Here is a 230,686-nt window from a genome sequence, read left to right on the forward strand (position 1 = left end):
CCTGTTGCTGCAATTCCTGTATCTGTTGTTCCAATGAACCAATTACCATTTATTCCAATAGTTGGCGTTAATCCATCTGTTCCAGCAGCACCATCTGCACCCGCAGCTCCTGTTGCTGCAATTCCTGTATCTGTTGTTCCAATGAACCAATTACCATTTATTCCAATAGTTGGCGTTAATCCATCCGTTCCGTCAACACCGTTTATTCCATCAATACCATTTGTTCCGTCAGCTCCATTTAATGATGCTAACCATTGGACTTCCGTGCCTGTGAAACCACCGTCTACTGCAATTTCGTAAGCTGAAGCTCCATCTGCTCCCGCAACACCTTGCGCACCTGTGAAATCTGAAGTTGTAAATGTTGAGCCATCTGAATATGTGATTGTGAATGTGCCATCCCCATTATCTACCGTTGAAGTAATGCCTACTCCATCGGCTCCATCTGCTCCTGATAAATTTACCGTTGTAAAAGTTGAACCATCTGTATAAACAATAGTAAACGTACCATCGCCGTTGTCTGTGGTTGAATCTATTCCGACTCCATCTACACCGTCTGTTCCATCTGCTCCCGCAACACCCTGTGCACCTGTAAAATCTGCAGTCGTAAATGTAGATCCATCTGAATATGTGATTGTGAATGTGCCATCTCCATTATCTACCGTTGAAGTAATGCCTACACCGTCAGTACCATCTGATCCTGATAAATTTACCGTTGTAAAAGTTGAACCATCTGTATAAACAATAGTAAACGTACCATCGCCGTTGTCTGTGGTTGAATCTATTCCGACTCCATCTACACCGTCTGTTCCATCTGTTCCAGCAACACCTTGTGCACCTGTAAAATCTGGAGTTGTAAATGTTGAGCCATCTGAATATGTGATTGTAAAGGTACCGTCGCCGTTATCTACCGTTGAAGTGATGCCTACGCCGTCTGTTCCATCTGCTCCTGATAAATTTACTGTGGTAAAAGTTGAACCATCTGTATAAACAATAGTAAACGTACCATCACCATTATCTGTTGTTGAATCTATTCCAACGCCATCTACACCGTCTGTTCCAGCAACACCTTGTGCACCTGTGAAATCTGAAGTTGTAAATGTTGAGCCATCTGAATATGTGATTGTGAATGTGCCATCCCCATTATCTACCGTTGAAGTGATGCCTACGCCGTCTGTTCCATCTGCTCCTGATAAATTTACCGTTGTAAAAGTCGATCCATCTGTATAAACAATAGTAAACGTACCATCACCGTTATCTGTTGTTGAATCTATTCCGACGCCATCTGTTCCATCTGCACCAGCAACACCTTGTGCACCTGTGAAATCTGAAGTTGTAAATGTTGAGCCATCTGAATATGTGATTGTGAATGTGCCATCTCCATTATCTACCGTTGAAGTAATGCCTACACCGTCTGTTCCATCTGCTCCTGATAAATTTACCGTTGTAAAAGTTGAACCATCTGTATAAACAATAGTAAACGTACCATCGCCGTTATCTGTTGTTGAATCTATTCCGACGCCATCTGTTCCATCTGCTCCATCTGCACCGGCAACACCCTGTGCACCTGTAAAATCTGCAGTCGTAAATGTAGATCCATCTGAATATGTGATTGTGAATGTACCATCTCCATTATCTACCGTTGAAGTGATGCCTACGCCGTCTGTTCCATCTGCTCCTGATAAATTTACCGTTGTAAAAGTCGATCCATCTGTATAAACAATAGTAAACGTACCATCACCATTATCTGTTGTTGAATCTATTCCAACGCCATCTGTTCCATCAGCTCCATCTGCACCAGCAACACCTTGCGCACCTGTGAAATCTGAAGTTGTAAATGTTGAGCCATCTGAATATGTGATTGTGAATGTACCATCTCCATTATCTACCGTTGAAGTAATGCCTACTCCATCGGCTCCATCTGCTCCTGATAAATTTACCGTTGTAAAAGTTGAACCATCTGTATAAACAATAGTAAACGTACCATCACCGTTATCTGTCGTTGAATCTATTCCGACTCCATCTACACCGTCTGTTCCATCTGCTCCCGCAACACCCTGTGCACCTGTAAAATCTGCAGTCGTAAATGTAGATCCATCTGTATAAACAATAGTAAACGTACCATCGCCGTTGTCTGTGGTTGAATCTATTCCGACTCCATCTACACCATCAGCTCCCGCAGGACCATTTGCTAAATTAATAGTTATCTGATCATTATTTTCATTAAAGTAGGTTATTGTACCATCTCCATTATCAACAATAGTTGTTATCGTTTCTAGGTTCTTAACCAAATTAGTCATATCTAATGCAGTAACATCTCCATTTTCATCTTTATAATCTAAAGATTTTCCATCGTCGTTAAGACTAAGAAACGTTAATGTTTCCACATTACTATTTGTTATAATTTGTACATCTCCATTCTCATCAATGTAAGAATATTGATTATTAACCACGTCCCAATACACAATGTTATCTGGTAAATCCTGCTTTGCCAAGAATCTTACCCAACGATCTTGATACCAATAATAATATCCTGGACTTATTCCTGTGGAAGTATTTGTATTATAAACCAACAAACTTTCAATATTTCCTGCGGAAATAGTAGTTTGATCTGTTAGACTAGTTAAAGGTACTTGCGGTATTAAAACCCCCTTATTACTAGATACAATTTCTAACTGCGTCGACGAATTTGGCATATCTGTACCGATCCCTACTTGAGAGTAGGTAACATGAGCCGTAAATAAAATGAGTAATAGTAAAATTTTTTTCATAAAATCTGGGTTATTTTGACTTATCGCTTTAACAGGTTTTGCTTAAAATAAAATGGCTATTCGATAAATTAATAGCAATTAAAACACATTTTATCAGGCATAAAAACCGTATTTCTAATGTATTATTTAAATATTGTGTTAAAAATTTTACGTTTAGCTGTTTTCCTGAAAACAGATAATGTTTAAAACATAAAGCACTCAAAATCAAAAACTTAACACAAAAAGATAATTATGTTTTTTATAAATTTTAACTACATGTTTACGCTTTTATTCCTCTTAAAGACAAGAAAAAAAACGTTAAAAGAAACTGATTAAAGACAAAATTGTCTTATTTAATATAATACGTTAAAAATTATGTTAAACTATAAGCAATCTTAAAAAAAACAAGAGAGACATTTATTTTTTGATTTTTAAGATTATGGAGCATGAAATAATAATTGAAAATTAAATTTATGTAACATAAAAAAATCGATTCAATTTCTTTACACAAAGAATTAAATCGATTACATTATCATAAGTATGTATTAAGTGAAATTAAAAATGAAGAATTAAAATATGTATTTTACAGATCTTTAAAAAAGCATCTAAAACCTAAATATTATCATTGTTTTAAACATTAATCAAAAAAAATTAAAACACAAATAACTGTAGCTAAAACAACATTTTATTAGTTTTAACTACAGCTATTTTTAATTAACACCTAAGGAGATAGGATTAAGTTCTTTTAGTTTTCAAATTATTAATATAATATGAAGGTGAAGTCTCAGTAAACTTTTTAAAATTAGTAGAAAATTTACTGTGTGAAGAAAAACCGCATTCCTCTGCTAAGTAACTTATCTTATAATTTAAATAATCGGGATTTGTATTTAACTTATTTATTATATACAAAATTCTTAACCTATTTATATAGGTATTAAAATCTGAATCTTTATGATCCTTAAGTACTTGTCTAAGATATTTTATATTAGTATTAAGGTGGGCTACTAAAATAGCTGAAGACATATTTTTATCTAAAAACCGATTTGAAGCTTCAAACGCTTCTAATTTATCTAAAAGTATTTTTTCTGTTTTCTTTGAACAGGTTACACCTGGCACTTTTTTTTCTTTATCATTAAAGACATCATCTACATATTTGAATACTTTTTTTCTCTTATAATACACGCCTAAAGAAGGTATTACAATAAAAAATATAGTAGCAATAATATTTTTAGAGCCAGAAGATTCTTGAATTGGAGCTTCCTTTGGAAACTCATTAAGTTCATTAGATGCTTTATTTATAAGCATCCTGAGATGATCCTTATTTTCAGCAATAACTGTTTTATACTTACATCTATATAATTTAAAACTATCCGAAATTTCAGCGCGCTGATAATACTCTGCAGCGTTCTTATAAATTTCTTCTTTTATAAAATTATTACATTCTTGATTAGCTATCCGCAAACTTTTCTCGATATAAACCTTTGTACTATCTAGTTGCTTCTGTTCTAAATACAGTGTTACTAATCCGTTATATATACTTGTTTCTAGTAAAGGCTCTCCTAATGCCGATTGTTCAATAAACGAACTTGCTTTTGAATAATGAATAATTGCCGACTTATTATCGTTCAATTTAACGTAACATCTTGCTAATTTTTCCTCACAGTTTGCTAAATCAAAATATTTTATATTTTTATCCTTCTGCTTTTTCAAAATAAAAATAGCTGATTTTAAATATTCAATAGCATCTACAAGTTCTTTCGCTTCAATATTATATTCGACTAACTCAAGATTAGCCATAGTTATAAACCTTAAAGCATGTTCCTTGTTCTGTATTTTGGAACTCGCTGCAATACTTTCTGCTATCAAATATTTTCCTTTATCTACAAAGCCAATTTTTCTATATTGTCTAGACAAAAATGTATAAATTCTTGATTGCAAACAATAATTATTTTCAAGCTTAGCCATTTCTAAAGATCTTAAAGCGAAATCTATAGACTCGCCTCTTTTTTCTTCCTGTTCTAGAACAATACTCTTAAGCATTAAAGCGTACATTTTATTCTGATCACTTTCTGAATACATGAATAAAGAATCTGCAACACGCATAGAAACTAAAGAATTTTCAGACGAAACATCTAATGCGACACCTGAGCAGAAAGCCTTATTATACTTAGAATCTTTATCTTCTTGAAGATAAATTAAAAACGAAAAAAGAAATAGTATAGCATATTTCATGGGAGGTTGATTTGGTAGACATTCTTAAAGCTAAAGTTTTACAAAACAAAAAACAACCTTAAACCAATATATTCGATAAAGAACAATGATAATTAACAATAATTTCAAAATAAAATAACAAAAAAATTAAGAATTATTGAATTTAAGATTTATGATAAAAAATCAACAAAAATACGCCTCATGCGTACTTGCTTATTTTAAATAATGGGGAATTTTAATAAAACTGCTTATCTAATTTTGATACAATTAAATAAAAAACATCATGGAAGGTTTAATAAATTATATTTATAAATGAGATTTAAGGTAATTTGAAACTGGAGTTTTGGGTTATTTCATAGTTGTAATTATTAGCCAATCAAAATACAAATTACAACTAACACATTCTTGTGGTAAAACCGTAATTATACAGATATTTAATTATCGTTTTTTTTTATAATTTGGGTTTAAGGAAGGTTATAATTTAAATATAACCCTCCAATTAAAGCTAGTTTACGGTAGTATAATAAATTAACGCTAACAAAGTCTTCATTATATTTTGATAATTCTATTTCAAACCTCGTTAAATTATTACCTATTCTATCTCTAAAAACACCCCAAGAACGAGTATGAATCATCCTTTTAAAAGTTTATATAGAATGACTTCTTTTAAAGCTCTCTATCTAAACTGTTATTAACATAAATACAAAACCAAGCAAAATGTCGTATTATAATTTCTAAAATTATAAAGCTTACGTTTTTTTTTACAGATGAATTAATAATACATATTTCGACTATAAATAAAATTTTATTTTAGACGTTTTGATTAGCACTTTAGTCATCTTTCATAACCTCTAAACTTATAAATTAGAAACTTAAAATCAAACTTAAAAAAAAATCACTTTTTAAAAATAAAAAAAAGTGCAGTTCATCGAAAAATATTAAAAATCAGCATTTTACATTACGGAAAAACCGTAGTTTTTAAGAAAAAGAGTCTTTAAGACATGCTAAAACTTATAAAACAAAGAGAAATTACTTAAAAGAACAATGTCCTTGATTGGTTATAAATTTGTTTATTTAACCTTGATAAAACAATTTTTAAAACGGTATATATCGTTTAAATGTGTGATTATTTTTATTAAAGAATCATCTCACAAAAAGGGCTGACTTACAACTTCTGTAAAATTGCAGATTTCAATAATGTTTATATACCATCGTTTGAGATAGAAATTATAATAGAACTCGTATTTTTAGGTTATACTTTTAAGAATACTATATTCAAGACATAATGATAATAGTATGTAAATTATAAAAACAAAAAAGGGCTCAATCTCTTGAAACCCTTATTAACACTAGTGGAGAAGATGGGATTCGAACCCACGACCTCTTGACTGCCAGTCAAGCACTCTAGCCAACTGAGCTACATCCCCATAAAATTTTATTTAAAATATAATTTCAGAACTAAAGTGAGTTTTTAAAATTATGCTCTAAAAATACGTTTTTTTATCACATCTAAGTAAAAAATCCGACCTTCGTAACGTTATAAATTACTTTTAATTACAAAATACAACTTTTGGATAGATCTATATCTTTAAAACATATTAATACACTTGCGGTTCCTGCGATAATAGCAGGTATTAGCGAACCCATTTTATCGATAACAGATACTGCGATTATTGGAAATGTAATCTTAAATCCAACCGAATCTTTAGCGGCGGTAGGTATTGTTGGTACGTTTATTTCTATGCTAATTTGGGTACTCGGACAAAGCAGAAGTGCCATTACCGCTATTATTTCTCAATCTGTTGGAGCGAATAAATTAGATGCTGTTAAAAATCTTCCTGCTCAAGCTATATTTTTAATTACCTCGTTAAGCATAGTTATTATACTGGTAACTTACCCTTTAGCCGAATCAATTTTCAGACTCTACAATGCCTCGGGACTCATTTTAGATTACGCCCAAGAGTATTATAAAATTCGAGTATTCGGATTCCCTTTTACACTCTTCACATTTGCCATTTTTGGTGCCTTCCGCGGATTACAGAACACGTATTACCCCATGATTATTGCTATAATCGGATCGGTTTCTAACATCATTTTAGACTTTGTTTTAGTCTACGGCATTCAAGATTACATTCCCGCAATGCACATAAAAGGAGCGGCTTACGCAAGTGTTATCGCACAGCTTATTATGGCTGTAATAGCAGGTTACTATTTGTATAAAAAAACAGACATTCCTTTAAAACTTACCTTGCCTTTTAGTAAGGAAATCAAAAAGTTCTTGCTAATGATTCTTAATTTATTCATTAGAACATTAGCACTAAACACAGCATTATATTTTGCAAGTTCGTACGCTACTAGCTACGGTAAAAACTATATCGCAGCCTATACTATTGCCATTAATATTTGGTTTTTAGGTGCGTTTTTAATTGATGGTTTTGCAAGTGCAGGAAATATACTTTCAGGAAAATTATTCGGAGCCAAACGCTCAGATTTATTAATAAAACTAAGCAATAAACTTATTGTTTTAGGTATTATTACAGGGATCATTTTAGCAGGAATAGGATGGTTATTTTACGAACCTATCGGACGTGTTTTTACGAAACAACCCGAAGTTTTAGATGCGTTTTATAGTGTTTTTTGGATTGTTTTAGTCATGCAACCTTTGTGTGCATTAGCTTTTATTTTCGACGGCATGTTTAAAGGTTTAGGAAAAATGAAATACCTAAGAAATGTACTTCTAGCTTCAACCTTCTTGGTTTTCATTCCAACATTACTCCTATTCGATTATTACAACTATAAACTATATGCCATTTTTATCGCCTTCACACTCTGGATGGCTGCACGTGGCTTACCATTAATTATAAAATTTAGACAACTGTTTTTAAAACCCTAATTAACAGCTTAATATAAGTTCAAATATATCTTGATTTAATAAATTGTTGTAAATCACACTACTTTACGACTTATCAAAAAAATATCGTAAAATTTGAAGTGAACAGACCGTTAAATTTCAGGTTATTTGAGCTAAACTGATTTTTTTGGTTCATTTTTTTAGCAATGAAAAAAATGAATATCCCTATTATCTCGGATAAACATTAATTATAGTTCTTAAAATCTAAAAATCACTTAAATTTAACCTCGATTAAAATCCACGACATGATTCCACTTTTACAAGACTTAAACATAGAAGACAAAATAAAAAACGCACCCGATTCTAGTTACGAAATCGGGATATTTATTGGCTCTATGGCTCCTTTTGTAGTGTTGGTTATATTAGCGTATGCTTTATTTTATTACAACAAGAAAAACAATACAGACTTATGAATATATTAAACTTTTTAAGCGGAAACGGACTCTTTCTAGTACTTGCTATAATACTCGTTATTATTTATATTTATAACCGTAACAAAGGCAGACGCAAATAATTTATCTTGTTTTTAACCAGCCCGTAATACTTAAACGTTGCGTATTAACAGGTTTCACTTCGTGCTCTAAAATCTGACTTTCAAAAATAACAACACGGCCAGGAAACGGATAAATTATTTTTTCGACGGCAACACCATTTTCATTCGTGTAAATAACCAATTCGCCACCATTTTCAGGTTTCCAATCTTCATCATTCAAATAACATACAAACGATAATTTTCGCCTATCATCATTCTGAAACGTATCTAAATGCCGCTTATAAAACGTCCCTTTAGGGTAAATGGCATAATGAAACTCTTTATGTAAAAGCCCTAAAAAACAGGTTCTATTTAAATAGGTAACTAAGTCATTTATCTTATTAAAAAACAAGGTTTCTGCCGCATTTATACACTGCTCATCTATCCATAAAATCACATCACCACGAATGGATTTTACTATCGTTTCATTTAAACGGTTTCCAATAGCAGCCTTTTTAAAAGCATCTTCTTCCGATTTTAAAAGAATTGAATCACGAAGTTTCGACACTTCATTGACATCAAAAAAATTATCTACAATACTGTATTGCTGACTCAGAAGATCATCTATAATCTTCTCGTATAACGGATGTTCAGCAACGACCAAATCTTCGAAAAGAGCGGTCATTAAAGGAATATTTTCATTTTAGTTAACGCTTTGTATTTTAAAAACTTACTTCGTTTTTAGCACAAAAAGTGCGCAAATGTAATCTAAAAACAAATTGCTTTTACAAATTCGGTACCTTTGCACTGTTAAAAAATCAAATCATGAGTAATATTCGAATTACCAAACAATTTACTTTCGAAACCGGACACGCCCTTTACGGCTACGACGGAAAATGCAAAAACGTACACGGCCACAGCTACAAACTTTCGGTTACCGTTATCGGAAAACCCATCACAGACAACACCAACGTAAAATACGGGATGGTTATAGATTTTGGCGATTTAAAAGCTATTGTAAAACGTGAGATTGTAGATATCTTCGACCACGCCACTGTATTTAACAAAAACACACCACATATCGAGCTGGCAAGAGAACTAGAAAAACGCGACCACAATGTACTATTGGTAGATTATCAGCCTACCAGCGAGATGATGGTTATAGATTTTGCTGCAAAAATAAAAACCTATTTACCAAGCCATATTGCATTACACTCTTTAAGGCTTCAGGAAACAGATAGTAGCTTTGCAGAATGGTATGCAAGCGATAATTTATAGGGCGTTACCCTACGCTAAGCTTCGGGTCAGGCTTTCGCAAGTCGCTTTTTAAATGCAAAAACGCATTAAAAAGAGCTCCAACAATTGCTCTATCCTTAACGCTCATTCGAACCAAGAACAAACTTTTATATTTACAGCATGCAAATTCCAGAAGGCAAAAAAATATACTTCTCGTCAGATAATCATTTAGGCGCACCAACACACGAAGACTCACTACCGCGTGAGAAAAAATTTGTCGCTTGGCTAGACGAAGTTAAACACGATGCCGCAGCTATATTTTTACTAGGCGATTTATTCGATTTTTGGTTCGAATATAAAACGGTAGTACCTAAAGGCTTTGTAAGAACTTTAGGAAAACTTGCCGAAATACGCGATTCTGGAATTCCCGTTTACTTTTTCGTGGGTAATCACGATTTATGGATGGACGATTATTTCCAGAAAGAACTTAATATCCCAGTTTATCATAAACCTAAGGAGTTCACCTTCAATAATAAAACCTTTTTAATAGGTCATGGAGACGGATTAGGCCCTGGAGATAAAGGCTATAAACGCATGAAAAAAGTGTTTACCAGTCCGTTTTTTCAGTGGTTATTCCGCTGGTTACATCCAGATATTGGCGTTAAAATAGCCCAATATATGTCGGTTAAAAACAAACTGATTTCTGGCGATGAAGACGCTAAATTTTTAGGCGAATATAATGAGTGGTTGGTACAATATTGCAAACGTAAATTAGAAACCAAAGCTTACGATTATTTCGTGTTTGGTCACCGCCATTTACCTATGGAAATCTCTTTAAACGACACCGCTAAGTACGTTAATTTAGGGGATTGGATTGGGTATTACACGTATGGAGAGTTTGATGGCGAATTGATGCATTTAAAAAAACTTTAAAGCTTATAAATTACCTTAAACATAATAATTCTAGGTAAAATAAAGGTCTTCGTATCCGATATTAGAAACGAAGAAAAGCTATTATTCTGCTTAAATTGGGTATCAAATATATTAGATGCAGAAAGTTCAAAACCCCAAGGCTGATCTTCCTTTTGGTAAAATAAAGATGCATTTAAATTATCGAATCTGTTTTTTATTCCTGCAGCATCATTTCTATACAAATCGTAGTTATAATCGGCTTTAAAAATAAAATTATCTAAAAAATCATATTCTAGTTCCACAAGAATATTATCGTTTCCAAAGGTGGTTTCATCACCTAAAGCCGTATAAATATTAGCCGACTTTTTATAAGCTACCTTTAAATTTGGCACAGCTTTAAAAAGTGTTTCAATTCCCAGTGTACCGGAAATATTCTTAGAATTATTTTTATTCGTTTCCTCGTTTACAATCTGGTAAAAATTAGAATAACTTAATTGCGCATCGAACGAATATCGGATTTTATTTATTTTTTTTGATGCACCTCCAAAAAACATAAGTTCTTGTTCTGGTTGATTAAAAAGAATAAGCGAATTGTATTGATCTATCCCATCTAATTGCGTGATATATTTTAACGTTTTTTCTTTTATGTTATAAGACAGGTTCGCATTAATATTTAAACCTTTAAATAAACTAAATTTATAATAGCTTAACACAAGTCTGTGGTAAAGCTCGTTTTGTAAAGTTTCATTACCTTTAAATACACTACTAAAACTAGATAATATATAATTAGTAGCTAAGTTTTTAATTGTCGGAACATCTGCATTAAGGGTATATTTAAATCCAATAGTCTCGCTGTTATTTATATCCAATTTCACATCAAATTTTGGTAACAATACTCCTTTATTATGCGTAGTTCGCTCCGATTCTTGCCCCGTTTCCCAGAAGAAAAACTGATAATACGCTGCTGGTTTAATGGTTACTTTACCAATCATGAATTTATACTCTAACCCAAAGTATGTATCAATCATATTGTATCCAAAATCGTTATTAAAACCAGCATTAGAAAAGGAATTAATTTCGCCAGTAGACAACTGCTGTAAATCGCTGCTATAAAAATCGCTAAAAGCTAAATTTACGCCTACACTGGTGTATAAGTGATTAAAGTTATTAAGTACCCAATAGTCTTTTGCTAGCGCATTAAACGTATGCGTATTGAGCCTAACTGTTTGCTGAATATTATAAATAGCGTCGTCTTCTAACGGTAAAATATCTTGCAGAATCTCTTGATCTGTCAACCAATTGGTAAACGGCTTATCCTTAATAAAGGTGTAATTAGCTTCTAAAGTTCCGGTATGTGCTTTCGATAATTTACGACTATAACTTAAATTTTGCCTTAGCTGTAATCCGTCTAAAGCATCTAGGGTTTGTATCTGATTGTTTTGCGATGGGTTTTCTGTTAAAATCACTCCATCACTATCTGTTGTATTTAATTTTACAAAACTTGTGTAGGTAAAATCTTCATCGAAACTCGGTTCGTAATCTAAAGTTAATTTTCCTATCAAAAACTGGTTATTTAGTTCATTTGTCTCTGTTCTATTTTCAATAAAAGAGGTATCGTTATTTAAATAATCATTACTTGTAAGAACTTCGGTTTCGGTTTTACTATTAGAAGCAATAACATAAGCACTTAAGTCTGTAGATTCACTAACGGACTGTCTCATATTTAAAGCTCCAAATTGGTTGGTATTTGCTTTATAATCCTGAGCATCTATAAACGCAGATATATCGCTATTTTTTAAGCTACTATAGCCTCCAGAACGCTCTAGTAGTTTACTTACACCACCTTCAAACTCCATATAGTCATTAAACGTAAAACTTTTAACTCCTGTATTATTAACATCTCCAATAAAATTAACGTTCGTTTCTGGACTGTAATAAAATAAAGTAGGATGCACAATATAACGCTCCTTAAGACCTCCTCCAGCTTCAATCTCTCCAAAAACAAACTTCTTTTTGTCTTCTTTTAAGGTAATATTCATGGCCGTTTTATCACTATCTTCCAAGCCTTTAAGCATTGCAATCTCACTATAGTTTTCTAATATTTCTATTTTATCTACAGCATCGGCAGGAATATTATTAACAGCCAACTTACTACCGCCATTAAAAAATGCCTTATTCTCGACCATAACTTTGGTCACCTTTTTTCCGTTTGCAGTAACATTACCAGCCTTATCAACTTCTATTCCTGGCAATTTTTTAAGGACTTCTCGTAGTTTACGCTCTTCCCCAGTTACAAATTTATCGGTAAGGTAAATTATAGTATCTTTTTTTACGGTTACTGGGGGCGTGTAGTGTAATTCGACCTCATCTAATACATTTGGGTTGTCTTTGAGTTTGAAGTCTCTTACAAGCTTTGTTTTATCTGTAGTAGCTAGGTCTACAACCTTAGGTGAATATCCTAAATAACTAATGGTAACTTCGTAATTTTGATTAGCTTCTAATTTTATTTTGAATGCACCATTTTGATCTGTAATTCCAAATTGTACAGCGACCTGATCGGCTTTAGGTACCGCTAACAAATTAGCATACTCTAAAGGATTGTTAAGACTATCTGTAACTTGACCTGAAAACGCTATGGTTTGGGCGTAAGTAGCACACCCTATTAAAACAAATAGAATTGTTACTTTTAACTTCCTAAAAAGATTAACTTTAGTCTTTAAATATGCCTCCAAATTTCTCCTTATACGCTTCTGCAGTAATTAATACCCCTTCTGGTTTTTCTATTTCAAATGCATGTTCCTTACGATTAATAGACACTTTAGTCGCTGTAAAAACAATATGAGGGTTTTCTAAAAGCAATATTACCCCAGGAAGACCTTGATAATAACCTGGACCAAAACCAAGTGGTAGTTCTGGTGCATACCAAGCTATAGTAGGAAACTTGGTATTATTATTATTTAGTACTGCTTTAAAACATTTATACTTTCCAATTTGTTTAGATTCGTTTGTTAAAGTCCATTTATATAATCCGCTTTCTTTTTGCACCAAATAGGATTCTTGATCAGGACCTATAGTTTGTTTTAAAAACTCCTTTGTTTCTAAATTGTTATAAACCTGATTTTCAAAACCTGAAAAAATAGACGTAAGATTTATACCCGTATCTAAATCACTTCTCATAACATTCACTCCTTTAAAAAGCGATACCGATGACGTAAAAAGCAATTCAAGATTTACATCTTTGGCAGATTTTATTAACGCTGCAGTAGTTGGATTTTTAGTTTCCTTTTTTATATAAGAAGCTGTGTAAATAATTTTTCCATTTATGTTTTGGGCGTACAAACACGTCGTACATATTAAAGCAAAACATAATATAAGTGTTTTTAATTTTATCATTTTTAGTCTTTAAGAAAAGTATTGTTTGAAATAAATTCAAACAATACTTTAAACAATATTTTTAATGTAAACAACCTCGATACAATGCCTTATAATAACTTATGTATTCATCGAACCCCTCCCCATTTGGATCTTCATCTCTTTCCTCCGCCATATTCATTACCACTCCTCTAGCCCAGGAGGCACACTGTGAAGGAGAATTATTTTCCTCTTCTAAAATATTTTCTTTAGTATTTTCAGCATTTGCAAAACTTCCAGAAAGCAACACTACAATAAATAAACTCAATAATTTTTTCATAATTTTTAAATTTTAATGGTTTAGTTTTAGTTTTTTTTGAAGCCTTTTTTTCTGAAGCCATTAATTATTAAAAACTAGCGCTAGTTAAGTTGCAACTGTCTATTAATAAAATTAGAAACGGCTTCAATTGAATCTAATACTATTTTAAGACATTCAAATTTATTGTTTACTGAAGAAAAAAAAACGATTTTATGTTAAAAAACTGAGTAATTCGTCGAAAATAGCTTTTTTTATTACGGTAAAACCGTAATAACATCCATTTTTACAAAAATTCTATTATAGTACAATCGCTAGCAGTGGTTAAAAAATATTTCTAAAAATTTGAAACCGTCCTATTTTGATCTGTAATTCCAAATTGTACAGCGACTTGATCGGCTTTAGGAACCGCTAACAAATTAGCATACTCTAAAGAATTATTAAGACTATCTGTAACTTAACCTGAAAACGCTATGGTTTGGGCGTAATTAGAACACCCTATTAAAACAAATAGAATTGTTACTTTTAGCTTCCTGAAAATATTTAGTTTAATTCTCAAAAGAGAAAGTATGTTCTTTATTTTTACCATCAATTTTTGAGTTGATTCAGCTATTTCTTCGCCTTCTTCAAGAAACTTTAATGTTCAAAAATTGCGCTTTACACTAATTTTAATACCTATCCCCTTAAATTAGAGATAACCTTATTCACATACGCATTGTATTCTTCTTCGGTCATTTTCTTTCCTTTCATAGGAATATTAATTTTAGGCACTTTTTCTTGTTTTTTAAGTTCAATTAAATACGTTATAATATTATTTTCTTCTACTTGAAAAATAAGCCCTGGTAACCCAAAGTAACCATCGGGCCCTGCAGGTATTGTTATTTTAGGATTATACCACGCTATAATTTCTCTCGTAATTTCCCCATCTCTTGTATTCACTGTCTTTTTTGTTGTTGCTTTATAGCACAAATCATCATTTATGGTTTTGCTTTCTTTTGTCAAAACCCACTTGTTTTCTTTTGATGATTTAAGAACTAAAATAGTTTCTCCATAATCACTGACTTCATTAACAGAAGAAAGGTTAACCATATCGTAATAATACTCTCCATGAACTCCAATAATGGAATTAGCTAATTTTTGAGATAGTTGATCAGCATTATCTATAGAAAGCTCCCTTGTTTTGGAGTATCTAGCAATTTTAGTATTAAATACTAATTCATATTCAAATTCATCAACAACTTTATCTATTGACTTTAAAGATTGCTTCAACTGATAGCTTATGTTTTTATTTGACTCAATATTTTCCTTAGAAACATTTATTTTCTTTTTATAAATGGCATAACCTCCTATATCTTGACTAAAAGAGACGAAGGAAAACAAAACTAAAATTGGAACTAAAATTGATTTCATAAATAATTTTAAGTTTATTATTTTTTTAGGATAATAGCATAGATAACTGCACTTACAATTACCTATGCAAATTAAACGGCATAATTAGTCTAATTACTAATTAGCTTCACAAGTATCATATACAGCAAGAAACACATTGTGTTCATAGGCGTGTGATAATCCAAACATATCACCAATCTCTGTTGCTGCTGCATCAGCCATATCAAAGCATTTTGTACTTTCAGCAGTTGACCCTGCAAAAACGATACTTGACATTAATAAAAATGCCATAAACTTTTTTATATTAATAAAGATTAATGCTCCATTAAGGTCTAGAGCGGTTATTTTTCGACCTTTAATTGTTTACATTTTCAGAGAGTCAATTTACATTGTTCTGTTAAATTCCATAAGCTGGCTGATAATTTAATTACTCTTATTGAGCTATCAAATGACAACCAAAAAGATTGTCTTATAAAGAAATTTACCGATTCAAAAGCATAATTTAAAATCGGCATACTGTTAAATAATTACAACATAAAAACCGTTTTAATAAGTAAAAAACTAGAACTGCTTCAATTGAAGCTAATACTATTTTAAGACATTCAAATCTATTGTTTACTGAAACAAAAAAAACAATTTTATGTTAAAAAACTGAGCAATTCATCGAAAATAGCTTTTATTATTACGGTAAAACCGTAATAACATCCATTTTTACAAAAATTCTATTATAATACAATCGCTAGCAGTGGTTAAAAAATATTTCTAAAAATTTGAAACCGTCCTATTTTGATCTGTAATTCCAAATTATACAGCGACTTGATCGGCTTTAGGAACCGCTAACAAATTAGCATACTCTAAAGGGTTGTTAAGACTATCTGTAACTTGACCTGAAAACGCTATGGTTTGGGCGCACAAACACGTCGTACTTATTAAAGCAAAACATAATAGCAATATTATTTTTTTAAGCATAGTTTTATAATTTTTATTCTAACACTAAACCAGCTATTTTAGACTTTAAAAAGTAACAATTTTAATCTAAATACCGTTCTAATTTCTTATTTAAACCGCCAATTATATCTTCATATTCCTTTTCATTTGATGTATTTGTATCTTCAATATTTTGAACTTTTAAATTAGGTATTATATCAATTTTTCTAGCAGTTACCACTGCTCCTTTAAGATGCACCTCTACTATTAAACCAGGTAAACCCATAAAAATGTCTGGACCAGCTTGCAGAGGAATGGATGGAGCAAACCAAGCTTCAATACTAAATTCCTTATTTAATACTGGGTTATAATATTTACCTGTAGCCTGAATTACATTATATCCTAATATGTTTTTTTGAGATGTTGAAATCTTCCAATTAAAATTATATGCCTTTTGTTTAACTTTAAAATCTTGTCCTGCTAATCTTTTGCTAAAAATGATACTATCTGTAGCATAATTAGAATAAACCTGTTCATTAAAAGAAGCAAATCGTTTTGCTAATTTTATAAGCATTTGTGTTTTCGGAGAATCACTATCAGATTGTAATTTATCTTCAGCCTCAAAAAAGGATTCCTCTTTTGTCGCTATTAAATTATAATTTACTGCTTTTGCCTGCTCGCGAACTTCTCTTGTTAACTGTTTTCCTCGTTCATCTAAATTATCTACAGAACCATGCAGTTTAATCTCAGAAATATGATAATTCACTTTATACGCCGTTTGAGCTTTAGCTGCTATAGAATACATACTGAATATAATCAGACAAGAAATAACCTGAAACAGAGTTTAATTTGGCTTGAAGAACTGAGTGGCATTTAACATAATCTATGCAAGCAAGAAGTTTATCAAACCTAAACAAAAAATTATTAAAAGAATGAGTCAAAGGATGCCTTTCATCGAAAAACACTAAAAACCAACACCTTAAACTACGGTAAAACCGTAAAACGATTAATATTTTAAGTACTCAATCTTTAATTAAATCATTTAGAATCATTCTCATGCTCCTCCAAATCCTTACGCAAATCGAGCTTCCTAAAGGTTGGAGAAAATACCCCTGTAGTTAGTACAATTAATAAGGTCATACTACCTCCAAATACAACGGCTGTAACCGTCCCCATAAGTTTAGCTGTAAGACCACTTTCAAAAGCCCCCAGTTCGTTAGAAGAGCCAACAAACATAGAATTTACGGAAGCCACACGTCCACGCATATGGTCGGGTGTTTTTAATTGTAAAATGGTCTGACGAATCACCATTGAAATGCCATCGAAAACACCACTAAAAAATAAAGCAACTACCGATACCCAAAACCATGTGGAAATCCCAAACACAATTATACTGCATCCAAATCCAAAAATAGCTATGAGTAACTTCATCCCGGCATCTTTATTTAAAGGGATATATGCAGAAATAACCATCGTAATAAAAGCTCCCACTGCCGGTGCGGCACGTAACACGCCAAACCCTTGCGGTCCGACTTTTAAAATATCTTGCGCAAATACAGGCAATAAAGCCACAGCACCTCCAAATAAAACGGCCACCATATCTAAAGTAAGTGCCCCTAAAATGGCTTTAGTACTAAACACAAACTTTAGGCCTTCTCTTAAACTTTGCATTATAGGTTCTCCAATGTTCGGATTTAAAATAGGCTTTGTAGAAATCTGAGTTAATGCCATTAATGCTGTTATGGAAAAGCCTACAATTAAACACATAGACCAATGCACTCCAATTAAATGAATAGAAAACCCTGCCAATGCAGGCCCTAATACCGCTCCCATTTGCCAAACCGAACTACTCCAAGTTGCCGCATTTGGATATAGTTTTTTAGGTACTACTAATGACAATAATGAAAATATAGTGGGGCCTAAAAACGAACGGACAAATCCGCCAAGAAATACTAAAAAGTAAATAGAATATAGAACTACGTTTTGAGAAAGGTTGCCTACAATTTTTGGCCATGTGAGTAAAAATAAGCCAAAACTAATCACTGAAAAGCCTAGTATACATTTTATTAGTAAACTCTTTTTTTCGCTCTGATCTACAATATGTCCTGAAAACAAAGCCATAGACACGGCAGGAATCACTTCCATAAGTCCGATAATTCCTAACGATAATGGATTTTTAGTAATGCTATACACTTCCCATTCTATGACAATAAATTGCATAGACCAGGCAAATACCATGGCAAAACGGACTAATAAAAATATATTGAATTCTTTGTACCGTAAGGCAGCGTATGGATCTTTCTGTTTCATAACCTATCTAAAGATGAAACAAATGTACAAAAGTGACTGTTTTAAAAAATTCTGATACTCATTTAATTTTTACAAATATCATTAATATATACGTCTAATTCTAAATGGAACAAGGTTCCGGTAATTAAATCGTCTATATCTCTTAACTCTAAAGCATTTATAGCTAAATCGACTTGCTTACAAGGTGTTTTTAACAACATAAACCTACTGCGTTCTTTACCTTTACAATACCCACAGGGATTTATAGACTTAACATAATCGATTTGTTTTTGAAACTGAATAATTTCATAATACGTAAGATAAAACCCCATATCACGGAAAATAATTTGAATTTTAGGAGACTGTTTTTCAGGTTTTTCTTCATTCCAAATAAAAGAAACACCGAATGCATTATGGTATATTTTATTGATGTCTTGATCCATAGCTTTAACTTTTGAATCACTAAAATACCTATTATTTATATTTAATCTAAATAAAAATAATATTTTATTTTAAATCCCTCAATTTTAACTGCAAACTAGTTGTTCCTTTCCAGTGATTTTCATCTATAGAATAAACCACACTAAAAGGGATTTTAGTAGAAACTAAATCAATCTTTCCACCTAGATTAAACCCAATACAAACAATAGGGTTTACGTTGGGTTGCTTCACGGTTATACGCAAATGATCTTCGTCTTTCCCAACACATTTTCCATAACCAGTATCTACAACACCTTCTGTCATAAACACAGGCATCATATTCCCTGGACCAAAGGGAGCAAACTGCTTAAGAATGCGGTAAAATTTAGGTGTAATATTTTTAAGTTCAATATTCGCTTCAATTTTAATTTCTGGAGACAATAATTTCGGATCTATAGTACTGGACACCACATCTTCAAAAGCCTGTTTAAAAGCATCGTAATTCTCTGGTAGTAATGTTAATCCTGCAGCGTATTTATGTCCGCCAAATTGTTCAATATGTTCACTACAAGCATCTAAAGCATTATACACATCGAAACCAATAACAGAACGTGCAGAAGCTGCTAATTTATCGCCACTTTTAGTAAATACTAACGTTGGTCTATAATAGGTCTCTATAAGTCTGGATGCCACAATACCAATTACCCCTTTGTGCCAATCTTCTTGATATACTACAGATGTTAAACGATCTTGCTCGTTAAGTTCTTCAATCTGGACTAGAGCTTGTTTTGTAATTTCCTGATCGGCTTCACGACGGTCTAAATTAAAACTTTCAATTTCTGCGGCATAGATTTCAGCTTGAGCTTCATCCATTTCAGTAAGCAATTGCACGGCATAAGTTCCGTGTTTCATACGTCCGGCAGCATTAATTCTAGGTGCTACTATAAAAACCACATCGGTAATGGTGAACTCTGTTTTATCGACCTGATTTAAAATGGCTTTAATGCCTGGTCTCGGATTCTCGTTAATAATTTGAAGTCCGTAATACGCCAAAATTCGGTTTTCTCCAGTAATAGGTACAATATCGGCACCGATAGCCGTAGCCACTAAATCTAAATATTCTCCTAGATCGTCTATAGTATAACCCTGTTTAGATGCTAAGGCTTGAATGAGTTTAAAACCAACACCACAACCACACAACTCCTTATACGGATACTCGCAATCGTCACGTTTTGGATCTAGAACTGCAGCGGCATCTGGAATAGCATCGCCTGGTCTGTGGTGATCGCAAATAATAAAATCGATGCCCTTTTCTTTGGCATATGCCACTTTATCGATTGCTTTTATACCACAGTCTAACGCCACTATAAGAGTAAAATCGTTATCGTGAGCAAAATCAATGCCTTTAAAAGACACGCCATAACCTTCGTCGTAACGATCCGGAATATATGTTATCACATTCTCCTGACGTGTTCGTAAATACGAACTCATTAACGCCACAGACGTGGTTCCGTCGACATCATAATCGCCATACACCATGATATTTTCACCAGTTTCCAGAGCCTGTTCTATACGTGCCACAGCGCGATCCATGTCTTTCATTAAAAACGGATCGTGTAACTCACTAAGATTCGGCCTGAAGAAAGATTTAGCGTCTTTGAAGGTCTCAATGCCACGTTGCAATAATAACGATGCTGTTAATTCATCTATTTGAAGCGCTTCTTGTAATGCTTTTACTTTCTGAGATTCTGGTTTTGGTTTTATGGTCCAACGCATAGTTTATAGCTGACTATATTTTTAATTATTATGATAATGAGAACGTACTTTAACATCGGCAAAGCGACGAAACATTTCCATAACACCGCAATATTTATCGACAGACAAATCTACAGCTCTTTTAATTTTTACTTCATTTAAATCTGTACCATAAAAATGATAATCTACAGTAACTAAATGATAATATTTTGGATGTTCTTCGGTTAAATGCCCTTCAATAACAATTTTAAAATCGTCTATCTCAACCTTCATTTTTTCTAACATTGGCGTAATATCTACCCCCGAACATCCTGCAAGTGCTGTTAACATTAATGCCTTAGGGCGCAATCCGTCACCTTTACCACCATTATCTGCTCCTAAATCTATTAATACAGTTTTTCCACTTGGATTATCAGATTCAAACTGAACATTTTTTTTCCATTGAGTTGTAACAAGATGTGTCATAATTGCATTATTTTTCGTTAATTGATACTTCAAAAATACGACTAAAATTCAGAATAAAATGCCACTAATAACACCATTATCTCCCGACCACGATCTAGAAACACAAGATTTAGCAACCTTTTTTAACGAAACATTGGGCTTCTGCCCAAACTCGGTTTTAACCATGCAACGCCGGCCAGCCATAAGTAAAGCCTTCATTAATTTAAACAAAGCCGTGATGGCTAACGAAGGTCGCGTAACTTCCGCTTTAAAACGCCTGATTGCTTGGGTTAGTAGTAATGCTACAGGCTGTCGCTATTGCCAAGCACACGCTATTCGTGCCGCAGAGCGCTATGGAGCCGAACAAGAGCAACTCGATAACGTTTGGGAGTATCGCACCCACCCCGCATTTAGCGAGGCCGAACGTGTGGCTTTAGATTTTAGTTTGGCAGCCTCACAAATACCGAATGCTGTAGACGACACTTTAAAAAAGCGATTGAACACTTATTGGAACGAAGGCGAAATTGTAGAAATGTTAGGAGTGATTTCACTATTCGGATATTTAAACCGTTGGAACGACAGCATGGGAACCACATTGGAAGACGAGGCCATAGAAAGTGGCGAACAGCATTTAGGAAAACACGGCTGGGAAAAGGGTAAACATATTTAAACGGTTTTGGGCGTTCCCCTTTTGGGGCGCGCTTTCCGTTGTATCTTTTATGGTTGAAAAAGACCATAAAAGGATGCCACTGCAATCGCTAACGCAAATGGATTTTCAATTATAGAATATCTGTTCATTTTTTCCATTGATGAAAAAACGAACCAAAAAAATCTAGGCTTACGAATCTTTATCTAAATTTATCGTTTACCACCACATGTTCTCTGAAATTGTAAACCCCTCAATTTAAGTCATTAAAATATCAAAATTCCGATATTTTTTTCCTTCTCATTTATTCAATAAAATCAGCATATTTGGCTGAAAATCGTCTAGAAATTCATTAAATAAATTTGATTTCACAACATTTATTTTTCTATTATATTTGATTAAATGTAAAGTATTATATACTTTTATATAAAAATAATAGAATATGAACATACAAATACTACCCAATTGGTGCAAAAAAATAGGCATCTTAATTTTTATCACATTTGCAATATTAGCTGGTAGCGATGGCTTTAGAGCCGGCTGGAATAGTGTAAGAGACACTAGTCCCTACGACAAACAAGCTAAAAGTACTCTTAATAATCACGGAGACACAATTCAAGGAGAGACCAAACCTGAGACACATTATTTTTATTTCGGAAAAGAGACAACTCACTTATTTAATATTATAAGTATGGTAGGACTGTTTATATATATACTATCTAAAGAAAAAATTGAAGACGATTATATCAATAAATTACGAGCAGATTCATTTCAGCTTTCCATCTTAATTTTTCTATTGGTTTCATTAGGAATTTATGTATTCCAAGCCAATTTAAATATGCCTGTAGATTATTTTCTATTCCCTTATATGATACTATTCCTCATTATATTTTCCATAAAAAAACGAGTGTATTAATGAAAAACCTCATAAAAGTAGAGCGAGCAAGACACAATTTAACCCAAGCAGATTTAGCTGAGAAATTGCAAGTTTCCAGACAAACTATTCACGCTATTGAAAATAACAAATTCAACCCCTCAGTAATCTTAGCCATTAAAATGGCTCGATTTTTTGATGTAACTGTTGAATATTTATTTGATATCGAAGAATAAGATTTTATAGTATATCGTGGACTCTTTTTTGTAGTTCAGGCACAACTGATGCTTCGAACCACGGATTTTTAGACAGCCAAAATCGGTTTCGTGGCGACGGGTGCGGAATAGGAAAATACGTAGGTAAATACGATTCGAAGTTGGAAACAGTTTCAGTTAAATTTGTTCCAACGTCTGCTTTTAGATAATATTTCTGAGCATAATTCCCAATTAAAATCACAAGCTTTACATCTGGCATTTTACTAAATAACGTGGCATGCCATTGAGGCGCACATTCGGGTCTTGGAGGTAAATCGCCACTTTTACCTTTACCAGGATAACAAAATCCCATAGGAATAATGGCGAAATTCTTGGTATTATAAAACTGGTCTTCGGTGACATTTAGCCACGTTCTTAAACGCTTACCGCTAGCGTCGTCCCAAGCAATTCCAGAATTATGCACTTTTAGTCCTGGTGCCTGACCAATAATTACAATCTTAGATTCGGAATGCGCCGTTACAATAGGATGCGGACCTAAAGGCAAAGCGTCTGCACAAATGGTGCATTGCTTAATCTGACATAAAAGCGCATCCATAATTGCTTATTTCAATTTTAAAGGGTCTCCTTCAAATTCTAATCCTTCAAACCCTGTTTTTATAAAATTTCTAATGTTTTGATGTCCGTTTCCTTCTGGATCTCCTAAGACATCTATATAATAAAACTGACCAAAACATGCTAATGTCTCTTCCTTTGTAAACCCTTGAAGTTTTGCAAAAGCAAACAATTTACAAGAGCCAGAGTTTTCTCCTGCTTTATTATATACCTCTCCATTTGTAAAGGCTGTTGGTGTAAATTCGTAATAAGCATCTATAACGTCCATTGTATCTGAAAACACAACAGACTTAGGTATGTTTTGTACTTTTTCTTTAAATATGTCTAATGTCATTTTATGAAAACTATTTATATCTATTTTTTTCCACCAACCACAACAACAATCTCTCCTTTTGGTGGTTTATTGGTGTAATGTTCTAAAACTTCTTTTGCTGTACCACGAATGGTTTCTTCATATAATTTAGTTAATTCACGAGAGACAGAAACGGGACGATCTTCTCCAAAATATTCGCAAAAATGGGTCAAGGTTTTTATGAGTTTGTGTGGCGATTCGTAAAATATAATGGTACGCGTTTCTTCGGCTAACAGCTGCAAACGGGTTTGTCTTCCTTTTTTTACGGGTAAAAACCCTTCGAAAACAAACTTATCGTTTGGCAATCCAGAATTTACTAAAGCAGGTACAAATGCTGTGGCACCAGGCAAACAATCGACTTCGATACCATGTTCTACACATGCTCGTGTCAATAAAAATCCAGGATCTGAGATGGCAGGAGTTCCGGCATCACTAATTAATGCTATTACGGTTCCTCCTTTTAATTTATTTATTAGCCCCTGAACCGTTTTATGCTCGTTATGCATATGGTGTGATTGCGAATGCGTACTAATTTCAAAATGTTTTAAAAGTTTTCCAGAAGTTCGCGTGTCTTCAGCTAATATTAAATCGGCTTCTTTTAAAACGCGTATGGCTCTAAAAGTCATATCTTCTAAATTACCAATAGGCGTAGGCACGATGTAAAGTTTGCTCATGTGTTAAAAATTAAAGGCATGTTTTAAAACTTCTTTTGAAGTTAAATACAAGTAAAGTTAATATGGTTAGAACGTGTAAATTTTAAAAAACTAATTGAATTTACGCTCTATTATTTGCATAAATCGTTCTTCGAATATGTCTTTACCTTCCCAATTATTATAATCTATTTTTACAACATTTTGAATTAAGTTCTGAGCTTCTTCAAAGTTACTACAAGTATTAATCTGAGAAATAACACGTTCGTAATCTTCGCTACTACCACCAAATAATTGTTTTATAAAAGCAATTTTATCATTTAAACCAATGGTTAATCCTCCACCTTTTAATCTATCGTTTAAAGATTTTTTAGAGTTTACTTTAAAAGATTCGGCTACAGGTTCAAAGACTGGAGTTTCTTTAAAATCGGCAGTAATTTCTTCAAAATCGTTTTTCTCATAGCTAGTTTTAGGCGCAATAGCTTCAAAAATATCGTCTACTTCATCTGCTTCATGAGGCATTTGAGCAACTAAATCTTTAATTTTTTCCATAACAGGTTCTGCAATATCTTCTGCATCTTCATTAGGCTGTTGTTGGTCTTCACGGATATACACATGCTCGTCGACTTCTACACTATCAGAAATTTTATTATTGAATGCATCGTCTAACATATCGAAAAAAGAAGAATCGTTAGCAATGGTTAGCTTCTCTCCTTCAGGGGATTCCTGAAGAAATTTAAGTACAGAAAGTTTTTCAAAAAGAATAGCAGTTTCTGCATGTAATGCATCTAAATCATCTTTGCCTTCAAGTCTAATAATTCTTAATGCAATATTAATTAACTCTGATTCTAATTTCTTCTTCATAACTTTTATATTTAAACTATTTTCGCCTTTTAATTTTTAATAAATTTACACGCTTATAAACAAACGAAAGTTTGTAAAATTTTAGTGTTAAAATTACAAAATGTTTCTCGAAAATACAGTAAATCATAAAGAACAATTTGGTTGGATAGAAGTTATCTGCGGATCGATGTTCTCTGGAAAGACGGAAGAATTAATCCGAAGACTTAAACGCGCTCAGTTTGCCAAACAAAAAGTCGAAATTTTTAAACCTTCAGTAGACATCCGCTACAACGAAGACATGGTGGTATCTCACGATGCCAACGAAATACGTTCTACACCAGTTCCTGCTGCTGCAAACATTCCTATTTTAGCAGATGGATGTGAAGTGGTTGGTATTGATGAAGCTCAATTTTTCGACGACGAAATTGTTCGGGTTTGTAACGATTTAGCCAATAAAGGCATTCGTGTTATTGTCGCTGGATTAGATATGGACTTTAAAGGCAACCCCTTCGGACCAATGCCTAATTTAATGGCCACAGCAGAATATGTTACAAAAGTACATGCTATATGTACGAGAACAGGAAATTTAGCACAATTTAGTTATAGGAAATCTCAAAATGATGCTCTAGTTTTACTAGGAGAAACAGAAGAGTACGAACCTCTTAGCCGTGCAGCATACTACAAAGCAATGCATAACGAAAAAGCGAATAACACTAACATTAATAAAACCGATAATACCGATTTAAATTTTTAAAACACCCATGCTTAAAGCGCAGGAAACCCTTTTAGAGATAGATTTAAAAGCGTTAGAACATAATGTTACTTACCTAAAATCTATAATAGATTCTTCTACAAAATTTATGGCTGTTGTAAAGTCATATGCCTATGGAAATGATGCCGTAGAAATTGCAAAACATTTAGAAACGTTAGATGTAGATTATTTTGCCGTTGCCTACACCTATGAGGGTGAACAACTAAGGACAGGAGGCGTCTCTAAACCTATATTAGTACTTCATGCCCAGTCTGTATACTTTAATACACTTATAGAAAATTGCTTAGAACCCAACTTATATAGCTTTAAAGTATTAAAAGAATTTATTGCTACTGCTGAAGCTTTAAACCAAAAACAGTATCCTATACACCTAAAATTTAATACAGGTTTAAATCGTTTAGGCTTTTCTGAATCTGATATACCAGAAATAATTACAATTTTAAATAATACTGAAGCGATTAAAGTAACCTCGCTATTTTCGCATTTAGGAGCAAGCGAAGATTTGGACGAAAAAGAATTCACCTTAGCTCAAATTGAAGCTTTTGATAACATCTCTAAAACTTTTTTAGAAAAATTAAACTACAAACCTTTGCTACACATATGTAACACCTCAGGAATTATTAATTATCCTGAAGCACATTATAATATGGTACGAAGCGGAATTGGAATGTATGGCTTTGGAAATTCGGAAAAAGAAAACACTCACTTTAAACCCATAACAACTTTAAAAACGGTAATTTCTCAAATCAACCACATTCCAAAAGGACAAAGCGTAGGTTATAATCGCGGTTACATTTGCGATACTCCATTAATAACAGCCACTTTACCCCTTGGACATGCAGATGGTATTGGAAGAGAATACGGAAATGGCAAAGGATTTGTTGCTATAAACGGACAAAAAGCACCTATTGTAGGGAACACATGTATGGATATGATTATGGTAGATATTACAAATATAGATTGCCATGAAGGAGATGAAGTTATTGTCTTTGGAAATTACCCAACTGCCGAAGAGTTTGCAGCTACAGCTAATACGATATCTTATGAGTTACTTACAGGACTCTCCCAGCGTATTAAACGTGTTATTTTAAGATAAAATTAACATTATTAGCATTTTTTATATACTTTCGCCATTATTAACCAATACCAAAACCATATGGCATTTTTCAAAGATTTCAAATCCTTTCTACTAAAAGGAGACATTATTAACCTTGCAACAGCAGTAATTGTTGGTGGTGCATTTGGTAAAATTGTAACTTCATTTACTAAAGACATTCTAATGCCGCCAATTGGCATGTTGCTTGGAGATGTAAGTTTTACAGATTTAAAGTATGTACTAAAAGAAGCGACAACAAATGCAGCTGGCGCTGAAGTTCCGGCAGTATCTATTAATTACGGTAACTTTTTACAAATGATTATCGATTTCATTATTATTGGATTCTGTATTTTCATGGTATTAAAAGCTTACGAAAATTCTAAAAAGAAAGAAGAAGCAGCTCCTGCGGCTCCAGCTGGACCAACACAAGAAGAGCTTTTAGCAGAAATAAGAGATTTACTAAAGAAATAAAATTGTTAAATAATTAACAATTTGTTTTTTGTTGTTAAAAAGCCTTGGTTTTAAAGAGACTAAGGCTTTTTTTAAATTATTAATACTTAGTTTTGTTCAAAATAATAATTGACACACTTAAACTAATATTATATAATGAAAGTAGCTGTAGTTGGTGCCACGGGTATGGTTGGCGAAGTAATGCTTAAAGTTCTTGCAGAACGTAATTTTCCATTAACAGAATTAATACCAGTTGCCTCAGAACGCTCTGTAGGTAAAACAATTTCTTATAAAGGACAAGATTATAAAGTTGTAGGTTTAGCAGATGCTGTAGCAATGAAACCAGATGTAGCTTTATTTTCTGCAGGAGGAGACACCTCTTTAGAATGGGCTCCTAAATTTGCAGAAGTAGGTACAACAGTAGTCGATAATTCTTCAGCTTGGAGAATGGATCCTACGAAAAAATTAATCGTTCCTGAAATTAACGCGAACGAATTAACAAAAGACGATAAAATTATTGCTAACCCTAACTGTTCGACTATTCAATTAGTTATGGCTTTAGCACCGCTTCATAAAAAATACAAAATGAAACGTGTTGTCGTTTCAACATACCAATCGGTTTCAGGTACAGGTGTAAAAGCTGTAAAACAATTAGAAAACGAAGTTGCTGGTATTAAAGGAGAAATGGCCTACCCTTATCCTATTGGTAGAAATGCATTACCACATTGTGATGTGTTTTTAGATAACGGATACACTAAAGAGGAAATGAAATTAGCTTTAGAACCTCAAAAAATATTAAGTGACACCTCTTTTTCTGTATCTGCAACAGCTGTAAGAATCCCTACCGCTGGTGGACATTCTGAATCTGTAAATGTAGAATTTGAAAATGATTATGATTTAGCAGATGTTCGTAAATTATTAAGCGAAACTCCAGGCGTAATTGTTCAAGATAACACAGACACAAATACGTATCCAATGCCAATATATGCACATGGAAAAGATGAGGTTTTTGTAGGACGTATTAGAAGAGACGAAACACAAAAGAATACGATAAACATGTGGATTGTTGCCGACAATTTACGTAAAGGTGCTGCAACAAATACCATTCAGATTGCAGAGTATTTAATTGAAAATAAAATGATATAAAGGAACCCCCTTAAATATATCTTAAAAAAAGCTCCTAAGTCTAACCGCTTAGGAGCTTTTTAGTTATTTTTGATTACCTATAAAATACTTTTGTTATGAAAAGATTAATAGCCTGCCTAATTGTTTTAACGCTCTTCAATTCTTGCAAAAATGAACAAGAATTAAAAAAAAATAAAAATCAAATAGTGAACTACCCTATAACAAAAACTACAGATACTATAGATACCTATTTTGGTATTGAAGTAAAAGATCCGTACCGATGGCTGGAAGACGATAAGAGTCCAGAAACAGAGGCTTGGGTTAAAGAAGAAAACAAAGTTACTTACGGATATTTAAATAAAATTCCATTTAGAAATGCCATTAAAGAACGGTTATCTACATTATGGAATTACGAAAAAATAGGACCTCCTTTTAAAGAAGGTAAATACAATTACTTTTACAAAAATAACGGATTACAAGATCAACATGTAATATACAGAACACAAGGCGACAATAAAACAGAAGATGTATTTCTAGACCCTAACACATTTAGTGATAATGGCACGACATCTTTAGGTGGATTATCGTTTTCTAAAGATGGTAGTATTGCTGCTTATGCTATTTCTGAAGGCGGAAGTGACTGGAGAAAAATTATTATTATAAATGCCGAAACAAAAGCGGTTATAGAAGACACTTTAGTCGATGTAAAATTTAGCGGCATGTCTTGGAAAGGTAACGAAGGATTTTATTATTCTAGTTACGACAAACCTAAGGGCAGTGAGTTGTCTGCTAAAACAGATCAACACAAAGTGTATTATCATAAACTTGGTACGAATCAAAATCAAGACAAACTTATTTTTGGTGGTACACCCAACGAAAAACATCGCTATATAAATGCAAATGTTACCGAAGATGATCATTATTTAATTATAACTCCACGTACATCAACATCTGGTAATAAATTATACATAAAAGATTTAACGAAGCCAAAAAGCTCCTTTGTTGCCATTTTAGAAAACACAGATAGCGATACCTATTTATTAGACAATGTTGGAAGTAAATTATTTTTAGTTACGAATTTAAATGCACCAAATAAGAAAATTGTAACAGTAGATGCCTCAAATCCAACTCCAGAACATTGGGTCGATTTCATTCCTGAAACACAAAATGTACTAACACCTTCTACTGGAAGTCATTTTATTTTTGCTAATTATATGGTCGATGCGGTATCACTAATTAAACAATACGATTACAACGGAAAACTAATAAGAGACGTAAAACTTCCAGGGATTGGAACTGTAAATGGATTTTCAGGTAAAAAAGAAGATGAAACTTTATATTTTACCTTCTCAAATTACACTACTCCTGCTACAAGTTATGCTTTTAAACCAGAAATAGGTAAATCTGAAGTGTACGTTAAACCAAAAGTAGATTTCGATCCTGATCAATACGAAAGCAAACAAGTCTTTTACAATTCTAAAGACGGCACAAAAGTACCTATGATTATTTCGTATAAAAAAGGCACTGAATTAAACGGTAAAAATCCTACTATTTTATACGCTTACGGCGGATTCGACGTGAGCCTAACACCTTCATTTAGCATTGCAAATGCTGTTTGGATGGAAGAAGGCGGAATTTACGCTGTACCCAATATACGTGGTGGTGGTGAATACGGAAAAGCTTGGCACGACGCTGGTACAAAAACGCAAAAACAAAACGTATTTGATGATTTTATCGCTGCTGCCGAGTATTTAATAGAAAACAAATATACATCTTCAAAGTTTCTAGCAATTAAAGGAGGATCTAACGGCGGATTATTAGTTGGTGCAACCATGACGCAACGTCCGCACTTAATGCAAGTAGCATTACCTGCTGTTGGTGTTTTAGACATGTTACGTTACCACACGTTTACTTCTGGAGCCGGATGGGCATACGATTATGGAACTTCTGAAGATAGTAAAGACATGTTTGAATATTTAAAAGGCTACTCTCCTGTTCATAACGTAAAAGCAGGTATGAGATACCCCGCAACTTTAATTACTACTGGTGATCATGACGATCGCGTAGTTCCTGCCCACAGTTTTAAATTTGCTGCGCAATTACAGAGCAAACAGAAAAACGGAAACCCTGTTTTAATTAGAATTGAAACAGATGCAGGACATGGTGCAGGTACTCCTATAAGCAAAACTATTGAGCAGTATGCAGACATATTTGGATTCACATTATACAATATGGGATTTAATGAATTACCTAATAGCACCAAAACAAGCGTTACAAAATAAAGATGCTATTTAGCATAAAACCAGAGCCATTTAACACGTATTAAATGGCTCTTTCTTTTTACAAAAATTCACAACAAACTACAGAAGAACAACAATTTAAAAACATTTACAAATTGTATTAAATTATTAATTTATCTATATTTCCTTAATTTTTAAGGAGATAAAGTTTAGCTCACTATTTAATTCAATAAAAGAATTTTGTTAGTTTAACTCTCGAAGACTTATCTTCGTTTTCGCTAAACCAAAATATTAATCAAATTTAACCTTGAATGTCTTTGAATAGTTTAAAGATCAAACTGAGTAACCAAAACACTAAAGTACTTTTTAGTGATTATTACGATACCATAGTACACAGAAATGTACATCCAAATTATACTCTAAAATTATGGGCAAAATACATGATTGCAGAGTTAGGATTAAATATATCTATTGATGAACTCTATTTTATAAGACAAGAATCATTATCCCATTTATGCGAAAAGTATAAAAAGAATAATGTTGAAATCCCTTATAATACTTTAATCAATGATATTTTCATTCGCTTAGTAAATTCTGATCTTATAAATTTCAGCAAAAAAGAATATTTTTTTTATTTATTTGAACGCATTGATTTTAAAACCGAAAGTAGCGTTCAGTATTTAAATCAAGATGTTTTAAATGTGATAAAAGCATTTAAAGCTGAGGGAGGTAAAACCTATTTAGTTTCTGATTTTTATGGTTCTAAATCCTTATTTGAAAAACTATTAGAATATCATGGTATTTTAAATGTTTTCGATGATATTTTTAGCTCTTCAGAATTAGAAAGCAGCAAACATCATGGTTCCATTTATAAAAAAGTTCTGAACATACTTTCAATAGACGCTAACGAGGTTGTAATGATTGGAGACAACCAAAGAAGCGATTATGATAACGCTGTTAAAAACGGACTAAATGCCTATAAACTGCCACACGACAAGTATCTCAAAAAAAACAAATTGAATGCTATTGGAAGTGATTTAAAAAATACAAAACAGGTTATAAATAATATTTATAACCGTTCGAAAAAAAAGGATGTAATGCCTTTTACTCAGTATATTATTTATTATCATTTTTTTATTGAAAGGCTCTATTTAAAAAGTAAAAAAGAAGGGATTAAAAATCTATTTTTCCTAGCTAGAGAAGGTCAGTTTTTAAAAAAAATATTCGATTCTTACCAAGAGTTTCATCTATTAGATAAGGACTCAAAAATAAATACGCATTATTTAAAAACATCGAGACAAGCTTCAATTCAAATTAATTTAGAACCGCTTGAAACAGAACCTTTTTTATATCTAAAAAACAAATATCCAGAATTATCTATAGAAGATTTCTTAATCTTTTTTAACTGTCCTGAACACACAAAAAACATAATAATAAAGGCCTTAAATTTAAGTCCGAACACATCTATCAAAGATTTTTTTAAATCCAATATTTTTGAAAATTTAAAACAAAACGAGACCTTTATTACATTCTACAAAACACATAGAGAATCTAATAAAAATAGTTTTAAGGCATACATTAATTCTTTTGGAGTAGATATCGAAAAAGAAGGTGTTTACCTTATAGATATTGGCTGGGGAGGTACCATGCAAGAATCTCTATTCGGTTTTTTTAACGAACAAATACCTGTTACTGGTTATTATTTAGGTTTAAGATATATTTATAATATTCAAGAAAAAACACAGCGAGATGGTTTAATATTTTCCATATTGCCTTTTACATCGTACAACGACTATTTGCTTATGGCAAATAACCAGTATTACGAACAATTTTCTGCTGCCAATCACGGAAGCGCTGTAGAATATACAGACCAAAACGGCTATGTAATTGAGAAACATAATCCTGAAGAAAAATGGCTGTACGATACGTATATTAAAACGCATCAAAAACAAATGTTAGACTTTCATCAGGTTTTACTTAAAGAGCTAGACACCATTTGTTACGATCAGAAAATGATTCAACATATCATTTCAAAAATCGCACTTAAAACGGGATTATTTTATAACCAGAAAACATTACAATTTATAGAAAGCTTAAACTCTGGGTTTTATCAAAATATAGGTACAAATGCCGTAGGTTTAAAATACGAGAAACAAGAGTTAGGAAGTCCTATAAGTCATCTTATTACCTTTATAAAAACACCAGAAGTTGTGTTTAGATATGTAACTAAATTAAAACCTGTGCTTTATCAAAAAAATAAGATTTTAGCATTTTTAACACCAAGTTATTTTATTTATTTTTATTTTTTATTCAATAAATTCATGCGATTTAGTGTTTTAAAACCACTATTTTTACTTAAATCAACATACTTTAAAAACAATTAATTTTAAAGTTATTTATAGCGATTTACTATTATGCTCCAAGTACAAAATCTTTCATTTGGTTACGACACAAAAACCATTCTTGAAAACATTTCTTTTTCAGTAGAACAAGGCGAACAATTATCTATTATAGGAGAAAGTGGCTCAGGAAAAAGCACACTTTTAAAATTACTTTACGGAACTTACGATTTACCTGAAGGAAACATTTTTTGGAAAAACCAACCTATACTAGGGCCAAAATTTAATTTGGTTATTGGTTACGATTTTATGAAATATGTGTCTCAAGAATTCGATTTAATGCCTTTTATTTCTGTTAAGGAAAACATTGGTAAATTCTTATCTAATTTCTTTCCGGAAGAGAAAGATAAACGCGCCACAGAATTGATCGAGTTAGTCGATTTAGTAGAATTTACAGATACCAAAGTCAAACTATTAAGTGGCGGACAAAAACAACGTGTTGCCCTTGCCAGAGCTATTGCTAGACAACCTGAAATTATTTTATTAGACGAACCATTTAGCCATATCGACAACTTCCAGAAACAAACACTACGCCGTAATTTATTTAAGTATTTAAAAGAGAAAAATATCACTTGTGTAGTTGCCACGCACGACCGTGAAGATGTTTTGCCTTATGCTGACAAAATGATTGTTTTAAACAACGGAAAAATAATTGCCTATAATACACCTAAGAATTTATACACAACCCCTAAAAAGCCTTTAATTGCATCTTTTTTTGATGAATTTAATACCATGAAAGCTTCAGACTTAACATTAGAATCTTCTGACGACATGGTATTTGTGTATGCTCACGAATTACAGTTATCTAAAGATGCTGTTTTAGAAGTTAAGATTAAACATAATTATTTTAGAGGACATATTTATTTAATAGAAGCTGAATACAATTCAAATTCTATATTCTTTTATCATAACACAGAATTAAAAACGAATGAAGTAGCGCATATAAAACTTACAGAAGCTGCTAAAAAACGTTTAAAATCGTAAACTTTTGAGTTCTAAATTTTACAGAATCTCCTGAACGTTTAGAAAGTAAAAGTTGACCAATAGGCGTATTAGGCGCAATGGCAAAATATTTAGTTTCATCTACCTCTATTTCACCAGCACTAATAGCTATAAAATAATTTGAAGCATCTGTAATAATTGCACTTCCAAGACAAACAGCATCAGACTGTTTTAGAACGTTTATTTTAGACAAGGCTTGTTTTACTAGATTTACTTCAGACAATTGAACCCCAAATTTCTCACGTTCTAATTGCAACATTGCACGACCAGTTTCATGCTTATCTCCAGCAGTACTTTTTGTTTCAGACGTTAATGCCTCCTGAACTTCAGCAATATTATGCTGTACATTAGACAACCGCTTTTGTATAAACGTTTCACAACTTTTTAGAAGCTGTTGCTTTATTTCGGTATTATTTTTCATTATTTTCAAATCGTAAAGGCCCAAAAAAGTTCATTTGTTTAACAATCCATGTTTTTCGTTTCTGAATATAAGCAGAGGCTGGATTTGCCTTATAAACTCTTGGGTTTGGTAAAACGGCTGCAATTGCAGCAGCCTCATAAGCCGTTAATTTTGAAGCCGGTTTTTTAAACCAATATTGGGCAGCAGATTCACATCCATAAACCCCTTTCCCCATTTCAATACTGTTTAAATAGACTTCTAAAATACGCTGTTTACTCCAACTTAATTCGATTATAAATGTGAAATAGGTTTCTAATCCTTTTCGTAACCAACTTCGTCCTGGCCATAAAAACACATTCTTCGCGGTTTGCTGACTAATTGTACTACCTCCACGAATTCTCTTCCCTTTCATATTTTCGGTAAATGCTTTTTCTACAGCTTTAAAATCGACACCATTATGCTTTAGAAAATTCTGATCTTCGCTACAAATCACAGCTTTTTGCATCGCATTAGAAATATGATTCATAGAAACCCAATCGTGCTTCCATGCTTTTGGTATATTATTTTTAGAATCCTCGAAACTACGTATTATCATTAATGGTGTTATAGGTACTGGCACATATTTGTACATAACCACCAAAAAAACTGAGCTGAGAACAAACCAAAAGAGTATTTTAAATAAGAAACGAAATAATTTTTTTATCATTTTATAAGAATCTTAATGGCTTACTTCCTTTTCTTCAAAGTCTTTTTCGGGATCAAAAATATCTAAAATCAAAACCTTAAGTTGCGCTTCGAATAATTGAATTGTTTCTTCATTAATGTCGGTTATTTTATTCGCACCATATCCCTGTTTATCTTTTTTAGTAAATTTTAAAAAGCCTCCATTTAAATTTTTAAATGAAATAATCCCTGCTTCTAAAGGAAATTTCAAGGTTCCATCAGAAAGCATCATAAAAGCATAACATAAAATCTGAAAAGGTTTACTGTATTTATTATAATCTGTAGTAAGTTCTTCCCAATCTACGATTTCTACTTGAGACTGATTTACTTTTCCGGTTTTATAATCAATAATACGGGTAGTTCCATCGTAGTCATCTACACGGTCTACTTTTCCACCAATAGTAACAGGAAAATCAAGTTCAGGAATATTAATTTTAACCTGTTTAAAGTCTGCTTCAATTGCTATAATTTTAATAACTCGCCCTGCTTTTATCTCTTTCAACTCTAAGTTTATAAAATTAGAAACATAACGCTTAGCAATTTCAAAACTAATAAGGTTTTTCCCCGAACTAATATCTCCCTTATTGTAAGTATCTTCAAAATGATGTAAAACCGTACTCGAAATGTTCGATTTCATTTCTGTAATATGTTCTACAGTTAATTGTTTCCCAACTAAAGGCTTATAGAAATCTTCAAGTGTATTATGCACAACAGTCCCTAAAGTATTGGCTGCAACTGTTTCTTCAACCTCGTCGTATTCCTGAATTTTCAATACTTTCTGAAAATAAAAATCCATCGGGTTTCTCATAAAATTAGTTAACGAAGATGGCGAAAAACCATGTTTTGCAATCTCCTTTAAACGTTTTAAAACCAATGGTGATTTTGAAACTGTTTTTAATTTCTGTTCCATTAAACTCACTGTAGGAGTTGCAATAAAATGATTAAGCGTGTGTATTTTTTCTAATTCTAATTGGGTTAAAAATCTACTTTTCTCGCCTCCTGCTAAAGCATCAGGTTCAGTATTATAAATAATATATACATTCTTGGCACGTTGTAATAAACGATAAAAGTGATACGTATAAACGGCATCTTTTTCTTTAAATGTGGGTAAATTATTTTCTAATTTCACATCTAAAGGAATAAATGAGTTATTGCTTTTTCCTGCAGGCAAAACACCTTCATTTACTGAAGAAATAATAACCGTCTCAAAATCTAAAACACGAGACTCTAACATACCCATAATTTGTAAACCTTGAAGCGGCTCTCCTTGAAAATCTAAAGTTTCGCTACTTAACAATTCTTTATACACCTGATGCAACGAACTTATAGATTGAAAATAATTATAAGTTGTATTTAAACGCTCTAACTCATTAAAAAGTTCATGGAACCTATATGTATATTCTAAACTTAAAACATGTTCGTCTTTCTTTTCATTTAGATGATCTTTTATAGCAAAAATAAGCGATTTAGAACATCCTAAAGCCGTTGTGGCATTATTACTCCAAGAACCAAATAACAACGCGATAACGTCTTTAAAAGAATCGCATAATGCAACTAAATCCTGTTCTGTAAGGAATACAATATTGTTTTTTTGAATAGTTTCTATAAGTGCGGTGGCAACATCTTTACTTTTATGAAGAAATAATGGACGTATAAATTGATGCGACAGAATTGAAATGATGTCTTTATAATAAAAAGATTTCGGATTATTTTTATGAAGATTGAATAAGCTCTCAAACAATGATGCTAAAGGAATTGATTTTAAAGGAAATCCCATTGTTACATTAAGTCGTTTTACATCTTGTGGTAAAGAGTTTAAAACAGGTAGTAAAAGGTCTTCATTTCCTAAAACTATAGCGGTATGTTCTAGCTTATTTTTGGTTTTATTAATGTCTTTTAAAATGTTACCTATATATTTAGCTTGGCCAATATTTTTAGGTACACCAATGATGTTAATTATTTTTTCATCCTTATAATTTTCGGAAATCCAATTAAAAGAGTGTGTTTTAAAATAGTTCCAATTTTTAACATGTTGTCGCGTAAACAATCCTGCATCATGTATGGGGTTTTCATAAAACGTTTTATCTATATCCCAATAAATTAGAGCATTTGTATGTTCTAAAATATGTTGTATAATAGATTCTTCAGCAGTATTTAAAGCATTAAAACCTAAAAACACATGTTGTATTTTATTTTTTGTTACGTATTCACCAACATGAGCGTCTGCTTGCCTATAAACCAAACCTTGATATCCCAACTTGTTTTCCAATAAGCGTTCGGTAAAATGTGTGTAATACGTATGAAGCTTATTCCAAAAGGCTAAATAATTTTTAACAAAATCGGTTTTTTCTGTTTCCAAAGACCAATGTTTTAGCTCTTGTATAGCACTTAGATAATCGAAAATTTTATGCTGAGGAATAAGATACCTATCAATTTCATTAAAATCTTGAAGTAGAATTTGAGCCCATTTTGAAAAGACTTCAAAAGAATCTGGTTGCGCTTCTGTATTAAGTGCAATGTAAGTATGGTAAAATTGAAAAAGTAATTCTGTATTCGAAACCGTCTTTAAACCTGAAATAGATTCAACAAAGTCTTCAATACTTAATATTTCTGGAGCAAACATGGTTTGTTTGGTAGACCTTGAAAGCTGATGCTTTAGGAAGGTACCAGCACGTTTACTGGGAAGAATAAATTTTAAATTGGAAAGGTTAAGCCCTTTCTCTTGTAGGTTAATAATAACCTCTTCTATAAAAGTTGTCATTGCATAAAAATAAAAAACGCCCCGAATAAACGGGGCGTTTTATAAAATTATATTTTAACAGATTTAGTCTTATTTAACTAAGTTAATTTCAACACGTCTGTTATTAGCTTTACCAGCTCTAGTTTTGTTAGTATCGATTGGCTTAGTTTCACCGTATCCTTTAGAAGATAATCTAAATTCGTTTACTCCGTTTTTAACTAAGTATTCTTTTACAGATAATGCTCTAGATTCAGATAATTTCATGTTTAAAGAATCAGATCCTGAACTATCAGTATGACCTTCTACAGTAAATTTAGCATTAGGGTATTCTTTTAAGATAGCAATAATGTTACTTAATACTTCTTCAGAATGTTTTTTGATAGAAGATTTACCTGTATCAAATAAAATTGTTTTAGCGTAAGCATTTAAAGATTTTTGAACTGCTTCAGATACTTCAGGACAACCGTTGTTTGCAACAGTACCAGGAACATCTGGACATTTGTCATCTTTATCAATTACAGTATCACCATCTTTATCAGGCCAAGGACATCCGTTGTTTTCAGCAGGACCTGCAACATTTGGACATTTATCATCTCCATCTGCAACACCATCAGCATCAGCATCAGGACAACCGTTTAATTCTTTTAATCCAGCAACAGTTGGACAAGCATCATCAGGATCAGCTACACCATCACCATCAGTATCAGGACAACCGTTAAATTCAGCAGTACCAGCTTCGTTTGGACAAGCATCTTTACTATCTTCAATACCATCACCGTCAGTATCAGGACAACCGTTAAACATTGCTAAACCAAATACATCTGGACAAGCATCGTTTTTATCGTAAATTCCATCTTTATCTGTATCTGTTCCACCAAATTTGATAGTAATTCCAGCAGTATGTTGGAAGTGAGAATCTAAGTAATCTTCAAAAGCATGTTTGTAAGAAGATTGTAAAGTAAGACCGATGTTATCAGTAAACCAAACATTGAAACCTAAAGTACCATTAACAGTACCAGCACCAATTTCGTCTACCCAAGTGTAACCTCCACCAACTCCTACGAAAGGATTGAAGACACTAGTTTTTAAGAAACTGTACTTGAAAGTACCATCAAGTCCGTAGTAAGATAAATCATCAACAGATTCATCTCCGTAATTTTCAATTTTATTAATAGAACCAGCTACTCCAAAAGACAAACCATCAGTGATGTGACGTGCTACAGAAATAGTTGATAAAGAAGGTAAAATATTCCAGTGATCACCAACGTTAAAGTAATCGTCTCCGAAACTTTCGCTAAATGGTGCATCGTCTCCGTTAGGATAGAAATCCACTGCATTTACTCCAAAGCTAATCGCCCATGGGTTGTTTTCATCTTGCGCATAAGTGTTGCTAAAACCAAATACCAGCAACATTGCGAACAATAATCTGCTAAGATTTTTCATATTCAAAAGTTTAATTTTTAAGTGTTAATTGTAAACAAAAGTAAGTTGTTAAATATTATTAACAAAGACAAATATAAAAAAATATTAACAACTTTTGTGAAAGTTACGGAGTTTAGAAGGGTTTTACATAACTCCTAGTAAATTTATCGCGTTAATAGGGCTACGTTATACTTTTTATAGATTTTCTTACAGAAAAATTAAACATAAATTTTACTGCTATATTTTTTAAATTTTATAAGTAAGTGATTATATTATACACAATAAAAATTTAAGCATAGGTAATCTGAATTTCTTCATTTATATAAACCAAAATCTTTTTAACTACTTCAAAATTCATTGCTTCTATACTATCTTGGTAATACTGAAGTTGTTGTTTATGCTTTTCTAATTCTGTACCCGTTTTATAATCCATAATTACAACTTTATTGTCGGGTGTTATCACTAACCTGTCTGGCCTTAATATTGTACCATCTGCCTTAATAATATCGCGTTCTGTATAAATGGTGTTATCAGATGTAAAATATAGATGAAGCTCTGGGTGATCTATAATTTGTAAAATACTATCATGAAGGCCCTGAAATTGTTCTTTAGAAATTAATCCAGATTGTTCTGCATCTTTTAAAACCAATTCAACATCGTTATCTGTTTTAATTTTAGCCATTAAATTATGCACTAAATTACCTTTCTCAATCGCATCTTGTTGTTTCGTATCCCACAAATAACCGCTATTAGCAATGATTTTTATATTATGATCTTTTTTTGCTGTAGATATAAACTCTAAATTAATTTGTGCCTCTTCACCTTCAAACTCTTCCTTAATATTAGATACTCTTTGTGGGTTTCCAAACTGATAATTATATGTATTAGACTCCCATAATCCTTTTTGCATTAAATAGTCGGTAAACAAACCACTATATTTTTTTGTGTTTACATTCTGTTTCGCATCAAAAGCTAAACTACTTATAATATAAAGTTGCTCGACAGGGCGTGTTAATGCGACGTATAAAAGATTAAGATTATCTAGTTCTAATTCCGACTGGTGCCGTGTGCTAATCGCTAAACCTTCGTCGCCAAATTCTTCAAAATTAGCTTTATTATAATCTAATAATGTAAACGGAAAACCACTAAATGCATTAACATCTAAAGGGAACCATTCTTTAGGTTCAATTTCTTCATAAACGTTTAAATCTGCAAACGGAAAAATAACCACAGGAAATTCTAATCCTTTAGATTTATGAATAGTCATAATTTGTACAGCATCTTGCCCTTCCGGAGAGACTATGCTTAATGTATCTATTTTAGTTTCAAAATATTCTAAAAACCCGAAAATATCAGAGCCTTTTTTCTGAGTAAATTCTAGTACTACATCTAGAAAATATTGAATATAAGCATTAGAATATTCTACTAAATTAAATTCCCTTACCAAGGTTTCAAACATATCAAACAATGGTAATTGTATTAAGGCTTTTGCATTGGTAATTATTCCAAATTGTTCGAAACTTGCAAACAATGCATCATTATCTAACGGTATATATTGCGCTAAAAACTCGTGTTTATCTTTAACTTTAAATTTATCTGCTAAGAAATATAGAATTTCAGCTTTTATTTCAGCATTTTTTGGTTGAAATAGTAAGGTTGAAACATGCGTAATAAAGATAACTTCTGGCGCCTGTTTTATAAGTAATAATTCTGAAGAAATAATAGGAACCGATTTTTGGCTTAAATAATTTGCAGTCGCTACGGCATTTTTCTTTTTTCTAACTAGAATACAAATATCCTTTAACTGAAACCCATTATTTTGGCAATCTACAATTGTATTATAAATTTGCTCTGGATACAGCTCGTCACGATCCTCATCCTTTAAATCTAAAAAGGAAATATTCACATAACCTTCATTCGGATTTTTTTGATTCTGGCTGGCTCGTTGATATAGTTTTCCGTAAGTTTTGTTACTAAAGGCCACACCAGATAAGTAATCGAAAAACGTATTATTAAAATTGATAATTTCTTTAAAACTTCTAAAGTTGGTTTCTAAAGTTTCTAAAGTTTTTGGTGTATTAAACGGATTATATTCAAACTCAGGATCAGACAACTCTATAAATTGTTCTGCTTTTCCGCCACGCCATCTGTAAATAGCTTGCTTAGCATCTCCCACAAGCATTAAAGATCCAGGATCTTTTTCTATATCATGTGCGTCTATAGCCTCAGAAATTAACGGAATTAAATTATGCCATTGCATAGTTGATGTATCCTGAAATTCATCTATAAAATAATGATTAAATTTCTCGCCCAAACGTTCATATATAAAAGGTGTAGGTTGCGCTTTAATTTCGTTACTTATTAAGGTATTAAATTCTGAAATCAGCATTTTATTTTCTTCTGTCTTAAGCGCAATCAATTCTTGATTAATGGCATTTAAAACGGAAAGTTGCGTTAAATTTTTATAGATTGTTTGTCTTAATTTAAGAGAAAAATATAGCTGTTTTGTTTTATTAAATAGTTCAGCAATTTTTGGCTGAAGAGTATCTATTGTTCCTGCTAATTCAAGATCTTTCTTTACACGTGCTGGATATAACGGGTGTGTTTCTAATTTGTTTTGCCACGCCGTATTAAAACTTACATTTAAATCGCCTTTACTTAATTTTTCAAAATATTTTGGGGCATATTTTCCAGAAAAATCTTCAAATACAATACCGTTGTTTTTAATAAGTTCTAAAAATTCGAATCCCCTCTCAATAATTTCTATTTCAAAAGATTTTATTTCAGTTCTTAATTGTTTTTTAAGCGTATTAAAATCAGATAAGGTTTTATCTTTTAACTCGGCTAAATACGGAATATCATTTTCAAAAATAAGTAGTTTCGCAATCTTGTTAAGGTCTAAAGCAATATTCCAACTCTTGTCATCGTCGGCTTTTTCAAGTGCAAATTGTACCAATACATCTGTAATTTCTTTATTTGTTCCTGCTTTAGCTATTAATCGGTCTACAGCTTTATTTAATAAACTTTCAGAATCTAAATCGACTTCAAAATTTAACGGCAGTTTTAAATCGTGAGCAAATGTTCTAATAATTCTATGTGTAAAACCATCGATAGTAGAAATCTCGAAAGCAGCATAGTTATGAATTATGGTATGTAGTAACATTTTAGATTTACTATGTAACGCTTTTGGTTCGATTTGTAATTCTTCGCACAATAAATTAAACATATCATTTCCCTGCACAAGAACTTTTTCGTCAGAAAACTCTTTAAGCATTTTTATAATACGCTCTTTCATTTCAAACACAGCCTTATTTGTAAACGTTATGGCTAAAATATTTTTAAACTGAAAATGGCTCTTCGATTTAAATAGAATTGTTAAGTAAGCTTTTACAAGCGTAAATGTTTTTCCACTTCCTGCAGAGGCATCATAAATAGAAAAAGTTGTACTAGGTTCCATACTTCATAAAAAATTTAAGACAAGATAAAAACTATCGATGATTTGATAACCATTAATTATTTTTAATTGACGTGTATTATCCTTAAATTTGAAAAAGGAATTTTTATTAATCATAAAAAACTATAATATTATGGCTTTCGAATTACCGAAATTACAATATGCTTACGATGCATTAGAACCAAATATCGATGCACGTACAATGGAAATACATCACACAAAACATCACCAAGGATATACTACAAAATTAAACGGCGCAATTGAAGGAACAGACTTAGAAGGGAAATCTATTGAAGATATTCTTACAGGTTTAGACATGAGCAATGGTGCAGTTAGAAATAACGGTGGTGGATTCTATAATCACTCTTTATTTTGGGAAATAATGAACCCAGAAGGAAAAGGACGTTTATCTGGTGAATTAAAAACAGCGATCGAAGATGCTTTCGAATCTGTAGATGCTTTTAAAGAAGCTTTTAGTAATGCTGCTGCAACACAATTTGGTTCTGGTTGGGCTTGGTTATGTGTACATAAAGGAGGTAAAGTTTCTGTATGTTCTACACCAAATCAAGACAATCCATTAATGCCGGGTGTTGATTGCGACGGAACTCCTATTTTAGGATTAGATGTTTGGGAACACGCTTACTATTTAAACTACCAAAACAGAAGACCAGATTACATTAATGCATTTTTTAATGTTATTAATTGGAATGAAGTTGAACGTCGTTATGCTGAAGCTAAATAAGACAAAATAAATTTTATATTGAAATCGGGCTATATTTTTATAGTCCGATTTTTTTTGTTCGAAACTATTTTAAATGAAAAAGGCGAACCTATTAAGTTCACCTTTTTGCCCCAAATCTACCATGAACTTAACCTACTTATGTTATGGTGAGGCAAATATATGGTGTGTTACCATATTTAAAAAAAAATATTAGTTAAACGGAATAAAACGAGGTTAAACGACCTTGCTTTTAAAGAATTTGCTATTTAAAGGTTCTAAATTGCTAAAAAAACAAAAGGATTTCTGTTTTTAAAATAGAACTATAAATAGAAAACACAACACTTTCGAAGAGGTTTTAATTAGATAATTAATAAAAGTGAATATGATTAAATTGAACTTAATTCTAAAAGAATTGTTTTTAATCTAACCTTACAGAAGATAAATATCAAAAAAAAGCTCCGAATGAAAATATTCGGAGCTTTATAATTTAATCTTCTACTGGAGGTTTTTCCATTATGAAATCTTCCATGAATTTTGTGGTATACTTCCCAGCAACATAGTCGGGATGTTCCATTAACTGTCTATGAAAAGGAATAGTTGTTTTAATTCCTTCTATAACAAACTCATCTAAAGCTCGTTTCATTTTACTTATAGCTTCTTCACGTGTTTGCGCCGTTGTAATTAACTTTGCAATCATTGAATCATAGTTTGGCGGAATGCTGTAACCAGCATATACATGCGTATCTAAACGCACACCGTGACCACCAGGAGCGTGTAATGTAGTTATGCGGCCTGGAGAAGGACGAAATCCGTTATATGGATCTTCAGCATTAATACGACATTCTATAGCGTGTAAGTTTGGCGTATAATTTTTACCTGAAATCGGCTCTCCTGCAGCGACAAGAATTTGCTCACGAACTAAATCGAAGTCTATTACTTGTTCTGTAATAGGGTGCTCTACCTGAATACGTGTATTCATTTCCATAAAGTAAAAATTACGATGTTTGTCTACCAAAAATTCAATAGTACCAACACCTTCATACTTTATAAACTCTGCTGCACGCACAGCGGATTTTCCCATTTCGTCACGTAATTTCTTCGTCATAAATGGCGAAGGCACTTCTTCTGTTAACTTTTGATGACGACGTTGAATAGAACAATCACGTTCTGATAAATGACAAGCTTTCCCTGTAGAATCACCAACAATTTGAATTTCAATATGTCTTGGTTCTTCAATAAGCTTCTCCATATACATACCATCATTTCCAAAAGCAGCTTTAGCTTCTTGACGAGCAGAATCCCACCCTTCTTTTAAGTCTTCTGCTTTCCAAATAGCACGCATACCTTTACCACCACCACCGGCAGTAGCTTTAAGCATTACAGGATATCCAGTTTCAATAGCAAGTTTTTCACAAGTTTCAAAATCTTCTATTATACCTTCACTACCAGGCACACAAGGCACACCAGCAGCTTTCATCGTTTCCTTTGCTGTTGCTTTATCTCCCATTTTAGAAATCATATCAGCAGAAGCCCCTATGAATTTAATATCGTGTTCCTCACATATTTTAGAAAACTTAGCATTTTCTGAAAGAAACCCATATCCTGGGTGAATAGCGTCTGCATTAGTAATTTCTGCAGCAGCAATTATATTAGACATTTTTAAATAGGACTCACTACTTGGTGCAGGGCCAATACATACGGCCTCGTCTGCAAACTTTACGTGCAAACTTTCTGCATCGGCTGTAGAATACACTGCAACCGTTTTAATTCCCATTTCTTTACAGGTTCTAATAACACGCAGTGCTATTTCCCCTCTATTAGCTATTAATATTTTCTTAAACATAACATATATAATTTAAAAATCTCAAATTCCAAATACCAAGTGATTGGGATTTGTTTTGGAATTTTAAAATTTGTTATGATGGATCTACCAAAAATAACGGTTGATCGAATTCTACCGGAGACGAATCGTCTACAAGTACTTTAACAATTTTACCAGATACTTCTGATTCAATTTCGTTAAAAAGTTTCATGGCTTCAATAATACAAAGTACATCGCCTTCGCTTATTGTTTGTCCAACTTCTACAAACAATGGTTTGTCCGGAGAAGGTTTTCTATATAAGGTTCCAATAATTGGAGACTTAATAGTAATATATTTTGAATCTTCTGCAACTGGAGCTGCTGATTCTGGAGTTGCTGCTACAGGTTGTTGTACAACTGGAGCCTGAGCTACAGGAGCACCTACAGGTATTTGTTGTACATAAGTTGTAGTTTCACCTTTATCGTCACCACCTGTTTTGATGGTAATCTTTACATCGTCTGTTTCTAATTTAACCTCGCTTGCTCCTGATTTAGCAACAAATTTGATTAAGTTTTGAATGTCTTTTAAATCCATAATAAATTAGATTTTAAAATAAATTATTATTAGTGATTAGGAATTGTAAGCCCAAGTTAAATAAATAGATCCCCAAGTAAAACCACCTCCAAAAGCTGCAAAAACTAATTTATCGCCTTTTTTTAGTTGTTTTTCATAATCAAAAAGTAACAATGGTAATGTAGCTGAAGTCGTGTTACCATACTTTTCTATATTAATCATTACTTTTTCAGAATCTAAATTCATTCTATTTGCTGTTGCATCTATAATACGTTTGTTTGCTTGGTGGGCTACTAACCAAGAAATTTCGTCTTTAGATAAATTATTTCGTTCTAATATTTTCACAGCAACATCGGCCATATTAGACACAGCATTTTTAAATACTGTTTTTCCATCTTGAAACACAAAGTGCTTACCTTCTGCGAAAGCTTCGGGTGTAAGAGGAAAAGATGATCCGCCATAAGTAGCTTGTAGAAAATCTCTACCACTACCATCGCTTCTTAAATACTCGTCGTGTAAACCAAAACCTTCTTCATTAGGTTCAAATAACACTGCACCGGCACCATCACCAAAAATAATACAGGTTGCACGGTCTTTATAATTAATCATTGAAGAGTTTTTATCTGCCCCAATAAGTAATATTTTTTTATAACGTCCGCTTTCAATATAGCTAGACGCAGTAGACATACCAAATAAGAAGCTTGAACATGCTGCTTCTAAATCGTAAGAAAACGCATTTACAGCTCCAATTGCAGTTGCTGTAAACGCAGCCGTAGCTGCTGCTTTCATGTCTGGTGTAGCGGTTGCTACAATAACTAAATCTATTTCTTTAGGATCTACTCCAGATTTATTAATAAGATCTTGAGCTGCCTTTATAGCAAGATAGGAAGTTCCTTTACCATCGCCTTTTAAAATACGACGTTCTTTTATCCCTGTTCTTGAAACAATCCATTCATCATTAGTTTCAACCATAGACTCTAACATCTTGTTTGTTAAAACATCCTCCGGCACATATCCTCCTACAGCTGTTATAGCCGCTGTTATTTTACCCATAAAATATAAATTATTGAACCAAAGCTTAAATAAATTAGACCTAAAACATAAATTTTACGGCCAAATTACTTAATTTTTTAGTTTAATTAGATGCAAATTAAGTTGTTTTTGACTTATAGAAAACTATATGACAAAAAAAACGCTCACAAGGAGCGTTTTTTTATATGCGTGCATAATAATTATGCTAGATTCTCTTCTACTTCCGAGTTGTCAATTAATACTTGACCTCTGTAGTATAATTTACCTTCGTGCCAGTGTGCTCTGTGATACAAGTGAGCTTCTCCTGTTGTTGGACACGTAGCAATTTGTGGCGCAGTTGCTTTATAATGTGTTCTTCTTTTATCTCTTCTTGTTTTCGAGATTTTTCTTTTAGGATGTGCCATTTTTTATTTATTTATTATCCGTTAATAGTTTCTTTAATGTATTCCAACGAGGGTCTGATTCCTCTTGGTCTTTTTTTTCTTCCTTAATCTTAGGACTCAATTCTTCTAGTTTATCAAGTATTTCTGACTCTAACGTTCCATCTTCAACTCCTGGATGAACGTGTTTTGATGGTACTGCCAATACCGTTAATTCGTAAATATACTGTTGTATATTTAATTCGTACTCCCCATGAGGAATAATTAACATATCAATTTCATCATCATTATACTCATCTCCAAAATTCACTACCAAATCAAATTCATTTTGAATAGGTTGATCGTAAGGCTCATTTGTAACATCACAATAAACGTTTACAGTACCCGAGATTTCAAAATGTAACTCCAATAAAGTGGTCTTTTTTTCTAAAAGAACATTTACATGTACATTAGCATCATTAAAATCTTCATACCCAAAATGTGTAAAGAACTCTTGTCCAATTTGATATTCGAATTGATGTTTTCCTAATTTTAATCCAATAAATTGAATTGTAAATTCTTTCAACAGCTTCATTTTCATATCTAATTTGAGCCTGCAAATATATGAATTATTATTTTACACAAGCCTACTTATAAACATTTTTTTGTTTATATCTTTTTTATTCGCTATTTTATACTCGCTTTACAAGCTCTTCGTACTCTAAACGATGCTTAAAAATCTGTATTCCTGCAAACAAAGCCTCTTTAAAAGAAGCCTCGTTAGCAATACCTTTTCCTGCAATCTCGAATGCTGTACCATGATCTGGAGAGGTTCTTACTTTATTTAACCCTGCTGTATAGTTTACACCTTCTCCAAAAGACAGTGTTTTAAAGGGAATTAATCCTTGATCGTGATACGATGCAATAATAGCATCAAAATTCTTATAATTATTAGATCCAAAAAAACTATCGGCAGCATATGGACCAAAAACTAATTTACCACTCTCCTTAATTTTAGTTAACGTAGGACGTAAAACAGTATCGTCTTCAGTACCTATAACACCATTATCTCCTGTGTGTGGGTTTATGCCTAACACTGCAATTTTTGGTTTAGAAATCTGAAAATCTTGTTGAAGTGACTTATAGACGGTGTTAATCTTCTTTTCTATTAACTCTGGAGTAATATGATTTGCTATCTCACTTATAGGGACATGATCTGTTAATAAACCAACTTTTAAGAAATCGGTTATCATAAACATTAAACTATCTCCCTCTAACTGTTCTGCTAGGTAGTCTGTATGTCCCGGAAATTTAAATTTTTCTGATTGAATGTTATGTTTATTAATAGGTGCAGTAACTAATACATCTATAGTTCCTGCCTTTAATGCAGAAGTTGCTGCTTCAAGCGATCTAATAGCATACTCCCCTATTTTTAAATCTTCTTTTCCAAAATTAATGGATACATTCTCTTTCCAAACATTAATCACATTAACCTTACCTATAACAATTTGATTGATATGATTAATACCGTTAAAATTAATATCCATATTAAAATGATTCTTAAAAAAAGACATCACCTTAACTGAAGCAAAAATCACTGGAGTACAAAATTCTAGAATTCGAGGATCTTCAAAAGTTTTTAATACAATTTCCCCTCCAATACCATTCAAGTCTCCAATTGAAATTCCAACTATTATATTTTCTTCTTTCTTCATTAAACTAGATAACTATTTTGTTCGTAATTTTACCTTTACAAATTTAACCAAATAAATGAATTAATATGTTTACAGGAATAATAGAAAATTTAGGCCGTGTTATAAATCTTAAATCAGATCAAAACAACCTACATGTAACCATAGAAAGTAGCTTGGCTTCAGAACTTAAAATAGACCAAAGTGTAGCTCATAATGGAGTATGTTTAACTGTTGTACATATTAAAGACAACAACTATACAGTCACGGCAATACAAGAAACCTTAAATAAAACAAATATAGGATCGCTAAAAGTTAATGATCTAGTAAATTTAGAACGCGCCATGCTACTTGGAGACAGACTAGACGGACATATTGTTCAAGGACACGTAGACCAAACAGCTAAATGTATAGATATAAAAGAGACATCGGGAAGTTGGTTATTCACTTTTGAATACAATAAAGACCTTAATAATATTACTATTGAAAAAGGATCGATAACAGTAAACGGGACTAGTTTAACGGTAGTAGACTCTAAACGAAATCAATTTAGCGTAGCTATTATACCTTACACCTTTGAACACACTAACTTTAAATATTTTAAAATAGGAGATTCTGTGAATTTAGAATTTGATGTTTTAGGTAAATACGTAAAACGCTTATTAGAATTTGATATTAAGTAATCTTATCTCTTTAAAGATTTTTTTATACCATAAAAAGCACCTGCCGCTATAAGTATAGAAAGTCCGCCGTCGATAGGAGTTCCTGGAGGTGTAACTCCTTTTGTAGATGGTGTAGGAGGAATATTACTTCCAGATTGTGCAAAACACGTAGTCCCTGCAAGTAAAAAAACTAGTAAAATGAGTTTGTATTTATTCTGCATCACATTAATTGTAGGCTAATTAATTTAACCTTATAGGTTATATAAAAATTTAAATCGATACTCTGTTATTAATCTAATCCTTATAATCTCGGCAAATTTAACACAAAAGCATCCACTTAAACAAGTATTTCCTATGCTATTTACGAGGTTTTACTGTTTTTTTGCTTTCGAGTATTTAATTCCTTAGTTATTTTATTTAAATCTTAAAATTTAGATTGATTAACAATCACTAAATTAAAAAATTGAATATATAACGAAAAACACTTTTATTAAACTGAAACAAAACAAACCAGCTTAACTAAATAAAAAGATATTTTTCTGAAAAATCAGCAAAAAAAATCAGCATATGTTTTTTAAATGATTATCAAAAACATATGATGATTTTATACTTAAATTAAACCAAAGGTGTTGTACGCTGACACAACTGAAGCGGCAACCCCCACGGATCTCTTAACATAACTAAATGCGAACCGTTTTCTAATCTCGCATCATCTACAAGCGTCGCTCCTTCTTCTATTAACTTATTCTTTAAAGTTTCTGCGTCATCAGTTTTAAAAGCAAAATGAAAAGTTAAGTGATGTTCTTTTTCAAAATTTGTTATTGGGTAATCAGGCTGATAATACAGCTCACAAACCACACGATTTTCTGAATCTGCTAAGAAAGTAACAAAAGGAGCCTCTTCCATATCGACTACTTTTTTCATTTGTAAATGGGTGCAATACCAATTACTTACTTCTTTGGGATTTTCTAAATTTAGGGCAAAATGTTCGAATGCTAACATAGTATTTTTTTAAGATTTAAAAATACGAATTATACATCTTTACATCATTCAAAACAAAGAATAATTACTAAAAAAACATGGAATAAATGATTTGAAACATTTAAACCTGACCTTGTCTTAAATTAAAAATATCTTAGATAAACAGCCCGTTAATTCTTCACAAATTAATTTGATATTTTTAATGATTAAGATGCAGGCTATTTTCATACTTTTATACTGATTAAATCAGTTATCACTTAGTAAGTATTAATTTTTATTTTTTATGAAACAACGTACCACATTAAAACAAATTGCAAAAATATTTAATGTGTCTATAGCAACCGTTTCTAAGGCCTTAAAAGACAGTCATGAAATTAGTATTGCCACAAAACTAAAAATACAAGAATATGCTAAACAGCAAAACTACAGACCTAACAGTATTGCGCTAAGTTTATTAAATAAAAAAACCAAAACCATAGGCGTTATTATGCCTTCTATTTTGAATCCGTTTTTTGTAAAAACGTTTAGCGGCATTGAACATGTTGCTAACGACAAAGGTTATAACGTTATTGCAATTGTATCGCATGGTAAATTAGAAAAGGAAATTGCCTCTATAAACATGCTAGAAAATGGCTTAATAGATGGTTTACTAATTTCGTTAAGCGAAGAAACAGAAGCCAAACAACACTTTAAACATCTTGAAGAATTTATAGATAACGCAGGACCTATAGTCATGTTCGATCGTATTTCAGACTCCGTGAATACAGATAAAGTTATTGTAGACGACTTTAATTGCGCCTATAAAGCCACAGAACACTTAATAAAAACAGGTTGTAAACACATTGCCGTAGTATCGACTTTAGATAATGTTGGGATTATTAAACTTAGAATTGATGGCTATCTAAAAGCTTTAGAAGATTATAACATTCCAATAAACAAAAAAACAATAAATGTAATAAAACCTGGATACGATTTTGAAACAGAAATAAAGACTATGTTAGACTATCAAAAAGTTGATGCAATTATTGGCCTTGAAGAATTTTCGGCAGTAGAATCTATGGTAATTGCACAAGATCGCGGTTACACCATTCCAAACGACATTTCTATAATTAGTTTTACAAATAGCGATTTTTTTAAATACACAAAACCAGCAATAACTTGTATAAATCAGCATAGTGTTTTTATGGGAAAAACAGCTGCAGAAATATTAATTTCGAAAATAGAACAACCTTCAGGCACTACAGATATTTTTGAAACCAAAACAATAAAAACTACACTTGTAGAAAGAAACAGCACAAAACCAATAGCTAATAACTATTAATTTTGTGCTGTTGTATTTTAATATTCAGAAAGAATTATTTTAAATCTACTTTTTAGTCCATAAATCGTTCATTTCTTCTAAAGTTTTCCCTTTAGTTTCTGGTATAAATTTCCAAACAAAGAAAGCTGCTAAAACGCCCATTAATCCATATATCCAATAAGCGAATCCATGATTAAATTGTTCAATTAAATAACTATTTTTATCCATCATAGGAAACGTCCAAGATACTAAATAATTAGCAACCCATTGGCAAGCTACTGCTATAGCCAATGCTTTTCCTCGAATATTGTTTGGAAAAATCTCAGACAAAAGCACCCAAGTAACAGGCCCCCAACTCATGGCAAATCCTGCAACATATACCAACATACACACTAACGAAAATATACCTAAAGAATGACTAAAAAACGAAGTTCCTAAAGCAAACATAGCGACTGCCATGGCTAGTGCTCCAACAATCATTAATGGTTTTCTTCCAAATTTATCAACCGTTTGCATCGCTAGTACTGTAAATATTAAATTTATGGCTCCAACAATAATAGTTTGCATTAAAGCGGTATCTGTACCAGACCCCATACTTTTAAAGATTTCAGGCGCATAATACAACACAACATTTATCCCTACGAATTGCTGAAAAACAGACAATAAAATTCCAAAAACAATCACAGGAATACCATAAGAAAACAACTTACCCGCATGTCCTGTTATCGTTTCTTTAATATCATTAAGAATAACTTTGGCTTCAGAATCGCCGTTCACCCTAATTAATACCTCTAGAGCTTTTTCTGGTTTAGATTGTAACACCAAAGATCGAGGCGTATCCGGAACAAACATTAAGAAAAATAGAAACAAACTCGCTGGAATAATTTCTGAAGCAAACATCCAACGCCATCCTATTGTATTTAGCCAAGTATCATCGCCTTGGCTAGAAATATAATAATTCACAAAATACACGATTAGCATACCAAAAACGATTGCAAATTGGTTCATAGAAACCAAACGCCCTCTACTTTTAGCAGGAGCTATTTCGGCAATATAAAGCGGAGATAACATAGATGCTAATCCTACTCCAATTCCTCCAATGATACGATATACAATAAAAAAGTACATGAAAGTATGATCTCCTTCCCCTATAGGTTTCATAAATAACTCTGGAGCAGAAGACCCAATAGCAGACACTAAGAATAAAATAGCAGATAAAATTAATCCATTTTTTCTTCCTAATTTTCTACTAATAACACCTCCAGAAATACCTCCGATAATGCAACCAATTAGCGCACTCGAGACCAGAAAGCCTAAACGCGCATTAGAAGCCATTTCCGGCAAGCCAAATGGCAAAACAAAAAAAGCATCTAAAGAGCTTACTGTTCCTGATATTACTGCTGTATCGTAACCAAAAAGTAATCCTCCTAAAGTGGCGACTAGAGTTAAACGCCATAGAAAGGCGGAATTATGTGAAGTTGACATGATATATAGTTTGTTTGTTAATTACAATTTGAAAACACAAGATTAGAAGTAGCAAAAACTGTATCGTAATTTCGGTTAAAACTCACGATACAGTTTATATTAGTTTGAAACTCTAATGTAATATACTAAATATATTGGTTGATGATGTTCTCGAACAACTCTTGTTTTCCACTTTGTAAATCTAATTCTCCGTTTTCTTGTGCTATTTTATATAAATCTTTAAAATCTAATTTTCCTGCTTCAAAATCTTTTCCTTTACCCGAATCAAAAGAACTGTAACGGTCTGTTCTTAATTTATCGTAAGCAGAAGAAGTAATAATTTTATCGGCAGTAAGTAATGCTCTTGCAAATGTATCTGCCCCACCAATATGTGCATGGAATACATCCTCCATATCTGTTGAATTTCTTCTAATTTTGGCATCAAAATTAATACCTCCACCTTGCAAGCCTCCTGCTTTTAAAAACACCAACATGGCTTCTGTAGTCTCTTGAATGTTATTTGGGAATTGATCTGTATCCCATCCATTTTGATAATCTCCACGGTTAGCATCTAAACTTCCTAACATTCCTGCTTTAGAAGCTGTAGCAATTTCGTGTTGGAATGTATGCTGTGCTAACGTTGCATGATTCACTTCTATATTAATTTTAAAATCTTTATCTAAACCATATTCTTTCAAAAATCCAATGGCAGTAGCTGTATCAAAATCGTATTGATGTTTCATAGGCTCCATAGGCTTAGGCTCTATTAAGAAATTTCCTTTAAAACCTTGTGATCTTGCATAATCTCTAGCCATACCTAGAAATTGTCCCATATGGTCTAATTCGCGTCCCATATCGGTATTTAGCAAGCTCATATAACCTTCACGACCGCCCCAGAATACATAATTTTCACCATTTAAGGCAATAGTAGCATCCATTGCTAATTTTATTTGTCCGCCCGCTCTAGCCAACACATTAAAATCTGGATTTGTAGATGCCCCGTTCATATAACGTGGGTTCGAAAAACAATTTGCTGTACCCCAAAGTAACTTAACACCCGAAGCAGCTTGTTTTTCTTTAATATACTCTGTAATAGTAGCTAATCTACTTTCTAATTCACCAAAAGAAGATCCTTCTCTAACTAAATCTACATCATGAAAACAGAAGTAATCAAAGCCCATTTTAGTAATAAATTCGAATGCAGCATCTGCTTTATCTTTTGCTGCTTGGATAGCATCTGTAGATTTATCCCAAGGAAAATTCAATGTTCCTGGTCCAAATGGATCTCCACCTGTTCCGCAGAATGTATGCCAATATGCTACAGCAAATCTAAAGTGCTCGCGCATTGTTTTTCCAGCAACTACTTGTTCTGGGTTATAATATTTAAACGCTAACGGGTTGTCGGATTCCTTTCCTTCAAATTTAATATCACCAATACCTTTGTAATATTCTTTATTTCCTATTGTTGCCATAATTTATTTATGTTTTAATATCATTTCTAATTCCTTTTTCCATGTTGCATAAGCAGCTTCATATTCTGCTTTGTCGGGTAGAGGTTTATACGTCATAACATGATCATTTTTGGTGATGTTCTCTCCAAATTTTTCAAAATCTCCGTCGGTTAAACCTGCTGCTCTAGCCGCACCAACTGCTCCTGTTGTATTATAAATTTCTATATCCTGATTGATTAATGTAGCCACGGTATTTGAAAATATTTCAGATCTGAATAAATTATCGTTTCCAGCTCTAATTACTTTAAGTTCTCCTGTATCTTTTTTCAAGATATCTACTCCATAGACAAACGAAAATGCAATGCCCTCTAAAGCCGCACGATATAAATGCGCATTATTATGAAGGTTTAAATTGAGGTTTAAAATATGTGTGCCAACATTTTTATTTTCTAACATACGTTCGGCACCATTTCCAAAAGGAATAATAACAACACCATTAGCACCTACTGCGACTTCTGAAGCTTTACTATTCATCGTTTCGTAAGAATCGTTTCCACAATTATTTCGCAACCAACGGTACTGAATTCCTGCGCCGTTTATATTTAAAAGCGTTCCAATTACAGGTTCTGAATTTGTATAATTAACATGTGCAAAATGGTTGACTTTTGAAATCTCTTGAGGCTCTAGATTATTAGAAACCGCATATACAACACCAGAAGTTCCGCCTGTAGCAGCAACCTCACCTGGATTAAAAATATTAAGAGACAACGCATTGTTTGGTTGGTCTCCTGAGCGATATGTAACTTGAACACCTAAAGGAAGACCTGTATCTTTAGAAGCTTGCGCGTTTACAGTACCTTGATTTGCAAAATTCTCAACAATTTCCGGAACCAAATCTTTATTTATACCATAATAATCTAGTAATCCGGTAGCAACATCGTCTTGTTTGTAATCCCACAAGATACCTTCAGACAATCCGTTTTTAGTAGTCGCCATTTTACCAGTAAGTTTATATGCAATAAAATCGCCAGGCAACATGAATTTATAAGTGTTTTTGTAAATATCAGGCTCATTATCTATAACCCATTTTAATTTTGAAGCTGTAAAATTTCCTGGAGCATTTAACATATGTTTGCCACAGAAGGCTTCTCCTAAATCTTTTAATGCTTGCCTACCAATTTCGACAGCACGACTATCGCACCAAATTATTGAATTTCGTAATGGATCTCCTTTCTCATCTACCACGACTAAACCATGCATTTGATAAGAAATACCTATATTTTTTATTTCTGAAAGATTCACTTTAGCCTCAACTGTAACACGTTTTATGGCATTACAAACATGCATCCACCACATATTAGGATCTTGTTCTGCCCAATCTGGATTAATAGCAAGAATCTCCATCTCGTTTGGTGGTTCATGAAGTGATATTATTTTTTTTCCGCTTTCAGCATCAACTAAAGCAATTTTAACGGATGAACTTCCTAAATCTATTCCTAAATGATACATTTTCTAATGAAAAATATGTTTTGTTAAGTAACTCTCTAACGCTTTGTGTAAAATGAAGGCACACATTTAAGATTAAATGCATCTTTTAACAATAGTTAAACAACACTTTCATTTATATGTGAAATTATGAATTTTTAAGCTGAATAATAAATAATATTCAAAACAGAAGCTCTTAGAGCTAAGAGCTAGAAATAAAAAATCTTAAACTAAAATATTAAAAAACGATTGAAAACATCAACAATATAAGCCATTTACAAAAATTTAAAGCTTTAAAAACACATCACAATAGATACTACTTAAAGGTTTTCGTAATTTTTCAAGTAAACCAGATTACAGAAAAAAGGTTATAATAAAAAACCTCTAAAAACATATGCTCTTAGAGGTTACAATCGAATTGTTTGTTTATAATCTACTTTTTTTTTGTGATGCAAAATAAGTAAACTAGATACTACTTTAGTATATAATCTAAACCGTATAGATTATATAGATATTATTTGTTCTTTTATAAAATTTACTTAAGCCGAAAATTCTAAATTCTGTTTTAATCCTTTTTCTTTATTTAATAAAAACACATCTAAACGTTTTAATGATTTTAAAGACATATTATAGAAGCTTTTAAAACCTTTAGAAACGAAAGAATACACATTTGTTTCTCTTTGAAACACACCCCGTTTAGCTAATCTTAAAATCAGATTTGGTTCTGTCACATCTTTATTTGATTTCGAAAATGTTTCTTCTTCCTTACTTAAAACTCTAATGCCCTTATATTCAACTTTATTCTGCCCTTTTATAATATAATGACTAACTAAAGTTCTCAAAGTTTCTTCTGTAATACTAGCCGTATTATCTATAGTTACAAAAACATCTCCTGTACCAATATTAAATCCGTGTTGCAACACAGAATGTTCACTCATATTTTTAGAGTTTTTTATAATAGTAACACGTTTACCTAAATCGTTTTTAGCTTCGTGCATCCAACTCCAAGTATCGTCTACACTAGCATTATCTATAGCTAATATTTGTAATTTTTCTTCAGGATAATCGCTTTTTACCAAGCTTATTAGAGTTTCGTATACTTGTTTACCCATATTATGAGCCGACACAATTACAGTTGTAGTAGGTAATAAATCGTCACTGATAGACGCTATTGGTTTGTGTTTTAAATATAAGTAAAATCTTACAAGAAATAAGCCGCCATTAAATGCTAACCAACCAATTAAGAAGATAAAAATGCCATAAATTATAGGATTATATATTGGGTTTAAAAGAACATCTTTAAATTCTATATAAAAAGCATATATACCAAATGCAGCACCAATCATTAACATAAAAGTGCTTATAAGTACCATTGCATTGGTAAAACTTATACGACGATCTGTAATTGATTCATTTTTAAAAATAGACTGACTTAAAGTTTCAAAATCACCAAAGATGGCTTCTGAAAGATTAAATTGGTTTGTGTTTAATGTTGCCGATTTCATAATATATGTGGTACTAAATTATGTTTACTTCTTTAAGTATCCGAGATACATACTTGGATACGATAGTAATTTAGCAATACATATGCCAACAGACATAACAAACTATAAAACAGCATCTTAATCAAGAAACACCAGTAAAATTTGTGTGTAATTTTTATACACATACATTCTTAATGTATACTAATTATACACAATGCTTTTACACACTTGAAAACTCGACAAAAAGGAAGACCAACTAGGATGCTTCTTTTTCTTCGAATAGGCAATATTTATTTTTATTTGATTATAATATAAAACGTAGTTATTTTATTGAAATTAAATTTTGAAACAATTTTAACTTAAGGCACTATCATTTTAAATCGTTGCAATATTTGATGAATAAACTCTAATTTTTCCTGAACCTTATCTGAAATCACAAAAGGATATACATCTGTAATACCCATAGACCTATTTATGCTATTAACAGCATAAAACAAGGGAGATATTTCATCTAAAATGGTTTTAAATGGCAGATTATCCTTGTAAGGATAAATAGCAGAAATACGCATATGTTCAGAATTCTTTAAATTAGGATTACCTTGTAAACCAAAATAAAAAGCAGTTTCCATAGCATCTAAAATATGAAGGTAATGTGCCCAAGTTTCTGCCCAATCTTCCCATGGATGCGATGATGCATATGTACTTATAAAGTTATTTTTCCAATTTTTAGGTGCTCCATTAGCATAATGCGTTTTTAAAGCTTCGGCGTAATCCTGTCTTTCATCTCCAAATAAACTTCTATAAGCTTCTAAAAACTCATTATTGTTTCTAAAAATTCTATCCCAATAATAATGTCCAACTTCATGTCTGAAATGCCCGATTAAGGTTCTGTATTTTTCATTTAAAGATATACGCATTTGCTCGCGCGTTACAGTATCTGCTTCTGCCAAAAGAATTGTAATCACACCATTTGCATGTCCTGTCATCACTTTTTTTCCGTTTGCATTTGCATCTTCTTTAGATAAAAAGTCGAAGAACAGCCCTGTATCTGGGCTTTCAAATTTACTTATTAAAGGAAGCTCTAAACGTTGTAAAGCATAAATAAGTCTATGTTTGGCAATCTCCATAATTTGCCAACGCTCGTAATATTCTGGCACCGATAAATCTGGAATTGTTCTATTTAAATCACACGATGTACAGAACCCCGTTTCATCGTCTATAGGAACCAACCAATTACATGCATGTAAATTTTTATTTTTACAATAGGTGTAATTTAGATTATTCACAGTCCATTTTAAATGACTAGAATTATTAGCAAAAATCTCGTTCTCTGAGTCTAAATACCCCAAAGCCGATCCGCAACTTTCACAAGTTGTATTCTCGAAAAACACAGGAAAATCGCAATGACTACATTGAAATATCTTCATAAGAAACACGTATTAGAAATAAATTATAGGTAAATGATACTCAATAATTTCGAGCTAAATATAATCTAATTTTTTTCCAAAAAAACGTAAGACTGCATCTTTTGTGATTATTTAATTATTAAAAAAAAGGCCATTATCACACCTTACTAAAATGTAACAAAAGCCTTTCTTCCCTTTATAGAATTAATAACAATATAAATCCAAAAATTCTTGTGTTAAGAACGTTTGAAACTGTTTTATCTTAATGTTTAAATAAGTCCTAAATCTTTTACTATAGCTACTAAATGTGTAACATTATTAGCTTTAAAATTATCTTTTAATTTATTTAATCGCTTCTCAATAGAGCTTAAACTTCGAGGCGAAATATTTTTTTCTTCTAACAATTTACTAATATCACTTTGCGATAGCCCCATAGATAGATACTTAATCAAGTTTATATCGTAATCTTGAATATCTAGAGATGCATGGGGGCTCAAAGCATTTTCTACTTGTGGTGAAAGAAACAATTTATTGTCTTGAATTTCTAAAATAGCCTGACCTAATTCCGCAGAACTTTTTCGGCCTTTACAAACATAAGCGTTAATATTATATTTATTAACCAAGCCTCTTACGCGCTGTAATCGGTTTTCCATAGAGTAGACTATAATGGGTATTTTAAAACCATAATCCCTTACAGCAATAACAAGCTCGTCTCCGGAAAGAATAACACCTTCATGAAAATCTGCTTTGAAAGATAGATCTGTTATCATTAAATCGAATGAATCTTTATCTTGTTCAGCCTTTTTTAGCTTAAGGAAGGCTTCATCGCAATATTGTGCTTTTTCTACATTTGTAATACCTTTACTTTTTAACACTGCAAGTAGACCTTCGTTTACAATATCGTAATCATCTACTATTAAAACTTTTTTAAACATGTTCTATATGGTTATTTTAGCTTTAAACCCTTTATCTAGTTCTGTTTCAAAAGTAATAGTTCCATTAATATTTTTTATACGGTTTTCCACATTCTGGATACCAGACCCCTTTATTAATTTACATCCAGAGCCATTATCACTATAAAAAAACTCTATATTTTTATTAATCTTACTAAATTTTAAGACTACAATTGAAGCCCGACTGTGCTTCTTCATATTTACTAACAGTTCCTGAATAACCCTATAAATAACAACTTTTTTATAGTGTTTAACCTTATTCCAATTTATTTCTGACGGAAAACTTTTTATAATATTTACCTGATTACTTTTATAACCTAGCAACAAATCATTCAGTAATTCTTCAAAATTAAAATCGACATCTAACGGACTATTTTCTTTAGAAATATCTCGAGTGCGTTCGTAAATACTCTCTAATTCATCTAAAACTTCATCCTTAACACCTGGTTGTTCTTGTAATTTATTCATTACACGATGCACATCATTAGCAACCTCATCGTGTATCTTTTTAGAAATTCGTTTTTCTGTATTATAAATTTGAAATAATTTCTCCTTTCTATATTTATATTGCTGAAAAATAAATACAAAAACAGACATTAAAGCAATAAATATTCCTATAGATAAATACGTAAGTTTCCAGCGTTTCTCGCGCTCCTTTTGTAATAAACTCTCTTTTGCTAAGTTTTCCTTCTCTGTATAATCATATTTAATCTTAGCATATTTATTTTCCTGTAATTGTTTTATTGTATTTAGGCTATCTGTGAGCTTTAAATACGTGATTACATTTGGACTAGGAGCTATAGAAATTAAATTAATTAATCCTTCTTTTAAAAACGATGGACTATTAACTTGTTTTGCAATATCATACCCTTTTTGGGCATAAATAAGCGCCTTATCTAATTCGTTTCTATCTTTGTAATATTCAGACAAATGTGAATAGCTGGCATAAATACTCATGCTATGTTTAATAGCTTTTTTCAATTCTAAAGCCTTTAACATATTATCTAAACCTTCTGGTTTATTAAGTTTAGATTGCACAAAACCTAAATTATCTAAAGCTCGATAAGTTTGCAACGTGTCGTTTAACTTTTTACTTTCATTATAAATTTTTAAAAACTCTAATTCTGCTAATTCGTATTTATTTTGTTGAATATAAATTAGCGCTTTATTATTTTGTATAATATTAATATACTTCTGGTTTTTAGCTATATCAAGACTTTTATTATAGTATTTAATTGCAGAATCGTAATCCAATAACTGATCGTAAATTTTACCTAGACGATTATAAAGCCCAATCTTATTCTGAATGGCCTTTTTTGTTTTAGAATTTCCTAATAAAGTAAGAGCATCTACTATAGAACTTTCACTCCCATAATAATCGCCCAAATAGTATTGAATTACAGATAATTTTTGCGTATAATAAACAGCATAAGATGTATCTTTTTCTTTTATACTATTTGTTTTCATTTTATCGAAATACAAATAAGCCTTGGTTAAAGACGTGTCGTTACTAGGATTAGAAATTAAATTATTATAATACGAAAGACTATCTATTTGTTTATTTTGAAAACCATAAATAGTTTGAAATGAGAATACAAATATTACGATGAAAACTCCTAGAAATAAGTTTCTGTTTTTAAAAAAATTCATACTTTAAAAATATGAAGATATTTTGAGTTTATTAGAAAGAAAAGTGTAAGATGTTAAGCATGCAAAATTGAATATTGAAACTATATTTTACGGGTTTTTATATAAATATTCTCTAAATTATTAATATTCTGATTTAAGTTGAAGTTTCCATGAAAGAGGGCCTTTGAGTTTTTAGAAAATTCATTGTACAACTCCTTGTCGTTCAATAGTCTTAAAACATACTCAGACATCTTATTAACATTCTCGTTGTCTACAAGAAATCCATTATAATTATGTTTTACTAGATCTCTATTACCATCTACATTTGTAGCGACAATAGGCTTAGCTAAAGCTAAACTTTCAATAACAGAATAAGGTAATCCCTCATACCTTGCTGTAGAAATATAAAATTTTGAACTTTTAATTATGTTAAAAATATCTTCACGTTTTGTCCATTCTAAAAGTGTAATATTTGTTTCTAAATCTAACTCCTTTATTTTATTTACAACATCTGACAAATTTGGAGAATGGTAACCGACTCCCATCAAAATTAAATGAATATCATTTTCTTGTTTTTTAACTTCAAATAAAACATCTAACATCAGTTCTATATTTTTTTGAAAAGAAGGTCTTCCTACAGAACAAATATAGTTATCTGGCCAAGTTTTAGGTATACTTAAATTATTAAAACTTGTAATTGGTAATATTGAATTATTAAAAAGATATACATTCTCCTTTTTATAACCTACATCAACAAGCCCTCTATCAATCTCTGAGTTTGATGTTGCCAATAATTTTGAATTAATATTTTTATAGAATTTCTCTATAAACAAAAACAAGCTACGCTTAAAACCATAATCTACACTTAAATATGAATAAGCATGGGGTGTATGTAAAACATTTACTTTATAAAAAACACTTGCAGATCTAGCTATAATCCCCCCTTTAGCACTATGAGCATGCACAATATCTGGTCTTTCATTCTTAAATATTTTAACAACTTGAGAAATAGATTTAAAATCTTTAATAAAATTAATTTCTCTATTAATTGGAAGTTGATAAACCTTAACAGGCTGGCCATCTGGACGAAAATAACCTTTAGAAGCATCTCCCCCCCCTTTAATTATAATATGTTCAAATTTATTGTGATCTATTGTTGCCAATAGTAATCTTAAATAAACATCAACACCACCTACTGCATGTAAAACATGAATAACTTTTATCATATTTTTTTAAATTCTAATTTAACATTTCTATTTTTTAGTAAAGAGATCCAAACAAGTGAAAACAAATAACATCCTATCTGTCTATGAAAGATATTTTCTATCAATAAAATTAACATTACACTCCCTAAAAGCGACAATGTATAAAAACTAATTCTAGAAATCGTTAACATTAAATATAAGATTAGAAGAAACAAAACAATCCCAATCCACCCAGAGCTTAATAGAAAATCTATATACTGATTATGGGAATTAAAACTACGCTTTACATACCAATTTCTTTTTTTATTTACATCGATATTACTATTGTAACAATTTACAAGTTGACTTTTAACATCATAAAATCCATTCCCTAAAAAAGGGTTAAAATTATTCTTGAATATTCCATAAGCACAACTCCAAATTAAAACCCTTGGTTCTTGTTGTGACACCTTCTCATAATAACTAATATGATACTTATTATCTGAATGAAAAAATCGATTTGTTAAGTTCTTATTTAACATAAAAAATATTCCAATGAACATTATAAATGAAATTATACTCCAAAATTTTATTTTTACACTTTCTAAACTTAAAAAAAAGAGAATCAGGATGTAAACAATACAAACAATTGCAATTCTAGCCGCAATAATAAAACAAAATGAAAGCAATAAACTTATTAAAACTAAACATAAAACCTTAACCTTAATTTCCTTATTATTCTTGAATAACTCTAATAAAAACACCAGACTAATAGCGACACAAAACCCTATGTATATGCGTTCGGATACTAAAATCTGATTAATAAAATCTCCTGAAGTAAAATTAAAGTTATTTTCTGAAAACCAATATTTTAACACACCTATAAAAGAGATTAAAACAGATAAAACAGTACCTCCTATAAACCAAAGTTTACATTTATTAAAATTAGAAACATTAATTCCTAAGAGTACAATTATAACTGGTAGCAATAATTTTTTTAAAATAAAAAAATCTTCAGAAACTCTATTTTCAAATACAGCAATAAGATATATATATAAAACGAACCCTAACCAAACTATATAACTTTTATTTTTAAATAAAGACTTAAATTGATTCTTTTTAAATACTACCAAATAGATAGCCAATAATACTCCTATTAAAATATTTGGAACAGCACTTACATATTCTTCAAAAGGCACAACTAGCCAAAAAATTAAGAATAAATATTCGTAAAAAATCTCAAGGTATTTTTTGTAATTCATCAGTTAGATTCTCTTTACTTTTTAAAGATCAATTTTAATTTTGTTGTGGCTTCTCTTGACATAAAAAATAAAATAGTATTTCTAATTAAACCATATATAGGATAAAATCCAAAATGAAAATTTTCTAATATAATTTTTATTCTATGCTTAACTTGCAACTGTCTCCTTTTTGATGAAATAGAATTTGATGATATTTCATAATACAATAAAGGTTCTGGTAAATTAGCTACTTGAAACTTTCTCATTATCCTAAAAAAAAGGGCATAATCTTGAGCCGCTCTGGTATATTTTTCATCATACATTTCAACACTCTTAAAAACTTTAGTTCTAATAACAACTGTAGGGTGAACGAACATATTATTTAAATACATTTTCTTTTTTATTTCTTCATGTTTAAGAGGATGGTTTAACATAAATAATTCGTTACCTACTTCATCTACAACAACTGCACAAGTTCCTAACAATTTTATTTTATCATTGTTATCAAGGAAATCTAATTGTTTCGAAAATTTATTTTTAAAACAACGATCTCCACAATCCAGACGTCCGATGAATTCATATTTATTCGTTTGAGCAAAAAAAATGCCTTTATTTAAAGCGCTGCTCAACCCTTTATTTTCTTCTAAATATTTAAAATAAATCTCACCATTTTTATAAGCTTTTTTTAACTCTACTTCATTTGGTTTTCTACTACTACCATCATCTATAATTAATACATCTACTTGTATTATATCATCTATAGATCGAATAGATGTTTCTAAACATTCAGGATTATTGTAATGGGGTATTAAAACTATTATTCTCTTTTCGTTTATCACGAGTTCCTTGTCTTTGTATTAAAATTATTAGCGTTAAACATAACCAAAAAAAGTAAATTCTAAATGTGTCCATTTTTAACCAATTAAAAATAAATCCAACCATAGAAATTGTAATCATTAAAGGAATTACAGACTGTAAACCTTGTCTTTTAAAAGTCTTTTTATAGCACCATGAAAATATTATTACTATTAAGAACATAAAAAGAATAAAACCAATTACACCTGTCTCTGCCAATAGTCGCAAATACAAATTAAACCCCGGAGGGAAACTTTTATGTTTGTCATTTAAATACTTTAACCTAAATTCCCAATTTCCTTTAACAGCCCATTCCGGATACAATTTACTAGATTCGAAAGCTTGTAACCCATAACCTGTGCCTTTTAATGGATTATTTAAAAACACCTCAAACATAGCTGTCTGTATACCAAATCTAGTTTTATTAGACATAGCATGTACATCATCACTAGTCTTAAAAGACATCACTTTTGACGATACGTATCCAATAATAGGCTTTGAGTAAAAAAGCATCATTAAAGTACCTAAAACCAAACTAATAAGAAATATATTGATAAAAAGTTTTTTAAACTTTTTATCCTTCATTAAATACATTCCTAAAATTAAAACTTGTATAACAATAACAAAAATACCTGCACGAGAACCGCTTAAAAAAGATAAAATAATGGTTAAAAACATTGGAATAAATCTCTTAATACCTTTTTCTGTCAGTACATAACTAAACATCCAACCTGCTATACTAATTAAATATGTAGCCAAAGCAGGAGACTCAAAAGAAACAGACGACATTCTATTGGTTGTCCAGTCTATATGGGCTTTAGTAAAAGGAAAATAATTAAATAAATTAAGAATTGGCATTAATTCCATCCTTTTCCCCTTAACAATTAAAAACTCTACAACCCCATATAGAGCAACGATAATTAAGGAATATAATATAACTTTTCTTAGAGTATAAAAAATTTCATCTACTTCATAATGCCTAAAGACGTTATAAAAAACATAAATCAAAAAAACAGAAGATAAAAGAAATGAGGTAATTTGTCTTATGAATCGATTAAGACCTGAAGTATGCTTAAAATAATAATGAGACATATCGTAAACATTTAATATCCCACTAATAAAAAAATAAAACACGATTAAAAGCACTATTTTAAATAAAGTACTATAAAATGGAAATTCAATTTTTTTAGTAAAAAAAATAAACACACCTGATAGAAAAAAAAAGAAAAAGCAAGAATCTCTATTAAATTCCCCCAAAACTTTAAAACCATTAAAAGAATTAAAAGGCATAAAAAAAACGCCTAATAATAGTAATGTATATGGTAATGATTTTCGAATGAATATAGTTTTCATTAAACCTTAGTTTTTTTGATAAAATTTCTTGTTCCATCCAGAAACATCTACTCCTATTTTTTTTATGTTTGAAACGTCCTCAGATAATTCTTTTACTAAAAAATCTTCTGCTTTCTCATCAATTAACGGAGTTGGTTTTCTATAATTATTTACAACTTTGTTTTTTATGTTTTTTACTTCAACTGGAATAGGAAACCTTTTCTTTATAAAACTTTTTAATTTACTCTGCTTAAAAAATGTTCGAGTAATAAAATTATCTTCAAAAACACCACCTTCATTATATCGCTCACTCAAATTAGTAGGCGTATAGTCTGCATTAACATTTAAAAAAGTAAAAATACTTTTAATTGTTTCATTTGGTTTTGAGTTTAATTCTTCCTGTGTTATAATTAATACATCACTAAAAACTTCCTGAGCCTTTTGCACCTTTTCTGTATATGTAGAATTAAAACGATAATACCAAAAGTCTGAAAATTTCTTCTTCTTCCTATTTTCTTCCTCTAAAAGGGCCTCATAAAAGCCTAAAGTTTCTCTTCCTTCTCTAACAAGGTGTAAATAGTTTGAATAAGCCCGTTTAACAGGGTCTCTTAACAAGATAATCACCTTAGGATCGAACAACCTATCTTTTATCTCTTTAAACTTCTCAGGATAGTTAATATAAGATGGAGAAGCATCTCCAATAGCCAACTCGTCTCCTACGTTTTTAAAAGATTTTTCGTAATCTTCAAATAATTTAATCTGACTTATTTTAGTTGCTTTATCTCCTGGCCCTTGATTAAGTTTTGAAAGAATACTATTGGTAAAAAAATGTAATTCTTTTTGTTTAGGCATAAATATTTCAGGATGATTCTCTAAATAATAATGCAAAGCAGAAGATCCACATTTTGGGAATCCTGAAATTATAAAATTAGGAAGTTTAGATTTCATATAATTAATCTGAATTTCTGTATCAACTAATAACGTTTAAACGTTATTAAAAACAATTATTTATTTTTAATAATAAAAAAAGGAGTTAAAATGAGTAAATAAAAAAAGTACTCGTTTTTAAACAAATATTTTAGATTCCTGCTAGAAAAATTCTCCTTCCTTAATAGGGACAAGTAAACCCATCTCCCATTAAAGTATAAGGCTTTAATTTTCCAAATAAATTTCTTTTTCCAGGGAATTTTATCTTTTAAATAATCATCTATAGATGATATCCATTTTAAATTATCTAAACGCTTATTAAAATTTAGTGTAAGACTCTCATTGTATTCTGCTTCACACCATTGTCCCACAATATCTTTTGAGACCATTACATTTGAATGAATAGCCAGTTTTAATAAAGATTCTGAATCTGAAGAAATTACATCCAACGAGTAAAAATTATGTTTAAGCGCTTCTGATCTTTTATAAATAGAAGTAAGATGAGAAAATTTATATTTAGTGAATAATCCATAAATAAAATCTTCTCCTTTTATCAATTTATTTTTATCATTTATTCTATGCAAAATATTCTTTACTTTATTATTCTTCTTAACACTTTTACAAGCAATATATATAAAAGGGCGATCAGAACTAATAACCCCTAGTATTCTATTTATTCCACTACTTATAAAAGATTTATCTATCAATAAATCATCACCATCTAAATTTAAAACATACTCTCCTTTTGCTCTATTATATAAAGTAGTGTGATAATTCTTAACTCTACCTAAATTTGTTTTATTTCTAAAATATTTGATTTTACGATTTACTTTCAAATATTTTTCACAGATCTCTTCGGTATTATCCGGAGAACAGTCATCGGAAATAATAATTTCTAAATTAGCGTAGTCCTGAATCAAAGCACTTTCTATTGTTTTTCCAATATAATTTGCTTGGTTATAGGTAGGAATCATTATACTAACAAGTGGTAATTTTATACTATCCAATGAAATAATTTTTTAGTTTTTATTATATATATTTTATGAAATAATTCAAATAATTGAGCCAAAGCAATTCCCCATGAGATAGTATATAAATCTAATATTTCAAACCTCCAGCAAAAGAATGTAATAATCAAATAAAATAGAGTTGAATAAAGCAAATTTAGAGTAAACTCTTTATTTAGCCCGTTTGTAATTAACACACAAGATCCTATTAATGATGCTAGTGGTCTTAATACCATTATACCTAATATGGGTATTAAAGAACTTGCAGATAACATGGCTTCTCCTCCTAATAACGTAACAATAAAGTCTCGAAAAATAACTAAGATTAAATAACAAAAAATCAAACTAAAAAATTCAAATAATAATATTTTTTTAAACCATCTATTATCTTTTTTTGTTGCTACTACAGGAAAAACGACATTAGTAACATTATTAAATACGCTAACAACAACTTTAACAACTTTAAATGCTAAATCGTAATAAGCTAAAGCTTGGTTCCCTAATAAAGCACCAACTAAAAAAGCAGGTGTATTATCTTTTATATTGGAAACGCGTGATATAAAAATCAGATAAGAATCTTTTATATGATATTTTAAAACACTAATACTGCATATTTTAAACTTAACTTCATGAAGTTTAAAAACCACAAACAAAGAAACTAATCCGGCTATAACCCCACCTACTCCATTAAATAATGGCACTAAAATATAATCAGATTTTTTGACGACTAAGAAGAAGATTAATACTAAGCTAATTAATTTACTAATTAATGAAAACAGTGTAATATATTTCATTTTTTCAATGCCTTGAAAATACCAAACAGGAAATACAAATTCATAAAAACACAACCACATTGTAAGCACAAATAATATCTTATTATTTCCTACTTGAGGTATCAAAAAAAACAGAAGAATTAAAATGAAAAATGAAAAGACAAATAATAAAAACTTAATTATAAAAGTAGCACTAACTATTTCACTTAATTTTTCAGGAGAATCTCTATTAATACTCACCTCCTTAGTCGCAGTAACATTAAACCCAAAGGAAACAAAAATAACCAAATAAGCAATTGTTGTTTGGGCAAACACCGTTAACCCATAATTTTCTGCTTCCAATACTCTAATAAGATATGGATATATTATTAACGGAGAAAGTACATTAAATAAATTCAATGCGGTTAAGTAAGAAAAATTTTCTAAAATTTTATTGTTTTTTTTTTTCAAATAACTTGTCACTTATATTATTTTTAATTCTATCTAAAAAAACTCTATAATCTATAGAATAACTTTTTATAATAGATTTTATTATAAAAAAAACTAAGGATAAGCAAAAATAGCATATCCTTAGTTAAATTTCCGTAATGGAACTAATATTTATTATTTCTAAACAATCATACCTGCAGCAACAGTTTCATTTGTAGAATCATCTACTAAGATAATGCTGCCCGTAAAACGGTTTTCGCGATATGTATCTACCATTAAAGGTTTTGTTGTTCTAATTTTCACTTTAGCAATATCGTTCATACTTAAACTATCATCGCCTTCAACTCGGTTTAAGCTTTCAATATCAATTTTATAAACAACATCTTTTATCATTGCTTTTTGATCGTTAGACGTGTGTTTAATCGTATATTTTGCACGTGGTTTAGCCGGAGTATTGTTTAACCAACATAACATCACTTCTATATCTTGAGATGCTTCTGGCTTATTATTAGAACGCACAATCATATCCCCTCTTCCTATATCAATATCATCTTCTAATTGAATAGATACAGATTGCGGTGCAAAGGCTTCTTTTAATTCCTGATCGTTTAAGTTTATAGCTTTAATTACAGAAGTAAATCCAGAAGGCATTACAGTAATTTCATCGCCTACACGAAGTACACCACTTGCAACTCTACCTGCATAGCCACGATAATCTCTATGTGTATCGTTTTGTGGTCTAAGTACGGTTTGCACAGGAAAACGTGCATCAACTTTATTTACATCACTACTAATATGCATGGTCTCTAACATATTTAACATAGGCGATCCTTGGTACCATGTCATATTTTCTGAACGATTTACAACATTATCTCCATTTAAAGCACTCATAGGAATAAATCGAACATCTTTAATTAACATTTTAGATGAAATTTGCTCGAACTGAGATACAATATCGTTAAAAACATCTTCAGAATAATCTACAAGATCCATTTTATTCACACACACAATAACATGTGGAATATTCAATAAAGATGCTATAAATGCATGGCGTTTTGTTTGTTCAATAACTCCATGTCTTGCATCTATTAATATAGTCGCTACATTAGCAGTAGAAGCTCCTGTTACCATATTTCTGGTATACTGAATATGTCCTGGAGTATCTGCTATAATGAATTTACGCTTCGGTGTTGTAAAATATCTATACGCAACATCTATTGTTATTCCTTGTTCACGCTCGTCTTTTAAACCGTCTGTAAACAACGCTAAATCGACACCAGCGTGACCTCTTTTCTTACTCGTATTTTCAATAGCTTGTAACTGATCCTCAAAAATAGATTTTGAATCGTATAGTAAGCGACCAATTAAGGTACTTTTTCCATCATCTACACTCCCTGCTGTTGTAAATCTTAATAATTGGTTATTATCTAACATATCTACGTATTCTAAAAATTATTATTTGTTGGTTTAAAAGTATCCTTGACGTTTTCTATCTTCCATGGCAGATTCTGATCGCTTATCGTCGCTTCTGTTTCCTCTTTCTGTTTGTCGCATTCCAGCAACTTCATCTGCGATCTTAGCTAATGTATCAGCATCAGATTCAATACCTCCAGTAATAGTAATATCTCCTAATGTTCTAAATCGTATTTTTTTTGTAACGACTTCTTCGTGATCTTCTAAAACTAAAAATTCTGAATTTGGAATCCATGCATCTTGTCTCCAAACTACTTCACGTTCATGCGCAAAGTATAAAGAAGGTATCGCAATATTTTCGCGCTTTATGTAATTCCAAACATCCATTTCTGTCCAGTTACTAATAGGAAATGCTCTAAAATGTTCGCCTTCAAAATATTTACCATTAAAAATATTCCAAAGTTCTGGACGTTGATTTTTGGGATCCCACTGTCCGAAATCATCTCTATGAGAAAAGAAACGTTCTTTTGCTCTTGCTTTTTCTTCATCACGACGTCCTCCACCAATAGCACAATCTACTTTATTTGATTCAATAGCATCTAAAAGTGTTGTAATTTGAAGTGCATTACGTGTAGCATTTTTACCTTTTTCTTCAGCAACTCTACCATCGTCTATCGATTCTTGCACAGAACCAACAATTAAGTTCACACCTAATTCTTTAATAATATCATCTCTAAATTGAATAGTTTCAGGAAAGTTATGCCCTGTATCTACATGCATTAAAGGAAAAGGTATTTTAGAAGGATAAAATGCTTTTTTAGCCAAATGGGTAATTACAATAGAATCTTTTCCTCCTGAAAATAAAATAACAGGATTTTGAAATTGAGCCCAAACTTCTCGTAAAACATAGATAGCCTCACTCTCTAATTCATCTAAATAATTTAAATAATACTTATTACTACTCATTGCTCAATAATTTTAATTTAGGTAAAATATATTCTACTATTTTATTTGCTGCATCTTCTACAGATACCTCTTCTGTTTTTATTTCTATATCAGGGTTTTCTGGAGCCTCGTAAGGTGCCGAAATCCCTGTCATATTTTTTATTTCTCCTGCTCTTGCTTTCTTGTAAAGACCCTTTGTATCACGTCGTTCACATTCCTCAACACTTGTATTGATGTAAATTTCGACAAAATTATCATCCTTAACAATATTTTTAATGTTTAACCTATCTTTTTGGTAAGGTGAAACAAAAGCGGCTAAAGTTACAACACCTGCATCTATCATTAAATTTGAAATTTCTGCAATTCTTCGGATGTTTTCGGTACGATCTTCTGGGGCAAAAGTTAAATCGTTATTTATACCCTTTCTAATATTGTCACCGTCTAAGGTATAAGTTTTTATTCCTTTTTGAAATAATTTTTGCTCAACGACATTTGCTATTGTAGATTTTCCAGAACCAGAAAGCCCTGTAAACCACATTAAAAACGAGTTATGCTGATTCTTTTTTTGTCTATCTCCTCGAGATATTTGATAATCGTGAGGTATAATATTCTCTTTCATTATTCGTGAGTATGACGTTTATCTTTATCTAATCCGAAATTAATTTTATACCATGCTTTTTCATGTAAATAATAAAAAAACATTTTAGTAAGCACTTCTGCTCCACCAACTTTTAATCCAATCAATGGGTCTCCTGAGATTAACCAAGCTAATGTCATGGTATCCATTGTTCCAACAATACGCCAAGTTATCGTTTTAAAAATATGACGCTTGTTACTCTCTTCCAAATCGACTTTAAACCATACACGTTCGTGTAAATAATATAATATCGTTTTGGTTGTAATTTCGGCTAATCCAATTTTAAGACCTGTAAATGGATCTCCTGATATAAGCCACGACAATAATATGGTGTCTAAAGTACCGACAAATCGCCATGTAATAGCTTTAACTATGTGCCTTTTATATGAAGTATCTTTCATTTATCTATAGACTGAGTGTCCTTATATGATTAAGACAAAAATAAACATTTTTTCAACAAAAACAATTATCCTATAGAGATACTAGGAAAAAAGGATTTAATAAATTCTCCTTGTTATATAATAAAGCCTGATCTGTTTCTTTAGAAATAACCTCAACACCAACTGCATTACAAATAGCCTGACCTGCAGCAGTATCCCATTCCATAGTTGGTGCAAATCTAGGATATACGTCAGCGTTACCCTCGGCAACCAAACAGAATTTTAAAGAACTTCCCTTAGAAACAATTTCAACTTCGCTTCCTTTTGCTTTTAAAGTATCGACAAAGTCAAGTGTATCTTGACTCATATGAGAACGACTTCCAACTACTTGAACCGGATTAGAATTTTCAGCCTTGGGTTGTAATGGTATAGCATGTTCTAAAATGTAATCTATAGACGTAATATGATCTTTCAATTCTACTTTAAAACCTTCTTTATTCGTAACATCTGCATAGTATAATGTCTTCACTGATGGCACATAAATAACACCTAAAACAGGCTTTCCGTTAGTTACAAGCGCAATGTTAACAGTAAACTCACCATTACGTTTTATAAATTCCTTAGTTCCGTCTACAGGGTCTACAATCCAGCATGTATCCCAAGTTTTTCGAATCTCATAATCAGTTTGTTTATTCTCTTCACTAATAATTGGAATTTCTGTAGGAATTAAAAATGAATTGATAATATCGTTCGCTTTTTTATCGGCTTCAGTTAACGGTGATTTATCATCTTTTAACTCCACATTAAAAACGGTATCATACACTTGCATAATAACTTCTCCTGCTTTTAACGACGCCTCAATAGCGATTTTTAGATTTTCATTCATCTATAAATTTTTAATAGCTTGTTTTAAACTTACTCTCCAATGTGGAATAGCGATTTTAAAAGCTTGTTTTATTTTTGATTTATCCATGACACTAAATTGCGGGCGTGCCGCTGGTGTTGGATACGCTTCTGTTTTAATAGGAAAAACTTTTGTTTTTGTATCTGCAATGTCAAAAATAGCATCTGCAAAATCATACCAACTTGCGACACCTTCATTACTGTAATGAAATAGTCCATATTTAGTACTATTATCATTTATAATATATAACATAACTGATGCTAAATCTGTTGCATAAGTAGGCGTACCTATTTGGTCTGCCACTACGTTTAATTCAGGTCTCGTTTCTGCTAAACGTAACATGGTTTTCATGAAATTGTTTGCATGTTCTGAGTACAACCAAGATGTTCTTAAGATAAAATAAGCATCTAAGTTTTCTTGAATTGCTTGTTCTCCTTCTAGCTTTGTTAATCCATATATTCCTAAAGGTTCAGCAACATCTGTTTCTGAATATAATGCAGATGATTTCCCATCAAACACAAAATCTGTAGACACATGAATTAACTTTACGTTATTTGCTTTACAAGCAATCGCTAAATGTTTAGCGCCATCTTTATTTATTTTTCGGGCTAAATCAACATCAGATTCGGCTTTATCAACTGCTGTATATGCAGCACAATTAATACACCAATCTATGTTATTATTTTGAAAAAAATCAGCAACATGTTGATGATTAGTAATGTCTAAATCTTCTGAGTCTGTATAAATAAATTGTAGATGCTTTTCATCTTTACTTACATCCTTAATACAAGCAGCTAATTGTCCGTTTCCTCCGGTAACTAAAATTTTCATTATAAGGTTGCGTTTTCAAGTGAAGGTGAAATTGTATCTTTTTCAGATATTAACATTTCGCTTTCATCAATTTGCCAATCAATATTTAAAGTCTTATCATTATAAATAATACTGCCTTCTGAAGCTTTGTTGTAAAAGTTATCACATTTATATGAAAAAATAGCTGTCTCGCTTAATACTACAAATCCATGAGCAAAACCACGAGGTACAAATAACTGTTTTTTATTATCTTCGGTTAAATTTACAGCTACGTACTGACCAAAAGTTGGAGATCCTTTTCTAATATCTACAGCTACATCTAAAACTTCACCTTTAACCACACGAACTAACTTTGCTTGGGCATGTTCTCCTAATTGATAGTGAAGCCCTCTTAAAACTCCTCTAGAAGAAAAAGACTCGTTGTCTTGTACAAAAGTAACGTCTAGTTTTGTTAACTCTTTAAATGTTTCGGCATTATATGATTCTAAAAAATAGCCTCTTTTATCTCCAAAAACTTGTGGTTCTAAAATGAAACAATCTTTTAATTTAGTTTCTGTAACTATCATTATTTTTTACTTAAAAGTCCTTGTAAATTTCTTCCGTAACCACTCTTCATTAAAGGCGCAGCTAAAGCTTTAAATTGGTCTTCATTTATATATCCCATTTCAAACGCTGCAGCTTCAATAGAACCTATTTTTAAACCTTGACGTTCTTCTAAAACTTCAACAAATTGAGAGGCTTGCATTAAAGATTGAAACGTACCTGTATCTAACCAAGCAGTTCCTCTGTCTAGAATACTTACATTAAGATTTCCTTGTGCTAAGTATACTTTATTTACGTCTGTAATTTCTAATTCCCCTCTGTGACTAGGTACTATATTTTTAGCAATATCTACAACTGTGTTATCATAAAAGTAAATACCTGGAACGGCATAATTAGATTTTGGATGTTCTGGTTTTTCTTCAATAGAAATAGCTTGTCCATTTTCATCAAAATCTACCACTCCATAACGTTCAGGATCATGAACACGGTACGCATAAATAATTCCTCCATCAGGATCATTATTAGCTTGTAATAATTTAGCTAAACCTGTTCCGTAGAAAATATTATCTCCTAAAATTAAGGCTACTTTATCGTCTCCAATAAAATCTGCTCCAATAATAAAAGCTTCAGCTAAACCATTAGGAGCCTCTTGAACGGCATACTCGAATTTACATCCAAACTTTTTCCCATCACCTAATAAACCCTCAAATAATGGTAAATCTTTTGGTGTTGAAATAATTAAAATCTCATTTATACCAGCATACAATAAAGTTGACAACGGGTAATAAATCATTGGTTTATCGTAGATTGGCATTAATTGCTTGCTTACAGATAATGTTAAAGGGTGTAGTCTGGTTCCTGACCCTCCTGCGAGAATAATTCCTTTCATGTTAACTTTTGTATTTATTGATATACCACTCTATTGTTTTCTTAATTCCTGTTTCAAAATTTTCATCAGCTTTCCAACCTAATTCATTTTCTAATTTTGTAGCATCGATTGCATAACGAAAATCATGTCCTGCACGGTCTTTTACAAATGTAATCTGATCGGCATATGGCTTTTCTTTTGGATATATTCCGTCTAAAATACCACAAATGGTATTTACTATATACATGTTATCTCGTTCGTTTCTACCTCCAATATTGTAAGTTTCACCGAACTTTCCAGTTTTATATACTAAAGCTATTCCTTTACAGTGGTCTAAAACATATAACCAGTCGCGGATATTTTTACCATCTCCATAAATTGGAATATCTTCTCCTGATAATGCTTTTCTTATAATTGTTGGAATTAATTTTTCATCGTGTTGTTTCGGTCCATAATTGTTAGAACAGTTAGTCGTTAAAACATTCATCCCATAAGTATGAAAATAACTTCTTACAACAAAGTCTGAAGACGCCTTAGAAGCACTATATGGGCTATTTGGAGCATACGGTGTAGATTCTAAAAACAATCCTGTTTCTCCTAATGTACCATAAACTTCATCTGTAGAAATATGGTGGAACTTATTATTTTCACAACCTTCTTTAAACTCAAAAGGGCCATTCATCCAAAATTTCTTAGCAACATCTATTAAATTAAATGTTCCAAAAATATTGGTTTGCATAAATGCATCTGGATTTTTTATAGAATTATCTACATGAGATTCTGCAGCAAAATGGATTACTCCTGAAAATTTATATTTCTCGAATAATTCTTCAATTAAATTACGATCGCAAATATCACCTTCAACAAAAGTATAATTTGGATTGTTTTCTACTTCAGATACGTTAGCGACATCTCCTGCATAAGTTAATTTATCTAGGTTTACGACATGAATATCATTGTTTTCTTCTAAAAAATACGGTACAAAGTTCGAGCCAATAAACCCTGCTCCTCCGGTTACTAAAATTGAAGTTTTATCCTTCATAATTTTTTATAAATTTAATAATTTTAGTTGCTAAAAATAGCACATACAATATAATGAATGCTAGTATTGGTAGTATTAAAATGTATTTTTCATGAATGACCGACACTTTATTACCAACAGTTTGAAACCTAGAAACGACATCGAAAAGCACATCTTCTTCTAAATTGTCTTTTTCTAATCGAACTAATTGAGCTTTTAATTCAACCTCTCTATTAAATAATTCAAATTCTTTAGTCACAGATTTATCTTTTTCAAAAGACAAACCATCTCCTATTGTCATTCCCTTTCTTGATTGTGATTGTGACTCAGCTTTTAAAACGGAAATATACACTTTTTGTAAAGAATCAATTTTAACTAAAGATGAATTTATATTTCCTTTTTCAATTTCATATAACTTATTCTTCTTATTCATTAAAGTTTGAGAATAGGTATTCTCAAAAGTTCTATTCAATCCTACTTCTAAATCTTGAAAAATATTATTTTTTACTGCATTAACTTTAATTTCATAGATTTTAGATGAATAGATGTCTCTTCCTTCTAAATACTTTTGATATGAAAAACTATTTGCTGTGGCAGAATCAGTGGATTGTAAAAATTCTTCGTATTCTAAAACTAAATCAGACTCTGTTTCTGGTCCAGCATTTACTTCAAACCCAATTATACTTTTTGCTATTAGAGTATCTATTTTAAATAGATTTGCTAGTCCTTTATAATTTTTATTTTCTAAAAGTGAATTGTAATAATTTACATTATTAATAAGCTGGAATTTAGAATCATAATAAGGTTTGACCAACATATTAGACGTATAAATTATTGGCTTCTTTTTATCTAAAAAATAGCCTAATACAGCAAAAATAATCATGATTACACCAATAATTTTAGCATACTGTACAATAGGTTTCAGAAAATAAATAATTCCTTTAAAAAGGTAAACAAATAGGCTTCCTATAAATTTAAAAAAATTAGAAAATCCTTTCCCTATATAATTAAACAATACAATTAAATCGACTTCATCTGTCGTATTTTGTTGGTTTGTAGGTTGATTAGAGTTTGAATGCTCTGGTAAATTTGTGTTCATTTAATTAAATATTTGTTGTAATATCTTCCTGGTTATTAAATACGTTGGCTTAACACCTGTGGTACCTAAACCTCCTGAAGCTAAAGTACCTCCTGTTTCTAAAGGATTATCACTAGCATAATATGCATACCTAACTTTTACGTCTGGAGAAATATTACCTCTAACTTTAGAAGCTGACTGAATAGCTTTTTGATAATGAGTACCCTCCATTTCTAATCCGATAACATTCCAAGATGAGTTATAGAAAAATTTCAATATATCTTTATTCTGAAGAGAGGTTCCTAAAACAGTAATCATTGTGCCTTCAAAAACATTTAGACCATGCCCTTCTAAATCAGCTTTACTTAGTTCATTTTTAAACGGATAATTGTCTGCAGTACCTTCAAATATGTGAGCTGAAGGAATCATAATATCTCCTTTACCACCCTCAAGTATTCCTGCTTTTCCCATTATAGAAAGAGATTCTACATTTAAATACACTTTTTTACCTGCTACTTTATAAGGTTTTAAAAGTTCGTCTATAGTTTCAAAAGCCTGTTCTCCAAAGGCATAATCCATGACTAAGATTACTGGTTTTTCTTCTTTCAATTTAGCTTCATTAGAGTCTATATCTAATTTAGAAAAATCAATTTTCGCTGTATCAAAAATTTGAACATCTATATTTGTTCCAGAAGCATCTTCTATAAAAATCATTCCATTTTGTAAAGCTTCCTTATACACTTTAGTACGCAAAGCCTTATTATCTTTGTGACTAATTGCTTCATAAACTTCAAAAACATCTTTTTTTGCTACTAATGGTTTTAAAGCTGTTGGAGCAAAAATTGTATTCATTACACTGTGCATATTTGCACTTATTACATGAATAGGACGTTCTAATAAGTTGTTTTTAAATAATACATGTTTTATATTATTTGCCCAAACTTCTCCATGAATATGGTGTCCTAATCTTTCTCGTAACATTGGACTAAATGTAACAGTCCGTTTATCATTATTTATAACTTCTTCTATCGCTAATTTACCTAACCAATATACAATATGTAATAAACGTTCTGGACGACTTGGTGTAGAAAACTGATCGTAAATTTCAGTAATCTCGTTAAAAGTTCTACCTAAAATATTTGCTGTGTATGTAATCGCCGTTTCTCTATCTGGATCTGTTAATTCTTCATTTTCAAGAACTCCTTTTTCAAGTTTTAACCAATCTCTAGTCGTCTTACCTTCATCATCAATAAGAACACGTTTACTTATTTTATGAGATTCGATAAATAGAAAAGTAAGGTGTGTAAGTATATCGTAAATTTCTGATCGTCCACGAGTGATTTCAATATTCATCTGATCATCGTCAATGCGATAACAGTTACGACGTCTTTTTGGAGGAATTATTGCTTTAAAATGAGAATTAGCATAACCTTCATCGCTAGTTAAGTTTATATAACGACATTCTTCTATTCCAATAGGAAGTCTATCAATTATATATAATAATCCTTCTAATTCTGCTTTTTCATCACCAACAGATCCATAAATTTCAGGTCTTAAAAGCAGCAAGGCTTCTCTTAATGTTTCACCAGAAATTCCCATTGGTTTATAAAACCCTCGATTAAACAAATGTCTCATTGTTATATACATGCGCTCAATAGCACCTGAACTCTCTTGAGCTCTCGTTCTTTCGTGATGTTTTTTGTTACCCATAAAAATGTTTTCCGTGCAAATATAGCACTATTTAGTTACTTTTAAGGAATATAGCTTATCTGCTATTTTTCTATCGTTAGCCAATCTTGGTATTTTATTCTGACCGCCCAATTTCCCTATAGATTTCATATAATCTTGAAATCCGTCTTTTTTAATTGAAGTAATTTTTAATGGCTGAAGTACTTTTCCAACAATTAAATCGTAGTAATAACTGTTTTGTTTTTGAAGCGATTTGTCTAAATTAGAAATTAACTCTTGAAAATTTTCAGGTTCATTTTCAAATTCAACAAACCATTCATGATAAGGCAATCCCGATTCTGGATTTATTTGTGGAGCAACGGTAAATTCTGAAATACGAATATCTGTATTTGCTGTAGCGTCTTTCATAGCCTGCTCTACTTCTTTACCTATAACGTGTTCCCCAAAAGCTGAGATAAAATGTTTTATCCGTCCTGTAACAATAACACGATATGGTTTTAACGATGTAAAGGCTACCGTATCTCCAATATTATAAGCCCATAAACCAGCTGTTGTAGAGATAATCATTACATAATTCACGTTTAACTCGACATCTTTTATCGTGATACGCTTAGGAGCTTCTTCAAAAAACTCATCTGCTTTTATAAACTCGTAAAAAATACCTGAATTTAACTGTAACAACATGCCTATTTCATGTTGTTTATCTTGATAAGCAAAGAAACCCTCACTTGCTGGATATAATTCTATACTATCTACTTTTCGTCCTATTAATTGTTCGAATTTTGCACGGTATGGTTCATAATTCACACCTCCAAAAATGAATAAATTAAAATTTTTAAATACATCGCCAACCTTTTCTCCTGTCTTCTCTTGAATTTTTTCAAAATACATTTGTACCCAAGAAGGAATACCTGAAATAATGGTCATATCTTCCGGCAAAGTCTCTTCAACAATTGCATCTACTTTTGTTTCCCAATCTTCAATACAGTTAGTCTCCCAACTTGGTAGTCTATTTTTCTGAAGATATTTAGGAATAAAATGTGCTACAATTCCTGACAAACGCCCTAGGTTTACACCATTCTTCATTTCTAAAACAGGACTTCCCTGAAGAAAAATCATTTTACCATCTACAAAACTAGAATTCCCTGTTTCGTTTATATACAATAAAATAGCATTCCTTGCCGCCTCAATATGCGTAGGCATACTTTCTTTAGTAATTGGAATATATTTAGCACCTGATGTGGTTCCTGATGTTTTTGCAAAGTATAATGGTTTTCCTTTCCAAAGTATATCTTCTTCTCCTTCAACTACTTTTAAAACATAAGGTTTTAAATCTTCATAATCACGTACAGGAACCTGTTTCACAAAATCTTCAAATGTTTTTATATTTTGAAAATTATGGTCCTTTCCAAACAACGTAGATTCTGCTTCGGAAATTAAATCCTTAAAGACTTTATCTTGAGTTGTTATAGGATCGTTCGCCCATTTCTGAACAGACTTAAATATATATTTAGCAAAAGGTTTTGCTAATAGTGCTTTTATAGACATCATGGTTTAAAATCGATAAAATTAATTGGATTTATAGGGTAGCCATCACTCCATAATTCGAAATGCAAATGTGGTCCAGTGGTAAACTCTCCTGAATTTCCAGCCGTAGCGATAACCTCTCCTGCTTTAACTAAATCACCTTGATCTTTTGTTAAAGATGCATTGTGTTTATATACTGAAATTAACCCATAACTATGTTCTAAAATAATTACATAACCTGTTTGAGTGGTCCATTCTGCAAAAATCACACGTCCATCTGCAGTGGCTTTTATTGGCGCATTTTTAGCTACAATAATATCTACAGCAAAATGTTTATCGTTTGCATTATACGATTCACTAATTTCACCATTAACAGGAGGAAATAACACAAAATTTGCGGCAGTAGTTGCAGAATCGAATAAATTATATTTATCTTCTTTATCTACTTTCTCTCTTAATATTGAATCTGCTCGTGTAGCACTTAAATCGACTTGACTTGCTTCAAATTTAGTGGCAGCTATAATAGAATCTTTATCTATATTGGTACTAGAAACATCTCCTTCTAATACTTTTTTGATTGATGTATAAAATTGTTCGTTTTCATGCAACACTTGTTGTAACGAATCTACTTGATAATGTAATTCTGTAGCCGATTTTTTTAGAGCGGAAGAGGAATATCCAGGAATATATTCTCGCAATGGTGTAAATGCGATAAAAATAGTTGTACCGGCTATTAAAAAAATACTGGATAATGATACTACTACAAATACATTTAATCGTGTAAGTTTAAATGATAGACGCTCTTCAAAAGTGTCTTCATTTAAAATAACGAGACGATACTTATGCAGTAACTTCTTCGCTATTTTTTTATTTTTAGTTTTCTTTTGCTTCATCTTGAAACAAAATTAAATAAATTTATTTCATGAAACCTTTATGTTTTCCTAAAGTTATTACTAAAACATCAATATTAAACTTTAATTATTACCTTTGCTTTTTAAACTTGAAATAATATGATCTCTATAGGAACTTTTTTAGTTATTGGTGCACCACAAATTATCTTAATCGTGGTTATTGTTTTATTACTTTTTGGAGGTAAAAAGATACCTGAACTTATGCGTGGATTAGGAAGCGGTATAAAAGAGTTTAAAGACGCATCTAAAGAAGAAGAGGATGGTTTAAAAAAAGACAAAAAGGAATAATATAATATTTATTACATAAAAAAGCCAACAATTAATTGTTGGCTTTTTTATGTAATATTTTGTAGGTAATTATTCTATTTTTATAGATTTCAAGATAGCTTCTAACTCAAATACATAGTCGCGTTTTTCTACAGATGGAGCAAAGGTAAATCCTTCAACTACAACTAATCTATTGTTCTCCTTATCCTCAATCATATAATTTATAAAAGGTCCAGACATAAAGGCATTTTTAACATCCCAAATCCCTTTAGTTTCAATAGCGGGCTTATTATCTAATGTCTTTTCAAATAAATAAGGCGCATATGCTTTTTCTGTAATCATAAACGTACCCTCTGTTGGACCAGGAATATGAACTTTACCAATAGAGTCTCTAATTTTAATTATTTGATTTACCAAACTATCGTTATGCTTAAGTTTGTTTAATGGCAATTCGTAAACCATTATATTTTGTGTTCCTGTTGTAATATCTTTTCTTAACCAAAAGAATTTATCATCCTTTTTCGCAATTCGATAAGCAGAGGGAATCTCCATTTTAATACCTAACGCGTTTTCTATAGTATCTATTTTAAGAAGCGATAATTTAATTCTGCGTTGCTTTTCTTTTGTTTCTTGACTTTTAAAAGCTTCTACAATTTTTAAAGCATTACTTTCTAATTGCTCAACAACTTCATCTTCAGTTTTACCAGAAACAACCACTACTTTTTGAGGAATTGCAAATACGTTTTTAGCAAATTTGACTGTTGATTCTTTATTGGGCCCTATTTCTATTTTTAAAACCGTTCTGTTTTTTGTTACAAAACCACTAAAAACCTGGGGTGGTATTTGACTTAAAGAAAACAATGGTTCGTCTTGTGGTAAACCATCTACGGGAGATGCCATTGTACTTCGTACAGCTTCACCTACCTTACCTTGCCACATTTCATTACTAACAACAACAGATAAGTTATTAAGATTTCCAGAAGAGTCTGACAAAAGTTTTTGTTTTTTGCCACCATTACAGCCAGTAAGTACCAACAAAAAAGCTGATACAAAAAATAGAATTTTATGCATAATGTTCGATTTTAACAGAATGATTAGCCTTTATACATTTTTAAGGTCATTCCTGGTTTTAAACTTGTACCGCTAATACCGTTCCATTCTTTAATATTTTCAACAGAAATTCCAGAATGTTTTTGAGCGATGCTCCATAACGAGTCTCCTTGCTTAACAATATAGGTTTTTCCGCTTGAAGTTTTTGTTCCTGAAGACGCTACAGTTGATGTTGTTTTTTTAGGAGTTACTGTCGAATTTCTTGGATAAATTGTTAGACGTTGTCCTATACTTAAATTATTACTTCTTAGGCCATTCCATTGTTTTATTTGGCTTACACGTACACTAAATTTTCTTGCAATTTTACCTAAATAATCTCCAGACCGAACTGTATATCTTGTTTTCGTTTCAGATTCTATAAACTGTGGTAATGGTTTTTCTCTTTTATTAAATTCAGCTTTAGCATATGCATAAATTTTTTCTTCATTAGACACAAAAGGCCCAATCGCAGGAATAGGTAAACGTAATGTATGGGTTTCGTCTTTTATAAAAGGAATAATATCTAATTTATAGGACGGATTTAAAAACTGTAGCTCTTCAATTTTAACTCCTGTTACTTCAGAAACCTGATCTAAAGTAATCATTTGTTTCACGTGGAGCGTATCTGTTTCAAGATATGCAAATTCTGGTTTTACTCTAGAAAATCCTAATTCTTCAGCATTTTCAAAAATATACATTGTTGCTAAAAAGGCTGGTAAATATCCAGCTGTTTCGCGTGGCAAATAATTTCTAATGTTCCAATAATTTTCATAACCTCCAGAACGTCGTATCGCTTTAGTTACATTTCCTGGTCCTGAATTATAGGCCGCTAAAGCCAAATCCCAATCACCAAAAACACTATATAATTTAGAAAGGTATTTTGCTGCTGCTTCTGTAGATTTTAAAGGATCGCTTCGTTCGTCTACATAACTACTCACATCTAAATCGTAATATTTACCTGTAGCATACATAAATTGCCACAAACCTGTAGCACCAACTCTAGATTTTGCTCTTGGTTTTAAAGCAGACTCTACAATGGCTAAATATTTTATTTCTAACGGAATATTATAATTATCTAATTCGCGCTCGAACATCGGGAAGTAATATTCACTTAACATCATTAGTCTTTGAAGAGAGTTTCTTCGGCGCTTTAAATAAGATTTAATAACACTCTCTAAAGCCGGGTTGTAAACGACATTAAAAGGTGTTTTTGCATCTAATTCTAATAGTCTTTTTTTAAGTGTATCTGTATTTAATTCTGGATAATCGACATCCTCGAAAGTAAGCTCTGTTACAGATTCGTAAATAGAATCGTACAACGTATTATTATACAACTCTTCTAGCCAAAGCTGATCGACATTTGCAGAGTAAGTATGATCTTTAAGATTCTCAATATTTAGAGAATCGGTAATCACATTTATATCTTGTTTATAATATTTTTTACCGCTTATAACGGTATCTACAACATATTTTTGACCAGAAACTAACATATCTTCTGTTAATCGTTCTGCAACTACTTGTTGTGCTTGAGTTACTTTACTTTCACTAGTAAGTAAAGAATCTTGATCCACTATTTTTGATTGAGGATTCTGAGCATAAAAACATGTTATTTGTAGAAATGCAAAATAAAAAAAATACGAATTTAGTCGGTGCTTCATTAATAAAACCTTTAGTTGGGTATAACGTGAAAGCCGCTAAATTCGTATTTTTATACTGAAAATGAAAGTTAAAGTTATAAAACTCTTAAGCTATCATTAATTAAATCTGTGTATTTTAGTCTAAAATTGCAGCAATTCCAGGTAAAGTTTTTCCTTCTAAACTTTCTAACATAGCACCACCACCGGTACTTACGTAGCTTACTTTGTCTTCAAAACCAAACTGTTTTACTGCAGCAACAGAATCTCCTCCACCTACTAAAGAAAACGCTCCATTTTTAGTAGATTCAGCAATAGAATCTCCTAAAGCGATTGTTCCTTTAGCAAAATTTGGCATTTCAAACACACCTAAAGGACCGTTCCATAAAATAGTTTTGCTCTCTAAAACCACTTTATTAAAGTTCGCGATAGATTTTGGTCCAGCATCTAAACCTTGCCATCCTTCAGGAATTGCAGTTACATCTACTATTTGAGTTTCTGCATCGTTACTAAAAGCATTTGCAGCAACAACATCTACAGGAATATGTATTTGTACGTTTTTCTCTTTAGCTTGCTTTAAAATATCTAAAGCCAATTCCATTTTATCATCTTCACAAATAGAATCTCCAACATGCCCCCCTTGTGCTTTAACGAAAGTAAATGTCATACCTCCTCCAATAATTAAGTGATCTACTTTATCTAAAATATTTTCGATAATCGTAATTTTAGAAGATACTTTTGCACCTCCTAAAACAGCTAAAACAGGCTTTTCTCCTGTTTCCATAACCTTTTGGATACTTTCAATTTCTTGAGCTAACAAGAAACCAAAACATTTCTTTTCTGGAAAAAATTGAGCAACAATAGTTGTAGATGCATGTGCTCTGTGAGCAGTTCCAAAAGCATCATTTACATAAATATCTCCTAATTTAGAAAGTTGCTCTGCAAATTTTACATCACCAGCAGTTTCTTCAGAATAAAAACGTAAGTTTTCTAATAATAAAACTTCTCCTGGCTGAAGATCTGCAACAGCTTTCTCTGCGACTTCACCAACACAATCTGAAGCAAATTTTACAGTTACTCCTAAAACATTAGATACTTCATCTATAATATGTTTTAAAGAAAATTCATCCTGAACACCTTTTGGTCTTCCTAAGTGAGACATTAATACACAGCTTCCTCCATCTTCTAAAATTTTAATAATTGTAGGTTTAGCAGATACTATTCTTGTGTTATCTGTTACATTAAAATCCTTATCTAAAGGCACATTAAAATCTACTCTAATTAATGCTTTTTTATTATTAAAATTGAAATCATTAAGTGTTTTCATCCTAAAAAGTTTTGATGTTATTCTACAAATGTAAACAATAATAAACAGCTTTAAAACGTGTTTTTTTACGAAAACGTTTTCTATTTTAAAAGATTTTTAAAAAATTAAGATCACATTACTTAAAATACAGATAAATCTTAATTTCATTATAAAAGTATCACACATTTAAATCGCTGCTTTAATTAAAAAATATTTAGTTTTGCGACATGTTATTTAAAGATATTTTAGGTCAGGATCATATTAAAAATCATTTAACACAAAGTGTAGATAATGGTCGTATACCACATGCGCAATTATTTGTTGGTCCAGAAGGTTGCGGTACCTTACCAATAGCTATCGCTTATGCGCAATATATTTTATGCAAAAACACAAACGGAGAAAATAATACAGGTAACGAATCCTGCAACCTAAAGTTTAATAACATTTCCCATCCCGATTTGCATTTTGCTTTTCCTGTAACTACAACTGGTAGTATAAAATCGCATCCTGTTTCTAGTCATTTTTTAACCGAGTGGCGACAATTATTAAAAGAACAACCTTACGGAAATCTTTTTGATTGGTATAAAATGTTGGGTGTAGACAATAAACAAGGACAAATTGGTGTAGACGAAGCACAAGATATTGTTAAAGCATTAACTTTAAAAGCTTACGAAGGCGGATATAAAGTGATGATTATTTGGATGGCCGAAAAAATGAATGCCGCGGCTGCCAATAAATTATTAAAATTAATTGAAGAGCCACCTAGCAAAACAGTTTTCCTTTTAATTGCAGAAGAAGAACAAAATATTATAAATACCATTCGTTCCCGCTGTCAAGTTTTACATTTTCCGGCACTAGCAGAAGAAGTTATAATTAAAGCACTTGTAAAAGATTACGAGATAAAAGAAAATGTAGCTACTAAAATTGCACGTCAATCCAACGGAAATTACAACAAAGCTTGCGATTTAGTTTATCACGATTCTGAAGACACTCAATTTGAAGACTGGTTTGTACTTTGGGTACGAAGTGCTTTTAAAGCAAAAGGAAATAAAGCAGCCATTCACGATATTATAAGTTGGAGTGAAGAGATTGCCAAAACTGGTCGTGAAACACAAAAACAATTTTTACTTTTTTGTATGGACTTTTTCCGTCAGGCGATGCTTCTAAATTACAGTGCAAATGAATTAGTATACTTAGAACCTAAAACTGCTTTTAAACTAGAAAAGTTTGCGCCTTTTATTCATAACGGAAACATTATGGATATTTATGAAGCGCTTCAGGATGCTATTTATCATATTGAGCGTAACGGAAATTCTAAAATTGTTTTAACAGATTTATCTATTAAACTAACACGTTTACTTCATGCGAAACAAGATTAAATAGCTATGAAAATTATTTTAAATCATAGCGCAGAATTACTTATTCTTATCTTTTTAATTATTACGTTTTTAATGAGTGTTATAGATAAATTAACCGATTGGAAAGGTAATGTCTCCTTTTTAAAATTACATTTTGCTCATACGTTTGTACCACCATTAATTCCGACAACTTTATTTATTATTTTAATTTTAGAAGTACTAACAACCCTGTTTTGTAGTCTTGGAATTTTTGAAATTATAACTCAGAAAAGCACTAATTTCTCACTGTTGGGTACCATTTTTTCTTGCCTAGTTTTACTCATATTTTTAATAGGCCAACGTATTGCGAAAGATTTTGATGGCGCCAGAAACATTACTATTTATTTTATAGTTTCAATCTTTGCTGTTTTTCTATTTCAATAGGAATATTACACATCATTTATTCAAGAAAAAAACAATTTATTTTTTTTGTTTAAAATTTCATTTTTAATCAACTTTCATAATTTTATTTTTTAAAAAAAATTGATGTTTATTTTAATAATTAAATAGCTAGTAATCAATAAAATACATCTTTTTTAATTTTGAACTCATTGTACAAAAAAAGAACAAAAAATTTATCTATTGATTCAAAAATTTTACGCTGTATTATTTTAAGTTTTTTCTAAAAAAAATACGTTCAAATTTTCTATTTTAAAGACCACTCCTAATACAAACTCATAACTATTAAATCTTATCAATTTAAACTTTTATCTATCGCATTTAAGCGGTAGCTGCCCTAGCTTTACAGAACAAAATTTATTTCTCATTTTATAGTAACATAACATGTAAAATCAATATATAATTCTAAAGTAATTACAGATATAAAATGGTTATCTCTGTAATTAAAATATTTATAAAACGAATTAAGGAAAACGATATGGAGTTAAATATAATTTATCGTTAATTGATAGTGTCATAAAAATTACACAATTATGAAATACATTTTAACTTTCCTGCTACCAATAATTGCTTTTAGCCAAAATTATAAAACCACTAACAAAGACTTTAATAATGATGGGGATTTAGACACTTTAGAATCTTATTACGACGGAGGAAGTAGTTTTGGAGGCACTTATGTTACACTGATAAACGGAAAGACAAAAGATACTTTTAAACTTAATAGTTTTGGATGTTTTTGCGATATAAAGGAAACTATTCTTATTCCACCTAAATTAATGGAAGACAGTAATAAACCCTTTTTAGACGCTATTAAAAAAGAATTGTTACCTGAAAAATGGGATACACCGGAAGCGTCACTGCAATGGCTAATCACCTCTAATATGAATTATAAAAAATTAAAAGATAATACATATTTCGACTTAATTATTAACACGCCACCAAAATGGATTTCAGGAGAAATAAAATTACCTAAAACCTACTATATTGATGTTAAAGGCGAGACACTTGATAAATTATTTTTTACTAATGGCAAAGTTCCAGATTGGTACAATCCATTAACAACAGAAGGTTGGTTAATTTACTATGGACACAATCATTTTCGAAATAAAAATGAAAATGGCTTACTTATGATTGAAAAATCTCCTGCTTATAAAGTCTTTAAGTCATCTCAAGGAGTTATTTTAAAAAAAGATAATTCTTATGCTTGGCTTTTTGTTGCAGATTACGGAATCACTGGTTCTCCCGAAAAATTAAGGAGAGATGCCATTGGCAAGTTAAAATTAGTAAATAACTATATTATTATTCAACTAACTAATTCTCTAAATTTTTCAAATCCTATTTTTATTATTGATATTGAAAAAGGAATTACTGTAAGACTAAATGATGATGAAGATTACAAAAAAATATATAAAATAGAGAAGGATGAAATAATCATTGAAACGACTTTAAATACTAAATCATATCTATTAAAAGACCTCTTTAAAGAGTTAAATAAAATTGAATTATAAACTTATATATAGTGTTGTAATAATAAAGTTTTTAGTCTTTTTAATTTTAAACTCATCCCTTAAAAAAACACAAAATTTACACCTATTGGTTCAAAATTTTGTGTTCTATTATTTTAAATATTTTCTAAAGATATATTACTCTTCATCTTCAATAAAAGTATAAGTTACAGCATCTGTTTGAGTCACTCTAAAATAGCCATACGGGTAATTATCTGCATTAGTAATATTTATGCAATTTCCTCGTAATTCTACAGGAGCAGGACTAAACGGATTCCCAGAACTTCCAGATTGACCAATAAGAATATCCATGTAATTATAATACGTTTCTGAAACATTATAAAGATTAACATCTACTATATCTCCAGGTTCAAATTCATCTTCTTCATCGTCTCCGTCTTTTTCAAAAAACATATGTACTTCATTACCGTTTAAAAATTCATCTGAAACACTAAATAGCGTTGGATATAAATCGCCTACTTCAAAATATCTTAAAATATAAAAATTAGTTTCGTCAACAGGATCATTAAAATACACATTCAACTCTAAAGCCTCTGGTAAAAATCCACCATCACGAGATTGCGTAACACGAGTAATACTGGTTGTTGGTAATAAGGTTTCTGTAGCCGTAAATGTTTCACCGTTATATACAACATTCAGTGTATAAGTTTCATCTAATAAGGCTCCAAAAGATGTCGTTGTATACTCACCATTTAACTGATCTTCGAAAACAAAAACAGCATTATCACTAACTCGAGTCACGGTTACTTCTGCACCTGTAACAGCTCTTGGCTCTTCGGTTTCAAAATACGGTGTTGTTGTACTTAATTTTATTGTTTGCTCCATTCCAGAAGTTCCCTTTACAATATCTAAAGACGCTTCTATAACAAGTCTTGCATCTGCAGTTGGCACATCTACCTCGACCACATCTGTACACGATGTTAACATACTAAATAGAGCTACTAAAAAAATATATAATGTGTTTTTCATGAGGATTAAAATTTGAAATTATAAGTAATAGATGGCACTATCCCGAAAATAGCTGTGCGTGTAGCTTCATTAACACCGGTTTCTAAGTTTTGCCCGAAAGAAATTGATGCAGCATTTTTACGATCGTATAGGTTGTAAATACTAAACACCCACTCGCCTTTCCACTTTGCATTTGGTTTTTTATTAGGTGTATAAGTTGCTCCTACATCTAATCTGTTATAAGAAGGTAATCTGTTTGCATTACGACTGTCGTAAACAGGAATAGATAAACCTTCGTATTCGTATTGACCAACGGGATACGTTGTAGGTCGACCAGTTTGAAAGATAAAATTGCTACTTAAACTCCATTTTTCAGATAATTCATAAGACCCCGTAACCGATAAATCATGTGTTCTATCGTATGCGGTATTGTACCATTCTCCATCATTAATACCCAATCCGCCAGCAGAACCACCAGGTGTTCTTTGTTCAGATTTTGAAAGTGTATACGCAAACCACCCTGTAAATCTTCCTTTATTTTTTCGGAATAAAAACTCTAAACCATACGCTCTAGATTCGCCAGATAAAATTTGAGTTTCTATATTGTTTTGAGCAATTAAATTTGAACCATCTATATAATCAATTCTGTTATCTACCGTTTTATAATACGCTTCGGTTTCTATAGAAAACAAACCGTTAGATAATTCTTTAAAATACCCTATTGAATATTGATTTGCTAATTGAGGCTCTATAAATGTACCACTTGGCGCCCACACATCTAAAGGCGTTGCATTAGCTGTATTAGATAATAAATGTAAGTATTGTGCAATTCTTGAATACCCTAATTTTACAGAAGACGATTCGTTTAATTGATATGCTAAACCTAAACGCGGTTCGAAGTTAGAAAAAGTCTTTATAGACTCGCCTTTAGAATAGTCTATTTCTCCAGTTTTTGTCCCCTCTTCATAAATGCCAAAATTTTCATTATAAACCACTGGCTGATTATTTTCGTAAGTCGAAATTGCTTGTCCACCTAAACGATTAAACAGACTAAAACGCAACCCCAATTGAAGGTTTAAACGATCTGTAAATTTATGTTCCACGTTTGCATAAACACCACTTTCAAAAGCCCGTTTTTCATCTAAAATATCTTCATTAATCGAAGAGTCTTCATCTGTTGGTCTTACTTCTCCTGGATTGAAATTATAATTAATTCCACTCACTCCAAAATCGATAGTGGTTTTATTATTTAAGTAATATTTAAAATCATATTTAACATTGAAATTTTTAATGTCCGATTGCCAATCTAAACCAATAAAATCTAAAGTTAAGCCATAATTATACATGCTATAAATTACAGATAAGTTTGAAAACAACTTATCATTAAAGACATGGTTCCAACGTAAATTTAAAGTACTATTTCCGTATGAATTTTTAAAAGAATCTGAAAAATTTAAAATATCTCGACCAAAATAACCAGATAAATACAATTTGTTATTCTGATTGATTTCGTAGTTCCCTTTTGCATTTACATCGTAAAAATAAGCGGTATTATCTTGCCCAGCGGCTTGTAAGAATAGATGTGCATAAGACGAACGTCCTGCAACAATAAATGAGCCTTTACTTTTAAATAAAGGGCCTTCCGCTGCAAGTCGGCTTGAAATTAAGCCAATTCCGCCCGTTAAATCAAAATCTTTACTATTCCCTTCTTTCTGACGTATATCGAGCACAGACGACACGCGACCACCGTAATTAGACGGAATATTACCTTTATACAGCTTCACATCTTTTACAACATCTGCATTAAAGACAGAGAAAAAACCAAACAAATGCGATTCGTTGTAAATAATAGCTTCATCTAAAAGTACTAAGTTCTGATCTGTAGCTCCACCTCTAACATTAAAACCGTTAGAACCTTCGCCATTATTAGTAACACCTGGCAACATTTGTATAGATTTTACTAAATCGACTTCACCTAAAACTGCAGGAATTTTTTTAATGGTTTCACCTTTTATAACAGACACGCTCATTTGTGGATCTCTAATGTTTGCTTTTTCAGATTCTTCAGCCGTAATTACAACTTCATCTAAAGTGGTTGTATCTTCTTCCAACTCGAAGGACACATTCTGATTTTTATCTAATTGAATTTGTCTTGAAACTGTAACATAACCTAAGTAAGAAACCACAAGGTTATAGGTTCCTTTTGGAGCAGAAAGCGAGTAAAATCCGTATGCATTAGTTATGGTTCCGTTACTAGTATTTTCTAAATAAACAGAAGCTCCAAAAACAGATTCTCCGTTAGAAAAATCTTTAATAGTTCCACTTACAGAGAAATTTTCTTGGGAGTGCATAATCACACCAAGAAGTAAAAAGCAAACACTAAGTGTTGTTTTCATCATATAAATACAGTTTTATTAAAATACAAAACAACAGAAATTCTTTTGTATTATACAGATAAATATAATCTTAAAGGCTGAAATAATGATATTTAAATGTAATTAGTAATCTTTGGTTAACAATTCAGAAATAAAGACTCTTAATAGTTAGACATAAAAAAAGTCAAACACGTGTATCATGTTTGACTTTTAAGATAATAAGATTATTATTTAAATTATTTCTTATAAGAATCGTTTAATGCTTTAATAAGTGTTTCAGTTAAATCGTCTGCATCTTTACCATACATTACACTACCTGCATCATTACTTCCTAAAATATAATCGTAAGCATTTGTTTCACCATAATTTTTAACAAATTTTCTTACTTTAGAAATTAAAGAATCAATCTCTTTTTGACTCTGCAAAGTAATTTGCTGCTCGCCCATCTGAATTTGTTGCTGTAACATTTGTTGTTTTTGCCCTAACTGTTGGTAACGTGCTTGTGCTTTATCTTGAGGCATTTTTGAAGCTTGCGCTTGAAACTCTTGATATTCTGCTTGAAATGCTTGAGCTAAACTGTCTGTATTTTTATTAGACGCCTCAATCATTGTTTTATATTTTGCTTCTACATCTATTTTTTCTTGATATTCATTAATCAATTTAGAATTGTCTACAAATGCTATTTTTTGAGTTTGCTGACAAGAAGCCATAGTAATTAATGTAACTACTAATAAAGATATTTTTTTCATTGTTCCTAAAATTTATTTTGTGAAACAAAAATAGAAAAGTTAGATAGATAATTAACCTAATATTATGCTATTAACTATCTATCAGATATTTTTATTGATTAATTGTTTTTAATAAATTATACTTATCAAAAATAGCTTTATTTAAAAGGATTTAAGAAAAGATTACAAAAAAGACTACTCACAACACCTTACAACACTTAAAACACTCTATAATCGCTTTAAATGGATTGTTTACACGTTTTTAACTACATAAATTAAAGAAGAGTACTCTCCAGACTGTTTTGCCTTAATATTAGACTGCAAACCTATTTTTGTAGCGTTAATAAAATTCATTTTTCCTGTTTTATATTTTTCAGAAAGTAAACTCACATAAAATGCATCAAAAATCATAGGCAATGTTTTTATAACTTTAAATTGTTGCTTGGCTAAAAATTTAGATATTCCTGTTTGTGAAAAATGCCAAAGATGTCTAGGCACATCAAAAGCTGCCCAAAATGATTTATAATAACTAGCATCATAACTTTTAAAATTAGGAACAGCTATTATTAAAACACCATCTGTTTTTAAAAGACGTTTGTAATTTGCGATATGCGTATCTAAATTTGGTAAATGTTCTAAAACATGCCAAAGTGTAATAACATCAAAACTATTACTTTTTAATTCATCTATTTTAGAAGTATCATATATATCATTACCAACTTTATTAATTGCCAATTTTCGAGCATCAACATCTGGTTCGATTCCAAAAACATTCCAGGCATTAGATTTTGCAATCTGAAGAAAATCTCCTGTCCCACACCCTACATCTAAAAGTGTTTTTTCCGATAGATTAAAACTATTAATTAAATTTAATTTTCGTTTTAAAGCAACACGTTTTACTACATGATATGCTTTTTCAAACATATTACGTTTTGCATCTGTATGGGAAATATAATCTTCGCTTTTATAATACTCCCCTAACCGATCTGCTTTTGGTTGCGGTGTGGTTATTAAAATATCAAGATCTGTATCATGTATTAATTCGAATTGTTCTGAAGACACAGAATAATCTTTACATTTTAAATACACGTTATTTACTATTTTATTCATGAATTATAATAATGAAGCACTCATACAATACTTCTAAAATTTCCAATTAAACTTATTTTTTACTGATGTTTACAATTAAAACAATTATTTGTTCCACGTGGAACAAATAATTTATCTCCCCATATAAACCAATAAAACAGAAATATCGTTAGGAGATACTCCGCTAATTCTAGAAGCTTGAGAAATACTTGTAGGTTGAATTTTTTTCAATTTTTCACGTGCTTCAAAACTCATGGATTTAATTTGAGAATAATCATAATTGCTAGGAATTTTAATATCCTCTAATCGTGTTAATTTATCTGCATTGTTTTTTTCTTTTTCAATATAACCAGCATACTTAACTTGAATTTCTGTTTGCTCTATAATCTCACGATCTAAATCATGTTCCTGAATATACTTGTCAATTTCTGGAATTTTACGTACATCGTCCATTTCAATATTTGGACGCGCAAATACCTTAAATAATTTACCAGATTGATTTACTGTAGCAGAATCTTTTTCTTCAAGAATAGGATTAATTACATCTGGTTTAACACTTAAATCTTTAAAGAATTGAACAAAATTTTCAGACTTAGAATGTTTATCTTCCATACGTTTTAAACGTTTTTCTGAAGCTAAACCAATTTCAAAACCTTTTGGTGTTAATCTAAAATCTGCATTATCCTGTCTAAGTAACGTTCTATATTCTGCACGAGACGTAAACATTCTATAAGGTTCTTCTGTTCCTTTTGTAATTAAATCGTCTATTAAAACACCTATATAAGCTTCATTTCTTTTAAGAATAAATTCATCTCTTTCTTGCACTTTAAGTGCTGCATTTATACCAGCCATTAAACCTTGAGAAGCCGCTTCTTCGTATCCTGTGGTTCCGTTAATCTGACCAGCAAAATATAATCCTTCAACCAACTTAGTTTCTAATGTATGCTTTAATTGTGTTGGCGGAAAATAATCGTACTCGATAGCATAACCTGGTCTAAAAAATTTAACCTTTTCAAATCCAACAACAGAACGTAATGCTTTAAATTGAACATCTTCTGGAAGCGAAGTAGAAAAACCATTTACATACACTTCGCATGTATTCCATCCTTCTGGTTCTATAAATAATTGATGACGATCTTTATCTGCAAAACGATTAATTTTATCTTCTATAGAAGGACAATATCTAGGTCCTAGACTTTTAATTCTTCCATTAAACATAGGTGAACGATCAAACCCTTCGCGAAGTAAATCATGAACCAAAGTACTAGTATATGTCATATAACAAGATCGCTGTTTTGTTAGCGGTTTTGTAACATTAGAATATGAAAATTTTTCTGGAGAAGCATCACCAGGTTGCTCAGTCATTTTAGAATAATCTAAAGAACGACCATCTACACGAGGTGGTGTTCCTGTTTTCATTCTACCCGATTGAAAACCTAACTCTACAAGTTGTTCTGTAATTCCAGTAGCAGCTCTTTCACCTGCTCTACCTCCACCAAAGTTTTTATCGCCAATATGAATTAATCCATTTAAAAACGTACCATTTGTTAACACAACAGATTTTGCTCTCACCTCAATTCCTAAAGATGTTTTTACACCAGCAACTTTATTTCCTTCGATAATTAACCCAGAAACCATGTCTTGATAAAAATCTAAATTAGGTGTTCGCTCTAGCATTAATCTCCAATCTTCTGCAAAACGCATACGATCACTTTGTACTCTTGGACTCCACATTGCAGGTCCTTTAGATTTATTCAGCATTTTAAATTGAATAGCAGACGTGTCACTAACAATTCCGCTATAACCACCAAGTGCATCTATTTCACGAACAATTTGACCTTTAGCAATACCACCCATAGCAGGATTACAAGACATCTGTGCAATGTTTTGTAAATTCATTGTAATTAACAATGTACTACTACCCATATTTGCAGCAGATGCAGCAGCTTCACTACCTGCATGTCCTGCACCAACAACAATTACATCGTATACTTTATCGAACATTTTTATTAAATTTTAAATTATAATTATTAATTGTTCCACGTGGAACAATTGCAAAAAAAGGTAGATTAGTTAAGTTTGGAAAGATAGTAATCTTCTTTAGAACGCATAAGTTTAGCGGCATCATCAGTCTTGTCTTTATACCCACAATAATGCAAAACGCCGTGTACAATAACACGATGAATTTCGTCTTCAAAATTGGTTTTAAAATCTAAAGCATTATCCTTAACACGTTCTACAGATATATAAATATCGCCGTGAATTTCTTTACCAATACAATAATCAAAACTAATAACATCAGTTAAAGTATCATGATCTAAAAACTCTACATTCAATTTATGTAAGTATTCATCGTTACAAAAGATATAATTAATTTCGCCTTCTTTACATCCTTCCTCTACTATAGTCGCATTAATCCATTGAGCTAACACGTCTTCGTTTACCAATTCAAAATCGGTTTCATAATTAAAATATATCATCGTTATTTATTAAAATACAGTTGCACTTTATTTTTAAAACTTTGCTGCAAAGGTAGGACTTGTCTGTTTAATATCTCAGTAGTATTAAAATATTGTTTTGCCTGAGGTAATTTATCTAAACTGTTATTTGTAAACGAATCAAAATTAGTTTTAGATTCTCTTTTATTTTCTTGTTCTTGTTGAAATGTAGCCTCTTGTAATTTTAATAATTGATGTTCAAAATTTAACATCTTTTCAAGTGTCTTTTGAGTAAAACCGTCATTTAATAAATCCATTTCAACATCTTCCATTTCCCTTAATAAACGTCTTCCATCAGGTGTTAAACCTTCTTTAGCTAAACGTTCTTCTAGTTGATTTCTTAATTCTTGCTGCCGTTGATAAATACCAAATAATTCACCATTTAATTCTTCAGTCTTTAATCCGTTACCTTGTCCTTGATTTTCACCATTACCTTGTTGCTTGGCATTTTCTTGTTCACCACTAGAACCAGATTTGCCTGTTTTACCTGAATCACTTTCTTTTTCTTTACCTTCTCCTTTTCGCGAACCTTCACCTTGCATTTGTTGTTGCATTTGTTTATTAAGTTCGTCCTGACTCATTATAATATCTTGAAGCTGATCTTCACTTTTACCAGATTGTTTACTTTTACTACCTTGTCCTGAAGATGAAGAAGAGTTTAATTGATCTTCCATATTATCAAGAATATTACTTAATAAATCTGCTAATACATTTGCTGAAGAAAACACATGTTGCTGAGACGATACTCCTTGATAAATTAAGTTTTCAGAAAACTCTTCAAGCGAAGTATCTAGATAATAATATAACTCTAAAATCTCATTATTTACTTGTTCGGACAACATAGGCTGACGCAGAGATAAAGAAAACAAACTATCATCTACATGTTCAAAATACTCGCGTAAGTCATGTTGCTTTCTTAATTTCTTAGCGTAAGTATGATGATTAACATCAATAGTTTTAAAATCATTCATTAACGCTTCTTCATCAAAAGAAAATATTAATAAGTTATCTAATATTTGACGAAGCATATCAGCATCTTCTTGCATTTGTTCTCCCCCATCCATTTGCATAGACTCTTGCATAGAAGAACTCATTTGTTTCATTTTCTGACCAGACTGCTTTTGTTTTTGTTTAGCCTTTTGTTCAGATTTCTCAGAATCGTTAGCATCATTAGAATTACGCTCTTTCAAGTTTTCTAAAGCTTGTTTTTGAAGCTCATCAATTTCAGATTCGGTTTGTTCATCTCTAGGAAAATTCATTGGTTTTTTAAGCTCTTTATTTTCCTGCTGTAAAGCATCTAATTCTTTTTTAAATTCGTCGAATTTAGAATTTAGATTTTCTTGTTTTTCAGAAGTGTTTTCTTTTTCAGATTTTTCAGATTGATGGATTTGCTCATCAGCTAAAGTTTCTAAATCTTGTTGCAATTTTTCCATTTTTTTTGCAACATAAAAACGCTTAGTCAATTCTACTAATTGCTCTAAACTACGCTTCTGTTTTTTGTTTTGATTACTTAAATATTTAAACTTTTCAGACAGTTCTTCCTCACTAATTTTATCTTGTAATTTTTCTAATTCATCTAAAAGACGTTCATCTTGTTTTAATTGTTGTTCGTTATCTTTTAAACGTTTTTCAAGGTCTTCTTTTAATGCATCATTTTTTTGGTCTTTATCAAATTCTTTAAGTTGTTCTTGAAAAGATTTATTGAAATTTTTCATCATCTTTTCTTGTTGTTCTTGGCGTTTAAGAACTTGGTGAATTTGTTTTTTATCATTAAAATTTAAACTCTTTTTTATCTTCTGAGTTTTAGAAATATCATCTATATTTTTTTGATTCTCATCAAACTTTTTTAATGTATTATTAAAATCTTGAATGGAATTTTTTTGTTGTTCCAGTTGAGTATTTTTAGTTTCACTCAATGTTTTTTCTCTATATGTAAATACTTCACTTTTTGTACGTTTATATTTATGAAATTCATCATTATCGAAAACTTCAAAATATAAACTATAAGATACACCTTCTTTTAATTTTAATTGATTTGGAAAAGCAGTAATAAATTGATCGACATTGGATTTTGAAATAGGAATAGAAATAGTATGTAACTCACTTAAATTATCTGTTTCAAAATAAACAAGATTCAAATCCTTTAAGCCATAATCGTCACTAACTTGACCATTAAAATACATGGTTTTTAAATCGACTGTATCACGTACCATTTCAATTTTTAATTCAGGAAATTGATCTTTTATTACATCTATAGCAAAACTTAAATTTTCATAATTCTGAAGATTATTGTTACTCGTGCTTAAGCTATAGTTAAAATCAGAAACAACGTATTTGGAAGCAACAAAATTATCTGAATCTTTATCAAAATTAATTGTATCAAAAGCACATAACTGTACTTGATTTGTAGACTTCGTTTTTAATTTCCAAGTTACTTTTGTGCCTTCTGGAACAATTGCATTTCCAGAGCTTTTTAAAACTTCGTTTTGTTTTTTTGTATAGTTAGGATAATCTAAAACCATATTGAAACTTAATAAAGTTGGAACAGCAACAATAGATAAATTATAAGGTTTAGAGCGTACACCATTAGCTTGTAATTGAAATGTGATGTTGTCCTTTAAATTATTAAAAACATATTCAAAAGCACCAGAACCTTTATCTTTTAATATATAGGTTTCATTATTAAATACAATCTCGGCTTGTTCAGGAATAACATCCCCTGCAGTATTTATATATAAAGTAAAGTCTTTATTTTCAATTGCGTTAAGATTTTCGTTAACAACAAAAAAATGAAACGGTGCTGGTGGTTCATAAGCAGTCTTATAATCTACAACACGCTTATAACTATCTGTAAACCAGTTTATTTTACCTAAAAAAATAAAAAACAAGATAACTAAAACAGGTAAAACAGCGTATTTTAAATATGTAACATTCTGATTAAGGTTTATAGCTAATTTAAAAGGCACTGGACTTAACTCTGATGCTTTCTGATTAATGCTAGCTATTAATAATTCAGATTTAGAAGCATCTTCATGAAGTTGTAAAACATTCAGTAATTTATCATTTACTTCAGGAAAATAATTTCCGATAAGTTTTGAGGCTTCTACATAATTAATGCCTTTATTAAGTTTAAATAATTGCATTAACGGAATAATAATAAACTTGACAAAAAGTGAAACTTCAACCAAGATGAAAAGCCAGAATAAAACTGCTCTAGCATTTTGGCTTAACCACAAAAAATGTTCAACCAAAAGGGTAAATAAAAAATACAAAAGTCCGATAGAAAAAAACAAAATTGCACCTTTAATAAGTTCATTAATGTAATAACGACTTATAAAGGCTTCTAATTTTTTAACTATAACTTTAAAATTATCCAATCTAACTTGTATTTAACCCACTAAATTACAATAATAATTTTAGCTATAACAGCCTTAAAATGCAACATTCTGTTAAAATGAAATTTTTAAAATGATTATCTCTTTTATTAAAGCTTTCATCTTTACACTTATCACAGTATCTTTGCACTCTTAAATAAAAAAACATGACTAAAAATGTTCGTGTGCGTTTTGCACCAAGCCCAACAGGACCGCTTCACATAGGTGGTGTTCGTACTGCTTTATTCAACTATTTATTTGCTAAAAAACATAACGGAACTTTTGTTTTACGTATAGAAGATACAGATCAAAACAGATACGTAGAAGGTGCCGAAAATTATATAATTGATGCCTTAAATTGGTGTAATATTCCTTACGATGAAGGTCCTGGAAAAAATGAAAAATTTGGTCCATACAGACAAAGTGAACGTAAAGATTTATACAAAGCATATGCTGAAACATTAATTGCTACAAATAATGCCTATTATGCTTTCGATACTGCAGATGCTTTAGATGAACATAGAAAAGAGCATGAACAAAACGGAAAAACATTTATTTACAATTGGCACAATCGTTTAAAACTAACAAATTCGTTATCTCTTTCTCCAGAAGAAGTTCAAAAAAAATTAGATGCTGGAGAAGATTATGTTATTCGTTTTAAATCGCCTCAAGATGAAACTTTACATTTAAAAGATCTAGTTCGTGGAAACATTAAAATAGACACGAATATATTAGATGATAAAGTATTATTTAAAAGCGACGGAATGCCAACCTATCACCTTGCGAATATTGTAGACGACCATTTAATGGAAATTACACATGTTATTCGTGGTGAAGAATGGTTACCATCTTTAGCACTACATTACCAATTATACAAAGCATTTGGTTGGGACGCTCCAGAATTTGCACATTTACCTTTAATTTTAAAACCTACTGGTAAAGGAAAATTAAGTAAACGTGATGGAGATAAATTAGGATTTCCTGTATTTCCTTTAGAATGGATTGACCCTAAAACTAAAGATGTTTCACGTGGATATAAAGAAGACGGCTATTTTGCAGATGCTATGATTAATTTCTTAGCATTCTTAGGATGGAATCCAGGAACAGAACAAGAATTATTTAGTTTAGAAGCACTTGTTGAAGCTTTCGATATTGAACGTGTACATAAAGCTGGAGCACGTTTTGATCCAGATAAAATTAAATGGTTTAATCACCATTATATGCAAGAACAAAATAACGACGAACTTGCAGAAGCCTTTAAAGCAGAACGTGAAGAATTAAAAGACATCGATGTAAATTACATTGCTATGGCTGTTAATTTAATTAAAGAACGTGCAACGTTTATTACAGATTTATGGGATTTGAGTCATTTCTTTTTTCAATCACCAAAAGAATATGATCCAAAAGCTTATAAAAAAGCCGTTAAAGATGATACTAAAGCACTTTTAAGTGAATTGGTTACCGTTATTAACACTATTGAAGATTTCACTGCTGAAGCGCTTCAAAATGATATAAAAGCATGGATTACATCTAAAGAAATAGGTTTTGGAAAAGTAATGATGCCATTAAGATTAGCTTTAGTTGGGGCTTTACAAGGACCAGATGTTTTTGAAATTATGTTTATGATTGGAAAACAACAAACTATAGATAGAATAGAAAAACTAAATTCAGGGATATAAAAACAAAAATACTACTAATTATAATTGAAGTATTTACTATTGCATAAAAAAAGCGCGTTATATACGCGCTTTTTTATTGTCTTATATTTTATTATTACTGCTTAATAAACTTAAAGTTTGTTGTATAATCTTTAAATGAAATAATATACATGCCTTTAGGTAATTTAGATACATTTACAGAATTATTAGCTTGAGTAATGGTATAATTTAAAACCTTTTGTCCCATCATATTATAAATCATAATCTGATGCTCGCTTGTAATATTTTTAAAGTTGATAACATTAGAAGCTGGATTTGGATAAATTTTAATATCTGAAATGTCGGTATCATCAACACTTAAACGAGAACATTTATAATTCTCTACGGCATAACCTCTATCATTAAAAATAGTCGTGATATACTCAATATCTTCACAAGCAAGATTCATATCTACAGCGGCCTGACGAATAGCTGCTATAGCTTCTGCTTGATTAGACTTAGAGCTTGTCATGGCCAAGCCTTCTAACACAATTTTATCGGTAGTTTCTTTTCCTAAATACTCCCAAACTTCCATTAATGTTGTTGCAAAAATTTGTCCATCTGTATGAATTTTATTTACTAAACCATCCGGATAATGCACATTATAATCTGTAACGCGACCATTCCAAAATTCATTATGTCCATCCCATTTAAATAAATCGTTATACGTTGCACTAGATCTGGAACTATTAGAACGTTCTAATCCTCGACTATAAGATTGAGCCCAATAATCACCAAAACCTTCACTTAAACCTTCTTCTTGAGAAATACTTGATTGAATTAACCATTCATGAATACCATGACCTAGTTCATGTACAATAACATCGGCATCTTCGGCATCATCTACTCCACCTGTACCAAACTTTAAAACACCACCACCATAAGAAGAATTATCTGCACCATTAAAAGCATGTGGATCGTAATAAATAATACCATCGTTATACATTGATTTTAATTCAATACCTAAAGTTTCATTTATATAGCGCATGTTCATATCAATATGATAATATGCATTTACAGCTTCAAAACCATTTTGATCTCTAGTAAAATTAAAATCTGGTGAATTTTGTTCGAAAAGACCTGTTTCTGGATCTTGAATATCTTTAATTTCTAAATAATCTCCCTTTAATTTATAAACGCCATCTACACTATTTGCTATATTAAAATATACTTCTGTTCTAGCATTATCTAAATACACATTTGTACTGTCGCTATTATCTATATAATTACCACCATAAACTTCACCAGAAAAAGATAAAGGATCAGGATTAAAAATTTTTCCAGTAGCTTCTGTATTAGGTTCAGTACGCTCTGTTATTTTTTCATGTCCATGATCATGTCCATGGTAATAATGTGCAATATCTGTATTACTAATTATTTCAGACGTTTTAGCATTAATAAGTGTTTCCCAAAACCCATCTAAAGTTTTAGAATTTGTAGTAACACGATATATTAATTGTGTATCGCCATTATTATTATAAACATAAAGTTTAGATTCTTTTTGTGTAATACTTCCTACAATACCTAAAGATTTTGCAGCTAAAGAAACAGCTTGATCTGAAGTAATTTCTGGTGTAGTAGTAATTGGAGAAATAGCAGTATCGAAATCTCCTGAATGATAAGTTACTTCGCTATTAGGAGAAACGTGAACTGCAACAGTAGCATTTAAAACAGGAACACCATTTACAAATTGACCATATCTAAAAGTCTCTCCAGATTCTCCTACTTTATTAAACTGTTTTTTAAGGTTATAAGCATTAAGAGTTCGTGATGTAGCATAATTAGAATTCAACCAATTAGAAGCAACTATTTCGTTTTGGTTTTGTGAGTAGGTAATTTGAACGAAACAAATTACAATACCAAAAAGAGGTAATAATCTGTGAATCATAACTGTAGATTTGAGTAATAGCAAATCAAATATATTCTTTTAGGAGCTAATCACTCTGATAGCGGGACTTAAAACGATGAATTGAAATTTTTAAAGGACGAATGAATAGTTAAAAGTATTTCGTCTAAGAAATATGCATTTGATAATCTATTAAAAGATAAATCTAATTAATAGTGTAACATTTTAACGTATTATATATACAGATAAGAAAGCTAAATTCAGTTTTGAATCTTATTTTATTTAACGAATCAAAAATAATAGACTAAATTTAGTAACACATTTACTAACTATTAAAAATAAAACTATGTCCGTATTATTTATCCCTTTTGTATTCTTAATTCTGGTTGTTTTGTTCCTTTCATTTTTTACGGTAAAGCAACAAACAGCTGCAATTATAGAGCGTTTTGGAAAATTTAAAAGTATTCGCCATTCTGGTTTACAAATGAAAATTCCATTTATTGATCGTATTTCTGGTCGTATGAGTTTAAAAATTCAGCAATTAGATGTTATTGTAGAAACCAAAACGTTAGATGATGTATTTGTACGCTTAAAAATATCTGTACAATTTAAAGTGATTCAAGAAAAAGTATACGACGCCTTTTATAAATTAGATTATGCACACGATCAAATTACCTCATATGTGTTTGATGTAGTTCGTGCAGAAGTACCAAAAATGAAATTAGATGACGTTTTTGTTAAAAAAGATGATATTGCAATCGCAGTAAAAATGGAACTTAACGATGCCATGTCTGATTATGGTTACGATATAATAAAAACTTTAGTAACAGATATTGATCCAGATGCTCAAGTTAAAGCGGCAATGAACCGTATTAATGCGTCTGAACGTGAAAAAATTGCAGCACAATTTGAAGGAGATGCACAACGTATATTAATTGTTGAAAAAGCAAAAGCTGAAGCTGAAAGTAAACGTTTACAAGGTCAAGGTATTGCAGATCAACGTCGTGAAATTGCTCGTGGTTTAGAAGAATCTGTAGAAGTTTTAAATCGTGTTGGAATTAATTCTCAAGAAGCATCTGCTTTAATTGTAGTAACACAACATTATGATACATTACAATCTTTAGGTGAAGAAACTAATAGTAACTTAATTTTATTACCAAACTCGCCTCAAGCAGGTAGTAATATGTTAAACGATATGGTTGCAAGTTTTGTTGCTAGTAACCAAATTGGTGAAGCCATGAAAGAAGCTAAAAACAAACCAAAAGAGATAGAATAATTTAAATTTATATATAAATGATTGTTACAACCACACCTACTCTAGAGACTCAAAAAATTACTGAATATTTAGGCATAGTTACAGGAGAAACTATTATTGGAGCTAATTTTATAAAAGATTTTTTTGCTGGAATTCGTGATATTGTTGGCGGACGTGCAAGTTCTTACGAAGCAGTTTTAAGAGAAGCAAAAGATAGTGCTTTAAAAGAAATGAAAGAACGTGCCCAAGAGTTAGGAGCTCATGGTATTGTTGCTGTAGATTTAGATTATGAAACCGTTGGTCCTAATGGTGGCATGTTAATGGTTACTGCTTCTGGAACCGCTGTTAAATTCTAATAAAAGTTATTTTTTTAATTATAAAAAAAACTCCTGATTCTAAAATTAGAATCAGGAGTTTTTTGTTTTGTATAGTTATTTTATACGTTGTTCTTTTTTATAATTTTCAATAATAACATTCAAGCTATCCAAATATTCTTCAAGTTCTATTACTGTAACTTCTGGATGTTCAAAATTTGGAATTGTTATCGGATTTTCATCAAGATATTGATAGACTTCAGGATAATCATTTTCTATAGTCCAAACGATTTCTGAAATGTCTTTGAGTAATTGTTCTTGTGTTTTCATAATACTTTAAAATAGATATTATAAGGTACAAAAAAACAAGCTATTATATATAACTAGCTATTTATTAAATAAATTGAATTGTAATTTTTAATGAGTTTTTAATTATTCGGAAACCTCAGAATCGATGTCATCATTACCATAAATCATGGCTAAAAATTCATTTGTATCGATAGCTCCAAAGTATTCAGTAAGGTCTATATCTTTTAAAGCATTTTTAATAGCTGTTTCTTCGTAAGGCAAACCAATGAGAATAACTGAGAGTTCTTCAACCGCATTTTTTCCAAAGAAATCTCCAAATACGGTAAACTCGGCAATGTGTCCTTTTTCAACAAAAATTCGTAAATCAATTTCACCAATAGGAAAACGTTTTGTACGCTGAATATTAAACTTAGGCGAACGCCCATAATTCCAGTTCCAATCGTCGTACTTCTCTGCTTTTAATTTCGCAATACCTTCACGATCTGCTGCTGTAAATTCGTAGGTTTTAAAATTTTTATCGTTTGCATATAAACCTTCTAAAATTAAACTTCTAAAAGCTTCTATGGTTAAAGGTTCCTCTAAAAAATCGCTAATATTTGCCACTCGACTTCTAACTGATTTATGACCTTTAGATTGAATTTTGCTCATCTTAACTTGCAAAGCTTTAGCCACTTCGTTTAAATCTGTACTTAACAACAATGTTCCATGACTAAACATGCGTTTTCCGGTAGTAAATTGTGCTGTTCCGGAGACTTTTTTACCGTCTATTAAAATATCGTTTCTTCCAATAAGTTCTGCTTCTACACCAAAATTTTTCAAGACTTCGATAACTGGTGCAGTAAACTTTTTAAAATTATGCATACTGGCATTATCATGATTGGTAATAAAACTAAAATTTAGATTTCCTAAATCGTGATATACAGCTCCTCCTCCACTAATGCGGCGCACCACGTGAATGCCTTTTTCTGTAATATAGTCTTGATTTATTTCTTCTAATGTATTTTGATTACGGCCAATTATAATAGATGGTTCGTTAATGTAAAACAACAAATAATCGGTATTAGCATCGAAATGTCTTAAAGCATATTCTTCTAAAGCCAAATTTAAATGCGGATCTGTAACGCCTTCGTTATCTATAAAAACCATACTGTAAAAATTAAAAAGTTGTTTTACAAAAATACTTAGAATCCCTGTAATAGATTACAAATCTTACTTATCATTTTTAATAATTTGAAACAAAAAAGCCTTGAAATAAGAACTATTTCAAGGCTTTTTATATCAATTAAATTCAGATTATATCTCTGATGCTTCTGCAACTAAAAGTGCATTACCATCTGCTAATCCTTTTTCTATAAATTCGTTAATAGCATCGTTACGTTCTAAGCCATTTTTAAGCAGTACTTGCAACGTTAACATCACAGCGATACGTGTACCTACTTTTTTAGCAGCAGTTCCAAATAACGGCTCTAATTCGTCGTAAGACACTTTTTCTGCCAATTCTAAAATATCGGCTTTAATTTTCTCACGTTTAGCATCTGGTAAATTCGTATATTTTTTACCAAATTGCTGAATCACATCTATAGCCTTACGTTGTGGCTGATTAGATTTAGGCTGATTCTGATTAGGATTCGGCTCCGTTTTTGGCTTTTCTTTTGCCCAAGAATCACGTAATCCAACTGTTTTATTAAATATTAAATTTTCTGAAGTTGAATCGTAATCGACATTAAAATAGCCTAAACGCTGAAACTGAAAACGCTCGCCTACTTTAGCTTCTGTTAAGCTAGGTTCTACAAATGCAGTAATTAGTTTTAAAGACTCAGGATTTATAAAGTCCATAAAACTTTTATCGGCATGACTATCTGGAGATTCGTCCATAAATAATCTATCGTATTCTCTAACAACAGCTTTAACAGCATGTTTTATAGATACCCAATGCAAGGTTCCTTTTACTTTACGTAAACTAGCTTCTGTGCCGCTACCACTTAATGTATCCGGATCGTAACTTACATGAATTTCGGTAATGTTTCCATTCTCATCCTTTACAACGCTTTCGCCTTTAATAATGTAAGCGTTTTTTAAACGGACTTCTTTTCCTAAAGTTAGGCGGAAATATTTACTATTCGCTTGTTCTTTAAAATCATCACGTTCAATATACAATTCGCGAGAAAATGGTACTTGTCTAAATCCAGCACTATCATCTTCTTGGTTATTTTCTGCTTCTAACCATTCGTCTTTATCTTCTGGATAGTTAGTAATTACTAACTTCACCGGATCTAAAACCGCCATAACACGCGGTGCCGTTTTGTTTAAATCTTCACGAATACAAAATTCTAAAAGCGAAACATCAATTACATTTTCACGCTTAGCTACCCCAACAGTTTCCACAAATTTTCGGATTGCCGTTGGCGTATAACCACGACGACGTAACCCAGAAATAGTTGGCATACGCGGATCGTCCCAACCGTTTACCACACCATCTTCTACCAATTGTAACAACTTACGCTTACTCATAATCGTATAGCTTAAGTTTAAACGTGCAAATTCGCGTTGTTTTGGGCGTACTTGGTCTTCTACAACTAATTGATCTAAAAACCAATCGTAAAGCTCTCTGTGAGGTTTAAATTCTAACGAACATAAACTATGTGATACTTGTTCTAAATAATCACTTTCACCATGCGTCCAGTCGTACATTGGGTAAATACACCACGTATCTCCTGTGCGGTGATGCGATTTCTTTAAAATACGGTAAATAATAGGGTCACGCATTAACATATTAACATGTTGCATGTCTATTTTAGCACGTAAAATATGTTCACCTTCATTAAATTCTCCCGCTTTCATTCGGTTGAATAAATCAAGATTTTCTTCAACAGTTCTATTTCTAAACGGACCATCTATACCAGGTTGAGTAGGCGTTCCTTTTTGTTCGGCCATAGCTTCAGACGATTGCGAATCGACATACGCTTTGCCATCTTTTATAAGTTGAACTGCCCAGTCGAATAACTGCTGAAAATAATCTGAAGAATATACTTCCTTATCCCAATGGTAACCTAACCAAGAGACATCTTCTTTAATCGCATCTACATATTCCTGCTCTTCTTTAGCCGGATTAGTATCGTCGAAACGAAGGTTTACAGGCGCATTATAACGTTCGCCTAAACCAAAACTAATTCCTATAGCTTTAGTATGCCCAATGTGTAAATACCCATTAGGTTCTGGCGGAAAACGAAAACGTAATTTATCTTGAGATATTTCGGTTTTTAAATCGTTTTCTATAATATGTTCAATAAAATTGAGTGATTTTGTTTCTTCAGACATAAATGATAAGAATACCTATTAAAAATAAATCACAAAATTAATGAAATATCCGCTTGCTTACTATTATTCTTAGAGATAATGATTAATTTTATAAAAAAAATTAATCCATAAAATATTATTTATTTACAGGCTTATGGGCGTTATAAAAGTAGAGAATATAAGAATTTTCGCTAATCACGGTTGTTTAACCGAAGAAACTAAAATAGGAAGTGATTACCGTGTAGATTTAGTTATAAAAGCTAATTTACAAACTTCCGCAATTTCTGATAATCTAATAGATACAGTAGATTATGTGTTTTTAAACAGAATAGTTAGAGAAGAAATGAAAATTCCTTCATACCTTCTGGAAACTGTTGCTAAACGTATATTAATAAGAATATTAAACGAAAATAAATCTGTTAATAAAGCAACAATTAGCGTTAGTAAACTAAACCCTCCTATAGGTGGAGATGTAGAAATGGTGACTATAAAAATGACGGAGAAAAGAAAAAAGTGAAAGTAAGTAGTGTAGATTCATTATTTTTTTTACATTTGCAATCCGTTAATTACGGCGTCGTGGCCGAGTGGCTAGGCAGAGGTCTGCAAAACCTTGTACAGCGGTTCGAATCCGCTCGACGCCTCTTAAAACCTTCAAGTTTACTTGGAGGTTTTTTTATATCCGAATTTTAAAATCTTACTTAAAAAAGAACATAACCTATTATCAATTAAATATATTTAGATAAATCTAAATTACTGATTGTAAACAAGAAATTAATTTGAAACTAAAATTACGCTTACGCACTTAGTAAATAGACTGAAAAATTACGATAGAGATACCAAATTGAAGCTTTATAAAAAAAGAAATCCAGATCTTTTTTATAAAAAAGCTCTGGATTAAATATGTTTAATGTAATGGATTTATTTGTTCGAATTTATCCTTTAAGATTTCCTTTTCTTTAGGAAAGAACCCTTGAACAAGTAGTAAAACACCAAAACCTAAAATAACAAGAGATACTATTTTTTTTGTTTTAAAAATAATACGCGGTGTTAATTTATTTCTCAATGATTTAGCTGCTAACATTTTAAATAAATCTACTATAAAATAGACAGTAAGTATAGTGGCTAAAAAAATATGTACGCCAAATTCATTATCTGTCATAGAGTTTCCTATAACTATAAAACTTAACCATCCTAAAAGGACACCTACATTTATAAAATTTAATAGAAACCCTTTCATAAAAAGCTTCCCATAATTTTTTTGAACTTCGATGCTATGATACTCTCTTAAAATTGTTCTAAAAGATTTTTGTGCTTTTACAAAAGATATTAAACCATAAACAACAAGTAAAACACCTCCAAAAACAAAGAAGTTAGGATCGTCTTTTATACGATCTAAAATACGACTGGTGCTGTAAAAGGCAACGACAATAAAAAACATGTCGGCAATAATAACTCCTAAATCAAATATAAGAGCGCTTTTAAACCCTTTTGTAGCGCTAGTTTCTAGCAAAACAAAAAATACTGGTCCAATTGTAAAGGATAACAATATTCCGAAGGGAATAGCTCTTAAAATATCTTCTAACATAGCTCGCGATCTCTGCCGCAAATTTAGTAAAACTTAAGGGAATTAGTCTACTCTTAGAATTCTTCCGCCTAATACTTTATTTTCGTTAACAGTTTCTGGCTTACCATAAATATAAACATCTCCGCCAGCACGAATGGTAGCGTCAACAGTTTTAGATGCTTTTACGTGTGCTTCTCCTGCAGCATGAATGGATACTTTAGAGGTTTCTGAATCTAATAATTGTCCGTTATAAACACCACCTGTTAAAATGTTAATTTGTTCATTTTTAGCAGATCCACTCGTTGTAATTTCTCCACCGGTAATAGATTTTACTACTACAAAAGACACATTTAAAGGGACATTTATTTTTCCACCTTCTTGTGCTTTTAATTCAATTTCAAATTGTTCTACAACATTATCAGATTTTAGTACAGCACCTTCGTTAACATCTATTACATCTATAGTTGTATAATACAGATTAACTTTAGTGTCTTCGCCATTAAAAATGTTATCAATACTCATTCTAACTTTTAAAATACCATTTTTATTAATGGTTTCAACTTTATCTGCATTATTACCAGTAATCTCGATTTTATTAACATCAGATTTTATTAAATTTAGATGAATTAAATCGTAAACTTTAACTTCTTTAAAATCTCCTACTAATTTTTCTACTTTCTTTTGCGCATGTAATCCCATGGATAAACATGCTATAAATATAATTACTAACTGTTTCATTTTAATTGAATTATAATATTATTTTATTCTAATTAATTTGCTATAAAATTGAAATTTAACCTTATAACTTTCACTCAAAATGTATGAGGTACTGAAAATAAATCCAGTAGTGTATTCTCATAATTTTTACGTTCATTGCACTTATTAACAATATTTAAACTTGTTTTAGCTTATTAATAAGTGCTATATTTTTATGTGTTTGATTTACCTATTAAATGAAAATCAAGATGTTTTTTTACTAAATCTGTTTCTTTTACTTTTACAATAACTTCGTCACCTAACTGATACATAGTTTTAGATTCGCGACCAATTATAGCATATTGACTTTCGTCAAATTCGTAATAATCCCCTTTTATATCGCGAGTTCTTACCATACCTTCACATTTATTATCGATAATTTCGACATAAATTCCCCAGTCTGTAACTCCAGATATTACACCTGCAAACTCTTCATCTTCATGATCTTGCATGAAACGAATTTGCATGTATTTAATAGAATCTCGTTCTGCTCTAGTTGCTAAATATTCCATACTACTGGAATGTTTACATTTTTCTTCGTAAATAACTTCACTAGCAGATTTTCCATCATCTAAATACAGTTGTAGCAAACGATGTGCCATAACATCTGGATAACGACGAATTGGAGATGTAAAATGACTATAATAATCGAAAGCCAAACCGTAATGTCCAATATTATGCGTTGTATACTCGGCTTTACTCATGGTTCTAATCGCTAATGTATCGACTAAATTTTGTTCTTTTTTACCTGCAACATCGGTTAATAAACCGTTTAATGAAGCCGAAGTGGATTTACGATCTTTAAAATCTAATTTATATCCAAATTTAAAGACAACATTCTGAAGCGCATGTAATTTACTTTCGTCTGGCTCGTCGTGAACACGATAAATAAATGTTTTTTCTGGTTTTTTCTTACCTACAAATTCTGCTACTTTCTTATTAGCCAATAACATAAATTCTTCAATTAATTTATTAGCATCTGCAGATGTTTTAAAGAATACACCTACAGGGTTACTTTCGGTGTCTAAATTAAATTTAACTTCAACCTTATCGAAAGAAATAGCACCGGCTCCCATACGTTTACTTCGCATAATTTTTGCTAGTTGGTCTAATTTTAAAACAGCATCTGCAATGGGTTGATCTACATTATAAGCGTCTCCTGTTATAGAAATTTCTTTAGGAATTGCATTTAATTTAGTTTCAATAATATGTTGTGCTTCTTCGTATGCAAAACGTGCATCACTATAAGTTACCGTTCTACCAAACCATTGGTTAACAACTTGAGCTTTATTATTTAATTCGAAAACGGCCGAAAAGGTGAATTTTTCTTCATGCGGACGTAAAGAACACGCATTGTTAGATAAAATTTCTGGTAACATTGGTACCACACGATCTACTAAATATACAGATGTTGCACGTTCATAAGCTTCGTCATCTAAAATAGTTCCTTCTTGTACGTAATGTGACACATCTGCAATGTGAATTCCGATTTCGTAATTTCCATTTTCTAAAACTTCAAAAGATAAGGCATCATCAAAATCTTTAGCATCTTTAGGATCTATGGTAAAAGTTAATACTTTACGCATATCCCGACGTTTTTTAATTTCGTCTTCGTTTATAGAAGTATCAATATTATTTGCAAACTCTTCTACCTCAGGAGGAAACTCATAAGGTAATCCGTAATCGGCTAAAATGGCATGAATTTCTGTATTATGCTCACCTGGTTTACCTAAAACTTTTAAGACTTTTCCGTTTGGTGAATCTGCTTTATCTGGCCAATCTTCAAGGCTTACTAATACTTTATCGCCATCTTCTGCACCACCTGTTTTATTAATTGGCACAAAAATATCTTTATACATTTTATAGCCATCAACAACTACAAATGCATAGTTTTTACTTAGCTGAATAACACCAACATACTCTGTTTTAGCACGTTTAATTATATTGGTAATTTCGCCTTCTAACTTGCCATGTTTTTTACGTTTATAAACGTAAAGTTCTACCTCATCGCCATTTAAGGCTTTGTTTATATTATTTGAAGCAATAAAAATATCGTCATCATAATCTTCACAAATCACATAACCTGAGCCTTTAGAAGTTAAATCTATAATTCCTGTACTATATTCTGTATTAACAACGGCTTTAAATTTACCGCGTTCTACTTCTTCTATTTCCTTTTGAGAAAGTAATAATTGAAGTTTTTTAATTATTTGGTTTCTGCTGCTGGCATCGTTTACATTTAAAATTGCAGCTATTTGTTTATAATTGAAGGTTTTATTACGTTCCTTTCTTAGGATGTTTAAAATCGTTTGAGAGAGATTAGAAATCCCATTAGAAGCTTTCTTTTTCCGCTTTCTTGTCATAATCTACTTTTGTATTGTAACAAAGCTACATTTTAAATACTAAATCAATGTTTCTTTATTAAGAAGTTTAACTATTCATTTAAAATTAAAAAAAAATTGTCTTTAAAAACAGTTATAAACATATATATATATATAATCAGTTTTCTTTTAAAATTTAAAAAAATAAATAGTGGTTATTATAGTCTGTTAATATGTAGCATAACTTTTTTGACTTTTATTTTGATTCTATCTTGTTTACATATTGTTGATACAAAGTGAACATGTTATTACATATTTAAACTCTTAATATTGAACTCTTTTATTTGTGTTATCAACAATTGTTTATAACTGTAATTTACATAAAATGTTTGATATTTTATTTTTATTTTGATGTTTATATGAGTCGATTTTGGTCTAAGAACTTTTCTAAAGAAAATGACTAAAATTTTAGGAGTGTATGATATAATCTTTGGTTGAAAAAAAAAATGAGATTTAAAAATAAAAGTTTAAAAAAGTAATGAACAGATATTAACAATTAATTAATACTTAAACACTTTTTATGAACAATTGTTACCTAAAGGTTTAAAAATGGTATACTTAACGTGATTTTAATAAAAAAATAAGTATTGTAAGGTATGTAATTATTAGGCATTTAGGTAGGTTATTAACCATCATTTCGTACATTTACTACCTTTAAAATTCGAACCTTATTTACATTATAATTTAACAAAAAATAGCCACACACATTATGAAAATTTCAATTGGAAATGATCACGCAGGAACACAATATAAATTTGCAATCCTAAAACATTTAGAAGCAAAGGGATACGTTGTTAATAACTATGGAACAGATGCTGCAGACAGTGTAGATTATCCAGATTTTGTACATCCAGTTGCTAAAGACGTTACTAATAAGACGGTTAATTTTGGAATTATTATTTGCGGAAGTGGAAACGGCGCAAATATGACAGCTAATAAACACCAAGCTGTTCGGTCTGCTTTATGTTGGACAAAAGAAATAGCCATTTTAGCAAGAGAACATAACGATGCTAATATTTTAAGTATTCCAGCGCGTTATACTGCTGTAGAACAAGCTATAGAAATGGTAGATGCATTTTTAGAAACTGCTTTTCAAGGTGGTAGACACCAAAATCGAGTAAATAAAATTCCAATACATTGTTAAAATGTCTAATTCGCACGACCATAAACATGAGCATCAGACTTTAAAAGGTAGAAACTTACTATTTTCTATTTTATTAAATGTCCTTATTACCTTAAGTCAGGCAATAGGTGGAATTGTTTCGGGTAGTTTATCTTTATTGAGTGATGCTCTGCATAATTTTACAGATGTTATTTCATTAATTGTTAGTTATATAGCTAGTAAACTATCTAAACAAAAAGCATCTATACATAGAACCTTTGGATTTAAACGTGCAGAAATTTTAGCTGCTTTTATAAATGCGTGTACTTTAATAATTATTGCCATTTTATTAATTATTGAAGCTTTTAAGCGTTTTTTAGATCCACAACCTATAGAATCTGACCTTGTTATATGGTTATCGCTTTTAGGTATTTTGGCAAATGGTTTTAGCGTGTTGTTATTAAGACAAGATTCAAAATCTAATTTAAACATGCGAAGTGCTTATTTACATCTATTTACAGATATGATGGCAAGCGTTGCTGTTTTAATTGGAGGTTTACTCATGAAATATTTTCAGATGTATTGGATAGATAGTGTCCTTACTTTTTTAATTGGAGTATATTTAATTTGGGTAGGTTACGACTTGTTAATAACTGCAACAAAAATGTTAATGCTGTTTACACCGTCTCATATTAATGTAAAAGATGTGGTACGTTCTATAAACAAATGTCCTAAGGTTAATAAATTACACCACGTGCATATCTGGAATTTAAATGATGATGAATTACATTTAGAAGCCCATTTAGATTTTAAAGAAAATATTTCACTAACCCAATTTAACGATATTTTATTTCAGATTGAAAACATTTTACATGATAAATTCAATATAAACCATGTAAACATTCAGCCTGAATTCAATAAAAAAGATCCTAAAGAAATTATAGTCCAAGATTAAATGATAAGTTGTACAATAAAATATTTTAACGAACTTAATATTCACGAATTATACGCCTTATTACAGTTGCGAAGTGAAGTTTTTGTGGTAGAACAAGACTGTGTATACCAAGATATAGACGGAAAAGATAATAAAGCACTACATGTTTTAGGCTTTAAACAGAACGAGTTAGTAGCCTATACCAGAATTTTTAGATCTGGAGATTATTTTGAACAGGCTAGTATTGGACGCGTAATTGTAAAAGAAACGGAACGTAAACATAAATATGGTTATGATATTATGAATGCTTCAATACATGCTATAAATGATGAGTTTAATGAGCATATTATAAAAATATCAGCTCAAAAACATCTAGAATCCTTTTATAATAGTTTTGGTTTTGAAACTGTTTCCGAGCCGTATTTAGAAGATGGTATTCCGCATATAGGTATGCTTTTAAAACCTTAAACTTATTTTGTTAAAAACTTACTATAAGTAGTCGCGTTACTCAAAATTTGAGTAGCGCGTTTTATTTCAGGATTGTGAGTTTTATAGTAATCGTAAACACCTTCTCTGTAAGCATAACGTTTAACAATTTCGTCTGTTAATAAACTTGATAATTGTGCCTTGTTTTCGTCTATACCCTTTATTTTTGAGGTGTTTAGATTGTTAATAAGTATATTGTAATCCTTTCGAATACTATTATCTAATCCTTCTTTTTTTGAACTTTCAAATGCCTTTGTTAATGCTTTCTCAGTTTCAGTTTCAAAATTAAAATTGTTAGTTTTTAAATATTTTTTAAAATCTGAAAAATCTGAATCTGTAAGTTTAAAAGCATCTATATCTTTAATATTTTGATGTGCATAATAATATGTAGTCGCGTAATCGAAAATAAGATCTTCGTTTACAATTGCATTTGTAATGGCAGAATTTTTTGTAATCTCTAAAGATTCGTCTGGTAAGACTCCTCCGCCATCAAAAACCGGACGACCGTTTTTAGTTTTAAACTCATGATAATTTTCTTGAGCTATTCTAACTGCATCTCCTTTATCGTCACGATGCCAATAATCTAAAGCCTGTATACAACGTCCAGATGGTGTATAATATCTAGAAATTGTAAGCTTTAACTGTGTACCGTAAGTAAGTTGTTTTGGACGTTGTACTAATCCTTTACCAAAACTACGAGATCCAATAACTACAGCACGGTCTAGATCTTGTAAGGTTCCTGCAACAATTTCGCTTGCAGAAGCACTACGACCATTAATTAAGACTACTAGAGGAATCTCTACATCTAAAGCATCTTTTTGCGTGTAATAGGTTTTATTGAATTTTTTAACTTTAGATTTTGTGGTTACTACTAATTGTGCTTTCGGAACAAAAATATTTACCGTATTTACAGCTTCGTGTAACAAACCACCAGGATTGTCGCGTAAATCTAATATGATATTTTTTGCACCTTGAGCTTTTAAATCTTTTACAGCATAAGCAGTTTGCGAAGAAGCTTTATTATTAAACTGACTTAAAACAATATATCCTGTATTTTCATTAATCATAGAAAAATAAGGTACCGCATTTATTTCTACTTCTGCCCTATTTATACTGGCTTTATGTGTTTTTCCTTGGCGTTTATAAGTTACTTCTATAGTTGTTCCAGACGATCCTTTTAATAAATCTCCTTTATCTTCTTTAAAAGTTTCTAAATCTATATTACCTATTTTTATAATTTCGTCTCCCGCTTTTAAACCAGCTTTATCTGCAGGATAATCTTTATAAGGCTCAACGATAACTAACTTATCTTTTAAGGTCTTTACACGTGCTCCAATTCCAGTATAATCTCCCGTGTTATTAATTCTAGCAGCTTCTACATCTTGTTCGTTCATAAATGTAGTGTACGGATCTAAATCTTTTAACATGCTTTTTATAGCGGTGTCCATTAAATCTGCCGGATTCGTCTCATCTACATAATTCATGTTTAGTTCTTTGTAAAGCGTAGTAAATATTTCTATTTGCTTGGCAATTTCAAAGAAATCGTTTTGAAATGCTGTTGTTGAAACAAATATAGCAACCGCAAAAACAGGAATTAGAATCTTTTTTTTAAGTAATGTTTTCATGTATAAAACGGTTTTTAATGTATTATATAAATTGAATATGTTTATAAGTTTTGAGCTTCAGCTTTCTTAAATTTTTCGAACAATGTATTTACTTTTTTTTCTACAAATTCGTAGGTTGGCAGTTCTTTACCAAAATATAAAATCATAAATGCATATTGCGATGTGATAGTACTAAAATGATTATTTTTATTTAATCTGTAAGCTTCTCTTAATAGGCGTTTTACACGATTTCTATCGACTGCTAATTTAAAATTTCGCTTACTTACAGATACACCAGTTTGTAGCATTACTTTATCTTCGAAAGTAGTTTTTAAATAGACTAAGCGCAATGGATATGCAGATACTGATTTCCCTTCTGTAAAGAGTTTTTCAATAATTATTTTACTTTTTAGTTTTTCGGTTTTACCGTAAGTATTTTTCATAAATTAAATATCGGCACTTGTTAAAATAGTAACACCGTGTTGCTTTAAATCTAAAATAGCATTGTTATAAACATCTTTAGATATATAACGTGTAGTATCTGTAATATAATATGTTTTAAAGCCTAAATTTTGTGCATCTTTTGCTGTAAAGTACACACAATAGTCTGCTGCTAATCCGCACACATATACTTCGGTTACTTTCATGCTTTTTAAATAGGCTTCTAAACCAGTATGTTGCGTTTTATTATTATCGAAAAAGGCACTGTAACTATCAACATTTTTATTCATACCTTTTCTAAAAATTGCTGCAACAGCATCTGTATTTAAGTCTGAAGAAAATGCTGCTCCATGTGTACCTTGTACACAATGATTTGGCCATAATACTTGATCTTGACCGTTTAATTGAATAACATCAAATACATTTTTTGCGTTGTGGTTACCTGCAAAACTAGCATGATTTTCTGGATGCCAATCTTGAGAGGCTACTACAATATCAAACTTAGATTGTATCTGATTTACCAACGAAATAATATCGTCTCCATGTTCTACAGCAAGTGTTCCTCCAGGTAAAAAATCGTTTTGAATATCGACAAGAATAAGTGCTTTCATTACGATTGTAGTTTTTCTTTTTTTAACTGATCTCTTAAGGCTTCTAATTCTGGACTTAATCCTACCTTATAAACATGCGGATTGTCAAAACGTTTGTGTTCTATTGGTAGTTTTGAAAGATTTTCTTTAGCAATTTCTACTAATTCTGAAGTCGATTTTTTAATATTAATACGTTTACCATCTATCATAACATCGTGTAAAAGTGGTCTTACTGTATCGTATTCAATAGACATACGTTTATGTGTTTCAAACGGATGTGCCATAGTTTTTGGAGCTTCTATATGGTGTAATGTAATGGCATCTGCTATATAAAGTCCGTTTTCATTCATATAACGATACACTTGTTTTTTTCCTGGAAAATTCATTTTCTTTAAATTTTCAGAAATCTTAATTCGTGGTGTATTATTAAAGCTACATAATTTGTAAACACCATCTAAAGCACCATTTTCTTTACCTACAACTAAATTAGTACCAACACCGTAAACGTCTATTTGCGCTTGTTGTTCGTTTAAACTTCTAATAACATGTTCGTCTAACTGATTTGATGCAGCAATTTTTACATAGTCTAAATTTGCTTCGTCTAATTGTTTTCTAACCGCTTTAGATAAGTATGCTAAATCTCCACTATCTAAACGTATACCAAGTAATTTTTCTCCACGTGCTTCCATTTCTTTAGCTACAATTATAGCATTAGGAACACCGCTTTTTAAGGTATCATAAGTATCAACAAGAAGAACGCAGCTAACAGGTCTAGTTTCTGCAAAATCTCTGAAGGCAGTAAGCTCGTCGTCGTAGCTTTGAATATAGGCATGTGCCATAGTTCCTGATACAGGTATATCGTATAATTTTCCTGCAAGCACATTAGATGTATAATCGAAACCACCAATAAAAGAAGCACGTGATGCTTGTAACCCAGCATAACCTTGTGCACGTCTTAAGCCAAATTCTGCTAAACTTTTTTCATTTCCAGATACGTATCTAATTCGACTTGCTTTGGTTGCTATTAACGATTGAAAATTAAGCGAGTTTAATATAAATGTTTCAACAATTTGACATTCAATTATAGAACCTGTAACGGTTAAAATTGGACTAAAAGGAAATATAATTTCACCTTCTTGCATACTTTGAATATGCCCAGTGAATTTGAAATTTTTAAGATAATCTATATAATCTGAATCGAATCCTTGATCTTCTAAATATGATATATCTTCTTCAGAAAAGGCAACAGTTTCTAACCAATCCAAAACTTCTTCTAAACCACAAAACAGTACATAACCGCCTTCGAAAGGTATTTTCCTAAAAAAGTAATCGAAGGTAGAAGTTACTTCATGCTTCCCTTTTAAGAAGTAAGATTGCCCCATGGCAAGTTGATATAAATCGGTATATAGTGCTGAATTTAAATTCATTTTAAAATATTTTTATATAAAAATAACGCATGTTTTTTACAAATGTATAAACATGCGTTATTAATTAACAAAAAGCCTATTTTTAATTAAGACTAAAGTGTGTTGTTTACTTTGTTTATATCTGCCATTAACCCTTTTGGATCTATTTGAATGTTTTTAATATTTCCTTTAGCCGAATTGATGGTAAATGTGTAAGTTGGATATGCCCAAGCCCAATCTTTTAATAATGTTCTAGGAGTTGTTGCAGGTTTTTCGCCACGCATCATAGTTAATGGAATGTAGAATTGTTCTTTAATACCATTAGCGTAAGTAACTTCAATATCTAAAGGCATAGGCATTAACCCAATGCGTTGTAAAGTTACTTTAGTTGTATTTCCAGAATCGTTTACAGATTTAATTCCGTAATCTATAGTGTTTGTTGTTTGTGTCCAATCTGTTAAGTACCAATCTAATTCTAAACCAGAAGTTTTTTCTGCAGAACGTATAATATCAATAGGTCTTGGATGTTTAAAAGAAAAATCTGTAAAGTATTTTTTTAGTGTTTTATTTAAGTTGTCTTGTCCGATTACATAACCTAATTGAGATAAAAAGACTTCCCCTTTATTATATGCTGCAATACTGTAAGCCATGTTACAATCGTAACGGTCTGAATGTGTCGATTGTGGTTGTTCTTTACCAGATTTTACTAAGTAAAAGTATCCACGGTATGCACTTTCTGATGGATTTACTTTATTCTCGTCCATAATAACATTCATGGCTTGATCGCTAATATAACTCGTAAACCCTTCGTCCATCCATTCGTGTTTAGATTCGTTTGAAGCTAACAAGAACTGAAACCATGTATGTGCCATTTCATGAGCTGTAACACCTACTAAACTACCAAATTTACGTTCTCCAGTAATAAGTGTACACATTGCATATTCCATTCCGCCATCACCACCTTGGATAATTGAGTATTGTTTGTATGGGTACATCCCTACTTCTTTACTATAATATTGCATTAACTCTACCGCTTTAGGTTGGAGTTTTTTCCAGTTAGAAGTAAATTCTGGATTGTTTTTATAGAAGAAATGTAATAATGGTCCGTTAGGCACTTGCATAGTATCGTGCACATATTCTGGATCTGCAGCCCATGTAAAATCGTGTACGTTTGGAGCTACAAAATGCCAGGATAATTTATCTGATTTAGATTTTTTTATGGTTTCAGTTTCGTAACCATGACCAATTTCATTAGGGTTTTGAAGATATCCTGTACCTCCTACTGTATAAGATTTATCAATGTTTATAGTAACGTCGAAATCTCCCCAAACTCCGTGAAATTCTCTTCCTATATAAGGATCTGCATGCCAACCTTCAAAATCATATTCAGCTAATTTTGGGTACCATTGTGTCATAGATAAAGCAACACCTTCTTTATTATTTCTACCAGAACGACGAATTTGAAGTGGTAATTGCGCATCAAAATCCATATCGAATGTTACTTGTTCTCCTGGCTGAATAGGATTTTCTAATTTTACTTCTAAAATAGTTCCTACAGTTTCGTAAGCAATTGCTTTTCCATCTTGTTTAAGCGATTTTACTTTAATGTAACCAATTTCGTCTGGTGTTAAGGTAGAAATTCTACTTTTTCCATTTTCCATCATTCTACCATCAGGATCTTCAATATTTTGTAAACGGATATCCATTTCGCTTCCTGGTTGGAAAGCGTTTAAGAATAAGTGATAATACACGCTTGTTAGTACATCTGGAGAATTGTTAGTATATACTAATTTTTGAACACCTTTGTATTGATAGTTTTTAACATTCATATCAATATCCATAGTGTAATTTACATGTTGTTGCCAATATGTAGGATCTATGCTTGAAGCTGAACCACCGTTCGTTGTTGTAGTTTCTACAGACTTACAAGACGTAAGCACTAACAGGAGTCCAAAGATTGAGTAAAAAATATGTTTCATATAAGAAGAGGTATTAAATAAAAAGCCTCATCAAGTTTTGATTGATGAGGCTTTTTATATTAAGATTTATTTATTTTAATTTTGAAGCCAATATTAATGCATTATAAGCATTAACCATTTTATGAGATTTAGATAAATCTCCAAAAGGTTTTTTATTGCTAGGATCTCCAGCGACAACAACATCTATGTTTACAGGTAAACCAGAATCCATTAATACTTGCTTAACTTGTGCCGCAGATAATTTTGGATATTGAGAGCGAATTAAAGCAGCTACACCAGCAACAGCAGGCGATGCCATAGAAGTTCCTCCTTTAGTATCGTATTTATCGCTACCAGGAACAGTAGAGTAAATTTTTGCACCAGGCGAAAATACATCTACATTAATTTTTCCGTAGTTAGAGAATCCTGCAACCATTTCTGGTCCGTATTTAGGCTCTAATGCACCAACAGTAACAAATGTATCTCCTACTTCTGGACCATTATCTATTTGATCGTTAGGAAAACAATTTTTAACATCTAAATCTTGTCCTTCGTTACCAGCTGCATTTACAAAAAGTACATCTTTTTCACTTGCATAAGCAATAGCATCTCTTACCCAATCACTGTGTGGTGAGTAGTATTTACCAAAACTACCGTTAATAATTTGTGCACCATTATCTACAGCATAACGAATTGCTAAAGCAATATCTTTGTCGTACTCATCTCCATTAGGTACAGCTCTTACGCTCATAATTTTTACATTATTAGCAACACCATTTACACCTAAACCATTGTTACGTTCTGCTGCAATAATTCCTGCAACGTGGGTACCGTGACTTTCAGAATCTTTTACAGGCATAACGTTACCGTTTCCGTAACCAACATCTGTTAAATCGTCTGGATTATCTCCTGTTTTTCTGCCTTGTAATTTAATATTAAGGTTATAGTTTAAACGTTCAGAAATACTTTCAAGACCGTTGTTTAAATCTTTTTTAGCAGCATTTACATCTTCAAAACCAAGACCTAAAATATATTTTCCAATAGCCACTGCTGTTGTTAAATCTTCGTTATCTCCCGTTTGAATACTTTCAAGATCTGCTAAGTTATAATCTGATTTATTTAATTTTGCAGAAATTAATTCATCTGCACCTTTTAATTGTTGTAATAACTGATCGTATTGCGTTTTATAATTTAAATATTTAGCATACTCTTCGTCATATTCTTTTTTAGCTCTTGCATAATCAGGATTTTTTTCGTCTCCCGTTGCTAAAACTCTTACATATTCTAATTGTTCATCGTAAGTATCTCCTAAGAAGTTCCAACCATGAATATCATCAATATATCCATTTTTATCATCGTCAATTCCATTGTTAGGAATTTCTTTTTCATTAGTCCAAATTACACCGTCTAAATCTTCGTGTTCGATATCGATACCAGAGTCAATTACGGCAACAATTACGGTTTTACCTTTTTTATCTTTAATAATTTCTGTGTAGGCTTTATCTACACTCATTCCAGGAATTGTATCTTGTATAAGATCTAAATGACCCCAAGTATGTTTTTGAGTATCTGTTAAAGGAGAAATTTTTAAGGGTATACTATCTATGTTTTCGATAGGTGTAGAAAGGACTTTAGCACCACCACCACAGCTTGTTAAAAAAGTTGCAGCAATTGCAGAGAATAGAATTGGTTTAATAAAATTCATGTGTTTATTAATATGTTTAATTAAAAATGTCTTTACAAGTGTACGTGTCTTTTAAACGTACGCCTTTTTCTGTATGCTTTAGAGTGATTATTTCGTTGTGAGCATCGTGCTCCAAAAATAGGTAATAATTATTATCGGCTGCTAGATTTAAAAATTTTTCTTTCTCATTAAGAGTTATAAGCGGTCTTGTATCGTAACCTACAACATAAGGCAGTGGAATATGTCCTGCAGTTGGTAATAAATCGGCCATAAAGACAATGGTTTTATCTTTGTATTTAAGTTGAGGAATCATTTGTTTATCGGTATGTCCGTCTACAAATAAAATATCAAATCCGAGTTCACTATTTTTTAATAAATCTTGTTTTGGAAGTGCTGTAAATTTTAACTGACCACTTTCTTGTATTGGAATAATATTTTCTTTAAAAAAGGATGCTTTTTCTCTCACATTAGGCTGAGTAGCCCATAACCAGTGGTCTTCATTACTCCAAAAATGAGCATTTTTAAAAGCAGGTTCGTAGCCTGTTCGGTCTTTATTCCATTGAATACTGCCACCAACATGATCGAAATGTAAATGTGTTAAAAACACATCTGTAATATCGTCTCTATGAAATCCGTATTGCTTAAGAGAAGCATCTATAGAATGATTTCCCCAAAGTGAATAATATCCAAAAAACTTATCAGATTGTTTATCTCCCATTCCTGTATCTACCAAAATAAGTCTGTTCCCATCTTCTATTAATAACGATCTTGCAGCTATATCGATTAAATTATTAGAATCTGCTGGATTTGTTTTTTGCCAAATAGATTTAGGAACAACACCAAACATTGCACCACCATCTAGTTTAAAATTTCCAGTTTCAATAGGATATAAATTCATGTCTTTTAATTTTAAACCGTAAAGTTAAAAATAGTGAGGTAGTTTTAAGTAAATGTTATTTTTTATTGGGTCTTTTTTAACATAAAAAGACCATGTCTCACTCAAATAAACTAAAACTTTTATATATTCACCTTAGAAAAAATGATTGATGTTAGAACTTGCAGGAATAATTATATTAGGGATATTAGCGCAATGGGTAGCTTGGAAATTTAAAATACCAGCTATTTTGCCTTTAATACTTATTGGATTGTTAGTTGGGCCAATTGCGGCCGAGTTTTTTTCTCAAGATGGCTCGAAATGGATAGAGCCTATTTGGAATGGACGTGAAGGTTTATTTCCAGGAGAAAGTTTATTTTATTTTGTCTCGCTAGCCATAAGTATTATTTTATTTGAAGGTGGTTTAACGTTAAAATTAAACGAAATTAAAAACGTGGCACCAGCCATAACAAAACTAATTACCTTAGGGTCTGCAGTAACCTTTTTTGGTGCTGCTATTGCTGCACATTATACGTTTTATTTGAGTTGGGAAATATCGTTTCTATTTTCTGGTTTAATTATAGTTACAGGACCAACCGTAATTACTCCAATTTTAAGAAATATTCCATTACCAAAAGATGTCTCTGCGGTGTTAAAATGGGAAGGAATTTTAATAGATCCTATTGGGGCATTAATTGCCGTTTTGGTTTTCGAATTTATTAGTGTAGATGCTGGTGGAGAATTTACTAAACGTGCCTTTATAGAATTTGGAAAAATTGTATTATTTGGGTTTACTTTCGGGTTTACATTTGCACATGCTTTAAATACCATTATTAATAAAAAATGGATTCCGCATTACCTATTAAATGTGTTTGCTTTAGCCTCTGTTTTAGGTGTTTTTGTATTGTCTGATTCTTTTGCTCACGAATCTGGACTTTTAGCTGTAGTAGTTATGGGAATGGTTTTAGGAAATTCTAAATCGCCTTACTTAAAAGAACTACTTTATTTTAAAGAATCACTTAGTATATTATTAATTTCTATACTATTTATTTTATTAGCAGCGAATATAAATATGAGTGATTTATTACTAATTTATAATTGGAATACAGCCGTTTTATTTGCTATTGTAGTATTTCTAATTAGACCTATCGCGGTGTTTATAAGTACATATAAATCGTCTTTAAAACTTAAAGAAAAGTTATTTATTAGTTGGGTTGGACCTCGTGGTATTGTTGCTGCTGGTATAGCTTCGTTATTTGGTTTAAAATTAGCAAAAAGCGGTATTCAGGATGCCGAATATATTACACCTTTAGTATTTATGATTGTACTTGGAACAGTACTTTTAAATGCGACTACAGCACGTTTATTTGCTAAATTAGTTGGCGTGTTTTTGAAAAATTCTGAAGGTATTTTAATTGTTGGTGCTTCTAAATTATCGCGTTTAATTGGTCATTATTTAGAACAAAACGGACGCCATGTGGTTATGATAGATAGTAATCCTTTAAACATTAAAAAGAGTGAAGAATTAGGGTTAGAAGCTATAAATACCAACATTTATTCTGATACGTTAATGGATAATATTGAATTGAATGATGTTGGATTTCTTATGGCATTAACAGCCAGTTCCGATATTAACAAATACGCTATTAATAAGTTTAGTAAGCAATTTGGTGAAAATGGATCATTCAGGTTATTAACGGCTGATGAGATGAATAATGTTGATATAATTCCGCCGGAAGGCTTATTTTCTCAAACAGACGATTTTAATTCCCTAAGCGAAGTAACTCGTAAATATCCTGCGATAAACGAAATTGAAATTAAAGACAAAACTCATTTTATTAATTTATTGAATATTAGTGATTCTGATAAAGATATTATTCCTCTTTTTGTAAAAAACCATAATGGTATTTTAGATATTATTTCATCTTCAAATAAAGATAAACATGCTATAGAATCTGGTTATATTTTAGTGTATTTAGGAAAACCTTTCGATGTAGAGAAAATGTAATTTTTTTACTTTTAAAAAGAATATAAACGCTCGTGAAGATTATTCACGAGCGTTTTTTTTATGTGTTTAAATTGTATGTGATTACATAATATGTATTTCGGTAAAGTTTTTATCAACAGTTAATTGATAACTTGTTTTCACGTCGTTTAATGCTTTTAAATCAATTTCTACATTATCAATTTCTATTTTAGAGATATTGAAAGGCATTCCTATAAGTTTTAATTTAAAGCGTGTATAAGGTGTTGTAAACTTACCAGATGTATGTTGCTGTATAATTAACTCGTTAGGTTTACCATTAAGCTTAAACTTGCTTAAATTATAGCGTCCTTTTGTGTAATCGTAACCGTCATGTATATCGTCGAATAATAGAGATTGTTCTTTTCCTAATTTGTAATGTACTTCTAGAGTAATCTCATCAAATTCTTTTTCGCCTACATATTGTTGTATTGGATACTTTGGAATAATACTTCCTTCTTTTATAAAGATTGGCATGGTGTCTAAATCGGTATCTACCCAAATTTCTTTACCACCTTGAACAAGTTGTTGTGTCCAGTAATTATACCAATTTCCACGCGGAATATACATACGGCGTCCTTTAGAATTTGGTTCTAAAATAGGGCAAACCAAAATGTTGTTTCCGTAAACAAATTCATCTGTACGGTAATGGGTTTGTATGTCTTCTTGATCGTAAAGCACAAGCGATTTTAAAATGGGAATACCTTCGTCTAAATATTGCCAAAAAGCGGTGTATAAATAGGGTAAAAGCTGGTAACGTAATTCTATAAAGCTACGAACTATATCTGTTACTTCGTCTCCAAACATCCAGGGTTCTTGCTCGCCATGATCTCCAGAAGAGTGTGTTCTACAAAACGGATGAAATACGCCTAACTGAATCCAACGGGTGTATAATTCGCCATTAGGTTGTTCTGCAAAGCCTCCAATATCACTGCCTATAAACGAAAATCCTGAAAGCGACATGCGTTGTGCTTGTACGTTAGCAATCCATAAATGTTCCCAACTTGCAACGTTATCTCCGGTCCATGAAGAGGTATAACGTTGTGTTCCTGAATACGCCGCTCTTGTTATAACAAATGGACGTTTTGGGTATGCAAATTTCTTTAAACCGTGATAGGTTGCTCGGGCCATTTGCATGCCGTATACATTATGTGCTTTTCTATGGCTACAAGGGTTGCCTTCGTAGTCGTGGCGTACATCGTCAGGGAATGTTTTGTTAGGAACTTCCATAATGGCTGGCTCGTTCATATCATTCCAAACACCTCTTACTCCTATATCTTCGACAAGTTCTTTAAATAAATCGGACCACCAATCTCTGACTTCTTTTTTTGTGAAATCTGGAAAATAGCATTGTCCTGGCCAAACTTTCCCTTTCATATATGGACCATCTCCACGTTTACAAAAATAATCATTGTCTAATGCTTCTTTAAAAACATGATATTCGGGATCTATTTTAATTCCAGGATCTATAATAACAATGGTTTTAAAGCCATCGTCTGCTAATTCTTTAACCATCCGTTTTGGATCTGGAAAATAGTCCTTGTTCCAAGTAAAACAACGAAAACCATCCATATAATCGATGTCTAAATAAATGGCATCGCACGGAATTTTTAATGTTCTAAATTTTGAAGTAATTTCTTTGACTTTAGATTCTGGATAATAACTCCATTTACATTGATGATAACCTAAAGACCAAAGTGCTGGTAATTGATGTGGTTTTCCTGTTAAATCTGTATAATTGGCTACAACATCTGTCATTTTTGGACCGTACATGAAGTAGTAATTCATTTCTCCTCCATAAGCCCAGAAACTGGTTATATTTTTACGTTCGTTTGCAAAATCGAAACACGATTTAAACGAATTATCAAAAAATATACCATAAGATTTACCATGATGTAAACCGGTGTAAAAAGGGATTGCTTTGTATAATGGATCTGTATGTTTACCAAAGGCAAAGGAGTCTGAAACCCAATTTTCGAAACGTTTTCCTTTTAAATTTAAATGATCGGGCTTGTCTCCTAAACCGTAATAACTTTCACCGTCGTTAGAGACTTTACTCATTTTTACAATATTACCACCAAATTCGTAACATTCTTCCCAATGATAACCTAATTCATCTTGAGAAATTAAAGTATGGTCTAAAGCATCAAATAATGAGATATTTAAATTGCTTTTATCAATCTTACAAATCAATTTTGAAGTGGTTACAATATAAAAATTATCAACGTCTTCAACCTCTAAATGATTATAACCTGTACTTGCATATTTTGTAATGGCGTATGAGAAGTCTTTTTCGAAATTAGGAAAAGTAGAATATCTAAAACGCAATACACTATCGCGAACAATTGTAAGTTGTAACCCCACTCCATTTTCTGTTTTAAAAAGAAGTGTATCTATGTTTTTTTCGTAAAAAACAATATGATTAGGATATTGATCTCCCTTTTTTTCTAATTCAGTATTTGTAATCATGATATATTAATTAGGATATAATATAAACCTAGTTTTTTAGACTATTATATCCTTTCTTTTTATTAAAATTAAGCGTATTTTTTAATTTAAAGGATAATCTTTATGTTCTAAAATTTTACATATTACAAAATACTGTATTTACTTATATTTGAAAATACTAATTGCTAAAGGAGGTACGGTTATAGACGCCATAAATGGTTTATTATTCCATGTTTCCTTTTTAGCTTTTATAGGTTTTACATTTAGTATTCCGCTACCACCATATACTGTATTATCGCTATTAAAAACTTCTATTAAACTGCCTTTTCTAGGCACTCCAATATCGTAGTTTTTATGACTATTTGGTGTGAAATTACAGACCACGATAAGGTCGTTTTCTGGGTCGTGTCCTTTTCTTATATAAGATATTACTGCATTTTGATGATCATCGTAACTAATCCATTCAAATCCATCTTGGCTAAATCCTTTTTCGTATAAAGCCGGCGTATTTTGATAGAGTGTATTTAAAGTTTTTAAATAATTTTTAGTATTTATATGTGGTTCAAATTCTAATAAACTCCAATCTAAACTACTTAGTGAATTCCATTCGTTATATTGTCCAAACTCAGACCCCATAAACAGTAATTTTGTTCCGGGATGTGTGTACATATAGCCATACATTAATCTTAAATTGGCAAAACGTTGCCATTCGTCTCCAGGCATTCTACCTAATACAGAGTTTTTACCATACACAACCTCGTCATGAGAAATAGGTAACATAAAATGTTCTGAAAAAGCGTAGGCTAAACTAAATGTAATATCGTTTTGATGATAACTTCTATAAATTGGATCCTTTTTAAAATAATTTAAGGTATCGTGCATCCAACCCATCATCCATTTCATTCCAAAACCTAATCCGCCATGTTCCACTTTGTTGGTTACACCGGTATAGGCTGTAGATTCTTCGGCTATGGTTTGTATGCCATTAAACATAGAATATACGGCTTCATTACATTCTTTTAAAAATGAAACTGCTGCTAGATTTTCGTTGCCACCATAAATATTTGGTTCCCATTCACCTTCTTCTCTAGAATAATCTAGGTAAATCATAGATGCCACAGCATCTACTCGTAAGGCATCTATATGGTAATTTTGAAGCCAATATACTGCGTTACTTATTAAAAAGGAACGGACTTCTGGGCGTTCGTAATTAAAAATTAAACTTTTCCAATCCGGATGATAGCCTTTTCTAACATCGGGATGTTCGTAAAGATTTGAGCCGTCAAAATTTCCTAAACCATGAGCATCTGATGGGAAATGGGAAGGAACCCAATCTAAAATTACACCAATATCTGCTTTATGGAATGCATCAATTAAACCCATAAATTCTTGAGGTGTCCCAAACCTAGATGTAGGTGCAAAGTATCCTGTAATTTGATATCCCCAAGATGGATCGTAAGGATATTCCATGATAGGCATAAACTCTACATGTGTGAAATTCAGGTCTTTTACATAATCTACTAAAGTCTTAGAAAGCTCGGTATAGGTTAAAAAACGATCTTCTTCAACATTACGCATCCAAGAACCTAAATGAACCTCGTATACAGCATATGGTCTGTCTAAACCATTTTTTTCATTTCGGTAAGACATCCAACTTTTGTCTTTCCATTTATAGTCTGAATTGTCCCAAACTACAGAAGCAGTTTTTGGAGGCTGCTCGCAACGTATACCATACGGATCTGCTTTTTCTGTTCTTATATCGTTATTATTGCTAGTAATAGCATACTTATACAAACTTCCTTTACCAATTTTTGGAATAAACCCTTCCCAAATTCCGCTGGAATCCCAGCGGACATTTAGAGGGTGTTTTTCTGAGTTCCAAAAGTTAAAATCTCCAATCACAGAAACCGATTTAGCACTAGGTGCCCATACTGCAAAATAAGTCCCTTTTACACCTTCGCAGGTGATAATATGTGATCCAAATTTTTCGAATAAATTATAATGTTTCCCAGATTTAAATAAATTAATATCAAAATCGGTAAATAAGCTAAACGGTTTAACTTTAGTCATAGTTGTTTGTTGTAAATCACTTCAAATTAGCTTGACGTGAAAAAATAAGATATTCTAGTATTTATAGTACAAACCCTGATGGTACAACAGCGCCTTTTTTAATCACTACAATACCATCTCTAATTACATAAAGATCGGTTTCTGTATCTTCTAAATGTTTACCACCGTTAATGGTAACATCGTCTCCAATTTTACTGTTTTTGTCAATTATAGCGTTGTTTATTACACAACGTTCGCCTATACCAACAAGAATTTTTATGTGGTTTTTATCTATTTCTTCAAGTGTTTCGTAATAATCAGATCCCATAATGTATGAGTTTGTAATTACGGTGTCTTTTCCAATACGTGCTCGAATTCCAATAACAGAATGCTCGATTTTAGAGGCTTGAATAATACAGCCTTCAGCAATAACAGCTTTATTTAATGTAGTTCCTGCTAGTTTGGTGGTTGGAAGCATTCTAGCGTGTGTGTAAATACGCTGATTGGTATCGTACAAATTAAATTTAGGGATATCGTCTGTTAAGCCTAAGTTGGCTTCAAAGAACGATTCTATGGTGCCTATATCTGTCCAATATCCTTCATATTGATAACTATACACTGGACGTTTCCCAATAGCCTGAGGGATAATTTCTTTACCAAAATCGTTCGTGCTTGGGTCGTTCATTAAATCGACTAACAACTGTTTGTTAAATACGTATATACCCATGGACGCTAAGTAATGACGTCCTTCTTTTTTCATGTCTTCACTAACTTCAGATTCCCACCCTTTAATTAACTCACTATTAGGTTTTTCTATAAATGAAGAAATCATGCTATTTTCATCGGTTTTTAAGATTCCGAAAGATGTCCCGTCTTTAGCATTTACTGGATATGTAGCGACACTAATTTCTGCGCCACTTTCAATATGTTTTTCAATTAATTCATTAAAATCCATTTGATATAATTGATCACCAGAAAGGATAAGCGCATACTCAAAATCGTTTCTTAAAAAGTGATGCATACTTTGTCTAACGGCATCTGCAGTGCCTTGAAACCAATTACTATTACTTATAGTTTGCTCGGCAGCCAATACATTTACAAACGCAGAACTAAAAAAACTAAAGTGGTAGGTATCTTTAATATGACGGTTTAATGAAGCTGAATTAAACTGTGTTAATACAAACATACGTTTGATGTCTGAGTTGATACAGTTTGAGATAGGAATATCTACTAATCGATATTTTCCTGCAATTGGAACAGCTGGTTTAGATCTGTCTTCGGTTAAAGGGTAAAGTCTTGAGCCTTGACCTCCACCTAGAATAATAGATAGTACTTTGTTGTTAATCATAAAAATGGATTTAATGAGTTATACACGTTTAAATATGATTGTGCTGAAGCATGCCAAGAGTGGTCTATAGACATAACATTAGCTCTAGTTTGTTTAAATATTTCTGAATCATAAAATTCTGAAGCGCGTTCTATGGCTTCACAAACTTCTGATACAGTGACACCGTTATGGCAAATTCCAAACCCGCCATCGTAAAGATCTTCTACAGTATCTTTTAATCCACCAACACTATTTACTATTGGAATTGTACCGTATCTTAACGCATACATTTGGTTTAAACCACAAGGTTCTACTCGAGATGGCATTAAAAGAAAATCTGCACCGGCATATATAATATGCGAGAGTTTTTCGTCGTAACCAATATAGGCATTGTATTTATCTGGAAATTTATCTTTAAGGTTTATCAGGTCGTTTTCGGTGTGTTTTTCACCAGAACCTAATAGTAATATCGAGATGTCGTTGCCAAACAATGATTCTGAAAAAATCTTAGGAAATAAATCGGCTCCTTTTTGTTCTACTAAACGCCCAATAAAAGCAATAAGTGGTCGTTCTACATCTAAATTAAATTCGTTACACAGCCATTCTTTATTTTTAAATTTGCCTTCTTGTATGGTCTCTTGTGTATAATTTTCTATAATTAATGGATCTTTTTCTGTATTCCAAACATCTGTATCAATCCCATTTAAAATTCCAATACATTTAGCATGTTCGTCGCTTAAAAGAGATTCTAAACCATTTGCATTTAATTTTAATTCGTCCATGTAATTTGGAGATACAGTAGTTACTATCCAAGCACATTTTATAGCTGATGCCATTGGGTTTATACAGTGATTCCAATCTAATAATCCAACATGACTGAATTTAAACTCAGGAATAAGCCCCACTAAATCGTGAGAAAACCAACCTTGATACTGGGCATTATGAATGGTAAAGGCTACAGCAACTTTTCTGAGCATAGAGTATCTAAACGATTCTTGCATCATAAAAGGAATTAATCCGGTATGATGATCGTGACAATGTATAACATCTGGAATTGTATCGCTTTGAGCAATCCAATCTAAAGCAGCAATTTGGAAGGCTAAGAAGCGTTCTGTATCGTCTGAGGTATATACAAAATCGGTATATAAAAGTTCTGGTACATCTACAAAAAAGATATTGAAACCCAAATCATTTTCATGATCTTTTAAGGTTAAAATCCTAAAATCGTAGTCTGTTTCACCTAGTAAAATGGTGTCATTATATACGGCTTTAAAACAATGAGATTGGGTGTATTTGTTTTTGTAAAAAGGCATTACAACCTGACTAGTTACACCAAGTTCATTTTGGTATTTTGGTAGTGCACCTAAAACATCCGCAAGACCGCCAACTTTGGCGATTGGGTAACATTCGGCACTTAGATGAGTGATTATCATAGCTTATAAAATGGCATTTCCCTATAAACTTAAAAATATTATTTGAATTACTTATTATGAATCTGATACTATTATTAAAAAAAGTGTTATTTGGATTAATTATCTATTATTAATGAATAATATGCTTTTTAGAATTTATAAAAAGAGATTTTACTTATTCTTACATATTATATTGATTGTTAATTTATAACGCAAAAAAAAGACCGTCTTTTCAGACAGCCTTTTTTAATAAATATAATGTTATGTTTTTGTTTAATCGTTTAGTTTTAAAACGGCCATAAATGCTTGTTGAGGTATTTCTACATTACCAACTAAACGCATACGTTTTTTTCCTTTTTTCTGCTTTTCTAAAAGTTTACGTTTTCTAGAAATGTCTCCACCGTAACATTTAGCTGTTACATCTTTACGTAAGGCTTTAATAGTTTCTCTAGAAATAATTTTTGCTCCAATTGCAGCTTGAATTGGAATATCGAATTGCTGACGTGGAATTAATTCCTTCAGTTTTTCACACATTTTCTTTCCGATACTTTGTGCATTATCTGCGTGAATTAAAGCAGAAAGGGCATCAACAGTTTGTGCATTCAATAAAATATCAAGTCTTACTAATTTAGACGTCTTCATACCAATTGGATGATAATCGAAAGAAGCATATCCTTTAGAGACTGTTTTTAAGCGATCGTAAAAATCGAATACAATTTCTGCTAAAGGCATATCGAACGTTAACTCTACACGCTCTGGTGTTAAATAGGTTTGATTTAAAATCATTCCTCGTTTTTCAATACAAAGCGACATAACGTTACCAACAAAATCTGCTTTTGTAATAATCGTTGCTTTAATATAAGGTTCTTCAACTCTATTAATTGTTGAAGGATCAGGTAAATCTGATGGGTTATTTACAATAAATGCTGTATTGGGCTCTTTATTTGTAAAGGCGTTATAAGATACGTTAGGAACTGTTGTAATAACAGTCATATCAAACTCACGTTCTAAACGTTCTTGTATAATTTCCATGTGTAGCATTCCTAAAAAACCACAACGGAAACCAAAACCTAAAGCGGCAGAACTTTCTGGAAAGAACACTAGCGATGCATCGTTAAGTTGTAATTTTTCCATAGAGTTACGCAACTCTTCATAATCTTCTGTGTCTACAGGGTAAATACCAGCGAAAACCATTGGTTTTACATCTTCAAAACCTTCAACGATGTTTGTTGTAGGTTTATCAAAATCTGTAATTGTATCACCAACTTTTACTTCTTTAGCTGTTTTTATACCAGTAATTAAATACCCAACATCTCCAGCTTTTACACTTTGTTTAGCTACTTGTGTTAGTTTTAATGTCCCAACTTCATCGGCATAATATTCTTTATCTGTCGCAACAAATTTTATTTTTTGTCCTTTTTTAATTTCGCCATCAAAAACTCTAAAATAAGTTTCAATACCTCTAAAAGTATTATAAACAGAATCGAAAATTAAGGCTTGTAATGGAGCATTAACATCTCCTTTTGGTGCAGGAATACGTTCAATAATTGCTTTTAAAATATTCTCGACACCAAAACCTGTTTTTCCACTAGCGTGAATTACATCTTCTGGGTTACAACCTAAAAGATCGACAATATCATCTGTAACTTCTTCTGGATTGGCACTTGGTAAATCTACTTTATTAAGAACAGGAATAATTTCTAAATCGTTCTCTAACGCTAAATATAAGTTAGAAATGGTTTGGGCTTGTATGCTTTGTGCAGCATCTACAATAAGAAGGGCACCTTCGCAAGCAGCAATAGATCTAGAGACTTCGTAAGAGAAATCGACGTGGCCAGGAGTATCAATAAGGTTTAAAACATATTGTTCTCCTTTGTAAGTATAGTCCATTTGTATGGCATGCGACTTAATGGTAATACCACGCTCGCGCTCCAAATCCATACTATCTAGTAACTGGTTTTGTTTTTCACGTTCGGTAACCGAACCTGTATAATCTAATAACCGATCGGCTAATGTACTTTTACCGTGATCTATGTGTGCAATGATGCAAAAATTTCTGATGTTCTTCATAAAGAAAACTATACCTTGCTTTAATCTGCAAATATAGTAGAATAACATTAGCAATTTAATTTTTTATAGTAGTAGTTTTTATATGCTAAAACTTTAATTTGTAATGTGGTTATCTCTAAATTTAATTTAATTTTTTTATGTTATTTTTGAACAACCATTTTCCCTTTATGTCTTTAAAACTTACTTACTTATTTTTTCTCTGCTCTTATTTTTGTGTGTCTCAGGAAATTAAATTTTCGGGTCAGGTTGTAGATAAAAATAATACGCCTATTTCTTATGCGAACGTTATGTTGGTTAATACAGTCGATAATTCTAAAATTAAAGGCACAATAACTACAGAAACAGGTCACTTTTTTATACAATATATAGAAGCAGGAACGTATATTTTAGAAGTTAGTTTTATAGGTTACTCAGGGTATACTTTAGAAATACTATTGGATGCTAATAAAAAACTTGAACCTATTGTATTAAACGAATTTAACGAAGCACTTGATGCTGTTAATCTTTTTGCAACTAGACCTACTTTTAAAAAACTATCCGACCGACTTATTTTTAATATTGAAGACACTTCGCTTACAGAAGGTAGTGTTATGGATGTGTTGCAAAGCACACCAGGTATTTTAATTATGAACGACCAGATTAGTGTAAAAAATAATTCAAATATTATTTATTTAATTAATAATAAGCGTGTTTATTTAACTGGAGAAGATTTACAACAATTATTATCGGGTACCAATGCAACCTATGTACAATCTGTAGAGGTTATTACAAATCCGCCAGCACAATACGATGCCGAAGGTGCAGCTGTGATTAATATAATAATGAGTAAAAATTTAATTATTGGTTATAATGGCAGTGTGTATACAAGATATACTCAAGGCATGTATCCTCGGGTTAGAGTAGGGACGAGTCACTTTTATAAAACCGATAAATTAAGTGTTTTTGCAAACTATTCTTACGGTGACAGAAAGAAGAATAGAATAAATACAAGTGAAATACATTTTATTGAAGACGATGTTGTTGTTGGGCAATGGAATGATAAAATTGATAGAAACACAGAATCGAGAATGCACGATGCGAATGCAAATATAGATTATGCTATTAATGATGCTAATTTGCTTTCGTTTTCTACGAATGTAAGTATTACACCATACTGGAATAGACTAGCAGATATGACAACAGAAGCTATAGACTCTTCGTTTGTATCTCAAAATATTATAAATGATTCTAAAACCAATGCGGCTTTTAATTTAGATTATTTAAATACGTCTGAATCTGGTAATACTTTTACAGTAAACTTACATCACACCAATTATGATTATGAGCGCGATCAAGACATGAGTTCTAAATATTACAATATAGATAATGTTTTTACTCGCGAAAACATGTTTAATTCTACATCTATACAACACACTTATATTTATTCTGCACAGGCAGATTATAATATAACATTAAAAGAGGATATCGCTTTTAATTCTGGAGCAAAAGTATCGTTAATAGATTCTAAAAGTAATGTCAATCAGTTTTATTTAGAAGACAATCGTTTTATTATAGACGCGTTAAATAGTGGAATTTTTAATTATCAAGAAACCAACTACGCTGCTTATGTAAATGCTTCAAAAACTTGGAAAACTTGGAGTGTTTCTGCAGGATTACGTGGTGAGTATACAGATGCAAAAGGCGATGTCTCGTCTATATATGAACTTAATAAATTCGATTACTTTAAATTGTTTCCAACCGTAAATATCTCGCACGACTTTAACGAGAAGCATAGTTTAGGTTTATCTTACGGAAAGCGTATCGAGCGGCCTACATATTCAGATTTAAATCCGTTTAAATACTATTTTAACGATTATACGTACTTACAAGGAAACCCTAATTTAAACCCAACACTTTCGCATTTAACAACTTTGTCTTATACTTTAAACGGATCGTATACGTTCGAGGCTTATTATCGTTACGAGAAAGATCCAACTTCAGAATTGGTGTTTCAGGAGAATGAAACGAAGCAGATTATTTACTTGCCTACTAATTTAGATAAAACAGTAGATTATGGTTTTGATTTTATGACTTATCAGTCCTTTACAGATATTTGGTCGGTATATGTTATTAATTCTATTTTCTATCAAAAATCGTATTTTAATGCAGTTCAGAGTGAAAATATGCTCGAAACCAATCAGTCTTGGTCTATGTATACTAATATTATGAATTTCTTTTCTTTCACTGAAGATCGAAGTTTAAGTGGCGAAATTTCGTTATTGTATATATCTCCTATGATTAATGGCTCGTCTAATGTGTCTTCTAGAACACAAGTCGATTTAGGGTTAAAAAAGAGCTTTAACAACGGAAAATGGGTCGCATCACTTAAATTGAGCGATATTTTTAAAACCACAAATTTCACGGTTAAAAACAAGTATTTAAATCAAGATAACACGTACCATAATCGTTTCGATAATCAATATTTTCGACTAGGATTACGTTATAACTTTGGAAACACAAAATTATCTACCAACGAAAAAGAAGATAAAGAGTTAAACGAAAGAAACCGTTTAGGCTCTGAAGACGAGAATAATTAACAAACTTCTATGTAATTGATTTATAATATGATTATCTCTGAATTTAATTTAAATATTTATGTTATTTTTGAGCAACCATTTTACATTTTATGTCTTTAAAACTAACTTATCTTTTTTTACTGTATTCTTGTTTTTGTGTCTCTCAGGAAATTAAAATTTCTGGTAAAGTCCAAGATCATAATAATTTGCCAATTTCATATGCGAATATCATTTTAGTAAATACGCAAGATGATAATAAAATTTTAGGAACCATAACTAATGAAAATGGATACTTTATTATAGAAAACATCGAATCAGGAACGTATAACTTAGAGATTAGTTTTGTAGGATATTCTAGTTATGCATCAGAACTCGTTATCGATAAGGTTCTTTATTTGAAACCTGTTATTTTAAAAGAAGCCTCCCAAGAAGAGTTAAAAGTTATTGAGGTTTTTATAGAAGAACCTAATAAGTAAAATTTGTCTCCAAAACAATAAAGTATTATTAGAGCGTAATTGCTTAAATTCTAAGTATTCTAATACTTAGAACTCTTTTTTAAAACCTGTTTTCCGCATTTTAAGTTTTAAATACTTCAAACACAAAATATTAACGAAATAGTGTTTATTCTATCAATTTCAGTATTTTTGCTCACTTAAAAAAACAGACTTTGGTTAAAATAGATACTATAGAACTTCCCGATTTTCCGTTGCTTTTAGCGCCTATGGAAGATGTTAGCGATCCACCTTTTCGCGCACTTTGTAAAGAACAAGGTGCAGATGTGGTGTATACCGAATTTATTTCTAGCGAAGGCCTAATTCGTGATGCAGTAAAAAGTACCATGAAATTAGATATTTACGAAAAAGAACGTCCGGTTGGCATTCAAATTTTTGGAGCCAATTTAGATAGTATGCTTCAAACCGTAGATATTGTAACCGAGTCTAAACCCGATATTATTGATATTAATTTTGGATGTCCTGTAAAAAAAGTAGTCTCTAAAGGGGCAGGTGCTGGGATTTTAAAAGATATAGATTTAATGGTAAGTCTTACCGAAGCTATGGTAAAACGCACCCACTTACCAATAACTGTAAAAACCCGTTTGGGTTGGGATCACGATTCTATTCGTATTTTAGAAGTTGCCGAACGTTTGCAAGATGTAGGGTGTAAGGCTATTTCTATTCATGGACGTACGCGTGCACAAATGTATAAAGGCGATGCCGATTGGGCTCCAATTGCCGATGTAAAAAATAATCCAAGAATGCATATTCCTGTATTTGGAAACGGCGATGTAGATACGCCAGAGAAAGCCATGAAAATGCGAGACGAATACGGTTTAGATGGTTGTATGATTGGGCGTGCTAGTATTGGAAATCCGTGGTTTTTTAAACAAGTAAAACACTTTTTTGAAACCGGAGAACATCTAGATCCAATTACTATTCAAGAACGTGTAGAAGCCGCAAAACGTCATTTACAAATGGCAATCGATTGGAAAGGTGAAATCTTAGGTGTTTTTGAAACCCGTCGTCATTATACAAACTACTTTAAAGGGATTCCGCATTTTAAAGAATACCGTCAGCGTATAGTAACTAGCGATGCTTCAAAAGATGTTTTTGATGCTTTAGATATGGTTTTAAACGATTTTTCTGACTATAAGTTTGAACGTTAATACCGTTTGAAATTTAGTATTTCTTGTATTGTTGCTAAAATCATGTTTTATAATATACTAATACTCGTGCTGAATTCGTTTCAGTATCACATTATTTTTAATATTTATAGATTTACAATTAAGACCTTGAAATAAATTTAGGGTGAGGTTGAATTATTATTTAGTAGAATCTTTTTTAAATTACCTCGATATTAAATAGTATCAATTAAAGATTTAGAAATCCGAACTGAAGCAATTTTTGATGCTATAATTCCTAATACCGAAATGGTAAGGAGTACAATTATTACATTATAAAAATTAATTGCTACCGGATAAGGTAAGCTGGGCGTAATCATAACTAAAGAAAAGGTTTGTTGCAACCCTACAATTATAAGACCAATTATTAAGCCAGCTATACCGCCAAAAATAGCCATTAAACTACCTTGATAGAAAAATATACGTCTAATGTCTCTTACAGAAGCACCAAGTTTGTAAAGCGTACTTAAGGTTTTCTTTTTGTCTAAAATCATCATGACTATAGAGCCAATCACATTAAAAAGTGCAATAATTAATACTAAAGTGAATATTAAATACACTGCTAAGTTTTCGGTATTCAGCATTTTATAAAGCGCATCATTTAACTGTATACGATTTTTAATAACCACATTATCGCCTAAAATAGTTTTTAGCTGAGATTTTACAACGGCTTCTTCTATATTCGGATTCATTTTAAACTCGATAGCCGAAACCTGATTCAGTTTATAACTTAAAAGTTCACGAGACATTTCGAAAGGTGTGTATACATAGGTTTCATTTAATGTTTCATTTACATCAAATAACCCAACATTTACACAATGTATGGCGTTAAAAGCATTTTTTGTTGAGGTAATTTGCCCCGTTCCTGGCTTAGGCACATAAATAGTAACCGATTTTCCATAGTCTAAAACGCCAAGCGATAAATGACTAGAAACTCCCCAGCCAGCAACCATTTGGTCGGTGTTTTGTCTTAACCAACTACCTTGTATAATAACAGAATCTATAGCGTTTACCTGATTGTAATTTTCGTCTACACCTTTTATAAAAGCTGGAAAATTTTTACCATCGTAAGCTAGAATAACGCGTTCTTCTATAATCTTAGAATACGATGCAATAGCATCTAAATTGTTTAAGTCTTTAAACTGTTTGTCAGAAAGCATAAACGATTTTCCTGTAGCAGGAACAGCCTTTAAATCGGGGTCTATAATAGTAGAAAACTTTAATGTAAAATCCTTTAATCCAGAAAAACCAGAAAGTACAATAAACAGAGAAGCGGCCCCAAGAATAACACCTACGGCAGCAATTATTGTGATAAAATTAATAGCATTGTTGCTGCTTTTCGAGCGTAAATAACGTTGGGCAATGTACAGCGGAAAATTCAATTTACGACTTTTTGTGATCTCCTAAAAGGTCTGGATTGTTAATCGGGTTATCCTTTCCTTTTAAAGATTGTTCTATTTGGTCTATATATTCTAAAGAGTCATCTACAAAAAACTCTAAATTAGGCATTCTACGTAATTGGTGTTTTGTACGTTGTGCTAACTCGTGTCTAATTAAAGGTGTGTTAGAACGAATACCTACTAATAATTCTTTTGCTTTATCGTTAGGGAAAATACTAAGATATACTTTTGCAATAGATAAGTCTACAGTTACATTTACTTTAGATACCGAAATTAGTATCCCTTTCATTCCACCTTGTGTTGCGGCATTTTGAAGTACGTCTACTAAATCGCGTTGTAAAACTGAGCCTATTTTTTTTTGTCTATTACTTTCCATGGTGCAAAAATAGTTGATATTTAAAGATTATCTTACTTTTTGGTAGTAAAATTTATTCGAGTTTATAAAAGTATAAAATATTTAATACTCAGCCTACTAACAGTCTTGTGGTGAGTTTGTGTGTTTTAATATTATAATTTTAAAAAAAGTAATTGCAAAAACGCTTGTACTATTTTAAAAATAATAGTAATATTGCACTCCAATTTTGAGGTCCTATAGCTCAGTTGGTTAGAGCACCTGACTCATAATCAGGTGGTCCCTGGTTCGAGCCCAGGTGGGACCACTTCAATAATGGCAAGCCTTTCGAGAAATCGAGAGGCTTTTTTGTTTTAGGTATGAATTAGTGAGTAGAAAATTATATTATAATTATTAATGAATTTAAACCAATCATTTTAACATCAATGCAGGGCTATTTCTGTCTTTGTTCGTTTTATAGAGACAATAGCAACTTGAATGACTTAGAAAATAGAATATGAATTTGCAGATTTTAAAATAATCAGGGCAAGAACACACTACTAAATACAAATCTCTATTTTTATTTTCCTTCTTAGCGATTTACTATTTTTATAGTAAATTAAAGTATTTTCGTAAATAATAAATTTAGAAGCTATTGCACCCTTTTTATAAAGTTTATATATTAACAACTTAATTAAAACCTACTTACTAATGAATAACTGGTTTGCCGCATTAGAACCTTTTGAAAAGGTATACTGGATTATCGCTTTAACAGCTTCTGTTATTTTTATTATACTCACGCTTTTAACCTTTATTGGTGGTGAATTTGAAGAAACTGGCGATGTAGATGCAGACATAGAAGCCGATACAGGTATTGGTTTTCAGTTTTTATCTTTTAAAAATTTAATTGGATTTTTTACTATTTTCGGGTGGACGGGAATTTCCTGTATTGGCAATGGATTGTCTAATGGCTTAACCATTTTAATTTCTACCATTTGTGGCTTGATCATGATGACTATTATGGCATCGTTATTTTATTATTTAGGTAAATTAAATAGTAGCGGATCTTTAAAAATTAAAAATGCCTTAAACCAAATTGGAGAAGTGTACCTTACTATTGGAGCAAATCGTTCTAGAATAGGAAAAGTGCATATAAATATTCAAGGTGGTATGCGTGAACTAGATGCCTTAACCGACGATGCTTCAGAACTTCATCAAGGAGATATAATAATAGTGACCGAAATAACAGGCACTGGAATTTTAATTGTTAATAAACACACCAACTAATCATGACTTTTTTACAGCTTCAAGTCGAATCCCTAGCGCCATTGCTCGCTATTGGATTTGCTATTTTATTTGTTTTTATGATTCTTCTTACGTTTGTAAGAAGATATAAACGATGCCCTTCAGACCGCATTTTGGTGGTTTATGGAAAGGTAGGTACCGGAAATTCTGCCCGTTGTATTCACGGTGGAGCCTCGTTTATCTGGCCCGTAATTCAAGATTACGAGTATCTAGATTTAACACCTATTTCTATTGAAGTAAACCTAGTTAATGCGTTAAGTAAGCAGAACATTCGTGTAAATGTACCGTCTCGTTTTACCATTGGTATTTCTACAGAACCTGGTGTTATGCAAAATGCTGCAGAACGTTTATTAGGACAAGGTTTAGAACAAATTCAAGAGTTAGCAAAAGAAATTATTTTCGGACAACTGCGTTTGGTTGTGGCTTCTATGGATATTGAAGAAATAAACAATGATAGAGATAAGTTTTTAACAAATATTTCTAATAGTGTAGAATCGGAATTAAAGAAAGTTGGTTTAAAATTAATCAACGTAAATATTACCGATATTGTCGACGAATCTGGTTATATCGAAGCTTTAGGAAAAGAAGCTGCTGCACACGCTATAAACGCAGCTCGTAAATCTGTAGCCGAAAAAGTTAGAGATGGTTCTATTGGAGAGGCAAATGCGGTTCAGGATCAGCGTACACAAGTAGCAGCAGCAAATGCAAAAGCTGTAGAAGGAGAAAACCTTGCAAAAATTAATGTTGCAAATTCAGATTCGTTACGTCGTCAAAGAGAAGCCGAAGCAGAACGTGTTGCAATTGCTTCAGAAAAAGTACAATCTGCAAAAGCATTAGAAGAATCTTATATCGCAGAACAAGCTGCCGAAGTTACTCGTGCAGAAAGAGAAAGAAGCACACAGTTGGCAGATATTATTGTCCCTGCAGAAATAGATAAAAAGAAAGTAGAGATTGATGCAGAAGCCGAAGCAGAGCGTACAAGACGTCGTGCAAGAGGAGATGCAGATGCTATTTTGTTTAAAGCACAAGCCGAAGCACAAGGTATTTTTGAAATCATGACAAAACAAGCTGAAGGGTTTGATAGAATTGTAAAAGCTGCAGGAAACAGTTCTCAAGATGCTGTTCTTTTATTAATTGCAGACAAACTTCCAGAATTAGTAAAATTACAATCTGAAGCTATTAAAAATATTAAAATCGATAAAGTTACCGTTTGGGAAAATGGTTCCTCTAAAGATGGTAAAACAGCGACTTCAAACTTTATTTCAGGGATGTACGGTTCTGTACCACCACTTCAAGACATGTTTAATATGGCTGGTATGGAATTACCAGAATATTTAAAAGGAAAGAAAGTAGAAGATGGAAACGATGATGCTGTTACCGAATTAAATTAAATGTGATGTAATACTTTTCTAGTTGTTTTTTTACTGAATACAATAACGGATAGATACTATAAATTGGTATTCATCCGTTATTTTTTTATTTCATACTTATTTTATAACTTTAATAGTTGAGGCTGTTATCTAATTTTCAAGAGCGTAGCACATTAATTTATAAAAATGGAATGAGAAATTATATAGTTATTGGCGGATCGTCTGGAATTGGAGAACAATTGGTGAATTTGCTAGAGGCAGAAGGATCGGAAGTAATAGCAACGTATCATACTCATGTTGTTCAAGATCGGGAGCATGTAAAGTACATACACTTTGATGCGACAACAGATGCCCTAAACCTAGATAATTTACCTAGTGAAATTCATGGTTTAGCCTATTGTCCAGGAAGTATTAATTTAAAGCCGTTTCATCGCTTTAAAGAAGACGATTTTGTGAACGATTTTAAGCTTCAGGTTACAGGAGCAATTAAAGTAATACAATACCTTTTACCTAGATTAAAAGCTAGCGGAGATGCCTCTTTGGTATTGTTTTCTACAGTAGCTGTACAACAGGGATTTAGTTTTCATTCGCAGGTTTCTATTTCTAAAGGTGCTATTGAAGGATTAACACGATCTTTAGCTGCCGAGCTTGCGCCAACTATTAGGGTAAATGCCATTGCGCCTTCGCTTACAGATACAAAGTTGGCTGGTCGCTTATTAAGCACGCCAGAGAAAAAAGAAAATCAATCTAAAATGAATCCGTTAAAAAAAGTAGGAGATCCGTTAGATATTGCAAAAACAGCTTTATTCTTATTAACACCTAATTCGTCTTGGATTACAGGGCAAATCCTGCATGTAGACGGTGGTGTTTCATCCATAAAATAGTTAAAATCACCTCCAATTCACTTTAATAAAGCGTTCGTTTTTATCGAATGCTTTTGGAGTGTGTTCTAAAATCTCTAAACGTAAAGCATCTAACAGCACGTCTCTAGAAAAACTATGATGCGTTACTAAGCTAACCTCTCTAATGGGTTTTGGCTCTGTAAAATGGATAACGTGACCGCTATCTTTGTCGTCAATTGCCATTTCTGGAACTAAGGTAAATCCGCCATAATGATCTACCATTTTTTTCAATGCTTCTATAGATCCGCTCTGGAATTGTATGTTCTTTGTGTTTTCATTGTGTCCGCAAATATTCAAGACTTGGTTTCTAAAACAATGTCCTTTTTCTAGCAGCCAAATGTTGTCTAAATGTTCTATTTCAGCAATAGATATTGTTTTCTTTTCTTCATCAAAATAGTGCTGCTGTCCGTAAAAAATAAAGGGCTCGTTATACAGTTTTATTTCTCTAATAAAAGGTTCGTTTAACGGTGTAACTAAAATACCAATATCTATTTCTTTTTTCTGAAGTGCGAGTATAATCTGGTCGCTTTCTAGTTCTTCAATTCTTAAAATGGTATTTGGATATTTTTTAGAGATGTCGCCTGAAATTAACGGAATTAAGTAAGACGAAATGGTTGGTATTACGGCAATACGATATTCTCCCTCTAAATTGTCTAATTCCAGGCTTACCATATTTTTAAGTTCACTTACTTCTCGTAGTATGACCTTAGACTTTGTAATAAACACTTCACCTAAATCTGTTGGTTTTATAGGAAATTTACTTTTATCGAAAATTAAAAATCCAATTTCTTCCTCTAGTTTCTTTACCTGAATGGTTATGGTGGGTTGCGTTACAAAGCATTTTTCTGCAGCTGTAACAAAGTGTCTGTAAGTGTCTAAGGCAATAACATACTGTAGTTGTTGTAAGGTCATTTTTTGTTCAATATTAATTTTAACAATACAAGTATATAAAGTATTAATTTGATTTATAAGTCGTTGTGATTGAATTTTACACCATCATCATAAATAAAATTGATACAAAAATGAAAAAAAATTAGCAACGCTTATTATGCTTTCTTTCGTTTGGATTGGGTTCTCTCAAACTAACGAAACAATAACAACAAACGGTGGAGTGCCTGTTGGAGACAATCAAAACTCGAAAACTGTTGGCGAATATGGTCCAGTATTATTAGAAGATGTTTTTTTAGTAGAAAAATTAGCAGCATTTGACAGAGAACGTATTCCAGAACGTGTGGTGCATCCAAGAGGTGCAGGAGCTTCTGGTTATTTTGAAGCTACAAAAGATATGTCTGAATATACTAGAGCTGTCCTTTTTTCTGAGCCAGGAAAGAAAACAGATTTAGCCGTTCGTTTTTCGCTTGTAATTCATAGTAAAGGCTCTCCGGAAACAGCAAGAGATCCTAGAGGTTTTGCAGTGAAATTTTATACAGAAGAAGGTAATTACGATATTGTAGGAAATAATTTACCAATATTTTTTATTAGAGATGCTATTAAATTCCCCGATATGGTACATTCTTTAAAGCCATCTCCTGTAACAAATAAACAAGATCCAAATCGTTTTTTCGATTTCTTTTCTCACGTTCCAGAAGCAACACATATGATTACAAGGTTGTGGACAGATTTAGGTACGCCAAAAGGATATCAATACATGAATGGAAGTAGTGTGCATGGTTACAAATGGATTAATAAAGCAGGGAAAGTAACTTATGTAAAATATTCTTGGGTGTCTAAACAGGGAGAGAAAAATTTAACTGTCGAAGAAGCAGCAATTCAGCAAGGTAAAGATTGGCAGCATGCAACGATGAGTTTAAGAAAAGATATTGCTGATAAAAACTACCCGCAGTGGGATTTATATGTGCAAATGATTGCTCCTGAAGACATACACTCTTTTGATTTTTGGCCTTTAGATGCAACTAAAGATTGGCCTGCAGATCTGATAGAAAAGATTAAAATTGGTACAATGACATTAAATCAGAATCCGGTAAATTATTTTGAGCAAGTAGAAAGTATTGCATTTTCACCAGGCACATTAATCCCAGGAGTAGAGCCTTCTGAAGATAAATTATTACAAGGACGTTTATTCTCTTATTTTGATACGCAAAGACACCGTTTAGGTCCGAATTTCTTACAATTAGAAATTAATAAACCTTTAGAAGAACCAAATAATTATAATTCTGATGGATGGAATAGTGCTGGTAATAAAAGATTTGAAAATCCAGATGTAAACTATCAGCCTAGTAGTAAAGCTGCATTAAAAGAAGATGCACAATACAAGCAGGCTGAGACAACGCTTACAAACGTTACAATTACACAGAAGAAGATTACCAAAACAAACGACTTTGAACAAGCAGGAGATTTTTACAGATCACTTACTAAAGTTGAACAAGATCATTTAATTAAAAACTTAGTTGGTGATTTGGGGCAGGTTACAGATAAAAATATTCAAAAAACCATGATTGGTTATTTCTATCAATCAGACAGAGATTACGGTATGCGTGTAGCAAAAGCCTTAGGTTACTCTCAGAAAGACTTTATGAATTAATTCACTTAAAAATATATAAAAAGAGGATGTGTAACATGTCCTCTTTTTTAAACCTAATACACTATGAAATATATATTTATACTACTTATCCTTCTTGTTGGAACAACTAGTTACAGTCAGTCGGTTTTTGATGCGTCTAGAAGTGGCGATTTAGAATATCTTAAGGCACTCTATGCTGCAAATCCTACAGTTATCAATTCAGCCGATAGTAAAGGATTTACGCCTTTAATTTTAGCTGCATATAATAATCAAACAGCTATTGTTAGCTATTTATTAGAAAATGGTAGCGATGTAAATGCGAAAGATCTCTCAGGCAATACAGCTTTAATGGGTGTGTGTTTTAAAGGGAATATAGCTATCGCCCAAATGCTTATCGATAATGGTGCTAACGTAAATCAACAAAATTTTAATGAGGCTACAGCTTTAATTTATGCCAGTACGTTTGGCCATACATCTATTGCTGAATATTTACTAAAAAATAAGGCAAACAGAACAATTACAGATAATAGAGGGAATACTGCATTAAAACATGCTGAAATGCAAGGGAATTCTGAAATTATTGCGCTTTTAAAATAATAATTATTAATAAATTGATGAAAAACATGATGTAACAGTGCTGTTTTGATAAAAGGACAAATTAGTCCTTTGAAAATATATGTAGGAATACTCTTTAAGTAAGAAAAATGAATTTATTTTTGAAAAATAATTCTTACAAATAATTTTGAAATCAAAACTATAAAATGAGACAGCCCTTATCTTTATCATCAACTACTTATTCGTTTTTGCTATATATATTTGGTTTAATGATGTGTTCGCATGTATATGGACAAAAAAAGATAGATGTAAATTATGTAGACAATAATGCCTTTGAAATTGATGGTGTTTTAGATGAGGTTATGTGGGAACTAGCAGTACCTACAAGTAATTTTACAGAGTATTTTCCTATAGACACAAAAGAAACCGCTTATCAAACAGAGTTAAGAATGCTTTATAACGAAGAGTATTTATATGTAGCGATTAAAGGATATGCTCCTGGAGAACAATATAAAACACCGTCTTATGAGCGTGATTATAGCATAAGTGGTGCAGATATTATTAATTTAATGTTTGATACCTACAGCGACCGAACCAATGCCTTTCTATTTGGTATAAATCCTTTTGGAGTATTGCGAGAAGGTATTATATATGGAGGAGGAGTAGATGGTGATCTAGATTTAAACTGGAATACAAAATGGATTGGAGAATCTAAAATTTATGATGGTTATTTTATTTCTGAGGTAAGAATTCCGATGTCTGCTTTTAAATTTAAAGAAGGTGTAGATAGGTGGAAGTTCAATACAATGAGATCAGACACACAATCTAACACCAAAAGTTCTTGGTCAAAAGTTCCGCAGAATCTGAATCAATTTAATCAAGGGTTTTTCGGCGATTTAATTTTTGAAAGACCACTAAAGCAAACCAAAAGTCCAATTTCTGTTATTCCTTATGTAACGCCTTCATTTAATAAAGATTATGTGAATAATGAAGAGTCTTTCGACTTTAAGGCTGGTTTTGATGCTAAAATACCTGTGAAAAATAGTTTTATGTTAGACTTGACTCTGAATCCTGATTTCTCTAGTGAAGATGTTGCTGCAAGTCAGAATAATGTTACTCAATTTGAAATTAAACAAGATGAAACACGTCAGTTTTTTATAGATAATGGTGATTTATTTAATGGATTTGGAGACACAAAGAATGCACTTCCTTTTTATTCTAGACGTATTGGTGTAGATACAGATAGTGATGGTAATACTGTTATTGTAGATGTTAATGGTGGAGCAAAATTTACCGGGAAAATAAATAATAAACTAAGAATTGGAGCTTTAGATGTGCAAACCGGAGGAGATAAAGGCGACTATATTCCTGCAAATAATAACTTAATTGTTGCAGCAGAACATAAAATACTTAAAAAATCTAACGTGAGTGCATTTTTTGTAAACAGACAAGCAACTAATTATGAATATGTTTATGAAGGTGTGCCGGATTCTATAAGTAGAAAAACAAGATATAATCGTGTTGTTGGTTCCGATTTTAATTTCTTTTCTGAAGATAATACTATAGATGCTCAAGTGTATGTGCATAAATCTTTTACTCCTGGGGTGACTACTAATGGAATTTCTGCAGGAACAGATTTAAATGTTGAAAAAAGAAAATACTCGCTAGGTTTAACAACTCAGTATGTAGATGAAGGTTTTCAATCAGATCTTGGTTACTCTAAGCGTGTAGATATATTAAGAGCAAATCCTAATGCAAAATTTAGAATATACCCAGAAGGTTCTATAAATACAATTGTGTTTAGTGCAAGTAATAATTCGTATTGGAGAGCTTCAGATAATTTGTCTCCAAGAGAAATTTATAATGCAGCCTATGTAGAGTTTAATTTTAATAGCGGAGCAATGCTTTCTCTTACAGGAAACAATAGTTTTATTCATTTAAGTAAGGCTTTTGATCCTGTAGGAACAGAAGATGATGCTATTTCTTTACCAATAGGAGATTATAATTATAATGATTTAGAATTAGGTTTTCAATCCGATAAAAGAAAAGCTCTCTGGACAGAAGGTTCTGCGATGTATGGGGCTTTTTATAACGGTCATAAATTTACAGCAGATGTAACGTTTCAATATAGATTTCAGCCATACTTTACATTAAAATTACAGGCACAATATGATGATATTCAGCTTCCAGAACCATACGCTTCAGATCAATTATGGTATTTAGGTCCGACATTTAATTTTACCTTTAGTAAAAAGTTATTTTTTAACACAGATATACAATATAGCTCTCAGGCAGAAAGCTACTTGTTAGTGTCTAGATTGCAATGGAGATATGCGCCGTTATCAGATATATTTTTAACATATAATGATGTGAAAACAACATCTCCTTACGAGCCTATACAGAAAGGTCTTTTCTTAAAAATAAATTATTGGTTCGATATTAATAGATAAAAGGATAAAAAACATAAACAATAGAGTAAAAAAAACAGAGCGACATTAGCTCTGTTTTTTTATTTATACAGTTGCTTCTATATTGAATTACATTAATAGAATATTAATCAGGTGTATTTTAATGTTAATAAAAGCTAAAGTTTGTCTACATCTCTACAAGTGTTCATTTAAGTTCATATAGTGTCATTCTATTCATTCTGTTTTAATATATGTTAAAGTTTAAAATTTATTTTTTTTGCTTTTTAAGTACGTAATTCAGGACAAATTTTAGAAGTAAAATTGAGCGGAACCCAAGCAGTATCTACATATAACATATCTAGTCTATAAAGTTTGCTAATTGTAGACATCCAATTATAAATAGATACTTTAAAAATTTATTTTAACATAAAAAGGTCTTTCTGTACTGCATTTTACAATAGTGATTTAACAATTTGAGTGTTTTAATTTAAATAAAACATTAAATTTTCGTTGTTTTATTGATAAAATCATCTTTTTTATTAAAAAAACAGAAATTTAGTCTATAACGGAGTAATGATTTACTTAATTTAATGTGTAGCAATTGTTACATTATTAATTCAAATACAAAAGTAAATCGAAAGTTTATGCAAGAATATGGAGAATTGGCTTTAGCTCTAGTCGCAAAAAACAATCTAGATATTGACTCGGCAGCACTAAATCAGGTAGCCGAATCAAGTGCGAGTAAAATGTTCCCAGAAGAAAAATCGGATGCTGTAATTTGGAAAAAATTAAAGGAAGGAGACAAATTAGCTTTAGGAGAACTTTACGATAGATATGTAAATATTTTATTCTCTTATGGTATGTATCACTCAAAAGATAGAGGGTATGTAATGGACTGTATTCATGATTTATTTGTAGACTTATATAAGTATAGATCTAATCTTTCTAAAACAGATAATGTAAAATATTATTTATTCAAATCGTTAAAACGAAAAATTAATAAAAAATATAATAAAAAGAACGCTTCAGTTTCATTAGACGATTTCGATTATGAAATAGAGACTTTGAATAAAAGACATTCAGATTCTTGTGAAAAGAAGATCATAGCAGAAGAACATATTTCTGAACGAAATATGAAATTAAGAAATGCAATGAAAACTTTAAGTGACAAGCAAAGAAATGTATTATCTCTTCGATTTGAAGAAGAAAAAACTTACGAAGAGATTTCTGAAATCATAGGTGTATCCGTACAATCTGCAAGAACTTCAATTTATCGTGCAATTAAAGTATTAAGAAAATTAAACTTCTTTTTTCTGTTTTAAAAGTTGCAATCAATTCTTAATTAAACAAAAAACAAAATTTAAACGTCTATATAAAGCAAAAAAGTTGCTATTAACTATAGGGAGTTTTAATAATAAAAATACAGCATACAATACATTATGAAAGATAATGGATCTAATAAAGTTAAAATTTTACCAATTACTAAATTGGAGAAGGTTGCTTTAAAAAATAAAATTTTTAATTCTGTTAATAAAGTTGAGCGTAAAAAAAGGAGTAAAGGTTTAGCTATGGCTGTAACGTTTTCAATGCTGTTTTTAGTCGGATTAAGTTTTTATTTTTTTAATGAACCAACAACCTCTATTACAGATGTTGTAAATACTAATGAAGCGACAGATTTTAGTAAGTCGGATGAGGTTGTTTTAATTTTAGGAGATGGAGAAAATTTAAAAATAAATGAAAAGGATAGTAATATTAACTATTCTAATTCTGGAAAAACCTTAACTATTGGAGAAGATAGAGAAATAGAGCAGGAAGCATCTAGAAATAGTAAAACGTCTTATAATACGCTTATTATTCCTTACGGGAAACGTTCTAAAATTAACCTTTCAGATGGTACTATGGTGTGGTTAAATTCTGGTTCTAAATTGGTTTACCCTGTTGCTTTTAATGGCGATAGAAGAGAAATATATTTAGAAGGAGAAGCTATTTTTGATGTGGCTCACGATAAGAGTCATCCTTTTATTGTAAAGTCTAAAGATCAGGAAGTACAGGTGTTAGGAACTGTTTTTGGAGTTACTAGTTATTCTGAAGAAGACGCTATTAATACTGTTCTAAAAAGTGGAAGTGTAATGATTAGTTATCACAACGATCCTAAAACGCACAAATACGCAGATAAAATTAAAATTACGCCAGGTACAAAAGCGACTTATAATAAAACCACTCAAGGTATTATTTCAGAAAAAGTAAATGTCAATAATTATTTCTCATGGAGAGATGGTGTGTTAGTATTTCAAAATAACGACTTGCGTTATGTTACTAATAGAATAGCCAGATATTATAATGTTAAGATCGAGATTGAAAATGAAGATTTAGCAAAAGAAAGTTTCTCTGGGTATTTAGATTTAAATGAAGATATAGATAAAGTAATTCAGAATATACAAGCCAGTACAAATATGAATTACACAATAAAAGAGAATAGAATAATAATTAATTAATCCAAAATACTTTATGAAGTAAAAAAAATTACTTGAATTAGTCAAAATGCCAGAAGATGCGCCAACATCCTCTGGCTTAATTTAATCACATTGCTGTAGTGAACAGCAACATTTAATAATCAAACGCAAAATATGAAAAAAAACTCAAACATAGGAATGCTAACGCTTATGAGAATATTTCTATTATTTATTAGTCTAGGACTTACAGCAGGTTATGGAAACACGTTGAAGGGACAAACAAAAATTAATATTGATGTCAAAGAGATATCTGTAGAAGATTTTTTTAAAGAAATTCAGAATTCAAGTGACTTCATCTTTTTTTACAAGGATGATGTTTTGAGTTCAAATAAAAAAGTATCTCTAAAATTTACAGATGCAAATATTAATAAAGTTTTAGATGCTGCTTTTTCTAAAACAAATATAAGTTATAAGGTTGAAGGTAAGCAAGTTGTAGTAAAGAGCGCGGAACGTAAAATAAGTACACCAACTAAAAAAGTTGCTGTGCAAGAAAGAGAGGTTTCCGGTGTTGTTACAGGTCCAGATGGACTGCCTTTACCAGGAGTTAATATTCATTTAAAAGGTACATCTAAAGGTACTCAAACTAATTTTGATGGGGAGTATACTTTAAAAGTTACAGACAATTCTGTTTTATTATTTTCATTTATGGGAATGGTATCACAGACTATTAAAGTTAGTGAAAAGACTACTATTAACATTGTAATGGAAGAAGATGCTGCATCTTTAGAAGAAGTAGTTTTAGTAGGTTACGGATCTCAAAAGAAAGAAGCCATTACAGGTGCTGTTGCTGTAGTTAAAGGAGCAGAATTAGAACAAGCGCCAACATCTTCATTCGAACAATCTCTTCGTGGTAGTGTGGCTGGTATTCAAGCCTCTGCACTAGATGGTGCTCCTGGTGCTAATACAGAAGTTAGAGTAAGAGGTATTGGTTCTATTAACGCTTCTAGTGAACCTTTGTATGTTATTGATGGTATTCCTGTTTCTGCTGGTAGCCAGTCTTTAAACGATAATGATGGAGCAAGTTCTAACGTTATGTCGTCTATCAATCCAAACGATATTGAAAGTATAAGTATCTTAAAAGATGCAGCATCTACAGCAATTTATGGATCTAGAGGAGCAAATGGTGTTATTTTAATTAACACAAAACAAGGTAAATCTGGTAAGGCAACCATACAATTAAAAACACTAACTGGTTTTAATTCTCAGGCTTCTAAAAATATATTAAAGCCGTTAAATGCTGCTCAGTATAAAGAATTGTATATAGAAGGTTACGTAAACTTAGGACTTACAACACAAGAAGCGCAAACCCAAATGGATAATTTGTACACACAACAAATAGACCCATCTACAGGAGAAGCAACAGATACCGATTGGTTAGATGCTATTACGCGTACAGGTATAACACAAAGTTACGACTTGAGTGTAAGAGGAGGTACAGATAAAGTAAAATACTTTATGTCTGCAGGTTACATGGATCAAGAAAGTTATGTTATAGGCTACGGTTTTAATAGATTTAGTACACGTGCTAATTTGGAGTATAAAGCCAGTGAATTTATAACCATTTCAAATAATATTTCTATTTCAGATATAACGTCTAGTACAGCACCAGACGCAGGTTCTTGGAATAACCCTTTTAAATCGACATTAGAATTATCTCCATTAATTCCTATTTACGATGAAGAAGGCCAATACAATGCAGATCATGTGGCTTATTTTCCAATTGGTAGTAATCCAGTAGGTAGTTTAAGCGGAGAAGATTTATGGGAAACAAAGACCAATAGAATTATTGATAACTTAGCTATAACTGCTAATATTCTAGATAATTTAGTGTTTAGATCACAATGGAATTTTGATATTCTTAGTATAAATGAATCTACATATTATAACCGTCGTTATGGTTCTGGTTACGAAACAAATGGATATGCTTACGAAGGAAATGTTAACCAGAAAACATGGGTAGGAACACAAACTTTAGACTATAATTTTTCATTAGGAGAAAGTCATGATTTTAATGTGTTAGCCGGTTATGAAGCGCAACAAACCGTTAACGAATCATTTTCTGCTTCTGGAACAGATTTTCCAAACGATATTGTTAAAACATTAAGTACTGCAGCTTCAGAATTTGCAATTGCAGGTACAAAAAGTGAATATACTTTTAGTTCTATGTTTTTAAGAGCTAATTACGATTTTGATAATAAATACTTCTTATCTGCGAGTGTAAGAAATGATGGATCTTCAAGATTTGGTTCAGATAATCGATATGGAACTTTTTATTCTGTTGGAGCAAGTTGGAATATTGCAAAAGAAAACTTCTTAGACAATGCAACTTTTATCGATTTACTAAAACTAAGAAGTTCTTATGGTTTAACAGGTAATGCAGCTATTGGTAACTTTGCCTCTTTAGGATTATATGGTTACGGAGACGATTACGATGGATCTCCAGGAGGTACACCTTCTCAATTAGAAAATGCTGATTTGACTTGGGAAACACAAGAAAATTTCAATATTGGTTTAGACTTCGCTTTATTTAGAAAAGTTAGTGGTACTGTTGAATATTTTAAAAGAAAATCTTCAGATCTTATTTTAGACGTGCCAATTTCTCCTACTACAGGATTTACAGAGCTTACTCAAAATTACGGATCAATGAGTAATACAGGTTTAGAATTAACTTTAAACGTAAATATTATCGATAAAAAAGATTTAAGATGGAGTGTTGGTTTTAATGCCACCTTCTTGAAAAATGAAATTACACAACTTGATGATAATTATACTGATGGTGCGTTTAGAAGACAAGTTGGAGAAGATTTTCAATCTTATTATATGTATGGTTGGGCAGGTGTAAATCAGGCAACAGGAGATGTGCAATATTATACAGATGCAACAGAAACGACAATAACTAATGATATTGGAGATGCAGAGCGTTATTTGGTTGGTAAGTCGGCAACACCAGATTTTTATGGAGGTTTTAATACGTCTGTATCTTATAAAGGATTTAGTTTAAATGCTAACTTTATGTATTCTTCAGGTAATTACTTACACGATAGTAGAGCAAAAGGATCTTTAGGAGATGGTCGTTTAACACCTAGAAGTACAGCGACGTATTTGTATGAAAACAGATGGGTTGAAGGAAAAACAAATGCTTTGTTTCCTAAATTTCAATGGGGAGGACAATCTGGAAGCAATCAAGGAAATGTTACAAGGTGGCTTTACGATGGTAGTTACATTCGTTTAAAAGACTTAACAGTAGCCTATAGTTTTCCAGAAAGAATAACTTCTATTTTGAAACTTAACTCTGCAAGAGTATATGCAAGAGGAACAAATATCTTAACATTTACAAAAGATAAAGATTTGTATATAGATCCTGAACAATCTATAAATGGTAGTTATAATGGACTTACTCCTGCAATGAAAACCATTTCTTTAGGACTAGATATTCAACTGTAAATTAAAAAAAGACTTATGAAAAATTATAATAAAATAATATTATTGATTATGATAGGACTTTTCTTATCATGCTCAGAATCATTTCTAGAAATTACACCTCAATCTTCAGTTTCAAGTGATGATGCTATAACAAACTTAGAAGATCTTGAAGTGTCTGTAACTGGTGTATACGATGAAATTTCAGGCGCATATTACTACGGAAGATATATGTTTATGATTCCTGATGTAATGGCAGACGATGTAAAACAAAATTTATCTGCTAACAGAATTGTAGATTTTGCAGAGCACGTACAAAATGTAGATGATTCTCAAGCTAGTTCTCTATGGGAAGGGATGTACTTTGCAAATAATGCACTAAATAACATCATCAATTCAGATGTAGATGTTACAGAATCTACTCAGGATGAAAAAGATCATATTATTGGTGAAGCTTACGCATTAAGAGGTTTAGTGTATTTTGATTTGGTAAAATTATTCGCTCAACATTACACATATACCTCAGATGCTAGTCATGCTGGAGTGCCAATTATACTTGAATTTGATCCTACTTTAGAACCAGAAAGAAATACGGTTAAAGAAGTTTACGACCAAGTTATTTCAGATATGACTATGGCTATATCTTTAATGAGCGATACCTCTAGAACTTCTAATTCTAACACCTTATCTTCTACTTCTGTTAAAGCTTTATTAGCCAGAGTATATTTATATAAAGAAGACTGGGCAAATGCAGAAGCTATGGCTACAGAAGTTATTAATTCAGGCTATAGTTTAGTCGAAAATTCTAAATATTCAACCGTATGGTCTGTAGATAATAGCTCTGAATCTATATTTGAAATTGCAATGACCGAAACAGATAACGTTGGCGGTAATAGTATTGCTGGGTTATATCTTGCTGCTGCAGTAGGTGGTTATGGAGATTATTTGCCATCTAATGATGTGGTTTCATTATATGAAGAAGGAGATGTTAGATTAGATGTCTTTATAGACGATTTACTTTTAGCAGGAGATTATGCGCCTTATAGAGTAAATAAATACCCTGAAGTTCTTGGTTACGATAATGTAAAAGTTATGAGATTACCAGAATTATATTTAATTAGAGCAGAAGCTAGAGCAGAACTTGGAACAAATATTACTGGAGCTCAAGACGATTTAAATGTGGTGCGCCAAAGAGCACTTCCAACGGCAGAAGCTGTTACGGCTACAGGCGAAGATCTTATGGATGAAATTATGCTTGAAAGACGATTAGAATTATGTTTTGAAGGTCAAAGACTTTGGGATTTAATGAGAAAAAAAGAAGATATTGTAAGAACACAATGTACATCTAGCATTTGCGAGATTCCATACGGCGATGATACTAATATATTACCAATACCTCAGGATGAAACTGATGTAAACCCTAATATTGAACAAAACCCAGGATACTAAACCATCTGCTTTGCTCAATTTACTTGTTACACACATTGATTCATGTTTAATATGTTTTCAATGTGTGTGTACAAGATTTAATTTATGATGAGAAATAATTCTTGAAATATAGAATGGTTTATCACCTATCCTCATATGTCATTTCAAATAGAAATAATAGAATATTTTGGAACAAAATCGTAGAAATTTAGTTAAACTATTGTCACTGGGTGCGCTTTTTCCTGGACAGACAGCTAGTGCACTTACGTCTATATTACAATCTATTAATACAGGTTCTAATCAAGAAGTATCGAACAGTTTGTTAAAAAACCTTCAAGACAATAATATTGAAGAATTATATAAAAAAGCCCTGGTTGTCGATGGTCTTATTATACCACGAGACTGGGACGAAGACTCTTTTAAAGCTTTAGCGAAATCTGGATATACAGGTTTTAGTGCATCTTTAAATTCTAGAAATTTAAAATTGGCTTTAAAAGATATGAACGAATGGGATAACCGAATTAAAAATAATCCCGACGTATTAATAAAAGCAACTACAGCAAACGATTTTATTCGTGCCAAAAAAGAAAATAAAACAGCCGTTTTATATGGATTTCAGAATGCCACAATGATGGAGAAATCTATAGAAAACCTAGATACGTTATATAATGCAGGAACGCGCTGGATTCAACTAACTTACAACCAAAGAAATTTGTTGGGAGATGGAAGTACAGAACGTACTAATTCTGGATTGTCAGACTTCGGAATTGAAGCTTTAGAGCGTATGAACGCGCTTGGAATTATTATAGATTTATCACATTGCGGTCGTGAAACAACCAACGATGCAATTAAATTTAGTAAGTCTGGAGCGTGTTTTAATCACTCTATGTGTGAGGCCTTATATAAAGATCATCCAAGATCTAAAACAGATGCCCAAATAAAAGCGATGGCAGACAAAGGTGGTGTTATAGGAATAATATGTTTAGGATACATGATTGGTCCAGATTTAGGTACTAAAACTACATTAGAAACTTATGTAGACCATATAGATCATGCTGTTAAAATTGCTGGAATAGATCATGTTGGTGTGGCAGCAGATTTTGCTATTCAAGGTCTTGAAGCTACAGGAGCTACTCGAGAAAATTGGTATGTACCAAGATTAACACGTTTTAAACCGTCGTACAAGGTACAATGGCCACCATGGATTCCAGAATTAGACAAACCAGATCGGTATTTACAAGTTGCTAAAGTATTAGATAAAAGAGGTTACAGTACAGGTGATATTGAAAAAATATTAGGTCTGAATTGGTTACGCTATTATAAAGATACTTTAAAGTCTTAATTACATTGTTTTAAAAAAAATCGCTGTCTTTTCACTTAAACTACTCTAGAACCTATGAAATATATCTGCTCTCTCTTATTTATTTTGCTAATTACTCAAAGCTGTAAGAAGCCTATAAATAAAGATAATAATTCAGAAACGGTTGTTTACGATGTAGTATTTCGAGAAAGCTTAGCGGGTACTTATAAAAAGACTCAAATAAAAACGGGGCAGTATAAGTATTATTACACATATACAGATCGAGGCCGCGGACCAGAATATGACGAAGAAATAACACTTAATGCTAATCATTTTATTACTGCTCAAACAGTAAAAGGCATCAATTATTCCAAAGTGTCCATAGATGAAACATTTTCTACTGATAACGGTAGTGCGACTAGTGATAATTTATTTGGAAGATCTACTGCCAATTTTAACGGCAATCAATTGTATTTTCGCTTTGATGGTTCTCCAGCTATTTACGAAGTGCTTGCGCAATTATTATTAAAATCTGAAACAGGCAAAATTGCACTCTACCCAACAGGTGAAGCCGAACTAATAAAAAAAATACCGTTAGAGTTAGAAAACGGAACAGCTTTAGAGCTATTAGTTATAAAAGGCTTGGATTTAAATGCCACTTATGTTTGGATGCAAGGCGACCAAATGGTTTGTAAAATATCTGGCAATCTTCATATCGTTCGTAAAGATTTTAGCGATAAGCGTCTTGAAATGAAAAAACGTCAGGATAGTATAGAAGACGAAAGTCTTATAGAAGTCGCAAAACAACTAACACATAAAGTGAATAAGGTTGTAATTCAAAATGTAAATGTATTCACAGAAAACGGTGCGTTACTTCCTAATCAGGATGTCGTAATAGAAGATAATACCATACAAGCTATTTATAAGACAGGTGAGCAGTCTGTAGATAAAGATGCACTATTAATTGATGGTACAGATAAAACCTTAATGCCTGGTATGTTTGATATGCATACGCATAACGATAAATTTAGAGGGTTACTTCATCTTGCAGGAGGTGTAACTTCGGTTAGAGATTTGGCAAATAATAAGCAACTTAAAACATTAGCAGATCAATTTGAAAACAATGAAATTATTGGTCCGCATATTGTAACCTATTGCGGTATTATAGATGGTCCTGGACCATTCGCGAATCAAAGAAATGTTGTAGAAACGTTAGAAGAGGGTTTAGCCGAAATTCAAGATTATAAAAATTTAGGCTATCAGCAAATTAAATTATACAGCTCGATTAAACCAGAATGGGTCACACCATTAACCAATAAAGCACATGAGTTAGGTATGCGTGTTAGTGGACATATTCCTGCTTTTATGGATGCAACCCAAGCCATAAACCAAGGGTATAACGAGATTCAACATATTAATATGTTATTTCTTAATTTCCTTTCAGACACTATAGATACGCGTACGCCTCTTCGGTTTACCATGCCAGCACAATATGGTGCAGATTTAGATTTACATTCAAAAAAATATACAGACTTTGTAACATTGTTGCGTAAAAAAAATATTCTTATAGATCCTACAGTAGCTATTTTCGAAAATAAGTTTCTAGCTCAAGTTGGTCAGGTAAGTCCAACGTATAGTATGGTAGAAAACAGGTTTCCTATCATCTATCAGCGTAGTTTTTATGCTGGAGGCCTGCCTCAAGAAGGCGAGCAAATACAGCGCTATAATGCCAGTTTTAATAAGATGCTCGAAGTTATTGCAGACTTATATAGAAAAGGAGTACAAATAGTTCCTGGAACAGATGGTTTACCTGGGTTTTTATATCATCGCGAGTTAGAACTTTATGTTAAAGCAGGTATACCTATACATGAGGTATTAAAATTAGCGACTATAAAATCTGCTGAAATCACAGGGGTTTCAGACTTATATGGCTCTATTGAAAAAGGAAAAAGAGCAGATCTCATCTTAATTGATGGTAATCCATTACAAAACATTAGTGATATACGTCACGTAGAATGGACCATGACTGGCGGTCATCTTTTTTATGCTAAAGAATTGTATAGTGTAAAAGGGATTAAACACTTTAAATAAATAAAAAATCAGTAATTAAATACTGTCTATAAACAAGGACACCGTTACTTATTTATAGTAATAGACACAAATTAATTAATAGCTCAATTATGAAATACATTTTATTTGCACTTTTTTCAAGTTGCATGCTTTCTGCTCATTCTCAAAAATCAAGCTTCTTTAATAATAGTAGAACAATTCTAGGCATCCATAAGGAGCGCACAGCGTCTATGGGGATTGGCGATATAGATAATGATGGAGATATGGATATTGTTGTTGCTAATGGTAGACATTGGCCAGGACAGAATAAAGTATTTATAAATAACGGTCGCGGAATTTTTACGGTTTCAAAAAACTTAGGTTCAGAACAAGAAACAAGTTACTCCACAGAGCTTGCAGATTTTAATGGAGATGGTTATTTAGATATCGCTGTAGGAAACGATATGGCTCCGAATTACATTTTTATAAACGACGGTGAAGGGAATTTTACTAAGGGTACTAGTTTTGGTGCTAAATATGGACATACAAGAAATATTGTTGTTGCAGATATAGATAACGATGACGATTTAGATATTTTAATTACAAATAGAGGAAGTGAGAATGAAATTTGTTTAAATAACGGACATGGTGTGTTTACAGAAGTTATTGGATTTGGAAACAAAAAAGATTCAACTATAGATGTTGAGGTTTCCGATATGAATGACGATGGTCATTTAGATTTAATTTTAGCCAATAGAGACGATCAACCAAACTATGTGTATTTAAATGATGGGAATCTAAATTTTAATAAAAAAACACCTTACGGAACAGGTAACGATGTTACAAGATCTGTAGGGGTTACAGATATAGATAAAGATGGCTTTAAGGATATTATAACAGCAAATATTGGCGAGCCTAATGTTATTTATTTCGGAAATAAAAAAGGAACATACGAGCGTAAAGTGAGGTTCGACGAAAGTTCAGATAAATCGTATGCGTTGTCTATTGGCGACTTAAATGGCGATGGAAATACAGATATTGTTATAGGAAATGTAGGATCTCCAAACACTGTTTTTATTAATTCTGGAGATGCAACGTCTTGGGAGAAAATAGAATTAAATAAGCAAGATTTTAGTACTTACGATATTCTGATGTATGATCTTAATGGTGATCATAAGTTAGATATTATTGAAAGTAATTCAGACGAATTAAACCTCTTTTATTTCAACAGATTCACTCCTAAATTTCCTTGATTTTAATTCTAAATCACAATTATAATATTTAAAAAAATTCACAATGATATATAAAATAAATAAGATTAATAGAGCAAGTCACTTATTAAAAATAGGTGTGCTGCTTTTAGTTACAGGTTGTTCAACCGCACCGTCAAAATGGGAGAATATAAATGAAGAAGGTACTTTTTTAGTATATAGAAGGCAATCTTTAATTGGTGAAGAATCCTATTCAATCACATCTACTAAAGATTCTATTATAGTAAAGTCGCTTCAAGGAGAAAACGAAAGAGGTCGAATTACAGGTGTCGAGGCAGAATTACATTTAGACATGAATTTAGAGACTTCTTTTTATTTAAATAGACGCATAACAAAAAATGATACCATTGTTAATTTAGAAGTTAAAAAAACATCTGAAGGTGTTTCTGTTTGGGAGAAAAATAGAGATTTTGTAGAAACAAAAAAATCTGAATTTTTTCCAGTACATAGTAATATTCCCGCAGGAATAGAAATGATGTTATATCATTATTATTTTAAGAAAGGAGGAAAAGGAAGTCTTCCTATTTTACCAAGAGGTGAAGTGTCTATGAATTTTATTAAAAAAGATACGGCAAAAATTAAAGGAGAAGACGTAATCTTAAGTAGGTATGTTGTAGAAGGTATAAATTGGGGAGGAAGAACAATTTGGGTAGACGAATCTCAAAATTTAGTGGCGCTTGTAAAAGCAAATACTCAAATAAGAGAGTACATAAAAAAAGGTTATGAAGAAGCAAAACCACTTTTTGTTCAAGGAAATGTTGAAGAACAAATGGCTGCGTTATCAAAATATACGGAAGATTTAAAAGGTACACAGGCTAAAATTAAAGCCTTAGTTGGTGGGAATCTTGTAGACGGACTTAGTGATGTTGCGCAAGAAGATATGACGTTAATTATAACAGACGGTCGTATTTCGAAAATTGGTAAACGTTCTGAAATTGAAATTCCAGAAGGTGCAGAAGTTATAGATGTAACAGGTAAAACATTAATTCCAGGGTTATGGGATATGCATGCACATTCTAACCAAGTACAATGGGCACCAGCTTATTTAGCAGGAGGAGTTACAACCATTCGTGATAACGGAAACGAACTTGAATTTGCAACTTCGTTTAGAGATGCCATTGCTAAAAATGGAGCTGTAGGACCAGATATTTTATTAGCCGGTATGACAGATGGTGCAGGAATACAAGGTAACGGAGTGGTTAGAGCTAGAACAGAGCAAGAAGCTAAAGAAGTTGCAGATTTATATTTTTCAAACGGATATAAACAAATAAAAATTTATTCGTCTGTAAGCCCAGAATTAACTAAAGTTTTGGCAGAAGAAGGTCATAAACGAGGTATGTCTATTACAGGTCACGTACCTAGTGCTATCGGAAATGCGCGTGGTGCTATCAATGCAGGTATGGATATGTTAAGTCATACATCTAGAGTATTAACAGTGCTTTTCCCAGATAAAAAAGTAAAAGAACTAGGAACTAATTTTATTTCTAAGAACGATATTAGTCAAGAACAAATTGATGATGCGACTGCTTTTCTTTTAGAACATAAAACAGTTTTAGATCCAACAATTGCTTTAAGTGTTGTAAGAGCAATGCCTAAAGGTGCTGTAATAGAAAGTATTGAACCGTTTTCTAATAGAATAGCATACGAGTTGTTTGAAGGTAAACGATTTAGAGGTGGTGTATCGCCAGCACGTTCTGAGGAAGCTAAAGCAGATTATATAAAATCTATGGGTATTCTTGGACAATTTTACAAAGCAGGAGTTCCTATTGTTGCGGGAACAGATAATGTAGTTCCTGTTTTTGGTCTGTATTTAGAGATTGAAACGTATCAGAAATATGGAAATATGACACCTTTAGAAGCTTTAAAAACAGCGACAATTATTCCTGCAAAAGCAATGGGATTAGATGCGCAAACGGGGACTTTAGAGGTCGGAAAAGAAGGAGATATAGCTATTTTAGATAAAAATCCTTTATTAAATATCTCTAACATAAGAACGGTTTCTGCGGTAGTTACAAACGGAAATTATTACAAGAGCAATCCATTATGGGAAGCAGCAGATTTTAAACCTGCAGAATAGTTGTCTTATTATTAAAATTATTAAACATAAAAAATTATGAGTAAAATTCTAAATCTATTTTTTGTAGTTATTTTAATGGCTAGTTGTGCAAAACAAGAGCCTATAGAAACTCCAGATAAAGATTATAATCCTGAAGCGAAGTTAGAGGCTTTAAATATAGTGCTTCCAGAACCACCTAAACCCGTTGCAAACTATGTGAATGGAGTAAGAACAGGTAACCTTATTTTCTTAGCAGGAAAAGGTCCTAAACGTGTAGATGGTACAGAAATAACTGGGAAATTAGGAGTAGATATTACTATTGATGAAGGTTATGGAGCAGCCAGATTAACTGCAATTAACCAACTTGCTGTGTTAAAAGAGATGCTTGGAGATTTAAATAAAGTGAAACGTATTGTAAAGGTTTTAGGTTTGGTAAATTCTGATCCTAATTTTGTAGAGCAACCCAAAGTTATTAACGGATTTTCAGACTTAATGGTCGATGTTTTTGGAGAAAAAGGAAAACATGCTCGCGCTGCTATTGGAGTTGCATCTTTGCCTCGTGCTCAGGCTGTTGAAATTGAATTAGTTGTTGAGGTTTACGAATAAATTTCTTTGATAAAAAAAACAAATATTTCAATATTTAAAAGATAATAAACAATGCAATTTGCAATAAATACAACATTTAGCAATATTAGATTTAAATTGAATACCATTTTAAAATCGGTTTTATTATTTCTACTTGCTTTAAGTTTTACACAATACAGTAATGCTCAAGAATTAAAATTAAAATATTTTGGTGGTGCCGGCTGGGAAATGTCAGAAGGAAATGTAACCATTTTAGTCGATCCGTATATTTCTAGATTAAAATTAGGAGATAGTCCGTCTAACAGTAAAGATGATACTCGAAAAAGTTATTATCCAAAAGATGTCTATCAATCAGATACGATAACAATTAATAAAGTCCTTGATAAAAAAGTAGATTTTATACTTGTACATCATTCACATTTAGATCATTTAGCCGATGTGCCTTACATCGCTAAAAAAACTGGAGCAAAAGTTATTGCCACCGAAACGAGTTGTAAAATTCTGAAAGCTTACGGGATTCCAGAAGATCAATTATTGAGAGTTAGAGGCGGTGAGGATTATCAGTTCGATAAATTTTCAGTTCGCGTCATTCCATCAATTCATTCTGCATTAGATGATAAACATTATTACGATTCTAGACAGCATACAGAAGACATAGATTTGCCCTTAAAATTAGAGGATTTTATAGAAGGAAAATCATTAATGTTTTTAGTGCGTTTTAAAAATCATAAAGTGTTAACTGCCGGATCTATGAATTTTATAGAAAGAGAAGTCGGTGGTTTAAAGCCAGATATTATTTTGCCTGGAGTTAATTTTTCAAGGTTAGAAATTTATAAATACACAGAGCGTTTATTGGCGTTAACAAATTTCCCAAAAATAGTAATACCAACGCATTGGGATAATTTTAGAGTGCCTTATGGCTTTTCTCAAGCAGATGCTATTGCGAAAAAAGTGAATCCTTTTATAGAGGAAGTAAAGTTAGCTTCACCAAATTCGAAAGTAATTGTTCCGGTGCATTTAGAAACAATAACTATAAAATAAACGAGTAAATTTGAATTGGTATAACGCGTCGGTTCGTTCGTATTAAAAGGATTAAAATGAAACTAATATTTATTCAAACAGGAGGTACAATAGATAAGGAATATCCGCACACTACAAAAGGCTGGGCATTCGAATTTGGAGCACCTGCAACAATTCGAATTTTAGAAAAATTAAATCCTTCTTTTAAGTATGAAATTGTTACTGCTTGTCAGAAAGATAGTCTAGAAATTACAGACGATGATAGAACTAACTTAGCGAAGTTAATTAACAAGTATCCTGAACGTAAATTTATTGTAACTCATGGTACGGATACTATGATAGAAACAGCTAAGTTTTTAGAAGCGCATGTTAAGAATAAACTCATTGTAATAACAGGAGCTATGCTTCCTGAACGCTTTTATACTTCCGATGCTCCAATACAATTAGGAACGGCAATTGCAACAGCTAATTTAATAGATACAGGTGTTTATATTGCTATGCATGGTATTGTAAAACGCGCATCAGATATCAATAGAAATTTAGAAACAGGACAGTATTATTAATGATATAAGTTTATGGAAAAAGACAAATTAATACAAGTTCATAAAAGCATTCAGCCTTATATTCATAACACGACTGTTTTAACATCAAAATTAATAGATGGTATTGCAGGATCACAGTTGTTTTTTAAATGCGAAAATTTTCAGAAAATGGGAGCATTTAAGATGAGAGGAGCAACAAATGCAATTATAAATCTTTCCGAAGCGCAAAAAAATAAAGGTGTGGTTACACATTCCTCAGGTAACTTTGCGCAAGCTTTAGCTTTATCTGCTCAGAGTTTAGGAGTACGTGCATTTATTGTTATGCCAAGCACTGCGCCTCAAGTAAAAAAAGATGCGGTTAAAGGCTATGGTGGTATTATTGTAGAATGCGAGCCCACACTTACGGCTAGAGAAACAACGGCCAAAGAGATACAAGAAAAAGAAGACGTTACGTTTATACATCCGTCTAATAATATAGATGTTATTTTGGGTCAAGGTACGGCTTGTAAAGAACTTCTAGAAAACGAGCCTGATTTAGATTACATATTTGTGCCTGTTGGAGGAGGAGGTTTAATTGCTGGCACGGCATTATCTGCGTATTATTTTGGTAATAACTGTAAAGTGATAGGAGGAGAGCCTTTTGAGGCAGATGATGCTTATAGATCCTTACAGAGTGGTGTAATTCAGGCAAACACGTCTACAAATACTATAGCAGATGGTCTTAAGACACAATTAGGAGATGTAAATTTCCCTATCATTCAGAAACATGTGGATAAGATTATTCGTGTAACAGAAGCTGAAATTGTAGCCGCAATGAAGCTTATTTGGGAACGTCTTAAAATTGTTTCAGAACCTTCGTCTGCAGTTGCATTAGCTGCTTTTTTACAAGAGAAAGACATATTTAAAAATAAAAAAATAGGAATTATTATTTCTGGAGGAAATGTAGATTTAAGTCACTTGCCTTTCTAATAATATAAAAAAGAAATAAGAATTTTAATACGTTTTGATAGTTGGTTATTTTGTTAAGAGGATATGGTTTTGAACTTCTATATCCTCTTTTTTTATGACTTAAAAAAATTTAATTTTATAGTACGTCACTGCATATTTAAGGTATCCTATTCTTCTTAAAATATTTTAGTTTACGGAAAAACCGTAACTATTTTCCTTTTCAAAATTTTACCTTTATCGGAAATTATAGGTCGACAAACTATGCAAGAAAAAGGATTAAAAAAAGGAGCTTGGACTAGAGTATTAATACTAATTCTGCCTTATTTTATTGTTGTAGGATTATTTCAATTTCTAGGTGCTCTGTTGGCAGGAGTGGATATTATGAATCCAGATTTTGAGCAAACATCAACACAGCATTTAATTATTAAATTATTTGATTTAGTAGGTACATTTTTACTGCTTTTGCTCTTTATGAAGAAATTAGATAATGAGCCTTTTGTTAATCTTGGTTTTCAATTAAAAAATAGACAGAAAGATATATTGTTAGGGCTAGCTGTCGGTTTAATAATAATGGCTGTAGGTTATGGTATTCTTCTGTCTTTTGGAGAGCTAGTCTTTGTTAAAGTGAATTTCGATTTTAAAGAAATTTTAATTACGATAGTTCTTTTTATTGTCGTTGCAGTAGTAGAAGAAACACTGTTACGTGGTTATATATTGCGAAATTTCATGTATTCTTTTAATAAATATGTGGCGTTAATTTTGTCTTCTGTGCTATTTGCTGCAATGCATTTAGCAAATCCTAATATCGATGGTTTTGCGTTCTTTAATTTGTTTCTGGCAGGTATTCTTTTAGGAATGTCTTATCTCTATACTAAGAATTTATGGTTCCCTATAGCGCTACATTTAAGTTGGAACTTGTTTCAGTCGCTTTTTGGGTTTAATGTAAGCGGATTGGATGCTTATTCTTTAGTTGAATTTAAAATAATAGATCCTAATCAGTTTAATGGAGGTGCTTTTGGATTCGAAGGATCGTACTTCTCTATCTTGGCACAAATTATAACTATAGTTAGTATTGCGATATTTTATAATAGACAAAAAACAGAAATGCAGGTGTAATTATAAACCGTAAATCTTATTAAAATTGGTCGTAATTAATTTTTTCAAATTGTTATATTTTTAAGTTAGTTATTGATAATAAAGCGAGATAATTTATAATTTAATATAACATCTATGTACTAATGATTGTAATCATATACGTTATCGAAAATCGAACAATTAATTCATTTCATTTTATATAAACCGCCATACTTTGTTATTTTTGCACATTCAATATTTTAAGTGCTCAAAGAGGTTGTTTTAGTGTTAAATATTTAAAAATTAAATACATATAAGTGGTTACATTTAAGCAAGGTAGATATTCTGGTTATTTAAGACCTATTTCGTATGCAATAGATTTGTCTATAATAAATGGCTTAGCCTTGTCTTATTTTTTTCCTGTAGTTAATCCACTTTTATACATGTCTTTAGTGTCTTGTACGTGGGTAATTCTTTCCTTGTATTCTAATTTTTACGAAGTCTATCGGTTTACAAGAGAAGTTACCATCATGTCTTTATTGCTTAAGCAAGCTTTACTTTTTACTTTAATTGTTTTTGCGTATTTCGGTTTTAGGCATAATTTAAATATAAAAACCAGTATTGTATTAAGTTATATTGGATCTGTGTTTTTACTTATTGCAATGGCAAAATTTGCTGTATTTTATTTACTTCAAAGATATCGTGCTTCGTTCGGTGGAAATGTAAGAAATACAGTAATTATTGGTAGAAATAGACAAACTAATGCTTTAGAAACGTTTTTTAAAAACAATCCTGAATATGGTTATTCACTTAAAAAGGTGTTTAATTTAAAAGATAAAACTCAGGGTGCTTTAGAGGACTGTTTACGCTTTATAAAAGAGAAAAAGATTGATGAAATTTATTGTTCTATTACAGAACTTTCTAATAATCAGATTTTACAAGTGGTTAGTTTTGCTGATAATAACTTAAAGATTTTAAAGTTTTTACCAGATAATAAAGAAATATACTCAAAAAAATTAAAATACGAATATTACGATTTTATTCCCATTTTATCGCTTCGGAGTATTCCTCTGCAAGAAGATGTAAATCAGTTTTTTAAACGCCTTTTCGATATTGTTTTTTCTGTCTGTATTATTGTTTTTGTGCTCTCTTGGTTAACGCCAATTTTGGCAATTATTATTAAGCTAGAATCTAAAGGACCGGTCTTTTTTAAACAATCTAGAAATGGATTTAATTATAAAGAGTTTCAGTGCTATAAATTCCGGTCTATGACTCCTAATTCAGATGCAAATTTGTATCAGGCCACTAAGGGAGATTTGCGTGTTACTAAAGTTGGGAAATTTATTAGAAAAACGAGTATAGACGAACTGCCACAGTTTTATAATGTTTTTTTCGGAGATATGTCTGTGGTGGGGCCAAGACCACACATGGTTAGTCATACGCATATGTATGCAAAACGTATCGATAAATTTATGGTGCGCCATTTCGTGAAACCAGGAATTACAGGTTTAGCACAGGTAAGCGGATTTAGAGGCGAAGTTGAAACAGACAAGGATATTATTAATCGTGTGAAATACGATATTTTTTATATTGAAAATTGGTCAATCCTTTTAGATATTAAAATTATTTTTCAGACTTTATTAAATTCCATAAAAGGAGAAGAAAAAGCGTATTAATTAGTTGCGCGATAAGTAGGAATTTTGATAACGTAATTGATTGAAAAGTATCGCTATTTCGTGCTAAATTTTAGTTTTATTCATACTTATAAGCATCACCAAACCTCAGATTTTACTCTGAAATAATCCGAAACTTATTGTATATTTATGCGCAACTTTCCATATATACAATCGATATCAAATGCAACCTTTAGTGTCTATTATTACGCCTGTTTATAATGCTGAAAAATTTATTTCTCAGACTATTGAAACTGTCTTATCTCAGACATATACTAATTGGGAGCTTATTCTTGTAGATGATGGTTCTTCAGATAATTCGTTGCAAATAATATCAAAGTTTACAGCAGCTCATAAAAATATTTTTTTATTTAAAAATGCTGAAAATTCAGGAGCAGCCATAACTAGAAATCGAGGTATGGAAGAAGCTAAAGGCAAATATATTGCATTTTTAGATGCCGACGATATTTGGTTTCCTACAAAACTAGATAAACAGATTGGTATGATGGAAGCTAAACATTTAGACGTGTCGTTTTCGAGTTATAACCTTATGGATGCTGAAGGACATTCTTTAGAAAAAAAAGTAAAAGCTTTAGAACAACTTACATATAAAAAATTACTAAAATGTAATTATGTTGGTAATTTAACAGGAATCTATAACGCCCAAACATTAGGTAAGATTTACACCAAAAATCTAAGAAAGCGTCAAGATTGGTTGCTATGGTTAGCTGCGGTTAAAAAAACAAAACAGCCTGTTTTAGGCATACAAGAATCTTTAGCAAATTACAGATTACAGTCAGATTCTATGTCGGCTAATAAATTTGGACTAATAAAATATAACTATTCGGTATACAAAACGGGTTTACAATTTTCAACAGTAAAATCTCTTTACTATATGGTGCTTTTTCTTTACGAATATCTTTTTGTGAAGTCTAAAAACACTATTGACTTACCAAAGATTTAAACTGCTTTAATTTTCCGCTTTTAGAACGTTTTAGGGTATCGTGTTTCTCAAAGTAAATATTTAGTCCATCTTCAAGGTAACGTTTCATTTCGGTTATAATTTGCTGTTGTTTTATTTCAGAAATTTTAGACTTTCCAACATAATCTATTTTAAATATAGATTTTGTTTCTTGAGTAATTATAAACTCTTTTACATTGCCATCATCTTCAATAATAGCTTTTGTAATGTAATAAAAGGTTAGTCCTGCAGCTCGGGTTCCGCTTGGTAAAATAGCCATGTCATTGGTTCTTCCAACTAGTTTCTCTAATACAGGTTTTTGTAATGTACTTGTTTTAGAAAGGATTCCAATATCACCTAAATCGTAACGAATAAAAGGATGTGCTTTGTTGTATAAAGATGTAATTACCACGCGGCCTTCTTGTCCGTTTTCTACTGGTTGGTTCTTTTTATCTAAAATTTCAACAAAAAGCGTATCGCTATTTATTTGCCAAATATCTTTCGGATTCTGAAATGCAATTAAATCTAATTCAGAAGCACCATATTCGTTAATTACAGGAATTCCAAATTGCCGTTCTAATAGTAGTTTGTCGTCGGGAAAAAGCATTTCTGATGTTACAACACAACATTTTAATGTCGGACAAACATTTTTAAGAATGAGGTTTTTATCTTTTAAAAATTTTGCAAACTGTACAATGGCACTGGTGTAACCATTTATATAGTCGAAGGGTTTGGTTTTAAAAGTATCTAGATACGTTTCTAAAGATTTATCATTTAAATTGAAAATTGAAAACCGATAACGATGGCTTAATTTATCTTTAAAACGTTCTTTATAATAACCTACTTTGTCTAACGGAATACCATAAAATCGTGCTTGTAACGAACTATTAAAATCGATACCGTACCAGCTAAAACGATTTTGTATTTCTGCCCAAGTTAAGGCATGGCACATTTTATCTTTAGCAAATACAAACGGATTTCCGGAAGAGCCCGACGTTTTATTTAAGTAAACAGTTTTGGTTGTAAACCCGTTAGAAAGACGATCTTCTAATGGTTGTTGTAAGTCGTGTTTGGTCATAACTGGAACAGAATTCCAATTATTTAAATCGATATGTTGTCCAAACGATTTATAAAACAGATTATAACTTAAATGATATTTAAGAATATCTTGTTGCTTCGAATTTAAATAGTTTTCGTATTCAGTTTCATCTAATTTTTGGATATTAGAAAGCGTTTTTTTTGCCTCCTTTAAAGGGAAACCATTTAGTTGTAAAGTAAGATTGAATATCTTCAAAAGAGAATGAGGTATATGTTTTTGTAAAATAATTATTTTTTAAGCGTAAAAGCAATTATTTTTGCTTCAAACTATATTCAATATGACAATTTTAATTCTAGGTGCTGGCGGAAGAGAACATACTTTTGCTTGGAAAATTTCTCAAAGTCCATTATGTAAAAAGCTATTTGTTGCTCCAGGTAACTCGGGAACTGCTGCTATTGCAGAGAATGTTGCAATAGGCGTAACAGATTTTGAAGCAATTAAAACTCTAGTTTTAGAAAATAATATCGATATGGTTGTTGTAGGGCCAGAAGATCCTTTAGTACAAGGTGTTCATGATTTCTTTTTAAATGATGAAAAATTGAAGCATGTTGCGGTTATAGGACCAGAAAAAGCTGCTGCAGAATTAGAAGGAAGCAAAGAATTTGCAAAAGAATTTTTATTCAGACATAATATTCCAACTGCCGCTTACCAGTGTTTTAATAAATCTAATGTTGAAGAAGGTTATGCGTTTTTAGAAACGTTAACGGCTCCTTATGTTTTAAAAGCAGATGGATTAGCAGCAGGAAAAGGGGTGTTAATTTTAAATGATCTAGATGAAGCTAAAGCCGAATTAAAAGCGATGTTGGTAGATTCTAAATTTGGAGTAGCAAGTACAAAAGTGGTGATTGAAGAGTTTTTAGATGGTATTGAATTGAGTTGTTTTGTGTTAACAGACGGTAAAAATTATAAAGTATTACCAACAGCAAAAGACTACAAACGTATTGGTGAAGGCGATACGGGTTTAAATACTGGTGGAATGGGAGCAGTATCTCCAGTACCATTTGCTACAGACGAATTTTTAGAAAAAATAGAAACCCGTATTGTAAAACCAACTATAGAAGGTTTATTAAAAGATAATTTACCATACAAAGGTTTTGTATTTATCGGATTAATAAAAGTAGGAGACGATCCAATGGTTATTGAATATAACGTACGTATGGGAGACCCAGAAACTGAAGTGGTGCTACCAAGACTGAAAAACGATTTTGTTGAATTATTACAAGCTGTTGCTAACGGTACTTTAAATGAAATAGATTTAGAAATAGACGAACGTGCAGCAACTACTGTAATGACTGTTTCTGGAGGATATCCAGAAGCTTACGAAAAAGGAAAAGAAATTACAGGTTTAGAAAACATAGAAGGTTCTATCCCTTTTCATGCCGGAGCAGATTTAAAAGACGGCAAAGTATTAACAACTGGAGGTCGTGTTTTAGCCATGACATCTTACGGAAATACGTACCAAGAAGCCATAAAAAAATCTTATCAAAATATAGAAAAACTACACTTTGATAAGATGTATTATAGAAAAGATATTGGATTTGATTTATAGAAAAGAGTGAGAAGAAATACTTTTATCTTCTTCGTTGTTATCACTAAAACTTTTTAATTGAAGCATCCAGTAAACGAAAAACCCCATACCGATTAATATAAAAATCCATGAGAATGCATTGGCTGCTAACCAGCTTTTAAGTTCTAATGCTCTTAAAGCATCTAAAGGTTGAAACAATACGTTTACAAATAAATCCTGTATCGCGTAAAAAAAATCTTTCATAGTATGGTATATTTACCAAACAAAAATACAAAAAGAGTTAATGATTACAAGTATTTTTAGTAAATCTAAACCAATAAATTTTTTAGTTGTATTTGCTATTACAGTTGGTACGTTTTTTATTGCGCATACTAAATATGCTGTAGGTTCAGATTTATCACAACATTATATTAAGTATTTCTTTATTTTTAGTGTAAGTTTTTGTTCTATTTTGGTGTTAGATTTTTTGGTAAGTAAAAACAAATTAACGCAGAAAAGTAGCTACGAAATACTATTATATGCTTTATTCTTAATGGCTTTACCTCAAACCATGTTGAATGAGAATATTGTGTATTCTAATTTTTTTATTCTATTGGCTTCTCGTCGAATTTTAAGTTTACGATCTCAGCTTAATGTGAAAAAGAAATTGTTCGATGCTGGATTTTGGATAGCCATAGCGGCCTTATTTTATTTCTGGTCAATACTATTTGTTATCCTTATTTATGCTGCTTTATTGTTTCATTCTAATACAAATTTAAAAGAATGGATTATTCCAATACTGGGTGTAGCTTCTGTTTTTGTATTAGGTGTGTCGTATTCTGTAATACTTTATGACGATTTTTTTAAAGCTTTTGATATTTTACCTACTGTTAATTTAGATTTTAATTCCTATAACACCATGCAATATATTGTAGGTGTAACCATGTTGGTCTCTTTTGGGTTGTGGTCTTCCTTATTTTATATAAGAACTATTAAATCTAAAAAAAGCGATTTTAAACCGGCTTATAAAGTAATATTAGTTGCTGCACTTATAGCGTTTAGTATTATGGTGTTGTCTCCAGAAAAAGAAGGCGGTGAATTTTTGTTTTTATTTGCCCCTTTGGCTGTTATAATTACTAATTATTTAGAAACTATTCAGGATAAGTGGTTTAAAGAAGTTTTTCTTGGCCTTTTAATTTTTGTGCCTTTTGCGCTATTATTGTTGTAATTTTTGTCCGAAACATAAATCTCCTGCATCACCAAGTCCTGGTACGATATAGCCTTTTTCATTCAGTTTTTTGTCTATGGTAGAAATCCATAAATGGGTATCTGTATTAAAATGATTTGACACATTCTCTACACCTTGTTCTGCACCAATAACACTAACTAAATGTACTTCTTTAGGAGTTCCAAAAGGTTTTAAAGCTTCGTAAGTTGCAATCATAGATTGTCCTGTGGCTAACATTGGATCTGCTAGAATTAAAGTCTTGTTTTCTAGAGATGGACATGCCAAATATTCAACAATAATTTCAAAATTTTCAGGCGTAGATTTATGATGTCTGTATGCTGAAATAAAAGCGTTTTCTGCAGCATCAAAATAATTTAATAATCCGTTGTGTAACGGAATTCCAGCACGTAAAATGGAACAAATAACAATGTCGTTTTCTGGTAAATTAATTTCAGTAGTATCTAAAGGAGTTTCAACTGTTTTTTCTTTATAATGTAACGATTTACTTAGCTCGTAAGCTAGAATTTCACCAATACGTTCAATATTTCGTCTAAAACGCATGTTGTCGGTTTGTATAGTTTTATCTCGTAATTCTGACATAAATACATTTAAAATGGTGTTTTCTTTAGATAAATTATGAATCTGCATGGTTCTCTTTTATAGTGTCTGGTAAAGTTAATTAAATAGAAGTATATTTACGTTTGTAATTTATATTTAATAATCAAGGAAACGTGAACCTACATTATAAGCCATTTAAAGACTTTTAGCTAAAAAATATGTAGGTTTGTACTTTAAAATAAAAATCATGTTTACAACTAAGGCAAATACCATCTTTCAGGAGGTTATAAATACGTATCACGTTATAAATACTGTAGATCAGGAATTTTCAAATCCATATAGTGAGGAAGACGATTTATTAGCACATTTATTATATAGAAAATGTTGGATAGATACGGTACAATGGCATTATGAAGATATTATTCGTGATCCACAAATAGATCCTGTTGCTGCTTTAACATTGAAACGCAAAATTGATGCTTCTAACCAAGATCGTACAGATATGGTGGAGTATATTGATAGTTATTTTTTGGAGCAAAATAAAGATGTTACGCCTAAAGCAGATGCAACTATTAATACAGAAAGCCCTGCTTGGGGAGTAGACAGATTATCTATCCTTGCTTTAAAAGTATACCATATGGAAGAAGAGGCAACACGAGAAGATGCTTCAGATTCTCATAAAAAAGCATGTCAGACCAAATTAGACATTCTTTTAGAACAACGTGTAGATTTGTCGACAGCGATAGATACGTTATTAAGCGATATTGCTTCTGGAGATAAATACATGAAAGTGTACAAACAAATGAAAATGTATAACGACGAGGAACTTAATCCTGTGTTACGTTCTCAAAAATAAGTGGCAAAACACATACAACATATATTAGTTATACGTCTCTCGGCAATGGGGGACGTTGCTATGTCTGTACCTGTTTTAAGGGCGCTTACATTGCAATATCCTAATTTAAAAATTACAATTTTAACTCGTCCGTTTTTTAAGCCCTTTTTTAGAGATTTAAATCAGGTATCTGTTTATGGAGCAGATTTAAAAGGAGAACATAAAGGTGTTTTCGGACTGTATAAGCTATCTAAAACGCTTAAAAAATTAAATATTAATGCTGTAGCAGATATTCATAATGTACTGCGTTCTAAAATTTTGAAAATCTTTTTTTTAGGAACTCCTTTTGTTCAAATAGATAAAGGTAGAAGTGAAAAGAAAGCGTTAATTAATGGAGCTGTTTTTAAGCAATTACCAACTACGGTTGAGCGTTATGCAGAGGTGTTTAAAAAGTTAGGTTTTCCTGTTAATTTGTCTCATCCTACATTTCCAAAGCCGATTGTTTTATCTAAAAAATTAGAAGCTATTATAGGAGATCATGATATGAAATGGATTGGGATTGCTCCTTTTGCTGCTCACGATAGTAAAATGTACCCTATCAATCAAATGGAGACCGTGATTGAGACGCTTTCTAAAGATTATAAACTATTTTTATTTGGTGGTGGCGCTAAGGAGGTTGAAATTTTAAATGGGTTTCAATCTAAATTTAACAATGTCGTTAACTTGGCGGGACAATTAAATTTTAATGAAGAGTTAGACATTATTTCTAACTTAGAAGTTATGTTGTCTATGGATTCTGGTAATGGGCATATGGCAGCCATGTTAGGTAGAAAAGTAATTACAATTTGGGGTGTTACGCACCCGTTTGCTGGCTTTGCACCATTTAATCAACCAGATGATTTTGCATTAACAGCAAATAGAGAAGAATTTCCTTTAATTCCGTGTTCAATCTACGGAAATAAATTTCCTGAAGGTTATGAAAAGGCTTCTGGAACAATTGCTCCAGAAACCATTGTAAATAAAATTATATCGGTGATTTAAACGTCGTCGTAATCTACAACTATAGTTGCTGTTGTTGGACAAGCTTGACATGTTAACACTAACCCTTCTGCCAATTCATTTTCTGTTAAAATATTGTTTTGTTTCATGGTAGCAGAACCTTCTGTAACACGAGCAATACAACTACTACAAATTCCGCCTTGGCAAGAATAAGGTGCGTCTATTTGCTTAGCAAGTGCAGCTTCAAGAATAGTTTGTTTCTGTGACATAACGAATTCAATTTCTTCGTCGTCTACAATAATTTTTATTGCGGTAGATCCATCTTTAACGGCTGCAGTATTTGTTTTTGATTCTGCTGCAACAGGAACCGAAAATAATTCGAAATGTATGTTTGCTTCAGCAACACCAAAATCTTTCAAAACATCTTTTGTTGTGGTAATCATTCCTTCAGGACCACATAAATAATAAGTATCTATGGTTTTGTGTTTGTAAGTGTTTTTTAGAAGGAAATTCACTGTGCTTTTTTCAATACGACCAAACATAGCATCGTCTTCTTGTGTCTGGCTAAATACCATTTGTATAGAAAAACGATCTGTATATTCGTGATGTAGTGCTATTAATTCTTCAAAAAAGATAGTCTCTTTTGGTGTCTTATTCCCGTAAATAAGAATAAAATGACTGTTAGGCTCTTCTTCTAAAATGGTTTTAGCAATACTCATAATAGGCGTAATACCGCTACCGGCAGCAAAAGCAGCAATAGTTCTTGTTTTTGAAGGGTCTGGTTCAAATACAAAACGTCCGTTAGGTTCTGCAACTTCTAAAATATCACCTTTTTTTAAGGTTGTATTAGCGTATTTAGAGAATAAACCATCTTCAACAGCTTTTATGGCAACAATTAATTCGCCGCTTTTTGGAGATGCACAAATAGAGTAATCTCTACGTACTTCTTTATTGTTAATTTCAGTTTTTAGCGTGATGTATTGTCCCGCTTTAAATCTGTAATTTGATTTTAAATTTGAAGGAACTTCGAAGCTTATAGTTACTGCTGCTTCTGTCTCTTTATTTATATTTTGTATTGCAAGTTTATGAAATGCCATTGATATTCTTTTTTACAAAAATAAGAACATAGTTTTAAAAAGACTTTTGTTTGTAACAAAAAGTATGTTAATATTACTTATTATTAGTTAGTAACCAACAACCTTAACCATGATTACACATTTTTTAAACCTGGAATGGAAACAATTTACCAGGTCTGCAAGCTTTGGTAAAAGCTTAGGACTAAAAATATTGATGGGCTTTTTCGCCTTGTATTTTATTATCATATTCTTAGCATTAGGTGTAGGCATGTTTCCGATGCTTAAAAAGATATTTCCAGAAAGCGATCCTTTTGTAATGTTTAATAGCTTTATTTTCTATTGGATTTTAGGAGACTTAGTCATTCGTTTTTTCTTTCAAAAATTACCGGTAATGAGTGTAAAACCTTTACTTACATTACCTATAAAACGGAAAAAAGTGGTGAATTTTGTGTTGGGAAAATCGGCTTTATCCTTTTTTAATTTTTTGCCATTATTTGCAATAGTTCCGTTTGGTGTAACGCTTATTTCTAAAGAGTATAATGTTTCAATGGTTTTGGTCTGGATGCTAACTATTGTAATATTTACACTTATAAATAACTACCTAAATTTTATTATAGAAAGCCTGTCTTCTAAAACAGAATTATCATTTTTACCAATTATACTTATCGCAGGAGGTCTTTTTGCATTAAATCATTTCGGAATAATTAATATTTCAGAACTATTAGCTGCCGGAATTCAATCTATTGCTAACAATCCGTTATTTTTAATTATTCCTATTTTAATTTTGGTTGGGTTATACTTATTCAATTTTAAAATTCTTCGAGACAAACTTTTTTTAGATAGCTCGTTAAAAACAAAAACACAGGAAGTTTATGCTTCTAATTTAGAGTGGACCAAGAAGTTTGGAGATATTGCACCTTTTATGCAATTAGACTTAAAATTACTTTGGCGAAATAAAAGACCAAAATCTTCTGTTTGGATGTTGTTTTTAGGATTGTCGTATGGGGTGTTTATTTATCCGAATCCTTTGGGGGCTATGTATGCTTTCGGAGGTATAATTATAACTGGAATTTTTCTTATCAATTTTGGGCAATTTATCCCGGCTTGGGATAGTGGGTATTACAAAATGTTAATGAGCCAAAACATAAGGTATAAACAATATTTAAAATCGAAGTATACCTTAATGACGCTAAGTGTTATTATTTTATTTGTATTAAGTATTCCTTACGTGTATTTTGGATGGAAAATTTTACTGGCGCATTTTGCGGCAGCTATTTACAATATTGGTGTAAATACTTATGTTATTCTTTTGGGAGGATCTTTTAATCGTAAAAAAATAGATTTAAATCAAAGAGCGGCTTTTAATTTTCAAGGTACAGGTGCGGTACAATGGATTATTGGGTTGCCATTAATTGTGTTACCTATGGGTATTTTTGGAATTGCTAAATGGTTATTTAGTTTCGAAATAGGTATCTCTGTTTTAATATTTTTAGGTGTGCTAGGGATAATTTTACATGAAAAACTAATGAAATTTATAACCAATAAATATTTAAATTCAAAATATAAAATGATCGCTGCTTTCGATCAAGACAACTAAAATAGTATAACATGATAACGACAACAAATCTTTCAAAAAAATATAACGGAAAACAAGTTTTAAACATAGCGCATTTAGAGATCCCTAAAGGGCAAAGTTTTGGTTTAGTAGGGAACAATGGTGCTGGAAAAACCACGTATTTTAGCTTGTTACTCGATTTAATTCAGCCCACAACTGGTGATATTAAAAGTAATAATATTCAGGTTAATTTAAGTGAAGACTGGAAGTCGTTTACATCTTCTTTTATAGACGAAAGTTTTTTAATTGGCTACCTAACTGCCGAAGAATATTTTTATTTTATTGGTGAATTACGTGGTCAGAATAAAGCCGATGTTGATGCACTTGTAAATCAGTTCGAAGATTTCTTCCATGGCGAAATTTTAAAGCAAAAAAAGTATTTAAGAGATTTAAGTAAAGGAAATCAGAAAAAAGCGGGAATTGTTGCAGCGCTTATCGGAAATCCAGAAGTTATTATTTTAGACGAGCCATTTGCTAATTTAGATCCTACTACGCAAATCAGACTCAAAAATATTATAAAAGATTTGGCCGAACAAAAAGGTGTTACCGTACTTGTGTCTAGTCACGATTTAATGCATGTTACAGATGTTTGCGAACGTATTGTAGTGTTAGAAAAGGGTGAAATTATAAAAGATATTGCAACTAGTGGCGAAACACTTAAGGAATTAGAATCTTATTTTGCAGGCTCTTTAGAAATCTAAATGTCATTCTATTTTTATAGGTTAATCGAAAAAGATGCTTATTTTTACCGCTTTGCATAATAATAGCAAGAGTTTATAGTTATTTATTTGATTAAATACCCCAACGTTGAAAACATCTTTTAAGGTTATTTTTATAGCATGTGTTTCTACATTTCTACTCGTAAACTGTTCTCGAAAAAAGGACAAATTTATAAGTAGAAATTTCCATGCAATGGCCACAGAATATAATATACTTTATAATGGTAACATTATCTTAGAAGAAGGTCGTGATCGCCTTAATGAAGAATATCATGACGATTATTGGAATGTACTTCAGTTAGAACGTTTAGATTTTACAGAGGATGCTATGCTTCCTGGACAATCTAAAAACGAGACTTTTTCAAGAGCAGAAGAAAAAGCGGTAAAAGCCATACAAAAACATTCTATGAACATTAAAGGGAAAGAGAAAAACCCAAAAATGGACGAAGCTTATTTGTTGCTTGGAAAGGCTAGGTATTTCGATCAGCGATTTGTACCAGCTTTAGAAGCTTTTAATTATATTCTTTACAAATATCCGTTAAGCGATAAAATTAATGTGGCTCGCGTATGGCGAGAAAAAACCAATATGCGTTTAGATAACGATGAGTTGGCTATTAAAAACTTAAAGCGCTTACTAAAATTAGAACATTTAAAAGGTCAAGAATTATCAGATGCAACCTCTACATTGGCACAAGCTTATCTTAATATTAAGGTTGTAGATACGGCAATAGCATATTTAGAAATTGCAGCAGAATCTACTTTAAAACAAGAAGAACGCGGGCGGTTTTTGTTTATAAAAGGACAATTATATAATACTTTAGGGTATAAGGATAGTGCAAATATTACGTTCGATCGCGTAATAAAAATGCATCGTAAAATCCCTAGAGATTATTATATAGGGGCTTATGTTGAAAAGGCTAAGAATTTTGATTACGAAAATGGAGATAAACTAGCATTTTCTGAAACCTTAGCTAAACTCGAAGAAGATCGTGAAAACCGTCCGTATTTAGGTCGTATTTATCATCAAGTAGGGGAGTATTATTTGGCAACCAATAGCGATTCTTTAGGTATTGCGTATTACAATAAATCATTAAGAACACGTCGAGACGATCAAGAATTAAATGCTCGAAATTATAAAATTCTGGGCGATTTAAGCTTTAATGATGCCGAATATAAAACTGCAGGCGCTTATTTTGATAGTACGCTAACAAATCTTAAACTCAATTCTAAAAAGTATAGAACGGTTAAGCGTGAACGTGATAATTTAGACGATGTTATTTATTATGAAGACATTTCGAAAGTAAACGATAGTGTTATTCATTTGGTAAATTTACCAGAAGCAGACCGATTGGTGTTTTTTGAAACCTATACAAATGAATTAAAAACTAAAGCCGAGTTAGAATACGAGCGTCAAGAAGCGGAAGCTAGAGCTCAAGAAATGTTAAGTTCTAATTCAGGGTTTAATGTAAATACTAAAGGATCGTCGTTTCAAGATCGCGAAACCGCAGATAAAATTGCAAACACGTTTTATTTTTACAATAACACAACAGCTGCTTATGGTAAAAATGAATTTATTAAAGTTTGGGGCGATAGAGAAAATAAAGATAACTGGCGTTGGTCTAATATGAATTTTTCTGGACCGTCTGCTCTAGTTGTCTCATCGCGAGATCAAGGATTAGATTTAAGTGCAGATATTTATAAACCACAATTTTATTTAGATCAAATTCCTTCAGACACAAAAGTAATAGACAGCATTGTTAAAGAACGTAATTATGCTTACTTTCAATTAGGAGTTATTTATAAAGAAAAATTTAGCGACTACAACTTATCTAAAAATAAACTACAGGATTTATTAAAAAGTAACCCAGAAGATCGATTAATTGTTCCTGCTAAATATAATTTATATAAAGATTATGAATTACTGGGGCAAATGGGCGAAGCCGAAATTATAAAAACAGATATCTTAACAAATCATCCAGATTCGCGTTATGCCGAAATATTGCGTAATCCAGATCAAGCTGTTGCTGAAGATTTAAACAGTCCAGAAAGCATGTACCAGAAGGTTCATAAAGTATTCAATGCGCAGCAATATGCAGAAGTTATTTCGCTTTGTGAAGTTAATATCCATGATTTTGAAGGAGATGATATTGTTGCGAAATTCGATTTATTAAAAGCTACGGCTATAGGTAGGTTGTATGGTTTTGAAGCTTATAGAGAGGCTTTAAACCAGGTTGCTTTGTCTTACCCGAATCTTCCAGAAGGGCAAAGGGCTGAAGAGTTAATAAGAAACGTATTACCTAATTTAGCAAATTCTGAGTTTTATGAATATGATTATGGATCGCGTTTTAAAGTTGTATATCAATTCGAAAACACATCAGATAAAGACATTGAAGCTTTTGTTAAAAAATTAAATACACAACTCGAAAAAGTAAGATACTACGACTTATCATCATCTAAAGATGTTTATTCTACAACAACAACTTTTGTTATTGTTCACGGATTTAGTAATTTAGTCGTCGCAGAAGGCTTTAAGGATTTATTTGAAAAGAAAGATAAGAATAAGATTACAAGACCTTATTTTGTAGTATCATCAGATAATTATCAAATAATTCAAATTCATAAAAATTTAGAAATATATTTAACTCAGAATAATTTATAAACTCCCCAAATTAATTACTATGTTCAAGGATAGCAAGAAAGACAAACAACAAAGTGTAGACTCATCAGGAAATCAAAATATTATTGCTCAAGGCACCAAAATTGTAGGTGATTTAAGTAGTGAGGGCGGATTTAGAATAGATGGCATTGTTGAAGGAAATTTAAAAACACCAGGAAAAGTTGTGGTTGGAAAAACCGGATTTATTAATGGAACTTTAGAAGGGACAGATGCTTATTTTGAAGGTAAATTTTCTGGTAAATTAGAATTGTCAGGTACATTAACTCTAAAATCTACTGCCGATATAGAAGGCGATGTTATTGTTGCTAAGCTAGCGGTAGACCCTGGCGCAAATTTTGATGTAACTTGTGTAATGAAAAGTGGTGTGAAAGCTATAAAAAATGATAGAGCCAAAGAAAAAACAGCTTAATAATTATGTCAGATTTTCTGGTATGGCTTTTCAGATGATAGCCATTATAGGAGTAATGACGTTTTTAGGGATTAAGTTGGATGGTAAATTTCCAAATCAATACAGCGCTTATACGGTTATTTTTTCTTTAATTGGTGTAATTGGTGCCATATATCAAATTATTAAACAAGTCACTAATCTTAAGAATTAAGATTAAATTTTTTATGTTTTAATGAAACAAAAATTACGTTCTTTTTTAATGGTATTAGTACCATTAACTTTAGTGTTATGTGTATCGCAAACATTTCTGATTCAGAAATTAGAAAGTTCGCATATATTTTATTTATCAACTTGGAGTATTTATGTGTTTCATTTTATAGCAACTTTAATAGTTTATACTTCGGTCGTTTATGTAAATAACGTTTTTTCAGACAAAACCGGTTTTGCATTTATGGCTTGTGGCGTTCTTAAAATGTTCGCAACAATTGTATTCTTACTTCCTTTAATTTTAAATTCTAAAGAGACACCAGCAAGTGATGTTATTGCATTTTTTGTGCCTTACTTTATATACTTGCTTTTTGAGACACTTTTCGTTGTAAAGCTATTAGTTAATAAACCTTAAAAAATTGACAATTCCTCAAAAAGTGGTTATTTAAGAGTAAAAAAAATAGTTATTAACTTTATAATGTTAATTAAAAATGTATTTTTGCACCGAAATTTGGAGACCGTAAATTATATTTAAAAAAGTATGATGATAGCAAAAAAATCTATCAAATGTTTAGTAACAGTCATTTTGGCTGTGCTTCCGTTTTTTAGCTTCGCCCAACACGGCAACGAACATGGTGAAGAAGAGATTGAGTTTAATGCAAGCGATTTAATTAATGGACACATTGGTGATTCTCACGAATTCCATATGTTTGATTATAATGGCGAGGCATATTCTTTCTATTTACCAGTAATTTTATGGACAGATAACGGGTTAACTGTTTTTTCTTCAAAAGAATTTCACCACGATAATAGCGGTCATCACGTGGTAGAAAAAGGAGATAATTCTTTTGTTCGTGATAACGAAATTATTTATTACACAGATAAGTACGCAACCTTAACAGCAGATACTAAGAATGCTTTTAATTTTGATGCGCGTCCTTTAGATTTTTCAATTACGAAAAATGTATTCTCAATGATTTTTTCAGCAATTATCTTATTCTTATTGTTTTTCGCTGTAGCAAAATCTTATAAGAAAAATGATAAAGCACCAAAAGGTTTGGCAGGTTTCATGGAACCACTTATTACTTTTGTAAGAGACGATATTGCTATCCCTAATATTGGAGAACATAAATATGCTAAGTTTATGCCATATTTATTAACCATCTTTTTCTTTATTTGGATTAATAATCTTATTGGTTTGATACCATTCTTTCCTTTTAGTTCAAACTTAACAGGTAACATTTACTTTACGTTTGTTTTAGCGATGATTACTTTTATTATTACAACTTTAAGCGGTAATAAAACATATTGGAAACATATTTTAATGCCGCCTGTGCCTAAGGCGTTGTATCCAATTATGGTTCCTATTGAATTTATTGGAATGCTAACAAAACCATTTGCATTAATGATTCGTTTATTTGCAAACATTACTGCTGGACATATTATTATATTAAGTTTAGTGTCTTTAATCTTTATATTTAAAACACCTGCAATTGCTCCGGTAACTGGTTTTTTTGTACTATTTATGAGTGCTCTAGAATTATTAGTTGCTGCTTTACAAGCTTATGTGTTTACATTATTATCGGCATTATTTATTGGTCAGGCTGTAGCCGAGGATCATCATTAAATTGAGTTTTTTAATTATTAACTATATAAATTTATTACTATGGTATTAGCTGGAATCGGTGCCGGATTAGCTGCAATTGCTGCAGGTTTAGGTATTGGAAAAATTGGTGGATCTGCAATGGAAGCAATTGCTCGTCAACCAGAAGCTGCTTCAAAAATTCAAACTGCAATGATTATTGCTGCTGCACTTATTGAAGGTGTTGCACTTTTCGCAGTGGTAGTTGCGTTGATCGCAAAATAATTTTTTGAAAAAGAAAAACTAAACATCCTGTAGCGGTTGGTTACAGGATGTTTTTCAACAAAAATCAACTTTATTATAATTATATAAATTATGAATTTAATAGCACCAGAAAGTTTAGTCTTTTGGACCACGGCAATTTTTATTATATTCTTTTTCTTATTAAAGAAATTCGCTTGGAAACCTATTTTAGGAGCCGTAAAAGGAAGAGAAGATTCTATTAATAAGGCCCTAATGTCTGCAGAGGAAGCTCGCAGAGAAATTCAAAATTTAAAAGCAGATAACGAACGTATTCTTCACGAAGCTCGTGCAGAAAGAGAAGATATGCTTAAAGATGCTAGAGATATTAGAAATAAAATTATTTCAGACGCTAAAGAAGAAGCTCAGAAGCAATCTCATAACATGATTGAGGCTGCAAAAAGTGCTATTGAAAGCGAAAAGAAATCGGCAATGATTGAACTTAAAAATCATGTTGCAGAATTATCTTTAGACATTGCTGAAAAAGTGGTACGTGGTGAATTATCAAATAAAGACAAACAATTAGAATTAGTTGACTCTTTATTAGGTAAATCTACTTTAAACTAGAAATAATGGCAGGAACAAGAGCAGCAATACGTTACGCAAAAGCAGTTATAGAATTAGCACAAAGTAGTAATTCAGCCGAGGCTGTACATACAGACATGTCTTTAATTGCTAATACTATTTCAGACAGTAAAGACTTAAGCGATATGCTAGAGAGTCCTGTTGTAAAATCTGCTGTTAAGAAGTCGGCGTTATTAGAGATTTTTAATAACATCACTCCGTTAACTATTAATTTATTAGATACTTTAATTACAAACAGAAGGCTTCCTATCTTAGGAGATGTCGCTATAAAATATAATCAATTATTTGAACAGTTATCTGGTGCAGAATTAGCAACAGTAACTACTGTAGTACCATTAACTAGCGATTTAGAAGTTAAAGTTTTAGCGAAACTAAAAGAGTTAACAGGAAAAACAGTTGAAGTTAAAAATGTAATAGACGAAACCATTATAGGTGGTTTTGTATTACGTATAGGAGATTTGCAATACGACGCTAGTGTAGCAAACAACCTAAATAAAATAAAACAAGAATTTTCATTAAATTAATTTTATAAATTTTTTAATCGGAATGATTTTCGATTAGAGCTTATATCTAAATAAAATGGCAGAAGTAAAACCAGCTGAAGTAACAGCAATCCTAAAGCAACAACTACAAGGTTTTGAAGCAGGAGCAACTTTAAATGAAGTAGGTACAGTATTAACTGTAGGAGATGGTATTGCACGTGTTTACGGATTAGCTAATGCACAATATGGTGAGTTAGTAGATTTCGGAGATGGTCTTGAAGGAATTGTATTAAACCTTGAAGAAGATAACGTCGGTGTAGTATTATTAGGACCTTCACAATTTGTTAAAGAAGGAACAACAGTAAAACGTACAGAACGTATCGCATCTATTAATGTAGGTGAAGGTATTGTTGGTCGTGTTGTAGATACTTTAGGAAACCCTATCGATGGTAAAGGACCAATCACTGGTAAAACTTACGAAATGCCTTTAGAGCGTAAAGCTCCTGGTGTTATCTTTAGAGAGCCAGTAACCGAACCATTACAAACAGGAATCAAAGCTATTGATGCTATGATCCCAGTGGGTAGAGGACAACGTGAGTTGGTAATTGGAGATAGACAAACAGGAAAAACAGCTGTTTGTATTGATGCTATTTTAAATCAAAAAGAATTTTACGATGCAGGTGAGCCTGTATATTGTATATATGTTGCTGTTGGGCAAAAAGCTTCAACAGTAGCTTTAATTGCTAAAACTCTTGAAGAAAAAGGAGCTTTAGCTTATACTACAATAGTAGCTGCAAATGCATCAGACCCTGCTGCAATGCAAGTATATGCACCGTTTACAGGGGCATCTATTGGAGAATATTTTAGAGATACTGGTAGACCAGCTTTAATTGTATTTGATGATTTATCAAAACAAGCCGTTGCTTACCGTGAGGTATCTTTATTATTAAGACGTCCACCAGGACGTGAGGCATATCCTGGAGATGTATTTTACTTACACTCTCGTTTATTAGAACGTTCTGCAAAAGTTATCAATAACGATGAAATTGCTAAAGAAATGAACGATTTACCAGATTCATTAAAGCCAATCGTAAAAGGTGGTGGTTCTTTAACAGCTTTACCAATTATTGAAACACAAGCGGGAGATGTTTCTGCTTATATTCCAACAAACGTAATTTCTATTACAGATGGACAAATCTTCTTAGATGGAGATTTATTTAACTCTGGTGTTCGTCCAGCAATTAACGTAGGTATTTCTGTATCTCGTGTTGGTGGTAACGCTCAGATTAAATCTATGAAAAAAGTATCAGGTACCTTAAAACTGGATCAAGCACAATACCGTGAGCTAGAAGCTTTCGCTAAGTTTGGTTCCGATCTAGATGCTGTAACTTTAAATGTAATTAACAAAGGTAAACGTAACGTTGAGATTCTTAAGCAAGCGCAAAACGATCCGTTTAAAGTAGAAGATCAAGTTGCAATTATTTATGCGGGATCTAAAAACTTATTGAAAGACGTACCTGTTGATAAAGTAAAAGAATTTCAAAATGATTACCTAGAGTTTTTAAAAGCTAAACATGCAGATGTATTAAGCACTTTAAAAGCAGGAAAATTAACTGATGAAGTTACAGATACATTAACAGCTGTAGCAAAAGAAATATCAGTAAAATATAAAGCTTAATTAGATTTTAGCATTGAGTAGTGAGGTTGTTTTAAACCATCTCACTACTGAATACTCAATACTTTATTCTAGTATAAAACATGGCAAATTTAAAAGAAATACGTAACAGAATAGCTTCGGTATCTTCAACCATGCAAATTACCAGTGCCATGAAAATGGTATCGGCTGCAAAGTTAAAGAAAGCGCAAGATGCTATTACTGCTATGCGTCCTTATTCAAGCAAGCTTTCCGAACTTTTACAAACGTTAAGTGCAACTATAGATTCTGATATATCTAATAAATATTCAGAGCAACGAGAAGTAAATAAAGTACTTCTTATAGCTGTAACTTCAAATAGAGGTTTGTGTGGTGCGTTTAACTCTAACATCATTAAAGAGGTAAATAATCTGGCTAATACAAAATATGCTGGTAAAGACATATCTTATCTTGTTGTTGGTAAAAAGGCAAATGATGCATTTAAGAAAACCAATAAAATTATAGAAAATAGAAGTGATATTTTCGATGATTTATCTTTTGAAAATGTAGCTGAGATAGCTGAATCTTTAATGAAGCAATTTGTTGATGGTGATTTTGATCAGATTGATATTGTTTATAATCAATTTAAAAATGCAGCAACTCAAATTATAACAACAGAACAGTTTTTGCCAATTTTGCCTATTAAAGTTGAAGGAAACGTAAATACGGATTATATTTTTGAGCCATCAAAATTAGAAATTATTGAACAATTGATTCCTAAGTCTTTAAAAAATCAATTATTTAAAGGTCTTAGAGATTCGTTTGCAAGCGAGCACGGTGCACGTATGACTGCTATGCATAAAGCAACCGATAATGCAACAGAATTAAGAGATCAATTAAAATTAACATATAACAAAGCACGTCAAGCTTCAATTACTAATGAAATTTTAGAAATTGTTGGTGGTGCAGAAGCTCTTAACAATTAGTAAATACTAATACATTAAGCAAATTATAATAATTTTTAGATTCTAGTCTAAATAATTAATGTCACATTACAATATAAAAGCCTTGCAATTAGCAAGGCTTTTTTTATACTGTATATTTGTATTTACTATCTTTATTAAACACAAACCCATAATATGAAATATCTTAAAATCTTTTTTTTATGTAGTGTTTTACTCAGTTCGATTACAAATTGTGCTTCACAAAAAACAGAAAAAGTAGCTTCATTTTGCACTAAAGAAGTGTATAAGCAATCTTGGACTTCGGGAGTGAAAGGGGGTGGCTCTGGTATTAATATATTTGTGAATTTACAAGAAACACTTCCTGTAAATATTACCTTAGATAGTATTTATTTTGAGACGTATCAGTTACCTTTAAAACAAGATAATCACAATCCATTGTTGTTTGTTGGTCGAAATGTAAACCAATCTAAAAAAGACTTTTCTATTTTAAAGACTAATGCAATTACAGACAACCCAGTTACAGAAAATACAGAAAAACATTCTAAGTTTCAACTTAAGGAGAATGAATGTATTATTCGTTATATAGATTCTGGAGACATTAAATATTTTAAATATGATGCATTGTATCGTAAACAAGCACCAATAATCCCAAACACTAGACCCAAACATTAATAATTAACGTGTTTCCTTTTTTAGTTCTCCTGATTTCAATACTTTTAGCCTCCCAGAATATCCAATATATTGAGCACTTTACAACGCCTTTTTAAACAGACATTTATTTACGGTTTAGCAACAGTGTTGCCTCGTATGCTTAATTTCTTTTTAGTGCCGCTATACACGTCGCCAGGAGTGTTAAATTCGGTTGCCGAATATGGTACAGTATCCGTCATCTTCTCTTGGTTTGTTATTTTCAATGTTATTCTGGCTTATGGTATGGAAACCGCTTTTTTTAGGTTTTTTAATAAGGAAAAAGATCAAGAGGTTGTTGTGGGAACTTCTACCATTTCTTTAGCCATTTCATCTTTTGCATTTTTTGGATTGGCATTAGTCTTTCAAAACCAGATTGCTTTAATCACAGAAATAAAAGTAGAATATATTAAACTTGTAATCTGGATTTTACTTTTAGATGCCCTAGTTATTATCCCTTTTGCATGGTTACGTGCTAATGAAAAATCTATGACGTATGCTATTATAAAAATAGTGAATGTCGTGATTAATTTAGGCTTAAATTTATTCTTCCTTTTAGGCTTAAAAGATTGGTCTTATCATTTCGGTTTTCTAGATAATATTTGTGTAGAAGATTATCAAATCAACTATATTTTTATAGCTAATTTGGTTGCTAGTGCAGTAACTTTATTGCTTTTATTATCTTTTTATATAAAGGTGAAATATCAATTTAACGCCGATTTATGGAAACGTATGATGCGCTATGCATTCCCGGTTTTAATTGCTGGAATTGCTTTTTCTGTAAATGAAACTTTTGACCGCATTTTATTGAGTAAATTATTACCTGAAAATATTGCAGATACACAAGTTGGTATGTATTCGGCCTGTTATAAACTTGCTTTGTTTATGACGCTTTTTGCAACAGCATATCGCTTAGGTATAGAGCCTTTCTTTTTTAGTCATGCAAATACCAAGAATCCGCAGAAGAATTATGCTAAAATTTTAGAATTTTTTGTCACTATCGGATCTTTAATTCTATTAGGCGTAATTGTATTTGCCGATCTTTTAAAAGTAATCGTTATTAGAAGTGAAGACTATTGGGAAGCCATGTCTGTAGTACCAATTATACTTTTGGCGTATTTGTTTTTAGGGATGTATCATAATTTATCGGTATGGTATAAAATCACAGATCGTACAAAATTTGGTGCTTATATTTCTATATTTGGTGCTGTAGTGACTCTAGCTTTAAACTTTTGGCTTATTCCTATTATTAGTTATAAAGGGTCTGCAATTGCCACGTTAGCTGCATATGCAAGCATGGTAGTATTATCTTATTACTTTGGAAGAAAATATTATCCCATTCCATATAACATCAAAAAAATTAGTGCTTATATATCAATATCAGTAACCTTCTCAATCATTTCATTTTATTTCTTTAGAGAAAATTATGTGGTTGGTATTGGTTTACTTTCAGTATTTATGCTGATAATCTATAAGTTTGAAAAAGAAGACATTCAAAGTTTATTAAAACGATAACATGACAGTAAAAATTATAAATAAATCGAATAACGCATTACCTCATTATGAAACTGAAGCATCTGCAGGAATGGATTTGCGTGCGCTTACAACCGAAGCGATTACTTTAAAACCTTTAGAACGTACCATAGTTAAAACAGGTTTGTTTATAGAGTTGCCAGTTGGTTTCGAGGCTCAGGTTCGTCCTCGTAGCGGATTAGCAGCTAAACATGGTATAACGGTATTAAATGCTCCAGGAACTATTGATGCGGATTATAGAGGCGAAATAGGTGTAATTTTGGTTAACTTGTCTAATGAAAATTTCACTATTAAAAATGGCGAACGTATAGCACAGTTAGTGTTTGCAAAACATGAACAAGCACAATTTGTAGAAGTTGAAACGCTTTCTGAAACAGCTAGAGGCGAAGGTGGATTTGGAAGTACAGGAAAAAAATAAAACTACCTTTTTATTCTCTAAAGGAAAATTTAAAACAAATAACAACTAAAAATAATAATCATTTCTATAAGAGATGATTTGTTCAGAACTTATGAAAATTATTGTACCAATGGCAGGTCGCGGCTCGCGATTACGCCCTCACACGTTAACCGTACCAAAACCATTAATTCCTGTTGCAGGACAACCTATCGTTCATCGTCTAGTAAAAGATATTGCAAAAGTAATTAATCAACCTATTGAAGAAGTTGCCTTCATTTTAGGCGATCCCGCATTCTTTGGAGACGATGTTGTAGCAAGTTTAACTAAGCTTGCAAACGATCTTGGAGCGAAAGCATCTATTTACCGCCAAGACCAACCGTTAGGTACAGGTCATGCAATAATGAGTGCAAAAGATTCTTTATCTGGTCCAGCAGTTGTAGCGTATGCAGATACGTTAATTCGTGCAGATTTTAATTTAGATGAAGATGCCGATGCCGTAATTTGGGTAAAACAAGTAGATAAGCCAGAAGCATTTGGTGTAGTAAAATTAAACGCATCTAAAGAAATTGTTGAATTGGTTGAAAAACCAGAAACCTTTGTGAGTGATTTAGCTGTAATCGGGATATACTATTTTAAAGATATAGCCGTTCTTAAAGATGAACTTCAGCATGTGTTAGATAATAACATTATTAATGGTGGAGAATACCAAATTAACGATGGTATTAAAGGGATGATGGCTAAAGGAAAAGTCTTTAAAACAGGACAAGTAGATGAGTGGATGGATTGTGGAAACAAAGCGGTTACTGTAGAGACTAACGGTAAAATGTTAGGTTTTTTAGAAGCCGATGGCGAAGAGCAATTAGTAGATGATTCTGTTATTTTAAATAACTCAAAAATTATTAAACCTTGTTATGTTGGAAAAGATGTGGTATTAACAAATACAACAATAGGTCCTAATGTGTCTATTGGGACAGGTTGTGTTTTAGAAAATTCAACCGTTAAAAATACCATAATTAGTAATCATTCAACTATTAAAAATGCTATTTTAGATGATGCAATGATTGGTAATTATGTAGAATTTGATGGGCATTTTAAAACCATTAGTATAGGAGATTATTCCGTTTTAAAATAAGATACACATAGCATGAGCATGAGATTTAAGACCTATATTACAATTGGTTTTTTTGGACTATTTTTAGTGTCCATGCAATCTCATGCTCAAGTTAATCCTACGGTAACAAGCACAGATGGCCTAGAAGATCCAGACGATCAATTTCAAGAATTATTTTTTGAAGCTTTAAAGCAGAAGGGTATAGAGAATTATAATCGATCTGTAGAAGCACTTCAGAAATGTATTGCTATAGACGATTCGCAATCTGTGCTCTACTTTGAAATAGGAAAAAACTACAATAAACTCAAAAATTTTGGTGAAGCAGAAAGTGCTTTAAAAAAAGCAGTGAAACTAGAACCTGCTAACGAGTGGTATTTGGACGAGCTTTACGATGTATACGCACAGCAAAACGACTACGATAAGGCAATAAAAACCTTAAGACAGTTGGTTAAATATCATCCAGATTATAAGGAAGATTTAGCTGCTTTATTTGTGCGTACAAAAGATTATGATGAAGCGATTAAAGTTTTAGATGAATTAGATGCCGATTTTGGACTGTCTTTAAGTCGTGATTTTTTAAGAAATCAGATTTACGATGCCACAGGGCAAAAGAAAGAACAAATAGAAAATCTTGAAGAACGCGTTGAAAATAACCCAGATGAAGAATCTAATTATTTAGCTTTAATTTATCGCTACAGCGAAAGCGGAGATGCTGACAAAGCATTTGAAACCGCCAAAAAATTATTAGAAATCAATCCGAATTCACAATTAGTGCATTTGGCATTATATAAATTTTATTTAGATGATAATGAACCTGAAAAGGCTATAGAGTCTATGGAAATTGCCATGAAAAGTCCACAAATAAAAGCTGAAGCTAAAGTTTTGGTACTAGCTGATTTTGTGAAATTCGTTAGAGAAAATCCAGAATACGAAGAAGAATTAGTCGCTGTTTCTTCAATGGTTGGCGATTCTAACGATGGTAAAACCCTTGTAGAATTAGCACAATATTATGTAACAAAAGTGGATAAGCAAAAAGCGATTGAATATTATTCTGAAGCGCTTAAGTTAGAAGGAGATAATTACGGTATTACAAGAAACATAATTGTAATTTATATTGATTTAGAGCAGTTTGATATCGCTTATAAAAAAGCAGAAGAAGCTTTAGTAAAATATCCTTCTCAACCCGAATTGTATTTAATGGCAGGCTTATCTTTAAATAAAACCAACAGGTTTAAAGAGGCCATAGAGCAATTAGAGACGGGGTTAGATTATATTATAGATAACAATAAATTAGAGAGTGATTTTTATTACCAAATGGCTAAATCTCACTTGGGTTTAAATCAGCCCAAAGAAGCAAAACGCTTTACAGATAAAGCAAATAAAATTGAAATTTCAAAGTAATGAAACACCTACTACGCCTTGTAATAGTAACAGTTTTAATGGTAACTGTTGGATGTAAATCGGCAAAAACATTAACAGCAACCGATGCCAACTTAGAATTGAATACAAAACAATTAATTAAAGAGAACTCTAGACAGGCAGCTAATTTTAAAACCCTTTCTGCTAAAGTAAAAGCAGAGTATTCTGAAGGTGATAATTCTAAATCTGTTTCGATAAATTTGAGACTAGAAAAGGATAAATCTATTTGGTTAAACGGTCCGTTTTCTGCAGCGAGATTATTAATTACACCAGATAAAGTGCGTTTTTATAACAAATTAGATAACACCTTTTTTGAAGGTGATTATAAATTGTTAAGTGACTTTTTAGGAACCACATTAGACTTTAATAAAGTACAGAATTTATTATTAGGTGAAGCACTTTTCAATCTAAAAGAAGCAAAATATCAATCTTCAGTTTATGAGAATGCTTATTTGGTACAACCAGAAGTTCAAAAATCATTATTCGAGTTGTTCTATATTATTAATCCTACATATTTTAAAATTGTATCTCAGCAATTATCTCAACCAAAGGATCAGCGTATACTACAAATAGACTACTTAAAATATCAAGAAGTTAATAGTCAAATTATTCCTGAACAGATAAAAATAAATGCTGTTGAAGCTAGAAGCGAAACTATTATAGAATTGGAATTCAAATCTGTATCTTTGAATGATAAATTAAATTTTCCTTTTAAAATTCCTTCAGGTTTTGAAGCCATAGAACTTAAATGATTAAAGCACGGTTACCATATAAATTAATTGTTATTTTCATCTGTTTATTAAGCAGTGTTTCTGTATTTTCTCAAAGTAAAAAGCAACAGGAGTTGGAAAATCGCCGACAAGAATTGCGTAATGAGATTGAGCAAATTAACAGTATGTTGTTCAAAAACAAGTCTAAAGAGAAATCACAATTATCATTAATTGAAGATTTAAATCATAAAATTAATGTACGTAGTAATTTAATTAAAGTTACTAACCAACAGGCCAATTTATTAACACGTGAAATTGGTGTCAATCAGCGTGAGATTACGCAACTTCGTGAAGATTTAGAAACACTAAAAAAAGACTATGCCTCGATGATTGTACACTCGTATAAAAGTAGAAGTGAACAAAGTAGGGTTATGTTTCTATTATCATCTACCAACTTTCAGCAAGCATATAAGCGTTTACAATACATTACGCAATACACGAATTACCAGAAGGAACAAGCTGAAAATATTAAAATTAAAACTGCCGATTTAAAAGTTGCCAATACCAACTTAATAAAGCAAAAAGCAGATAAGCAAGAACTGATTAAAGATAACAGTATAGCGCAAGCACAGTTAGAATTAGAGCGCAGACAACAGCGTACTTTAATGGCTTCTATCCAGAAAGATTTAAAAACATATTCATCACAAATTAGACAAAAACAACAAGAAGCAGATAGAATTGATCGCGAAATTGAGACGTTAATTCGTGAAGCTATTGTAAAGTCTAATAAAAAAGCAGGAAAAAGTACGACCTCTAAAGGTTTTGCTTTAACACCTGCAGCAAAAAGTTTAGCCGCTAGTTTTGTTGCTAATAAAGGAAAATTACCTTGGCCAGTACAAAAAGGAGTTGTTAAATTACGTTATGGAAATCAGCCACACCCTATTGTTAAATCGGCTACAATACATAGTAATGGTGTGCGAATAGCAACCAGTCCAGGTGCAGAGGTTCGTGCTGTTTTTAATGGAGAAGTTTATGCTATTATTGTTCAGAAAAAAGGTAATCCGACTGTTTTAGTTCAGCATGGTAACTATTTTACAGCCTATAAAAACTTATCTAAAGTGTATGTTAAAAAAGGGGATAAAGTAGTAACCAGTCAAGCTATAGGTCAGGTGTTTACCAATAGCTCCACTGGAGATACTACATTAAGTTTTAGTATTTTTAAGGAAAGTACAACGCAAGATCCTTCGTTGTGGCTTTATAAAATGTAAGGAGTTACTATTCGTCTTTTAAAAAGAGGGCTTTTAATTCTGTAGCTTCATGAGGTTTCATTCTACCAGCTAACACTAAGCTTAATTGCTTGCGTCTTAAAGCAGCTTCATAGCGTTCTTTTTCTAATTCAGTTTCGGGAATAAGTTCCGGAACAGGAATAGGTCGTCCGCTTTCATTTACAGCTACAAATGTATAAATGGCAATGTTGGCTTTTGTTTTAAGCCCAGATTCTCGATCTTCTGTCCAAACATCTATATATACTTCCATTGAGCTCTTAAAGGCTCTAGAAACTTTAGCTTCAACAATTACAACACTACCCAATGGTATTGCATGGTTAAAAGCAACATGGTTTACAGATGCTGTAACTACAAATCGTCTTGAATGGCGACGTGCAGAAATACTTGCGGCACGGTCCATACGCGCTAGTAATTCACCCCCAAACATGTTGTTTAAAGGATTTGTCTCGCTTGGTAATACTAGATCTGTTAATGTTGTTTTAGTCGCTTCTGCTGTTTTTGGTTCCATAGAAATTTATTTAAGTCAAAGGTACAAAGTGAGGAATGACTTCCAAACTTAAATTTAGCTTTACATCATAAAAAAAGCGTTATAAGAAATACTTATAACGCTTTATATTATTTAAAATATTTTTTTTAATTTAAGTTTTTTACAAGCATCCAAGCATCAGAATTATTATTATTTCTGATTTTGTTTAATGCTTTTATAGCATCTTCTCTATTTTCGTAACTATCGTAAACAACTTGATGTAAGCCGTATTTATTGACACCAATTTTTCTTGCATTAAAACCTTCTGCTTTTAAGTTAGAAACAATCTTGTCGCAATTTTCTTCTACACGAAAAGCACCAGCAACAATGTGGTAAGAACCAACAGGTTTAGTAACTATTAAGTTTACAGCAGGTAATGGATTCTCAATAACAAAAGTTGCTTCTTGAATTTTATGTTCTAATTGAGTGTTGGCAGATTCTTGTGCAATTTGGTTATGGCTTTCAATTTCATTAACATAATATTTAGAGCCTATAAAACCACTAATACCCAAAGCGATAACCGCTACTGCAGCATAACGTAAATACGGTCTAGATTTACGACGTTCTGGTGTAATTGTAAGCGGAATAACCTTCTCGATAGATTCTATTTCGCGCTTATATTCAATTCTAGAAATAGCAGGAGAAACCATTTGATTTAATCCGAAAGCATCAGTTAAATAGTTTAAATTATTAAAAGGTTCGAACGTGATCTTGCCTTCTTCATTTAGTGCCATTATCCCAATGTTTTCTAAAGAAATGTTTTCTTTTTCAACCAATATTGATTTAATTGAACTAACACGTTTTTTAATTTTTTCTAACGCGATTTCGAAAGGAATTTTTTCTACATCAGCAATATAATGAGCTAAAAGTCCATCATTTTGTTGAATTTGTTCGTTAAAAGAAATCGCTTTTTTAGGTGGATAGAATGTATTTGTGCTTGTATTTATCTTAGCAGAAACACGTTGTGTTAAAAATGCTCCAAACTCAGGAACGATAACACATTCATATCTATATAATAAGTCGCTTATGTAGTTTTCTAATTGCATAATTACAAAGGTAATTAAATATTTATGTGTTCAAAAGATGGTGTATAACTTTTTATTAACACCAAAGCAATTAGTTTCTTGTGTGTTAAAAATCAATTGTTTAAATTTAGTAAAATGATAAAAAACACCCATTTTTACTTGATTTTGGGTTTAGAAAATTATGACTGAAGATGAAATTTTATATGTTTTAGCATTGCAACACGTGTCTAATGTTGGAGATGTTGGTGCTAAAAAATTAATAGCACATTGTGGCTCTGCTGAAGCTGTTTTGAAAGAGAAAAAACATATGCTCGCAAAAATTGATGGTATAGGAACCGTTAGACTTAAAGATTTGGGTTTAACTACACATTTAAAAGCAGCAGAACTTGAGTTGAAGTTTATAAAAGAAAATGCTATTAATTGTTTGTATTTTGAAGCTTCTAATTATCCTGAAAAATTAAAACATTGTATCGATGGGCCCATTCTGTTGTTTCAGTCTGGAGCTATGGAGTTACAATCTCAGCGTATAATTAGTATTGTTGGAACCCGTAAAATTACTACCAGTGGCATAGCATTTTGCGAGAAACTAATAGAAGAATTAGCGCCTTTTAATCCTGTTATTGTTTCTGGTTTTGCCTACGGTACAGACATAACAGCACATAAAGCAGCTATGAAACATGGTTTGCAAACGGTAGGGTGTTTAGCGCATGGTTTAAATCAAACCTATCCAAAAGTGCATAAAAAATATGTTGTAGAAGTAGATAAACATGGTGGCTTTCTAACAGATTTTTGGAGTTCTTCTGTTTTTGATCGGAATAATTTTTTAAAGCGTAATCGTATTATAGCTGGGTTAAGTTCGGCAACAATTGTAATAGAATCTGCAGAGCGTGGAGGTAGTTTAGTAACAGCAGATATTGCAAATACCTATAATCGCGATGTTTTTGCTGTACCTGGCAGACCTACAGATCGCTTAAGTGTGGGGTGTAATAATTTAATAAAGCAGCAGAAAGCACAGTTATTATCTACGCCTTTAGATATTGCATATATGTTAAATTGGCAATTAGAAACAGAACAAAAAGTGATACAAAAACAACTATTTGTCGAGTTAGATGATCAAGAACAAATGATTTTTAATTTTTTGAAAATATCAGACAAACAAATGCTTGATTCTATTGCAATTGGGTGTGGTTTGCCTATTTTTAAAACAGCCAGTGTGTTGCTGAATATGGAATTAAAAGGAGTTATTCGTCCGTTACCTGGTAAATTGTTCGAATTAATATAAAGGATTACATGTTAATTTTTAAAACCCAAATATCTTCAAAATAATCAAGTCGCGACAATTCACGTTGTTTGAGATACACGACATTAGGATCTTCACTCATTTCTAAATAAATATAATCCCAATTGTTTTTAGGGTTTTTATAAGATCTAGGTGTATGTCCTTTTTCTGTGAGATATTTTTTCCAGTTTTTAGCATTACTTTCTACAGAAAATACATTGGTTACGAGATAGTATCCTGGCTCTAAATTAGGAATTGAAATAGATTTTAAATTCTCTATTTTTACAACATCTTCATTTTGTGGTAACGCGTACGTTTCTATATCTACCGTCATGTAATAATCGTCGTTTTTATTTTCTAAATAAATCGGACTAATTTCAGTTTCAAAAGCTACAAAAAATAAGAAAAATCGATCTGCTTTTGTTCTTAATTCAATAGTTAATTCAGAACTATTATTAGACAGTATGTTGTTATTCTTGTTGGGAAGTGTCATTTTTATTAAATCGAAACCTAAGGTATTCATGCTATTTGGTGTTCGATTTTTAAAATATTTATCGTCTATAGTTATACTGCTATTAAAGAAGTTATTGTTAGGTCTTAGTGATGTAGATAATGGTACATATTTATTGATTTGATAGTCGAATACCGTACATATATCTGTTTTTAACTTACTATCGCCTTCTAAGGTACCCATAGAAAGAGATGTTTTAATTTCGCCTTGTTCATCTGTTTTAAAGTCGGCAAAAGTAATGTCTACTACATCTTTATTAACTTCTAAAAAACCATTGTATGTGGTGAAGTATTTTGGTTTTTCGTCTGGGTTTTCATAAACAACATACATTAACCAACCGCCAGAGCAACCACCAGAAACATAGCCTTCTGTAGCTTTAATATTTGCGACCGTATAATTTCCGTTTAAGGTATCTGTATTTTGAAGTATTTCAGTAATATCTGCATAGCAAACATATGGTTTTGAATCGTCGAATGAAGTATTTAAATAACTATCGTAAACATTCAAACCTTTAATACTAGTGTATTCGCCATTTGGAGTTTTAAAAAGAATGTTATTAACATCTAAAGAACGTTCGTCGTTTCCTTTGTAAAGAATCTGATTGTTTATTATGCGTTTTACGCCTTTATCGTATTTGTAAACTGCGCTCCAATACAGTGCCGCATAGGCTATTTTTTTTGAATTTTCAGGAAGTGTTAATTCTGCTTGGCTAGAGCTAAACGTGGATTTGTCATCGTCTATATCTACATATTGCATTTTAATTTTATCGTTAAAAGTAGATCTGTCGTCAAAAGGATCAACATCATCTTCACTAACAATATTATTTCCTATTAACGCAGAATTTCCTTTAAGATATAGTTGATTATTGACTGAAAAATTTAAACCTTCTTGTGCGTATCCAAAGTGAATACCCACAAAAAGGCATAAAAAATAGAGAGGTTTAAAGCGAAGCATATATTATAATTTAGGGGGAATACAATATAAACTAAAAATACAAATATATTATTGTGTTAGTGTTAATATCCTACTTTTTCGCGAACACGAGCTAAAGTATTCTCTGCTACTTGTCTAGCTTTTTCTGCACCAACAGCTAATGCTTTATCTATTTCTTCAAGGTTGTTCATATAGTAATTAAAACGTTCACGTTCGGTAGCAAAGCGTTCTATAATTAATTCAAAAAGGGCTTGTTTAGCATGTCCGTAACCATAATTTCCATTTTCATAATTAGCTTTCATAGTCGCGATTTGTTCTTGTGAAGCTAATAAGCTGTAAATAGCAAAACAATTACAAGTACTCCAGTCTTTTGGGGCTTCAAGTGGTGTACTATCTGTTTGTATACTCATAACTTGCTTTCGCAATTTCTTATCGTTTAAGAAAATATTTATAAGATTATTCTTGCTTTTACTCATTTTAGAGCCGTCTGTTCCAGGAATAAGCATGCCGTTTTCTAGCATTTTTCCTTCAGGAAGTACAAAGGTTTCTCCACCCATTTTAGCATGAAAACGAGAGGCAACATCACGGGTCATTTCAATATGTTGAAGCTGATCTTTTCCAACAGGAATAATTTCAGCATCGTATAATAAAATATCGGCAGCCATTAGCATGGGATAAGTAAATAACCCTGCATTAACATCTTCTAAACGGTCTGCTTTATCTTTAAAACCGTGAGCTAATGTTAAACGCTGATATGGAAAAAAACAGCTTAAATACCAACTTAACTCTGTAGTTTGAGGAATATCGCTTTGTCTGTAAAATACTACTTTTTGAATATCTAAACCACAAGCAAGCCAAGTTGCAGCGACACTATAAGTATTATATCTTAACGTCTCGGCATCTTTAATTTGAGTTAAAGAGTGCATGTCGGCGATAAATAAATACGAGTCGTTTGTGTCTACTTCCGACATTTTTATTGCGGGAAGTATTGCTCCTAAAATGTTTCCTAAATGTGGGGTTCCTGTACTTTGAACACCAGTTAAAATTCTTGCCATGTTAATTATAATTATTGAAAAACAAAGGTACTTTTTTTAAATAAAAAAATATAAATCAGAGCTTGAAGTTTATAGCGTAATCATGAAAAGCAATTGAATTTATATGCAATTGTATCTTTATTCTAAATAAAAAAGTAATGGTGTAATATTTTAAAGGTAAAAAAGAGTAGACTTGTTTTTTGTTCTAAGCGTTTGAATTACAATACTTAAATAGTGTTTATGTTTTTCTGGTCTTGTTTAGATAAACTAACTTTTTTATTTTTATATATAATTTATATTCTTTATCTTTTCAAAATTTGTATGTTAGTAGTAAAATTAAGTTAATATATTATTCATTTTATTATTACGCACTTGAAAAACACTACTCCTTCCCATCGTAATATTTTTTTATTTAAAAAAATATTACCTTTTATATTACTATTTATTACTTCATCATTGTTCGCCCAAACGGTAACCGATATTTATCCAACTCGGGTAACTTCTCAAACAAAAATCACCATTTTGGGTACAGGTTTTACTAATGCAATTAAGAATAGCATATCTATAAATAATATTGCTATAACAGATGTAACTTTGGTAAGTACTACCGAAATTTCTCTTAAAGTCATTAAAACAGGTACAACCAATTCTTTAAATAATGCACTTTCAATGACAAGTGTTACTATTGCATCAGGTGTCGATACAACTGTTGATTATATTGGTTATAAAGATAAAGCAAGTCAAACTACAAATACAGCTGATAGTAAGTTTTTTGATAAAATAACAGAAATATTTACCAATTGGAACTACAATGGAAATGATTACTGGCGATCAGGTTGGTATAGTGCAAGCGATCAAAATACTTGGCCAAACGACAGGCATGAACTTTTAGCTTTTACTTATAATGGGGTTACATATTCTACGGGTGTAGACGATGATTTGTTAACAGCAAAAGGCATTAGTTTTCAGGCACAAACATTTCAAGCTTATTCTACGAATGGGGTAATAGGAGTAACAAACGGATCTAATTTTATAGAAGTTGGAGATTTGCTTGATGGTGAAGTTAATGAAGGTACTACGATTACTTCTCAAGACATTTTAGATTTAAAGATCTTAGAAATGATTACAGATGGTAAAAATGGATTGGATTTAGGAACGGGTGTTACAAATTTTAATAGCGATATAAGTATAGAATTTAACAGTCCGGATGGAGAGCCTAATGCTATTGGAGATATTGTTCCGGATTTAATTATTACGCAAATAGCGGCAGCTGGAGGATATGATATTTATTATTATCAAGATGAAAGAGGAAATGTTGTAGGAACACCTATAAGGCTGTATATTCATAGTACGGCCAATACTCTTGCAGAGTGGCGAATGGACTTGTTTAGTGTAACTAATGGTGTGAGTTATGAAGATGCAGTACCAACGCGAAGAGGGCAAACCGCAGATAATACAAGGGCTTTAATGTTATTTGCTTTACATTTTGATGATTTCGATATTACAACATCAAATATAGACGATGTTTATAAAATTAATTTAGCTGCAGGTGGAACTGCAGATATGGCTTTCTTAGCTTATAATGCATCTGCTTTTGTTTCAAGAGCTCCCGTAGTAGATTCGTATCCTTTGTCAAGATATGTTTGTCGTCTTCCTAGTACAACAGATATTGTTTTAAAAGTTAATGCAAATATTGGTGGTACAGCAACAGGAGATCCTATAGAGGACTTAAACTATCAATGGTATAAAGACGATGTGGAAATTTCTGGGGCAACATCAAATACGTATACGATTAGTAGTGTAGATACAGACGATTTAGGAGTTTATAAATTAGAAGTCTCTAATGGTTATGGGACTGTTATTGCGCCTACTACATTGTCTGAAGGGGGCGTGCCTACCTACTGGGATGGGACTTCATGGGGTTATGATCAGGTTTATACTGATTTAGGATTAACTGTAAACGATGAAGATAAAAGCTTAATCTTTTCTGATGATTATAACGAAAATGTAAGTTTGTTTGGTTGTGATTGTACTGTAGAGGCTGGTCAGGATGTCGTTATTCCATCAGGAAATAAATTAATGCTGTACAACGAAATAACAGTAGAGTCTACAGGTACATTTACGGTAGAAGACGATGCGAGTTTAGTACAAATTAATGATGTAGATGGAAATATAAATTCTGGTAATATAAATTCAGAACGTTTAGCCGAAAACCTGCATGCTTACGATTACGTGTACTGGTCTTCTCCAGTAGCTAATTTCGATATAAATAATATTGAAAACTCAAGAGCATATAAATGGGATCCTACACAAGCAAATACAACGGGATCTACAGGAAACTGGATAAAGGTTGTTAATGAAGGGATGAGTGTTGGAGCAGGTTATATTGCAAGAGTTCCTAATTCTATAACAGGAGCATCTGGTGCAAATTCTTATAATGCTGTTTTTACAGGAGTTCCTAATAATGCAACAATAAATACTTCTGTAAGAAAGTCTGCACATCCGATACCTGTAGATGAAGGAGATAGACATCAGAATTTTCTAGGAAACCCTTATCCATCATCTATAAGTGCATTAGCCTTTTTAGAAGAAAACACCAATTTAGAAGGAAATGTAAGTTTGTGGATGCATGATGTAGAAATTTCAGGAGGTTTAGGATCTGGGTATTATGAAGAATCTACTTATAATTATGGCGATCAATTTGTAGATTATAATGCTATGGGACCTTCTATTCCTAATGCGTTTAACGGGTATATTGCTTCTGGTCAAGGCTTTTTTGTGCAGCTACTTGAGTCTGCATCAGATGGCGGTACAGTAACGTATACTAACGATATGCGTTTCAATGCATCAGAGATAGCATATAATAATTCAGAGTTTTTTAGAACGACAACAGAAGAGGAATCAACTTTACCAGTAGAAAAGCAATTGATATGGTTAAATTTAACTAGTGAAAATAATTGGTCTACAAGTGCATTAATAGGTTATGCAGATGGTGCTACTTTAGAAAAAGATAGACTTTATGACGCGTATGCAAACGATGAAGAGTTTAAAATATATTCATTAATTAATGATGAAAAAATGATAATTCAGGGTCGTCCGTTACCTTTTTCAAATTTAGATGAAGTGCCGTTAGGAATAAATGTATCAGAACAAGCAATATATAAAATAGGAATAAATGATTTTCAGGGAGCTATTTTTGAAGAAGGTCAAGATATTTATTTAAAAGATACTTATTTAAATGTCGAACATAATTTAAGAGATTCTCCTTATAGTTTTACAGCAGTTTCCGGAGTTACAAACGATCGTTTTACCTTAGCGTATGTAGCTAGTTCAACTTTATCTGTTAATGATTCGGCTTCCAATAATACTTTTGTATATATTAAAGATGATGTTTTAAATGTAAAAACATTTAAAACTATAAGTGCCGTTAAAGTATATGATGTTAGTGGTAAATTATTAATAAATTACAAATCAAGTAATCAAAGTAATGAGTTGTCAACACAATTTAATTTCTCAAAAGGAATTTATCTAACTTCAATAATTTTAGAAGATGGTGTTGTTGTAACGAAAAAAGTTATAAATTAAAAAAGAATATAAATAGTAAAAAAAAACCTCTGCTTACAGAGGTTTTTTTATGAATTTTATTCGCGTTAATAGCTTGTTCTGTGTTGAATGTATTTAGCGATTTTATTCATGGAATCTGTACTTCTACTTTAATACAATTATGTATTTTTGGTCTATATGAAAGTTTTTAAATATATATTCTGGGTTTTATATCGGGTGTGGTTCTATATACTAGTTGCTATACCAATTCTAGTGCTTTTACCTTTTCTTTTAATTTCTATACTAAAAGAGTCATGGTATCCGTATTTCTTTAAAATGGCTAGACTTTGGTCTAAGTTTATTTTAATTGGTATGGGATTTCAATGGCGTATTGAGCGTGAAGAAGTTCCGGATCTCAATAAGAGTTATATGTTTATAGCTAACCATACGTCTATGACAGATATTATGCTTATGTTGGTTACCGTAAAAAATCCCTTTGTATTTGTTGGTAAAAAAGAATTATCTAAAATGCCATTATTTGGCTTCTTTTATAAGCGTACATGTATTTTGGTAGATCGTGATAGCCTACGAAGCAGACATGCGGTGTTCGAGCAAGCAGAACGCCGTTTAAAATCGGGGTTAAGTATCTGTATTTTTCCAGAAGGCGGTGTGTCCGACGAGGATATTCTTCTCGATCAATTTAAAGATGGTGCCTTCCGTTTAGCCATTAACCATAATATTCCTATAGTACCTATAACATTTGCCGATAATAAAAAACGATTCCCGTTCGATTTCTTTAGCGGAAGTCCAGGAAAAATGCGTGTGTATGTTCATAAATTTTTATCTACAAACGGACTCACACTTAAAGATGATTGTAAAGCTTTAAAAATACAATCTCGCGATGTCATCTTAAATCAGTTACTTCTGTTTAAAAATAGCAAATAATTTGTTTTATAATAGTGATAAAAAGAGCTTTAAAACTTATAATTAAGCCCAGTGTAAAAGCCAATAATATAAGGTTTAAATTCGCCCGAAGTATTATTAAATGCATTTAATTGATACTTAAATGTAGGTTCTAAATTTAAGTTTAATCGTTTTGAAAAGTTGTAATCTAACCCAATTCCAAGGTTTGTACTAAAACTAATGGTATTAATATTTGTAGCTTCACCTATATATATTCTGGCACTGTTTCCTTGAGAATATACACGGTTATTTTCTAAAATAAAAGTGCTAAAACCTCCTATTACACTAATCCCGATGCGTTTGTTTAGTATGTTGTATTCAAGTTCTAAAGGGACTTCAAAATAACTTATGCTTTGGTTAATTTCGCTACTGTTGTTATTTGTGTTTAAAAGAGCCGAATCTTGTGTGTAAAGAGATGCATGACTGAAAAAAGATATGTTTTTTGCTTCGCTTGATGTCGATAAGTTTTCTAAGCTTTTTGTATTGTTAATGCTAATTGTTGAAGCATTTTCATAAGTAATAACATCATTTATGTTAAAACTTAATTTTAAATTATTGATACCCGATCTTATTTTTAATTTATCATTTATCGCATATCCAATACCTACGCCATAACTTGTGTTAAATTCGCCAGATTTAGAATTATTTACAAGTTGTTCGTCTAAATGAGATCCTGTTCCTATACTGCTATAATATACGGGGGCAACATTAGGTTGGATATCCCATTTCTGAGGATTTTTATCTTTTTTAGGACTTGTTTTTGTGTTTGCAATCGCTTCTTCAATACTTAAAGAATCTATAGTGCTGGTTTCTTTTGAAAAAGAATTTGGGACCTTCTTCGTGTTAGATTTTATAGTTTCTGTATGTTTAGACGTGTTTTTAGCGATTTTAGAGGCTTGGTTTACTAGAGGTTTTCTTGAGTTTTTAGGCCCCTGTTTTGTCTTGTAATTATGAATTGCTGTTGCGTTGTTTTTAGACGAATTTTTTGTGGTCTTAGAAACTAATGACGAAGTTTCTTGATTTTGTGTAGATGCGTTTTTGTTTGCATTGTAATTAGATTTTGTATTATTTACTACACGAGAATTCTCTTTTATTTTTTTTTGAATTTTTATATCACTACTGTCTATATCTATAACTAGTGGTAACTTATCTTTAGAATTACTAGGGTTAGGGGTGTTTACAATGTTGCTATTAGGAGAAATAGGTGTTGTAGGGTTAGAGTTAAAAATAAATAATCTTAGTGCCAAAAATAACAGCAATAAGGCAGCAGCACCTGAACCATACCACCACATAGGGATAATGCGCTTGTGTTTCTTTTCTTCTTTTAATTTCGCTTCAATGGCGCTCCAAATTTTTGGATCTGGGGCTTTATCAAGGTCTTTTAGGTGCTCTTGAAATAAACGGTCTATGTGTTTTTTATCACTCATAAGATAGATTGTGATTCAAGATTTGTATTGTCTTCCTCGATTTTTTTTTGCAAAAAAATTCTAGCACGTGCTAAATTCGATTTAGAAGTTCCTATACTAATGTTTAGCATTTCAGAAATATCTTTGTGGGAGTAGCCGTCTAATACGTAAAGGTTAAAGACCAGTCTGTATCTATTGGGTAGTGTTTGGATTAAATTTAGAAGATAATCTAACGAGAGATTTTCATGGTCTTTGACTTCTACTGTATCATCTATAATGTCTTCATTAATAATATTAAAAATGCCTTTTTCTCTGTAGCGTTGTAGAGCGGTGTTAATTGTAATGCGTTTTAACCAACCTTCAAAAGAACCTTTATTTTGATATTGACCTATTTTACTAAAAATAGTCAAAAAAGCATCTTGCAGGTTGTCTTGGGCTTCTGCAGTGTTACGAGAATACTTTAAGCAAATTGAATATAGTTTGCTTGAATAAAGCATGTATAACTCACTTTGAGCTTTAAGTTTGTTTCGTTTACAGTCCTGTATTAATTGCTCTAAACTCAAAAGTGGTCTTGTTTAGAATTATTAAAGTCCGTCTGCTATATCTCTTTCAACTTCTAAAAATACATCTTCACCATCTTCGTCTAAACCTGTCCAGAATTTAAAAAGGTATGGTCCAGAAACTTCAGGGATAAAAGTAAAAGATGTTTCAACTTCTTCATTAACCTCTACGCAGTCTGTGTCTGAGCTTTCTAATACTCTATTTATAACAGCAATAGTTCTTACTTCTGTTTCTGTAGCTGTGTTTTCATCTTCTTCGTCTTCGATTGTTTCTGTGGTTTTGTAATAATACAGCGAATCAAAAATGTAACACGTTGAAGGCTGTATGTATTTTAAAGAAATCTCGTAAGTGTCTCCAACAACCATATCTTCTGGAATTGTGGCTTCTTCGGTAGGTAAATAATCGTAAGTGTAATTTGTGTAATCATCGTCAGTATCACAAGAAGCAAATGTTAATACTGTTACAAATAGGAAAAATAGTTTTTTCATGTGTATAATGTTTTCTTATTAGATGTATATATTTTAAAAAGGTTGCGTTGACAAACAAAAAAATCCCGAAATTAATCGGGATTTAAAGTGTATAAGATTGTTTTTTAAGCTTAATGTTTTGATAATTAAATTATTGAGAGAATATGTTTTTTAGTTAAAACATTATTCTTTCATAGCCTTAATAGCTTCTTTAATTTTAACTTCAAGTTCTTCAAACAATTCCGGATTATCTTTTATCATCACTTTTACAGCATCACGACCTTGTCCTAATTTGGTGTCTTGGTAACTAAACCATGACCCACTTTTCTTAACAATTTCTAATTCTACAGCTAAATCTAAAATTTCACCAACTTTAGAAATACCTTGTCCGTACATAATGTCGAATTCTGCTACTTTAAATGGTGGAGCAACTTTGTTTTTAACCACTTTTACTTTGGTTTTGTTACCCATTACATTTCCATCCGAATCTTTAATTTGTGTAGATCTACGAATGTCTAAACGCACAGAAGCGTAAAATTTTAATGCATTACCACCAGTTGTTGTTTCTGGATTTCCAAACATAACTCCAATTTTTTCACGTAATTGGTTAATGAAAAACATGGTACAGTTGGTTTTGCTAATAGTACCTGTAAGTTTACGTAGTGCTTGAGACATTAAACGGGCATGTAATCCCATTTTAGAATCTCCCATTTCACCTTCAATTTCACTTTTAGGTGTTAATGCTGCAACCGAGTCAATCACTACAATATCTATAGCTCCAGAACGTACTAAGTTTTCAGCAATTTCTAATGCTTGCTCTCCGTGGTCTGGTTGCGAAATAATTAAATTGTCTATATCTACGCCTAATTTAGCCGCGTAAAACCTGTCGAATGCATGCTCTGCATCAATAAATGCAGCAATACCACCTGCTTTTTGTGCTTCGGCAATAGCATGTAATGTTAATGTTGTTTTACCAGAAGATTCTGGTCCGTATATTTCTATAACACGTCCTCTTGGGTATCCACCAATACCTAAAGCTAAATCTAAACCTAAAGATCCGCTTGGTATCGATTCAATGTCTACCACTGCTTTATCACTCATTCTCATTACGGTACCTTTACCGTAAGTCTTGTCTAATTTATCTAAAGTGAGTTGTAGTGCTTTTAATTTTGCTTCCTTTTCCTTGCTCATTTAATTGTGTTTTTTACTGAAATAAGAGTTGCTAAAATACTACTTCTTTGGTCATCTAACAATTTTATCACACAACCTTTTTTTTAGTTTCTCTATCTCTTATAAAGTAAGTAAAATTATTGAAAATAAAAAGGGATGTCTATGTTAAAAAGTAAGAGCTGTTATACTCGCTTAAAAATAGATTAAGAGATAGGTTGTGCTTTTTTTGTTTAAAATTTAGTGTTTTATCTAATTAATGTACATTTGCAACATATTTTTTAACCTTAAACACATTAGTATAGCATGCAACTGTACAATAAATTAAGTGCTAAAGAACGTGCAGAGTTAATCGAAAAAGCAGGAAAAGATCGATTAACACTCTCCTTCTATCAGTACGCCAAAATAGAAAATCCTCAAATATTTAGAGATCAATTATTTATCGCCTGGGATGCTTTAGACGTTCTTGGTAGAATATATGTGGCTCACGAAGGTATTAATGCACAATTATCCTTGCCTGCAGATCGCTTCAATGAATTCAAAACGCATTTAGATAGCATTTCATTTTTAAAAGATATTCGACTAAATATTGCTGTAGAGCAAGATAATATGTCGTTTTTAAAACTGAAAGTTAAAGTGCGTGACAAAATTGTTGCCGATGGTTTAAACGATGAGACTTTCGATGTTACCAATAAAGGTAGACACGTAGATGCTATTCAATTCAACGAATTAATAGAAGATGAAAACACCATTCTTGTAGATATGAGAAATCATTACGAGAGTGAAATTGGCCATTTTAAAAATGCACGTCGTCCAGATGTCGATACGTTTAGAGAATCGTTGCCTATTATAGAAAATGATTTAAAGGAGCATAAAGACGATAAAAAACTGGTTATGTATTGTACTGGTGGTATTCGTTGTGAAAAAGCAAGTGCTTATTTTAAGCATAAAGGCTTTAAGAATGTATTTCAATTAGAAGGAGGTATTATAGAATATACTAGACAAGTTAACGAGAGTGCTCTTGAGAATAAATTTGTAGGGAAAAATTTCGTGTTCGACGAGCGTCGTTCAGAACGCATTACAGACGATGTCATTGCGCGTTGCCACCAATGTGGTGAGCCAGCAGATACTCATGAGAATTGTGCTAACGATGCGTGTCATTTATTATTCATTCAGTGCGAAAAATGTAAAGTCGAAATGGATAACTGTTGTTCTACAACCTGTAAAGAAATTCATAGTTTGCCTTACGAAGCACAAAAAGCATTACGAAAAGGTCAAGGGAATAGTAACGATATCTTTAAAAAAGGACGTGCAGACCATTTGCCATACAAAAAAGATCTGCGAAATATTTTTGAAACATTAAATACAGACTCTACAAAAGATTAAACAATGCAACATATTGAATTAATGGCTCCAGCGGGGAATTTTGAATCGCTGCAAGCTGCTCTAAATAATGGTGCTAACTCCGTATATTTTGGTGTAGAACAACTTAATATGCGGGCACGTGCCACAGTAAATTTCACATTAGACGACCTTCCAGAAATTGCAAGACGTTGCGAAGCTAAAAATGTGAGAACGTATTTAACTTTAAATACTATTATTTACGATCATGATTTATCGATTGTAAAAACACTTTTAAAACAAGCTAAGGCTGCTAATATTACAGCAGTTATTGCCATGGATCAAGCCGTTATTGCCATGGCAAGAGAAATGGGTATAGAGGTGCATATCTCTACTCAAATTAATGTGACTAATATAGAAACAGTTAAGTTTTATGCGCTGTTTGCAGATACTATGGTGTTAAGTCGCGAGTTGAGTTTACGTCAAGTTAAGATAATTACCGATGCTATAGAAAAGGAACAAATTAAAGGTCCTTCTGGAAATTTAGTAGAAATTGAAATTTTCGGCCATGGTGCATTGTGCATGGCGGTTTCAGGAAAATGTTATATGAGCTTGCACGCTTTTAACTCGTCTGCAAATCGTGGTGCTTGTAAGCAAAATTGCAGAAAAAAATATACGGTTGTAGATCAGGAAACTGGTTTTGAAATGGAACTGGATAACGAGTATATTATGTCTCCTAAAGATTTATGTACTATAGATTTTTTAGATGAAATTGTAGATGCTGGAATTAAAGTTTTAAAAATTGAAGGTCGTGGTAGAGCCCCAGAGTACGTAGCAAAAGTGATTAAATGTTACCGTGATGCTATAGATAGTGTTGAGAATGGCACATACAACAAAGAGAAAGTAATTGGTTGGATGCAAGAACTTGAAAAAGTATACAATCGCGGATTTTGGAGTGGGTATTATTTAGGACAGAAACTTGGAGAATGGAGTAATGGTTCCGGATCTCATGCCACACAAAAGAAAGTGTATATCGGGAAAGGCACACATTTTTATCCGAAAGCACAAATTGGTGAGTTTAAAATTGAAGCCTTCGATGTTGTTGTAGGCGATACCATTTTAATTACAGGTCCAACAACCGGAGCTCAAGAAATGAAGGTGGAAGAACTCATGGCTAACGATAAAAAATCTGAAAAAGGTACAAAAGGCGATTTAGTAACTATGCCGCTTAAGTTTAGAATAAGACCATCAGATAAATTATATAAGATTGTTGAAAATAAAGTGGAAGCGTAATGGTTATAATCACGCTGCAACGTAATAAGTGTATTGGCTGTAACTATTGTGTAGAAATGGCGCCACAACAATTCCAGATGTCTAAAAAAGACGGGAAAACAGTCTTGTTGCACGGTCAGGAAAAGAAAGGTTTTTTTACTTTAAAAAGTAACGATTACTCTATCTTAGAGGCTTGCGAAAATGCATCAAAAGCTTGTCCGGTGAATATTATAAGTGTTAAGAATAAATAATTTTAATTATACGTTTCTTATGTTTCGTCCGATAGTTTTTGGAAGCAAGGGTTTGATTGGAAAAATCAATCTTTTAATGCGTATTCTAAAGAAATAAGTAGGAGTAAAATTTTACTTTCAAATGTGTTTAAGTTTGAAAAAGAACTTAAATCGGTATCAAATCGACTAAATTATGAAGTTGAATTGAATTAATATTTCTTTTTTTTAAGTCTTTAGAATAATCATATCTTTACAAATCAAACTAAGTGTTAGGTTTAACTAAACGCTAGTTTTACAGAGGTTTTAATACTTGAAACTTCGTTTTAATAATTGTCTTCTGTTAATCGCTGATTATCAGAATCTATATATACATAAATTTATGGCTTGTGAAAGTTGTTCAACAGGAAAAGATGGCCAGCCTAAGGGTTGCAAAAGTAACGGAACATGTGGAACGGATAGTTGTAACAAACTAACGGTTTTCGATTGGCTTGCTAATATGTCGCTTCCAAATGGTGAAGCCCCTTTTAATTGGATTGAAGTGCGTTTTAAAAACGGACGAAAAGAATATTATAAAAATACCGAAAATTTAACATTAAGTATCGGAGATATTGTAGCAACTCAAGCTGCAAATGGTCACGATATTGGTATGGTTACGCTTACAGGAGAATTGGTAAGAGTGCAAATGAAACGTAAAAAGATTTCGCAAGATGGTGAAATCTTAAAAATATATAGAAAAGCATCGCAACGCGATATAGATATTTGGTCTGAAGCTCGTGATAAAGAAGAGCCAATGAAGGTTAGAGCGCGACAATTCGCAATCGATTTAAAACTTCATATGAAGATTTCAGATATTGAATATCAGGGAGATGCTAGTAAGGCTACATTCTATTATACAGCGGAAGAACGCGTAGATTTCAGAGAGTTAATTAAAGTTTTTGCACGCGAGTTTAGAACCCGTATCGAGATGAAACAAGTCGGTTTCCGTCAGGAAGCTTCGCGTTTAGGAGGTATCGGATCTTGTGGTCGTGAGTTGTGTTGTTCGACTTGGTTAACAGATTTTAGATCGGTAAGTACATCTGCAGCGAGATATCAGCAGTTATCATTAAATCCGCAAAAATTAGCAGGACAATGTGGTAAATTAAAATGTTGTTTAAATTACGAGTTAGATACCTATTTAGATGCATTAAAAGAATTTCCAAAGACAGAGGTTAAACTTAAAACACAAAAAGGAACTGCGGTTTGTCAGAAGACAGATATTTTCAAGGGGCATATGTGGTATGCTTACGAAGGTGAGTGGATGAATTGGCATAAGATTACCATAGAACAAGCTAAGGAAATTATAGAACTCAATAAGAAAAATGAAGCTGTAGGAAGTTTAGAAGAGTATGCTGTAGATTTACTTGAAGATACTAAAGTAGAATTTGAGAATGTTGTAGGTCAAGATAGTTTAACACGATTCGATCAGCCTAAAAAATCTAAGCGTCGCAGAACTACTAAAAATATAAAAAATACGAAAGGTGATGCCGGAGATAATTCTAAAGGAAATACAGTTGTAGCTAAGCCTACGGTAAAAAGACCTGTTAGAAGAAAATCTGCAAACCCTAATCAGAATTCCAACACTAAAACTAAACAAACCCCTAACGCCAAGCCAAAGCAAAATCCTAATGCAAAAACTGCAGATGGAGAAGCTAAGCCAAAACCAAATAGAAATAATAGGAATAGAAATAAGAGAAAGCCGCAAAATAAGCCGAACTCTCAGAATCCTAATCCAAACGCAAAGCCTAATCCAAATGCAAAGGCTAAACCGAACCCTAATCCAAAACCAAATCCTAATACCAATGCAAAAAAGTAGTGCGATTTTATTTTTATTAAGCATGCTGTTTGTAATGACTTCTTGCGACTCTAATCAAGTATTCGATGCTTATAAATCGGTGCCAGGGTCATGGAGTAAAGAGGATGTTGTAGCGTTTAATTTTACACCACCAGATACTACAAATGCTTATAATTTATTTGTAAATGTTAGAAATAACAACGATTATAAATACAGTAATTTATTTTTAATTGTTGGTTTAGAGTTTCCGCATGGAAAAACAGTTACAGATACGTTAGAGTATAGAATGGCTAAGCCAAATGGTGAGTTTCTAGGCGAAGGATTTAGTAGTATAAAAGAAAATAAATTGTGGTATAAAGAAGGATTTATTTTAAACGAATCTGGAAATTATACTGTTCGTATTCAACAAGCCATGAGAGAAAATGGCAAGGTAAATGGTGTAACAAACCTTGAAGGCATAACAGATGTTGGCTTCAGAATAGAAAACCCATCAACACATTAACATTATGGCAAAAAAGAAACAACCTGTAAAAGATCAAAGCTATGCAAAGTATGTTCGCTGGTTTTGGGTACTTTTCCTGACTGGCGTTATCGCCTTTGTTTTGCTGTTTTTATCAGCTTCAGCATTTGGTGATCTACCAGATCACACTGTTTTAGAAAACCCTGAAACTAATCTGGCTACAGAAATTATTTCTTCTGACGGAAAGACTTTAGGTAAATTTTATTTTAACGATAACCGTACACCTGTAGGTTACGATGCTTTATCTCAGTATTTAGTAGATGCATTAATTGCTACTGAAGATGTCCGTTTTCATGAACATTCAGGTGTTGATGGTCGTGGTACACTAAGAGCTTTTGTTAAAATGGGAAAAGGCGGTGGTGCCAGTACCATTACGCAACAATTAGCAAAACTATTATTTCATGGAGAAGGTTCTAAAAACATAGTAGAACGTATAGGGCAAAAGGTAAAAGAATGGATTATAGCCATTCGTTTAGAGCGCCAATATACTAAAGAAGAGATTATTTCTCAGTATTTTAATATCTATGACTTTGGAAATAATGGAGATGGAATAAAAAGTGCCTCTAGTATTTACTTTGGAAAACAACCAAAAGATTTAAATTTAAAAGAATCTGCAATGCTTGTTGGGATGTTTAAAAACTCTTCATTGTATAATCCAAGAAGAAATCCTGAAGGTGTTAAAAATCGTAGAAATGTGGTTTTAGCACAAATGCAGAAGTACGGATATATTACAGAGCGAGTAAAGGACTCTTTACAACAAACCGACTTAGATTTAAATTACACTCCGGAATCTCACCGCGAAGGTATTGCAACATATTTTAGAGAGTATTTAAAGAAATTTATGAAAGATTGGATTAAGAAAAATCCAAAATCAGACGGTACATATTATAACTTATACGGAGACGGATTAAAAGTGTACACCACCATAGATTCGCGTATGCAACAGTATGCAGAAGATGCTGTACAACGCCATATGATTGATTTGCAAACTGAATTTGATCTTCAGAATACTCCAGAAAGAAATTCAACCACACCATTTTTGGGTTTAAGTAAAGATGAGGTTGATGGTTTATTAAATCGATCAATGCGTCAGTCCGAACGTTGGAGAAAAATGAAACGTGACTTTAAAAAATCTGATGAAGAAATTATCAAGTCATTCAATGTTGCTATTCCAATGACTGTGTTTTCATGGAAAGGCGAGATAGATACTATAATGAAACCTATAGATTCTATACGCTATTCTAAGAAATTTTTACATTCCGGGATGATGTCTATGGATCCTATAACAGGACATGTAAAAGCATGGGTTGGTGGTATAAATTACAGACATTTTCAATACGATCATGTTAAACAAGGAAAACGTCAAGTAGGATCTACTTTCAAACCATTCGTATATGCGACAGCGATAGACCAATTACATTTATCGCCATGTGACGAATTTCCAGATGTACCGTATTGTATAGAAGAAGGACGTTGGGGGAATTTAAAAGATTGGTGTCCAGAGAATTCAGGTTTAACTTATGGAGGGACCCGAACGCTTAAAAATGCCTTAGCAAATTCTGTGAATACTATTACAGCACGTTTAATGGATAAAGTGGGGCCTGCACATGTTATTGAAATGGCTCATAAATTAGGAATTACAACAGATATTCCAGAAGTGCCATCTATAGCATTAGGAACAGTAGATCTAAGCGTATTCGAAATGGTTGGAGCATATGCCACATTTGCCAATAAAGGTGTCTATACAGAGCCTGTTATGGTAACGAGTATTGAAGATAAGAATAATACAATTTTATTTCAGTTTACACCAAAAACTAAGGATGTCTTGAGTGAAGAGGTAGCTTATGTTACTGTAAAACTTTTAGAAGGTGTTACCGAAGGTGGTTCTGGTACGCGTTTAAGAACACAAGGTGCAGAAAAATGGAATAAAATGTATCAAGAAATTATGACGGGATATCCGTATAAATTAACAAACCCTATTGCTGGAAAAACAGGAACAACTCAAAATCAAAGTGACGGTTGGTTTATGGGTATGGTGCCTAACTTAGTAACAGGTGTTTGGGTAGGAGCAGAAGACAGAGCTGTGCATTTTAAAAGCATTACTTACGGTCAAGGTGCATCTATGGCTTTGCCTATTTGGGGGACATATATGAATAGTTGTTATGCTGATGAAGATTTAAATATCTCGACAGCTGCATTTGAAGAACCAGAAGATTTAACGATTCTAGTAGATTGTGATAAAGGTTCAGATGAAGATCAAGTAATTCAAGTTAAACCAAACCAAGGTACAGTAGAAGATTTAGATTTCTAAATTATATTCATAAAATAAATTAACGACCATTCTAGAGCAGTGCAACACTGTTTTAGGATGGTTTTTTTATGTCTTATTTTTATAACTACGGTTTTTCCGTAATGTAAAATCTTGTTTTCAAGTGTTTTTCGATGAAATGCAGATTTTTCATAAAATTTAAAAATCTTTTTTTTTACGTTTGATAAGTTGAAGGAAATTTATTGAGTTTGAAGTCTTAATAAATTTCTGAATACAAGATCGATCATAGTTGGCGCCAGCTTATTTTTTTAAGAAACTTCAACCATAAAACTTCAAGGCTTTTAATTAAGCAAAACAATAGTATTAATTTACCTGTTTAAAAGTATTACAGGTTTAAAAATTTAAAAATTATGAAAAAAATTATTGGATTATTAACTGTTGCATTAATCATAGGAGTAATGCCGTTACAAGCGTTAAATACTGAAGTAGAAAAGACTAATAAAGGTGAACTTGAAGTTTTACGTTGGAGAGATTGTATAGACGAATATGAACTTGAGCTGGAATTAGGTTATTCAGAAGCAGAGGCTGATGCAGTATTTAATGATTGTATTGATGCTAATAATAAAGAAATGGATGCATGCTGTGATTAAATAAATGAATGGATTACCATGTTTTAATTTTTTTATTACATGGTAATTTCAAATAACAAGATGAGTTATGAAAATAAATATATGTGGGCTGGTATTACTATTCTGTTTTTCTACAGTATTTGTACAAAACACGGTTACAGAAGTAACTTATAAGACGATTTTAAATTTTGCGAATTTATCTGAGAAGATGACTGATAAATACTCTAAATCTGAAATAAATACTATTGTAAATTCGCGTTCGGGTTACGATGCATTTAATTACACCTTATTATTTAATAATTACGAATCTGTATTTTGGTTAAACCCTATAGAGGTTGGTATGGAGTCTGAAGGAGGTGATAATAACCAAGTAACATTGTACAATCGAGAGAAGGATTCTAAGTTCTATAAAAATTTAAAAGACAAGATCTGGTTGGAGAACTTTATGTCTAGTGGAGATGGCTTATTACTTTTAACGCTTAAAGAAGAAAAGGTAGAATGGGATATTACTACAGAAACAAAAAAAATAGGAAAACAAACTTGTTATAAAGCCAATTTAAACACAGGAAAAGAAGTGTATGGGTATAGCGACATGTCTCCAGATATTTCTGTTTGGTTTACTCCTGAAATTGCAGTACCCTTTGGACCCAAATCTTTTGGAAATTTACCCGGATTAATTTTAGAAGCTAGTATTGGTCCTCGTACTTATTATGCTACGTCAATTAAATATAATGTAGATAAAACCATAAATAAACTAACAGAAGGCAAACCAATAACTCGAGAAGCTTATCGTGCTAGTCGTGCTAAATTTTAATTTTTTTATTAATTATACCCAATAACTAACTTGGTGCATTATAAAACCTACGTATTCTTTTACATCTTTTTTTTGTTTATGGCTACGGCATATGCACAGCAAATTACATTAAGTGGGACAGTAAAAGATAGCTTACACATGCCATTAGAATATGCCAATATTTTAGCTGTGCCAGATTCTACTTCTAATAAAGTGCGTTTTTCTATTACCGATAATTTTGGTTTTTATAGGTTAAATTTAGAATCTCATGTTAGATATACTATCACAGTCAGCCATTTGGGACATGAGCCTCAATATGCTAAAGTGTTTTCTATCACTGAAAATATTAAGCAAAATTTTATAATGCCAATACAGACCAGTCAGTTAGATCAGGTAGATATAGCGTATACACCACCTATTTCCATTAAAAGCGATACGATAAGTTATAGAGCAGATTCATTTGTTACTGGAGAAGAGCGAAAATTACGAGATGTTTTAAAAAAATTACCAGGGATAGAGGTCGATCGTGATGGAAAAGTAACTGCTAATGGTAAGCCGGTAAGTAAAGTATTGGTAGAAAATAAAACCTTTTTTACAGGAGGGACTAAGCTGGCCATAAATAATTTGCCTGCTGATGCTATAGATCGGATAGAGCTGTTAGATAATTATACCGATGTGGCTATGCTTAAAAATTTACAGAATAGTGAAATTTTAGCCATGAACATAAAATTAAAAGAAAACAAAAAACAATTTTGGTTCGGAGACTTGGAGGCTGGAGGAGGTGTTAAAGACCGGTATGTTGTCCATCCTACCTTATTTTATTATAGTCCAGAATCTACTTTTAACTTTATAGGCGATTTTAATAATACAGGACATAAAAGTTTTACATTCCGAGATTATGTCGACTTTGAAGGTGGATATTCTAAATTAAATAAACAATCTGGTAGTTACTATACGCTTTCTAATGATGACTTCTCTACATATTTAAAAAATGAAGATTATAAAGCACATACGAATCAATTTGGTGCATTGAATGTTAGACGAGCATTAACCCCGTTAACAGATCTTTCTGCTTATGTAATTGTAAACAATGCAACCTCTGAAACTCAAAGAAATACTACAAATGCATATTTAAATAATGATACTCCATTTACAGAAGATCGTATAACAACTAGTCAATTACAAACCTTTTTTACGATTGGTAAGATTACCTTAGATTACGATCCTAGTGCAAATGAAGATTTAGCCTTATCTACTGTATTTAAAATAGCTAACAGCACCAATACCGATTATATAAATACAAATAGTATTTACGAGAACAATACCATTAACACAGAGTCTAATCTAAAACAGTTGTTCTTTAATTTAGATTTGCGCTATACTAGAAAGTTTTCTAAAAATCATACTGCTACTTTAGAAATGGACTATAATTTTAGTAATGATAAACCGCTTACAGATTGGCGCACAGATGAAGATATTTTAGAAGGATTAATTCCGCTAGAAACGGATACTGTTTATACTATTCTTCAAACTAAAAAGGTGAATATTCATGCTGCAAATGCAGTTGTTAAAGACTATTGGGTTTTAAATGAAAAAAACCATGTGTATACTACTTTAGGAACGCAATTAGCCTTTAGTAATTTGTATAGTAACAATAACCAATTGTTAAGTAATGGAACGCTAAATAATTTTGATTCTGCCGGGTTTGGTAACGATTTTACCTATCAATTTATCGATAATTTTATAGGAATGGAGTATAAGTTTCAGTTGGGAATTGCTACGCTTAAACCCGGTATTTTTTATCATTTTTACTTCTGGAATACGCAGCAGCAATACGATTTGGCTACTACACGAAATACAAATTTACTCTTACCTCAATTTAATGCCGAAATAAAGTTTAGTAACGGTAATGCTTTAGATGTAGGTTATAATCTAAATGCGCAATTTCAAACTGTAGAACAGTTAGCAAGTAGGTATGTATTAAGCAGTTTTAATAGTGTTTTTAAAGGTAACGAACAACTCGAACACGATTTATACCATCGCATTAGTTTTCGGCTTTCTAAATATAGTACTTTAAAAGGTTTAAATTATTCAATAAGAGCTGCGTACAATAAAAAAGAGAAGCAATTTAAAAATGTAACTCAGCTAGATGGCATAGAGAGTGTAAATACCATTATACTTTTTGATAGACCAGAAGACAGTTGGAATATATTTGGTAATATTTCTAAGCGTATTAACCGATTAAGATTTAAATTAACTGGATATGCAAATTATAGTAATTTCTATCAGTTATTAAATTCCGAAATCAATAAGAATACGTCTAAAACAGTCATGGTAAAGACTGGTCTATCAACTCATTTTAAAACATGGCCAAATCTTGAGCTAGAATACTCAAAAAATATAAGTTTGTATCGTGCTATTGGGTTAAAGACCACCTATAACACAGATGTTTTATCAGCTGCCTTAGAATACGATTTTTTAAAAGCATTCATTTTTAAAATAGATTACGAATTAGATATTTTTGAAAATAAAGATGAAGCGGTCTACAACACCTTCGATAATGCTAATGCAACTCTTTTTTACCAGAGAGAAAATAGTCCTTGGGGTTTTGAAATAGGTGCTCATAATATATTTAATACCACGTTTAGGCAAGGAAATTCATTTTCAAACTATCTTATAAGTGATAGTAAAACATACATCATGCCTAGAATGTTGCTGTTTAAAGTACAATATAAATTGTAAGTATTTCTTAAATATGCACTTCAATATTTCGTATTTTTAAAAGGATTCTAAATTCAAAATATCATGATAAAAAAAACGCTAATCTCTGTAGCAGAAGCTCTTGATGGTGTAACCAATTCATATCTATAAAATAAATTAACGACCATTCTAGAGCAGTGCAACACTGTTTTAGGATGGTTTTTTTATGTCTTATTTTTATAACTACGGTTTTTCCGTAATGTAAAACGTTGTTTTTGAGTGTTTTTCGATGAAATGCAGATTTTTCATAAAATTAAAAAATGAAAAATCTTTTTTTTTTTTACGTTTGATAAGTTGAAGGAAATTTCTTGAGTTTGAAGTCTTAATAAATTTCTGAATACAAGATCGATCATAGCTGGCGCCAGCTTATTTTTTTAAAACTTCAACCACAAAACTTCAAGGCTTTTAATAAAGCAAAACAATCGTATTAATCAACCTGTTTAAAAGTATTACAGGTTTAAAATTTTAAAAATTATGAAAAGTATTATATTTTCTTTAGTATTTATTTTTACAGCAACTATTGGATTTTCAAAAAATAGTTCTGAATTAGTTAATAATGATTTGATTTTGAATGGAAATTTAGATGCTTCTTGTTCAAAGTATGTTGTTGTCAAGGATCAAAACGGTAGCGTTTTGGCGGATTTTATGGTGGACTTACCTGAAGGAAGCTCGGATTGTGGAGGAGTTGAATTCATTATATTAAATTAAAAATAAATGAAGCTCATAAAAATATGAGCTTCATTTTAAATTCGCTTACAAATGAAAAACATTAGCCTACTTATTTTCTTTTTAATAGTCAGTTTACCTCTTACTGCACAACCAGATGCTGTTTATACTAGTGTCAATTATCATACCAAATTAAATTTAGATTACCCGGCAGAACAATATTATACTTTAGTGTTTAAAGGTAATAGATCTAGTTATATCGAGAAAGAATATATTGCGGTACCAATACCTAACAGTAAAACAGTGGATTACACAAATCATGAGGAATCGGAGATTTTTTATGTAAATAACGTAGAAAAAACATTGCATTTTCAGGAGTATATAGATTCTAAAAAATATTTAGTTACAGCCAACTTCCCAAAAATTAAATGGGATATTACTTCTACAGTTACAGACACGGTTTTAGGGCATTTGTGTAATAAGGCTGTGGGTAATTTTAGAGGCAGAACCTATACCGCTTGGTATACCCCAGAGATTCCTGTGCCTTTTGGTCCTTGGAAACTTCAGGGCTTACCCGGATTAATTTTAAAAGTAACAGACAGTTTAAACCAGATTGATATTACGGCAACACGTTTAGAATTTAAGACCTTGAAGACGTTAGATGAAAAATTAGATTTGCCAACAGATTATAAAAAGATAATTGATGAAAAAACATTTCTAGACATGCGGTTTGCATCTCGGATGGAACAAATACAACGAATTCGGGCAACCATGAGCCGGGAAGCTAAGTTAGGACCAATCAATATAAAGACAGATAGAACCAATAGATGGGAGAAATTTTACGAGTGGGAAACCGAACCGTCTACGCCGAGTAAATCGGAGTAGAATTATACCATCTATATATACTTAAAATACGTATTACATGCTTACGTCCCAAAACCAAATTACTTAATGCCCAAAACCACTTGCAAAAATTTTGCCCAAACCAGTATTATTGCCGTTATGTTGTTGTATTCGTATTTCGGGTATGCCCAAACTACAATTTCTGGAACGGTAACAGATAGTATAGGCGCCTTAGCATCTGTAAATATTTTATTAAAAGATAACAGTAATGCTTTAGTGACTTATGGGTTTTCTAATGTAAATGGATCTTATGCTATAGAAGATATAGATTCTGGTACGTATGTTTTAGAATTTTCAGCACTAGGCTATCACACCAAAAAGCTATCAATAGATTTAACTGCTGAAGATGAAACCGTTCAATTTAATGTGGTTTTACATGAAAAAGCTATGGCTTTAGATGAGGTTTTTATTTCTGCCGAAAAGCCCATTTCTGTACAAAAAGACACTATTACGTTTAAAACTAAATACTTTATCAATGGTACAGAACAAACAGTAGAAGAGTTACTAGAAAAAATACCAGGTTTAAATATAGATAGCGATGGTAAAATAAGAGTAGGTAACCAAGAGATTGAAAAAATAATGGTTGATGGCGACGATTTTTTTGAAAAGGGCTATAAAATATTGTCAAAAAATATGCCTGCGTATGTAATTGATGAAGTCGAGGTTTTAAAAAATTACTCGAATAACCATTTACTAAAAGGTGTAGAAGACAGCGATAAGGTGGCTTTAAATTTAAAACTCGATGAAAGTGCAAAACGAATTTGGTTTGGTAACATACAGACCAGTTTAGGTAACGATAATTTTTACGAACTAAAGGGAAATTTAATGAACTTTGGTAAGAAAAATAAATATTACTTTTTAACTAACCTAAACTCGATAGGGAAGGATGCTACAGGCGACATTCAAAATTTAATTAATCCGTTTCGATTAAATGACCCAGGGCATATTGGCGACAACCAAAATGCAAATACACTTATAAATTTGTCGGCAACACAGCTAGATTTTAAAAAAAGCAGAACCAATTTTAACAATGCCGAATTGGTATCTTTAAATGCCATTTTTAATCCGACCGAAAAATTAAAAATTAAAGCACTTGGTTTCTTTAATTGGGATGAAACCAATTTTTATAGAAAAACTACCGATGTTGTTTATGCTAACGGCACCGACTTTATTAATACCGAAGATTATAAACTGAGAAAAAAAGCTAAAACTGCTTTTGGTAAGGTAGATGCAACGTATAATATTTCTGAAACCGAAATGTTGGAAAGTACTACCAAATACAATATAAGTACCTATCAAGACGATTCTAATTTGGTGTTTAATGGTTTGAATACGACCGAAAATTTAAACGACAAGAACACACGTTTCGATCAGAGTATAAATTACACCAATAAGTTTAAAGATAAACGTGTGCTTTTGCTTACCGGACGACTTATAGACGAAAATACACCACAAAATTATAGTGTTAATCAATTCCTTTTTCAAGATCTTTTTCCAGATGAAAGCACAGCAAATAATGTAAAGCAATATAGTGTAAACCATATGCAATTTGTTGGAGTCAATGCGCATTTACTAGATAAAAAAGAAAACGAAAACCTTTTAGAATTACAACTAGGAAATACCTTTAGAAAAGATAAATTAAATACTACATTTTCATTATATGATGAAAACTTACTATTAGAAAACCCTACAGGTTACCAAAATAGAACCATGTATACGGTAAATGATTTGTATTTAAAAAGTAAATACATTTTAGATTTAAACACATTTAAAATAATTGGAAAATTAGATTTACATCAGCTATTTAATGAATTAGAAAATAATGAACATTCAGATAATCAAAGGCCGTTTTTTGTCAATCCAAGTTTAGGTTTAGATTGGAAGATAAACAACAAAAATAAGGTAACCTCTACCTATTCTTATAACACTACAAATGTTGGGGTTTTAGATGTGTACAGCGATTATGTATTAACCAGTTTTCGTTCGTTTTCTAAAGGAACATCCGGATTTAATCAGTTAGATGCCTCTAGTATTATGGTTAATTATATGTTTGGAAATTGGAGCGATCGTTTTTTTGCAAACACATTTTTTGTGTACACCAAAAATCATGATTTCCTTTCTACACAAAGCATTGTGGAACAAAATTATTCCCAATCAGAAAAAATACGAATTCACGATAGATCCTTCTTTATTATCAGTTCTAAGCTCGATTATTATTTTAAATCCATATCGTCTAACTTAAAACTAGATTTAGGCTATACTAAAAGTGAATTCAAAAATAGTGTAAATAATTCTGCCCTGCGACAAGTTACCTCTCATAATTACAGTTATGGTTTAGAATTGCGTTCTGGATTTAAAGGGTTTTTTAATTATCATTTAGGAACTAAATGGACAACATCGAAGATAGAAACTACGATTACAAATTCGTTTACAGATACGATTAGTTTTTTAGATTTAACGTTTGTGTTATCAGAAATAGTTGATGTGCAATTACAGTCTGAGCGGTATTATTTTGGAAGCTTAACCTCAAAAAATGAATATTATTTTTTAGATTTTGAAGCGAATTATCAATTTGTTGAAAGTAAAATAAAAATAGGAGTAACAGGAAAAAATTTATTAAACACAAAACAGTTTAGAAAATATACTGTTAGTGACATTAGTACATCTTCAATCGAATATAGATTGTTACCAAGATATATACTTCTAAAATTAGAATATAGGTTTTAAGGAAAATAAATTGGTTGTTTATTTTTACAGGAATAAGGAATGAATATAATAACCTCTAAATAAGCTATTGTGTTCTTAAATTATTAAACTTCCAAAATTAATACCCAGCTACAATACAGTATTAGTGAATTTAATCATGAAATAATTTCGTATTTTTAAGGGTAAGCAAATTCAAAATATCATGATAAAAAAAACAGTACAATCTGTAACAGAAGCTCTTAAAGGAGTTACTAATAACATGACGTTTATGCTTGGTGGTTTTGGTTTGTGCGGTATTCCGGAACAGGCCATTTCAGAATTAGTAAAGCGAGATATAAAAGGACTCACTTGTATTTCTAATAACGCGGGTGTAGACGATTTTGGTTTAGGACTTCTCTTGCAAAACAAGCAAATCAAAAAAATGGTATCCTCTTACGTAGGCGAAAATGACGAGTTTGAACGGCAAATGCTTAGCGGCGAGTTAGATGTTGAATTGATTCCGCAAGGCACATTAGCAGAACGTTGTCGTGCTGCACAAGCAGGGTTTCCTGCCATTTATACACCTGCAGGTTATGGAACCGAAGTTGCTATAGGTAAAGAAACTCGAGAGTTTGAAGGTAAAATGTATGTACTAGAACATGCGTTTAAAGCCGATTTTGCTTTTGTGAAAGCGTGGAAAGGTGATGAAGCAGGGAATCTAATATTTAAGGGGACAGCCAGAAATTTTAATCCAGTAATGTGTGGTGCAGCAAAAATTACAGTTGCTGAGGTTGAAGAATTAGTTCCTGTTGGCGAATTAGATCCGAATCAAATTCATGTGCCAGGTATTTTTGTACAGCGTATTTTTCAAGGTAAGAATTATGAAAAACGTATTGAAGAGCGGACGGTGAGGTAATGTAGAAATTAATAAATGTAACATTGTAATAATTATAATGAATTAATTGATCGATTTGAAGATTTGAAAATTAGAATGAGTTGAGAAATGATTCAGAAAATTAATAGTGAAATTGTCTTTTGAATTGGCCTTGGATGTTGTTACTTTTTCAGAACAAATTAGAGCCAATAACAGATTTGAAATGGCGTCTCAAATATTTAGGAGTGGTACTTCAATTGGTGCAAATATTAAGGAAGCTCAAAATGCCGAAAGTAAAAGAGACTTTATTCATAAATTTAAAATTTCAGCAAAAGAGGCAGATGAATTGGAGTATTGGTTGAAAATTTGCCAATCCTCAGAATATTATCCGAATCCAGATGAGAAATTATTAGAAAACCTTAAATCAGTGATATTAATCATATCAAAAATCATTTCATCAAGTAAAAGAAACACCAATTAACTAATTTTCAAATTAACACATCAACAAATCAGTAACATGTTAGACAAAATTGGAATAGCAAAAAGAATAGCACAAGAGGTTAAAGACGGTTATTATGTAAACTTAGGTATAGGTATTCCAACCTTAGTGGCGAATTATGTGCGAGCAGATATTGAAGTAGAATTTCAGAGTGAAAATGGTGTGTTGGGCATGGGGCCGTTTCCTTTTGAAGGCGAAGAAGACGCAGATGTTATAAATGCTGGTAAACAAACTATAACTACTTTGCCAGGTGCTAGTTTTTTTGATTCTGCTACTAGTTTTGCCATGATTCGTGGGCAACACGTAGACTTAACCATTCTTGGAGCCATGGAAGTTGCAGAAAATGGAGATATTGCCAACTGGAAAATTCCGGGTAAAATGGTAAAAGGAATGGGGGGTGCTATGGATTTGGTTGCTAGTGCTCAAAATATAATTGTAGCTATGATGCATACCAATAAGGCAGGAGATTCAAAATTACTAAAACGCTGCAGTCTGCCGCTTACAGGAGTAGGTTGTGTAAAAAAAATAGTTACCAATTTAGCCGTTTTAGAAGTAACCAAAGAGGGGTTTAAATTATTAGCACGTGCTCCAGGTATTTCTGTAGAAGATATTATAAAAGCTACAGAGGGACATCTGATTATTGAAGGCGAAATACCACAAATGAAGCTCTGAAATGAAGAGTATTATTGTCTTAAACGTGTTAAATGTTAAAAAATAATGTATTTCATCGATTTATGTTGCTTTTTAACGAGTTTATCGAATTTAAGTTAGATATTTACAGTACCCAAAAATACTATTAAACATATAGATCCCAAATCTACCATAAACTGACTATTATGAATGTAACCTCAAATCTACCTGAAGAACCTACCTACTCTGAAAGTAAAATTTATGAAGTTTACGATAATACTAAAGTATTCCTTGGAAATCTAATGTATTTAGTCAAAAAAGTGTTTATGCTATAATCCTTTTGGAATAGCTTCAATTAGTTTTTTTGTATAATTTTGATGCGGATTGTTGTATACAATGTCCGCATCGTTTTTTTCTACTATCTTTCCTTTATTCATCACTATAAGTTGATCTGACATATATTTTACTACGGCCAAATCGTGAGATATAAAAATATAAGTAAAACCAAATTTATCTTTCAATTCATTTAAAAGATTTAAAACCTGAGCTTGTACAGAAATATCTAAAGCCGAAACAGACTCGTCACA

At 31.7% G+C, this 230,686-nt stretch carries 197 protein-coding genes, 3 tRNA genes and 1 pseudogene (1 of these 201 cut by a window edge); 97 read left to right on the forward strand and 104 right to left on the reverse strand.

Translation table 11 applies throughout. The features are described from left to right. The 4 genes and pseudogenes from Q1B05_RS00005 to Q1B05_RS00020 form a co-directional block, all read right to left on the reverse strand. Positions 1-2,768 (reverse strand): annotated as a pseudogene (locus Q1B05_RS00005) (hypothetical protein); the annotation flags it as partial. 714 nt (positions 2,769-3,482) lie between these two features. Then, positions 3,483-4,979, reverse strand: coding sequence for a helix-turn-helix domain-containing protein (locus Q1B05_RS00010; RefSeq protein ID WP_299776440.1), 1,497 nt, complete (start codon positions 4,977-4,979; stop codon positions 3,483-3,485). A 443-nt stretch (positions 4,980-5,422) separates the two neighbouring features. Continuing rightward, positions 5,423-5,593, reverse strand: coding sequence for a hypothetical protein (locus Q1B05_RS00015; protein ID WP_299776441.1), 171 nt, complete (start codon positions 5,591-5,593; stop codon positions 5,423-5,425). Positions 5,594-6,311: 718 nt separating this feature from the next. Beyond that, positions 6,312-6,385 (reverse strand) — tRNA-Ala (locus tag Q1B05_RS00020). A gap of 143 nt (positions 6,386-6,528) precedes the next feature. Here Q1B05_RS00020 and Q1B05_RS00025 point away from each other — a divergent pair. Both Q1B05_RS00025 and Q1B05_RS00030 read left to right on the forward strand, forming a co-directional pair. Continuing rightward, on the forward strand, positions 6,529-7,851 hold the full coding sequence (locus Q1B05_RS00025) for an MATE family efflux transporter (protein ID WP_299776442.1): 1,323 nt from the start codon (positions 6,529-6,531) through the stop codon (positions 7,849-7,851). 263 nt (positions 7,852-8,114) lie between these two features. Beyond that, a complete protein-coding gene (locus Q1B05_RS00030; protein ID WP_299776443.1) occupies positions 8,115-8,282 on the forward strand; it encodes a hypothetical protein in 168 nt (55 codons plus the stop codon). 102 nt (positions 8,283-8,384) lie between these two features. Here the strand turns inward: Q1B05_RS00030 and Q1B05_RS00035 are convergent, their stop codons facing one another. Beyond that, positions 8,385-9,026, reverse strand: a complete 642-nt coding sequence (locus tag Q1B05_RS00035; protein WP_299776444.1) for a 2OG-Fe(II) oxygenase — start codon at positions 9,024-9,026, stop codon at positions 8,385-8,387. A gap of 140 nt (positions 9,027-9,166) precedes the next feature. On the opposite strand from Q1B05_RS00035, the gene Q1B05_RS00040 reads away from it, so the two are divergent. Both Q1B05_RS00040 and Q1B05_RS00045 read left to right on the forward strand, forming a co-directional pair. Continuing rightward, entirely contained in the window at positions 9,167-9,619 is a 453-nt protein-coding gene (locus Q1B05_RS00040) for a 6-carboxytetrahydropterin synthase (protein ID WP_299776445.1), read from the forward strand. 138 nt (positions 9,620-9,757) lie between these two features. Further along, complete coding sequence (locus Q1B05_RS00045) at positions 9,758-10,510, forward strand: UDP-2,3-diacylglucosamine diphosphatase (protein WP_299776446.1); 753 nt, start codon at positions 9,758-9,760, stop codon at positions 10,508-10,510. Here the strand turns inward: Q1B05_RS00045 and Q1B05_RS00050 are convergent. The 10 genes from Q1B05_RS00050 to Q1B05_RS00095 all read right to left on the reverse strand — a co-directional run bounded on the left by Q1B05_RS00050 (position 10,507) and on the right by Q1B05_RS00095 (position 21,401). After that, positions 10,507-13,221, reverse strand: coding sequence for a carboxypeptidase regulatory-like domain-containing protein (locus tag Q1B05_RS00050; RefSeq protein ID WP_299776447.1), 2,715 nt, complete (start codon positions 13,219-13,221; stop codon positions 10,507-10,509). The genes Q1B05_RS00045 and Q1B05_RS00050 overlap by 4 nt on opposite strands. Next, positions 13,199-13,882: a GLPGLI family protein gene (locus tag Q1B05_RS00055; protein ID WP_299776448.1), complete on the reverse strand. Its 684-nt coding sequence runs from the start codon at positions 13,880-13,882 to the stop codon at positions 13,199-13,201. Before Q1B05_RS00055 ends, Q1B05_RS00050 begins: the two co-directional genes overlap by 23 nt. Before the next feature lie 61 nt (positions 13,883-13,943). Continuing rightward, the gene (locus tag Q1B05_RS00060) at positions 13,944-14,180 is read right to left on the reverse strand and encodes a hypothetical protein (protein WP_299776449.1); all 237 of its coding nucleotides are present in this window, start codon (positions 14,178-14,180) and stop codon (positions 13,944-13,946) included. Positions 14,181-14,831: 651 nt separating this feature from the next. Further along, a complete protein-coding gene (locus tag Q1B05_RS00065) occupies positions 14,832-15,566 on the reverse strand; it encodes a GLPGLI family protein (protein WP_299776450.1) in 735 nt (244 codons plus the stop codon). Between the two features lie 783 nt (positions 15,567-16,349). After that, positions 16,350-16,514, reverse strand: a complete 165-nt coding sequence (locus Q1B05_RS00070) for a hypothetical protein (RefSeq protein ID WP_299776451.1) — start codon at positions 16,512-16,514, stop codon at positions 16,350-16,352. Positions 16,515-16,575: 61 nt separating this feature from the next. Next, entirely contained in the window at positions 16,576-17,313 is a 738-nt protein-coding gene (locus Q1B05_RS00075) for a GLPGLI family protein (RefSeq protein WP_366944331.1), read from the reverse strand. A gap of 197 nt (positions 17,314-17,510) precedes the next feature. Beyond that, positions 17,511-18,782, reverse strand: a complete 1,272-nt coding sequence (locus Q1B05_RS00080) for an MFS transporter (RefSeq protein WP_299776452.1) — start codon at positions 18,780-18,782, stop codon at positions 17,511-17,513. A gap of 62 nt (positions 18,783-18,844) precedes the next feature. Next, entirely contained in the window at positions 18,845-19,204 is a 360-nt protein-coding gene (locus tag Q1B05_RS00085; RefSeq protein WP_299776453.1) for a hypothetical protein, read from the reverse strand. A gap of 64 nt (positions 19,205-19,268) precedes the next feature. After that, positions 19,269-20,957 carry a single-stranded-DNA-specific exonuclease RecJ gene (recJ, locus tag Q1B05_RS00090; RefSeq protein ID WP_299776454.1) on the reverse strand — a complete coding sequence of 563 codons (1,689 nt, stop codon included), beginning with the start codon at positions 20,955-20,957 and terminating at the stop codon, positions 19,269-19,271. A 21-nt stretch (positions 20,958-20,978) separates the two neighbouring features. Further along, the gene (locus tag Q1B05_RS00095) at positions 20,979-21,401 is read right to left on the reverse strand and encodes an OsmC family protein (protein WP_159022196.1); all 423 of its coding nucleotides are present in this window, start codon (positions 21,399-21,401) and stop codon (positions 20,979-20,981) included. A gap of 58 nt (positions 21,402-21,459) precedes the next feature. Here Q1B05_RS00095 and Q1B05_RS00100 point away from each other — a divergent pair, with 58 nt between their 5' ends. From Q1B05_RS00100 to Q1B05_RS00110, 3 genes are all read left to right on the forward strand, one after another. Beyond that, complete coding sequence (locus tag Q1B05_RS00100; protein ID WP_299776455.1) at positions 21,460-22,050, forward strand: carboxymuconolactone decarboxylase family protein; 591 nt, start codon at positions 21,460-21,462, stop codon at positions 22,048-22,050. 418 nt (positions 22,051-22,468) lie between these two features. Continuing rightward, entirely contained in the window at positions 22,469-22,942 is a 474-nt protein-coding gene (locus Q1B05_RS00105) for a hypothetical protein (RefSeq protein WP_299776456.1), read from the forward strand. Beyond that, a complete protein-coding gene (locus Q1B05_RS00110; protein WP_159022193.1) occupies positions 22,942-23,136 on the forward strand; it encodes a helix-turn-helix transcriptional regulator in 195 nt (64 codons plus the stop codon). Before Q1B05_RS00105 ends, Q1B05_RS00110 begins: the two co-directional genes overlap by 1 nt. A 4-nt stretch (positions 23,137-23,140) precedes the next feature. On the opposite strand, the gene Q1B05_RS00115 is transcribed toward Q1B05_RS00110, so the two are convergent. The 4 genes from Q1B05_RS00115 to Q1B05_RS00130 all read right to left on the reverse strand — a co-directional run bounded on the left by Q1B05_RS00115 (position 23,141) and on the right by Q1B05_RS00130 (position 25,593). Beyond that, complete coding sequence (locus Q1B05_RS00115) at positions 23,141-23,710, reverse strand: uracil-DNA glycosylase family protein (protein WP_299776457.1); 570 nt, start codon at positions 23,708-23,710, stop codon at positions 23,141-23,143. A 6-nt stretch (positions 23,711-23,716) separates the two neighbouring features. Then, positions 23,717-24,061 (reverse strand): HopJ type III effector protein, encoded by a 345-nt coding sequence (locus Q1B05_RS00120; protein WP_299776458.1) that lies wholly within the window; start codon positions 24,059-24,061, stop codon positions 23,717-23,719. A 20-nt stretch (positions 24,062-24,081) separates the two neighbouring features. Further along, positions 24,082-24,753: a 16S rRNA (cytidine(1402)-2'-O)-methyltransferase gene (gene rsmI / locus Q1B05_RS00125; protein WP_299776459.1), complete on the reverse strand. Its 672-nt coding sequence runs from the start codon at positions 24,751-24,753 to the stop codon at positions 24,082-24,084. A 90-nt stretch (positions 24,754-24,843) separates the two neighbouring features. Next, positions 24,844-25,593 carry a hypothetical protein gene (locus Q1B05_RS00130; RefSeq protein ID WP_299776460.1) on the reverse strand — a complete coding sequence of 250 codons (750 nt, stop codon included), beginning with the start codon at positions 25,591-25,593 and terminating at the stop codon, positions 24,844-24,846. A gap of 100 nt (positions 25,594-25,693) precedes the next feature. Between Q1B05_RS00130 and Q1B05_RS00135 the strand changes: the two genes are divergently transcribed. From Q1B05_RS00135 to Q1B05_RS00165, 7 genes are all read left to right on the forward strand, one after another. Continuing rightward, positions 25,694-26,326: a thymidine kinase gene (locus Q1B05_RS00135; protein WP_299776461.1), complete on the forward strand. Its 633-nt coding sequence runs from the start codon at positions 25,694-25,696 to the stop codon at positions 26,324-26,326. A gap of 7 nt (positions 26,327-26,333) precedes the next feature. Then, on the forward strand, positions 26,334-27,440 hold the full coding sequence (alr, locus tag Q1B05_RS00140; protein WP_299776462.1) for an alanine racemase: 1,107 nt from the start codon (positions 26,334-26,336) through the stop codon (positions 27,438-27,440). 60 nt (positions 27,441-27,500) lie between these two features. Beyond that, a complete protein-coding gene (gene mscL, locus Q1B05_RS00145; protein ID WP_299776463.1) occupies positions 27,501-27,911 on the forward strand; it encodes a large-conductance mechanosensitive channel protein MscL in 411 nt (136 codons plus the stop codon). Positions 27,912-28,046: 135 nt separating this feature from the next. Further along, positions 28,047-29,036 (forward strand): aspartate-semialdehyde dehydrogenase, encoded by a 990-nt coding sequence (locus tag Q1B05_RS00150; protein ID WP_299776464.1) that lies wholly within the window; start codon positions 28,047-28,049, stop codon positions 29,034-29,036. Between the two features lie 95 nt (positions 29,037-29,131). Beyond that, the gene (locus tag Q1B05_RS00155) at positions 29,132-31,297 is read left to right on the forward strand and encodes a prolyl oligopeptidase family serine peptidase (RefSeq protein WP_299776465.1); all 2,166 of its coding nucleotides are present in this window, start codon (positions 29,132-29,134) and stop codon (positions 31,295-31,297) included. A 269-nt stretch (positions 31,298-31,566) separates the two neighbouring features. Beyond that, the gene (locus tag Q1B05_RS00160; protein ID WP_299776466.1) at positions 31,567-33,639 is read left to right on the forward strand and encodes an HAD family hydrolase; all 2,073 of its coding nucleotides are present in this window, start codon (positions 31,567-31,569) and stop codon (positions 33,637-33,639) included. Between the two features lie 30 nt (positions 33,640-33,669). After that, positions 33,670-34,638, forward strand: coding sequence for an ABC transporter ATP-binding protein (locus Q1B05_RS00165; RefSeq protein ID WP_299776467.1), 969 nt, complete (start codon positions 33,670-33,672; stop codon positions 34,636-34,638). On the opposite strand, the gene Q1B05_RS00170 is transcribed toward Q1B05_RS00165, so the two are convergent. The 5 genes from Q1B05_RS00170 to Q1B05_RS00190 all read right to left on the reverse strand — a co-directional run bounded on the left by Q1B05_RS00170 (position 34,616) and on the right by Q1B05_RS00190 (position 43,398). After that, the gene (locus Q1B05_RS00170) at positions 34,616-35,077 is read right to left on the reverse strand and encodes a 3-oxoacyl-ACP synthase (protein WP_299776468.1); all 462 of its coding nucleotides are present in this window, start codon (positions 35,075-35,077) and stop codon (positions 34,616-34,618) included. The genes Q1B05_RS00165 and Q1B05_RS00170 overlap by 23 nt on opposite strands. Then, positions 35,067-35,762: a monofunctional biosynthetic peptidoglycan transglycosylase gene (mtgA, locus tag Q1B05_RS00175; protein WP_299776469.1), complete on the reverse strand. Its 696-nt coding sequence runs from the start codon at positions 35,760-35,762 to the stop codon at positions 35,067-35,069. The genes Q1B05_RS00170 and mtgA overlap by 11 nt, the downstream gene beginning before the upstream one ends. Before the next feature lie 12 nt (positions 35,763-35,774). Beyond that, a complete protein-coding gene (locus tag Q1B05_RS00180) occupies positions 35,775-38,540 on the reverse strand; it encodes a PD-(D/E)XK nuclease family protein (protein ID WP_299776470.1) in 2,766 nt (921 codons plus the stop codon). 69 nt (positions 38,541-38,609) lie between these two features. Further along, entirely contained in the window at positions 38,610-39,962 is a 1,353-nt protein-coding gene (locus Q1B05_RS00185) for an OmpA family protein (RefSeq protein ID WP_299776471.1), read from the reverse strand. 268 nt (positions 39,963-40,230) lie between these two features. Further along, positions 40,231-43,398, reverse strand: a complete 3,168-nt coding sequence (locus Q1B05_RS00190; RefSeq protein ID WP_299776472.1) for an exodeoxyribonuclease V subunit beta — start codon at positions 43,396-43,398, stop codon at positions 40,231-40,233. A 130-nt stretch (positions 43,399-43,528) separates the two neighbouring features. Between Q1B05_RS00190 and Q1B05_RS00195 the strand changes: the two genes are divergently transcribed. Next, positions 43,529-44,137 carry a superoxide dismutase gene (locus Q1B05_RS00195; RefSeq protein ID WP_299776473.1) on the forward strand — a complete coding sequence of 203 codons (609 nt, stop codon included), beginning with the start codon at positions 43,529-43,531 and terminating at the stop codon, positions 44,135-44,137. Between the two features lie 466 nt (positions 44,138-44,603). On the opposite strand, the gene accC is transcribed toward Q1B05_RS00195, so the two are convergent. From accC to pdxA, 6 genes are all read right to left on the reverse strand, one after another. Then, positions 44,604-45,959: an acetyl-CoA carboxylase biotin carboxylase subunit gene (gene accC, locus Q1B05_RS00200; RefSeq protein ID WP_299776474.1), complete on the reverse strand. Its 1,356-nt coding sequence runs from the start codon at positions 45,957-45,959 to the stop codon at positions 44,604-44,606. Positions 45,960-46,032: 73 nt separating this feature from the next. Next, positions 46,033-46,512 carry an acetyl-CoA carboxylase biotin carboxyl carrier protein gene (accB, locus tag Q1B05_RS00205; RefSeq protein WP_299776475.1) on the reverse strand — a complete coding sequence of 160 codons (480 nt, stop codon included), beginning with the start codon at positions 46,510-46,512 and terminating at the stop codon, positions 46,033-46,035. A 36-nt stretch (positions 46,513-46,548) separates the two neighbouring features. Next, positions 46,549-47,544 (reverse strand): beta-ketoacyl-ACP synthase III, encoded by a 996-nt coding sequence (locus Q1B05_RS00210; RefSeq protein WP_299776476.1) that lies wholly within the window; start codon positions 47,542-47,544, stop codon positions 46,549-46,551. 179 nt (positions 47,545-47,723) lie between these two features. Beyond that, the gene (rpmF, locus tag Q1B05_RS00215) at positions 47,724-47,927 is read right to left on the reverse strand and encodes a 50S ribosomal protein L32 (RefSeq protein WP_007647175.1); all 204 of its coding nucleotides are present in this window, start codon (positions 47,925-47,927) and stop codon (positions 47,724-47,726) included. A 7-nt stretch (positions 47,928-47,934) separates the two neighbouring features. Then, entirely contained in the window at positions 47,935-48,477 is a 543-nt protein-coding gene (locus Q1B05_RS00220) for a DUF177 domain-containing protein (protein ID WP_299777447.1), read from the reverse strand. 97 nt (positions 48,478-48,574) lie between these two features. Beyond that, on the reverse strand, positions 48,575-49,597 hold the full coding sequence (pdxA, locus tag Q1B05_RS00225) for a 4-hydroxythreonine-4-phosphate dehydrogenase PdxA (RefSeq protein ID WP_299776477.1): 1,023 nt from the start codon (positions 49,595-49,597) through the stop codon (positions 48,575-48,577). Between the two features lie 65 nt (positions 49,598-49,662). Here pdxA and Q1B05_RS00230 point away from each other — a divergent pair, with 65 nt between their 5' ends. Next, positions 49,663-50,256 (forward strand): riboflavin synthase, encoded by a 594-nt coding sequence (locus tag Q1B05_RS00230; RefSeq protein ID WP_299776478.1) that lies wholly within the window; start codon positions 49,663-49,665, stop codon positions 50,254-50,256. Positions 50,257-50,258: 2 nt separating this feature from the next. Here the strand turns inward: Q1B05_RS00230 and Q1B05_RS00235 are convergent, their stop codons facing one another. Both Q1B05_RS00235 and Q1B05_RS00240 read right to left on the reverse strand, forming a co-directional pair. After that, a complete protein-coding gene (locus Q1B05_RS00235) occupies positions 50,259-50,456 on the reverse strand; it encodes a PID-CTERM protein-sorting domain-containing protein (protein WP_299776479.1) in 198 nt (65 codons plus the stop codon). 394 nt (positions 50,457-50,850) lie between these two features. After that, positions 50,851-51,237, reverse strand: coding sequence for a VOC family protein (locus Q1B05_RS00240; protein ID WP_299776480.1), 387 nt, complete (start codon positions 51,235-51,237; stop codon positions 50,851-50,853). 262 nt (positions 51,238-51,499) lie between these two features. Here Q1B05_RS00240 and Q1B05_RS00245 point away from each other — a divergent pair, with 262 nt between their 5' ends. Then, complete coding sequence (locus Q1B05_RS00245; RefSeq protein WP_299776481.1) at positions 51,500-52,537, forward strand: LacI family DNA-binding transcriptional regulator; 1,038 nt, start codon at positions 51,500-51,502, stop codon at positions 52,535-52,537. A gap of 45 nt (positions 52,538-52,582) precedes the next feature. Here the strand turns inward: Q1B05_RS00245 and xylE are convergent, their stop codons facing one another. The 27 genes from xylE to Q1B05_RS00380 form a co-directional block, all read right to left on the reverse strand. After that, positions 52,583-54,001: a D-xylose transporter XylE gene (gene xylE, locus Q1B05_RS00250; RefSeq protein WP_299776482.1), complete on the reverse strand. Its 1,419-nt coding sequence runs from the start codon at positions 53,999-54,001 to the stop codon at positions 52,583-52,585. 125 nt (positions 54,002-54,126) lie between these two features. Continuing rightward, positions 54,127-55,452 carry a xylose isomerase gene (gene xylA / locus Q1B05_RS00255; RefSeq protein ID WP_299776483.1) on the reverse strand — a complete coding sequence of 442 codons (1,326 nt, stop codon included), beginning with the start codon at positions 55,450-55,452 and terminating at the stop codon, positions 54,127-54,129. 3 nt (positions 55,453-55,455) lie between these two features. Then, positions 55,456-56,940, reverse strand: a complete 1,485-nt coding sequence (locus Q1B05_RS00260) for an FGGY family carbohydrate kinase (RefSeq protein ID WP_299776484.1) — start codon at positions 56,938-56,940, stop codon at positions 55,456-55,458. Positions 56,941-57,455: 515 nt separating this feature from the next. Next, positions 57,456-58,421: a glycosyltransferase gene (locus Q1B05_RS00265; protein ID WP_299776485.1), complete on the reverse strand. Its 966-nt coding sequence runs from the start codon at positions 58,419-58,421 to the stop codon at positions 57,456-57,458. A 338-nt stretch (positions 58,422-58,759) separates the two neighbouring features. Beyond that, positions 58,760-59,827 (reverse strand): putative zinc-binding metallopeptidase, encoded by a 1,068-nt coding sequence (locus Q1B05_RS00270; RefSeq protein ID WP_299776486.1) that lies wholly within the window; start codon positions 59,825-59,827, stop codon positions 58,760-58,762. A 248-nt stretch (positions 59,828-60,075) separates the two neighbouring features. Then, positions 60,076-60,741, reverse strand: coding sequence for a response regulator (locus Q1B05_RS00275; protein WP_299776487.1), 666 nt, complete (start codon positions 60,739-60,741; stop codon positions 60,076-60,078). A 3-nt stretch (positions 60,742-60,744) separates the two neighbouring features. Further along, positions 60,745-62,409 carry a tetratricopeptide repeat protein gene (locus Q1B05_RS00280; protein WP_299776488.1) on the reverse strand — a complete coding sequence of 555 codons (1,665 nt, stop codon included), beginning with the start codon at positions 62,407-62,409 and terminating at the stop codon, positions 60,745-60,747. Between the two features lie 80 nt (positions 62,410-62,489). Then, entirely contained in the window at positions 62,490-63,614 is a 1,125-nt protein-coding gene (locus Q1B05_RS00285; protein ID WP_299776489.1) for a glycosyltransferase, read from the reverse strand. Further along, positions 63,611-64,834 (reverse strand): O-antigen ligase family protein, encoded by a 1,224-nt coding sequence (locus Q1B05_RS00290; RefSeq protein ID WP_299776490.1) that lies wholly within the window; start codon positions 64,832-64,834, stop codon positions 63,611-63,613. The genes Q1B05_RS00285 and Q1B05_RS00290 overlap by 4 nt, the downstream gene beginning before the upstream one ends. Positions 64,835-64,848: 14 nt before the next feature. Further along, a complete protein-coding gene (locus Q1B05_RS00295) occupies positions 64,849-65,652 on the reverse strand; it encodes a glycosyltransferase (protein WP_299776491.1) in 804 nt (267 codons plus the stop codon). Then, on the reverse strand, positions 65,606-66,535 hold the full coding sequence (locus Q1B05_RS00300) for an O-antigen ligase (RefSeq protein ID WP_299776492.1): 930 nt from the start codon (positions 66,533-66,535) through the stop codon (positions 65,606-65,608). Before Q1B05_RS00300 ends, Q1B05_RS00295 begins: the two co-directional genes overlap by 47 nt. A gap of 492 nt (positions 66,536-67,027) precedes the next feature. Next, positions 67,028-67,948 carry a sulfotransferase gene (locus Q1B05_RS00305; RefSeq protein WP_299776493.1) on the reverse strand — a complete coding sequence of 307 codons (921 nt, stop codon included), beginning with the start codon at positions 67,946-67,948 and terminating at the stop codon, positions 67,028-67,030. A gap of 56 nt (positions 67,949-68,004) precedes the next feature. After that, on the reverse strand, positions 68,005-68,934 hold the full coding sequence (locus tag Q1B05_RS00310) for a glycosyltransferase family 2 protein (RefSeq protein ID WP_299776494.1): 930 nt from the start codon (positions 68,932-68,934) through the stop codon (positions 68,005-68,007). After that, positions 68,922-70,157 (reverse strand): oligosaccharide flippase family protein, encoded by a 1,236-nt coding sequence (locus Q1B05_RS00315; protein ID WP_299776495.1) that lies wholly within the window; start codon positions 70,155-70,157, stop codon positions 68,922-68,924. The genes Q1B05_RS00310 and Q1B05_RS00315 overlap by 13 nt, the downstream gene beginning before the upstream one ends. Positions 70,158-70,316: 159 nt before the next feature. Then, a complete protein-coding gene (locus tag Q1B05_RS00320; protein WP_299776496.1) occupies positions 70,317-71,570 on the reverse strand; it encodes a GTP-binding protein in 1,254 nt (417 codons plus the stop codon). Between the two features lie 33 nt (positions 71,571-71,603). Continuing rightward, positions 71,604-72,515, reverse strand: coding sequence for a sulfate adenylyltransferase subunit CysD (gene cysD / locus Q1B05_RS00325; protein WP_299776497.1), 912 nt, complete (start codon positions 72,513-72,515; stop codon positions 71,604-71,606). Continuing rightward, positions 72,508-73,113, reverse strand: a complete 606-nt coding sequence (cysC, locus tag Q1B05_RS00330) for an adenylyl-sulfate kinase (protein WP_299776498.1) — start codon at positions 73,111-73,113, stop codon at positions 72,508-72,510. The genes cysD and cysC overlap by 8 nt, the downstream gene beginning before the upstream one ends. Beyond that, entirely contained in the window at positions 73,113-73,532 is a 420-nt protein-coding gene (locus Q1B05_RS00335) for a DUF2061 domain-containing protein (protein WP_299776499.1), read from the reverse strand. The genes cysC and Q1B05_RS00335 overlap by 1 nt, the downstream gene beginning before the upstream one ends. Before the next feature lie 70 nt (positions 73,533-73,602). After that, positions 73,603-74,397, reverse strand: a complete 795-nt coding sequence (cysQ, locus tag Q1B05_RS00340; protein ID WP_299776500.1) for a 3'(2'),5'-bisphosphate nucleotidase CysQ — start codon at positions 74,395-74,397, stop codon at positions 73,603-73,605. Beyond that, the gene (gene rfbD, locus Q1B05_RS00345; RefSeq protein WP_299776501.1) at positions 74,398-75,246 is read right to left on the reverse strand and encodes a dTDP-4-dehydrorhamnose reductase; all 849 of its coding nucleotides are present in this window, start codon (positions 75,244-75,246) and stop codon (positions 74,398-74,400) included. Then, positions 75,246-75,791 carry a dTDP-4-dehydrorhamnose 3,5-epimerase gene (gene rfbC / locus Q1B05_RS00350; RefSeq protein ID WP_299776502.1) on the reverse strand — a complete coding sequence of 182 codons (546 nt, stop codon included), beginning with the start codon at positions 75,789-75,791 and terminating at the stop codon, positions 75,246-75,248. Before rfbC ends, rfbD begins: the two co-directional genes overlap by 1 nt. Continuing rightward, complete coding sequence (rfbA, locus tag Q1B05_RS00355) at positions 75,791-76,657, reverse strand: glucose-1-phosphate thymidylyltransferase RfbA (RefSeq protein ID WP_299776503.1); 867 nt, start codon at positions 76,655-76,657, stop codon at positions 75,791-75,793. Before rfbA ends, rfbC begins: the two co-directional genes overlap by 1 nt. 1 nt (position 76,658) lies before the next feature. Next, on the reverse strand, positions 76,659-77,678 hold the full coding sequence (gene rfbB, locus Q1B05_RS00360; RefSeq protein WP_299776504.1) for a dTDP-glucose 4,6-dehydratase: 1,020 nt from the start codon (positions 77,676-77,678) through the stop codon (positions 76,659-76,661). Beyond that, a complete protein-coding gene (locus Q1B05_RS00365; RefSeq protein WP_299776505.1) occupies positions 77,668-78,756 on the reverse strand; it encodes a hypothetical protein in 1,089 nt (362 codons plus the stop codon). The genes rfbB and Q1B05_RS00365 overlap by 11 nt, the downstream gene beginning before the upstream one ends. Then, positions 78,757-80,445, reverse strand: coding sequence for a hypothetical protein (locus tag Q1B05_RS00370; RefSeq protein WP_299776506.1), 1,689 nt, complete (start codon positions 80,443-80,445; stop codon positions 78,757-78,759). It lies immediately after the preceding gene. 27 nt (positions 80,446-80,472) lie between these two features. Further along, positions 80,473-81,975, reverse strand: a complete 1,503-nt coding sequence (locus tag Q1B05_RS00375) for a GH3 auxin-responsive promoter family protein (RefSeq protein WP_299776507.1) — start codon at positions 81,973-81,975, stop codon at positions 80,473-80,475. Next, positions 81,972-82,844: a M23 family metallopeptidase gene (locus tag Q1B05_RS00380; RefSeq protein WP_299776508.1), complete on the reverse strand. Its 873-nt coding sequence runs from the start codon at positions 82,842-82,844 to the stop codon at positions 81,972-81,974. The genes Q1B05_RS00375 and Q1B05_RS00380 overlap by 4 nt, the downstream gene beginning before the upstream one ends. 117 nt (positions 82,845-82,961) lie before the next feature. Here Q1B05_RS00380 and tatA point away from each other — a divergent pair, with 117 nt between their 5' ends. Continuing rightward, entirely contained in the window at positions 82,962-83,150 is a 189-nt protein-coding gene (gene tatA, locus Q1B05_RS00385) for a twin-arginine translocase TatA/TatE family subunit (RefSeq protein ID WP_299776509.1), read from the forward strand. Positions 83,151-83,219: 69 nt separating this feature from the next. Here the strand turns inward: tatA and Q1B05_RS00390 are convergent, their stop codons facing one another. The 3 genes from Q1B05_RS00390 to Q1B05_RS00400 form a co-directional block, all read right to left on the reverse strand. Continuing rightward, positions 83,220-84,200, reverse strand: coding sequence for a DUF4837 family protein (locus Q1B05_RS00390; protein ID WP_299776510.1), 981 nt, complete (start codon positions 84,198-84,200; stop codon positions 83,220-83,222). A gap of 23 nt (positions 84,201-84,223) precedes the next feature. Further along, positions 84,224-85,708 carry a lytic transglycosylase domain-containing protein gene (locus tag Q1B05_RS00395; protein ID WP_299777449.1) on the reverse strand — a complete coding sequence of 495 codons (1,485 nt, stop codon included), beginning with the start codon at positions 85,706-85,708 and terminating at the stop codon, positions 84,224-84,226. 283 nt (positions 85,709-85,991) lie between these two features. After that, a complete protein-coding gene (locus tag Q1B05_RS00400) occupies positions 85,992-87,179 on the reverse strand; it encodes a phosphoglycerate kinase (RefSeq protein ID WP_299776511.1) in 1,188 nt (395 codons plus the stop codon). Between the two features lie 206 nt (positions 87,180-87,385). Between Q1B05_RS00400 and Q1B05_RS00405 the strand changes: the two genes are divergently transcribed. From Q1B05_RS00405 to Q1B05_RS00415, 3 genes are all read left to right on the forward strand, one after another. After that, on the forward strand, positions 87,386-88,537 hold the full coding sequence (locus tag Q1B05_RS00405) for a DNA polymerase III subunit delta' (RefSeq protein ID WP_299776512.1): 1,152 nt from the start codon (positions 87,386-87,388) through the stop codon (positions 88,535-88,537). Between the two features lie 6 nt (positions 88,538-88,543). Continuing rightward, the gene (locus tag Q1B05_RS00410; RefSeq protein WP_299776513.1) at positions 88,544-88,939 is read left to right on the forward strand and encodes a DoxX family protein; all 396 of its coding nucleotides are present in this window, start codon (positions 88,544-88,546) and stop codon (positions 88,937-88,939) included. Between the two features lie 548 nt (positions 88,940-89,487). Continuing rightward, a complete protein-coding gene (locus tag Q1B05_RS00415) occupies positions 89,488-90,462 on the forward strand; it encodes a hypothetical protein (RefSeq protein WP_299776514.1) in 975 nt (324 codons plus the stop codon). A 135-nt stretch (positions 90,463-90,597) separates the two neighbouring features. On the opposite strand, the gene Q1B05_RS00420 is transcribed toward Q1B05_RS00415, so the two are convergent. The 7 genes from Q1B05_RS00420 to Q1B05_RS00450 all read right to left on the reverse strand — a co-directional run bounded on the left by Q1B05_RS00420 (position 90,598) and on the right by Q1B05_RS00450 (position 101,495). Next, positions 90,598-91,449, reverse strand: a complete 852-nt coding sequence (locus Q1B05_RS00420; RefSeq protein ID WP_299776515.1) for a DUF4249 domain-containing protein — start codon at positions 91,447-91,449, stop codon at positions 90,598-90,600. A 5-nt stretch (positions 91,450-91,454) separates the two neighbouring features. Beyond that, positions 91,455-93,827, reverse strand: a complete 2,373-nt coding sequence (locus tag Q1B05_RS00425; protein WP_299776516.1) for a TonB-dependent receptor — start codon at positions 93,825-93,827, stop codon at positions 91,455-91,457. A gap of 212 nt (positions 93,828-94,039) precedes the next feature. Beyond that, on the reverse strand, positions 94,040-94,552 hold the full coding sequence (locus Q1B05_RS00430; RefSeq protein WP_299776517.1) for an OmpH family outer membrane protein: 513 nt from the start codon (positions 94,550-94,552) through the stop codon (positions 94,040-94,042). Between the two features lie 231 nt (positions 94,553-94,783). After that, entirely contained in the window at positions 94,784-95,641 is an 858-nt protein-coding gene (locus Q1B05_RS00435; RefSeq protein ID WP_299776518.1) for a class I SAM-dependent methyltransferase, read from the reverse strand. A 111-nt stretch (positions 95,642-95,752) separates the two neighbouring features. After that, positions 95,753-97,624 (reverse strand): tRNA uridine-5-carboxymethylaminomethyl(34) synthesis enzyme MnmG, encoded by a 1,872-nt coding sequence (gene mnmG / locus Q1B05_RS00440; RefSeq protein WP_299776519.1) that lies wholly within the window; start codon positions 97,622-97,624, stop codon positions 95,753-95,755. Positions 97,625-97,689: 65 nt separating this feature from the next. After that, the gene (gene ybeY / locus Q1B05_RS00445) at positions 97,690-98,100 is read right to left on the reverse strand and encodes an rRNA maturation RNase YbeY (protein WP_299776520.1); all 411 of its coding nucleotides are present in this window, start codon (positions 98,098-98,100) and stop codon (positions 97,690-97,692) included. A 2-nt stretch (positions 98,101-98,102) separates the two neighbouring features. Further along, positions 98,103-101,495, reverse strand: coding sequence for a hypothetical protein (locus tag Q1B05_RS00450; RefSeq protein WP_299776521.1), 3,393 nt, complete (start codon positions 101,493-101,495; stop codon positions 98,103-98,105). 164 nt (positions 101,496-101,659) lie between these two features. On the opposite strand from Q1B05_RS00450, the gene gltX reads away from it, so the two are divergent. Next, on the forward strand, positions 101,660-103,171 hold the full coding sequence (gene gltX / locus Q1B05_RS00455) for a glutamate--tRNA ligase (protein WP_299776522.1): 1,512 nt from the start codon (positions 101,660-101,662) through the stop codon (positions 103,169-103,171). Between the two features lie 94 nt (positions 103,172-103,265). Here the strand turns inward: gltX and Q1B05_RS00460 are convergent, their stop codons facing one another. Next, complete coding sequence (locus Q1B05_RS00460) at positions 103,266-105,077, reverse strand: T9SS type A sorting domain-containing protein (protein ID WP_299776523.1); 1,812 nt, start codon at positions 105,075-105,077, stop codon at positions 103,266-103,268. A 304-nt stretch (positions 105,078-105,381) separates the two neighbouring features. Here Q1B05_RS00460 and Q1B05_RS00465 point away from each other — a divergent pair, with 304 nt between their 5' ends. Together Q1B05_RS00465 and Q1B05_RS00470 are read left to right on the forward strand one after the other, a co-directional pair. Beyond that, on the forward strand, positions 105,382-106,311 hold the full coding sequence (locus Q1B05_RS00465) for an SPFH domain-containing protein (protein ID WP_299776524.1): 930 nt from the start codon (positions 105,382-105,384) through the stop codon (positions 106,309-106,311). A 17-nt stretch (positions 106,312-106,328) separates the two neighbouring features. Next, positions 106,329-106,646: a heavy metal-binding domain-containing protein gene (locus Q1B05_RS00470; RefSeq protein WP_299776525.1), complete on the forward strand. Its 318-nt coding sequence runs from the start codon at positions 106,329-106,331 to the stop codon at positions 106,644-106,646. A 75-nt stretch (positions 106,647-106,721) separates the two neighbouring features. Here the strand turns inward: Q1B05_RS00470 and Q1B05_RS00475 are convergent, their stop codons facing one another. The 3 genes from Q1B05_RS00475 to Q1B05_RS00485 form a co-directional block, all read right to left on the reverse strand. Next, positions 106,722-106,934, reverse strand: a complete 213-nt coding sequence (locus tag Q1B05_RS00475) for a hypothetical protein (protein WP_057781596.1) — start codon at positions 106,932-106,934, stop codon at positions 106,722-106,724. Positions 106,935-107,036: 102 nt separating this feature from the next. Then, positions 107,037-108,059 carry a lipoate--protein ligase gene (locus tag Q1B05_RS00480; protein WP_299776526.1) on the reverse strand — a complete coding sequence of 341 codons (1,023 nt, stop codon included), beginning with the start codon at positions 108,057-108,059 and terminating at the stop codon, positions 107,037-107,039. 147 nt (positions 108,060-108,206) lie between these two features. Then, the gene (locus tag Q1B05_RS00485; RefSeq protein ID WP_299776527.1) at positions 108,207-110,231 is read right to left on the reverse strand and encodes a glutamine--tRNA ligase/YqeY domain fusion protein; all 2,025 of its coding nucleotides are present in this window, start codon (positions 110,229-110,231) and stop codon (positions 108,207-108,209) included. Between the two features lie 133 nt (positions 110,232-110,364). Here Q1B05_RS00485 and folB point away from each other — a divergent pair, with 133 nt between their 5' ends. Further along, complete coding sequence (folB, locus tag Q1B05_RS00490) at positions 110,365-110,727, forward strand: dihydroneopterin aldolase (RefSeq protein ID WP_299776528.1); 363 nt, start codon at positions 110,365-110,367, stop codon at positions 110,725-110,727. A gap of 53 nt (positions 110,728-110,780) precedes the next feature. Then, positions 110,781-110,851, forward strand: a tRNA-Cys gene (locus Q1B05_RS00495). 263 nt (positions 110,852-111,114) lie between these two features. Here Q1B05_RS00495 and Q1B05_RS00500 read toward each other — a convergent pair. The 3 genes from Q1B05_RS00500 to rnr all read right to left on the reverse strand — a co-directional run bounded on the left by Q1B05_RS00500 (position 111,115) and on the right by rnr (position 114,893). Beyond that, positions 111,115-111,795, reverse strand: coding sequence for a LysE family transporter (locus tag Q1B05_RS00500; RefSeq protein WP_299776529.1), 681 nt, complete (start codon positions 111,793-111,795; stop codon positions 111,115-111,117). Between the two features lie 42 nt (positions 111,796-111,837). Further along, positions 111,838-112,512, reverse strand: a complete 675-nt coding sequence (locus Q1B05_RS00505; protein WP_299776530.1) for a head GIN domain-containing protein — start codon at positions 112,510-112,512, stop codon at positions 111,838-111,840. 191 nt (positions 112,513-112,703) lie between these two features. Continuing rightward, a complete protein-coding gene (rnr, locus tag Q1B05_RS00510) occupies positions 112,704-114,893 on the reverse strand; it encodes a ribonuclease R (protein ID WP_299776531.1) in 2,190 nt (729 codons plus the stop codon). A gap of 727 nt (positions 114,894-115,620) precedes the next feature. Between rnr and Q1B05_RS00515 the strand changes: the two genes are divergently transcribed. Genes Q1B05_RS00515 through Q1B05_RS00525 form a run of 3 tightly spaced genes read left to right on the forward strand, consistent with a single transcriptional unit; the run spans position 115,621 to position 117,415 of the window. After that, positions 115,621-116,055: an RpiB/LacA/LacB family sugar-phosphate isomerase gene (locus tag Q1B05_RS00515; protein WP_299776532.1), complete on the forward strand. Its 435-nt coding sequence runs from the start codon at positions 115,621-115,623 to the stop codon at positions 116,053-116,055. A gap of 1 nt (position 116,056) precedes the next feature. After that, a complete protein-coding gene (locus Q1B05_RS00520; RefSeq protein ID WP_299776533.1) occupies positions 116,057-116,968 on the forward strand; it encodes a cation diffusion facilitator family transporter in 912 nt (303 codons plus the stop codon). Further along, positions 116,969-117,415 (forward strand): GNAT family N-acetyltransferase, encoded by a 447-nt coding sequence (locus Q1B05_RS00525; RefSeq protein ID WP_299776534.1) that lies wholly within the window; start codon positions 116,969-116,971, stop codon positions 117,413-117,415. Positions 117,416-117,417: 2 nt separating this feature from the next. Here Q1B05_RS00525 and Q1B05_RS00530 read toward each other — a convergent pair whose 3' ends face one another. The 7 genes from Q1B05_RS00530 to Q1B05_RS00560 form a co-directional block, all read right to left on the reverse strand. Next, positions 117,418-119,058 (reverse strand): S41 family peptidase, encoded by a 1,641-nt coding sequence (locus tag Q1B05_RS00530; RefSeq protein ID WP_299776535.1) that lies wholly within the window; start codon positions 119,056-119,058, stop codon positions 117,418-117,420. Positions 119,059-119,099: 41 nt separating this feature from the next. Then, the gene (gene rnpA, locus Q1B05_RS00535) at positions 119,100-119,480 is read right to left on the reverse strand and encodes a ribonuclease P protein component (protein WP_299776536.1); all 381 of its coding nucleotides are present in this window, start codon (positions 119,478-119,480) and stop codon (positions 119,100-119,102) included. A 3-nt stretch (positions 119,481-119,483) separates the two neighbouring features. Further along, positions 119,484-120,089, reverse strand: a complete 606-nt coding sequence (gene pncA, locus Q1B05_RS00540) for a bifunctional nicotinamidase/pyrazinamidase (protein WP_299776537.1) — start codon at positions 120,087-120,089, stop codon at positions 119,484-119,486. After that, positions 120,089-121,495 (reverse strand): nicotinate phosphoribosyltransferase, encoded by a 1,407-nt coding sequence (locus tag Q1B05_RS00545; protein WP_299776538.1) that lies wholly within the window; start codon positions 121,493-121,495, stop codon positions 120,089-120,091. The genes pncA and Q1B05_RS00545 overlap by 1 nt, the downstream gene beginning before the upstream one ends. Positions 121,496-121,587: 92 nt before the next feature. Next, the gene (locus tag Q1B05_RS00550) at positions 121,588-123,453 is read right to left on the reverse strand and encodes a M1 family metallopeptidase (RefSeq protein WP_299776539.1); all 1,866 of its coding nucleotides are present in this window, start codon (positions 123,451-123,453) and stop codon (positions 121,588-121,590) included. A gap of 70 nt (positions 123,454-123,523) precedes the next feature. Next, positions 123,524-125,137, reverse strand: a complete 1,614-nt coding sequence (locus Q1B05_RS00555) for a S8 family peptidase (protein WP_299776540.1) — start codon at positions 125,135-125,137, stop codon at positions 123,524-123,526. Positions 125,138-125,153: 16 nt separating this feature from the next. Then, positions 125,154-126,014, reverse strand: a complete 861-nt coding sequence (locus tag Q1B05_RS00560; RefSeq protein ID WP_299776541.1) for an MBL fold metallo-hydrolase — start codon at positions 126,012-126,014, stop codon at positions 125,154-125,156. A 148-nt stretch (positions 126,015-126,162) separates the two neighbouring features. On the opposite strand from Q1B05_RS00560, the gene Q1B05_RS00565 reads away from it, so the two are divergent. After that, positions 126,163-127,998 (forward strand): sodium:proton antiporter, encoded by a 1,836-nt coding sequence (locus Q1B05_RS00565; RefSeq protein ID WP_299777451.1) that lies wholly within the window; start codon positions 126,163-126,165, stop codon positions 127,996-127,998. A gap of 81 nt (positions 127,999-128,079) precedes the next feature. Here the strand turns inward: Q1B05_RS00565 and Q1B05_RS00570 are convergent, their stop codons facing one another. From Q1B05_RS00570 to lepA, 5 genes are all read right to left on the reverse strand, one after another. Further along, entirely contained in the window at positions 128,080-130,482 is a 2,403-nt protein-coding gene (locus Q1B05_RS00570; protein WP_299776542.1) for a glycoside hydrolase family 31 protein, read from the reverse strand. 138 nt (positions 130,483-130,620) lie between these two features. After that, positions 130,621-132,531 (reverse strand): 1,4-alpha-glucan branching protein GlgB, encoded by a 1,911-nt coding sequence (gene glgB, locus Q1B05_RS00575; protein ID WP_299776543.1) that lies wholly within the window; start codon positions 132,529-132,531, stop codon positions 130,621-130,623. Between the two features lie 61 nt (positions 132,532-132,592). Continuing rightward, a complete protein-coding gene (locus Q1B05_RS00580) occupies positions 132,593-133,858 on the reverse strand; it encodes a glucose-1-phosphate adenylyltransferase (protein ID WP_299776544.1) in 1,266 nt (421 codons plus the stop codon). Further along, positions 133,855-135,270 (reverse strand): glycogen synthase, encoded by a 1,416-nt coding sequence (locus Q1B05_RS00585; protein WP_299776545.1) that lies wholly within the window; start codon positions 135,268-135,270, stop codon positions 133,855-133,857. The genes Q1B05_RS00580 and Q1B05_RS00585 overlap by 4 nt, the downstream gene beginning before the upstream one ends. A 252-nt stretch (positions 135,271-135,522) precedes the next feature. After that, a complete protein-coding gene (gene lepA / locus Q1B05_RS00590) occupies positions 135,523-137,319 on the reverse strand; it encodes a translation elongation factor 4 (protein WP_299776546.1) in 1,797 nt (598 codons plus the stop codon). A gap of 167 nt (positions 137,320-137,486) precedes the next feature. Between lepA and Q1B05_RS00595 the strand changes: the two genes are divergently transcribed. The 3 genes from Q1B05_RS00595 (at position 137,487) to dusB (ending at position 141,537) form a co-directional block, all read left to right on the forward strand. Further along, entirely contained in the window at positions 137,487-139,895 is a 2,409-nt protein-coding gene (locus Q1B05_RS00595; protein ID WP_299776547.1) for an outer membrane beta-barrel family protein, read from the forward strand. Positions 139,896-139,984: 89 nt separating this feature from the next. After that, entirely contained in the window at positions 139,985-140,350 is a 366-nt protein-coding gene (locus tag Q1B05_RS00600) for a carboxypeptidase-like regulatory domain-containing protein (RefSeq protein WP_299776548.1), read from the forward strand. A gap of 191 nt (positions 140,351-140,541) precedes the next feature. After that, on the forward strand, positions 140,542-141,537 hold the full coding sequence (dusB, locus tag Q1B05_RS00605; RefSeq protein WP_299776549.1) for a tRNA dihydrouridine synthase DusB: 996 nt from the start codon (positions 140,542-140,544) through the stop codon (positions 141,535-141,537). Positions 141,538-141,728: 191 nt separating this feature from the next. Here the strand turns inward: dusB and Q1B05_RS00610 are convergent, their stop codons facing one another. Together Q1B05_RS00610 and rbfA are read right to left on the reverse strand one after the other, a co-directional pair. Further along, complete coding sequence (locus tag Q1B05_RS00610; protein ID WP_299776550.1) at positions 141,729-142,934, reverse strand: FtsX-like permease family protein; 1,206 nt, start codon at positions 142,932-142,934, stop codon at positions 141,729-141,731. Between the two features lies 1 nt (position 142,935). Next, entirely contained in the window at positions 142,936-143,328 is a 393-nt protein-coding gene (rbfA, locus tag Q1B05_RS00615) for a 30S ribosome-binding factor RbfA (RefSeq protein WP_159022092.1), read from the reverse strand. A gap of 209 nt (positions 143,329-143,537) precedes the next feature. Here rbfA and Q1B05_RS00620 point away from each other — a divergent pair. From Q1B05_RS00620 to Q1B05_RS00635, 4 genes are all read left to right on the forward strand, one after another. Beyond that, a tRNA-Ile gene (locus Q1B05_RS00620) sits at positions 143,538-143,611 on the forward strand. 383 nt (positions 143,612-143,994) lie between these two features. Further along, positions 143,995-144,570, forward strand: a complete 576-nt coding sequence (locus Q1B05_RS00625; RefSeq protein ID WP_299776551.1) for a hypothetical protein — start codon at positions 143,995-143,997, stop codon at positions 144,568-144,570. 2 nt (positions 144,571-144,572) lie between these two features. Then, positions 144,573-145,979, forward strand: coding sequence for a flotillin family protein (locus Q1B05_RS00630; protein WP_299776552.1), 1,407 nt, complete (start codon positions 144,573-144,575; stop codon positions 145,977-145,979). A 170-nt stretch (positions 145,980-146,149) separates the two neighbouring features. After that, on the forward strand, positions 146,150-146,842 hold the full coding sequence (locus Q1B05_RS00635; RefSeq protein ID WP_299776553.1) for an SDR family oxidoreductase: 693 nt from the start codon (positions 146,150-146,152) through the stop codon (positions 146,840-146,842). 6 nt (positions 146,843-146,848) lie between these two features. Here Q1B05_RS00635 and Q1B05_RS00640 read toward each other — a convergent pair whose 3' ends face one another. Beyond that, positions 146,849-147,772 (reverse strand): hydrogen peroxide-inducible genes activator, encoded by a 924-nt coding sequence (locus tag Q1B05_RS00640; protein ID WP_299776554.1) that lies wholly within the window; start codon positions 147,770-147,772, stop codon positions 146,849-146,851. Between the two features lie 136 nt (positions 147,773-147,908). On the opposite strand from Q1B05_RS00640, the gene Q1B05_RS00645 reads away from it, so the two are divergent. From Q1B05_RS00645 to Q1B05_RS00730, 18 genes are all read left to right on the forward strand, one after another. Continuing rightward, positions 147,909-149,402, forward strand: coding sequence for a catalase (locus Q1B05_RS00645; RefSeq protein ID WP_299776555.1), 1,494 nt, complete (start codon positions 147,909-147,911; stop codon positions 149,400-149,402). A gap of 63 nt (positions 149,403-149,465) precedes the next feature. Further along, positions 149,466-149,978: an ankyrin repeat domain-containing protein gene (locus Q1B05_RS00650; protein ID WP_299776556.1), complete on the forward strand. Its 513-nt coding sequence runs from the start codon at positions 149,466-149,468 to the stop codon at positions 149,976-149,978. A gap of 164 nt (positions 149,979-150,142) precedes the next feature. Continuing rightward, the gene (locus tag Q1B05_RS00655) at positions 150,143-152,386 is read left to right on the forward strand and encodes a DUF5916 domain-containing protein (RefSeq protein ID WP_299776557.1); all 2,244 of its coding nucleotides are present in this window, start codon (positions 150,143-150,145) and stop codon (positions 152,384-152,386) included. A 602-nt stretch (positions 152,387-152,988) separates the two neighbouring features. Continuing rightward, positions 152,989-153,666 (forward strand): sigma-70 family RNA polymerase sigma factor, encoded by a 678-nt coding sequence (locus Q1B05_RS00660; protein WP_299776558.1) that lies wholly within the window; start codon positions 152,989-152,991, stop codon positions 153,664-153,666. Positions 153,667-153,783: 117 nt separating this feature from the next. Continuing rightward, on the forward strand, positions 153,784-154,839 hold the full coding sequence (locus tag Q1B05_RS00665; RefSeq protein WP_299776559.1) for a FecR domain-containing protein: 1,056 nt from the start codon (positions 153,784-153,786) through the stop codon (positions 154,837-154,839). Between the two features lie 132 nt (positions 154,840-154,971). Then, positions 154,972-158,301, forward strand: coding sequence for a TonB-dependent receptor (locus tag Q1B05_RS00670; protein WP_299776560.1), 3,330 nt, complete (start codon positions 154,972-154,974; stop codon positions 158,299-158,301). Positions 158,302-158,316: 15 nt separating this feature from the next. Further along, the gene (locus Q1B05_RS00675; RefSeq protein ID WP_299776561.1) at positions 158,317-159,726 is read left to right on the forward strand and encodes a RagB/SusD family nutrient uptake outer membrane protein; all 1,410 of its coding nucleotides are present in this window, start codon (positions 158,317-158,319) and stop codon (positions 159,724-159,726) included. 166 nt (positions 159,727-159,892) lie between these two features. Further along, complete coding sequence (locus Q1B05_RS00680) at positions 159,893-161,047, forward strand: membrane dipeptidase (RefSeq protein ID WP_299776562.1); 1,155 nt, start codon at positions 159,893-159,895, stop codon at positions 161,045-161,047. Between the two features lie 54 nt (positions 161,048-161,101). Further along, the gene (locus Q1B05_RS00685; RefSeq protein ID WP_299776563.1) at positions 161,102-163,096 is read left to right on the forward strand and encodes an amidohydrolase family protein; all 1,995 of its coding nucleotides are present in this window, start codon (positions 161,102-161,104) and stop codon (positions 163,094-163,096) included. A gap of 89 nt (positions 163,097-163,185) precedes the next feature. Beyond that, the gene (locus Q1B05_RS00690) at positions 163,186-164,307 is read left to right on the forward strand and encodes a VCBS repeat-containing protein (RefSeq protein WP_299776564.1); all 1,122 of its coding nucleotides are present in this window, start codon (positions 163,186-163,188) and stop codon (positions 164,305-164,307) included. Between the two features lie 43 nt (positions 164,308-164,350). After that, positions 164,351-166,402, forward strand: coding sequence for an amidohydrolase family protein (locus tag Q1B05_RS00695; RefSeq protein WP_299776565.1), 2,052 nt, complete (start codon positions 164,351-164,353; stop codon positions 166,400-166,402). Positions 166,403-166,438: 36 nt separating this feature from the next. Then, positions 166,439-166,987, forward strand: coding sequence for a RidA family protein (locus tag Q1B05_RS00700; protein WP_299776566.1), 549 nt, complete (start codon positions 166,439-166,441; stop codon positions 166,985-166,987). A 51-nt stretch (positions 166,988-167,038) separates the two neighbouring features. Next, entirely contained in the window at positions 167,039-168,007 is a 969-nt protein-coding gene (locus Q1B05_RS00705; RefSeq protein WP_299776567.1) for an MBL fold metallo-hydrolase, read from the forward strand. A 56-nt stretch (positions 168,008-168,063) separates the two neighbouring features. After that, on the forward strand, positions 168,064-168,549 hold the full coding sequence (locus Q1B05_RS00710) for an asparaginase domain-containing protein (protein ID WP_299776568.1): 486 nt from the start codon (positions 168,064-168,066) through the stop codon (positions 168,547-168,549). A 12-nt stretch (positions 168,550-168,561) separates the two neighbouring features. Next, positions 168,562-169,497: a pyridoxal-phosphate dependent enzyme gene (locus tag Q1B05_RS00715; protein ID WP_299776569.1), complete on the forward strand. Its 936-nt coding sequence runs from the start codon at positions 168,562-168,564 to the stop codon at positions 169,495-169,497. 240 nt (positions 169,498-169,737) lie between these two features. Next, a complete protein-coding gene (locus tag Q1B05_RS00720; RefSeq protein ID WP_299776570.1) occupies positions 169,738-170,592 on the forward strand; it encodes a CPBP family intramembrane glutamic endopeptidase in 855 nt (284 codons plus the stop codon). A gap of 275 nt (positions 170,593-170,867) precedes the next feature. Continuing rightward, the gene (locus tag Q1B05_RS00725; RefSeq protein ID WP_299776571.1) at positions 170,868-172,226 is read left to right on the forward strand and encodes an undecaprenyl-phosphate glucose phosphotransferase; all 1,359 of its coding nucleotides are present in this window, start codon (positions 170,868-170,870) and stop codon (positions 172,224-172,226) included. A 181-nt stretch (positions 172,227-172,407) separates the two neighbouring features. Next, positions 172,408-173,187, forward strand: coding sequence for a glycosyltransferase family 2 protein (locus Q1B05_RS00730; RefSeq protein WP_299776572.1), 780 nt, complete (start codon positions 172,408-172,410; stop codon positions 173,185-173,187). Here the strand turns inward: Q1B05_RS00730 and Q1B05_RS00735 are convergent. Then, positions 173,165-174,478: a phenylacetate--CoA ligase family protein gene (locus Q1B05_RS00735; protein WP_299776573.1), complete on the reverse strand. Its 1,314-nt coding sequence runs from the start codon at positions 174,476-174,478 to the stop codon at positions 173,165-173,167. The genes Q1B05_RS00730 and Q1B05_RS00735 overlap by 23 nt on opposite strands. An 82-nt stretch (positions 174,479-174,560) precedes the next feature. Between Q1B05_RS00735 and purD the strand changes: the two genes are divergently transcribed. Continuing rightward, positions 174,561-175,832 (forward strand): phosphoribosylamine--glycine ligase, encoded by a 1,272-nt coding sequence (gene purD / locus Q1B05_RS00740; RefSeq protein ID WP_299776574.1) that lies wholly within the window; start codon positions 174,561-174,563, stop codon positions 175,830-175,832. Here the strand turns inward: purD and Q1B05_RS00745 are convergent. Continuing rightward, entirely contained in the window at positions 175,827-176,054 is a 228-nt protein-coding gene (locus Q1B05_RS00745) for a uracil phosphoribosyltransferase (protein ID WP_299776575.1), read from the reverse strand. The genes purD and Q1B05_RS00745 overlap by 6 nt on opposite strands. Positions 176,055-176,094: 40 nt before the next feature. Here Q1B05_RS00745 and Q1B05_RS00750 point away from each other — a divergent pair, with 40 nt between their 5' ends. Then, a complete protein-coding gene (locus tag Q1B05_RS00750; RefSeq protein ID WP_299776576.1) occupies positions 176,095-177,018 on the forward strand; it encodes a DUF6427 family protein in 924 nt (307 codons plus the stop codon). Here Q1B05_RS00750 and upp read toward each other — a convergent pair. Continuing rightward, a complete protein-coding gene (gene upp / locus Q1B05_RS00755) occupies positions 177,007-177,666 on the reverse strand; it encodes a uracil phosphoribosyltransferase (protein WP_299776577.1) in 660 nt (219 codons plus the stop codon). The genes Q1B05_RS00750 and upp overlap by 12 nt on opposite strands. A gap of 157 nt (positions 177,667-177,823) precedes the next feature. On the opposite strand from upp, the gene Q1B05_RS00760 reads away from it, so the two are divergent. After that, positions 177,824-178,432: a DUF4254 domain-containing protein gene (locus tag Q1B05_RS00760; RefSeq protein WP_299776578.1), complete on the forward strand. Its 609-nt coding sequence runs from the start codon at positions 177,824-177,826 to the stop codon at positions 178,430-178,432. After that, positions 178,433-179,452 (forward strand): glycosyltransferase family 9 protein, encoded by a 1,020-nt coding sequence (locus Q1B05_RS00765; RefSeq protein WP_366944325.1) that lies wholly within the window; start codon positions 178,433-178,435, stop codon positions 179,450-179,452. Here the strand turns inward: Q1B05_RS00765 and Q1B05_RS00770 are convergent. Further along, a complete protein-coding gene (locus Q1B05_RS00770) occupies positions 179,449-180,507 on the reverse strand; it encodes a ferredoxin--NADP reductase (protein WP_299776579.1) in 1,059 nt (352 codons plus the stop codon). The genes Q1B05_RS00765 and Q1B05_RS00770 overlap by 4 nt on opposite strands. A gap of 109 nt (positions 180,508-180,616) precedes the next feature. Between Q1B05_RS00770 and Q1B05_RS00775 the strand changes: the two genes are divergently transcribed. The 19 genes from Q1B05_RS00775 (at position 180,617) to Q1B05_RS00865 (ending at position 198,764) form a co-directional block, all read left to right on the forward strand. Then, positions 180,617-182,083, forward strand: a complete 1,467-nt coding sequence (locus Q1B05_RS00775) for a DUF5687 family protein (RefSeq protein WP_299776580.1) — start codon at positions 180,617-180,619, stop codon at positions 182,081-182,083. An 11-nt stretch (positions 182,084-182,094) separates the two neighbouring features. Beyond that, a complete protein-coding gene (locus Q1B05_RS00780; RefSeq protein WP_299776581.1) occupies positions 182,095-182,802 on the forward strand; it encodes an ABC transporter ATP-binding protein in 708 nt (235 codons plus the stop codon). A gap of 211 nt (positions 182,803-183,013) precedes the next feature. Further along, on the forward strand, positions 183,014-185,479 hold the full coding sequence (locus Q1B05_RS00785; protein WP_299776582.1) for a hypothetical protein: 2,466 nt from the start codon (positions 183,014-183,016) through the stop codon (positions 185,477-185,479). A gap of 19 nt (positions 185,480-185,498) precedes the next feature. After that, the gene (locus Q1B05_RS00790) at positions 185,499-185,906 is read left to right on the forward strand and encodes a polymer-forming cytoskeletal protein (protein ID WP_299776583.1); all 408 of its coding nucleotides are present in this window, start codon (positions 185,499-185,501) and stop codon (positions 185,904-185,906) included. Beyond that, a complete protein-coding gene (locus Q1B05_RS00795; protein ID WP_299776584.1) occupies positions 185,878-186,096 on the forward strand; it encodes an AtpZ/AtpI family protein in 219 nt (72 codons plus the stop codon). The genes Q1B05_RS00790 and Q1B05_RS00795 overlap by 29 nt, the downstream gene beginning before the upstream one ends. A gap of 21 nt (positions 186,097-186,117) precedes the next feature. After that, entirely contained in the window at positions 186,118-186,507 is a 390-nt protein-coding gene (locus Q1B05_RS00800) for a DUF6168 family protein (RefSeq protein ID WP_299776585.1), read from the forward strand. Positions 186,508-186,636: 129 nt separating this feature from the next. Continuing rightward, positions 186,637-187,719 (forward strand): F0F1 ATP synthase subunit A, encoded by a 1,083-nt coding sequence (gene atpB / locus Q1B05_RS00805; RefSeq protein ID WP_299777455.1) that lies wholly within the window; start codon positions 186,637-186,639, stop codon positions 187,717-187,719. Positions 187,720-187,758: 39 nt separating this feature from the next. Then, a complete protein-coding gene (atpE, locus tag Q1B05_RS00810; RefSeq protein WP_299776586.1) occupies positions 187,759-187,959 on the forward strand; it encodes an ATP synthase F0 subunit C in 201 nt (66 codons plus the stop codon). Positions 187,960-188,049: 90 nt separating this feature from the next. Further along, positions 188,050-188,541 (forward strand): F0F1 ATP synthase subunit B, encoded by a 492-nt coding sequence (locus tag Q1B05_RS00815; protein WP_299776587.1) that lies wholly within the window; start codon positions 188,050-188,052, stop codon positions 188,539-188,541. Between the two features lie 5 nt (positions 188,542-188,546). Next, complete coding sequence (gene atpH / locus Q1B05_RS00820; protein ID WP_299776588.1) at positions 188,547-189,083, forward strand: ATP synthase F1 subunit delta; 537 nt, start codon at positions 188,547-188,549, stop codon at positions 189,081-189,083. A gap of 55 nt (positions 189,084-189,138) precedes the next feature. Further along, on the forward strand, positions 189,139-190,719 hold the full coding sequence (atpA, locus tag Q1B05_RS00825; protein WP_299776589.1) for a F0F1 ATP synthase subunit alpha: 1,581 nt from the start codon (positions 189,139-189,141) through the stop codon (positions 190,717-190,719). Positions 190,720-190,799: 80 nt separating this feature from the next. Beyond that, positions 190,800-191,660 carry an ATP synthase F1 subunit gamma gene (gene atpG / locus Q1B05_RS00830; RefSeq protein WP_299776590.1) on the forward strand — a complete coding sequence of 287 codons (861 nt, stop codon included), beginning with the start codon at positions 190,800-190,802 and terminating at the stop codon, positions 191,658-191,660. A gap of 153 nt (positions 191,661-191,813) precedes the next feature. Continuing rightward, positions 191,814-192,311: a hypothetical protein gene (locus tag Q1B05_RS00835; RefSeq protein WP_299776591.1), complete on the forward strand. Its 498-nt coding sequence runs from the start codon at positions 191,814-191,816 to the stop codon at positions 192,309-192,311. 69 nt (positions 192,312-192,380) lie between these two features. Next, entirely contained in the window at positions 192,381-193,841 is a 1,461-nt protein-coding gene (locus Q1B05_RS00840; protein ID WP_299776592.1) for an oligosaccharide flippase family protein, read from the forward strand. A gap of 1 nt (position 193,842) precedes the next feature. Continuing rightward, on the forward strand, positions 193,843-194,277 hold the full coding sequence (gene dut, locus Q1B05_RS00845) for a dUTP diphosphatase (protein WP_299776593.1): 435 nt from the start codon (positions 193,843-193,845) through the stop codon (positions 194,275-194,277). 91 nt (positions 194,278-194,368) lie between these two features. Continuing rightward, complete coding sequence (locus tag Q1B05_RS00850; RefSeq protein WP_299776594.1) at positions 194,369-195,388, forward strand: sugar phosphate nucleotidyltransferase; 1,020 nt, start codon at positions 194,369-194,371, stop codon at positions 195,386-195,388. 12 nt (positions 195,389-195,400) lie between these two features. Then, the gene (locus Q1B05_RS00855) at positions 195,401-196,768 is read left to right on the forward strand and encodes a tetratricopeptide repeat protein (RefSeq protein ID WP_299776595.1); all 1,368 of its coding nucleotides are present in this window, start codon (positions 195,401-195,403) and stop codon (positions 196,766-196,768) included. Then, the gene (locus tag Q1B05_RS00860; protein ID WP_299776596.1) at positions 196,768-197,538 is read left to right on the forward strand and encodes a DUF4292 domain-containing protein; all 771 of its coding nucleotides are present in this window, start codon (positions 196,768-196,770) and stop codon (positions 197,536-197,538) included. Before Q1B05_RS00855 ends, Q1B05_RS00860 begins: the two co-directional genes overlap by 1 nt. Beyond that, a complete protein-coding gene (locus Q1B05_RS00865; RefSeq protein ID WP_299776597.1) occupies positions 197,535-198,764 on the forward strand; it encodes a peptidoglycan DD-metalloendopeptidase family protein in 1,230 nt (409 codons plus the stop codon). Before Q1B05_RS00860 ends, Q1B05_RS00865 begins: the two co-directional genes overlap by 4 nt. 7 nt (positions 198,765-198,771) lie before the next feature. On the opposite strand, the gene Q1B05_RS00870 is transcribed toward Q1B05_RS00865, so the two are convergent. After that, positions 198,772-199,290 carry an acyl-CoA thioesterase gene (locus Q1B05_RS00870; RefSeq protein WP_299776598.1) on the reverse strand — a complete coding sequence of 173 codons (519 nt, stop codon included), beginning with the start codon at positions 199,288-199,290 and terminating at the stop codon, positions 198,772-198,774. A gap of 125 nt (positions 199,291-199,415) precedes the next feature. Beyond that, a complete protein-coding gene (locus tag Q1B05_RS00875; RefSeq protein ID WP_299776599.1) occupies positions 199,416-200,354 on the reverse strand; it encodes an SPOR domain-containing protein in 939 nt (312 codons plus the stop codon). Between the two features lie 160 nt (positions 200,355-200,514). Here Q1B05_RS00875 and dprA point away from each other — a divergent pair, with 160 nt between their 5' ends. After that, positions 200,515-201,615, forward strand: a complete 1,101-nt coding sequence (gene dprA / locus Q1B05_RS00880; protein WP_299776600.1) for a DNA-processing protein DprA — start codon at positions 200,515-200,517, stop codon at positions 201,613-201,615. Between the two features lie 4 nt (positions 201,616-201,619). Here dprA and Q1B05_RS00885 read toward each other — a convergent pair whose 3' ends face one another. Beyond that, positions 201,620-203,077: a hypothetical protein gene (locus Q1B05_RS00885; protein ID WP_299776601.1), complete on the reverse strand. Its 1,458-nt coding sequence runs from the start codon at positions 203,075-203,077 to the stop codon at positions 201,620-201,622. 62 nt (positions 203,078-203,139) lie between these two features. Next, positions 203,140-204,111, reverse strand: coding sequence for a tryptophan--tRNA ligase (gene trpS / locus Q1B05_RS00890; protein WP_299776602.1), 972 nt, complete (start codon positions 204,109-204,111; stop codon positions 203,140-203,142). Between the two features lie 435 nt (positions 204,112-204,546). Here trpS and Q1B05_RS00895 point away from each other — a divergent pair, with 435 nt between their 5' ends. Together Q1B05_RS00895 and Q1B05_RS00900 are read left to right on the forward strand one after the other, a co-directional pair. Further along, positions 204,547-207,675 carry a T9SS type A sorting domain-containing protein gene (locus tag Q1B05_RS00895; RefSeq protein WP_299776603.1) on the forward strand — a complete coding sequence of 1,043 codons (3,129 nt, stop codon included), beginning with the start codon at positions 204,547-204,549 and terminating at the stop codon, positions 207,673-207,675. Between the two features lie 156 nt (positions 207,676-207,831). Continuing rightward, the gene (locus Q1B05_RS00900) at positions 207,832-208,578 is read left to right on the forward strand and encodes a 1-acyl-sn-glycerol-3-phosphate acyltransferase (protein WP_299776604.1); all 747 of its coding nucleotides are present in this window, start codon (positions 207,832-207,834) and stop codon (positions 208,576-208,578) included. A 29-nt stretch (positions 208,579-208,607) separates the two neighbouring features. Here Q1B05_RS00900 and Q1B05_RS00905 read toward each other — a convergent pair whose 3' ends face one another. The 4 genes from Q1B05_RS00905 to recA all read right to left on the reverse strand — a co-directional run bounded on the left by Q1B05_RS00905 (position 208,608) and on the right by recA (position 212,221). After that, positions 208,608-210,023, reverse strand: a complete 1,416-nt coding sequence (locus tag Q1B05_RS00905) for a hypothetical protein (protein WP_299776605.1) — start codon at positions 210,021-210,023, stop codon at positions 208,608-208,610. After that, positions 210,020-210,565 (reverse strand): RNA polymerase sigma factor, encoded by a 546-nt coding sequence (locus tag Q1B05_RS00910; RefSeq protein WP_299776606.1) that lies wholly within the window; start codon positions 210,563-210,565, stop codon positions 210,020-210,022. The genes Q1B05_RS00905 and Q1B05_RS00910 overlap by 4 nt, the downstream gene beginning before the upstream one ends. Positions 210,566-210,586: 21 nt before the next feature. Beyond that, the gene (locus tag Q1B05_RS00915; RefSeq protein ID WP_299776607.1) at positions 210,587-211,051 is read right to left on the reverse strand and encodes a hypothetical protein; all 465 of its coding nucleotides are present in this window, start codon (positions 211,049-211,051) and stop codon (positions 210,587-210,589) included. A gap of 162 nt (positions 211,052-211,213) precedes the next feature. Continuing rightward, on the reverse strand, positions 211,214-212,221 hold the full coding sequence (gene recA, locus Q1B05_RS00920; RefSeq protein ID WP_299776608.1) for a recombinase RecA: 1,008 nt from the start codon (positions 212,219-212,221) through the stop codon (positions 211,214-211,216). Positions 212,222-212,503: 282 nt separating this feature from the next. On the opposite strand from recA, the gene Q1B05_RS00925 reads away from it, so the two are divergent. The 16 genes from Q1B05_RS00925 (at position 212,504) to Q1B05_RS01000 (ending at position 230,434) form a co-directional block, all read left to right on the forward strand. Beyond that, positions 212,504-213,583 (forward strand): rhodanese-related sulfurtransferase, encoded by a 1,080-nt coding sequence (locus tag Q1B05_RS00925; RefSeq protein ID WP_299776609.1) that lies wholly within the window; start codon positions 212,504-212,506, stop codon positions 213,581-213,583. A gap of 3 nt (positions 213,584-213,586) precedes the next feature. Further along, positions 213,587-214,831 (forward strand): peptidase U32 family protein, encoded by a 1,245-nt coding sequence (locus tag Q1B05_RS00930; RefSeq protein ID WP_299776610.1) that lies wholly within the window; start codon positions 213,587-213,589, stop codon positions 214,829-214,831. Further along, entirely contained in the window at positions 214,831-215,061 is a 231-nt protein-coding gene (locus tag Q1B05_RS00935; protein WP_299776611.1) for a ferredoxin, read from the forward strand. The genes Q1B05_RS00930 and Q1B05_RS00935 overlap by 1 nt, the downstream gene beginning before the upstream one ends. Before the next feature lie 358 nt (positions 215,062-215,419). Beyond that, positions 215,420-216,892, forward strand: coding sequence for a regulatory iron-sulfur-containing complex subunit RicT (gene ricT, locus Q1B05_RS00940; RefSeq protein ID WP_299776612.1), 1,473 nt, complete (start codon positions 215,420-215,422; stop codon positions 216,890-216,892). Next, positions 216,879-217,373: a gliding motility lipoprotein GldH gene (locus Q1B05_RS00945; RefSeq protein WP_299776613.1), complete on the forward strand. Its 495-nt coding sequence runs from the start codon at positions 216,879-216,881 to the stop codon at positions 217,371-217,373. Before ricT ends, Q1B05_RS00945 begins: the two co-directional genes overlap by 14 nt. A gap of 4 nt (positions 217,374-217,377) precedes the next feature. Next, positions 217,378-219,702, forward strand: a complete 2,325-nt coding sequence (locus Q1B05_RS00950; protein WP_299776614.1) for a transglycosylase domain-containing protein — start codon at positions 217,378-217,380, stop codon at positions 219,700-219,702. Positions 219,703-220,070: 368 nt separating this feature from the next. Beyond that, the gene (locus Q1B05_RS00955; protein ID WP_299776615.1) at positions 220,071-220,310 is read left to right on the forward strand and encodes a hypothetical protein; all 240 of its coding nucleotides are present in this window, start codon (positions 220,071-220,073) and stop codon (positions 220,308-220,310) included. Positions 220,311-220,377: 67 nt separating this feature from the next. Further along, the gene (locus Q1B05_RS00960) at positions 220,378-221,103 is read left to right on the forward strand and encodes a GLPGLI family protein (protein WP_299776616.1); all 726 of its coding nucleotides are present in this window, start codon (positions 220,378-220,380) and stop codon (positions 221,101-221,103) included. Between the two features lie 78 nt (positions 221,104-221,181). Next, positions 221,182-223,824, forward strand: a complete 2,643-nt coding sequence (locus Q1B05_RS00965) for a carboxypeptidase-like regulatory domain-containing protein (RefSeq protein WP_299776617.1) — start codon at positions 221,182-221,184, stop codon at positions 223,822-223,824. A gap of 492 nt (positions 223,825-224,316) precedes the next feature. Continuing rightward, positions 224,317-224,550 carry a hypothetical protein gene (locus Q1B05_RS00970; RefSeq protein ID WP_299776618.1) on the forward strand — a complete coding sequence of 78 codons (234 nt, stop codon included), beginning with the start codon at positions 224,317-224,319 and terminating at the stop codon, positions 224,548-224,550. A 51-nt stretch (positions 224,551-224,601) separates the two neighbouring features. Further along, positions 224,602-225,393, forward strand: coding sequence for a GLPGLI family protein (locus tag Q1B05_RS00975; RefSeq protein WP_299776619.1), 792 nt, complete (start codon positions 224,602-224,604; stop codon positions 225,391-225,393). 66 nt (positions 225,394-225,459) lie between these two features. Then, complete coding sequence (locus Q1B05_RS00980) at positions 225,460-228,138, forward strand: carboxypeptidase-like regulatory domain-containing protein (RefSeq protein ID WP_299776620.1); 2,679 nt, start codon at positions 225,460-225,462, stop codon at positions 228,136-228,138. A 181-nt stretch (positions 228,139-228,319) separates the two neighbouring features. Then, positions 228,320-229,012: a CoA transferase subunit A gene (locus Q1B05_RS00985; protein WP_299776621.1), complete on the forward strand. Its 693-nt coding sequence runs from the start codon at positions 228,320-228,322 to the stop codon at positions 229,010-229,012. 106 nt (positions 229,013-229,118) lie between these two features. Continuing rightward, on the forward strand, positions 229,119-229,451 hold the full coding sequence (locus Q1B05_RS00990) for a four helix bundle protein (RefSeq protein WP_366944327.1): 333 nt from the start codon (positions 229,119-229,121) through the stop codon (positions 229,449-229,451). Between the two features lie 36 nt (positions 229,452-229,487). Further along, the gene (locus Q1B05_RS00995) at positions 229,488-230,141 is read left to right on the forward strand and encodes a 3-oxoacid CoA-transferase subunit B (protein WP_299776622.1); all 654 of its coding nucleotides are present in this window, start codon (positions 229,488-229,490) and stop codon (positions 230,139-230,141) included. 164 nt (positions 230,142-230,305) lie between these two features. Further along, positions 230,306-230,434 (forward strand): hypothetical protein, encoded by a 129-nt coding sequence (locus Q1B05_RS01000; RefSeq protein WP_299776623.1) that lies wholly within the window; start codon positions 230,306-230,308, stop codon positions 230,432-230,434. Here the strand turns inward: Q1B05_RS01000 and Q1B05_RS01005 are convergent. Beyond that, a protein-coding gene (locus Q1B05_RS01005; RefSeq protein WP_299776624.1) for an ABC transporter ATP-binding protein crosses the window boundary here: on the reverse strand, positions 230,429-230,686 show its final stretch. Its footprint extends 1,419 nt past the window's final position; only the last 258 of its 1,677 coding nucleotides appear in the window; its start codon lies beyond the right edge, outside the window — the gene reads right to left on this strand; it ends in the stop codon at positions 230,429-230,431. The two genes, Q1B05_RS01000 and Q1B05_RS01005, sit on opposite strands and share 6 nt — an antisense overlap.

The sequence above is a fragment of the uncultured Formosa sp. genome, from assembly GCF_947500765.1.
GTDB lineage: Bacteria > Bacteroidota > Bacteroidia > Flavobacteriales > Flavobacteriaceae > Formosa.

Bases quoted from the DNA above. Each gene is read 5' to 3' on its own strand.
- lepA (WP_299776546.1), bottom strand. From the start codon at position 137,319: ATGAAGAACATCAGAAATTTTTGCATCATTGCACACATAGATCACGGT.
- Q1B05_RS00545 (WP_299776538.1), bottom strand. From the start codon at position 121,495: ATGAATTTAAATTCAGCACTATATACCGATTTATATCAACTTGCCATG.
- Q1B05_RS00110 (WP_159022193.1), top strand. From the start codon at position 22,942: ATGAAAAACCTCATAAAAGTAGAGCGAGCAAGACACAATTTAACCCAA.
- Q1B05_RS00685 (WP_299776563.1), top strand. From the start codon at position 161,102: ATGAAATATATCTGCTCTCTCTTATTTATTTTGCTAATTACTCAAAGC.
- Q1B05_RS00570 (WP_299776542.1), bottom strand. From the start codon at position 130,482: ATGATTACAAATACTGAATTAGAAAAAAAGGGAGATCAATATCCTAAT.
- Q1B05_RS00130 (WP_299776460.1), bottom strand. From the start codon at position 25,593: ATGAAGAAGAAATTAGAATCAGAGTTAATTAATATTGCATTAAGAATT.
- Q1B05_RS00135 (WP_299776461.1), top strand. From the start codon at position 25,694: ATGTTTCTCGAAAATACAGTAAATCATAAAGAACAATTTGGTTGGATA.
- recJ (WP_299776454.1), bottom strand. From the start codon at position 20,957: ATGCGTTGGACCATAAAACCAAAACCAGAATCTCAGAAAGTAAAAGCA.
- Q1B05_RS00525 (WP_299776534.1), top strand. From the start codon at position 116,969: ATGATAAGTTGTACAATAAAATATTTTAACGAACTTAATATTCACGAA.
- Q1B05_RS00850 (WP_299776594.1), top strand. From the start codon at position 194,369: ATGAAAATTATTGTACCAATGGCAGGTCGCGGCTCGCGATTACGCCCT.
- Q1B05_RS00915 (WP_299776607.1), bottom strand. From the start codon at position 211,051: ATGAAAAAACTATTTTTCCTATTTGTAACAGTATTAACATTTGCTTCT.
- Q1B05_RS00675 (WP_299776561.1), top strand. From the start codon at position 158,317: ATGAAAAATTATAATAAAATAATATTATTGATTATGATAGGACTTTTC.
- Q1B05_RS00885 (WP_299776601.1), bottom strand. From the start codon at position 203,077: ATGCTTCGCTTTAAACCTCTCTATTTTTTATGCCTTTTTGTGGGTATT.
- atpB (WP_299777455.1), top strand. From the start codon at position 186,637: ATGATAGCAAAAAAATCTATCAAATGTTTAGTAACAGTCATTTTGGCT.
- Q1B05_RS00095 (WP_159022196.1), bottom strand. From the start codon at position 21,401: ATGACACATCTTGTTACAACTCAATGGAAAAAAAATGTTCAGTTTGAA.
- Q1B05_RS00085 (WP_299776453.1), bottom strand. From the start codon at position 19,204: ATGGATCAAGACATCAATAAAATATACCATAATGCATTCGGTGTTTCT.
- Q1B05_RS00430 (WP_299776517.1), bottom strand. From the start codon at position 94,552: ATGAAAAAAATATCTTTATTAGTAGTTACATTAATTACTATGGCTTCT.
- cysQ (WP_299776500.1), bottom strand. From the start codon at position 74,397: ATGAATGAAAATCTAAAAATCGCTATTGAGGCGTCGTTAAAAGCAGGA.
- Q1B05_RS00015 (WP_299776441.1), bottom strand. From the start codon at position 5,593: ATGATTCATACTCGTTCTTGGGGTGTTTTTAGAGATAGAATAGGTAAT.
- Q1B05_RS00800 (WP_299776585.1), top strand. From the start codon at position 186,118: ATGAAACAAAAATTACGTTCTTTTTTAATGGTATTAGTACCATTAACT.
- Q1B05_RS00760 (WP_299776578.1), top strand. From the start codon at position 177,824: ATGTTTACAACTAAGGCAAATACCATCTTTCAGGAGGTTATAAATACG.
- Q1B05_RS00585 (WP_299776545.1), bottom strand. From the start codon at position 135,270: ATGATAATCACTCATCTAAGTGCCGAATGTTACCCAATCGCCAAAGTT.
- Q1B05_RS00435 (WP_299776518.1), bottom strand. From the start codon at position 95,641: ATGAATAAAATAGTAAATAACGTGTATTTAAAATGTAAAGATTATTCT.
- Q1B05_RS00045 (WP_299776446.1), top strand. From the start codon at position 9,758: ATGCAAATTCCAGAAGGCAAAAAAATATACTTCTCGTCAGATAATCAT.
- Q1B05_RS00715 (WP_299776569.1), top strand. From the start codon at position 168,562: ATGGAAAAAGACAAATTAATACAAGTTCATAAAAGCATTCAGCCTTAT.
- mtgA (WP_299776469.1), bottom strand. From the start codon at position 35,762: ATGATAAAAAAATTATTTCGTTTCTTATTTAAAATACTCTTTTGGTTT.
- Q1B05_RS00970 (WP_299776618.1), top strand. From the start codon at position 224,317: ATGAAAAGTATTATATTTTCTTTAGTATTTATTTTTACAGCAACTATT.
- Q1B05_RS00035 (WP_299776444.1), bottom strand. From the start codon at position 9,026: ATGACCGCTCTTTTCGAAGATTTGGTCGTTGCTGAACATCCGTTATAC.
- rbfA (WP_159022092.1), bottom strand. From the start codon at position 143,328: ATGGAAAGTAATAGACAAAAAAAAATAGGCTCAGTTTTACAACGCGAT.
- Q1B05_RS00030 (WP_299776443.1), top strand. From the start codon at position 8,115: ATGATTCCACTTTTACAAGACTTAAACATAGAAGACAAAATAAAAAAC.
- Q1B05_RS00950 (WP_299776614.1), top strand. From the start codon at position 217,378: ATGGCAAAAAAGAAACAACCTGTAAAAGATCAAAGCTATGCAAAGTAT.
- rfbD (WP_299776501.1), bottom strand. From the start codon at position 75,246: ATGAAAATTTTAGTTACCGGAGGAAACGGACAATTAGCTGCTTGTATT.
- Q1B05_RS00100 (WP_299776455.1), top strand. From the start codon at position 21,460: ATGCCACTAATAACACCATTATCTCCCGACCACGATCTAGAAACACAA.
- Q1B05_RS00655 (WP_299776557.1), top strand. From the start codon at position 150,143: ATGAGACAGCCCTTATCTTTATCATCAACTACTTATTCGTTTTTGCTA.
- Q1B05_RS00210 (WP_299776476.1), bottom strand. From the start codon at position 47,544: ATGGGTAAAATAACAGCGGCTATAACAGCTGTAGGAGGATATGTGCCG.
- Q1B05_RS00835 (WP_299776591.1), top strand. From the start codon at position 191,814: ATGAAATATCTTAAAATCTTTTTTTTATGTAGTGTTTTACTCAGTTCG.
- Q1B05_RS00280 (WP_299776488.1), bottom strand. From the start codon at position 62,409: ATGAATTTTTTTAAAAACAGAAACTTATTTCTAGGAGTTTTCATCGTA.
- cysC (WP_299776498.1), bottom strand. From the start codon at position 73,113: ATGAAAGAGAATATTATACCTCACGATTATCAAATATCTCGAGGAGAT.
- Q1B05_RS00660 (WP_299776558.1), top strand. From the start codon at position 152,989: ATGCAAGAATATGGAGAATTGGCTTTAGCTCTAGTCGCAAAAAACAAT.
- Q1B05_RS00160 (WP_299776466.1), top strand. From the start codon at position 31,567: ATGTCTTTGAATAGTTTAAAGATCAAACTGAGTAACCAAAACACTAAA.
- Q1B05_RS00405 (WP_299776512.1), top strand. From the start codon at position 87,386: ATGTTATTTAAAGATATTTTAGGTCAGGATCATATTAAAAATCATTTA.
- Q1B05_RS00040 (WP_299776445.1), top strand. From the start codon at position 9,167: ATGAGTAATATTCGAATTACCAAACAATTTACTTTCGAAACCGGACAC.
- pdxA (WP_299776477.1), bottom strand. From the start codon at position 49,597: ATGAAGAAAGAAGAAAATATAATAGTTGGAATTTCAATTGGAGACTTG.
- Q1B05_RS00665 (WP_299776559.1), top strand. From the start codon at position 153,784: ATGAAAGATAATGGATCTAATAAAGTTAAAATTTTACCAATTACTAAA.
- Q1B05_RS00155 (WP_299776465.1), top strand. From the start codon at position 29,132: ATGAAAAGATTAATAGCCTGCCTAATTGTTTTAACGCTCTTCAATTCT.
- Q1B05_RS00635 (WP_299776553.1), top strand. From the start codon at position 146,150: ATGAGAAATTATATAGTTATTGGCGGATCGTCTGGAATTGGAGAACAA.
- Q1B05_RS00945 (WP_299776613.1), top strand. From the start codon at position 216,879: ATGCAAAAAAGTAGTGCGATTTTATTTTTATTAAGCATGCTGTTTGTA.
- Q1B05_RS00070 (WP_299776451.1), bottom strand. From the start codon at position 16,514: ATGCTTAAAAAAATAATATTGCTATTATGTTTTGCTTTAATAAGTACG.
- Q1B05_RS00745 (WP_299776575.1), bottom strand. From the start codon at position 176,054: ATGAAAGATTTTTTTTACGCGATACAGGATTTATTTGTAAACGTATTG.
- Q1B05_RS00185 (WP_299776471.1), bottom strand. From the start codon at position 39,962: ATGAAAAATCTTAGCAGATTATTGTTCGCAATGTTGCTGGTATTTGGT.
- Q1B05_RS00010 (WP_299776440.1), bottom strand. From the start codon at position 4,979: ATGAAATATGCTATACTATTTCTTTTTTCGTTTTTAATTTATCTTCAA.
- Q1B05_RS00425 (WP_299776516.1), bottom strand. From the start codon at position 93,827: ATGATGAAAACAACACTTAGTGTTTGCTTTTTACTTCTTGGTGTGATT.
- Q1B05_RS00860 (WP_299776596.1), top strand. From the start codon at position 196,768: ATGAAACACCTACTACGCCTTGTAATAGTAACAGTTTTAATGGTAACT.
- Q1B05_RS00460 (WP_299776523.1), bottom strand. From the start codon at position 105,077: ATGATTCACAGATTATTACCTCTTTTTGGTATTGTAATTTGTTTCGTT.
- Q1B05_RS00195 (WP_299776473.1), top strand. From the start codon at position 43,529: ATGGCTTTCGAATTACCGAAATTACAATATGCTTACGATGCATTAGAA.
- Q1B05_RS00925 (WP_299776609.1), top strand. From the start codon at position 212,504: ATGCAACTGTACAATAAATTAAGTGCTAAAGAACGTGCAGAGTTAATC.
- Q1B05_RS00900 (WP_299776604.1), top strand. From the start codon at position 207,832: ATGAAAGTTTTTAAATATATATTCTGGGTTTTATATCGGGTGTGGTTC.
- Q1B05_RS01000 (WP_299776623.1), top strand. From the start codon at position 230,306: ATGAATGTAACCTCAAATCTACCTGAAGAACCTACCTACTCTGAAAGT.
- Q1B05_RS00565 (WP_299777451.1), top strand. From the start codon at position 126,163: ATGTTAGAACTTGCAGGAATAATTATATTAGGGATATTAGCGCAATGG.
- Q1B05_RS00530 (WP_299776535.1), bottom strand. From the start codon at position 119,058: ATGAAAACATTACTTAAAAAAAAGATTCTAATTCCTGTTTTTGCGGTT.
- Q1B05_RS00465 (WP_299776524.1), top strand. From the start codon at position 105,382: ATGTCCGTATTATTTATCCCTTTTGTATTCTTAATTCTGGTTGTTTTG.
- trpS (WP_299776602.1), bottom strand. From the start codon at position 204,111: ATGGCAAGAATTTTAACTGGTGTTCAAAGTACAGGAACCCCACATTTA.
- Q1B05_RS00515 (WP_299776532.1), top strand. From the start codon at position 115,621: ATGAAAATTTCAATTGGAAATGATCACGCAGGAACACAATATAAATTT.
- Q1B05_RS00275 (WP_299776487.1), bottom strand. From the start codon at position 60,741: ATGTTTAAAAAAGTTTTAATAGTAGATGATTACGATATTGTAAACGAA.
- Q1B05_RS00060 (WP_299776449.1), bottom strand. From the start codon at position 14,180: ATGAAAAAATTATTGAGTTTATTTATTGTAGTGTTGCTTTCTGGAAGT.
- Q1B05_RS00645 (WP_299776555.1), top strand. From the start codon at position 147,909: ATGCTTTCTTTCGTTTGGATTGGGTTCTCTCAAACTAACGAAACAATA.
- glgB (WP_299776543.1), bottom strand. From the start codon at position 132,531: ATGACTAAAGTTAAACCGTTTAGCTTATTTACCGATTTTGATATTAAT.
- Q1B05_RS00240 (WP_299776480.1), bottom strand. From the start codon at position 51,237: ATGTTAGCATTCGAACATTTTGCCCTAAATTTAGAAAATCCCAAAGAA.
- Q1B05_RS00380 (WP_299776508.1), bottom strand. From the start codon at position 82,844: ATGAAGCAAAAGAAAACTAAAAATAAAAAAATAGCGAAGAAGTTACTG.
- rpmF (WP_007647175.1), bottom strand. From the start codon at position 47,927: ATGGCACATCCTAAAAGAAAAATCTCGAAAACAAGAAGAGATAAAAGA.
- Q1B05_RS00865 (WP_299776597.1), top strand. From the start codon at position 197,535: ATGATTAAAGCACGGTTACCATATAAATTAATTGTTATTTTCATCTGT.
- Q1B05_RS00480 (WP_299776526.1), bottom strand. From the start codon at position 108,059: ATGGTTTTTATAGATAACGAAGGCGTTACAGATCCGCATTTAAATTTG.
- Q1B05_RS00555 (WP_299776540.1), bottom strand. From the start codon at position 125,137: ATGAATTTTATTAAACCAATTCTATTCTCTGCAATTGCTGCAACTTTT.
- Q1B05_RS00105 (WP_299776456.1), top strand. From the start codon at position 22,469: ATGAACATACAAATACTACCCAATTGGTGCAAAAAAATAGGCATCTTA.
- rfbC (WP_299776502.1), bottom strand. From the start codon at position 75,791: ATGATAGTTACAGAAACTAAATTAAAAGATTGTTTCATTTTAGAACCA.
- Q1B05_RS00770 (WP_299776579.1), bottom strand. From the start codon at position 180,507: ATGGCATTTCATAAACTTGCAATACAAAATATAAATAAAGAGACAGAA.
- rsmI (WP_299776459.1), bottom strand. From the start codon at position 24,753: ATGAGCAAACTTTACATCGTGCCTACGCCTATTGGTAATTTAGAAGAT.
- Q1B05_RS00720 (WP_299776570.1), top strand. From the start codon at position 169,738: ATGCAAGAAAAAGGATTAAAAAAAGGAGCTTGGACTAGAGTATTAATA.
- Q1B05_RS00905 (WP_299776605.1), bottom strand. From the start codon at position 210,023: ATGAGTGATAAAAAACACATAGACCGTTTATTTCAAGAGCACCTAAAA.
- Q1B05_RS00230 (WP_299776478.1), top strand. From the start codon at position 49,663: ATGTTTACAGGAATAATAGAAAATTTAGGCCGTGTTATAAATCTTAAA.
- Q1B05_RS00365 (WP_299776505.1), bottom strand. From the start codon at position 78,756: ATGAACACAAATTTACCAGAGCATTCAAACTCTAATCAACCTACAAAC.
- purD (WP_299776574.1), top strand. From the start codon at position 174,561: ATGACAATTTTAATTCTAGGTGCTGGCGGAAGAGAACATACTTTTGCT.
- Q1B05_RS00080 (WP_299776452.1), bottom strand. From the start codon at position 18,782: ATGAAACAGAAAGATCCATACGCTGCCTTACGGTACAAAGAATTCAAT.
- Q1B05_RS00935 (WP_299776611.1), top strand. From the start codon at position 214,831: ATGGTTATAATCACGCTGCAACGTAATAAGTGTATTGGCTGTAACTAT.
- Q1B05_RS00180 (WP_299776470.1), bottom strand. From the start codon at position 38,540: ATGACAACTTTTATAGAAGAGGTTATTATTAACCTACAAGAGAAAGGG.
- Q1B05_RS00695 (WP_299776565.1), top strand. From the start codon at position 164,351: ATGATATATAAAATAAATAAGATTAATAGAGCAAGTCACTTATTAAAA.
- rnpA (WP_299776536.1), bottom strand. From the start codon at position 119,480: ATGAAAAATACTTACGGTAAAACCGAAAAACTAAAAAGTAAAATAATT.
- Q1B05_RS00410 (WP_299776513.1), top strand. From the start codon at position 88,544: ATGAAAATTATTTTAAATCATAGCGCAGAATTACTTATTCTTATCTTT.
- rfbA (WP_299776503.1), bottom strand. From the start codon at position 76,657: ATGAAAGGAATTATTCTCGCAGGAGGGTCAGGAACCAGACTACACCCT.
- Q1B05_RS00245 (WP_299776481.1), top strand. From the start codon at position 51,500: ATGAAACAACGTACCACATTAAAACAAATTGCAAAAATATTTAATGTG.
- Q1B05_RS00235 (WP_299776479.1), bottom strand. From the start codon at position 50,456: ATGCAGAATAAATACAAACTCATTTTACTAGTTTTTTTACTTGCAGGG.
- Q1B05_RS00550 (WP_299776539.1), bottom strand. From the start codon at position 123,453: ATGAAACATATTTTTTACTCAATCTTTGGACTCCTGTTAGTGCTTACG.
- Q1B05_RS00700 (WP_299776566.1), top strand. From the start codon at position 166,439: ATGAGTAAAATTCTAAATCTATTTTTTGTAGTTATTTTAATGGCTAGT.
- Q1B05_RS00580 (WP_299776544.1), bottom strand. From the start codon at position 133,858: ATGATTAACAACAAAGTACTATCTATTATTCTAGGTGGAGGTCAAGGC.
- Q1B05_RS00285 (WP_299776489.1), bottom strand. From the start codon at position 63,614: ATGATAAAAGTTATTCATGTTTTACATGCAGTAGGTGGTGTTGATGTT.
- Q1B05_RS00170 (WP_299776468.1), bottom strand. From the start codon at position 35,077: ATGAAAAATAATACCGAAATAAAGCAACAGCTTCTAAAAAGTTGTGAA.
- Q1B05_RS00560 (WP_299776541.1), bottom strand. From the start codon at position 126,014: ATGAATTTATATCCTATTGAAACTGGAAATTTTAAACTAGATGGTGGT.
- Q1B05_RS00475 (WP_057781596.1), bottom strand. From the start codon at position 106,934: ATGAAAACACAAGAACAATTACTCAAAGACATTTCAGAAATCGTTTGG.
- Q1B05_RS00775 (WP_299776580.1), top strand. From the start codon at position 180,617: ATGATTACACATTTTTTAAACCTGGAATGGAAACAATTTACCAGGTCT.
- Q1B05_RS00420 (WP_299776515.1), bottom strand. From the start codon at position 91,449: ATGAAAAACACATTATATATTTTTTTAGTAGCTCTATTTAGTATGTTA.
- Q1B05_RS00785 (WP_299776582.1), top strand. From the start codon at position 183,014: ATGGCCACAGAATATAATATACTTTATAATGGTAACATTATCTTAGAA.
- Q1B05_RS00055 (WP_299776448.1), bottom strand. From the start codon at position 13,882: ATGATAAAATTAAAAACACTTATATTATGTTTTGCTTTAATATGTACG.
- Q1B05_RS00265 (WP_299776485.1), bottom strand. From the start codon at position 58,421: ATGAAATCGGCAACATTAAACACAAACCAATTTAATCTTTCAGAAGCC.
- dut (WP_299776593.1), top strand. From the start codon at position 193,843: ATGACAGTAAAAATTATAAATAAATCGAATAACGCATTACCTCATTAT.
- Q1B05_RS00505 (WP_299776530.1), bottom strand. From the start codon at position 112,512: ATGAAACAGTTAGTAATTATATTTATAGCATGTTTATCCATGGGATTA.
- Q1B05_RS00815 (WP_299776587.1), top strand. From the start codon at position 188,050: ATGAATTTAATAGCACCAGAAAGTTTAGTCTTTTGGACCACGGCAATT.
- Q1B05_RS00375 (WP_299776507.1), bottom strand. From the start codon at position 81,975: ATGATGTCTATAAAAGCACTATTAGCAAAACCTTTTGCTAAATATATA.
- Q1B05_RS00690 (WP_299776564.1), top strand. From the start codon at position 163,186: ATGAAATACATTTTATTTGCACTTTTTTCAAGTTGCATGCTTTCTGCT.
- Q1B05_RS00670 (WP_299776560.1), top strand. From the start codon at position 154,972: ATGAAAAAAAACTCAAACATAGGAATGCTAACGCTTATGAGAATATTT.
- ricT (WP_299776612.1), top strand. From the start codon at position 215,420: ATGGCTTGTGAAAGTTGTTCAACAGGAAAAGATGGCCAGCCTAAGGGT.
- Q1B05_RS00780 (WP_299776581.1), top strand. From the start codon at position 182,095: ATGATAACGACAACAAATCTTTCAAAAAAATATAACGGAAAACAAGTT.
- Q1B05_RS00595 (WP_299776547.1), top strand. From the start codon at position 137,487: ATGTCTTTAAAACTTACTTACTTATTTTTTCTCTGCTCTTATTTTTGT.
- Q1B05_RS00120 (WP_299776458.1), bottom strand. From the start codon at position 24,061: ATGACATTAGACATATTTAAAGAAAAAGTACAAAACATACCTAAGTCT.
- Q1B05_RS00400 (WP_299776511.1), bottom strand. From the start codon at position 87,179: ATGAAAACACTTAATGATTTCAATTTTAATAATAAAAAAGCATTAATT.
- Q1B05_RS00750 (WP_299776576.1), top strand. From the start codon at position 176,095: ATGATTACAAGTATTTTTAGTAAATCTAAACCAATAAATTTTTTAGTT.
- rnr (WP_299776531.1), bottom strand. From the start codon at position 114,893: ATGACAAGAAAGCGGAAAAAGAAAGCTTCTAATGGGATTTCTAATCTC.
- Q1B05_RS00300 (WP_299776492.1), bottom strand. From the start codon at position 66,535: ATGGAATTAATGCCAATTCTTAATTTATTTAATTATTTTCCTTTTACT.
- Q1B05_RS00065 (WP_299776450.1), bottom strand. From the start codon at position 15,566: ATGAAATCAATTTTAGTTCCAATTTTAGTTTTGTTTTCCTTCGTCTCT.
- Q1B05_RS00875 (WP_299776599.1), bottom strand. From the start codon at position 200,354: ATGCAATTAGAAAACTACATAAGCGACTTATTATATAGATATGAATGT.
- Q1B05_RS00485 (WP_299776527.1), bottom strand. From the start codon at position 110,231: ATGTCTGAAGAAACAAAATCACTCAATTTTATTGAACATATTATAGAA.
- xylE (WP_299776482.1), bottom strand. From the start codon at position 54,001: ATGTCAACTTCACATAATTCCGCCTTTCTATGGCGTTTAACTCTAGTC.
- Q1B05_RS00305 (WP_299776493.1), bottom strand. From the start codon at position 67,948: ATGAAATCTAAACTTCCTAATTTTATAATTTCAGGATTCCCAAAATGT.
- atpG (WP_299776590.1), top strand. From the start codon at position 190,800: ATGGCAAATTTAAAAGAAATACGTAACAGAATAGCTTCGGTATCTTCA.
- Q1B05_RS00190 (WP_299776472.1), bottom strand. From the start codon at position 43,398: ATGGAACCTAGTACAACTTTTTCTATTTATGATGCCTCTGCAGGAAGT.
- dprA (WP_299776600.1), top strand. From the start codon at position 200,515: ATGACTGAAGATGAAATTTTATATGTTTTAGCATTGCAACACGTGTCT.
- Q1B05_RS00965 (WP_299776617.1), top strand. From the start codon at position 221,182: ATGGCTACGGCATATGCACAGCAAATTACATTAAGTGGGACAGTAAAA.
- mnmG (WP_299776519.1), bottom strand. From the start codon at position 97,624: ATGTTCGATAAAGTATACGATGTAATTGTTGTTGGTGCAGGACATGCA.
- tatA (WP_299776509.1), top strand. From the start codon at position 82,962: ATGATCTCTATAGGAACTTTTTTAGTTATTGGTGCACCACAAATTATC.
- Q1B05_RS00630 (WP_299776552.1), top strand. From the start codon at position 144,573: ATGACTTTTTTACAGCTTCAAGTCGAATCCCTAGCGCCATTGCTCGCT.
- Q1B05_RS00975 (WP_299776619.1), top strand. From the start codon at position 224,602: ATGAAAAACATTAGCCTACTTATTTTCTTTTTAATAGTCAGTTTACCT.
- cysD (WP_299776497.1), bottom strand. From the start codon at position 72,515: ATGAGTAGTAATAAGTATTATTTAAATTATTTAGATGAATTAGAGAGT.
- Q1B05_RS00415 (WP_299776514.1), top strand. From the start codon at position 89,488: ATGAAATACATTTTAACTTTCCTGCTACCAATAATTGCTTTTAGCCAA.
- Q1B05_RS00165 (WP_299776467.1), top strand. From the start codon at position 33,670: ATGCTCCAAGTACAAAATCTTTCATTTGGTTACGACACAAAAACCATT.
- Q1B05_RS00980 (WP_299776620.1), top strand. From the start codon at position 225,460: ATGCCCAAAACCACTTGCAAAAATTTTGCCCAAACCAGTATTATTGCC.
- xylA (WP_299776483.1), bottom strand. From the start codon at position 55,452: ATGGCAACAATAGGAAATAAAGAATATTACAAAGGTATTGGTGATATT.
- Q1B05_RS00855 (WP_299776595.1), top strand. From the start codon at position 195,401: ATGAGCATGAGATTTAAGACCTATATTACAATTGGTTTTTTTGGACTA.
- Q1B05_RS00730 (WP_299776572.1), top strand. From the start codon at position 172,408: ATGCAACCTTTAGTGTCTATTATTACGCCTGTTTATAATGCTGAAAAA.
- Q1B05_RS00790 (WP_299776583.1), top strand. From the start codon at position 185,499: ATGTTCAAGGATAGCAAGAAAGACAAACAACAAAGTGTAGACTCATCA.
- Q1B05_RS00115 (WP_299776457.1), bottom strand. From the start codon at position 23,710: ATGGATGCGCTTTTATGTCAGATTAAGCAATGCACCATTTGTGCAGAC.
- Q1B05_RS00390 (WP_299776510.1), bottom strand. From the start codon at position 84,200: ATGCATAAAATTCTATTTTTTGTATCAGCTTTTTTGTTGGTACTTACT.
- Q1B05_RS00710 (WP_299776568.1), top strand. From the start codon at position 168,064: ATGAAACTAATATTTATTCAAACAGGAGGTACAATAGATAAGGAATAT.
- recA (WP_299776608.1), bottom strand. From the start codon at position 212,221: ATGAGCAAGGAAAAGGAAGCAAAATTAAAAGCACTACAACTCACTTTA.
- Q1B05_RS00150 (WP_299776464.1), top strand. From the start codon at position 28,047: ATGAAAGTAGCTGTAGTTGGTGCCACGGGTATGGTTGGCGAAGTAATG.
- Q1B05_RS00955 (WP_299776615.1), top strand. From the start codon at position 220,071: ATGAAAAAAATTATTGGATTATTAACTGTTGCATTAATCATAGGAGTA.
- gltX (WP_299776522.1), top strand. From the start codon at position 101,660: ATGACTAAAAATGTTCGTGTGCGTTTTGCACCAAGCCCAACAGGACCG.
- Q1B05_RS00930 (WP_299776610.1), top strand. From the start codon at position 213,587: ATGCAACATATTGAATTAATGGCTCCAGCGGGGAATTTTGAATCGCTG.
- Q1B05_RS00795 (WP_299776584.1), top strand. From the start codon at position 185,878: ATGATAGAGCCAAAGAAAAAACAGCTTAATAATTATGTCAGATTTTCT.
- alr (WP_299776462.1), top strand. From the start codon at position 26,334: ATGCTTAAAGCGCAGGAAACCCTTTTAGAGATAGATTTAAAAGCGTTA.
- Q1B05_RS00290 (WP_299776490.1), bottom strand. From the start codon at position 64,834: ATGAATTACAAAAAATACCTTGAGATTTTTTACGAATATTTATTCTTA.
- atpH (WP_299776588.1), top strand. From the start codon at position 188,547: ATGGCAGGAACAAGAGCAGCAATACGTTACGCAAAAGCAGTTATAGAA.
- Q1B05_RS00600 (WP_299776548.1), top strand. From the start codon at position 139,985: ATGTCTTTAAAACTAACTTATCTTTTTTTACTGTATTCTTGTTTTTGT.
- atpE (WP_299776586.1), top strand. From the start codon at position 187,759: ATGGTATTAGCTGGAATCGGTGCCGGATTAGCTGCAATTGCTGCAGGT.
- Q1B05_RS00370 (WP_299776506.1), bottom strand. From the start codon at position 80,445: ATGGGTAACAAAAAACATCACGAAAGAACGAGAGCTCAAGAGAGTTCA.
- Q1B05_RS00705 (WP_299776567.1), top strand. From the start codon at position 167,039: ATGCAATTTGCAATAAATACAACATTTAGCAATATTAGATTTAAATTG.
- Q1B05_RS00270 (WP_299776486.1), bottom strand. From the start codon at position 59,827: ATGAAGATATTTCAATGTAGTCATTGCGATTTTCCTGTGTTTTTCGAG.
- Q1B05_RS00985 (WP_299776621.1), top strand. From the start codon at position 228,320: ATGATAAAAAAAACAGTACAATCTGTAACAGAAGCTCTTAAAGGAGTT.
- upp (WP_299776577.1), bottom strand. From the start codon at position 177,666: ATGCAGATTCATAATTTATCTAAAGAAAACACCATTTTAAATGTATTT.
- Q1B05_RS00320 (WP_299776496.1), bottom strand. From the start codon at position 71,570: ATGTTAGATAATAACCAATTATTAAGATTTACAACAGCAGGGAGTGTA.
- Q1B05_RS00650 (WP_299776556.1), top strand. From the start codon at position 149,466: ATGAAATATATATTTATACTACTTATCCTTCTTGTTGGAACAACTAGT.
- folB (WP_299776528.1), top strand. From the start codon at position 110,365: ATGGGCGTTATAAAAGTAGAGAATATAAGAATTTTCGCTAATCACGGT.
- rfbB (WP_299776504.1), bottom strand. From the start codon at position 77,678: ATGAAGGATAAAACTTCAATTTTAGTAACCGGAGGAGCAGGGTTTATT.
- Q1B05_RS00625 (WP_299776551.1), top strand. From the start codon at position 143,995: ATGAATAACTGGTTTGCCGCATTAGAACCTTTTGAAAAGGTATACTGG.
- accB (WP_299776475.1), bottom strand. From the start codon at position 46,512: ATGGATTTAAAAGACATTCAAAACTTAATCAAATTTGTTGCTAAATCA.
- Q1B05_RS00960 (WP_299776616.1), top strand. From the start codon at position 220,378: ATGAAAATAAATATATGTGGGCTGGTATTACTATTCTGTTTTTCTACA.
- ybeY (WP_299776520.1), bottom strand. From the start codon at position 98,100: ATGATATATTTTAATTATGAAACCGATTTTGAATTGGTAAACGAAGAC.
- Q1B05_RS00335 (WP_299776499.1), bottom strand. From the start codon at position 73,532: ATGAAAGATACTTCATATAAAAGGCACATAGTTAAAGCTATTACATGG.
- Q1B05_RS00500 (WP_299776529.1), bottom strand. From the start codon at position 111,795: ATGTTAGAAGATATTTTAAGAGCTATTCCCTTCGGAATATTGTTATCC.
- Q1B05_RS00520 (WP_299776533.1), top strand. From the start codon at position 116,057: ATGTCTAATTCGCACGACCATAAACATGAGCATCAGACTTTAAAAGGT.
- Q1B05_RS00220 (WP_299777447.1), bottom strand. From the start codon at position 48,477: ATGAAGCTGTTGAAAGAATTTACAATTCAATTTATTGGATTAAAATTA.
- Q1B05_RS00995 (WP_299776622.1), top strand. From the start codon at position 229,488: ATGTTAGACAAAATTGGAATAGCAAAAAGAATAGCACAAGAGGTTAAA.
- atpA (WP_299776589.1), top strand. From the start codon at position 189,139: ATGGCAGAAGTAAAACCAGCTGAAGTAACAGCAATCCTAAAGCAACAA.
- mscL (WP_299776463.1), top strand. From the start codon at position 27,501: ATGGCATTTTTCAAAGATTTCAAATCCTTTCTACTAAAAGGAGACATT.
- accC (WP_299776474.1), bottom strand. From the start codon at position 45,959: ATGTTTAAGAAAATATTAATAGCTAATAGAGGGGAAATAGCACTGCGT.
- Q1B05_RS00260 (WP_299776484.1), bottom strand. From the start codon at position 56,940: ATGTATCATTTAGGAATAGATTTAGGAAGTTCATCCGTTAAAATTGCT.
- Q1B05_RS00395 (WP_299777449.1), bottom strand. From the start codon at position 85,708: ATGTTAGTTTCTGGTCAAAAATATGTTGTAGATACCGTTATAAGCGGT.
- Q1B05_RS00870 (WP_299776598.1), bottom strand. From the start codon at position 199,290: ATGGAACCAAAAACAGCAGAAGCGACTAAAACAACATTAACAGATCTA.
- Q1B05_RS00640 (WP_299776554.1), bottom strand. From the start codon at position 147,772: ATGACCTTACAACAACTACAGTATGTTATTGCCTTAGACACTTACAGA.
- pncA (WP_299776537.1), bottom strand. From the start codon at position 120,089: ATGAAAGCACTTATTCTTGTCGATATTCAAAACGATTTTTTACCTGGA.
- Q1B05_RS00470 (WP_299776525.1), top strand. From the start codon at position 106,329: ATGATTGTTACAACCACACCTACTCTAGAGACTCAAAAAATTACTGAA.